Consider the following 229,692-nt stretch of genomic DNA (forward strand, 5'->3'; position numbering starts at 1 on the left):
TCAGGTTCATTGGCAATGCCGCGCGCATGGCGGCGAAGCCCGAGTGCATCTCGCCGCAGATGGCGCGGCAATGCGCGCGCGCGGCGCGATCATCCGGCAGCAGTCCGGCCTTGGGGCGGACCTCGTTGAGATACTCGGCGATGGCCAGCGTGTCCCACACTGTCACGCCCTGATGCAGCAGGCGTGGAACGAGGATCGAAGGCGACAGCAGCAGGATTTCCGCGCGCGCCGCGGCGTCGTCGGGGGGCACCAGCACCTCCTCGAATTCCAGCCCCGCGAAGCGCACCAGCAGCCAGCCGCGCAGCGACCACGATGAATACGTCTTACTGCTGATGGTGAGTGTCGTCCTTGCCATCCCGCCTCCTTGCCACCTGGAAAAGCCGTTGCATGGCGGGCGAACCCCGTCTTCTGTGTGCCAGCAGACGGTGCGCCCGTGCCTCTCGCTGCAGTGTCGCGCTATGCGTTGTGTGCTTTATGCTAGCTGCTTCTACTATGAATTTGTACTACATCATGGCGGGAACATTAGTCCTGCTTTCGCTTACCTTGACGGGATGCAAAGGCATGCGCCGAGCCTGAAACCGATGTGCATCGGGTACGCCATTTCATGGTCCGGACGTGCTGCGGCCAAGGCAGCACTGGCACGGTGCGCCGCGCGGCACCAGCATGAGGCAGATGTACTGGCGAAGATCCGCGTGCGTCGTTCGCGCGCGCCGCTTGCGCCGCATACGAACCAGAACAGGTCACCCCGTTCCGCTATACGGGCAGGCCCGCAAGCCTCATGCCAACTGGAGCGGCCGTGGCACGCATATTGCGGCTGATGAGGTCAACGCATAAAAGGGGCGAGCCATGCTGTATCAGGTGTACCAGACTTATGCGGATCTCATGCAGCCCGCCTGCTGCGTGGCCGACATGGTGTCGAGCACCCTTGCCGCCAACCCGCGCCTGGCAGGCTGCGAGCCGATGCGCGCCACGCGCGCGGCCTGCGACGTGCTGGCGCTGAGCCGGTTGACGCATCATCGCCCGCCCTTCGCCATCGACAGCGTGATGGTGAACGGCACACCGGTACAGGTCACGGAGGAAGTGACCGCGAGCACGCCGTTCTGCTCACTGCTGCACTTTCGCAAGCACGGCGTCTCGGGCCAGCCGCGCGTGCTGCTGGTGGCGCCGATGTCGGGCCACTTTGCCACGCTGCTGCGTGGCACCGTGCAGACCATGCTGCGCGATCACGATGTCTATATCACCGACTGGCACAACCCGCGCGACATCTCGCTGGCGCATGGCCGCTTCGGCTTTGACGAGTACGTCTACCACCTGATGGATTTCCTGCGCGCGCTTGGCGGCGGCACGCACCTGATGGCGGTATGCCAGCCCACCGTGGCCGCGCTCGCCGCCGTGGCGTTGATGGCCGAGGATAGCGATCCGGCACAGCCGCCGAGCCTAATCCTGATGGCCGGCCCCATCGACGCGCGCATCAACCCGACCAAGGTCAATGAGCTCGCCACCAGCCAGCCGATCGAATGGTTCGAGCGCTCGCTCACCAGCTACGTGCCGTTTCGCTTTGCCGGCGCGATGCGTCGCGTGTATCCCGGCTTCATGCAGCTGATTGCCTTCATGAGCATGAACAGCGAGCGCCACCAGCAGGCCTTCCGCGACCTCTATGATCTGCGTGCCAACGGCCAGCATGATCGCGCGGATGCCATCCAGGTGTTTTACGAAGAGTACTTCGCCACCATGGACCTGACCGCTGAGTTCTATCTGGAGACTGTGAGCATGGTGTTCCAGGAATTCCTGCTGGCACAGGGCCTGCTCGACGTCGGCAGGCGCCGCGTGAACCCGCACGCGATCCACCGCACGGCACTCCTCACGGTGGAGGGCGAGCGCGACGATATCTGCGCCATCGGGCAGACCATGGCCGCGCAGGAACTGTGCGGCAGCCTGCGGCCCTATATGCGCATGCACCACGTGCAAACCGGCGTGGGGCATTACGGCGTGTTCAATGGCAAGCGCTGGGATTCGCAGGTTTATCCGCTAGTGCGCAACGCCGTCCATATGAACGCGTAATGTTGAGCACGTAAGGCCGAACGCACAAGGCCGCGCGGCGCGGATTAAGCGGCGTCGTGGTCCGCCGGCCACGGCGTCACCGCCGGCACCGCGCACGGGCCCTCGACTTCGACGGTGCCAAAATCCGCTGGCCCCACGATCTCCAGGTACTCCATATCCGGCGAGTAGTCGAACAGGAAATGCGTGATGCCGGGGCGCTGGTGCACACAATCGCCGGTCGCCACCAGCGTCTCCTTGTCCTCGTACATAAAGCGCGCCCAGCCCTTGAGCATCAGCACCACATGGAACTGCGCCTCGTGCCGGTGCCAGCCTGTGCCTTGCTCGGGCGGCTGGTTGGCCTTGACCAGTTGCACCAGCAACTTGCCGCCGGTGGCCTCGGCGATGCCCAGGTCGCGATACAGGAAGAAATCGCGCAAACCCTGGTCGACGAAGGCGGTGTCTTGCGGGCGCACGTGGGAGAACTTCGTGGGAGAGGCGTCCGTGGCAGCATCGCCGGCGGACGCGGTGGACTTGCTGAGGGACTCGGCCATGACAAGCTCCTTTCGCTGGGGAAACGCTCTGCGCTGCGACGCAACATTCACGCCAGCGCCCGGCCTGCCCACGGCAGCGCCGGAAGCGGCGAGAACCGATCCGAATGTGGCGCGCCGATCGCTGCGCAAGGCGCACGCCGGATGATCGCCCGACGCTTCTGCACTCGTCGAGGGCGCTGGCGGGCACCGGGCCGGTGCCGCGGCACGGCGCGTTGACGGCTATCATGCAGCGATGTCCACTCCCGCCGTAACTTGCATGCCGCCTCTCAATTCTATGCATTTCCAAGGCCAGGAACTGATCCGGGTCGGAGACGATTCGAGTTTCTTGCTGCTCGCCCCGGAGTTTGGCGCCCGCCTGGTGCGCTGGGTGCATCGCGGCGAGGACATCCTTTACTGGCCGGAGAACGCCGACTGGTCCCAGCTGGCCCGCGTGCGAGGCGGCAACCCAATCTTGTTCCCCTTTATTGCCAGGCACTTCGTCGACGGCGTGCCCGGCGCATGGAAAGACGCCAGCGGCACCGTGCGGGCGTTGCCGGTCCACGGCTTCGCACGCGACCTGCCCTTCGCGGTCACGCAGTTTGAGGCGGGACGCAGCCTGACCATGACGTTGCAAGCTTCGGACGCAACGCGCGCGGCCTACCCCTTCGAGTTCCTGTTCGAGGTCACCTACCGGCTGCTCGACGACGGCCTCGAAGCCACGTTGCGCACGAGCAATGCCGGCGAGCAGGCGCTGCCTTACTACGCTGGCCATCATTTCTACTTCCCGCTTGCCCACCAGGCGCGCGCCGCTTCCACGCTGGCCATGCCGGCCGCGCAACGGATGCGCCAGCGCCCCGACGGCTCGCTGGAGTCGAACGGCCAAGGCGCTGAGACCTATCGGCTCGATGACCCACGCCTGCAAGACACATTTCACGTACTGCAGGCACAGGCTGTAGCGCCGCGCATCAGCGCGCTGGCCACGCCGCCCGATGCCACCGCCCCGCATGGCCGCAAGCTGGTGATCGAGCTGGATACGCCGGGCAGCACGCCGTGGTTCGCGGTCACCACCTGGTCGGAGCGCGCCGACTCCGACTTCTATTGCGTGGAACCCTGGCTCGGCCTGCCCAACGCCATCCACCACGGCACCGGCTTGCGCTGGCTCGCGCCAGGCCAGGAAGAAGCGGCGGTCTGCTGGCTGCGGCTGGATCCATAGGGGGCAAGCGCGCTATCGAGTTTTCCCGGACGCTTCGGCAGAGCGCGGCTCGGTCACGCGGGAGCCGCGCCGGACAGTGGACAAGCCATTTCCCGACGCGATCCTCGATGCAGGCCCCATTCGCGGTAGATGCCCACTAGGCGCTGGGCGTTCTGTCTATCAGAACTTGGTGGCCTGCATCCTGAAGCTTGGCGTGGCGGTTCGACCTGTGGCTCGCAGCTCCCCCGGCCCCCCTGGGGCCACCTGCGATCCCATCCACTATAATCGCGCGGTCGCGACGGGGGTTCCGCCGCTATTGAGAGTCAAGCAGAGTTTATGACGTTTCGAGCAACGAAGCTGGCTACCTTTGCCAGCGCCCTGGTTCTGGCATTTCCAATTCTTCTTCTCTGTGTGCCACGTGGTTCAGGGATCTTTCTGGCCGCGGTGGCAGTGCTAGCGTTATGCGGCGGCCACCGAATGGCCAAGACCTAGGGGACATACCGTGATCTGCTCAATCCCTTGAGCCTGGCCATTCTGGCCCTGATGGTCGTCTACCTGGGATCAAAGCTGTACTTCGGCGTACCGTGGAACGTCATCGACAACCCGTCAAGAATTCTACTTGCCCTACTGGCCTGCGTGGTGTTCATGCGCACGGTCCCGGATCCCACTGCAATCTGGCGTGGGATCACCATCGCACTGGTAGCTAGTCTCGCAATCGTCGCCATTCAGCACTACACGCTAGGCGAAGAACGACCGTCCGCGTGGACACAGGCCATTGCGTTCGCCAACATGGTCGCCGCGCTTGGTTTAGTCGGCTTTGCTCGACCGGGCACCAGTCGTTGCGCGCACGGGTTGGCTTGGGTGAACCTTGTGCTTGCAGCGATGATCCTGTTCTTGAACGGGACACGAGGGGCAACGCTCGCCATGCTTCTCACCGCGCTTCCGCTGCTCTTTGTCCGGTACCGCGGACTGAGCGCTGCAAGGTTCTTTGCTGCAATAGCGCTTTTTGCAGCGTTGGGCGTTGGCGCCTATCTGATTCCGGGCGGTCCTGTAGCGCAGAAAATTGATCAGGTGCGCAACGAGGTCGGGCAGTTCGAGAAAGGGGATGTGGAAACATCCGTCGGCGCGCGTCTGGAGGTATGGAGAATCGCGGCAAAGTCGATCACCACGCACCCTTGGATGGGCGTAGGAGTGGGGCAGTTTGCCCGAATCCTGCATGCATCTGACTTCTGCAAGAGCACCAAGTCCGCGGCCTGCAATCTGGAGCACGCACACAACGACGTGGTGGAGGCTGCCGCAACCACCGGCCTACCCGGCATGCTCGCGCTGCTGGGTATATTCCTTATTCCTGCAGTCCTGTTTCTGCGGACGTTGCGCGCATGCCGCAGCAATGACAACGCGCTCGGCGTCAGCCTCAGTGGGGCTGGCCTTGGCGTCGTGATGGCAAGTTTGATCAGCGGCCTAACGCAAGTGACGATGGCGCATCAGGCGAACATCGTCTTCTACGCCGGCATTATTGGGCTGTTGCTCGGTCTAGCCGGGGTGCAAGCAAAGCTTCCCCGCGCCGCCAAGGCAAATGCCTGAGGAAGCCCTGTTCAACGACTTGCCAATCAACGGCCGGACGCGGAAACATGAAAGGCATCGGAAACCATGCTAAAATCCGCCTCCAGCAAGCCTTAGCGGGCGTCGTATAATGGCCATTACCTTAGCTTCCCAAGCCGCAACGGCCTGACCAAACCCACTGTTCATGCGGGTTTCATACGCGAGTTCTCGCAGCTGACCATCTTTCCCCACCAAATCTGCGTGTCTTGGCGCGATGCAAGTTTCGGCGCCACCTTGTTCTGAAGAAAGCTAATATCCTACCGATCGCTGTATAACCGGTGTTCAGACGCTGAATCGCAAAGATCCCGTGCTGCCACTTTCGCTAGGTCGGGCTGAGCGCCATGGTTTCGAATACTACCGGCATGGCACGTTATCGCTCTATGCGGCATTCAACACGAGAACGGGTGAAGTGCTTGGCAAGACGGCTGCGCGGCACACCTCTGCAGAGTTCGTCGCGTTTCTGACTGACATCGTGGCCAATCAGCCCCCGTGCCAATATGACGTGCGTCACCTATCCCTGATAGATTAGTGAGCAACGAGGTAGGTATGACCGTCAACAACTCATCCAAGGCAACGATGGCCGCCGTCAAGAATGTGTCCGATCCGGGCGCAACGCAAGGAGCCCGTAGGGCGACTGAAGAGGCGCCCGGATCGGCGACGCTGGCGTCAGCGTCCGGCACCGATTCAGAGGTCGTTGCTCGCGCTCGGCGCAGGCAATTTTCCAACGCCGACAAGCGCCGCATACTGGAGGCGGCTGACCGCTGCACCAAGCCCGGAGAGATCGGCGCGCTGATGCGCCATGAAGGCGTGTACTCGTCATCCTTGAGCACGTGGCGGCGCCAGCGCGAGGCTGCCGAACTGGCTGCCCTTGCCCCACAAAAGCGCGGACCCAAATTCGACGAGACTCGGGCCGAGGCGCGGCACATCGCGCAGCTCACGCGCGAGCGCGATAATCTCAGGAGGCGACTCGACAAGGCGCTGCTGGTGATCGACGTCCAAAAAAACTTGCAGCCTTGCTGGGCAATCCGATCGACGACGACACCGACAAGCCGTAATGGCGGCTGTGCAAGAGCTCACTCCGGCCCTGGGCGCGAGCGCGGCCTGCCATGCCCTGGGCGTGCCGCGCGGCACGCCTGCCCGGCAGCGGGCCCACCTGCGTCGCATGGCCTTCATCGGTCCACTGCCACGGTCCACTGCCCGGCCCCGGCCACCGTTGGCTCTGGATGCCCTGGAAAACCAGGTGCTGCTGGACACCCTTAACAGCGAGCGCTTCGCCGACACCGCGCCGGCGGCGATACACGCCACGTTGCTCGACGAGGGCCGCTACCTGGGCTCGGTGCGCACCATGTACCGGTTGCTCGCGGCCAATGGCGGCTCGCGCGAGCGACGCAACCAGCTTGTCCATCCGGCCTACGTCAAGCCTGAGTTGCTGGCGCGCGCGCCTAACCAGGTGTGGTCGTGGGACATCACCAAACTCAAAGGGCCAGCCAGGTGGACGTGCTTCCACCTCTACGTCATCCTGGACATCTTCAGCCGCCATGTCGTGGGCTGGTTGATCGCCGGGCGCGAGAGCGCGGAGCTCGCTGAACAGCTCATCGCCGACAGCGTGGCACGCCACGATATCGCCCCCGGCGTGCTCACGCTTCATGCCGATCGCGGTGCCAGCATGCGCTCTAAACCGGTGGCCGCGTTGCTGGTCGACCTGGACATCACCAAAAGCCACAGCCGGCCTCACGTATCTGACGATAATCCCTTCTCGGAGTCGCAGTTCAAGACGATGAAGTACCGCCCGGACTTCCCCGCGCGCTTCGGCTGCATTGAGGATGCGCGCGCCCACTGCCAGGCATTCTTCGCCTGGTACAACACCGTGCATCGGCACTCGGGCATCGGATTCATGACGCCGCACAGCGTTCATTATGGGCTCGCCCAGGAGTTGCACCTCACCCGTCAGGCAGCACTCGACACAGCATTCCGGGCGTCCCCAAACAGATTTAAAGGGCGTCGCCCTGAACCACCGCGGCTGCCCACAGCAGTCTGGATCAACCCGCCCCCATCGGAGGCCATTACCCCAAACACACCACAGTCCGGCACAGTAAATTCATGAAGCCAGGTGACGCAAAGTCATTGACACGTTCCGCAGCCTCGCGGTAAAGAGATCCATGTCATTGCCGACAACCTCTCCGCCCACAGGAGCAAGCTGGTTGAAGCATTCTTGGCCGACCACACCAACGTGCATATGCATTTCAGTCCAACGTATTCGTCATGAATCAATCAGGTGGAACTGAGGTTCGCCAAGATCGAGCGAGATGTCATCGCCCGCGGCATCTTTACCTCTGTGAGCGATCTCAAACGAAAGCTCATGCGCTATTTACCGCCACTACAACAAACAGCCCAAACCTGTGAAGCGGAAGAACTTCGATTCCGCTCGTCGAATTACTCCCAGATCAAACGTTACGGCCCACTAGTAGCATCGAGCAAGGCCACAACAACGCGTTAGCGGCCTAGATAAACGGCTGTAATCTCCTCGCGATTGTGGCCCAACTCGGCAGACACTTGGAGCCGTGCTGCACGATCCACGGCCCGCTGCTGCGGCGTGAACTGTGCTGACACTGGACCACCCGCGGCAGGAGCAAGCCAGCCGGTGAGCTGGTGGTAACGCTGCTGGGCATACTCATGCCGAAGGCCATGTAACTTCGACATGCCAGCCCTCTCGACAGCCCAGACATAGCGGTGGAGCTGGTCGACGTACTTGAGATTCTTCGGGATCATGGAGCCACTTCCACAGAGCGCTACCGCACGCGCAAGCACAGCCCGCTGATGCTCATTCGTGACAGGCACAGCACGTGCCCGGCCGCCCTTACACCAGGTTGGCTTGAGCTGTATCTCCCGTACTACATCCGGCGTAAGGCCTGTCAGCGCATACCTCGGCTGAAACTTGAGGCACTCCTCTCGGCGCAACCCAAAGGCCTGCTGCAACTCGACAGAACAGCGCAGACGTTCATCGGTAATTTTCTCGATATCACCCGACGCCAGCACCAGTGCCTTAGAAACGTTGGTCACATACCTGCGCCTGCCAATGCCCAGCTCGGCATTCGTACGCGGAACACAATTCCGCTTGCCGACCTTCTCTGCCCACCACCGTACATGTGACATACGGTTCTTCATGGTGCCCAGAGCAATGCCGGAGGCCTGCCAACGATTGACCAGCGCGGCAACATGCTTTGGCTTCAACCCGGTAGCAGGAAGCATTCGGAAGCCCATGTCCTTGAGGTCATGAGCCACCTGCGCGAGCACTTCCCTGCGGGCCGCCTGGGTCGCATACGAGCCATCCCGATTGCGGTCAACCATACGCATCAGGTCCACAAAAATATCCAGCTTCACTAGATTCCTCACTTGGTCAGTGTTAACGGCGGCTGGCTAAACCAGCCCTGGCACCGGAACCCTCGGGTAGCGGTACGGGATACAGGGAACAGCTACGGCACCACCAGCGGGCCTGTGCGTCCCGTCAGGCACACACAGACGTTCTGGCGACAACATGCCGGGACTACGTGAGGTGGAGCGCTACAACAGCATCGATGTCCGGGGCTGATGCGGCAAGTAACCGCATTGCTCCAGCCACATCGCGCCCGGGCCAGTCGAACCTTCTTCGTACCATCGTCATCGATGTCCAGCTTCACGAACTGACCATCGCACTAGGTACAGGCTGTCCCTACGTCCACCTTCATCACCTTCCCCAACTGACAACGGTTGGGTTCCGTTCGTTGGATGTCTGCTTTGAGAGTGCAGACGAACTCGCCAGATACAGTCCGGCCATGCTCAGGCTGTCCTGAGAGCATCACTAGGGAGAAGGGCATGAAACCCCTTATCAACGCTTCCGAATAACGGCCACAGCGAAAAGGCAAGAGTGGACGTGAGTACAAGGGCATGCAAAACCCTTCGGCTACGATTCAGGAAAGTTGCGGAGGAAGGTAGAAGACAGGAAAACGGGAGGGATACCCGCAGCGACGCTACGGGGATCATTGCAGGCAGGGGATGAGAGCTGGACGGACTTAGACAGCCCGCCCGGATGGCCCAAAAAATGGATAGACGGTGACCAAGGGAAGCGCTTACGGTGCCAAAGCGCCCAAGCCCATGAACCGCATCCTGTCGTGGCGCGCCGCGCCGATGTCGATGTCAATGCCGCTAAAGCGGCGATAAGTGCTGACAGAATAATCTGTAGAATTCAATTTGACAAGGTTGCCGGCGCTTCATGGCCCCTCACCTTAATTCAGGCGAGCTTCTTGAGCTGCCATGCGCTACGCCCCATAGCACAGTTGACTTGTCCGATGCCCCCTTGATCAACGAAACCATCTCCCACGGCCGAGGCTACCACTGTCGCGCCCAGGAAAACGGTTCATCCGACTTTCGTGTGGGTCAGCGCAGCCGGATGTAGGTTGAGACCACCGCAGTGGAAGTAGACGGCGATCTTAAAGTGGTCCGGATTGCGATAGCCGCAGGCTCGCTTCTGGACAGTGGCGATCTTGGAATTCAACCCCTCGGCAACGGCATTGGTGATGCGATGTTTGAAGTAGGTCAGCACATTCGGCAAGTGGCAGGCGATCAGCCGGGCGGCGTCAATCATCGGCGCCAGCCGGCTATGGGTCGCCCAGAAGTACCAGCGCCTCCAGAAGCGTGTGGCCCAGCCGGTGGTGCGGTAATTCCACAGCCCCCGCAGCGCCTCCTTCAAGGCCCAGGCTCGAGCTGTTTTCAGCTCCATCGTCCTCAGTGCATTGAAGCGTTCCCTGGACGGCTCCAGCATGTTCTCCGGGTTGGTCAGCCACAGGTATTTGCTGCGAGCAAGGGTGTCGTCTCCGGCTTTCAGCAACGCCTTGTGCTCCTGCTTTCTGACTTTGTCCACCGCCTCAATGACATGGCGCATGATGTGGAAGCGGTCAAAGACCATCTTCTCGTCTGCGCCAGGCACATTGGCCTGGCAGGCGTTGATGTAGGCCGGCCACATGTCCAGGCTGATTGCGTCAATGGCCTCGCGATCCGCCACCGGGAAGGCCTCGAAGTAAGCGGCCAAGCTGGCCTGCTTGCGCTCTTCTCCGATGTATTCCACCGTCGCTTCTTCCAGATCGCACACCAGCGTCATATAGCGATGTCCCTTGGCGATTGCCTTTTCATCCACGCCCATCAGCCGGGGCATCTCGTTGGCTTTCGCCGCCCGCCCCCTCAATACAGCTCTTTCCATCACGTGCCAGGCAGTCCCACGTAATGCGCAAGATCTCCGCGGCTCGCTTGACATTCGTTGCCAGCAATATGTCGATGGCCAGCGCTTCAAACAGATGCGTAAACCGACTCCCAGCCTCCGCCCACGGCATCCTCACTTGCCTCACGCCATGCTCCGGACACGACACTCGCGGAGGCCGCGCGTGCAGATACGTCAGGAACTGGCAGCTATCCAGGTGTCGCCACACCCGTTCTCCAAGGTGGTCATAGACCCACCCCTTTCAAAGTGATTAGACGACACGTCCAGCCTTGATGACACGGGCGGTAGAAACATGCCGCCGTGCTACGCATCCGGCCACATAGCCGTTCTTCTTCGGCGCTTTCGGTCCCCGCGTATGTTTGCGCATCGCGCGGGGATCAACGTGCGTCGCCATCTTGATCAACTCGCGACCGAGCTGAGCTGGGGTGAGGAGGTCATAGGCCTGCCACACCTCGGGCGGCACCGCGATCATCATGCCGGCATAAGTTGCCCGGATTTCGCTGGCGAGGTAATACGGTGAGAGCTCGATGTCGCTGGTATCCAGCTCATGCCGGATTCTCATCGCAGTCGCAATCACGCTCAGTACGTTATACGCGAGCGCCGCCACGCCGAAGGCCAGCAGCGCCGCGCGCGGTTGGCTCAACGAACGAATCTCACTGTTGAGCACCGATTCCAGCCGCTGAAACATATTCCCTATGCTCCAGCGTCGCCGGTATAGCCGGGCGACGGCCTCGGCCGTCAGATGGGCGGACGGGACATTGGTCAGCAGGCGGATGACGGTGTCACCATCCTCGGTGGCGCCATCCAGATGCAGCTCGATGCGCCGCAGCACCAGCGGCGCGTTCGATTCATCTGGGATGCTGACCGCTTGCTCGTACACGATGCCGGTTTCGACCCGGCCCATTTCGCGTAACGGATCCAGCTCGCTGGGGCTCGGATTGCGGCCGTGCTCCCGCACGATGAAGGCGCTGCCGCGACGCTGCCACCCGGCAAGAATCGCCCGGGTGCTGAAGTTGCGATCGGCGATCCACAGTTCGGCCGGCTGGGCCGATGCGAGCAGGGTTTCCATGATGGCCCGCTCCTGGGCGTGCGCATCTTCACAGGGCACCAGATCGACGATCATCGCCGTGCCCGGGTCATAGACGACCAATGACTGCCCTGGCAAGGCCGCGGGCACGCCCACGGCCAAGACGGCTAAGCCGATCGTCATAGCGATGCTCCCAGACTACAGTGTGAGATATAGGGATATAACTCCTGCCTGACCGCGTGGACGCGGCTCGACAGAAACAGTGGATCTGCCAGGCTGAATTCAAAGCGCAGCACCTGGTTGCGGATCCGGCGCCAGTGGCAGGGCAGCGCGCCTCTGCCCTGCCAGTAGGCGGTACAGGCGGCCACGCACTGTACGGCTGCCTGGTAGTGGGCCAGCTGGCCCTCCTGGTATTGCAGGTAGGCCGCCACCAGCCGCTGCAGTTGCAGCGCGGCAGCCTGCTGGGGAGCAGGAAGGCGAAACGGCCGCTGCGCCAGGGTGGCCCCTAGGGCGTGGTACGGCGCGGCCGTCCGGGCGAGATCGCCGGCGTGGCGTGCCGTTTGCCAGAGGACAAACATGCCGCTCATGGTGAGAGTGTGCTCCGGTTCGGCGCCGGCAAGGGGATGCCGACGCCGACATAGCATAGCCAACCTCGCCCGGAATGTCACGATTAGTGTGTGGCCGATTAGTGTGCACCCTCCCACAGTAGGGGCCATGAAAACGATCCTACGCCGTCGCTTTGGCAAGCGCATTCGTGAACTTCGCCAAGCCACCGGCCTGTCCCAGGAAGCCTTTGCCGATCATGTGGGCTTTGCCCGCACCTACATGAGCCGGATTGAGACCGGCGCTGCCAACCCGTCGCTGGACGCGATCGAAGCGCTGGCCACGGCGCTGCGGATCAGCGTGGCGGAACTCTTCAGCACACTTTGAGCGCGGTGATCTGCGATCCTTGGGTCCCTAACAGGCTGCTGAAACAAACGATGAAGCTTTCCCTGTGCGGTTTTTGTGCCCCGCATTTTTCACAGTCCGGAAGCTGCGCGTCACTTCATCACCTTTTTCAGTGATTGGGGGCCGGTTTCCGGCCCCATTGCCGCGATTACTGCAACTGCGGACGGATTCGTCCCAGCGAGCGCATGCGCACGAGGTTGTAGGTGGCCATGCTCAGGACAAACCACTGGTCGACCTTCTTCAGGCTGCGCGCCATCACCTGACGCATGCGCCCCACTGTATTGACCCAGCCGAAGCCCTACTCGATCAGCTTGCGCGTTTGCTGCGAGATGACATAACCCTCGCTGCGAGCAATGGCATCAGGAACGGTCCGAGCGTAGTCCCGAGGTGTTTTGTGCCACGTGCGGCGTCACCTTCATCTCCAGGCATGCGTGAATGTGTTGATTTGCATCCAAATCTGACCCAGGTAACGCTGGTTTTTGCATCGAATGTTGACCCACGTATAGAACACTGTCCTGCTCGGGAACCCTAGACAGACCAGCGGGTCCGTCTACTGACATTTAGGCGGCGCAAGATGGAAGTCCTGTTTCTGGACCAAAACAAGTGGATCGAACTCGCCCGCGTGCGAGCAGGTGTGGTGACCACGGGTCCAGCGTACATTGCCTACGCAGAACTCCACGAGGCCGTCGACAAAGGCCGAGTCATTGCCCCGTTGACGGTCTCTCATATCCTGGAGACATCCAAGCGCAACGACCAAACAAGTCGTACGCACGTCGTCGAGGTACAGTCCGCCCTTAGTAAGGGCTGGGTCTTCAGAAGTCGTGAAGCCCGAATTCTGATCGAGATGCGGAACGCGTTGCACTCCATATTCGAGGAGTCCCCGGTTCAGTTTGACTTAAACTGGGCCATCGCTCCAAGTTTCATGCAAGCGTTCGAGACTTTCGACACGCTCGTGGCTTCGCATACCGAGGCTACTACATCTCGCTTCCTGAATGAGCACGTTGATCCGAAGCGTCAATACATCGACTACATGCTCGATCAGGACGACCAGCGCCGTCGAACGGCCCATGCCGCATTCTCCGCTGAATCGGACGCGCTTCTTGCCAGAATCGAACAACGTCGCGCGCTCATGAGAGGCGCAACAATCGATTTGCGCTGGCGAGCATATGCGGCTCTGCTCTTCTACGATCATCAAGGCTATGTTGCCCACATGCTCGAGGTCATTGGGCATACCGTAGATGAAATGAAGCAGCTCGGACCGGAGGCAATTGTGACGTTCATCCGAAACGTTCCAACTTTGAACGTGGAGGCTGCGTTAGCCACTCGCCTGGAGGCGCAGACCGGTTCTCTGGAGCCGAATGACATTCGCGACATGCAGTCCTTCTGCGCCACCATTCCATACGCAAACCGTCTGGTTGCGGAGAAAAGTTTCATTTCCCTGGCACGGCAAGCCAAGCTGGATGCCAGTTATCAAGCTGGCTTGTACACGAACCTGACAGACATCAGTGGCGTGTACAAATGACGCGTACCACTCAGACAAATGGAGACTCAAGAGTCTGGTTGCGAAAGTAACGCCAGCGTACCCAGCAAGCCGAGTGGCAGTGGATACACTTTTCAATGCAGCAGCCAGCACGGGCGCTTGCACTTGCCGGGGAATCCCGCGTAGAATCGCGGTTTCGCGGGCGTCGTATAATGGCCATTACCTTAGCTTCCCAAGCTAAAGACGTGGGTTCGATTCCCATCGCCCGCTCCACCTCAGATTGAGACGAGCCGCCTTCGCCACTGGTCGCATGCCCGATCAGGATTCGCCCGGCGGCTTTTTTGTTGCCATGCTCCCCCAAGACCCGAGTTCCGACCCGACGCCAGCCGACGACGCTGACAACGCGCCCGCCAAGGCTGCCGACGGCAGCGACGTGGCGCATCCGCGCCGTATCCGTTCCTTCGTGCGCCGCGCGGGGCGAACCTCCACCGGCCAGCAGCGTGCCATCGATGACCTGGGGCCGCGCTTTATCCTGCCCTACGCACCGCAACCGCTCGACTGGGAGGCCACGTTTGGCCGCGCCGCGCCGGCGATCCTCGAGATCGGGTTCGGCATGGGCGAGACCACCGCGCATATCGCGCAACTGCGCCCCCAGGACAACTTCCTGGGCTGCGAGGTGCATGAACCCGGCGTGGGCGCCCTGCTCAAGCTGCTGGGCGAGCGCGAGATCGGCAATGTGCGGATCATGTCGCATGACGCCGTTGAGGTCATCGCGCACATGCTGACGCAATCCTGCCTGGACGGCGTGCATATTTTCTTCCCCGACCCGTGGCACAAGAAGCGCCACAACAAGCGGCGCCTGGTGCAGCCGCCGCTGGTCAAGCTGCTGGCCGACCGCCTCAAGCCGGGCGGCTACCTGCACTGCGCGACCGACTGGGAAGAATATGCTCACCAGATGGTGGAAGTGTTGTCGGGCGAGCCCACCCTGGCCAACACCTCGGACGCCGCCGACGGCTTTGCGCCGCGGCCGGACTACCGCCCGGTGACCAAGTTCGAACGCCGCGGCGTGCGGCTGGGGCATGGCGTGTGGGACGTGGTGTTCCGCAAGCGGGCCTGAAGGCGAAGGCCGCGCCGAGAGACGGCGCACAATAAAAAAGCGTGGCCTGGAGCCACGCTTTTTTATTCCTGCGACAGTCGCCGGTGCTACCTATTGCGACTACCGCGACCGCCTTCAAGCATGCCAGGCGATCAGCCCCGAGTACGCGGTCGCCAGCACAACGATGCCGAAGATGATCCGGTACCAGGCAAAGGGCTTGAAGTCATGGGTGGCGACAAAGCGCAGCAGCCAGCGCACGCACAGGAAGGCGGACAGGAAGGCGAAGACGAAGCCGATGCCGAAGATGCCCAGGTCGTCGGCGGACAGCAGCGCGCGGGACTTGTACAGCTCGTAGACGGTGGCGCCGAAGATCACCGGGATCGCCAGGAAGAAGGAGAACTCGGTGGCCACCTGGCGCGACAGCCCGAACAGCATGCCGCCGATAATGGTGGCGCCGGAACGCGAGGTGCCCGGGATCAGCGCGAAACACTGCGCCAGCCCGACCTTGATCGCATCGCGCCAGTGCAGGTCGTCGACCGACTCGATGCGCGGTGCGCCGGCCTTGGCGGCCTCCAGCAGCGCGTTGCCTTGCGGGTGGGAGACCTGGCCGCGATGGCTTTCGCGCCATTCGGCCCACAAGATCACCACACCGCCGATGATAAACGCGGTGGCCACGGTGATCGGGTTGAACAAGTGGGCCTTGATCCACTTGCCGAATACGAGCGCCAGCACGATCGCCGGCACGGTGGCCACGATCACATTGATGGCAAAGCGCCGGGCCTTTTCATCGGTGGCCAGTCCGCCCACCACGGTGACGATGCGGTGGCGGAACTCCCAGCAAACCGCCAGGATGGCGCCGAACTGGATCACGATCTCGAAGATCTTGCCTTTTTCATCATTGAAGTCGAGCAGCTGGCCGGCGAGGATCAGGTGGCCGGTGCTGGAGATGGGCAGGAACTCGGTCAGTCCTTCGACGATGCCGAGGATCACGGCTTTCAGGGCGAGGGCAATATCCATGCTGATTGGAATGAGTGGAATGCTGAATGGAGGAGCAAAGGAAAAGCCAGGAACAGGCCGAGGACAAGCGAGCAAAAAGGAAACGAGCAACCGTCAACCCTATGCCATCAGCCACGCACCAGGCGCCAGGAATCACGACTATCCGCCACGACCATGACACCGGAGTGGCTGTGCAAAGCGCATGCCTGCGCGTGGCGCGTCATCAAGGACGATTGATCTTGACGTTGATCCCGTTGGGCAAAACGGTGATTGTACCGGGTTCGACACTGGCGCCGGCGAGGCGCAGCTCGTCGGGACGGAAGGTGTAGAGCGGATAGCCCTGCAACAACTGCTCCGCAAGGATGCCGCCGAGCGCATTGAGCTGGCGCGTGAATTGAGGCGGCAGGCCTTTGACGTCGAACTGCTGGACCTGCGGATCCTGCAGCACCACCGCGCGGCTGGCCGGATCGTAGCGCAGACCGCTGTCCAGCGCGAAGCGGCCTGCCAGCGGCTCGCCGAAGAACAGGCGGTTGTTTACGGTGGCGTCGAACTGCACGTTGACCCGGTTGCGGCTGGGATCGAGCGTGAGCTGCGGGTTGGCGAGCTGGATGTCGAACAGCTCCATGTAGCGCTTGTTGAACGGAAACTTGCGCTCCAGGGCCGATTGCAGCTGACTCTGTGAGAAGGTGTAATCGTTGCCCATCATGCCGCAGGCAGCCAGTGCCGCGGCCAGCGCGGCGGTGCCGCTTGCTGCCAGCCAACGCCGGCGAGTGATCATGACCATCTGTTTGTTCCTTGCGGGTTCAGCCGGCGCGGCCAGGCGCGGTGGCAACCTCGAGTTGCGTCAGCCAGGCCAGCGCATGCCCGCGGGTTTCGCCGCACATGTCGGCAGAGGGCTTGAGCCCGGCGCAAAATGCCGGCCGCGTGGGCTCGCCAAAAATCGCGCAGCGCCGGTCGGGCAGCAACTGCACACAGGGTACGCCGGCCGGCTTGCCGCCGGGCATGCCGGGAATCGGCGAGGTGATGGAGGGCGCGGTGCAACAAGCGCCACAATCGGGCCGGCAGGAGAGTTCAGACTGATGGGACATGGCAAAGGTTCAGGCGCGGACGACGCCCGGCAGCCCGTATTGTGCCCCAAGCCGTTCGGCCCTCCCCGCGCTTGACCGCCGGATTCCGCTCCACTACATTACTGACCCAAGAGTTATTAATTAGCAAATCTCGCGGCGCGCCCGCCCGCAGAGGTGCGCAGCGCCCCAGTGAAAAATCCTCCAGGCCAGAATCAGGAATCCGCGAACACCAAACGCTGGGCTCGCCGCAAGGCAGCGCGCCCACAGGAACTGGTGGCTGCCGCGCTCGATCTATTCGTCGAACGCGGCTATGCGGCCACCCGGCTGGAAGATGTCGCTGCCGCGGCTGGCGTGTCCAAGGGCACGGTGTATTTGTACTTCGCTAATAAGGAGGAGCTGTTCAAGACGGTGGTGCGCGAAAACCTGGTGCCGACCCTGACCAGGGGCATCGACCTGGTGGAGAACTACCAGGGCTCGACGCCGGAGTTGCTCAGGGAACTGCTGCGCGGCTGGTGGGGTCTGGTCGGGGCAACGCCGGTAGCCGGCCTGACCAAGCTGATCATGGCCGAATCCAGCCATTTTCCTGACATTGCCCAGTTCTACCATGAGGAAGTGGTGCTGCCGGGAGATGAGTTGTTCGCGCGCGTGCTCAAGCGCGGTGTGGCGCGTGGCGAGCTGCGAGACATGCCGGCCAACCCGACCACAACGCTGATCTGCGCGCCGCTGATGTTCCTGATGCTGTGGCAGCGTGCGTTCAGCGCGTCGTCGCGCATCGAGATCGACCCCGAGGCGTTCCTCGACAACCTGCTCCAGATGTTGCTGTTCGGCCTGACCACCGGCGCGGCGCGCGATACGCCGCTGCCACCTAAGGTCGGCCCCTACGTCTGGGAACAGATACAACAAGAAGCCCTGGCACAAGCGCAGGGGCAGCAGGCCGCGCGGGAGACCCCGGCGCAGCCGCCGGAGACAGCATGACCCGACGCAAGAAAATCCTGATCGCCGCGGTCGCCACCATCGCGGTGATTGCCGTGCTGAGCGCCGCTGCCGCCGTGCGCAAGGCGAGCAACGGCAAGCACGGCGCTGCCCCGGCTGCCGGGGCGCCCGAGTTGGTGGAGTTCCTGCAATCCGACCTGGTCGATGCCGCTACGCAAGACTTGCGCGTGTCGCTGCCGCTCTCGGGCGGGCTGCGGGCGCTCAACCAGGCCTCGGTCAAGGCCAAGGTCTCAGGCGAGGTGCAGCAGGTGCTGGTGCGCGAGGGCGAAGCCGTGCGCGCTGGCCAGGTCATCGTGCGCATCGATGCGACCGAGTACCAGGCCAAGGTGGCGCAGGCGCGCGGGCAGATGCTGGCGGCGCGCGGCCAGTACGAGAATTCCAGGCAGACCTTCGAGCGCAACCGCGACCTTGTGGCCAAGGGCTTTATCTCCAAGACCGCCTTCGACAGCTTCCAGAGCAACCTGGACGTGGCGCACGCCAATCTCGACGCCGCCCAAGGCGGCCTTGAAGTCGCGCAGAAAGCGCTCGCCGACACCATCGTCAAATCGCCGCTGGATGGCCTGGTGGCCGCACGCGCGGTGCAGCCGGGCGAGAAGGTCTCGCCCGACACGCGCCTGATCGACGTGGTCGACCTGCGCGCGCTGGAACTCGAGGCGCCGATCCCCATGGCGGATGTGGCTCGCGCTGCCATCGGCCAGGCGGTGCAACTCGATGTGGAAGGCAGCGGCCGCTTCGAGGGCAAGCTGGTGCGCATCAACCCGGCGGTAAGCCAGGGCACGCGCAGCATCACGGTCTATGTGCGGGTGGACAATCCCGAGGCGCGCCTGCGCGCGGGCATGTTCGCCCAGGGCGCGCTGGTGCTCGGCCACCACGCCGGCGTGGTGGCGGTGCCGGCCACGGCGGTGCGCAGCGATGGCGAGCGCGCCTTCGTCTACAGCGTGGAGAATGACGTGCTGGCGGAACGCCAGGTCCAGCTTGGCATCCGCGACGATGCGAGCGGGCTGGTGGAAATCACCAGCGGGCTGGCCGCCGGTGCCAAGGTGGTGCGCAACAACCTCGGCACCCTTCGCGCGGGCAGCCGCGTCAAGCTGATCAAGGCGTAGGAGCCCCCGCCCATGTGGTTCACCCGCCTGTCCATCCACAACCCGGTGCTGGCCACCATGATGATGATGGCCTTCATCGTGATCGGCCTGTTCTCCTACCAGCGCCTGCCGGTTGACCAGTTCCCGGACATCACCTTCCCCATCGTCGTGGTGCAGACCGAGTACCCCGGCGCCGCGCCGGAATCGGTGGAGTCCGACGTCACCCGCAAGATCGAGGAAATCGTCAATACCATCTCCGGCATCGACGAGATCTTCTCGCACTCCTACCAGGGCACCTCGGTGGTGGTGATCAAGTTCGATCTCTCCGTCGATGTGGGCCAGGCCGCGCAGGACGTGCGCGACAAGATCGCGCTGATCCGCCCGCAGTTCCGCGACGAGGTGAAAGACCCGCGCGTGCTGCGCTACGACCCGTCGGACGCGCCGGTGTTCTACCTGTCCGTGTCGAACGCGCCGGGCGCGCAGCGCACGCAGCGCGAGCTGACCACCATCGCCGACCAGATCGTGCGCAAGCGGCTGGAGACCGTGCGCGGCGTGGGCGCCATCAGCCTCGTTGGCGGCACCAAGCGCGAGGTCGAGATCCGCATCCGCCCCGCCCAGCTGGAGGCGCTCGGCATCGGCGTGAACCAGGTGATGGACGCCATCCGCAACGAGAACCAGGAACTGCCCGCGGGCGAGCTGCGCTCCACCTCCACCGAGACGGTGGTGCAGATCAAGGGCCGCGTCATCACGCCGGATGCCTTCCGCCACATCATCGTGGCGCGCCGCGCGGGCCAGCCGGTCACGCTGGAGCAGGTCGCCGACGTGCGCGACGGCGAGGAGGAGCAGGAAAGCCTGGCGATGCTGGACGGCAAGCGTGCGCTGTTCCTGGCGGTGGTGAAGGCACAGGGCCAGAACACGGTCGACACCGTCGATGGCCTGATCAAGATGACCGACGAGGTGCGCAAGCTGGTGCCCGCAGGCGTGCAACTCGCCGTGGTCAACGACGCGGCACGCGGCATCCGCAGCAGCGTCAAGGAAGTCCGCTCCACCCTGCTCGAAGGCGCCTTCCTGACGGTGGCCATCGTCTTCCTGTTCCTCGGCTCATGGCGCAGCACGGTCATCACGGGGCTGACCTTGCCGATCGCGCTGATCGGCACGTTCGGCGTGATGTATATGTTCGGCTTCACGCTCAACGTGATCACGCTGATGGCGCTGTCGCTGTGCGTGGGCCTGTTGATCGACGACGCCATCGTGGTGCGCGAGAACATCGTGCGGCACAACCTGATGGGCAAGGACCATCGCACGGCGGCGCTCGACGGCACCAACGAGATCGGGCTGGCGGTGCTGGCCACCACCTTCTCCATCGTGGCCGTGTTCCTGCCGGTGGGCTTCATGGGCGGCATCATCGGCCGCTTCTTCCACCAGTTCGGCGTGACGGTGGTGGCGGCGGTGCTGATCTCCATGTTCGTCTCGTTCACCCTGGACCCGATGCTGTCCTCGGTCTGGCACGACCCCGACCTGCACGGCACCGGCAACAAGAAAAGCCTGTACGGCCGCACCGTGGGCCGCATGCTGGACTGGTTCTCGGCGCGCATGGATGCGCTCGGCCACGGCTATGGCTCGATGCTGGGCTGGGCGCTCAAGCACCGGCTGGCCACCGCCATCATCGCGGCGGTGACGTTCTTCGGCAGCTTTGCGCTGGTGCCGCTGATCGGCACCGAGTTCGTGCCTGCCGCCGACCTCGGCGAAACGCAGGTGGGCTTCACCACGCCGGTGGGCACATCGCTTGCAGTTACCGAAGCCAAGGTCAGGCAGGTGCAGGCCGCGCTCAAGGCCTTCCCCGAGGTGGCCTACACCTACGCAACCATCAATTCGGGCAATACCTCCGGGCGCAACAACGCGCTGGTGTCGGTGCGCCTGACCGAGCGCCGCGCGCGCAAGCTCACCACCACGCAGCTCAACCCGATGATCCGCGAGCGCATGGCCAGCATCGCCGGCATTACGCTGACCATGGTCGGCATGCCGGACGGTGCCGGCGGCCAGAAGGCACTGCAGGTCTCGATCCAGGGCGACGACCTGGAAACACTGCGGCGCCTGTCGCTGGAAGCCAGCCGGCGCATGGCCGCGGTGCGCGGCCTGACCGACCTCGACTCCAGCATGAAGGACGACCGCCCCACGGTGGAAGTGCGCATCCGCCGCGAGCTGGCGTCCGACCTGGGCGTGGGCATCGTGCAGATCGGCAACGCGCTGCGCCCGTTGCTGGCCGGCGACGCCATCAGCTCATGGCGCGCGCCCGACGACCAGAACTATGACGTACGCGTGCGCCTGCCCAAGGACGCCCGCACCGGCATGGCCGACCTGAGCGCGCTGATGATCGCCAGCAGCCAGAACAACACGGATGGCTCGCCGCGCATGGTGCCGCTGCGCCAAATCGCGGAACTGATCCCGACCACCGGCGCCAACCAGATCAGCCGGCGCGACCTCTCCCGCGAAGTGGAGCTGACCGCCAATACCGCGGGCCGCTCGCAGGGCGAGGTGGCACGCGAAGTCAAGGCGGCGCTGGACGGGATGAACTGGCCTGCCGGCTACAAGTACCGCTTCGGCGGCTCCACCAAGTCGATGAACGAATCGTTCGGCTTCGCGGTGTCGGCGCTGGCGCTGGCGGTGATCTTCATCTACATGATCCTGGCCTCGCAGTTCGCCAGCTTCTTCCAGCCGATCGCCATCATGACCTCGCTGCCGCTCACGCTGGTGGGCGTGTTCGCGGCGCTGCTGCTGTTCCGCTCCACGCTGAACATGTTCTCCATCATCGGCTTCATCATGCTGATGGGGCTGGTGACCAAGAACGCCATCCTGCTGGTGGATTTCGCCAACCAGGCCCGGCGCGGCGCCGACGGACAGCCGCCGATGTCGCGCGAGGCCGCGCTGATCGCAGCCGCGCGCGTGCGGCTGCGGCCGATCCTGATGACCACGCTGGCCATGATCTTCGGCATGGTGCCGCTGGCCTTCAGCCTGGGCGAAGGCGCCGAGCAACGCGCACCGATGGGCCAGACGGTGATCGGCGGCATCATCACCTCGTCGATCCTGACCCTGGTGGTAGTGCCGGTGATCTATACGTACCTCGACGACTTCAGCGCGTGGCTGGGCCGCAAGTGGCGCGGCAAGCAAGCCGTGGCGACTCCCGCCACCGCGCCCGAAGCCGGCGACACAGCGGCGCACAAGCCAGCAAGCGCGGAATGAGGCAAGCCGCCCCAAAAGCCCTGAGAAGGCCGGGAGTCAGCCCGGAATGGCGCAGCCATGGCCGGACTGCGGCATCGAGGCCACAACCTGGGCGACGCGCTTGGGCAAGTGTCTTGGCGCGGGGTTAAAATGTTAGGTTTGACGGATTTCCCCGGCCCCTGGCACCGCGCGGCCGGAACTCTGAACTGATTAGCGGTTGGCATTGGAAGGAATGGCAAGATGGACCTCGAGAAAGCCCGATTCAATATGATCGAACAGCAAATCCGCCCCTGGGATGTGCTGGATCAGGAAATCCTGGACCTGCTGGCGGTAGTCAAGCGGGAACAGTTCGTGCCGCAGGCCTACGCCGCGCTGGCCTTCGTCGACATGGAAATCCCGCTGCCGGGCGGCCAGAACATGCTGGCCCCGCGCGTGGAAGCCCGCATCCTGCAGGACCTGGCCGTGCGCAAGCATGAGCAAGTGCTGGAAATCGGCGCCGGCTCCGGCTACATGGCCGCCCTGCTCGCTCACCGCGCGCGCCACGTGCTGACCGTGGACATCCTGCCGGAGCTGGCAGAGCTGGCCCGCAAAAACCTGGCCGACGCGGGCGTAACCAATGTCGACGTGGCCCAAGGCAATGCCGCCACCGGCTGGGCCGCGAGCGCCCCGTACGACGTGATCTGCATTTCCGGCGCGCTGCCCTCGGTGCCCGCGTCCATCCTGTCGCAAGTCAAGGTTGGCGGGCGCATCGCCGCCTTCGTCGGCGCGCTGCCGGCCATGGAAGCGCAGATCATCACGCGCGTCAGCGAGACCGAGTACAAGACCCTCAACCTGTTCGAGACCGCCGTCACGCCGCTGATGGGCGCCGAGCAGCCGTCGCGCTTCCAATTCTGAGCGGGAAACAAGACATGCAGGTAATCAACGCCCCCGAACTGATGCACTGGCTGGCGGATGCCAGCCGGCCGCAGCCGGTGTTGCTCGACGTACGCGAAGGCTGGGAGGTGCAGACCTGCGCCATGCCCGGCATCACGCATATCCCGATGGGCCAGATCCCGGCACGCGCCGGCGAGCTCGACGAAGACGCCGACATTGTCTGCATCTGCCATCACGGCGCGCGCAGCATGCAGGTGGCAAGCTTCCTCGAGCGTCAAGGCTTTGCCAAGGTCTATAACCTGACGGGCGGCGTCCACGCGTGGGCCGAGCAGGTCGACCCGGCAATGCCGAAGTACTGAGCACCACGATCACGAACAGCACTACCAGCATCACCAGCATCACCAGCACCAATCTCAAGGCGCCGGCTTCCCGCGGCGCCAATTCCCTTGAACGCTGATCGTTAGAAACGTTAGCCGCGCGCCCGGTGCCCGGCAGACTGGAGATGTCATGAGGTTTGCGCTTTTCCCTGCGCGGGGCGTGCCCAAGACGCGCCTGGCACTGACGGGTTCCCTGCTTGCGCTGCTGCACCTGCCGGCCGCGCATGGCGCCGACCTGCTCCAGGTCTACCGCGATGCACAGGCCAACGACGCGCAGTTCGCCAGCGCGCGCGCGCAACTGGTGGCCAGCCAGGAAAAGCTGCCCCAGGGGCGTTCGGGCTTGCTGCCGCAAATCAATGGCACGGTCGGCGCCACGCGGACCAAGATCGAGCAATCGGCACCCATCTCCGGCGACCGCTTTATCAACGGCAACAACTGGGCACTGCAACTCACCCAGCCGCTGTTCCGCTGGGACCGCTGGGAAACCTACAAGCAAGGCGAGCTGGCGGCGCTGGCCGGCGAGGTAACCTTCAGCCAGGCGCAGCTCGACCTGATCACCCGCACCTCCCAGGCTTACTTCGACGTGCTGGCCGCGCAGGACAACCTCTACCTCGCCGGCGCGCAGAAGAAGGCCATCGGCGAGCAACTCGCACAGGCCAAGCGCAACTTCGAAGTGGGCACGGCGACCATCACCGACGCCAACGATGCGCAGGCCCGCTACGACCTCGCCACCTCGACCGAGATCGCAGCGCAGAGCGACCTGGAAATCCGGCGCGCCAACCTGCAGCAGATCACCAGCAAGCCGGTTGACGAACTACTGGGATTGCGCACTGCCGCCACGCTTCCCGGTCCGCAGCCGGCCGATGTGAACACCTGGGCCAGCCAGGCGGAGAACACCAATCCGCAAGTCGGCCTGGCCCGCTACAACCTCGACACCGCGCAACGCGAGTACAACAAGGCGCGGGCCGGCCACCTGCCCTCCGTCGACCTGGTGGCCTCGTACGGTTTCAACAAGCTCCACCGGTAGCGCGGTCCAGACCGTCAACATCAGCAACCGCTACAACAGCGCCCAGATCGGCGTACAGCTCAACGTGCCGATCTACAGCGGCGGCCAGATCCAGTCGCGCGTGCGTGAAACCGCGGCGCTGGCCGACAAGGCCGCCAGCGACCTCGAGTTTGCACGCCGCACCGCCGCCCAGAACGCGCGGCAAACCTACTCCGGCGTGTCCAACGGCCTCGCCCAGGTCAAGGCCCTGGAAGCCGCCGAGCACTCCGCCCAGAGCGCGGTGGAATCCAACCAGCTCGGCTACGAAGTCGGCGTGCGCATCAACATCGACGTGCTGAACGCCGAAGCGCAGTTGTTCTCCACCCGCCGCGACCTGGCCAAGGCGCGCTACGACACCATCATGAACGGGCTGCGCCTGAAGGCCGCTACCGGCGCGCTGACCGAGGACGATGTGGTGCAGATCAACACGCTGCTGACCTCAAGCCCGGGCTCGATGTACAAGCTGCCGGAGAAGGTCAAGCTTGGCACGGCATCGCCGGCAGGCACGCCAGCCGTAAAGCGCCCTGCCACACGCAAGGAAGCCATTGCCGGAGCGCCCGCGCCGCGCAGCTGAACGCGGAACACCAAGCACCGATCGGCAATCGGTATCGGCCGAAAACCAAAACGCCGCGGCTTCGACCGCGTCCAGCTTGCGGACAAACCTGCGATGTGGCCGGTTTGCTCCCCTCTCCTACTTGTGGGAGAGGGGCCGGGGAGAGGGCGGGCGCTCGTTACGCCGTCGTGCTGGATAAAACAATTGGCTCCGCTTCCGGTGGCTCCTAGCCAAACCGCCCCTCTCCCCATGAGGGGAGAGGGAGTGACAGCCGTCGTCATTGCGAACGGCATTGGCGCGTCCGGTCGGCTTCGGCCAATGCCAATGCCAATGCCAATGCCCCTGGTTTGTCATTAATCTCGCCGCGGCTTCGACGGCGGCGTTTTGCTTGCTGGCTTAGCCTGGCTCAGTTAGCCCTTGTACGCGACTCCACGTTGAGCAACTGCCAGCGAATAGCCGAAGCGTCCGCCGGCGGGTTCTCCACCCGCGTCTCGCGCACCCGCAGGGTGTACGCCACGCCCGGCTCGAAATCCAACCCCTCGATCGGGCCATACCAGAGCGTCCATGGCGCATTGGGGTTGTCGCGCACGCGATAGCAGGTCTGCCGGCCCATGCCCGAGCACTCCACCCGCTGCGAATCCACGTACACCGTCTTCTCCACGCCGCCGGCGGCCGCCTGCGCATCCATCTTCGCGCCGCGCCGGCCCACGCCCTCCCGCTCGACGAACTGCAGCAGATCCCCGTCAACGGTCTTCCAGATGATCTGCCGCCCCGTCGAGCCGGCCGACGGCTGCGTGCCCACGGTGGTAAACGGCGACTGCATCGCCTTGAGCAGCGCACTCTCCAGCTCCCCGCTCGGCGCAATGCAAGCCATGCGGGTTCCCGCCAGCCTGTCGAATCGCATGCCCGTCGCCGTCTTGCCATAGCCACCGGTAAAGCGATTGCAGCCGCTGTAGCCGCTCACCGTGCCCTGCGCGGAATCGATCCCGCCATTGAACTCAAAAATGATCGGCTGGCCATTGTCGCCATGCGGAATGGATTTCAGCGTGCCATCGGCCTGCTGCCAGCGCACCAGCTCCCAGCGGCTGGGGCCGCCGGTCTGGGCCTGGTTCAGGCTGACGCCCGCACCCGGCGAATCCGGCGCGGGCGAGGTGGCACAGGCGCCCAGGGCGGCGGCGAGCACCGCCGCCGCCGCGGCCCGCGCTGCGAGCGCGCCGGGTGAAAGACGGGCTGGACGGATAGGACGAATCATTCTCGGCATCTGGAAGCTCCTGGTAGGCGGCGCGCGGCTTGATCGGCCCGCACCGCTCGGCGGCAGCTCGCAGGCCCGGTAGGACCGCGAGTCTGGCCCTCACGCGGGATAGTTTAACAACTGCGGGGGGCGGGGGACATCGGGCGGGGGCCTACAAGTTCCGCAGGCGGCGGCAACGAAAAAATACGTCGCTGCCGTACAGAACTGCCTAGTTCGCGTTGCCGAGCACCTGCCCCAGCGCAGCCATCGTGCGCGCCGTAGCTCCCCGGTGAAGCACCGCGAACTCGCGCGCGTTGCCGCGCATGGCTTCCAGCCCGGGCGCGTCGCCCAGTATCGTTGCCGCCGCGCGCATCAGTGCATCCGCATCCGCCACGCGCTGGCAGGCGCCAGCAGCGATGGCGTCTTCGGTGGCCTGCGCAAAGTTGAAGGTATGCGGCCCGCTCAGCACGGGCGTGCCTGCGGCGCAGGCCTCGATCAGGTTCTGGCCGCCCAGCGGCAACAGGCTGCCACCGATAAAGGCGATATCCGAGGCGGCGAAGTACATCGCCATCTCGCCCATGGAGTCGCCCAGCAGCACGTCCGCCGTGACCGGCTCGGGCAGGCCCGCCTGCTCCCAAGCGGCGGCGTCGCCGAACGCGCTACGGCGCTGCAGGGTGAAGCCGGCACGCGTGACCATCGCCGCCACTTCATCGAAGCGCTGCGGATGGCGTGGCACCAGCAGCAAGGCAGGGCGCGGCACATCGGCGCCAAGTGCCCGCCAACGCGCGAACGCCTCCAGCAACAGCGATTCCTCGCCATCGCGCGTGCTGGTAGCGGCAAACACGGTGCGCTTACCGAATCCCTGGCGCAGCACGCGACCACGCCGCAGGCCTTCTTCGGGCAGCTGCATATCGAATTTAAGGTTGCCGGTCACCTGCACCGAGGGCAGCCCGAGGGCACGGAAGCGCTCGGCATCGCCCTGCGTCTGCGCCAGCACCGCGGTGAAGTCGCGATACATCGCGGTGGCGGCGCGGCCAAAGCGCGCGGTGCGTCGGAAGCTGCGTGGCGACAATCGGGCATTGACCAGCAGCAAGGGCACACCAGCCACACGGGCGCCGCGCACAAGGTTGGGCCATACCTCGGTCTCCATCAGCATGCCGGCATCCGGACGGAAATAGCGCAGGAAGCGTTGCACCAGCCAGGACAAGTCGTACGGCAGGTAGCACTGCAGCACGCGCGGCTCGGCGCCATACAGCTGCGCGCCGGTCTGCCGCCCGGTGGGCGTCATATGCGTGAGCAGCAGGCGATGGGTTGGATACCGCGCCAGCAGCGCGTCGATCAACGGCTGGGCGGCACGGGTCTCGCCTACCGATACGGCATGGACCCACAGCCAGGGACCGGCCGACGGCAGGGCGCCGTAGGCGCCAAGGCGCTCGCCCACGTGCTGCACGTAGCCGGGCTCCTTGCGGGCGCGCCACACCAGGCGCAGCAGCGCGACCGGCAGCGCCACCAGCCATAGCAGGTTATACAGGACGCGCAGCATCAGTTCCCCTGCCCGCGCACGCGCCGGGCGGCGGCGTAGACTTCATCGACCGACGGCACGATGCCGTCGTCGCCCACATTGGCGATGCGCTCCGACCAGTAGCCTTCGGTCTTCCAGCGCCACGTCGCGGTGTAGATCTCCACCGTGGGCCGGCACAGCGCCGCGGCGATATGGACCAAACCCGTGTCGACACCAATCACCACCTCGGCGCGATTGATCAGGCCAAAACCCTGCATCACCGTGAAGCGCGGCAGCACCTGCGCCCGCGGCACGCCGGCGGCGAGCTCCTCCGCCGCGCGCCGCTCCGCGTCGTTGCCCCAGGGCAGCAGCATGGTCAGGCCTTCGTCCACCAGCCGGCGGCCGAGGTCGTGCCAGCTCGCCAGCGGCCACTTCTTCTTCGCGCCGGCGGTGGCGTGAAAGCACACCGCATAGCGCGTTGGCAAGCCAGACCATAGCGGGTCGTCCACATGCAGCGTGCGCGCCCCGGACCCAAAGAACTGCGGCGGCTCCGGCGGCGTGCCGCCAGTCAGCGCCGCGCCCAGCAGGCGGGAACGCCGCACGGAGTGGGTCTGGCGCGGCACCGTCACCGGCTCGGTATAAAACAGCCGCGCGGCCGGCTCGTAGCCGGAGCCTTGGGTGGCATTGGCCAGCCCGATCACCGGCGCACCGGCCCGCCGGTTGGCCACGCGGGCCACCACGGCAGTCTTGAGCAGGCCCTGTGTCTCGATCACGGCGTCATAAGCGTCTTCCCGCAGGGCACGCTTGAACGCACCGATCTCCCGCCAGGTAGCAGCCTGGTAGAAGCGCTTGCGCCAGCGACGCAGCGCGAACGGAATCACCCGCCGCACTTCGGGCAGCAAGCGCACGAGATCGACGTAGCCCTCCTCCACCACCCAGTCGATCTCGCAATCCGGCCAGCGCGCGCGCAGGTCGTGCACCAGCGGCATGTTATGCACCACGTCGCCTAGCGACGAGACCTTGACCACCAGGATGCGCGGCCGCGCGGGCAGCGCATGCGGGGTCAAGGATTTAGCCGAGTCATCCGCTTCATCCGATTTGTCAGATTTGCCCGATTTACCGGTTAGGGGCGCAGTCAACGGCATCCGCTCAGAACGGCAGTTGCGCGTCCGGCTTTTCCGCCAGGATCACGCGTTTGAATTCCGCCTGGATGCGTGCCAGCGCGGCATCGTTGTCGGCCTCGAAGCGCATCACCACCACCGGCGTGGTATTGGACGGACGCGCCAGGCCAAAGCCGTCGGGGTACTCCACGCGCACGCCATCGATGGTGATGACTTCGCGCGCGCCGTCGAACTTTGCATTGGCGCGGATCTTGTCGAGCAGCGTGAAGGCTTCGCCCTCGGCGCACTTGAGCTGCAGTTCGGGCGTGCAGTTTGAGTTCGGCAAGGCATTGAGCACCGCGCTTGCGTCTGCATGCTTCGACAGGATCTCCAGCAGGCGCGCACCGGTGTACAGGCCGTCGTCAAAGCCATACCAGCGATCCTTGAAGAACACGTGGCCGCTCATCTCGCCGGCGATCGGCGCGCCGGTCTCCTTGAGCTTGGCCTTGACCAGCGAATGGCCGGTCTTCCACATCAGCGGCTCGCCGCCATGCTCGCGGATCCACGGCGCCAGCTTGCCGGTGCACTTCACGTCGTAGATGATCTGCTGGCCGGGATTGCGCGACAGGATCTCCTCCGCAAACAGCATCAGCTGGCGGTCGGGGAAGATCACCTGGCCGTCCTTCGTCACCACGCCCAGGCGGTCGCCGTCGCCGTCGAAGGCCAGGCCCAGCTCGCAGTCGGTGTCGCGCAGGCACTGCATCAGGTCCTGCAGGTTTTCCACATGGGCCGGATCGGGATGGTGGTTGGGGAAGTTGCCATCCACCTCGCAGAACAACTCCGTCACCTCGCAGCCAAGCGCGCGGAAGAGGTCGCCCACGAAGGCACCCGCCACGCCATTGCCGGCATCCAGCGCGATCTTCATCGGGCGCGCCAGCTTGATGTCGCCGACGATGCGGTCCAGGTACTGCTGGCGGATGTCAACCTGCTGGTAGCCGCCCGCGCCGCTGGCGAACTTGCCGGCGTCGATGCGCTGGCGCAGCGACTGGATCTGCTCGCCGTAGATGGCCTTGCCGGCCAGCACCATCTTGAAGCCGTTGTAGTCGGGCGGGTTATGGCTGCCGGTCACCATGATACCGGAGGTGGCACGGCGCCCTGCCAGCTCGACATTGGTGCCGAAGTACACCATCGGCGTGGCCACCATGCCGAGATCGATCACGTCCATGCCCGCGGCGCGCAGGCCCTCGACCAGGCCGCCCAGCAGGTCCGGCCCCGACAGGCGCCCGTCGCGCCCGACCACCACGGCGCGCTCGCCTTGCTCTGCTGCGGCGGCGCCAAAGACAAGCCGATCGCACGCGCCACGTCACGCGTCAGGGTCTTGTCGACGATGCCACGGATATCGTAGGCCTTGAAAATGGAAGGATCAGCTTGCATGGGTCATCCTGTGTGTAGGCGGTAGAACCAGTCGACGTTGCCAGCCGCGAATTCCGGCCAGGGCCGAGTCGGCGGGCAAATGCGCCAAAGACCGTATTTTGCCGGATTGCGAGTGGTGCGCCAGTTATAATCGACTGGCTTTGCTGGAAAATGGCGCTGCAAGCCAGCCTGGATGTGGATCGTTCCCCACCTGAGCGGGGTGCCCGGGTCCCCGTCCATTGGCTGGGGACGGGCCAGCCGGACAGCCTTGCCGCCGGCCCACCCGCTGGCTCATCGGCCGTACTGAAATGCCCTGGTAGCCTGTTCCTGTAGCCCGCCCTCGCGCTTTTTTGCCCCAGTGCCTTCGCCCCTGCCCTCCCACCGCCCGCGTATCGCCTTCCTGATCACGAACTCCGAGATCGGCGGGGCGCAGACGCACGTCGCCGATCTGCTGTGCGCCCTGCGCGGCAGGATCGAGCCCGTGCTGCTGGCTGGGGGCGACGGGCCCCTGCTGGACGTCGCCCGGGCCGCCGGCGCCCGCACTATACGCCTGGCGCTGCTCGACAACGCCCTCTCGCCGCTGCGCGCGCTGGCCGCGCTCAGGGAACTGCTCAAGGCCCTCCGGGAAACCGCGCCCGACCTGATCCATGCGCACAGCGCCAAAGCTGGCGCGCTAGGCCGGGTGGCAGGCTGGCTGCTTGGCATCCCGGTGGTCTACACGGTGCATGGCTTTGCCTTCAAGGCCGCCGCCCCGGCTCGCCAGCGCCTCATCTCGCGCTGCATGGAGTGGCTGCTGGCGCCGCTGACCGCCCGCCTGATCTGTGTGGCGCAGGGCGAACGCGCGCTGGCCGCGGCGCTGCCGATCCCCGCCGCGCGGGTCAGCGTGATCCGCAACGGCATCGCCGACGGCGGCGCGCTGGCCACGCCCGGCGCACCGCTGCGGCGCATTGTCATGGTGGCGCGCCTGGCCGCCCCGAAGCGCGCCGACCTACTGATCCGGGCCTTTGCCCGCGCCGCCCTGCCCGATTGCGAGCTGGTGCTGGCAGGCGTTGGCCCCCAAATGGCCACCCTGCAAGCCTTGGCCGATACGATGGCACCAGGCCGGGTAAGGTTTGCCGGCCCGGTCGCTGACGTCCCCGCCCTGCTGGCTTCGGCCCAGGCCTTCGCGCTGGCATCCGACCATGAGGGCTTTCCGCTCTCGGTGCTGGAGGCCATGCGCGCCGGCCTGCCGATTGTCGCCAGCGATCTTCCTGGCATCCGAGAACAACTGGAAGGCGGCGCCAGCGGGCTGCTGGTCGCAGGCGATGCCGAACACGCCTGGGCTGCCGCGCTGGCACGGCTGGCAGATGACCCCACCCTGCGCGAGGCCCTGGGACGCAATGCCCGGACACGCTGGGCAAGCGAGTTTGGCCTGGCGCCCATGGCCGAAGCCACCTGGGCGATCTACCAGCAAGCGCTGGCGTGCAAGCCAGGCGCCCCCGCGCGGCGGCCAGCACTGGAGCGCGCGGACAATGAACAAGAGCCACAGCGTCGCCCGCCCGGCCCAGCTGACCCGCCCCCAGGGCTCCGAAACCGTCCGCCGCGCCAGCCGCATGCTGGCCTGGGCGCTGCTGGGCCTGCTGCTCTTCGGCCTCAACATCGTACTGGCCGAGTTCGCCCATCACGCCGGCTTGGTCACTTACGTCTTCACCCGCACCCTGCTTTGGTCGGTGCTGCCGTATCTGTTCGCCTTCGTGCTGCTGCACCGCTCGCTGCACCTGCCCGCCATGGAAGGCAACAGCCTGGTCGGCTTGGCCACCACGCTGCCCTTTGCCGCGCTGCTCTTCGTCTTCGCCGCCTTCCACCTCGAATATTCCCGCGGCGCGCTGCTGCTCAGCTACCTCACTACGCTGGGCTGGATCTGGTTCGGCTACCGGCGCTTCGTACGCAACTACGTGCCCGTGTTCGGCTATACCGATGCCGCCACTCTCGCGCAACTGGAGCAGATCCTCGCCATGCCCGGCGCAGCGCCAGCCAGCCCCACGCGCTTCCAGGCCATCAGTTCGCTTGACGAAGCCGTGCATTGCGACGGCCTGATGCTGGACCGCAACGCCACCGCCGACCCCGAGCGCACCCGCGTGCTGGCCCAGTTCAAGCTCAGCCACGTACGCATGTATTCGGTAGAACGGATCGGCGAGATGCTGACCGGCCGCGTCGGGCTGGCGCACATCGACGAGAACTTCCTCGATGACTATGCCGCGCACTATTTCTACAGCTTCGCCAAACGTCTGATCGACATCGCTGCAGTACTCTGCCTGGCGCCGCTGGCGCTGCCGCTGGGCCTGGCCGTAGCCGTCGCGATCCGCATGGAGTCCAGCGGCCCCGCGCTGTTCCGCCAGGGGCGGGTTGGCCTGTTCGGCAAGCCCTTCACCATGTTCAAGTTCCGCAGCATGGCGTTCGACGCCGGCGCGCCCGCGCAATTCGCCGCCCGCCGCGATCCGCGCGTGACCCGCGTGGGCCGCGTCATCCGCAAGTACCGGCTCGATGAAATCCCGCAACTGTGGAACGTGCTGGCAGGCGACATGAGCCTGATCGGCCCGCGGCCCGAGCAGGTGCCGATGGTGGACGAGTTTGCCCATACGATTCCTTACTACCCGTACCGTCACCTGGTGCGCCCCGGTCTGTCCGGTTGGGCCCAGGTCCAGCAGGGCTACGTGGGCACGCATGAAGAAACCGTGACCAAGCTCAGCTACGACCTGTACTACGTCAAGCATTGTTCGTTTGCGCTGGACTTGCTGATCGGGGTGAAGACGTTGCGGACGTTGTTGACGGGGTATGGGGCGCGTTGATGAACCGGACGCCGGGGGAAGCGCTGCCGCAGCCGATGCGGATCATGCTCCTCAGCACAGGCCTGCGCCTTGGTGGCGCCGAGCAGCAGGTAGCCGCACTGGCCCGGCATTTCATCGCGCTCGGTCATGCAGTAGCCGTAGTCAGCCTGACGCCGGATTGCGACGTCGAGCTGCCTGAAGCCGCAACCGTCCTGCGCCTGGACATGCGCAAGACACCATGGTCGATGGCGAGCACGCTATGGCAAATGCGCGCATTCCTGCGAGCCTGGCAACCCGACATCCTCCATGCGCACATGGTCCACGCCAATCTCTTCGCCCGTGCCCTGACCCGGATAACGCGCACGCCACCGGTGATTTGCACCGCCCACAGCTACCGGGAAGGCGGCAGGCTGCGCATGCTTGCGTACCGGCTGACCGACCGCTGGGCAAGTCTCACGACCCATGTCAGCGCGGACGGCCGCCAGGGCATGATCGACGCCGGCGCAGCGCCCCTGATCGCATCGTCGTGGTACCGAATGGCATCGAGCTCGATCGCTTTCACCCCTCGCCCGAGCTCCGCCTGGCTACCAGGCAAAGCCTCGGTGCCACCGAGGCATCGATCCTCATCCTCAATGTCGGCAGGCTTGTGCCCGAAAAGGCGCAGGACCTGCTGCTGGACGCATTCAGCCGCCTGCAATCCGAAGAGAGGGTCGAAGCCCGCTTGCTGATTGCCGGAGAGGGCTCCGAGCGCGAAGCGCTCGCCGCCACGATCGAACGGCTCGGCCTGGGCGAGAGCGCCACGCTACTGGGCATGCGGCGGGATATTGCCGCCTTGCTCAATGCCGCAGATTTATTTGTGCTCTCTTCGGAAATAGAAGGCATGCCGCTGGTTATTGCCGAAGCCCTGGCATGTGGCTGCCCGGTCGTCTCCACCGACGCGCCCGGCGTTGCCGGCTTGCTGGGCGATGCAGGACAGATCGTGCCAAGAAACAATGGAGCCGCGCTGGCCGCCGCGATGCGGGCGGCGCTGCGCGCCGGGCTTGGCTCCCCCTCGGAGCAGGCCGCGCGCCGGGATCGCATCGCCTTGCGATTCGGCATCGATGCGGTCGCACGGCAATGGCTATCCTGCTACACGCGGCTGGCCAGGCGAGCCACCGCCGAGCGCGTGGAGTTGGCCTGATGCGGCGTCTAGTTGCCGGAAATCTCCTGTGGATGCTAGCCGAGCGCGGCATCCAGGTGGCCGCGGGGATCGGCATCGTCGCCATGCTGGCACGCGCGCTGGGGCCCGAAGGGTTCGCGCACTTCCAGTACGCCCAGGCCGTGGTCCTGATCGCCGCGTCGGTAGCGTTGATCTGCGGTGGCGAGGTGGTCGTGCCACGGCTGGTGGCGACGCCGTCGACGCATGAGCAGCACAAGCTGCTCACGCATGCGTTTTCGCTGCGTGTCGGTGGTGCAATCCTCGGCTACTTGCTGATGTGCGGCTTCCTGCTGCTGCGCCAGCCCGCGCCGGACACGTGGGCCGCAGCCTTGTTGCTTGGCATCGCCATTCTGCTCAGGGAACCCTCCGGCGTGGTGATTGCCTGGCTGCAGGCGCATACCAACAATCGCCCCAATACGCTCTTCAGCCTGATATCGCTCTCCGCCAAGGGCGGCCTGGTGGCCATCCTCTTTGCAGCAGGCGTGCACAGTGTTCCATCCTTCGCCAGTGCATTTGCCATCGAGGCCATCATCCTTGCCGGCCTGCTGGCCACCTACTACTTCAACCGGGTGGAACCCTGTCGCGTGCAATACGACATCCAGTTCACGCGTGAGCTGATGACGAACGGCGCGCTGTTCTGGGTCAGCTTCATGCTGATGATGGGCGCGCGCCGGATCGACCAGTTGGTGCTGCAGCCCTCGGTGCCGCTTGCCGAGTTCGGCGCTTATGCAGCGTGCATGCAGATACTCGACAACTACACGGTTGTGGCGACCATCCTGGCCGCGGGGGTTGCGCCTATCTATGTCTACGGTAAGCCCGCTTTTGTGGCAGCTCGTGCAAACATCGCGCGCATTGCGATCGGCATGAGCGCGATCGGGCTATGCGGGGCGGTGCTGATCGCCGCCGGCGCGCCGTGGATCGTGCAGTTGCTATATGGCCACGCCTTTGTATCGTCCGCCGCCTTGCTGCAAACCGCAGCCCTGTCCTCGACGTTGATCTTTGCCGACGTCGGCCTGACCTTGCTTCCCGTCTATCTGCGCCGGCCCGACTGGATCGCCATCAAGTGGGGCGTGGTCCTGGCGGTCACGCTCGCATTCGACCTGGCGGTGGTGCCCAAGTATGGGGCATGGGGAGCCGTCGGCGGCTATACATTGGGCAATGCCGTTGCCGTGGCGTTTGGCATCTGCCTGTGGTGGCGCAGCAGAAAAACACACTCCCTGGCGGCCGCATGAAGCCATTACCTACGCTTTGCTTCCTGACCGGCACGCTGAATGCCTTCGCTGGCGCCGAGCGGATGACAGCTGTCATCGCCAATGCGTTCGCGGAGCGCGGCTATCCGGTGCTGATCCTCAGCCTGTGGGATGAGCACAGCTGCTTTACGCTCCATCCTGACGTCGTTCACGAAGCGCTGTTTGCGCAACGGCCGTCGTTCAAACGAGCCTATCTCGCGACGATCGGTGGAATCAGGCGCTTTGTGAAACAACGACATGTCGATGTGCTGATTGAAGTCGACACCATGCTCACCTTGTTCACCCTTCCCGCCACCCTGGGCCTCAAGGTTCGCCGGATCGCGTGGGAGCATTGCCATTTTGACGAAGACCTGGGCAAGCCGGCACGGCGCCTTGCCCGGCGGCTGGCGGCAAGATTCAATGAAGCCGTGGTGGTGTTGACGGAGCGCGACCGGCAGCGGTGGGTGGAGGCGCTGGCGCCACGGCAGCCCGTCATCATGATTCCAAACCCATTGCCCTTCGCATTCCCGCCGAAGGCGTCCGAGCGAATGAGCAAGACGGTTCTGGCCGTCGGCCGGCTCACGCATGCCAAGGGCTTCGACATACTGCTGCACGCCTGGGAGAAGGTAGCCGCATCGCAACCGGACTGGCGTCTCGTTATCGTGGGAGAGGGAAGAGCGCAACGCGCTTGAGGCACTGATACGTGATCTGGGTATCTCCGGATCCGTAGATATGCCTGGCTTGCACCGGAACATAGAGCAAGCCTACCGGCAAGCCGCGCTCTTTTGCTTAAGCTCGCGCTATGAAGGCTTCGCGCTGACACTCATCGAGGCAATGGCGTTCGGCCTGCCGATCGTATCCTCGGATTGTGAAACCGGCCCCCGAGAGCTCGTTCGGAATGGCCGCAATGGACTGCTTGTGCCCAAGGAAGATCCGGCGGCCCTGGCAACTGCGCTTCTCCGCCTGGTCTCCGACGAGCAACTGTGCGGGGAGCTCGCCAACGAAGCCAGGAACTCGGCCAGCGCCATGTCCATCGCGCCAGTCACGGATCGCTGGCAACGCCTGCTCTGACAGCCCAGACCGTATCCCCTGACGAATTGCCCTGCAGTGGCCGCAGTGTTCGTCGACTCGCCGCCCGGCCAACGGCTTGGTTCGGCGGTGGCACCCAGGCTGCTGGGAGGGGCAAGAAACCGTTCATGCTACAATGTGTATACATAATAGTGTGCTTCACCCCCATCATTCTCGCTGCGCAGATGCCGGTCACTTCCCCCACAACGTCAGACACCCAGTACCTCTCGCTAACGAGTTTTGTTGCGAAATATTTCAAGCTTCTGCTGGTAAGCGCCATTGTCGGCGCCCTGGTCGCTGTTGGCATTTCGTTCGTTCAGCATCCGCGCTGGACAGCGAAGATGACGGTGCAAATCGGCCAGGTTGCCGGCGCCGACTCGGTGGTGCCAGGCGTAGGCGCCGCGCCGACCAATCTGATCGAGTCCCAGTTGACCGCGGTTGAGCGGTATGGCTTGTCGAGCTTCAAGTTCGACGTACTCAAGGCCATGGGACTGCCCCTGCCCAACACGCAGAATCCGGACTCCGACCTGATTTTCGACTCGCTGCGCGCTGCACCATCGAAAAGCCTGGATCTCATCAATGTGCAAGCGTCTGGGTACTCCCCCGAGAAGGCTGCGCAGACACTGCGCGCGGCTTTCAGCGAGCTGCGCAAGGAACACGACAAGGCGTTCATCCCGACGATTGAGCGCATGAAGGCAGAGCTGAAGGACACGTCCGACAGGCTTGTCGCGATGCAGAAAGAATACGATTCCGCCTACGGCTCGCTTAAGCAGGCCAGCAATCAGGCAAAAGGCCAACCAGCCGCACACGATGTCTTCCTGGCAAACGTGGTGGCAACCATCAGTGTTGAATCGCGATCCCTGAATCTGCGCAAGGCGCAATTGGAAGAAGCATTGGCCTCGCTGCGCACCTATCCGACTCGCGTCCTGGGCGACGTCTATGTCGCCGATCGCCCCAGCACGCCGGGCAAGCTGCTGTATTCGGCCGGCGGCGCGTTCATTGGCCTGATCGCCGGCATCCTGATTGCGTTGTTCTGGAATCTGCGCCGCCGTTGACTGACACGGGCCGAGGCTCCTCGGCCTGTTTGCATTCACCCCGAATGCAACACCTGGGCATCAGTACACTGCGAAACGCAGGCCCGGACCCAGGGCAGCCCTTCGATGACTCGCAGTCTTGTAATGGCGTAGGACTGGTTTAGCGAGTCTGCCATGGGTCGCGAACACGTATGGCAGATCGGCTGGCCGCCGTATCTAGATCCGCTGATAACCCTCACTCAACTGTTTGTGTATCACCTGCGCACACAGTCGCTCCTGCGGGTCCGTGGAAAAACGATCGTCGGTGTGATTGAAGCATGCCGACTCGACCAGTTGAAAGTGCGGAAAAGCGGTGAACAGCCGACCATAGTCGAGTTTGTATGAAGTCACGGCAGCGCAATGGGCATAGGGCCGCGCTGTGGGCACATCTGGCATGAAATCCGTGATTCCGATCCAGCCGCCATCGCGAAGGCAGCGGTCGGCCTCGGCCACTACGCGTGAAATGTGCTCCCGATCCACTAGGTAGAGGCAGAACCCGAACAGGATGAAATCGAGGGAGCGATCCGGAAACTCGAGTTTGTCGGCCGTTCCCACGCGGAGATCTAGCTCGGGGAATAGCTGCAGGCCCTTCGAAACTGCCTCGCCTGAAGGGTCGATACCCACTCCCTGACAATTCGTAGCGCGACAAATGGATGCGAGATTGACGCCGGACGAACTCCCGACCTCCAGGATCCTATCTCCAGGCTTGATGTACTTGCTGTACAGCGCGGCGGCGGAGCTTAGTTCGTCGGCTAAACGTTTGTCCGAGTAGAACTCCCGATTGCGCCGGAAATAGCGATCGCCTTCTCCACCGGTTAGGAAAATGTCTCTTTGTCTCGCGGCCATAGGGAAGTCTCCAACTTGGTCGTGTGAAGGCAAATATCAGAACTGCCGAGCGGCAACACCTCATATAGCCTGAGGCAGACATGTACATGGGTACCAGAATTAGACTAACAGATAGCGCCTGCCGAAGGAAGTCCCTCACTACGTGTGCGCTGAACCCTTCTTGTCTCCAACCAGCATTCTGCTGTGCCTCGATCCCTCCAGTCGCAAACCCGCGGCCACCGGCTAGCGCAGAGGTTGCGGCTTTCTTCCTAGTGCAAACAAGGAAATGATCAGCCGTCGATTCTCCACAGCCCTCGAGACAATGGCCGAGAATGCAGCAACGCCAACAATGATCAGCAAGGAGACGATTACACTCGCGCCCAGCGAATCCTGAATATATGGCTGAAGAAATCCAAACAAAAAAAGAATTGGTGCGTGGACAATGTAAAGCGTATAGGAATACCTAGCAGCCGAGCGGGCAAAGATTGGGATCGAAACCCTTCCTTGCAAAACCAGAGCGAGAATAAAGCAGAACCCCAGGCCCATGGCTATATTAAAACTGGCGATGAGAGACAGACTATCGGCAACGGGATCATGAGCATAACTAGCGCTGACGAAACGGACTCCCAGCAATAAGGCAACTGAAAAACAAGCCGCCGCCGCCCGCAACAGATTTATGGAGAATGAGAAAAGGCGATTGTGCAGAACGGCCAATAGGTATCCAGCCCACCAGACCGGCAGATAATAGAGAAACGCCTCATTGTTCATGCCAAGCCAGATAACGGCACCGGCAAATGGCAGGGACAGCACTTTCCACCAACCTCTGGGTACTGCCAGAATTGCTGCGAGAAAGTAGTACCACACCTCGATGGAGAGACTCCATAAAGGTCCATTCGCGCTGGGCGTGTCGGTCACAAAGCCGTTCAGCATCAACGCAGCACCGTACAACTGTGTTGGATCGCTAGCTAGTAAAGGCCGTCCGTGCAAGAGTATGGCTTGGAGCTGGAAGAAATGCGTTGGTTCCGCTCGGGAAAAACAGCGGTGCGAGCTTATACAGGCAAACGATAAAAGCTAAGGAAAAAAACAGTGGCGGCTAAATTCTAATGACCCTGTCGACGAGATACTTCACCAACAAAAATCTGCCGCCGTGTCGCCCAATATTGCTGGACACCGATTTCCCAATCAAGAACCCGCTCATGACAAAGAAGATCATGACCGCGCTTTGGGCTAACAATCCCATCACCGGGTTCAGCTTGTCGTAGGCCGGCGCAATCAGGATCTGATTTGCGTGCCCAATAACCACAGCAAACGCCGACATGCCGCGAAGCGAGTCCAATTGTTCCGATTGAGCGTTTGTAAGTGGCCGAAAAGTCCTCTTGAATTCGAATGCCTGATGCGGACGGGTCCGCAGGCTCCTGCCAAACTACGAAAAAACGGCGACAACCGTCCGATAGATAATGCGCAGATCAAGCCAGAGGGACCGACCATGCACATACTCAACACAATAACGCAGCTTGGCCGGCATCACCTCCTCGACGTACGTGCGCTCAGGATCCTGGCTTTCGCCTAGCAAAGCATTCTCGTCTCTGTACTCGATGGATGCCAGGTCCGTTATCCCCGGCCTCACGCTCAAGACAGTCTCGCGAATACCCTCTGGATAAAGAGCCACATACTTAGGCACTTCGGGCCGCGGCCCCACCAGGCTCATACTGCCGATAAACACGTCGATCAGCTGCGCCAGTTCGTCCAGCTTGTACTTGCGCAGGAAGGCACCACTTCTCGTGATTCGCCGATCCGCACCCACGGTGATCAAGGGTCCCCTGCCCTCTCCCGAGGTCACCATGGTCCGGAATTTATGAATGCGGAACGTGCGGCCGTGCAAGCCCACTCTCTCCTGTCGGAAAAAGACCGGGCCAGCCGATTCTCGCTTGATAACGATGGCAATCACGGCGAATACCGGCGCCAGCAAGAGCAGCCCCGCCGCACTGGCGACGAGGTCGAAGAGCCTTTTGATCAGCATCAGTTGAACGCGTCCCGGACGGACTTGATCACCCGCTCCACATCTTCGTCACGCATGCGCGTGTACAGCGGCAAAGTGAGCGTGCGCTCGTAGATACGTTGGCTGACGGGGAACATTTCCGGAGTCAGGTGATACTGGTCGCGCCAGTAGGGCTGAAGATGAAGCGGAATGTAGTGGACGCTACAGCCAATACCCTGCTTGAACAGATGGTCGATCAGAGCGTCCCGGCTACACGGTGCACCGTCGGCCAACTGAATCACGTACAAATGCCATGAATGAATATCGCCGGTTTGTGCGTGCGGCGGCAGGACCAGCGGCAGGTCGGCCAACGCCTCGTCGTAGCGGGCAGCGATGACGGCACGGCGCTGATGGAAAGCGTTTGCTTTCTTCAACTGATGGATACCGATCGCCGAGGCGACGTCGGTCATGTTGTACTTGAAACCCGGCGCGACGATTTCGTAGTACCAGCTTGGAGCCGTCGACACGAAACGGTCAAAAGCATCCCGGCTGATGCCGTGCAGCCGCATGATCTTGGCACGCTTGGCAATCTCCGGGTCGCGCGTCACCACCATGCCGCCTTCGCCGGTCGTGATCGTCTTGTTGGCGTAGAAACTGAACACGGTGGCATCGGTGTCCAGGGTTCCTACCAACTGGCCATCGCTCGTGGCGGGCAGGGCGTGGGCTGCGTCTTCGATGACACGTAAGTCATGCTTCCTGGCGATGGCGATAATGCGCCCCATATCCGCGGCGCGGCCGCCAAAATGCACAGGCATGATCGCGCGCGTGCGCGGCGTGATTGCCTTTTCGATGGCGTCCGTATCAATGCAGAGCGTGTCCGCGCTTACGTCGACAAATACCGGGTCCGCGCCCAGATAGCGGATCACTTCCGCCGTGGCGGTGAATGTGTGGGTGGTGGTAATCACTTCGTCACCCGGGCCAACGCCCACCGCCTCCAGCGCGAGGTGCAGGCCCGCCGTGGCGGAATTCACGGCGATGGCTTCTACGCCACCGCCCAGGAACGCTGCGAAGTCAGCTTCGAACTGCTTGGTCTTCGGGCCGGTGGTAACCCAGCCCGAACGCAGCGTCGCCACGACTTCGGCGATCTCTTCTTCGCCGATTTCCGGCTGTGCAAATGGAAGAAAACTACTATTCATGGTGAAGCCATCCTTTGGCTTAGATGCATCAATTAGGGGGCGACAAGCTAGTCCGCACGGCGGCGCGCGCCTGACACTTCTGGTGCCAGCGCCTGTACATGCCGACGATCTATCCGCCGGCGCCGGACTGCGCGATCCTGCGCAGTTCCGCGAGCCGGTCGGGGTCAAAATAGGTGTTGTCGAGACCGCTGCTTTGAACGAACTCGATATCGTATTTCTCGGTGGTGCCGACGATCCGGCCCGGATTGCCCACGACGACGGAATGGTCCGGTATCTCTCCGCGGACTACGCTGCCAGCGCCGATCACACAGCCCTTGCCTATTCGCGTGCCCGGCAGAATGATCGCGCCGCTCCCTACAAAAGTAAAGTCTCCGATCACGACCGGCGCCTGGATGAATCCAGTACGCTGGGGCGTCGGTGTGGAAATGAAATGCCTTCCGAGCAGGCGTATCGAGACGTGGCTGCTGTGGGACAGGACCGCATTCAGCGAGCTGATCTGTACCCCTCGCCAATCTCCACACCGCCACTGGCATCAATCAGGCAATGCGGGCCGATCCAGCAATGGTCCCCAATGACAAGGTCACGCTCGCTCAGGATCTTGGCGCTGGAACTCACACGGGTGAAACGCAGGAACCGCCCCTCGCGCCGTGAAAAGTAGCCATAGATCATGAATGGGCGCAACAGCATGCCTAGCAGGTTCAACACGGCCGAGATCGCGTAGCCGGCGGGAGAAAGGTAGAGTCTACGGAACATGGCCTATTCCTCAACGCAGCGTTTCAGCAAAGCGCACGAATGCGTCGTGCTGCACGTACTGGTCGAAACGCGGCGCGAGCGAAGCGGAATTCGCCTTGCAGGTTTCGAGCAGCGCGGGATCACCCGCAAGCGCTTCGATCGCGGCGGCGAGTGAATCCGCATCGCCCGGCACGTACTGCCGCCCGAGCTGATGACTGGCAATCAGACGCTGGATCTCACGCTCCAGCGAATTGACAGTGGCAACGCCGGCCGCCAGATAATCATAAAATTTGATCGGCATCGACACCGTCGAATGCGCGAGATAGGTGCTCAGCCCGATATCGCAGTACTTGTACATCAGGTTGAGATCGTCCGGGTCCAGTCGCCCCAGGTAGACCACATTGCCACCAGGCTCGGCGCAGGCGGATTCGAGCAGGGCGCGCTGCGGCCCCTCGCCGGCGAACAGGAACTTCACTGGCTTGCCGCGCAGCCGCTCCGAACGCGCAGCCTTGAGAATCGACTCCATGTCATAACCGGCGCCCAGGGTGCCTGCGTAGATCACCCAGACTTCACCGGGCTTCTTGTCGGCCAGGCCCAGCTTGCGCAGCACGCCGCCGTTCTCGTTCGCCATTGCCGCGCGCATGGCGGCAACGTCCACGCCCCAGTAAGACACGGCGGAAGGCACTGCTGGCGCCGAGCGCACGCCGACGTCGCGGTAGTCCTCCGACACGCCCACGATTCCGTCGCATGCGCGGAGGATAGCCGCCCGCCTGAGGTACAACGGCGCCAGCAGCACGCGGTCGAACGCCCTGAGCGGCTTGGGCAGGATCATGGCAAAGACTTCCGGCCAGATGTCGATAATGTCCGCGACGAGCTTGGCCCCGATGCTGCGCGCCGTCTCGACAATGTATTTGCCGTAGAAAATCGAGGGCTCGGCCAAGACGATCATATCGGCCTTGTCCTGGGGATTGGCCTGCACGCGTTGCGCGAGATTTCGTGCAAAGGTGCGTTCGCTGCGGATTCGAGCCACCGAGACGTGGCTGCTGTACGGTGTCGTCGGCACGATCCGTACATTGACCCCCGTCTCCAGGCGCTGCTCGCTATATCCCTCGCTGCGGAACTTCTTGGAGCGGTGCTCGAAATTCGAGAGCCACCAGGTCACCTCGTGACCGGCACGGGCAAATGCCTCGGCGAGCATTGAGCTGCGATATTCCCGCCACGCTTCGCCCGGCAGGCTGCCATAGGGATTAACGATCCATACTTTCATGATTGAACGTGTTTAGTCGACGTCGACACCGACGCCGCACCGCGGGAGAGACCGATTACCACAATCAGATAGATAAAGGTCATCGGAAAATAATCCAATATTCTATTGACAAAGAAATTGAACAAGAAAATCAGCAAACATCCCCGCAAGAACACAGCTTCCGGCGTCCGCTGGCTTTTCGAGGAAAAATAGATCTTCAGGTTGACGAGCACAAAAAGCAGGGTAAGCGGTATGCCGAAGGATGCCAGGTAACTGACGTACTGGCTGTCGGCAGCCCGGTACACCGTTGAGCCCATATGCCCCCACAACATGGAGGCGGGTTCCTCGACATAGCCGACCAGGAGGTTCAGGTGATCGGCGATCCGCCCGCCCGTGATCCCGGCTGTCACGTCATAGTCCACCAGGCCTACGAAGTTGAGCACAGCGAGAATCTTGTGAACCAGGAAGGAGGGCTTTCCCTCGGCTTCCGCTTGCAGCACGAAGAAGCCTGCAGCGGCCAGTGCCGGCACGAAACACATGAGCAGGAAGCCAAGTCTCTTGTTCTTTATCTCCACCAGCAGAACAATGCAGGCCATCGTCATCAGCGAAAAGACGGAATTTGTGGCCACTGCGCCAAGTGCCAACACCAGCTTCTCGGCGATCTCGGCCGGCCACCGGCGCGCAAGTGTATCGACGTAAAGATAAGAAATGCAGCAAAGCAAACCAAATGAGCTCGGATTGCCGACACCGCCGGAAACGGCCCCTCCCGTCCACAGGTCGATGCCGAGATAGCGCAGCACGAAACCCACAAGGCACTGCGCCAGGATAATGTTCTTGACCAGCTTGAGCGCCGACAGGATTCCCTGCTCGCTCATCCTTGCCGAGAACAGCACCGGCAGGAAAATCAGCGCATTGAGGAACAGCGCGGTCGGCTGGTCATAGCCGGCAGCCACCGCCAAGCCATAGCTGATGCCGCACAGGGCCAGCAACGGCACCAGCAGAAGGTCATCCTGATAACGGTCCGAGACGCGGAACGGCAAAAGGCACAGCGTGAATAGGCTGAACGCGCACAGTTTGGCGATGGCAATAAACGCGGGTACATCATCCACGTCGCCATCCTTGAAGTTGGTAAAGTAGTACAGGTAGTAGATCGAGAAGATGCCTACGATCGCGACGGCCTGGACCCACTGGTAGAATCGGGGTTCGCGTGACGTGTTCATGCCAGCCTCTTGGACTTCACGACTGCCGGTGCCCCGACCGCGATTGAATATTCCGGTAACGACCTGGTCACCACGGAGTTGGCCCCAATCACGCATCCACGTCCAATCCTCACTCCCGGCATGATCGCCACATTCACCCCGATCCAGCAATCATCGCCGATCTCAACCGGCTTGTCCTCAAAGCCGGCGGGACGCTCGTGTAGCGGCAGCGCCGCGTACTTGGCCTCCTGCTCGCGTATTGGCAGCTCGGGCCATGCGGCAAAGATATGCGCCCCCGAGGAGACAAAGACATTAGGGGCGAAAATGCATCCGCGGCCGATGGAGATCGTTCCATTCAGCGCACAGCGGCGCTGAATGGTGGTGCCCTCGCCAACGAGGACGCGCCCCTCGGACTCGATTTCAACGCCGTGCGAAAGCCAGGTGCCGCGCGCCATCTCGAGCCGCCCTTCACCGCCAAGGTTGACGATGACATCCCGGGATATCCTCGTGCCGCGCCCGAGCTTGACTTGCGACAGCGACGCCAGGAACGTGGCGCGCGGGTCGACCCGCACGCCATCCCGCAGGAAGTGGATGGCCACCAACCAGCGCCACAGGAAGGATCTTTTCAGTAATCTGATCATCATTTCGTATTCCCTCCTACCCGCGCCGCGACAAAGCCAAAGCAGAAAGAGAGGGCAGCAAGCGTCAAGGTGAGAACCGACAAGCGCATCAGCAGCGGCATCAAGGGATAGCGCGACGTCACGGCCCACACCAGCAGGGAACCCAGCAGAACAGCAATCTGGCAGGCAAACAGAACTCTCGTCTTTCCGGAAATCACGAAGTAGTTGGCCCAGAAATCGGAAGCGCGGAAAGCGGCCGCCGTCAGGAACAGCGGAATATAGGGCATCACGCCCAGATACTGTGGGAAGTAAGCTTCAATGCCCCAACGGATTATCAGGTATCCCGGCACGGCGAGTATGCCCAGCACGAGCAGGAATCCCAGCGAGGTTTTGCCGGTACGGTCCCGCACTGCCTGCGCCCCGTCGTGGTAGATCTGCGCCGCCAGGCTCGGGAACAGGTTTGCATTGACCGTGACCTGGAAGGTGGATGCCATCGATAGCAGCGTCCAGGCAAAGCGAACTCCGCGAACGCAGGCTTTGCCAGTGCATCCGCGGCAAGCCAGCGATCGGAATTCTGCATCAGGAACGCCAGGATGACGCTGACGAACAGCGCTCCCGCCGCCCGCCACTCGGAGTGGCGGAAATGGTGCAGCGCCAACACCGGCAAACGGAGAGATGCCCTCCCATAGCGAACACCGGCGCGCACTGCCACGATACCAATCATGCCGGCCGTTGCCAGGATCTCCGCGACGAGGATCGACTCGCCGCTTCCAATCTCGACTGCTGCCAGAAGCCCGGCCACCGAGACTACGCAACTACGCGAGAACAGCGTGACGGAGAATTCGGCCTGTAGCAGCCGGCTCTTGCTTTCCGTCGAGACAATGCCAAACAACTGATTGGTCAGCCCGTGCACCGCAGCCAGCGCGAGCAAGATGCCGGCCCCACCGGCAAGCGACATTCCGGTCGCGCTGAGCCCGAACAACGGCACCGCGCAAAGTACGGTGACCAGCGTCACCTCGCACATCATGATCATGCCGCGCGTCACTCGCCCGGCTGCGAACAGGTACGGGAGATCGCGCTGCATCAGCAGATACAGTCCGAAGGCATTGACCATGGCAAGCGAAGCCGAGATCAGCAGCCCGATGCTCAACGTCCCGAATTCGGGGACCGCCAGCAATTTAGCGTAGGCAAGCATGCGGCCCATCATCAAGATGGCCGCAAAGCCGTTCAAGCAGGTTGTCCCGAGGTTTCTCTTGTAGCTCATGGATGATCGCGGTTGCGCTTCCCTCCGCGAGTGACCATGGCCTTGCTCAGATCGGATGGGAGATGTCGCCTGAAATGCAGATTGGTTAAACCATCAAGCTCAGGTCCTGCTCACGGCGCTGATCGTGCATGACGCCGTAGTCGAACATGGCAAACTGCAATTGCAGGAGCAATCTCGCTTGGTGAACCGGGGTTCGACCCTTGTGGATGCACAGGGTATTCTCGGCAAAACCTGTCCCCGCCTCGCCGCAGATCTCCTTGATCTCGCTACGGTCGTAGGTCTGGTCGATCTCCGCATCCGTGTAGCGGCGTACCTTGAATTCATCGAAGCGCTGCGTTACCGGCGGTCGCCGATGCGAGCCTGCCACGGCCACGTGCGCGCCGTCGCCCGGCTCCACGTCCGTCAGGTAGAAGAAGAACTTGAAGAAACGGAAGCAGTCGACGTCCCGGTGATAAAGATGCGCATGCTTGAATCGATCCTCCTCGCGCGCCTTCACGGGGAACGTCCACCACAGGTTGGAGCCGACAAATGCCGGCACCGAACCGATATAACGCGCGGCAATCCATTCCAGCAGAGGGTCGTGGCGCAGCGCATCGATCGCGGCGCACTGTTGCTGCGTATTGAAGTACTGCGCGACCAGGATTGGTTTACCCAGGACAGCTTCCGCTGCCACGCGCTGCTCGGCATGAAAACCGCGAGCCGGATCTCGGTCGGCGAAGCACGCAGAGTTGTTGGCAAACTGCCGGATCTGCGCCACCATTTCACTTGGAATCTTCAATCCGAATGCAAGGCCATCGGCATCCAGGGTCCGCACAAACTGCTCTTTGTCGATGCCCTTGAAGACGCTCTGCTCCAGGCGCGCCTCGCGCTCGGCAAGAAAGCGCCGCAGGCCCGGGCCTTGCAGCAGTCCGCGGGTACGACTGACGGTATCGCGAGCGAAACCGAACCGGGCCGGCACGCGCATCAACGTGTAGCCAGGCTGACTCATCAAGCTCTTGGTCAAGATTCGAATTCGACTCATAGTGCCTCCACCTCTCGGACTCTTCGGGCCTGCATTATCTGTCGCCAATCGGCATCCGCTCTCGGATCGCGTCCAAATAGCGGAACACGCCGCGCCGTTGTAGTGGGCGATACTCTTCCGGGATGGCCTTCTGCGCCTCCCTCAACTCTTCCCAGCGCCTCTCGCGCAGCAGCGTCAGTACTCGATTCTCACCAGCGGCGTCGGACGCCACCTCAGCATCATCCGCTTCCACACGGCGGGTCAGGAGCAATCGCTCGAGCCGGGTGGCATCAGGTTCGGGATTGTAGACATACTGCGTGGTCGTCCTGGCACGGATGTCGTTCACGTACTGGTTGAAACGGAAATTGAACGTGTAGGCGAAGCGCAAGACCTGCCGTGCGATATCGTCCGGGTTCTGCCTGCCGACCAGCGATAGGTTGTCAACGTCCTCGGGGCCATACAGGCGGATCTGGAAGCCAGCCGTCTGGTAGATCGACGTGCCCAGTGCGATAACCTGCTTGCCCAGGGCTCCAGCCTCGAAGGCAGCGCTGCCGCCGTTCACCACCACGGCGTCCGCCTGCGCGATCAGCCCCAAGGTATTGGCGCGCTCCCTGCTCCCAATGATATGCACGCCGCGACGGCGCGCCCACTCCGTGTACATGCGCTCGGCGAGGCTGCCGTCCCTGAGACCGATCGTCTCGCCCCAGTTCGGGTGGCAGCGCAGGATGCAACTAGCCGGGTCGACCTCGATATGGTCGAACAGGAAGTCCAGGGCGGCGATCTGGTTAGGCCAGTTGGTCCGCCAGTCGGGATGGCCATCGAACTCGTTGAGGCTGCTGGGCGTGATCAGCAACTTCAGGCCATTGCTCTGCGCCGGCCATTCCAGGTCCTCGGCGTTGCGATTGTAGGCCCGCCATTCGAGCGTGTTCGTGCGCAAGAACCGCGCGGCCAGCAGCGAGGCGACAGACCGTGCCTGGGCCTCGGTGAGAGGCTTGTCCTTGTACTCTCCGACCACGCGCCCGACTTCGCCCAGCGCCAGGCAATTCTGGTCCGGGATCAGCAACAGGCCATCGCCAAACCAAGTACGTTCCACCGAAATAAAGGGAATGCCCTTGGCCTTGGCTGCCTCCAGCAACGCACGCGGACCTTCCATACGACCGTTGAAGCAGACAATGCCGTCCAGCCGGCGATCCTCGATCCAGCGGCAGGCGGCGGCGAACGCCTCCCCAGCACCCGTGGCAAGCCTTTGGTGCAGCGCGCGGAATTCCTCGGTCTTCTTGTCGGCCTGGCTCTCCGTACGCAAGATGGTGCAGGCACCGGAGAAGCCCCACTGTTGCGCGGCGTCGCCCGCTTGCGCAGCGCCAGCGGGATCGCGATAGCGACGCATGGAGTCAACCGAGTCGGCGGCGAACGACCGCATGCCGCCCATCGTGCATTTCACGCACTCCTTGGCCGAACTCGAGTTATCTCGCAATTCGCGGGTATAGCACTCCGACAGCGCGCTGTCGCAGCTGAGATAGAACACCTCATGCCCACGGGACTTCATCATCGAGGAGAGGAAGTAGACGTGTTCTACGTGTGGGCGATAGGCGTAGATGCTGGCGAAACCGAGACGCATATAGTAATAGTTATGGGGTCAAACGAGGCAAAGAGACTCAGGCGAGCAGATCCCACTCAAGTGGCGTACCGCGGCTCACATCCTGCTTCACTGCCCGGCCGAGCACCTGGTCTAGGTGCTTGGGCGCCAGGCCAAAGCCCGGGCGGATCGCCCGCACGCTGGAGGCGTCCAGCACCTCGCCGGCCTTGAGGTCGCGCGTGATGTAGAGCGACCGGCGGAACACCAGGGACTTCTTCTCGGCATCAGTCGGGCCATAGCTGACGCCGCCCAGCCCCTGCCAGGCGCGGCGGGTTTCCACCACAAGCGCCTGGAATTCAGCGGGTTCGAGCGAGAAGGACGAATCCACGCCACCGTCGGCACGGTCCAGCGTGAAGTGCTTTTCGATCACGGTTGCGCCCATCGCGATGCTGGCCACCGATACGCCAAGGCCCATCGTATGGTCGGACAAGCCCACTTCGCAGCCAAACAGGTCGCGCATGTGGGGAATCGTGCGGACATTAGTGTTTTCGGGAGATGCTGGATAGGTGCTGGTGCACTTCAGAAGGATCAGGTCCTTGCATCCTGCCTCACGCGCGGCACGCACGCTTTGATCGAGTTCCGCGATGCTGGCCATGCCGATCGAGATGATCATCGGCTTGCCGGTACGCGCGACCTTCCGAATCAGGGGAATATCGGTATTCTCAAACGATGCGATCTTATAGACAGCTACGTCAAGTCCTTCCAGGAAGTCGACGGCGCTGTCGTCGAACGGCGTGCTAAACGGGATCATGCCGTGCCCGCGCGCTCGCTCGAAGATCGCTGCATGCCACTCCCAGGGCGTATGCGCTTCATCGTACAGCTCGTACAGCGACTTGCCGTTCCACACGCTCTTCGGATCGGAAATGAAGAACTCCCGCTCGCGAATATCCAGCGTCATGGTGTCCGCGGTATAGGTCTGGATCTTCAGTGCGTGCGCACCCGACGCCGCGGCGGCATCGACAATCTCCAGTGCGCGATCGACCGACTGGTTGTGATTCCCGGACATTTCCGCGATCAGGAATGGCTCGTGTTCGCGGCCGACCAGGCGACCGCCGATATTGATCGTCATTTCAATACTCCTTCGGGCGAGAAACACAGGTCGCGCAGCGACTGCCGGTCACTCTCCCATTGATTGCTGAATTTGGCCAGGCAGACAATGTCCTGGCGCTGGCCTTGTTTCAGGTAATGCTCGACCAGCCGGCCCTCTTCGCGGAAGCCAAGCTTGCGATGCAGGGCCAGCGATGCTTGATTGAAAGCAAACGCCTCCGAGCTCAGCTTGTACATACCGAGCGTGTCGAAGGCATAAGCCAGCGCCAGATAGCCCAACGCCGAGCCAGTACCCTTGGGCAGGCCCTGCTCGCCCAGATAGAAACCCCAGGTGCAACGCAGGTGCTCGCGGCTGATGCCGGTGAACGAGCTAAACCCAACCGGCACCCCGCGTAGTGCAAATACCGCAAACAGCGCGCTCGGGTGTTGCAGCGCCGAAGCGAACCAGCGTTCATGCTCCTCAGGCGCAATCATGTGGTCCGTGTACATATTGCTGCGCACGTGGTCGCTGTTGCGCCAGGCCAGCAGGATGTCCTTGTCGCCAGGGCGGATCGGACGCAATTCGCAGTCGTCGAGCCTATGCATCACAGCGCCTCCTGATAGATTAGGTCAGCCACAGTCGCTGGTACGCGCCGGGCCAGCCCCAGGGTGCGGCTCGACAAAGCGAGGCGCCCGGCATCGTCCACCATCAAGGCAGTCGCCGCTTGCGCCACCATCTCCGGCGTCACCGTGGCGACGTCGCCCAGGTTGACGATATATCCCGCGGCAGCCAGGTCGTGGGCCGATCTGCGCTGGTTGTCAGCCAGCACGATGGCGATGGTCGGCAACCCGAGGAAGCAGCGCTCCCAAGTCGCAGATCCACAAGCGCCGATGGCCAGGTCTGCGCTCGCCATCAACTCGGCCATATTGTCGACCTGCACGTGCAGACGCGCATTTGGCGTGTTCTCGCACAACGCCCTCACCTGATCGCGGTGCGGTGCGCCCGCGCCGAGGACAACGTCGATCGCAACACCAGCCTTGGCGATGTCCCGCAATCCGCGCAGCGCGGTGCTGGTTGCGTTGTCCTGGTCCATGCCGCCCATGAACAGCAGGATGCGTCGAACCGGCCCCTTGCCACGGCGCAAGGCCTGCCCGGCCACCGCGAACTCGGGGCGCAGCAGGGCATAGCCAGGGCCCAGCAGGCACGTGCAGTGCGGCGGAACCAGTTGGCATAACGTTGATCCAGATCGCTATAGTAATTCTGGTCGAGCAGCAGGTCGCAGTCGTGGCGGCGATCGGCCAGGTCGTCGATTGCCATGATGCGAGGCACCTGCCCGCGCAGCGGCTGCTCCCATCGCCAGTCGAGACCATAATGATCCACCACCAGCCATTGAGGCGCCCACTCCGCCAGCACCGCTGCGCTTTGCGTCATGTCTTCCTCCCAGGACGCGCCGAGCCAGGCACTGTGGGCGAGATCCCCCGCCGCGGAGCGGGCAGGCTCCGCCACAGGTAGCACGTGGCACGAGTATCCGCGCCTTGCGATCAGCGCTTGTGCGCCACCCGGATGCGTGCGGGTGATGAAGCGAACCTCAGCCCCGCGCTCGCGCAAGGTATCCGCCAGCGTCAGGCAACGCATCACGTGGCCCGACCCGATCTGAACGGAAGCATCGGCGCGAATCGCAACCTTCATGACGTTCAGCGTACCTTGAACAAGGGTTCAAGCGGAGCGCACTTCAGCATTTGCTCGAGGCCGCCGTCGCGTACTGCCTGAACCATCATCGGCAGGGTGTGGTCGTAGGCCGCGAACAGCCGGCTAATATCGGCATCCGAATGGCTGTACCCCATGTTGTGGGTACCAAAAGTCAGGACGCCCTGCGCCAGCATTTCCTGCATGAACAGCGTCTTCAGATGCCACATGGGATAGCGCGCCGTGTCCTTGATCAGCAGGAAGCTCCAGCTCGGATGGCCCGACACGGAAAGGAAGTCGTCCGCGCCCAGCGCCGCAATGCGCTCGCGCAGGCCGTCAATCACCACTTGCCCCTGGCGAGCCAGGGTGGCGGTAACTGGTTCGCGTTCCAGCTTCTTCATGGTGGCGAGCGCCGCTGCCAGCGATAGCGTTTCACCGCCAAAGGTGAAGGAAAAGAAGATCTCCTCCATCAGTTGCATGACATCGGCCCGGCCCGCGACCGCCGAAACCGGATAGCCGTTGGCCAGGCCCTTGCCGAAGGTAGCCAGGTCCGGGGTGACGCCAAACAGCTGCTGGGCGCCGCCATTGGCGTAGCGGAAGCCGGTGATGGTTTCATCAAACACCAGCAGTGCGCCGTGCTTATGCGCCAGGTCCTTGACCGCCTGCAGGAAGCCCGGAGCCGGCTCGACCACGTTCATCGGCTCGAGGATCACCGCGGCGACCTGGTCGGGGTACGCCCTGAAAATGGCATCGAGACTGTCGATGTCGTTGTAAGCCCAGGCGTGCGACAGATCGCGCGTGGCCTGCGGCACGCCGCGGTTGCGCGCGGTGGTGCCGATGTACCAGTCCTGCCAGCCGTGATAACCGCAGACCGCGACGTGATCGCGGCCGGTGAAAGCGCGGGCCACCCGCACGGCACCGGCGGTCGCATCGGAGCCGTTCTTGCCGAATCGGACCTTTTCGGCGCAAGGCACCATCGACACCAACTGCTCTGCCACTTCCATTTCGAGCCGGTGCGGCAGCGAGAAGATGATGCCGTCCTCAAGCTGGGCCTTGACCGCGGCATCCACGTCGGGGTCACAATATCCAAGCGTCAGCGCAGCGAGAGCGCCGATCATGTCGAGGTACTCGTTGCCGTCGACGTCCCACACGTGACTGCCGCGGCCGCGCTCGATGAAGTACGGCGACACGCCGAACGGGTACTGCGTACGGCTCTTGCTGAATGTTTGCGAACCAAGCGGGATGGTGCGCAGGGCGCGTTCAAGCAGGGCTTCAGACTGTTGATATCGTTGCGACATGATGTTCACACCCTTCGAGGTAATAGTTCGTCTTGCACAAGAGATTTCACATAGCCTGCATTCCGGAGTTGGCCGGCGTTGATCTCGATCAGTTCTGGCTGCTGCGCCAGCAGACGCAGCACGTCGGCCATCAGGAATTCAGGATTATCGCGAAACAGGGCCGCATACACGGCCGAGACAAACTCAAGGTCGGACGGCTCATCGACCGTCCAGCGCAGCGCGGAGAGATCGCTATCGCGCTTGAGGCAACCCAGCTTGAAGCGCTCTGGGTGCTGATAAATGAATGACGTCACATGTTCGCGCTGGGACGCAAGGCTGGCCTCCTGCCAGATCGTCTCCAGCACGCTGAACCGGAACACTTCGGCATCCAGGCCATCCGGATAGGTAGGCTCCAGCACGTTGCTGGCGTAGTCGTAGTCACCGTCGCGATAGAAATCGATCACGGCGTCAATGACTTCAGGGTCGGCCAGCGGGCAGTCGGCGGTCAGCCGGACCACGTGCTGCGGCCGGATATCCTTCACCGCCGAATAGAAGCGGTCCAGCACATCGTCGAGACTACCGCGGAACACCTCCACGCCTGCCTCGACACAGCGTGCCGCGAGTTCGTCATCCGAGGGGCTGTCGCTGGTCACCACCATCAGCCGATCGATGTTGCGGGCGCGCCGCAAACGCTCTATCTGGCGCAGGATCATCGGCTCGCCGAGCAAGGGCTTCAACACCTTGCCTGGCAGGCGGGTCGAACTTGAACGGGCTTGTAGCAATGCCATCACGGTCATCGGAACTCCTTCTGCAACGCGGGCCAATTGGATGGCGTGATTGCCGGCAACGATTCCATATTGCAGGCGGTGAAATCGAAAGCGATGTGCGCGGCACTGCGGTGCCAGGCGGTTGCGATCTGCTCAAGTTGCCCCACGTCGAGCACCCCGACCACAACGTGGTCGATCACGCCTTGTTGCCGCAGGAAGGCCAGGCTGCCTTCGAGCTGGCTCATGCCTGCCTGCGCGCAAACCGCCTTGAAACGGGCAAAGCCCGGCGCGAGGGTGTGCAGGAAGGCTGGCAACTCATCGGCGAGCAGCACGCCCTGCAGGAAGACCGAGCGGGTATGGATCTCCACGCCCGCCTGCTTCAGTCTGGTGAGTTCCCCGCTGCTAGCAAAGGACTGATCGAGGACGTTGAGCGGCAACTGCATGGCATCGATGTGGTAACGCTTCGTCGCCTCGCGAGCCTCGGCGACGCTATAGACCGATACGCCGAGCCGCTCGATCACCCCTTCGGCTTTCAGTTCCAGCAGCGCGGCATACAAGTCCTGTCCGCCTTCGCCAAGCAGGTCGCAGGCATGATGCACTAACAGGCCGTCCAGGCGTTCGACGCCCAGATTGCTCAGGGACCCGTGTACGCCCTGCACCACGCGCCGGATGGCTGCGGCGTCCACGCCCGCCTGGCCGGCCGGCAGGGTCTTGGTATAGAGCTGGAAAGCGTGCGCCTCGCGGCCGCGGCGGCCCAGTACGCGCTCGCTCTCGCCGTATGCAGCCGCGGTGTCCAGCACCTTCAGCCCAAGCTCGCGCGCCCGGTGCAGGATACGCATCACCTCGTCCTCGGCGACCTGGCCTGCAGTGTTGGTGATGCCATAGGGCAGACCAAACTGCACCGTTCCCAGTGCCAGCTTCATGCAAGTATCCCGCGCAGCGTGGAGGTCACGAATTCCTGCTGCTGATCGGACAGGCCCGGATACATGGGCAGGCTGATCGCCCCTGCGTAGTAAGCCTCCGCATTCGGGAATGCGCCCGGCTGGAACCCAAGAGCGCGATAGTACGGCTGCGTATGCACCGGAATGTAGTGCACGTTGACGTGGATGCCGGCAGCACGCATGGCGTCGAACACCGCCTTGCGGCGCGTGGTGTCACTCAGCACGACCGGGTACAGGTGCAGGCCTGACAAGCCATCGGGATGCTGGAAAGGCACGGTAAGCGCGGCACCTTCCAGAAGTTCATCGTAGCGGCGAGCCAACTGGTGACGCCGCGCTACGAATGCATCCAGGCGTGTCATCTGGCTGACGCCGAGAGCCGCCTGCATATCGGTCATGCGGTAGTTGTAGCCAAGCGCGACCTGCTGGTAATACCAGGCGCCGTCCGCGGGGTCCGTCATCTCGGCTTGGTCGCGCGTGATACCGTGCGAGCGAGCCTTTTGCATGGCCTGCGCCAGATCGCTCCGGCGCGTGATACACATGCCCCCTTCGGCAGTCGTGATGACCTTGACGGGATGGAAGCTGAAGACAGTGATATCAGCAAAGTCGCCGCATCCGATCGGTTTGCCAAGATAGCGGCCACCGATGGCATGCGAGGCATCCTCGATGATGGCAAAGCCGTATACGTCGCCCAGCGCGCGGATTGCCCGCATATCGCATGACTGTCCGGCGAAAGCTACCGGGATGACAACCTTGGGCAAGGCGTTGCGCTGGGCTGCGAGCTTGAGCTTGCTTTCCAATGCAACGGCGCACATGTTGTAGGTGCGCTTGTCGATGTCGACGAAACCGACATCGGCACCGCAGTAGCGCGCGCAATTGGCCGACGCGACAAAGGTATTCGGGGTGGTCCAAACGGTGTCCCCCGGTCCCACGCCAAGCGCCATGCACGCGATGTGAAGCGCGGATGTCGCGCTATTCACCGCAACCGCGTGCTCGGCACCGACATAGGTCGCTATCGCCGATTCGAACGCCGGCACGGCCGGCCCCTGCGTCAGGAAGTCGGACTCCAGGACCGCCACTACCGCCTGGATATCTTCCGCCGAAATATCTTGCCGGCCGTATGGAATCATGCCATCGCCTTGGCGTTGAACTCGCGGATGTCCTGCGGGCTCAGGAAATGGGGATTGTTGCCAGAGTTATATTCAAAGCCCTGACTGACCTGTTCGCCCCGCTCCCCGATCGCATTGACCGTGTAGTCGATATCCGAGTGGTGGAACTTGATCGTCGGACGCAAGACATAGTGGTCCGAGAATTCCAGCGTGAGATGGGAATCGTCGGACGGGCACATGATCTCGTGGAGCTTCTCGCCCGGGCGAATGCCGATCACGCGGGTCGCTACACCAGGCGCGACTGCCTCGGCCAGATCCGTGATGCGGATCGACGGGATCTTGGGCACGAAGATTTCCCTCCGTGCATGCGCTCGAAGTTCTTCAGCACGAAATCAACCCCGTCTTGCAGGCTGATCCAGAAGCGAGTCATTTCGGCGTGCGTGATCGGCAGTTCCTTCTCGCCCTTCGCCAGCAACTGCTCGAAGAACGGCACAACCGAGCCACGGGAACCGACCACGTTCCCGTAGCGAACCACGGCGAACGAAGTCTGGTTGGCGCCCACCATGTTGTTGGCCGCGACAAACAACTTGTCGGACGCCAGCTTGGTCGCGCCGTAGAGGTTGATCGGATTGGCGGCCTTGTCGGTCGACAGCGCGATCACCTTGTGGACATTGTTGGCGATCGCCGCATTGATGACGTTCTCGGCGCCATGAATATTGGTCTTGATGCACTCCAGCGGGTTGTACTCCGCTGCGGGAACTTGCTTGAGCGCGGCAGCGTGGATGACATAGTCAATGCCACGCATGGCCTGGGACAGGCGGTCGCCATCGCGAACGTCGCCGATGAAATAGCGCATGGGCGGCGCATCGATGTCCTGCTGCATTTCGAACTGCTTGAGTTCGTCGCGCGAGTAGATCACAAGACGTTTCGGCTTGTAACGGGCAAGAATCGTTCGTGCGTACTTCTTGCCAAACGAGCCCGTACCGCCCGTGATCAAAATAGACTTGTTGTTGAACATTGCGAATCTCTTCTGAAATATGAGCGGAGCTGCTTATACAAAGCGCTTGAAGTAATCGACCGTCTTGCTCAGGCCGTCGCGGAAATGAACCGACGGATTCCAGCCGATCATCTCTTCGGCCAGACGGGTGTCGGGTTGGCGTTGCGCGGGATCGTCGGCCGGCAAAGGCTTGAACTCGATGGTGGAGCGGGAGCCAGTCAGCTCAATGACATGGGTAGCCAGCTCGAGCATCGTCATCTCGTGCGGGTTGCCCAGGTTCATCGGGCCGGTAAAACCCTTGGGGGTGTTCATCAGCGCGACCATGCCCTCGATCAGGTCGTCGACGAAGCAGAACGAGCGCGTCTGCTTGCCTTCCCCGAACACGGTGATCGGCTCACCGCGCAACGCCTGCATGATGAAGTTCGACACCACGCGGCCGTCGTTCTGGTGCATCCTCGGACCATAGGTATTGAAGATCCGGGCAACCTTGATCTCCAGTCCGTGCTGGCGGTGATAGTCGAAGAACAGGGTTTCCGCGCAGCGCTTGCCTTCGTCGTAGCACGAGCGGATGCCGATGGGATTCACGTTGCCCCAATAGGCCTCGGGCTGCGGGTGCACAACCGGATCGCCATAGACCTCGCTGGTCGAGGCCTGGAAGATCTTGGCGCCGACCCGCTTGGCCAGGCCAAGCATGTTGATGGCGCCGTGCACCGACGTCTTCGTGGTCTGCACCGGATCGTGCTGATAGTGAACGGGCGACGCCGGGCAGGCCAGGTTGTAGATCTGGTCGACTTCCACGAACAGCGGGAAGGTTACGTCGTGGCGAATGAACTCGAAACGAGGATGGCTGAGCAGATGTTCGATATTCTGCTTGGCGCCCGTGAAGAGATTATCGACGCACAGCACTTCATTGCCCTGCTCGATGAGGCGATCGCACAGATGCGAGCCGAGAAAGCCGGCGCCGCCGGTCACCAGAATACGCTGGCGGGAATTGTAATTTCGCATGTTCAATGTTCTATGAGCGGCCGATACCGAAATACTCGAAGCCTTGTTTCTTCATCGCCGACGGATCAAAAAGGTTACGACCGTCAAAAATGAGCGGGGTCTTCATCTCACGGCGCATCGCTTCAAAGTCGGGGCTCCGGAAAGCCTTCCACTCCGTCACAATGACCAACGCATCCACGTCCGCCAGCGCCCCTTCCGGCTGATCGACAAAATGCAGATGCGCCAGGGCGCCTTGCTTGTCGGCCAGGTCTTGCGTCAGCACGCGGCGGGCCTCATCCATTGCAACGGGATCGTGCGCACGCACGATCGCACCGCGCGCCAGAAGCTCCTGGATGATGACGCGGCTCGGCGCTTCGCGCATGTCGTCGGTTTCCGGCTTGAATGCCAGCCCCCAGACAGCAAAACGCTTGCCGGCAAGGTCGTTGCCGAAGCGAGCGAGAACCTTGTCTACCAGAACGCGCTTTTGCGCCTGGTTGACCTTCTCGACTGCGTCCAACACGTATGTCGACTGGCCGTATTGTGCCGCGGTCTTCGCCAGCGCCTGCACGTCCTTTGGAAAACAGGAGCCGCCGTATCCGATCCCCGCATAAAGGAAGCTATAGCCAATCCGCGGATCGGAGCCGATTCCCTGGCGCACCAGCTCGATATCGGCACCTACCCTATCGGCAAGGTTCGCCAGCTCGTTCATGAAGCTGATGCGCGTGGCAAGCATGGCGTTGGCGGCATACTTCGTGAACTCCGCCGAGCGCACATCCATGAAGTACATGCGCTCATGGTTGCGGTTGAACGGCGCATACAGAGTCCGCATCATCGCCTTTGCCTTTTCGCCGGCTTCGTCCGATGAGACACCAACTACGATCCGGTCGGGACGCATGAAGTCTTCAACCGCGGCGCCCTCCTTGAGGAACTCCGGATTGGAGACCACTGCGCATTCAAGATGGGCGGAGCCACGCTTGCTCAGTTCATCCGCCACCGCCGCTTTCACCTTATCCGCAGTGCCGACGGGAACGGTGGACTTGTCGACGATCACCTTGAACGAGTCCATGTGACGACCGATGTTCCGGGCGGCCTCGATCACGTACTTCAGGTCGGCCGAGCCGTCTTCGTCCGGCGGCGTGCCGACGGCGATAAACTGGATATCGCCGTGCGCAACGCTGGCGGCAATATCGGTCGAAAACTTCAGCCGGCCCGCGGCCCGATTTCGATCAATCAGCGCCTTGAGGCCGGGCTCATAGATAGGCACGCCGCCGTTGTTCAGCAAATCGATTTTCTTTGCATCAACATCAACGCAAAAGACGTTGTTGCCCAACTCAGCAAGGCAAGTGCCCGTCACAAGACCGACATAGCCGGTACCGATAATAGTAATTCTCATTTCTCAAGCCAATATTTGCATATTCAAGCGATTGTTGGGGAGCACACCTGACTCCGTCGCCATAACCACACGTCCCCGAAATAGTCGGTAGCGGCACAAAACTTCTCATCGCAAAATACAGACACCTTCCGATGCTCAATCGGGTATTGACGCCTCATGACTCGATCGGAATGCTTACACCGGACGCACATGCGAACTGCACGCCGGATAGGGAAGATGGGGAGGAAAGAGACTACCGTGCGCCCGCCCTGCCTGCGGGATCTGGCGGGCAACCCTTGTACAGCTTGAATCCCCTAGCCGACACCGTCTGACCGAGACCACTCCATCGGAGCGAATCCATTGCTGCCTGGGCGCCGCAAGATCAAGATCGGCACTCCGGGAGAGCGGCCGCGCCGGAGCGCAAAATTGAGTTGCGCATCCACCACTTTCCCGCCTACTGGCCCGGGATACAAACCACCTGCATTTTGCCATATTTTCATGGGCTTGAGCCGCTGCGGCGGGCTGACTGGCAGGTACCGCGAACGACGCTCCTGGTTCGCGCCAGTTCCGCCGCAGACCATCCCGAGATGTTTTCGATGGGAACATTGATGCGTACTCAGCGCAAAAGACGGATACGCGGCGCCGGCTCTTCATGCAAATGGTCCTTGATGTCGCGGTCCGGGCGAAATCCTGAAACGCATTCGAGAAGAATCGTCCGGATGGCTTCGCAGTCATTGGAGTCAGAAGCATCAATCAGGCACCTCATCTTCTCATCGAGCTGTTCGCGACTCAGGAAGGATTCATCTGCTTTCATGATGCGCGGGTGCCCGGTGCCGCTCACGGTATCTCCGATCAACAACTCCTCGTACAGCTTTTCCCCGGGGCGCAGGCCGGTGAACTGGATTTCGATGTCACCGTCCGGATTCGCCTCGTCTTTTACCTGAAATCCGCTCAGGTGGATCATGCGCCGTGCCAAGTCGACAATCTTGACCGGCTGCCCCATGTCGAGCACGAACACTTCGCCATCGCCGCCCATTGCACCCGCCTGGATGACGAGTTGAGCGGCCTCGGGAATGGTCATGAAATACCTAATGATATCCGGGTGGGTCACCGTCACGGGCCCCCCTGCGGCGATCTGCGTCCTGAACAGAGGCACCACCGAGCCGCTCGATCCGAGCACGTTGCCAAAGCGGACGATGCTGAACCGGGTCCGCACGTTCGGATCCTGGGCGAACGCCTGGAGGCACAATTCCGCCATCCGCTTGCTCGCCCCCATCACATTGGTCGGGCGAACGGCCTTGTCGGTGGAGATCAACACGAACGCCTCGACGTTGGCACGGATCGCTGCCTCCGCGGTGATCCGGGTACCGACCGTGTTGTTCAATATGCCCTCGGTCATATTGAATTCGACAATGGGCACGTGCTTGTAGGCGGCCGCATGGTAGATGGTCTGCACCCCATAGCGCGACATGATGCCGAAGACCCGCTCGCCGTTCTGCACCGAGCCGAGTACAGGAATCAGTTCTATTGGGAGTTCCTTCTCTGCGACGGTCTGCTGCAGTTCGTACTCAAGCGCGTACAAGGCAAATTCGGACTGCTCATACAAGACAAGGCGCGCGGGCTTGTTCTTGATGATTTGCCGGCAAAGCTCGGAGCCGATGGATCCACCGGCACCCGTGACCATGACGCTCTTGCCCGCAATGTTCTCCATCAACAGCTTCATGTTCGGGGCAACCACGTCGCGCCCTAGCAGCTCATCGATCTCCACCTCGCGCACGTCATCCAGGCGCACCTCGCCGGAAACCATCTCCGCCATGCCGGGCACGGCCGCACCTCAACAGCCAGTGGCTCGAGCGCATTCACGATTTCGATGCGACGGCTACGGGAAGCGGAAGGAATTGCGATCAGTACCTGATGGATCGCAAGGCGCCTTACCAGTTCGGGCAGCTCATCGGCTCCGTGGACCTTGATGCCCGCGATGCTGAGCCCGCGCTTCTTTATGTCGTCATCCACGAATGCCATTGGCTCGTAGTCCGAGCCCACACCCAAGGCAACGGCAAGCTGCCGCCCGGCATCGCCGGCACCATATATTATGACCTTCTGGCTGTGGCGGCCAAAGGAAGGCAACATCCTGAACGCCGCCCGCACAAAGAACCTGCTGCACACGATATAGACGATGGCCAGGAGCCAGTAGATCAGGAGCGCACCGCGCGGGACATTGGACAGGCCCAGGAAGAAGATCAGCGAACCAAACATCCCGATCGAAATGGTGACCGCGACAACAATGGTCAGGATGGCCCGGTCCTCCATGTACCTTACCACCGAGCGGTACAAGCCCAGTTTGATAAAAACCGGGATGGCCACGAAGGACGTGACGAAATACAGGCTGATCGGATACTGCGAACTGACAGCCCAATGATCCGTCCGCAAACCGACTGCCGACCAGAGGGAAAGCGGCAGCAGGAAGAAGTCGAGCACCAGCATCAGAAGAATTTTCTTCTGGCGCGACATCTCGGAAATTTTCTTAAGCAGCATCATTGAGTTTTGGTTTAGTCGTCATATTGGACCGCCACCTTCTTTACCGAAATCAAACCAGGGCAAAAAGCTCATCGACCGGGCGCGTTCTAAGGGAACAGTTCCGCCTCGGCAAGGGAAACGCCGCGCCTATCCTTGTCCGACTGGATCACTGCTCCCTGGAGCGGCCACGCAATGCCGAGTTGCGGATCGTTCCAGGCAATGGTGCGCTCGTCAGCCTGATTCCAATATTCGGACACTTTATAGAGAACTTCCGCCTCGTCCGACAGCACAAGAAACCCATGCGCAAACCCCGGAGGTATCCAGAGTTGCCGATGGCTTTCGCCTGAAAGCTGGATACTCGTCCATTGCCCGAAACGAGGTGATTGCCGGCGCAAATCCACGGCCACATCGAAAACGTCGCCCGACACAACCCGAATCAGTTTGCCCTGTGGACTACCCAATTGGTAATGCAATCCACGCAGCACATTTTTTACGGACCGACTGTGATTGTCCTGAACAAATGTACAGGAGTAGCCGGTAGCAAGCGCAAAACTCCGCGCATTGAAGCTCTCAAAAAAGAACCCACGCTCGTCCCCAAAGACTTTTGGCTCGAGGATCAGAACCTCCGGCAATGCGGTCGGAGTCGCCTTCAAATTCATGACCGGCCTACCCCTTTGCCAGCGGCAACATGCTCCGCAGTTGCTCGCCACGGATCTTCGCGAGAACACTCGGCGCGCTTGGATCGAAAGCCAGAGAGATAGCTTTGCGCACAATGGCTTGCTCAAGCAAGAACCTGATCCAGCAAGTGATGCACGCCCTTGCGCCAATCCGGCAGATAAATGCCGAAGGTCTGGCGTATCTTGGTCGTATCCAGCCGCGCATTGGCCGGGCGCTGCGCGGGCAACGGGTAGTCACATGCAGCGATTTCCTCAATCCGATCCGGATTTGTCTTGAGCGCTGCGCCATGCGCGGCGGCGTAACGCAAAACTTCGCTGGCGTAGCCATGCCAGCTGGTTTCACCAGCAGCGGCCAAGTGATAGATGCCAGTGGCGAACGCACTGCCGTCGCCATGGAGCCACGCGCGCGCGACGATCTGTGCCGTTACATCGGCAATGAGCGCGGCACCGGTGGGCGCACCAAACCGATCTCCAACCACCCGCAGCACCGCTTGCGTGGAGCCGAGCCGTAGCATCCTTTTGGCAAAATTGTTGCCATGGATACCCGCCACCCAGGACGTGCGAAGTATCAGCGCCGTGGGCGCTACTTCGGCTATGGCCTGTTCGCCTGCCAGCTTGCTCTTACCGTAGACGGAAATGGGATTGACCGCATCCGTTTCCGCATAAGGCGACGTTTGGCAACCGTCGAAAACACAGTCTGTCGAATAATGCACCAGCAGGCTACCGAGCGCTCGCGCCTCCTCGGCAAGGATGCCCACGGCAGTGGCATTTACCGCATAAGCGTTCTCAATGTCTGTCTCGGCGTTGTCCATGCCAGTATAAGCTGCGGCATTGACGATCACATCGGGGCGATGCTCCCGCAAGACGCGACGAATTTCCTCGGGGCGAGACAGATCGCATGCGCCTCGGTCAAGCGCCACGACCTGCCCAAGGGGGCTCAGGGAGCGCCGCAGTTCGAAGCCGACCTGGCCGTTGCTTCCTGTTACAAGAAGGGTGGGAATGCGAGGTGCCTTATCCGGCATTAGGTTCATCCCGTCCCATTCGATACAGACCAGACATCACATTGGAAACCCATGACTGGTTCTCCAGATACCACTGAACTGTCTTGCGCAAGCCTGTCTCAAAGGTCTCTTTGCAGGTCCAACCGAGTTCCACCTGGAGCTTTCGCGAATCGACGGCATAGCGTCGGTCATGACCGGGACGGTCGGCGACAAAGGTAATCTGCTGCCGGTACGAGCCCGTCTCCTTCGGTCGAAGCTCGTCCAGCAGATCGCATAGCGTGCGTACTACGTCGAGGTTCGTCCTGGTATTACTGCCACCGACGTTATAGGTTTCCCCACTTGGCCCTTAGCCAGCACAGTGCGAACGGCCGCGCAGTGATCGCCAACGTAAAGCCAATCCCGCACGTTCAGGCCGTCGCCATACACCGGCAGCGGCTCGCCGGCCAGCGCCTTCAACAGAACGAGCGGGATCAGCTTCTCTGGAAAATGATAGGGGCCGTAGTTGTTTGAACAGTTGGTCGTGAGGACCGGAAGGCCATAGGTGTGGTAATAAGCACGCACCAGATGGGCAGCCGCGGCCTTGGATGCAGAATACGGGCTGTTTGGCGCGTATGCCGTGCTTTCCGTGAAAGCTGGGTCACACGGCTGCAGTGAACCAAATACCTCATCCGTGGAGACATGCAGAAAGCGGAATACGTCGCGCTCAGAACCATTCAGACCGTTCCAGTACGCCCGCGCAGCCTCAAGCAAAGTGAAGGTACCAACGACATTGGTCTGGATAAATCCACTCGGCCCTTCGATCGAGCGATCGACATGGCTCTCAGCCGCGAAATGGACCACCGCGCGTGGCCGATACTCGGCGAAAAGGCGATCCAGCGCAGCACGATCACAAATATCGGTTTGCGAGAAAATATGCCTCTTAATACACTTTAACGAAGCAAGAGATTCCAGATTACCAGCGTATGTCAGCTTGTCGACGTTGACGACCGCGTCCGCGCCGTCCTCGCGCAGCCAGTCTAGAACGAAATTGGCGCCGATGAAACCGGCGCCACCTGTGACAAGTATGTGGGACAAAACCAGTGCTCCCTGCCTATCTAATATATTTTTGAGAACCCGGCGAGTGCCAAGCCTCCGCCTGGTCCAATTTGGATGGCGCAGTGTTAAGTATCTGCAGAAGTGGCGGTATTCTATCCGACGGCGACCATCGTCTTAAGCTGCGGACCCATCTTTTTGTAGCCTGTTGTAACGTCCCAATGCTACCCATTGCAATGTAAGTGCATTTCCAAGAATAGAAATCCCTTTCACCATCTCAATGTCCACATACGTTTTTTGTGACCAATAATCATCATTATGCCATCGGCGATCTCCAGGGATGTGCTGGCTCCCTCGAAGAACTTGCCTTCCAACACCTGCCCGCCGACAGCCAGCTCCGCTTCGTAGGCGACCTGGTCAACCGCGGTCCCGCCTCCGCGCGCACGCTGCGCACCGTCCGCGCGCTCGGCGAACGCGCCGAGTCCGTACTCGGCAACCACGACATCCACCTGCTGGCCGTGGCCGCCCGCGTGCGTAAAGGCAGCCGCAACGACACCCTGGCAGATATCCTGGAAGCCCCAGATTGCGCTGAATTGATCACATGGCTAAGGCATCGGCCGCTGGCCATCCACGAAAACGGCTTCCTGCTCGTGCATGCAGGCGTGCTGCCGCAGTGGACCGCCGAGCAGGTGATGACGCTGGCGGGGAAGTCGAGAGCGAACTGCGTGGCCCAGGCTGGAAGGCGTTCCTGGCCGACATCTTCGGCAACGCTGCAGACCGCTGGGACCCCGCCTTGCGCGGCATCGCGCGCCATCGTGTCGTGGTCAACGCCCTCACCCGCCTGCGCTTTTGCAACGCCGACGGCGTGATGGATCTCAAGACCAAGGATGGCCCCGGCAGCATGCCGGCCGGCTTCATGCCCTGGTTCGATGTGCCCGGACGGCGCACCGAAGACACTACGGTGGTGTGCGGGCATTGGTCCACGCTCGGGCTGGTGATGCGCCCCAACCTGATGGCGCTGGATACCGGGTGTGTCTGGGGCGGCAAGCTCACTGCTGCCCGCCTGACGCCGGATCCGGCTGAGCGCGCGCTGATCCAGGTGGAATGCCCGCAGTACTGCGATCCGCTAGCTTGAGCCGGTCAGGCAGCCGGCGCGGGAGAATCGGCGCTCTCGCCGGCTGTGCTGAAGGACGGTTCATTCGCGCGCCCTTCGTTGACGCGCACCGCGAGCTCCACTGCGTGCTGTTGCGCGCCCTGGCTCAGATGGCTCACTACCGCGCGAGCGGCCTCGGCCAGGTCGCGCCGGCTGGCGCTGGTGGCGGTGAGGGCTGGCGCAAAGCATAGCCTGGCGGTGATCGGCGGCGCCCGCAAAATAGCGTCAAGGCACTGCAGCAGCGTCAAATCCCCGATGTAAGCCGGCGCCAGCACAGGCTGCCCCGTCGCTGCGTCCAGGTAAGCCAGCCCGACCGGCTGCACCGGCAGCCCGCCGGAAATCGGCGCTTGCATCAGGTTGGCATGAAACGGCAGCACGCTGCTACCGTCCGTGGTTGTCCCCTCGGGAAACACACAAACCAAATCGCCCTGCAGCATCACATCGGTAATCGCATGCAGCACGCGATGCGCGTCCCGCTTGCGCGCGCGCTCGATAAAGATGGTGCCGGTCTGCCCGCATAGCCAGCCGATCACCGGCCAGTCGCGGATCTCGGATTTGGCGACGAAGCGCACGGGATGCCAGCTATTGATGACATAGATATCCAGCCATGAAATATGGTTGGACACCACCATCGCGCCATGCGGCATGGCTTGGCCCGGCTGCAGCCCTTGCACCTCGAGCGTCACCCCGCAGATCCACAGCAGCCGGCGCGACCAGCGCCGGATATGCCATTGCCGCGACTCGACGCCGAGCCAGGGGAATAGCACCGCGCAGGTCACGAGGCCGCGCAGCAGGTGGAGGATCAGGGCGGTCTTGCGCAGCCAGATCATGCCTGCCTCGCTGGCGTGGGTGCCTGAACCATCTTGTCGGACTTCCCTCGGCCCGGCATGGCGCTCAGTGCAGTTCGTAGACGACGTGGCCGCCGACCAGCGTGGTGCGCACGCGGCCACGCATGTCGTAGCCGAGCCACGGCGAGTTCTTGCCCTGGCTCTTGAGCGCGCGCCGCTCCACCTTCCACTCCTGCTCGGGATGGAAGATGCAGATATCGGCCGCGCTGCCGGTGCTCAGCGTGCCAGCCGCCAGGCCCAGCACGCGGGCGGGCTCCGCCGTGATGCGGGCGAGCGCCTTGCCCAGCGGCACCTTGTGCTCCTCGGCCCAGCGCAGCGTCAGCGGCAGCAGCAGTTCCAGCCCGGTGGCGCCGGGCGAGGCTTCGGCGAAGGGCAGCAGCTTTTCGTCGTCGTCCACGGGGGTGTGGTCCGAGCACAGGGCATCGATGGTGCCATCGGCCAGTCCCGCCACGATGGCGTCGCGATCGCGCGCGCTGCGCAGCGGCGGCGAGAAGCGCATCTGCGAGTTGAAGTAGCCGATGTCCATATCGGTCAACGACACGTGGTGGATATTGACGTCGCAGGTGACCTTGAGGCCTTCGCGCTTGGCCTGGCGTACCAGCTCGATGCCGGCGGCCGAGGACAGCCGGCACAGGTGCACGCGCGCGCCGGAGCTGCGCATCAGCTCGAAAATGGTATGCAGGCGCACGGTCTCGGCGATCACCGACATCCCGGACAGGCCCAGGCGCGAAGCCACGGCGCCGCTGGCGGCCACGCCGCCACCGAGGTACGGGTCTTCCGGGCGCAGCCAGACCGTGAAACCGAAGGTCTGCGCATACTGCAGCGCGCGCAGCAGCACCTGGGTGTTGCGGATCGGCGCTTCGGCCTGCGAGAAGCCGATGCAGCCGGCCTCGGTCAGTTGCGACATCTCGGTCAGCGTCTCGCCGTTGAGGCCCAGCGTGAGCGCGCCCAGCGGATAGACGTGCGTCTGGTTGAGCGTGCGGGCGCGGTACTTGAGCATCTCGACCAGGCCGGGCTCGTCCAGCACGGGGTCGGTGTCGGGCGGGCAGACCAGGCTGGTCACGCCGCCGGCGGTGGCTGCCGCCACTTCGGATTCGAGCGTGGCCTTGTACTCGTAGCCGGGCTCGCGCAGCCGCGCGGAGAGGTCAACCAGGCCGGGGCAGACGATCAGCCCGGCCGCGTCGATGGTCTTGTTGGCATGGAAGTCCGCCGGCGCGCTGCCCACGCCGACGATCTTGCCGGCGGCAATGTAGAGGTCTTGCTGTGCATCGACGTTCGCGGCCGGGTCGATCAGGCGTCCGCCCTTGATGTGGATCTTCATATCGTGTCGCTTGGCTTGTATTCGGTTGTTCTGGCTTGGACGCTATCGTCCGCTATCACGCTGTCAGTCGTGGTTTCCGGCCACGATGCCCATCACGGCCATGCGTACCGCAATGCCGAAGGTCACCTGGTTGAGGATCACGGACTGCGGCCCGTCGGCCACGGCGGAGTCGATCTCCACGCCGCGGTTCATCGGGCCCGGGTGCATCACGATGGCATCGGGCTTGGCCAGCGCCAGGCGCTCGGGCGTGAGGCCATAGGCCTTGAAGTATTCCTGCGCCGAGGGCAGCAGCGCGCCGCTCATGCGCTCGTTCTGCAGGCGCAGCATGATCACCACGTCCACGCCCTTGAGTCCCTCTTCCATATTGTGGAAGACGCGCACGCCCATCTGCTCGAGCCCCGAGGGCAGCAACGTGCGCGGGCCGATGGCGCGCACTTCGGGCACGCCCAGCGTGGTCAGCGCGTGGATGTCGGAGCGCGCCACGCGGGAGTGCAGGATGTCACCCACGATGGCGACCGTGAGATTGGTGAAATCCTTCTTGTAGTGGCGGATCGTGTACATGTCGAGCAGCCCCTGGGTGGGGTGCGCGTGGCGGCCGTCGCCGGCGTTGATGACATGCACGTGGGGCGCGACGTGCTCGGCGATCAGGTAGGGCGCGCCGGAGCTGGCGTGGCGCACCACGAACATGTCGGCCGACATCGCCGACAGGTTGTTGATGGTGTCGAGCAGCGACTCGCCCTTGCTGGTGGACGAGGCGTTGATGTTCAGGTTGAGCACGTCCGCCGACAACCGCTTGGCGGCAATCTCGAAGGTGGTGCGGGTGCGCGTGGAGTTCTCGAAGAACAGGTTGAACACGCTTTTGCCGCGCAACAGCGGCACCTTCTTCACTTCGCGGTCCGAGTCGGACAGCGAGACAAACTGGCTGGCAGTGTCGAGGATGTGCGCGACCATCTCGCGCGACAAGCCCTCGATCGAAAGCAGGTGCTTGAGCTCGCCGTTCTTGGTCAGTTGCGGGTTGCGGAACGTCTTGATCATGGCAGGTAGAAAGGGCCGGGCGGTGGCGTTGACTGGTCTGGGCAGGTTTGGATCGTGCTGGCCGGCGTGCCCTTGTGGGCGCGCTGGCCGTTGGGCTGGGCAGGCTTAGTTGCCGGTGGCCTCGTTGGCGAAGGCAAAGCGCATGTCGGAGCCGGTGCCCTCAAACGACAGCACCAGCGTGGTGCCGGGCGGCAGCTCCACGTGCGCGGCGGCAATGTCGGCAGCCGCCGGCAGTTCGCGGCCACCGCGATCGACCAGCACGGCCAGCGCCACGCGGGCCGGGCGGCCATAGTCGAACAGCTCGTTGACGGCGGCGCGGATGGTGCGCCCGGTGGCCAGCACATCGTCGATCAGCAGGATCTTGCGGTCTTGCACGTCAAACGGCAGCGTGGTCGGCTGGGCCTGGCTGTGCAGGCCCTTCTTGGCATAGTCGTCGCGGTGGAAAGCAACGTTGATGACCCCATGCGCCGCAAGTTGCAGGTCGGCAGCGAGCCGCTCGGCAATCCAGGCGCCGCCGGAATAGATGCCGGCGACCGACCATTGCGCGCGTTCGGCTTCAGGCAGCGCAGCCTGCACCTGGTCACGCAGCGTACGGTAGAGCGCCTCGGCGTCGAGAGAGGAAGTCTGGGTCATAGCGGATGCTGGTCGAAGTACTGTTGCAGGATGATGCTGGCGGCCTCGGCGTCAAGCGCGCCCTTGCGGGCGCCGGCCATCTCGGCGGCGATCGACGTGTAGCTTTCGTCCACCCAGGCCACCGGCAGGCCGAAGCGGCCGTTCAACTGGTTGCCAAAGCGGCGTGCGAGCCGCATCGACGGCTGCTGGGTGCCGTCCGGATTGGTGGGCATGCCCACCACCAGTTGCACCGGCGCCCATTCATCGATGAGCGCGGTCACCGCCTCGAAGCGGCCTTCCACGGTGATATTGGGGATGATGACGAGCGCACGGGCCTCGCGCGTGACAAAGTTGCCAAGCGCAACGCCGATCTTCTTTTCGCCGTAATCGAAGGCCAGGACGGTGCCGTCGGTGGGCAACTGGCGCGGCGCTGGCGTCGCTCCGTCCTCAGGCATGCCCAGCCTCGCCCGAGAGCATGGTGAAGTCGATGCCCAACAGGCGTATGGCGGCGGCAAAGCGTTCCTCGGGAGGCACGCTGAAGATGATTTCGGGATCGGCCTGGACGGTCAGCCAGCCATTGCGGCTGAGTTCTTCCTCAAGCTGCCCCGCGCCCCAGCCGGCATAGCCGAGCGTGAGCAGGAAGCGTTGCGGGCCGCTGCCGTTGGCCACGGCCTCCAGCACGTCCTTGGAGGTGGTCATCTCGAGTCCGCCGGGCACGGCCAGCGACGAGACATAGATGCCAACCGGATCATGCAGCACGAAACCGCGCTCGGTCTGCACCGGCCCGCCGAAATAGACAGGCTGCTGCGCCACCGGCTGGATCTCCAGCTTGAGGTCGATCTTGTCGAACAGGGTGGCCATATCGATGTCGATAGGCCGATTGATCACCAGGCCCAGCGCGCCGCGGTCGTTGTGCTCGCACAAGTAGACAACGGAACCCGAAAAAGTCGGGTCTGCCATGCCGGGCATGGCAATCAGGAACTGATTGGTGAGATTGATTGGGGCTTCCAGCGTCGCCATTCCTGCATTTTATCAAATCGTTGCCATCCGTCCGGAAAAGATTCGCGGATGCCGCACTGCAGCATCCCGGCGCTTGCCCGGTGCGCTTGCTTGCTGGCCTCTTTGCCAGCTTCTTTGCTCGCTTGCTGCCGCCTGCTTATTCCTTGCGCGTCAGGGCGACCAGGTCTTCGGGCGTGAGCCAGCGCCAGTCTCCCAGCGCCAGGGTCGGCTCCAGCACCAGCCCGCCGATGGCGCTGCGGTGCAGGGCTTCCACATGGTTGCCCGCGGCTGCCACCATGCGCTTGACCTGGTGGTACTTGCCCTCGGTCAGGCTGAGACGCAGGCTACGCTCGCCGGTAGCCTCGCAGGCGGCCGCCGCGATCGGGGCCGGCTCGTCCTCCAGCTGCACGCCCGCCACCAGGGCATCGACCTGCGCTTGGGTGACCGGCTCGGCGGTCGTCACCTCGTAGACCTTGGGCACCTTCTTCTTGGGCGAGGTCTGGGCGTGGATGAACTGGCCGTCGTCCGAGAGCAGCAGCAGGCCGGTGGTGTCCTGGTCCAGCCGCCCGACCGCCTGCACCTCGCGCTGGCGCAGCGGCACCGGCAGCAGGTTGTACACGCTGGGATGGTGGCGCGGGCGCTGCGAGCACTCGTAGCCCACCGGCTTGTTCAGGAGGATGTAGGCCTTGGTGTGGCCGATCCATTCCTCGCCGTCCACGGTCAGGCGCAGGCCGTCGACCTCGAACCTGGCGCCCGGATCCTCGCACAGGGTACCGTCGACCTCCACCAGGCCGGCCCCGATCAGGTCACCGCAATAGCGGCGGGTGCCGAAGCCTTGGGATTGGAGGATGCGGTCGAGTGTCATGGCCATGGCTTGATTCTTGATATCTGGATTACTGGATTGCTGGAATGCGGGTTGGCTTGTGCGGCGCTGCGGGCAACGCTGGCCGGCATGCGGGGCCAGCCAGCGCGCGCGGCGCATGCCTGACGCTATGGTAGGGTAACAGGCTTCGTCAGCCCAACTTCCGGAGCGCCCGATCTTGCCCCCATCCCGCGCCGATGCCCGCCAGCCCTATCGGATCGACCGGCAGTTCGAGCGCGGCCTGGTCTGGTTCCGGCGCGACCTGCGCGCCGACGATCACGCGGCGCTGCATTATGCCCTCAAGCACTGTCGCCAGGTACGGTGCGTCTTCGTATTCGACCGCGAGATCCTGGATCCGCTGCTGGCGCGGGGCCTGGCGGCCGACCGCCGGGTGGAGTTCATCCTGGCCTCGCTAGCTCCGCTGGACGAAGCGCTGCGCGCGGCCGGCGGCGGCCTGATCGTGCTGCATGGCCATGCGCGCGCATCCCTTCCCGAGCTGGCCGCCGAGCTCGGCGCCACCGCCGTGTTCGCCAACCACGACTACGAGCCCGCCGCAATGGCCCGCGACGCCGAGGTGAGGCAAGCGCTGGCGGACCAGTCCTGCGCCTTCTTCAGCTTCAAGGACCAGGTGATTTTTGAGCGGGACGAGATCCTGACCGGCCAGGGCAAGCCCTTCTCGGTCTTCACCCCCTACAAGAACGCCTGGCTCAAGGCCCTGCTCCCGTTCGACCTCAAGCCCTACCCGGTCGAGCCCTATCTCAGGTCGCTGGCCGCCCCGCCCAAGGCTTACGTGCGCCCGCTGCCCACGCTGGAGGCACTGGGCTTCGTCCCCTCCAACCTGGCCGAGATCGCCATGCCCGCCGGCAGCGCCGGCGCCCACGCGCTGTTCGACGAGTTCTGCGACCGCATGGGCGACTACACGCGCCGGCGCGACTTCCCCGCCCTGCGCGGCCCGAGCTACCTGTCGGTACACCTGCGCTTCGGCACCCTGTCGATCCGCACGCTCGCCCGCACCGCCCACGCCGCCACGCTGCGCGGCGGCGCGGACAGCGCCGGCGCCGCCACCTGGCTGTCGGAACTGATCTGGCGCGATTTCTACTTCATGATCCTGCACCACCACCCCCGGGTCGCCGAAGGTCATGCCTTCCACCCCGCCTACGATGCCATCCGCTGGATCGACGGCGACACCGGCGAGCGCTACTTCCAGGCCTGGTGCGACGCCGAGACCGGCTACCCGCTGGTCGATGCCGCCATGCTGCAGATCCGGCAAAGCGGTTACATGCACAACCGGCTGCGCATGGTGGTAGCGAGCTTCCTGGTGAAGGATCTCGGCGTGGACTGGCGGCGCGGCGAGCAGTACTTCAGCGACCAGCTCAACGACTTCGACTTCTCCGCCAACAACGGCGGCTGGCAGTGGGCAGCCTCCACTGGCTGCGACGCGCAGCCCTACTTCCGGATCTTCAATCCGACCACGCAGTCGGAGAAATTCGACCCGCAGGGGCGCTTCATCCGCAAGTACCTGCCGCAACTCGCGCGCTTGCCGGACAAGTACATACATGCACCGTGGACAGCCTCAGAGGACGTGTTACTAGCATCCGGGGTCAAGCTAGGCGAAAACTATCCGCGACCGATAGTCCAGCATGATGTCGCGCGCAAGGAGACGCTGGCGCGGTATGCCTCGGTGGTGGAGAAGGCAAATCAGCGGCAACTGAACGAAGCCGACGGATAGGCCAGCGCAGCCGCCATGACGACGGCTGTCTCTCCCTCTCCCCTCAGGGGGAGAGGGGTGGCTTAGCTAGGAGCCACTTGAAGCGAAGCCCGTGGTGTTGTCCAGCACGCAGGCGTAACGAGCGCCCGCCCTCTCCCCGGCCCCTCTCCCACAAGTGGGAGAGGGGAGCAACCAACGGCATTGGCGAAGCCGACGGATGGGCCAACACCGCGCGCCATGACGACGGCTGTCTCTCGCTCTCCCTTCAGTGGGCGAGGGAAGCAAAACCCTCAAGCCGCCAAAATCGCGCTCTCCCGATAATGCCGCTGCGCCTCCTCCGGCCTCTCAGTCTCCTCAAACATCTTGGCCAGCGCCAGATGCGCCCGGACCCGCAGCCTGCGCTGCGCATCCACATCCGCATACCTCAACGCCCGCTCAAAACTAGACTGCGCCTTGCCCCATAGCTTCTCGCCAAGGCAAAGCACACCCAGCGCAAAGTACAGGTCCGCATCGACCGGATGCTGCGTCAGCCATTTTTCGGCCTGCTGGATCTGCGGCAGCGCTCGTCCAGGCTCGGCGCATTCGGCATAGCGCAAGACCAGCCGGCTGTCCCAGTTGACCTTGAGCGCGTCTTCCACGATCTTGCGGGCCTCCTCCTGCCGGCCGAGCGCCGCGAAGTAGCGCGCTGCGGGCTCGGCAATGCGGGCCGCGCGCCGTTCGTCGGTCGAGAGCGAGCGCCAGAAATCATGCAGCGCGTCGATGTCGTTCCGGCGTTCTTCAAGCAGGGCCTCGCAGGCCAGCTGCTTGAGGCGCAGCGCCAGCACAGGATGCAGGGCGTTGCGCTTTTCCAGCGAGCGCGCCAGGCGCAGGACTTCGGTCCAGTTCTTCAGGTGCTGGTGGGCACGCAGCGCGATGCGCTGCACATGGATCTGGCGCGCGCCCTGGGCCTGCAACTGCGCGATGGTTTCCAGCGCGCCTTCGGCGTCGCGGGCGTCGACCAGCAACTCAGCCATCGACACCAGCCGGGCCTGCTCGCGCTCGGGATCGGTCACCTGCGCCATCCAGGCGTCGCGCCGCTCGGTTTCCTGCATGCGGTGCGCCGCGCGGGCACCGATCAGCGCCGCGGTCTGGGCTTGCTCGGGCCAGGCCTGGGCCTCGCGCGCGGTGCGCTCGGCACGGGCAAAGCGGCCGGCGAACAGGTTCTCGATGGACTCGCGCAAGGCCGCCTGCGCGCGGCTCATGCGGCTGCGCTCACGGTAAGCCGCAGCGCGCGCCGGCATCTCGGACAGATGGCGCATGGTGCTGAGGATGGTCCAGACCACGAAGAACGCCAGCAACAGCAGGGCCAGCCCGAGGTTCAGCGACAGCTCGACCCGGTAAGGCGGGTAGAACAGGACCAGGTTGCTCTGGTTGAATTGCGTAAACAGCGCGAGCCCGACCGCGCCACCAAACAGGATAGCTACCCAGAAAAGAAGCCGCATGTGCTACTCCTTCTTGAGCGCTTGCAGCGCGCCGAGGCTTTCCGCCATGGTGGGCAACTGCACCGTCACCGCGCCCGCCTGGGCCTGCTTGAGCAGGGTCAGCACGGCCTGCACGCGGCGCGACTTGGTGTCGCAATAGCGCCCGATCATGGCTTGCGCGGCCGCCAGGTCATTGCGGAACACCGGCTCGTTGCGCGACAGCAGCGCCAGGCGCGCATTGAGCAGGCGCAGCTTGACGTTCTCGCGCAGGAACCAGCCCTGGTCGCCGGTCAGCAGCAGAGCCTGGGCATCGTCCACGCGGCGGATGCGGATGACTTGCATCAGCTCGTCGCGCACACTGCCCCACAGGCGGCCAAACCAGTTGCCGATCGCGTTGCCGGCCGGCACTGCCTCTTCCTTGGCGGCATTCCTGCCGGCCTTGGCGCCGGCTGGCTTGGCGGGCTTGTCGACGGCCTCGGCCTTCGCGTCCGTCTTGCGCGCATCGGCCTCACTGCGCTCGAGCATGCGCTCGCTCGACAGCAGCGGCAGCGTATCGATCTGGTTGATGGCTTCGTCGAGCTTGATGGCGGCACCGGTCAGGTCCGTATCCGGCACGGCCTTCATGCGCGCCACGTCGCGCGCAATGGCCCGGCGCAGCAGGTTGTATTGCGGCTTGTCGGTGCGCGCGAGGCGGGTGTCGGCGCTTTGCAGCGCGGCCAGCGCCACCTGCACGTTGCCCGTCAGCTGGAGTTGCTGGCCGGCGTTGGTGAGCAGTTGCTGGATCTCGGCGATCTCCCAGTCGTCGCGGTTGCGCATCAGGTCCTGGTAGACCTGCTCCAGCGCGGATTGCTTGTCGCGCGCCTCGCCCACCTGGCCGTCCAGCGCGCCGACCTTGGCCTGCAGTTCCTTGACGGTGTCCTGCGCATTGCGCGAGAGCACCCGGGTTTCCTGCACCAGTGCATCGTTGCTCTGCTGGCGCCGCGCCAGCTCCTGGATCAGGTGGTCCACGCGCTGCTGCAGCCACCAGAAGCCGCCGCCTATGGCGAGGACCAGCAGGAACAGCAGCAACCACCACGGATTGACGCGGGGCGCGCCGCGCACGGGCAGCGGGGCGCCAGCCGCGGGAGGCGGGCTGGAGGCGGGAGGAGCGGTATTGTCTTGCGTCACGCGATCGACCTTCGTTGACGTTGCGGGCGGTGGGTTGACTTGTGGTGCTGCCGGGGGCGGCGGCACCGTGGCGACCGGGGCAGGCACAGGCACGGGCGTGGCGGCAGCCGGCGGCGGCGCGACAGGCATCGGCGCCGGCGGGCCGGCATGCGCCTGCGCCCACTGGCGGCAAGCCGCCAGCAGGCCTTCGTCTCCGGGTGCCGCGCGCAGCAGGTGCGAGAACCCGAGGGCCAAGGCCTGTTCGGCGATTCTCGCATGGGGCGCGATGCACTGCACCTGGCGCAGGCAGGCAAGCTCTTGCGGGCTCAGGGCCTGGCGCGCCATCTCATCGAGATTGCGCACGGCTTCGGAACTGGTCAGCAGCCAGGCCTGCGGCGCCGCGCCCGGCTTGAGCGCGTCGCGCACGGCTTGCCATTGCATGCTGCCGGGCGTGGGGACCGAGCGCTGGTAGGCCTCGACCGCCTGCACCTCGGCGCCGGCGGCGCGCAGGCGCTCGGCCAGCCAGTCTCGCCCGCCGTTGCCACGGATGATCAGGACCTGGCGGCCGTCGAGCGCGCCGGCGTCAAGCTGGGCTTCAAGCTGTTGCCACAGGGCCTCGGAATCGAAGCGCGCGGCGGCGCCATCGCCACCGTTGGCGGCATCGCCGTTGTCTGCCTCATGGCCGGTCGTACAACCGGCCGGGGCGATCACGCGGTAGTTGGGCGCGACAATCCCGCGCTCGGCCAGCGCAGCCACGCTGGCGGGGCCAACCACGGCTGCCGCTACGGATGCCGGCCACTGCGGCGCGGGCTTGTCCTGCACCTGGGCCAGTGCGTCGAGCGCAAAGGCCACGGCATTGGGACTGACGAAGACCACCAGCGCGAAGTCCGGCAGTTGCGCCAGCGCCGCGCGCAAGGGAGCATCGTCAGCCACGGGGCCGATTGCCAGCAGGGGAAAGCCAAGCACGTCCAGGCCGGCGGCCGACAGGGCCTCGGTAAGTTGCCGGGACTGCCCGGCGGGTCGTGTTACAACGACGGTCGGGCGGGGCATGGGCCGGTCTCAGGCAGGGGCTTGATGGGACGCCGGATCCACCAGCGCCGTGAGAATGTCGGCCGCGCCCTGCCCCAACAGGTCCTGGGCAACGGCCTTGCCAAGCGCTTCGGCCTGGCTGGATGCATCGGCGCCTTCCACCACGGCGGCAGACTGGGCCCGCACGCAGCGGCTGCCATCGGGCAGCGCCACGAAGGCATCGATGTGCAGTTGCGTGCCGTCCCAACGCGCATGTGCGGCAAGCGGCACCTGACACGAACCACCCAGCATGCGCGACACGGCGCGCTCGGCAGTCACGGCCAGCGCGCTGGGCTCATGGTTCAGCGGCGCCAGCCACGCGGCCAGCTCGGGCCGGCCGGACGGAATCTCGATGCCCAGCGCGCCCTGGCCGGCTGCCGGCAGCGAGCTGACGGGATCCAGCACGGCACGGATACGATCAGCCAGGCCCAGGCGCTTGAGCCCGGCGGCGGCCAGGATGATGGCGCCGTAGTCGCCACGATCGAGCTTGGCCAGCCGGGTATCCAGGTTGCCGCGCAGCGGCTGGATCACCAGGTGGGGGTAGCGGGTACGCAGCGCGGCCTCCCGCCGCAGGCTGGAGGTGCCGACCACGGTCCCGGCGGGCATTTCGTCCAGCGAGGCGAAGCGGCTTGAGACCAGCGCATCGCGCGGGTCCTCGCGCTCCATGATGGCGGTCAGGGCAAACCCTTCAGGTAACTCCATCGGCACATCCTTGAGGGAATGCACGGCGAGGTCGGCGCGGCCTTCGGCCATCGCGATCTCAAGCTCCTTGACGAAGAGGCCCTTGCCGCCAACCTTGGACAAAGTACGGTCTAGAATCTGATCTCCGCGCGTCGTCATTCCGAGAATGGACACATCGCACGCGGGATAGTATTGTTGCAATGCAGCACGCACATGCTCGGCCTGCCACATAGCCAAACGGCTTTCACGGGAGGCGATGACTAGCTTGCGCGGCGCAGCGCCGGAGGAAGACGGGGAGACGGATGCTTGCATCCGCCAATGTTAGCACGCACCCCAAGCCGCTCCGGGCCAATAGACAACACACAATAGATAAGAAACGACAGGAGATTGCATGACGCAGCAAGCTGCGCGCCCCGCCGGCCGGCGCAAGCCAACCGCCAGCCGGGCAGACGCCCCCGACACCGCAATGGCTTCCGCCTCGATTCCCGCGACCGCCCCATCCGCCAAGACCACCCGCACCAGGCGCGCCGCCGCGGCGAAGCCTGAAGCGGCGCCCGCCGCGACCCCGGCCAGCGCCCCGGCCCGCCGCGCCAGCGACAAGGACGTGCCCCTGCGCGAAGACATCCGCTTCCTGGGCCGGCTGCTGGGCGACTGCGTGAGGGAGCAGGAAGGCGAAGCCGCCTTCGAAGTGGTCGAGACCATCCGCCAGACCGCGGTGCGTTTCCGCCGCGAGAACGACCGTGCTGCCGGGGCCGAACTGGATCGGCTGCTCAAGCGCCTGTCGCGCGACCAGACCAACTCGGTGGTGCGCGCCTTCAGCTACTTCTCGCACCTGGCCAATATTGCCGAGGACCAGCACCACAACCGCCGCCGGCGCGTGCACGCGCTGGCCGGCTCGCCGCCGCAGCCGGGCAGCCTGGCGCACGCGCTGCAGGCCATCGACGCGGCCGGCGTGACCGGCAAGACCTTGCGCAAGTTCTTCGATGAAGCGCTGATCGTGCCAGTGCTCACCGCCCATCCGACCGAAGTCCAGCGCAAGAGCATTCTCGACGCCGAGCGCGAGATCGCCCGCCTGCTGGCCGAGCGCGACCTGCCGATGACCGCGCGCGAGCGCGATCACAACACCGCGCTGCTGCGTGCCCGTGTCACCACGCTGTGGCAGACCCGCATGCTGCGCAACACGCGGCTGATGGTGGTCGACGAGATCGAGAACGCGCTGTCCTATTACCGTACCTGCTTCCTGCGCGGCATCCCGCTGCTGATGAGCGAGCTGGAGGAAGACATCGCCGCGGTGTTCCCCACCACCCGCAAGAGCAAGTCCGCGCCGGCCGCGCAGACCCAGCTCGCGCCCTTCTTCCAGATGGGCTCGTGGATCGGCGGCGACCGCGACGGCAATCCCAACGTCACCGCCGACACGCTGGAACAAGCCGCGAGCAAGCAGTCGTCGCTGATCCTGGAGTGGTACCTGGACGAGGTGCACGCGCTCGGCGCCGAGCTCTCGATGTCGAGCCTGATGGTGGAAGCCAGCCCGGAACTGCTGGCGCTGGCCGAAGCCTCACCCGACCATTCCGAACACCGCGCCGACGAGCCCTACCGCCGCGCCCTGATCGGCATCTATGCGCGCCTGGCGGCAACCTGCCTGGCCGTGACCGGCCAGGCCGCGCCGCGCCACCCGGTGGCCAACGCGGCGCCGTACGCCGATGCGCAATCCTTCGGCGCCGACGTGCAGGTGGTCATCGACTCGCTGCGCGCCCACCACGGCGAGGCGCTCGCGCGCACCCGCATCGACGCGCTGGCCAAGGCCATCGCCGTGTTCGGCTTCCACCTGGCCTCGATCGACATGCGCCAGGTCTCCGACGTACACGAAGCGGTGATCGCCGAGCTCTTTGCCGCCGCCGGCGTGGAGGCCAACTACGCGGCCCTGCCGGAAGCCCGCAAGCTGGAACTGCTGCTGGCCGAGTTGCGCCAGCCGCGCCTGCTGACCCTGCCGTGGCATATCTACTCCGAGCAAACCCGCAGCGAACTGGCCATCCTGAACATGGCGCGCGAGCTGCGCGCCCGCTATGGCTCGCGCGTGGCCCGCAATTACATCATCTCGCACACCGAGACGCTCTCCGACCTGGTCGAGGTGATGCTGCTGCAAAAGGAGGCCGGCATGCTGCGCGGCACGCTGGGCAGCAAGTCGGACCCGGCGCGCCCGGAACTGATGGTGATCCCGCTGTTCGAGACCATCGAGGATCTGCGCAACGCCGCCGGCATCATGCAATCGCTGCTGGAGCTGCCGGGCTTTGCCTCGGTGATCGCCCACCACGGCGGCGAGCAGGAAGTGATGCTGGGCTACTCCGACTCCAACAAGGACGGCGGCTTCCTTACCTCCAACTGGGAGCTGTACAAGGCTGAACTGGCGCTGGTGCAGGTGTTCGAGGCGCGCCGCGTGAAGCTGCGCCTGTTCCACGGCCGCGGCGGCACGGTTGGCCGCGGCGGCGGCCCGACCTACCAGGCCATCCTGTCGCAGCCGCCGGGCACGGTCAACGGCCAGATCCGCCTGACCGAGCAGGGCGAAATCATCAACAGCAAGTTCGCCAACGCCGAGATCGGCCGGCGCAACCTGGAAACGGTGATTGCCGCCACGCTGGAAGCCTCGCTGCTGCCGACGCAGAACGCGCCGAAGGACCTGGAGACGTTCGAGGGCGTGATGCAGCAGCTCTCGGATCGCGCGTTCACCTCGTATCGTCACCTGGTGTACGACACGCCTGGCTTCAAGGATTACTTCTTCGCCACCACGCCGATCACCGAAATCGCCGACCTCAACCTGGGTTCGCGCCCGGCATCGCGCAAGCTGATGGACAAGAAGCAGCGCCGCATCGAAGACCTGCGCGCGATTCCCTGGGGCTTTTCCTGGGGCCAGTGCCGCCTGCTGCTGCCGGGCTGGTACGGCTTTGGCAGCGCGGTCAAGGCGCTGCTGGACGAGGCGCAGGACGAAAAATCGCACAAGGCGGCCGTGGCCACGCTGCGCCGCATGGTCAAGACCTGGCCGTTCTTCTCCACGCTGCTGTCCAATATGGACATGGTGCTGGCCAAGACCGACCTCGCCGTGGCCTCGCGCTACGCGCAGTTGTGCGAAGACGCCGCGCTGCGCAAGACGGTGTTCGCGCGGATCAGCGCCGAGTGGCACCTGACGTGCGAGATGCTGGCCCTGATCACCGGCCGCCAGGAACGCCTCGCCGACAACCCGCTGCTGGCGCGCTCCATCAAGAACCGCTTCGCCTACCTGGATCCGCTCAACCACTTGCAGGTGGAATTGCTCAAGCGCTACCGCTCGGGCAAGGATGGCGACGATATCCGCGTGCGGCGTGGCATTCACCTGACCATCAACGGGGTGGCTGCAGGCTTGCGCAACAGCGGCTGACGCTGGCAGTGCAAAATCCGCCATGGTGGCTGGCACCATGGCGGGAGAACCCGCCCGGCCGATGGGCCGGACGGCGCAGAGTGTTGCTCGCTAACTGTCCATATTGGCCGGCCCGGCGGAAACGGTAGTCATGCCGGGCATCCGGCTTCAGCCCACGAACGCACCCGGCACCGGGTCTTCGCCGAGGACCGAGAGCAGGATGGCCCAATGCATCGCCTCATCTCCCAAGATGCTGCCAGCCGCCTTGGTCAACTCGCGGTTATGGAAATTCGGCAACACGCCCAGGTAGGCCGCGGTGGCCCCTTTCTCCAGCCCCGCGGCAAAGCGCAGCACATCGGCCTGCGTCTTGAGCTGGTCGGTCGGGAAGCTGTACTCGGCCGGCTTCTTCGCCATGACCGGACTGCCGCCCAGCTTGGACACCGTGCCCGCCAACACTTGCGCGTGCGCCTTGTGATGCGTCTGGAACTTGACCGCGGTATCCAGCACCGGCTTTTGCAGCAGGCCGCTTTCCGCGCCCACCTGATAAGCCGCGATGGCCTGGTACTCCAGCCCTAGGGCCACGTTGAGAATCGCGATGTCGTCCTTGGTGCTGCCGGACTGGACCTGCGCCCAGGCGGGCATCGACTCGCCCAGGCTCATCACCGCCAGCGATCCCAGCGCGAATAGCCCGGGGACTTTGAGCAGGCCGCGCCGGCGCGCGTCCGGTGCAACGAGGATGCGGCTGTTCGTGTCCTCGGCGGCCTGACACTCCGTCTGCGCGCGCCTCGACTGCATGCGTTCCATGGTGTTCTCCTGTAGTGACGTAGATGGCGCCTTGCCGGGGCTGCGTTGGGCTGCAGCGCGGCGGCAATGGCGGCGCCTGTCCCATCTACGCGCCGGTCTGCCGATCGGATGCAGCGAACAGCGTGATGCCGCACGCATGCCAGGCCCAAGCCATGCCTATAATCCGGACACGTCACTTGCCTCTATTGCCTCTGCCTACCACGGATCCGCAACGGTGCCCTCCTCCGCCGACTCTTCCTTTGCCCCCAGGCCGGCCGACGCCGACCGGCTAGCGGCGTTGCTGCAGGGCGCGGCAATGGGCGACCGGCAGGCCTTGCGCCAGCTCTATGATCAAACCGCGACGAAACTGTTTGGGCTCGCGCTGCGTATCACCAACAGGCACGATTGGGCGGAGGATGTGGTGCAAGAGAGTTTCGTCAGCATCTGGCATCACGCCGGCGATTACCGGCCGCACCTGGCGGCCCCGATGACCTGGATGACCGCCATCGTGCGCAACCGGGCGCTGGACTGCCTGCGCCGGCAGGCGGCCGCGCGTGCCAGCCAGACGGTGGAACTGGACGACACACTCGGCGAGTGGCTGGCCGACGACGCGGCCGGCCCGGCGGAACTGGCGCTGGCCAGCCAGGAGGCGCGGGCGCTGAACCAGTGCCTGCAGCGGCTTGAGCAACCGCAGCGGCAAGCGATCTCGCTGGCTTACCTGAAGGACATGAGCCACAGCGAGTTGTCCGAGCAATTGCAGGTGCCGCTCGGCACCATCAAGTCATGGATACGGCGCGGGCTGGAACGCCTGCGCACGTGCCTGGAAAGCCTGTCATGAACCTCGGCCGCCACCCCGACCTGATCGACCGCCTCGCCGCGCAATACGCGCTGGGCGTGTTGCGCGGGGGCGCGCGCCGCCGGCTGGAGACGCTGGCGCGCGAGGAACCCGCGATCCGCGCCGCCATCAGCCACTGGCAGGCCCGGCTGGCCGGCCTTGCCGAGCTCCAGCCCGCCTCGGCGCCGGTGGAGAAGGTGTGGTGCGGCATCGAGCAGCGGCTGGGCTGGCAGGCCATGGATAAGGCAAACGCCGCCGGCACTACCGGCGCGGCACCCGCGGGCTGGTGGCAACGCTTGTGGGCTGCCCCCGGCTTCTGGCGCGGCGCCACCATGGCAACAGCGGTGCTGGCAGCCGTCGCAATCGGCCTGAACGTGCGGATGGCCCGCCAGCTGGACACGGCCCCACTGGTCAACGCAGTGGCGGTGCTCAACGACGATCATGCCCAGGCCGCCGTACTTGTGACGTGGGATGCACGCTCGCAGGCACTCACGCTGCGCCGCCTGGATCACTTGCCGCTGAACGACGCGCAGGCGCTGCAGCTTTGGGCGCTGCCGGCCGGCGGCAAGCCGCAGTCGCTGGGCGTGATCGGGCACCAGCGCCACTTGCGCCTGGCGGTTGCCCAGACTCTGGGCAAGGTGCCGGCACTGGCGATCAGCGTGGAGCCGCGCGGTGGCTCGCCCGATCCCAACGGCCCCACCGGGCCAGTGGTATTCAAGGGCCAGGTCATCGACAACACCTTATAGGCAAGGCTGGGAGGCCCGCCGACGCCCGCTAGCGTCTGCGAGGCGCCCGGCAGCGATATAATCGCGGTTTCCCCGATTTTTCTCGTTCGCCCCGCGGCCTGCCGCCGGCTTGCGAGCTAACCCAGCCTTACCGCCCATGACCTCCCAACTTGCCAAGAAAGGCGAAGCCTGGTCCGCCCGCTTCTCCGAACCGATGTCCGACCTGGTGAAGCGCTACACCGCTTCGGTGTTCTTCGACAAGCGCCTGGCTCTCTTCGACATCCAGGGTTCGCTGGCGCACGCCGCCATGCTGGCCAAGCAGGGAATCATCGCCGAGGCCGACCGCGCCGAGATCGAGCGCGGCATGACGCAGATCCGTGGCGAGATCGAGGCCGGCGGCTTCGAGTGGAAGCTCGACCTGGAAGATGTCCACCTGAATATCGAAGCACGCCTGACCGCGCTGGTCGGCGACGCCGGCAAGCGCCTGCACACCGGCCGCTCGCGCAACGACCAGGTCGCGACAGATATCCGCCTGTGGCTGCGCAGCGAGATCGACACCATCATCGGCCTGCTGGGCGCGCTGCGTGGCGCGCTGCTGGATCTGGCCGAGAAGAATGCCGATACCATCCTGCCGGGCTTCACCCACCTGCAGGTGGCACAGCCGGTCACCTTCGGCCATCACCTCCTGGCCTACGTGGAAATGTTCACGCGCGATGCCGAGCGCATGGCCGACTGCCGCCGCCGCGTCAACCGCCTGCCGCTGGGCGCCGCCGCGCTCGCCGGCACCAGCTACCCGATCGATCGTGAGTTCGTGGCGCAGCAGCTGGGCTTCGACGGCGTATGCCGCAACTCGCTGGACGCCGTCTCCGACCGCGACTTCGCCATCGAGTTCTGCGCCGCCGCCGCGCTGGTGATGACCCACATCTCGCGCTTCTCCGAGGAACTGGTGATCTGGATGAGCCCGCGCGTGGGCTTCATCGACATCGCCGACCGCTTCTGCACCGGCAGCTCGATCATGCCGCAGAAGAAGAACCCCGACGTGCCCGAGCTGGCGCGCGGCAAGACCGGCCGCGTCAACGGCCACCTGATCGGCCTGCTGACCCTGATGAAGGGCCAGCCGCTGGCCTACAACAAGGACAACCAGGAAGACAAGGAGCCGCTGTTCGACACGGTCGACACCGTGGCCGACACGCTGCGCATCTTCGCCGACATGGTGCCGGGCATTTCGGTCAAGCCGGATGCCATGCGTGCCGCCGCGCTGCAAGGCTATGCCACCGCCACCGACCTGGCCGATTACCTGGTCAAGCACGGCCTGCCCTTCCGCGATGCCCACGAAGCCGTGGCCCACGCGGTGCGCGCCTGCGACGACCGCCGCTGCGACCTGGCCGACCTCACCGTGGCCGAGCTGCGTGAAGTCACCGGCCTGGGCGACAAGGCCGCGCTGATCGGTGACGACGTGCACGCGGTGCTGACGCTGGAAGGCTCGGTCGCGGCACGCAACCATATCGGCGGCACCGCGCCGGCGCAGGTTCGCGCGGCCATTGCCGCGGCGCGCGCCACGCTTTAATCGCAAGCTCCGGATTAAATGCAGCGCAGCATGCCAATGTAAGTTTCACGTAAGTTTGTTTTGCGAGAAAGCCGCCAGGGCGCATCCCTGGCGGCTTTTTTATTTACTTCCTGCTTTTTTGATTTTTGCGCAATGCGGTAGGTATTAGCCCCAAGCGCCGAAGCATTTTGTTGCAGATAAACTAATTGCCGCAAAAACAGGGGAGACAACCCATGTATTACTTGCTTGGTCTGTCACGACAGATCGACAGGTTGAATCAGCACACGGGCAGGCTTGCAAACATCATGATCCTGCTGTCGTGCCTGATCAGCGCAGGCAACGCCCTGCTGCGTTACGGCTTCAACCTTAGCGACAACTGGCCGCTCGAGCTGCAGTGGTACATGTTCGCCATCGCGGTGATGTTCGGCGCCTCCTACACCTTCCAGCGCAACGAGCATGTGCGCGTGGACCTGATCTACGGCAACGTATCGGAGCGCGCGCAACACTGGATCGACATCTTCGGGATCATCTTCTTCCTGCTGCCTTCGTGCGTGCTGTTTGCCTGGCTGTCATGGGATTCTCTGTTCCTGCCCTCGTGGCGCATCCTTGAGCAATCCGGTAACTCCGGCGGCCTGCCGCGTTACCCGATCAAGCTGGTGGTGCCCCTCGGCTTTGTCCTGCTGGGTCTGCAGGGCGTGTCCGAGCTGATCAAGCGCATTGCCGCCCTCAAGGGCCTGGTGCGCATCGAATCGAAATACGAGAGGCCGGTGCAATGATTCCATTGGAATATATGCCGCCGCTGATGTTCGGCGGCCTGGTGGTATTCATGCTGATCGGTTTTCCGGTCGCATTTTCGCTGTCCGCGGTGGGCCTTGCCTTCGGCATCCTGGCCATCCAGTTTGGCTACTTCCCGGTCAGCTTCCTGCAGGCGGTGCCCAGCCGCGTGTTCGGCAGCGTGCTGGCCAACGAACTGCTGCTCGCCATCCCGTTCTTCACCTTCATGGGGGCGATACTGGAGAAATGCGGGCTGGCCGAGGACATGCTGGACTCCATGGGCCAGTTGTTCGGCCCGGTGCGCGGCGGCCTGGGCTATTCGGTGATCATCGTGGGCTTCATCCTTGGTGCCATTACCGGCACCGTGGCGGCGCAGGTGATCGCGATGGCGATGATCTCGCTGCCGGTGATGATGCGCTACCGCTACAACATGAAGTACGCCACGGGCGTGCTGGCGGCGTCGGGCACCATCACGCAGCTGGTGCCGCCATCGCTGGTGCTGGTGGTGCTGGCCGACCAGCTCAAGACGCCGATGGGCAGCGCCGACGTGGGCAGCATGTACCTGGGCGCCTGGGGCCCGTCGGTGATCCAGATCGCGCTGTTCGCGCTCTATACCTTCGTGCTGGCCCGCGTCAAGCCTGACTGGCTGCCGCCGGTGCCGGTGGAGGAGCGCACGCTGCGCGGCTGGCCGCTGTGGCGCAAGTGCCTGCGCGGCATCATTCCCTGCGCGGTGCTGATCTTCCTGGTGCTGGGCACCATCATGCTGGGCATCGCCACGCCGACCGAGTCCGGCGCCATGGGCGCGGTCGGCGCGCTGGTGCTGGCGGTGCTGCGCGACCCCGGCTTCGGCAAGCTCGACCGCACCGTCTACCGCATCGGCCTTGCCGCCACGGGCGTGGCCATCATCGCCGGCACCGTCGCGTTCGGCTCGCATGCCTTCCGCATTCCGCTGGCGGTGGTCTACCTTGTGATCACGTGGCTGCTGCTGCGCGCCGGGCAACTGACCGAGCTGCGCGGGCTGATCATCGAGGCTTACCAGTCCACGGCCCGCATCACCGCCATGGTGGTGTTCATCCTGATCGGCTCCACCTGCTTCTCGGTGGTGTTCCAGGGCGTGGATGGCGGTGCCTGGGTGGAGCACATGTTCACCTCGCTGCCCGGCGGCTGGATCGGCTTCCTGCTGGTGGTCAACCTGTTCATCTTCTTCCTCGCCTTCTTCCTGGACTTCTTCGAGATCGCGTTCATCGTGGTCCCGATGCTCGCCCCCGTGGCGGTCAAGGTGCTGGCGCCGGTGGTCGCCGACTCGATGGGCGGCAATCCGGAAGCGGCAGCCACCGCGGCGCTGGTGTGGTTCGGCGTGATGCTGTGCGTGAACATGCAGACCTCCTTCATGCACCCGCCCTTCGGCTTCGCGCTGTTCTACCTGCGCGGCATTGCGCCCAAGGAAGTGAAGAGCTCCGACATCTACTGGGGCGCGCTGCCCTGGGTTGGCCTGCAGCTGATCATGGTCGCGCTGGTGATGTTCTGGCCGGGCATGGTGACGATGTTCCTCGACAAGGGCTCGTTGCACCATACCAATGCGGCGGAGGTCACGATTCCGCTGGGGGTGAGAGCCCGGGCGGAGCGGCCTCGGTGCCAGCGCCTGGCGGGCGCAGTGGCGGTGGCACGCTGGAGCTGCCTTCGGCGCCAGCAGAGAGCGAACCCGCTACGCCGCAGTTTGAGTTCGACAAGAAGAAGTAGCAGGGACGACGGCCGGCGGCTCTGGTTGCATTGAAAAAGGCCTCGGAACCCGAGGCCTTTTTCCGTTTTCCGTGGTTGCTCCGGACGTCAAGGCAGCAGCAGAATAGCGCCCGTGGTCGCGCGCGCCTCGGCCACCCGATGCGCCTCGGCAACCTGGTCCAGCGGGAAGCGCGCGCCAATGGCCGCCCGGATCGCGCCCTGCCCGATCGCCTGGAACACGTCCGCCGCGTTGGCGCGGAACGTCAGCGGATCGGCGTTGTGCGGGAACACCGACGGTCGCGTCAGGAACAGGCAACCCTTCTTGCCGAGCAGTTCCGGCTCGAACGCCGGCACCGGGCCCGAGGCTGCGCCATAGAGCGCCACCAGCCCGAATGGCGCCGCGCAGTCCAGCGAGCCCATGAAGGTATGCTTGCCCACCGAGTCATAGACCACGCGCGCCTTGCGCCCGTCCGTGGCAGCAATCACCTGCTCCACCCAGTCCGCCTGCGAATAGTTGATGGCGACATCGCACCCCGCCGCGCGGGCCACTTCGCACTTCTCGGCCGAGCCGGCGGTACCGATCACGGTGGCGCCGAGCGCCTTGGCCCAGCTGCTGAGGATCTGCCCTACGCCGCCCGCGGCGGCGTGCACCAGTACGATGTCGCCGGCTTGCACGCGATGCGTCTTGCGCACAAGGTATTGGGCGGTCATGGCCTTGAAGAAGATGGCCGCGGCGGTGAGGTCGTCAATGCTGTCGGGTAGCTTGACCAGCTTGTCGGCGGGCACATTGCGCCGGCTGGCATAGGCACCGATGCCCGCGTGCATGTAGACCACGCGATCGCCTTCGCGCAGGCCGGTCACGCCCTCGCCCACCGCTTCGACCACGCCGGCGGCCTCATGGCCCAGCCCGGTCGGCGACGGCAGCGGGTACTTGCCCGAGCGCTGGTAGACGTCGATGTAGTTGAAGCCGATGGCGGTCTGGCGCAACTGGACCTGACCGGCCGCCGGCGCGGGCAGCTCGGCACTCACCAGGCGCATCACTTCGGGGCCGCCGAACTCCGTCAATTCCACCACTCGTGCTGATGTCATTTCCACTCCGTCGAGGTTGCATAGATTTGTGAGCGCCACTCTATCGCAATCTCGCGCGACGCGTCGGCCGTGCGCAAGGCATGGGCGAGCGCAGAAAAAGGCCTCGCACGCGCGAGGCCCTTTTTCCTGCCGCCAGCCTGCGTTACTTCACGCAGTCGACGAAATACGCCTTGCCGCCACCTTCGACCTCTTCCTCGACCAGGCCGTGGATGTCGGTCTCGAAGCCAGGGAACAGCTTGTTGAACTCGCGCGCGAACTTGAGGTACTGCACGATGATGCGGTTGAAGCGCTCGCCCGGGATCAGCAGCGGAATGCCCGGCGGGTACGGCGTGAGCAGGATGGCGGTGACGCGGCCTTCCAGCTCGTCAACGGCCACGCGCTCGATTTCGCGGTGCGCCATCATGGCCCATGCGTCCGACGGCTTCATCGCCGGTTCCATGTCGGACAGGTACATCTCGGTGGTCACGCGGGCCACGTCGTTGGCCTTGTAGACGCTGTGGATCGCATCGCACAGGTCGCGCAGGCCGAGCTTCTCGTACTGCGGATGCTTGCCGACGAACTCCGGCAGCACGCGCCACAGCGGCTGGTTCTGATCGTAGTCGTCCTTGAACTGCTGCAGCTCGGTCACCAGCGAGTTCCAGCGGCCCTTGGTGATGCCGATGGTAAACATGATGAAGAACGAGTACAGCCCGGTCTTCTCGATGATGATGCCGTGCTCGGCCAGGTACTTGGTGACGATGGCCGCGGGGATGCCGCGGTCGCTGAACTCGCCGTCCACGTCCAGGCCCGGGGTGATGATGGTGGCCTTGATCGGGTCGAGCAGGTTGAAGCCATCGGCCAGGTCGCCGAAGCCGTGCCAGCGCTCGTTGGCCTTGAGCATCCACTCTTCGCGGTCGCCGATATCGTCCTCGACCAGCGCCTCGGGGCCCCACACCTTGAACCACCAGTCGCCGTTGTTGCCGGCATCGTAGTCGCCTTCCACCTTGCGCATGGCGCGGCGGAAGTCCATCGCTTCCTGGATGCTTTCTTCCACCAGCGCGGTGCCGCCCGGGGCTTCCATCATCGCCGCCGCCACGTCGCACGAGGCGATGATCGAGTACTGCGGGCTGGTGGACGTGTGCATCAGGTACGCCTCGTTGAACCGGTAGCGGTCCAGCTTGCGCGTGTCCGAATCCTGCACGAGGATCTGCGAGGCCTGCGACAAGCCGGCCAGCAGCTTGTGCGTGGATTGCGTGGCGAACACCAGCGCGTCCTTGCTGCGCGGGCGGTCTTTGCCGATCGCGTGCATGTTGTGATAGAAATCGTGGAATGCCGCGTGCGGCAGCCAGGCTTCATCGAAATGCAGCGTGTCGATCTCCGTGGCCAGCATCTCCTTGATCTGCTCGGCGTTGTACAGCACGCCGTCGTAGGTGCCCTGCGTGATGGTCAGGATGCGCGGCTTCTGGTTCTTGGCCTGGCTGGCGAACGGGTGCGCCGCAATCTTGCGGCGGATGGTCTCGGGATCGAACTCGCTCTTCGGGATCGGGCCGATGATGCCGTAGTGATTGCGCGTGGGCATCAGGAACACGGGGATCGCGCCCGTCATCATGATCGCGTGCAGGATCGACTTGTGGCAGTTGCGGTCCACCACCACGATGTCGCCCGGCGCCACGTTGGCATGCCACACCATCTTGTTCGAGGTGGACGTGCCGTTGGTGACGAAATACATGTGGTCGGAGTTGAAGATGCGCGCGGCGTTGCGCTCCGAGGCCGCCACCGGGCCGGTGTGGTCGAGCAGCTGGCCGAGTTCATCGACGGCGTTGCAGACGTCGGCGCGCAGCATGTTCTCGCCGAAGAACTGGTGGAACACCTGGCCGACCGGGCTCTTCAGGAACGCCACGCCGCCGGAGTGGCCGGGGCAGTGCCACGAGTAGGAGCTGTCCTGCGCGTAGGCGATCAGCGCCTTGAAGAACGGCGGCGCCAGCGAATCCAGGTAGACCCGGGCTTCACGGATGATGTGGCGCGCGACGAATTCCGGCGTGTCCTCGAACATGTGGATGAAGCCGTGCAGCTCGCGCAGGATATCGTTGGGGATATGCCGCGAGGTACGCGTCTCGCCGTACAGGAAGATGGGCAGGTCGGTGTTGCGGCGGCGCACTTCGTTGACGAAGGCGCGCAGCTTCTCGATGGCCGCCGCTTCGGGCCGGTCGTCTTCGCTGACGAACTCGTCGTCGTCGATCGACACGATGAACGAGGAGGCGCGGCTGGACTGCTGGGCGAAGGAGGTCAGGTCGCCATAGCTGGTCAGGCCCATCACCTCCATGCCTTCTTGCTCGATGGCCTGCGCCAGCGCGCGGATGCCCGAGCCGGAAATGTTCTCGGAGCGGAAGTCTTCATCGATGATGATGACGGGGAAGCGGAATTTCATGTGGCATCCTTGGACGGCAAGAAGGACTTGAGCCACATGGCCCGGGGACTCATCCCCTGGGTCGGCATGTGGCTCGACGTTCAGGCTTGGCGCGCGGCCCTGGGGTTCCCCGTAACGCCGCAACGCGCGCATTGTATGCGATCAGGTCTTCGGCAGTGTGACACCCTGCTGGCCCTGGTACTTGCCACCGCGATCGCGGTAGGAAGTCTCGCAGATTTCGTCGCTCTCGAAGAACAGCACCTGGGCGCAGCCTTCCCCAGCGTAGATCTTGGCAGGCAGCGGCGTGGTGTTGGAAAACTCCAGCGTCACGTAGCCTTCCCACTCCGGCTCGAACGGCGTCACGTTGACGATGATGCCGCAGCGCGCATAGGTGCTCTTGCCCAGGCAGATGGTCAGCACGCTGCGCGGGATGCGGAAATACTCCATCGTGCGGGCCAGCGCGAAGGAGTTCGGCGGGATGATGCAGACATCGCCCTTGAAGTCGACAAAGGACTTCTCGTCGAAGTTCTTCGGATCGACGATGGTGCTGTTGATATTGGTGAAGATCTTGAATTCGTCGGCGCAGCGGATGTCGTAGCCGTAGCTCGAGGTGCCGTACGAAACGATCTTGCGGCCGTCTTCCTCCCGTACCTGGCCGGGCTCGAAGGGCTCGATCATGCCGTGCTGTTCCGCCATGCGGCGGATCCACTTATCGGATTTGATGCTCATAGGGGTATCGGGATGAACAAATGAGGGCAGGCTCGGGCGCGGTCCATGCTGACCGGGAACGCTGCTCGCATTTGCTCACAGGCGCGCCGGACCTGCCGGGGCCTTGCGATGGGCCGCATTGTACAACCAAAATCCGGCATCCCCGCCGAAATGGCAGGCCTGCGCCAGGACAGGCGATCCGCCGCGTGGCTTCAGGCCGTGGCTGGCTCGGGCAACTGGTGGCGGAAGCGTTCGCGGCCGGTATAGAGCAGGAAGTGCCGCCCGGTGCACCGGGCAAAGAGAGCCAGGTTGACGCGCTGGGCCATCTGGTAGCCCATCTGCGTGACACCCGAGCGCGACAGCAGGAAGGGGATGCCCATCTGGGCGCCCTTGATCACCATCTCCGAGGTCAGCCGCCCGGTGGTGTAGAAGACCTTGTCGGCGCCGCTCATGCCTTCCAGCCACATCAGGCCCGCGATGGCATCCACGGCGTTGTGCCGGCCCACATCCTCGATGAACATCAGCAGCTCGCGCCCGCGGAACAGCGCGCAGCCATGCACGGAGCCGGCCTGCTTGTAGACCGACTGCTGCAGCCGGATGGTATCGACGATGCCGTAGAGCGTTTCCTGGTCCAGGGTAGCGTCGAGCGGCAACCGGATGTTGTCGACTTCGTCCAGCAGCGAGCCAAACACGGTGCCCTGGCCGCAGCCGGTGGTCACCACCCGGCGCGCCGTGCGCTCCTCGATGCGGTCCACGCCCGTGCGGGTCGTGACGGCGGCGGATTCGGTCTCCCAGTCGACCTGGATCGCGGCGATATCCTCGACCGACTCGACCAGGCGCTGGTTGCGCAGGTAACCCAGCACCAGGGCCTCGGGGGCCCCTCCCAGCGTCATCAGCGTTACCAGCTCGCGCTTGTCGAGGTAGACCGTCAGCGGGCGCTCGCCGGGCAGGAAGGCCTGCCGCACGCGCCCCTGCTCGTCGACCACCTCGACCTCTTCGATCAGGGGGACGGACGCGTGGGTCATTTCGGGGCGCAAGGGCATGGGATGGAGAAGGTGAATGGCGGCCGCGCACCGGACGCCGCCGGCCCGCGCTGTCCCGTCCGTCAGGACTTGGCGATCACGCCGCAGGCGATGCGGCCGCCGGAGTTGCCGGTGGGCTGGGTCTTGTAGTCGTCCGGATCCTTGTGGACGACCACGGCGCGGCCCACCACGCTGGTGGGGCCGGGGGCCACGGTCACGCCGGTCAGCTCGAAGCTGGCCTGGGCGCGCCCGGTGGCGTCGGCCTTGAGGTTGTTGATATCGCCGGCATGGTGGTCGGGCATCGACATCGAGCCGTGCGGCTTTCCGGTCGGGTTGAAGTGGCCGCCCGCGCTCATGGCGTCGGGGGCCGAGCAGTCGCCCTTCTCGTGCACGTGGAAGCCGTGCTCGGTATTGGGCGGCAGGCCCGTGACGTCAGCCTTGACCAGCACCGTGGCGCCACGTTGGGTGAAGGTGATGTTGCCCTGCGTCGCGGTGCCGCTCTTGGACGCCAGCGCGGCGACCGCGGTATCGGAACTGCCCATCCCCATACCCCCGCAGCCGGCCAGAGTGCCTGCCAGGGTGCCCGCTACCGCCAGACCGAAAAGTACACGTACATGCTTCATGCCGAACCTCCTCTCACGGTGATGTCCGGGGCGATTGTACCGCTCCCGTGCCCGGCGCTGCGGCCGGTTTGTGATCCGAAGGCGCGGCGATCGGTGCGGTGGAAGGCCCCCGCAATGCTTGCGGCGCCTTGCGCGGCCGGCGCTTGCGCCACGAACGGGCCCGGATCGACGCACGGCGCACCCGTGGCAGCTTCTGGCACCTCCTTGCCTTTGGCTTTCATGTCGCTGTAGTAGCGCGCCGCCACCTTGTCTTGCGCTCGGCAAAGCTGATAAGCGGCCACCTTGTCGGCCCAGCCGGCGCGCGCCTTGGCCTCGTCGGCTTTGAGCTTTTGCGCCTCGCTGGGCGGCGGCAGCTTGGCCAGGGCGCCCGTGGTGCCAAGGGCCAGGGCGAGCACCAGCAAGATGCGGTTCATGGATCGGGCTCCTCGTTGGGGATTGGCCGTGCGCGCTCAGACTTCGCCCGGGCTGGCCTGGCCGCCGGCGCGCCCGCCGGGTTCTGGCTCGGCCGCGCGCTGCACCGGGATCTTGCCGGACTTGATATCGTCGTACCAGAGTTCGTGGTGCTCCTTGGCCCAGGCTTCGTCGACCCAGCCGTCGCGCATGGCGCGGTAGGCCCCTTCCATGCCGATGGTGCCCATGTAGATATGGCCGCAGGCCATGGCGATCATCAGCACTGCCGCTATGCCATGGATCACGTTGGCGATCTGCATGGTGGCGCGATAGAAATCCATGCCGGGCACGATCATGTCGAGCACCCAGCCGGAGGCGGACAGGATCAGGCCGAACAGCACCAGCCCGCCCCAGAACCAGGCCTTCTCGCCGGCATTGAAGCGCCCGCTGGGCACGTGCTTGCCGGAAACCAGCCCGCCCAGCTTGGTGATCCACTGCCAGTCCTCGCGGGCGGGCAGGTTGTCTCGCACGAAGAGTACAAAGCCGACTATCACCGCCAGGGTGAAGACCGGCCCGACGATGTTGTGCACGTTCTTCAGCAGGTAGGTCAGCCAGCCGAACAGCGTGTGGCCCATCAGCGGCAACAGGAAATGCTTGCCGAACAACATGACGATGCCCGACACCGCCAGCGTCACGAAGGCGATCGCCATGGTCCAGTGCGCCATGCGCTCCAGCGGCGTAAAACGCTGGATCATGCGCCCGGTGCGCGGTGTCTTGAGGGCAATGGTGCCGCGCCAGAAAAGAAGGCCAGGATCGCGGCAGGCACCAGCACCACCAGCCAGCCGCCCCAGACCGTGATCACGCCGTTGCGAAACAGCCGCCACTGCTGGCCGGTGCGCTGGATCAGCACGCCGGCTTCCTTGGCGGGCAGGCTGCTGTAGTGCGCCTGGTCGGAATTGGCTTCGCGCCAGACCGGCGCGTTATTGCCGGGCTGCGACTGCGTGCGCGCCTGCTGGGACTGCGCCTCGGCGGCGATGTCGCGGCGCGGCACGTTGAAGATGTTCTCCGAGGCAATGCCCGCAAAGGGCTGCGCCGGATGCGTGGCCGGATTGTTGGCATCGGCGGGCGCGCCGGCGGCCTGTGCGGCGGATGCGCCGCCCGGGGCCGGCGCTTGGGCCTGGGCGGCCCCGAGCGGCGCCAGCAAGGCCAGCGCGCAGGCCACTCCGGCCAGGTAGCGGAACCAGCCAGGATTGAGCGTCGGCTTCATATGCCCTCCATCGGGTCGGCCAGGGTTGGCCCCGGGGTGCGCGGCGCCGGGGTCATGGCGTGCGGTTGTATTCGTTCTGTTTCTGGTTGCGCTCGCGGATCTGGTTCTGCCAGCTGGTCTTGTCGCCTGGCGTCCAGCCCTTGGCTACGAAGGGATCGCCCGGCGCGCCCTCGTAGGCCGGCGCGACGGCTTTCTTGTGCGCCGCGGTGGCTGTCTGCGGGCGTTCGCCGCAAGCGGCCAGCGCGGTGCTGCCGGCGGCCAGCAGGATCAGCAGCAGGCGGGTCATGATGGTTGCGCTCCGGAAGCGGGCGGCGCGGCGGCCGGCGCCGCGGGCGCAGCCGTGGCGCCTTGCGCGGCTCCCTTGTTGCCGTAGGCCGTGCCCCAGCCGAACACATCGCCGCCCTTGCCGCGCTTGATCACGCGGTTGCGCAGGATGTCGGCAATCACGTCGCCGTCGCCGCCCAGCAGCGCCTTGGTCGAGCACATTTCCGCGCACAGCGGCAACTTGCCTTCGGCCAGCCGGTTGCGGCCGTATTTCTCGAACTCTTCCTCGCTGCCGTGTTTCTCCGGGCCGCCTGCGCAGAAGGTGCACTTGTCCATCTTGCCGCGCACGCCGAAGGTCCCGGCGCTGGGGAACTGGGGCGCGCCGAACGGGCAGGCGTAGGAGCAGTAGCCGCAGCCGATGCAGACGTCCTTGTCGTGCAGCACCACGCCGTCTTCGGTGCGGTAGAAGCAGTCGACCGGGCAAACCGCCATGCAGGGCGCGTCCGAGCAATGCATGCAGGCCACCGAGATCGATTTCTCGGCGCCGACGATGCCGTCGTTGATGGTCACCACGCGGCGCCGGTTGACGCCCCACGGCACCTCGTGCTCGTTCTTGCAGGCGGTGACGCAGCTATTGCACTCGATGCATCGCTCGGCGTCACAGATGAATTTCATGCGTGCCATGGTCGTTCCTTGCCCTTGATCTCACACTGTCTCTGCATCAGGTCTGCATCAGGCGAACCGCTCGATCTGGCAGATCGTGGTCTTGGTTTCCTGCATCATCGTCACCGCGTCATAGCCGTAGGTGGTGGCCGTGTTGACGGCCTCGCCGCGCACGATCGGCATCGCGCCCTCCGGGTAGTAATCCTTGAGGTCCTTGCCCTGCCACCAGCCCGAGAAGTGGAACGGGATAAAGGCGGTATCCACGCCAACGCGCTCGGTCACCAGGGCGCGCACCTTGATGTGCGCGCCGGTGGGCGTCCTGACCCAGCAGAAGTCGCCGTTGCGGATGCCGCGCTCGGAGGCCGCACGCGGGTTGATCTCGACGAAGTTCTCCTGCTGCAACTCGGCCAGCCACGGGTTGGACCGCGTTTCCTCGCCCCCGCCCTCGTATTCGACCAGGCGGCCAGAGGTGAGGATGATCGGGAATTTCTCGTAGAGCTTGTTCTCGATGTTGCGTTGCTGCAGCGACTTGTATAGCGTGGGCAACCGCCAGAACGCCATCTTGTCGTCGTGCGTGGGGTACTTCGCAACCATGTCGGGCCGGGTGGAATACAGCGGCTCGCGGTGCTGCGGGATCGGGTCGGGGAAGTTCCACACCACGGCACGGGCCTTGGCATTGCCAAAGGGATGGCAGCCATGGTTCTTCATCACCACGCGCTGGATGCCGCCGGACAAGTCCGTCTTCCAGTTCTTGCCGTCGGCCTTCTGCTTCTCGGCGTCCGTCAGCTCATCCCACCAGCCCAGCTTTTTCAGCAGCATGTGATCGAACTCGGGATAGCCGGTGGTAATATCCGCGCCCTTCGAGTACGAACCGTCCTCGGCCAGCAGGCTGACCCCGTCACGCTCCACGCCGAAGTTGGCGCGGAAGTTGCCGCCGCCGTCCATCACGTGGCGGCTGGTGTCGTACAGGTTGGGCGAGCCCGGGTGCTTGAGTTCCGGCGTGCCATAGCACGGCCACGGCAGGCCGAAGTAATCGCCTGTCAGGTCGTAGCCGGTCAACGGATCCTTGCCGCCGAGGCAGCGCAGCGTGCGCACGTCGAACTTCTCCATATTGCGCATATGGGACTTGAGCCGCTCGGGAGATTGCCCGGTGTAGCCGATGGTCCAGTTGCTGGCGTTGATCTCGCGCAGGATGGACTCGGGCTCGGGCTCCATCCAGGTACGGCCCGCGCGCTTGACCTCCAGCAGCTTGTAGTTCTTCGACAGCTCCTTGCCAAAGCCCAGGCGCTCCGCGAAGGCCTGCATGATGGTGTGGTCCGGCATCGATTCGAACAGCGGCTCGATCACCTTCTCTCGCCATTGCAGCGAGCGGTTGGAAGCCGTGCAGGTGCCGGAGGTCTCGAACTGCGTGCAGGCCGGCAGCAGGTAGACCGCGCGCTTCGGGTTGATGGTGTCGCCCTGCGGCGGCGGCATGTTGGCCATTGCCGCGGTGGCCGACGGATAAGGGTCGATCACCACCAGCAGGTCGAGCTTGTCCAGCGCCTTCTTCATCTCCAGGCCGCGCGTCTGCGAGTTGGGCGCGTGGCCCCAGAAGAACACGCCGCGGACGTTGTTGTCCTGGTCGATCAGCTCAGGCTTCTCGGTAACGATATCGATCCAGCGCGACACCGTGGTGCCGGACTTTTCCATCATCGCCTGAGAGGCGTATTGCTTCTTGATCCATTCGTAGTCGACACCCCACACCGCGGCATAGTGCTTCCACGCGCCGGTGGCGAGGCCGTAGTAGCCTGGCAGCGAGTCAGGGTTGGGGCCCACGTCGGTAGCGCCCTGCACGTTGTCGTGGCCGCGGAAGATGTTGGCGCCGCCGCCCGACACGCCAATATTGCCCAGCGCCAGCTGCACGATGCAGGAGGCGCGCACGATGGCGTTGCCGATGGTGTGCTGGGTCTGGCCCATGCACCACACCAGCGTGCTGGGGCGGTTCTTGGCCATGATCTCGGCGACCATGTAGACCTCGGCCTCGGGCACGCCGCAGACTTCCTCCACCTTGTCCGGCGTCCACTTGGCGAGAACCTCCTCCTTGACCTTGTCGATGCCGTAGACGCGGTCGTTCAGGAACTTCTGGTCTTCCCAGCCGTTCTTGAAGATGTGGTACAGCATGCCGAACAGGAAGGCGATATCGGTGCCCGAGCGGACCCGGACGTAATGGTCGGATTTGGCTGCCGTGCGGGTGTAACGCGGATCGACCACGATCACCTTGCAGCCGTTTTCCTTGGCATGCAGCAGGTGCAGCATCGAAACCGGGTGCGCCTCGGCCGCGTTGGAGCCGATATACAGCGCCGCGCGGGCGTTCTGCATATCGTTGTACGAGTTGGTCATCGCACCGTAGCCCCAGGTATTGGCCACGCCGGCCACCGTGGTGGAGTGGCAGATACGTGCCTGGTGGTCGGTGTTGTTGGTGCCGAAGAACGACACCCACTTGCGCAGCAGGTAGGAGCCCTCATTGCTGTGCTTGGAGGAGCCGACGAAGAACATCGAATCCGGGCCTGTCTGCTGGCGGATCTCCTTCATCCTGGAGGTGATCTCGTCGAGCGCCTGGTCCCAGCTGATGCGCTGGTACTTGCCGTTTACCAGCTTCATCGGGTACTTCAGGCGGTACTCGCCGTGGCCGTGCTCGCGCAGCGCGGCGCCCTTGGCGCAGTGCGCGCCCATGTTGATCGGCGAATCGAAGACCGGCTCCTGGCGGATCCACACGCCGTTCTGCACCACCGCATCCACCGCGCAGCCCACCGAACAATGGCCGCAGACGGTGCGGCGCACCACGATATTGTTCTTGCCCTCGCCGCCGCTCGCGGCGCTCCCTGCATCTGCGGCATCCGCCCGGCGTAATAGCATCAACTGCGAGGCCGCCAGCCCCGCGCCGACCCCGATACCGGAACGCTTGAGGAAGCTGCGGCGGTCCATGGTGGGCATCGCGCCGGCCAGGCCGGCGGCCAGGCGCTCGGAGAGCCGGCCGGTGGCATGCCCGGCCACCGTGCTAGCCAGTTGCGAAGATGCGCTACCCTGCGCCGCGCGTTTGCGGGTCAAGATCATGTATCACCCCTGGATGGAAACGAGGTCAAGCGAGGCGCGCGGCAGGCGCGACGCGGCTCACACCAGCGTTGTCCGGTAGTACTTGCGAATATGTTCGGTAACCCGGTAGCCGTCGTTGTCGCTGGGCGTGACATCCGGAATGGCCGAGGTTATGGCCGCATTGGGCACGGCGGGACCGCGCGAGGTCAGCGCGGCGGCGGCGCCGGCAGCGGCAACGACACCTGCGCCGGCAAGGAAAGTACGGCGTGCGACCCTGTGCTGCTCGTCCTTCATGGGAACTCCTTGGCAAAGAGAGACCAGTTGCCAAACAAGTTATGTAGTCTTTTGCTTATATTAGATTGATATGTGTCGAAAGACCATGCCATGCGCGGGTTTCTACTGACGCCGGCGCTTGAAAAGTGCCATGCATGGAACGTTTGGAACAAGGCCTGAGACGGATTGCGCGCCCGCTTCCGGCCATCTGCGTTGAAGGCTCAATGCATATCAAGCGCGATCGCCTCTACCGCCATGAAGGCTTTCAGCAAAACGGCCACCTGTACGTAAAAACGGGCTTGCGGATGGGCCGCCATGGCATCGCATAGCGTGTCCACCCATGGCTGCAGATGGCGCGAAAAGAAGTGCTGCTGCTCGGCAAGATTGGCAATGCCCGCATCCTCGCCCGCGACCAGGAAGCGCATCACCTCGCACAGCGTGGCGATATGGTCCTCGGTCTCGCTGACATTGTCCTGGCGCACCAGGCCATAGCGCGCCAGGTCGTCGCGCAGCGCCACCACAGGGCGTTCGTTGAGGAAGCCGGTCTGGTAGTAGGAGCCGTAGAGAAGGACTTCCGGCTTGCCCACGCCGATGAACAATTGCTGGTACTCATCGGCAGTCTCGGCGGCCGTGGCGATCGATGCTGCATCGCACAAACCATTCCAGGCTTCGCCCAGCGTGGTCGCGGCGTCTTCGCCAATGGCACGGTTGGCGGCGATATGGTGCAGCAGCGCGGCATCAGGCGCGCGATACAACAGGGTGGCCAGCAGGCCGTACAGGTCCGCGCGGGCGGTGTCCTCGGCATTGGCCGTGGCTTCGGTAACCCGGGGAATCAGCTGGATAGGCTGGAAATCTGTCATTTCGTGATGGTTCTCAAGGGTACCGGAAGATCGGAGTTCCGGATTCGGTCGGCGCAAGCTGCCTTGCCGCGCACGCGGCAAGGCAGCTTGCGTCCCACAGGGCTTGGCTACTGCACGGCGGTGCCGCTGGAGGCGCCGCTGCTCCTTTCCATCATATCCACCACGCGGCAATCGCCGCACATCTTCAGGCGCTCGGCGGCCTCGCCGGCAAACGCCGGGTGGTCCGCCAGACGGGCCAGCATGGCATGCACCATCTGGGCGGTGCCAAACGGCTTGGCGCAGCGGATGCAATGGAAGGGCTGGGTCTCGGCCAGCGTCACGGTGCGGCGCGCGTCTTCGCCGGTGAGCAGCCGCGGCACCAGGGTGATGGCATCTTCCGGGCAGGTGGTCTCGCACAGGCCGCACTGTACGCAGTTGCGCTCCAGGAAGCCAAGCACCGGACGCTCGGGGTTATCGCGCAGGGCCTGCGAGGGACAAGCACCGACGCAGGCCATGCACAGGGTGCAGCGCCCGGTATCCACCGCCACCGCGCCCAGCGGCGCGCCGGCCGGCAGCGGCACGCTGGCCTGCGGGCGCGGCGCGTTGCGCACCAGGTGATCCAGCGCGAAATCCAGCGTCTCGCGCTTGGCAGCCGCGGCGTGAAAGGCCGCCGGGGGAACGCTGCGCGGCCGGCGCCGGGCGCGCTCAATGGCGCCAGTTGCGCGTCCAGCGTGGCGGCATCGGGGCCATCCACCAGCGACAGGTATTCGCCATCGTAGCCAAGCCCTGCCAGGATGGCCTGCCCCACTGCCATCTGCCCGGCCAGCGCCGTGCGATATTGCGGCGCTTCTCCGCCCGTGAGCATCACGGCGACGCGGCTGGCGCCCCAGCAAATGGCCGACAGCCACAGCTCGAGTCCGCTCGCGGCCGGGTGGAACAGGCCAACTGGAATCACATTGGGCGGCACGCCGCGCGCCTGGCCCGCGCGCGCGGCGCGGCCCAGCGCCAGGATGGGCGCATTGCCGTATTCCTCGCCGTGCAGCAGCAGCACCGCATCGCGGCCGCCCGCCGCGCGGTAGGCCGAGACCAGGGTGCGCAGGCGCTCGCCGAGGTAGTCCGGCTTGGGATAGGCGTAGCTGATGGCGCCGGTCGGGCACACCGTGGTGCAGGCGCCGCAGCCCATGCATAGGTTGGGCGTGACCTCGATACGGCCGCGCCCGTCATGCCACTGCGAGCGGATCGCCTGGGTGGAGCAGATATCGATGCAGGCCGTGCAGCCGGTGATCTTATTGCGGCCGTGCGCGCAGATCTTCTCCTTGTACTGGAAGAACTTCGGCTTCTCGAACTCGCCCACAATCTGGACCAGGGCCAATGCCTGCGAGTGCTGGTGCAGCGCATCCGCGCCGGCGTACAGGTAGCCCTGCGGCGGCGAGTGCATGGTGAAGGCCGGCGTATCGGCCAGGTCGAAAATCAGGTCGAAGCGCTCGGTGGCGGTCTTGAGCGGGCGCTCGAAATCGATCGCGGCGGCCGCACCGCAAGCCTTCACGCAGGCGCGGTGGGAGCGGCAGCGGTCCAGGTCGATCTGGTAGCTGAAATCGATGGCGTCTTCGGGGCAGGCTTCGATGCAGGCGTTGCAGCGTGTGCAGAGATCGAGATCGATCGGATTGCCGCGCCCGGCGCCGCTCTCCCAGCTTGCCTCGAAGGCGCCGAGCCAGCCGCCCAGCTTGACCAATTTGCCGCTGTGCACCGGGAAGGCCCGTGAGGCAGGCGGGGTGGCTGCACCCATGGCCTCGCCGGCGCCGCTCAGCAGCACCGACACGTCCAGGCCGGATTCGGCGAGCTTGCCAGCCCAGGTCATGGCGCGCGAAGCAGGCCCGAGGATCAGCACGGCGCCGCCCGAGTGGTAGTCCACCACGGGTACCGGCTCCGGATCGGGCAGCGCGGCGGCGGCCAGCAGCGCGGCGATCTTGGCGTTGACGGTCTTGGGATCGCGGCGCGCTCCCTGCGACCAGCCGCCGGTTTCCCGGATATTGACGAAACGCACCGGCGCCGTCATGGCCCCATCGGCCTGGCGCCGGGCAGCCACCTCGGTAAACAGTGCGCGCTCCTGCGTACAGGCCACGATGACGTCGTCCGTGCCGTCGAGCGCGGCGGTAAAGTCGCCGATCTCGCGGCGGCACAGCAGATGGTGGACCTTGAGCGGTGGGCTGGTGCCTTCTGCCGGGGTCGAACCCTTACCCGACAAGGCCGCCCCGTCAAGCGGCATGGTGTCGTTGCAATTGCAAATCAGCGTCGGCATGGCGAATGCGGCTGGCCGGCCTGGATGCCCCTTTTTAAGGAGTCTTGCGGCTGGCGAATTGTGGGGGAAGCCCATTGTAGGCCCCCGCGCCGGCAGCGGCTACGCGTGTTTGCCTGGGGCCGAATCGTCAGGCTGGCGCGCCATGCCGGGTAAATCGGGATCGGCGGCAACTGGCGCGTGCGGCTGCATTTCAGGCGGCACGGCGTGCGAGGACTCCAGCGCCGCGGGCTGGTCCGAGGTTGCCTGCTCCGCCTGCTGCACCGCCGCGGCGGGCGCATCCACCGCCTGTGCTGCCGCGCGCGCGGCAGCCAGTTCGTCGTCGGTCGGCGCGAACAGGCCCAGCGTCTCGGACTGGCGCATGCGCCGCAGCACGTCTAGGGGAATCGGGTCGGGCTTGCCGTAGTCGTCGATATAGGTGTCGAGCCCGTCCATCACATTGAAATGCGGATCGGCAAACAGGGTCTTGAGCGCGGCGCGCTTGACCGTTTCGTCTACGCCGCGCGCCACGAAGCGCGCAATACTGTCGCCCGGCTGCAGCAAGGCGGCGTCGGCGAGCGTGGGAAGTGGCTCCGCCGGCGGGGCTGGTTCCGCCTGCCGCTGGACAACGGGCACTGGCGGATCGGCCGGCACGGGTGGCGCCGGCTCGGGCGCAAGCGGCTGCCCTTCGCGCGCCGCGGCCTTGCGGCGGGACCAGCGCGACAGGAAGGAAGCATCGCTCATATCGGACCTACCTGCATCAGTTGCGCGCCCGGTCCTGCGGCGCCTTGAACGATTCCGGGCGGCGGCGTTTCTTGGGTTCGGGGCGGTAGTGCTGCGCCACGTAGGCTTGCAGCCACTCAAGCTGCTCAGGGGCTAGCGGCACGTTCTCGACGGTTTCGCCGGCATCGAGCCAGCGTCCGGCCTCGTTGTAGGACAGTGTCACCGTCACCGGCACCGGCAGCGGTTTGCCGTCGCTGGACGTGGGCACGGCAGCCTGTCCGCCCTCCTCTGCCATGCGCCACAGCACGAACCAGCAGGGCGCGGTCGAAGTGAGGTTGAGGTAATAGCCCTCGGCCTCGTCGCGGAACAGCGTGACGGCGTAGCCCGGGTACAGCCAGCGCGCGCCGTGTTCGTCCTGCGCCAGGCAGTGGGGCACGGCACCGAACTCGCCAAGATCCGGCAGCACGGCATCGAGCTCCCATTTCCAGGGCTGCCAGCGGCTGGCCAGCGGCACGCGGCGCATCACCACGGCCATGGTCACGCCGGGCCGCCCGGCGGGCACGGCCTCGGGGGCCGGGTTGCCTGCAGCGAAGTCGGCTGGCGTGTCCATGGGGATCAGGTGTTTTGCACCACGATGCTGGGGAACTTGCTGGTCATGTCGCGGGCGCGGTCGGCCACCTTGACAGCCACCTTGCGCGCCATGGCCCGGTACAGCTCGGCGATCGGGCTGTCGGGGTCGGACACCACGGTGGGGCGGCCGGAGTCGGCCTGCTCACGAATGGAGCGGTTCAGCGGCATGCTGCCCAGCAGGTCCACGCCGTAGTCCTCGCACATCTTCTCGCCACCGCCTTCGCCGAAGATATGCTCGACGTGGCCGCAGCTCGGGCAGCAGTAGACGGCCATGTTTTCGACGAGGCCGAGGATAGGGATGCCCACCTTCTCGAACATCTTCAGGCCCTTCTTGGCATCCAGCAGGGCGATGTCTTGCGGCGTAGTGACGATTACGGCACCTGTCACCGGCACTTTCTGCGACAGCGTCAACTGGATGTCGCCGGTGCCCGGGGGCATGTCGACGATCAGGTAGTCGAGATCGTGCCAGTTGGTCTGGCGCAGCAACTGCTCCAGCGCCGAGGTCACCATCGGGCCGCGCCACACCATCGGGTTGTCCTGCTCGATCAGGAAGCCGATCGAGTTGGCTTGCAGGCCGTGGCCTTCGAGTGGCTCCATGGTCTGGCCGTCGGACGACTCCGGGCGGCCATCGATGCCCAGCATCATGGGCAGGCTGGGGCCGTAGATGTCGGCGTCGAGCATGCCCACGCGGGCGCCCTCGGCGGACAGCGCCAGCGCCAGGTTGACGGCGGTGGTGGACTTGCCCACCCCGCCCTTGCCCGACGCCACGGCGATCACGTTCTTGACGCCCGGCAGCAGCTTGACGCCGCGCTGCACCGCGTGGGCCACGATTTTCATGCTGACGGCCACGCTGGCATTGGTCACACCGGGCAACTGGCGCAGCGCATCCACCACCTGCTTGCGGATCGGTTCCAGCTGGCTCTTGCCGGGATAACCCAGCTCCACTTCCAGCGACACATCGCCGCCTTCGACCCGCACATTGCGAGCCGAACGGGTGGACACCAGATCCCGGCCCGTGTTGGGGTCGATCACGGTGCGCAGGACTTCGGTAACCTGGTCGACGGTGAGGCTCAAGACAATCTCCGCTACTGAATATGGGAATATGGGGAAGGCGCGTACTGTATCAAAGTATGAGCGAAGTGCAGCGCAAGGGTAGCGCGAGGGTGGCAAGCCCATGGTCCGCACGTGGAATTACACGCACTTACAACTGTCACAGCAACAGGCTTGTGCACCCGGCATCATCTCCTTATTGTAGTGCGCCAGGAACGCAAGCCCGGCGAATACGGTCCAGGGCCTTGTATTCACGTGTCTTCCGCGTTATTTCTAGTGGTATTGCACGCACCACTTCCAAACAGCCAAAAAAATTCGTCCTGAAGGAGAAAGCATGAAACTCAAGCTTGTCAGCCTTGCCGTTGTGGCCACCCTTGCCGCCGGCTGCGCCACGGAACAAGGCACCCAGACCGCGGTCGGCACCGGCGTGGGCGCTGCAGTGGGCGCCGGCCTGGGCAACCTGATCGGCGGCAATACCACCGGCACGCTCGTCGGCGCGGCGGTTGGCGGGGCCCTGGGCGGGGCCACGGGTTACAACTGGAATGCGATCCGCGGCAAGCTGAGCAAGGACACCGCGGGCACGGGCACGCAGATCACCGAGCAGCCGGACGGCTCGCTCAAGCTGAACATCCCGAGCCAGGTGACCTTCGATACAGACAGCGCCAGCATCAAGCCGTCGTTCCGCTCGGTGCTGGACCAGGTCTCGCAGACCCTTGCCCAGCAACAAGACGTCTCCGCCACCGTGGTGGGCCATACCGACAGCACCGGCAACCCGAACTACAACATGCAGCTGTCCCAGCGCCGTGCCCAGAGCGTCGCGACCTACCTGGGTGACCGAGGCGTTGCCCGGCCCCGCCTGGCAGCTGAAGGACGAGGCCAGACCCAGCCGGTCGCGGACAACGCCACCGAGGCCGGACGCACACAAAATCGCCGGGTCGAAATTTATTTGAAACCAATTCAGAGATGATGCGGTCATAGAAATAGGTACCGCTTGTCACCGTTGCTGGCTCGCGATGGGTGGCTGACCTCCCGGGCGGTACCTGATTTCTCCTCCTTTTCCGTTGTGGAAAGCTGCGCCGGCTCTGACCGGCGCTTTTTTTGTCCCCAGCTTATTGAGTGCATTTTGCGTCACTAAACACCAGCCAAAGCCCTCTCTTCGCGCCACGCCCCTGCGCAGTGCACGCGCTCGCCGCCCCGCTTGTTAGAATAGCCCTCTCACGGTGCCCGCCCGACTTTGGCGGCGACACCCCCGCCTTACCGTCCAACCCCTCCTGACCGGCAATTTTTCCATGACCGCACGTCGCATCCTCGTTACTTCTGCCCTGCCCTACGCCAACGGCCAGATCCATATCGGCCACCTGGTGGAGTACATCCAGACCGACATCTGGGTGCGCTTCCAGCGCATGATGGCGAACGAGGTCTACTACGTCGGCGCGGACGACACGCACGGCACCCCGGTGATGCTGCGGGCCGAGAAGGAAGGCATTACGCCCAAGGAACTGATCGATCGCGTGTGGACCGAGCACAAGCGCGATTTCGACAGCTTCATGGTGTCGTTCGACAACTACTACAGCACCGACTCCGAGGAGAACAAGCAGCTCTCCGAGAAGATCTACCTGGCGCTGAAGGCCGAGGACCTGATCGCCGAGCGCGAGGTCGAGCAGTTCTACGACCCGGTCAAGAACATGTTCCTGCCGGACCGCTTCATCAAGGGCGAGTGCCCGAAGTGCGGCGCCAAGGACCAGTACGGTGACTCGTGCGAAGTCTGCGGCACGACCTACGTGCCCACCGACCTGAAAAACCCGTACTCGGTGGTGTCCGGCGCCACGCCGGTGCGCAAGTCCTCCGCGCACTACTTCTTCAAGCTGTCCGACCCGCGCTGCGAAACCTTCCTGCGCGAGTGGGTGGCCGACCTGGCCCAGCCGGAGGCGGCCAACAAGATGCAGGAATGGCTGGGCGCCGAAGGCGAGGCCTCCACCCTGTCTGACTGGGATATCTCGCGCGATGCGCCCTACTTCGGCTTCGAGATTCCCGGCGCGCCCGGCAAGTATTTCTATGTGTGGCTGGATGCGCCGATCGGCTACTACGCCAGCTTCAAGAACCTGGCCGAGAAGAAGGGCATCGACTTCGACGCCTGGGTGGGCCCGCACTCCACCGCCGAGCAGTACCACTTCATCGGCAAGGACATCCTGTACTTCCACACGCTGTTCTGGCCGGCGATGCTGCGCTTCTCGGGCTATCGCACGCCCACCAACGTGTTCGCGCACGGCTTCCTGACGGTGGACGGCGCCAAGATGAGCAAGTCGCGCGGCACCTTCATCACCGCGCAGAGCTATATCGACACCGGCATGAACCCGGAATGGCTGCGCTACTACTTCGCCGCCAAGCTCAACGCCAGCATGGAAGACCTCGACCTGAACCTCGACGACTTCATCGCGCGCGTGAACAGCGACCTGATCGGCAAGTACGTCAACATTGCCAGCCGCGCCGCCGGCTTCCTCGTCAAGCGCTTCGACGGCGTGGTGGACGAGGCCGCGCTGGCCCATCCGCTGCTCAAGCAGCTGCGCGAAGCCGCGCCGCAGGTGGCGCAGTTCTATGAAGGCCGCGAGTACAGCAAGGCGCTGCGCCTGGTGATGGAGCTCACGGACTCGGTGAACGCCTTCGTCGACACGGAGAAGCCGTGGGAGCTGGCACGCGACGAAAGCAAGCGCGCGGCCCTGCACGCGGCCTGCTCGGTCTCGCTGGAAGCCTTCCGCCTGCTCACCGTCTACCTCAAGCCGGTGGTGCCGCAGATGGCCGCCGGCGTGGAGCGCTTCCTCAATGTGGAGCCGATGGACTGGCGCGCGATCGACAAGCAACTGTCGGCTTCGCGCCCGGTGCAGCCGTATTCGCACCTGATGGCGCGCGTGGATGCCAAGCAGGTCGACGCGCTGCTGGCCGCCAACCGCGACTCGCTGCAGGCCACCGCGCCCGCCGGTGAAGCGGATGCCGGCGCGGCATCGATCGAGCCCATCGCCGACACCATCACCATTGACGACTTCTCCAAGATCGACCTGCGTGTCGCCAAGATCGTGGACTGCCAGAAGGTGGAAGGCTCGAGCAAGCTTCTGCAGCTCACGCTGGACCTGGGCGAAGGCAAGACCCGCAATGTCTTCTCCGGCATCCAGTCGGCCTACACGCCGGAACAGCTGGTGGGCAAGCTCACCGTGATGGTGGCCAACCTGGCCCCGCGCAAGATGAAGTTCGGGTTGTCCGAGGGCATGGTGCTGGCCGCATCGGCAGCGGATGAGAAGGCCACGCCGGGACTCTGGATCCTGGAGCCGCACGAAGGCGCGGTGCCGGGCATGCGCATCGGCTAAGCGCATCGCCTAAGCGCATCGGCAGTCGCGGCGGCGGCGGTGGCAACCGCAACCGCCGCCGCCGGCTAACCGCCCTGCAGCTTCTCGTCGCTGCGCGAGGTGTGCGTCACCTTGCCGTCGGCGTTGAAATGCACGTTGAAGAACGCCTTCTCCTGCGAGCTTTCCCACCAGCGGTATCCCCACACCTCTTCCTTCTTGAGCGCGAAAGCTTCCACCTTGGTGGGCTTGCCTACCAGGCGGCGGATATCGTCGCGGCTCATGCCAGCGCGCACGCGCGCGAAGTTCTCCGCGGTCAGCACCTGCTGGATGGCGCGCACCGTGCCGTCGGCGCCGATCGTCACCATCCAGGTGGTGGCGCCCTCCGGGCCGCGCGGGTACTCCAGGCGACGGCCACCGTCCTCTTCTTCCCAGGTGATCTCCGGGCGCCCGGCCTGGCGGCGCACGTCTTCCTCGCTGGACTCGCCCACCACGATGCCCTTGAAGAGCTGGCTGTCGGGCTTGACCGAGTTCCAGGTGGCGCGCGCGGTGTCTCCCGCCTTCTTCATGGCTTCGTCGACCTTTTGCTGGTCGCACCCGAACAGGGCGAGCACGGAGGAAATCAGTCCCATGGCGGCAAGGCGTCGATAAGACGCGGCAGTGGCGGAGGTGGGGGCACGCAAATCAAGGCGCTGCGCGCCTCAGGGCCGCGCAGGCGCGGGCGCGTCCGAGGCGGCGCCAGGCTTGCTGCCTGGCGCTGCGTCCGTTGCAATGCTGTCGGTATCCTGGCTGGCATCGGTCTGGCTCCTCGCGGTTCCGGCGCGGTTGGACGCGCCCGTGAACAAATTACCCCAACTGTCGAAGCGGCGGTTGAACAGCACCGAAAGCCCGTTGATCGAGCCGCCCTTGGCAATCAGCGACCAGCGCCGCGAGAATGCCCAGGTCAGCTTGACCACATTGCTGGCGCTGGTCAGGCTCTGCTCGTAGCCCACCGAGATCTTCTCGGTCACGGCCTTGCCCACGCTGACCACCTGCTGGTCGTTAAGGCCGGCCGTGCTGGGCCCGATCGAAAACTCGTCGATGCCCAGATGCTGCACGATCCCCTTGCCCGCGCGCCCGCCCAGCATGCCCAGCGCGGCACCGCCCAGGGCCCCGGCGCTGAGTTGCTGCTGCTGTCCGGCCGCGGCGCCTTCCGCGCCGTAGCCGAACATCAGCCATGACAGCTTATCCTCCTCCGGCATATTCGGCTCGGACACCAGCTTGACGCGCGGCAGGCGTACCGTGCCGGTCACCTCCACCCCCGCCGCCACTTCCTGGTTGCGGCGCATGGCGCGGATATTGAGGTTGGGATTGTCCACCGGCCCGTTGAAATTGACGATGCCGCGCTCGATGTTGAGCTTGCGCCCGAACGCTTCATAGGTGCCGTCGGTCACGCGGATGGTGCCGGTGGCGCGCAGCGGCGTCAGCGGCGCGCTGCGCACGCCAAGCTGCCCGCCCAGGCGCAGGTCCGCGCCAGCGCCGCGGAAGCGGAAATTGTCGCCAAGGTCGAGCGTGAGGTCGATCAGCGGGCTGAAGCGGCTGGCCGGCTTGGCCTCCGGCACCGGCGTGGCCGCGGTCTTGATCTCGCGCTGGTCGCGCCGGCGCACCACCACCACGTCGTCGCCCAGCTCCGGGGCGCCGGCCTTGGGCAGGTCGAACAAGCCGCGATCCACGCGGAACTTGCCGCGGATCACGATCTGCCGGTTCTCATTGGCAATGCTGGCATCGCCGGAAATGATCAGCGTGCGCTCGGGGCTGGCAAAGAGCTGGAGCTTGTCGGCCACGATCTTGCCGGTCAGGTTGGGATCGGTGTCGCCCAGCTTCACATTGCCGGTGGCCACGATCTTGCCGTCGCCGCCACGGAACTCCACCTGCTTCAGCTCGATGGTGTTCTGGTCGAGCACCACGTGCACGATGCCATCGGTCAGCCGGATGCCCTCGTCGTACAGCGTAATGGCGATGCCGGTACCGTCGATCGTGCCGGTAACGAGGGGCTGCCCGACGGTGCCCGCCAGCTGCAGGACTGCCGCCAGCTTGCCATCGAACGCGTATTGCGGGCCGCTCAGCGCCTCCAGCGACTTGATCTTCGGCACATCCAGCGCGACCTTGCCCGCCAGCGTGGACGCCGGCGTCACCGTCATCAGGCCCTGCTCCTGGATCAGCCCGGCGGACGCATCGACCACCACCTTGCCGACCCGCGCGGCCTCGATGCCGCCCCTCAGGTTGATGCGGCTGCCGGCAAACTCGGCGCGCAGCACGGATTCGCCCAGGCCCAGTGTGGTGTAGCCCCGCCCGGCGCTCACCGAGACGTCGCCGCTGCGCCGGCGCAGCTCGGCAAAGCCTGAGGCGGTCTCGGCCAGCGTGATGTTCCAGCGGCCGTCCAGCACCAGGTCCGAGCGCACCGGCGGCGCTTCGCCGGTCAAGGCCTCGGCCAGGCGCAGCACGTTGGCCATCTGCAGGCCATCCAGGTTGCCCTGGGTGCGGATACGGCCGTGGTCGAAATCGAAGCTATCCACAGTCACGCGGGCGCGCTCGAACTGCAGGCCGGCCGCGCCGAGGCGCACGCGCTGGTCCGCCACCTGCAGCTGCGTCGGCGCGATCAGCCGCACGTTGACCGTGCCGCGCTCCTCCAGGGTGAGGATGGTGCCCTTCCAGCCGGCCGCCCCCTGCCAGGCGCCCTGCCCCGACAAGGCGAGTTGCATCGGCTTGTCGTGCAACGCGCCGGCCGCCTTCAGGTCGAAGGTGTGGCTGGCCTGGGTGCCGCTGAGCGTGGCATCGAGCGTGCGCAGCGTGGCGACCGGGCCGCGATAGTCGCGGGCGTTCAGTTTCAGCGCGAGCGTGCCGTTCAGCCCCCGCGCAACTCGGCGCTGCCGCTGGCGCTGGCCACGTGGTGCGGGCCGACCACCAGCGACTTCGCGTCATAGCTGGCCACGATCTCGGGCCGCGCCAGCGTGCCTGTGATGTCCGCGTCGAGCTTGAGCACGCCGGCCACGCCGAACTTGAGCCGGTCGAGCTGGGGCGCGTCCACGTGCAGCTTCAGGCGGTCGCCGCGCGCGCCAAAGCTGCCATTGAGCTGGGCCTGGTTGCCCGCCATCTCGAGCGTGGCCTGGCTCGGCAGCAAGCGCTCGCCGTCCAGGCGCAGCTTGCCCTCGCCACGCATCGGCAGCCCCGCATAGACGCTGTCGCGCACCGCGAAGTCCAGCGCCACGCGCGGCCCAGGCGCTAGCGTGCCGCTGGTGGTGAAGTCCGCATTGATGCGGCCCGCCGCCACCTCGGCGACGCGCGCCGGGTCGAAATTCGTCAGCTTGCCCTTGAAGGTGAAGGGCTGCTCGTCCTTGAGCGACAGTTTGCCGTCGGCGTTCAGCGTGCCTGCGCCGATGCCGGCGCGCAGCGAGGTCACCGTGACCGCCTCGCCGTCCATGTGCGCGTCGGCGAAAAGCTTGTACTCGCCGCCGGCCAGATCCAGCGCCACGCTCTGGCGGCCGGGCTCCATCCGCAAGCTCACCGGCCCGGACAGGCGCACGCGCTTCAGGCTGCCATAGAGGGCCTGCGGGTCGAGGTTGCGCACGTCGAGGTCGAAGCCGCCGCGGCTATCGCGCAGCGCGCCGCCGCCGCGGATCTCGCCGCCGCCAGCCAGCGCCACGTGCAGGTCGCGCACCATCTGCGCCGCCTCGCTGACCTCGATATGCGCCTGCACCGATTCCACCGGCAGGCGCTCGGCGTCGAGCTTGCCGGCTTCGTGGTTGATGATGCGCACGTCGCCCGCCACGCGCAGGGGCGCTCTGTCGTGGGCGCTGCCAGGCTTGGCAGCGGGCGCGGAGGCGGGGGTGGCAACTGCCGCTGCCGATGCCGCCGGGGCGCTGGCCGCCGCGGCCGGCGCCGGCGCGGCCGCGCCATCCACCGGGCGCAACTCAGCCTGCACGGAGAGATTGGCGCGCGGCGCCGACGGGCTGAACAAGCGCGGATTGATGTGCTCGCCGTTGACCAGCACATGGGTGAACGGGACCTTGCCAAACGGCGTCAGGTCCGCCTCGGCACGGCCGCGCAGGCGATCGCCGCTGGCTTCGGCTTGCGCGCGCAGGGCGGCAAGCGAGCCGCTCACATGGGCGCTGATGCTGAAGGATTCCTTCTGCCAGCTGCCCTCCAGCAACGCGGCGCCGTTCAGCGCAAACGGCGCCTGGCCGGCGATCTGCGCATTGGCGGCCAGCTTGCCGTATGGCGTGACCAGCCGCTCCACGCTGACGCGGTGGCGTTGCCCGTCGGAATGCAGCGAGCCCGCCAGGTCGCTGAACACCATCTCGCTGGGCGTGGCCGGCGGCCCTTGGAGCCAGGCCAGGCGGTCCAGCGTGAGCGTATCCACGTCCACCGCCAATGGCAGGTCGAGCGATTTGGGCAAGGTGGCGGGCGCGCTGTCAGGCGGCGACGGCGGCAAGCGCAGCGTGACGGCGCCAACGCGCAGCGAGCTGACATGCAAGCGGGTCGGCGACCAGTTGAAGGACCAGTTGCCATCGACACGGTCGACCGTCACGCGCGTCCCGCCGCTGGCAAACACCACATCGCGCAGCCGCAGGCCGTGGGCCACCGTGCCGCCTTCCAGTTTGCCTGACAAAGCGCCTGCGGACAGGCGCGTGGCCAGCGACCATAGCTGGCGCGTGCCGGCTTCCGTACGCAAGGCCAGCACCGCCGCCGCAACCCCCGCCAGCACCAGCGCCAGCAGCACCACCGCGCACCACGCCAGCCAGCGCCCGAAGCGCATGCGGCGCGGCCGCGCCGGCCCGGGCGGAACATCGCCGGGAGCGGGAACGGGAGGCATGTCGGGAATGCTCATGCGGCAAATGCCCTGCAGCTGCGTTGATTGAGGTCGCCGTGCTGGCGGCCGGGCCGCATCGCCGTGGTCGGAACGATCATCAGAACGCGACTCCCAGCGAGATATGCGGGCGGAACTGCTTCGCCTGGATGCCGTAGCCCACGTCGAGCTGCACCGGCCCCACCGGGCTGCGCCAGCGCGCGCCAACGCCCACGCCGTTGTAGAGCTTGACGCCAGTCAGGTTGTCGGTGGCCGTGCCCACGTCCCAGAAGATCGCGGCGCCCCAGTCATGCAGGAACCAGTACTGGTATTCCAGGCTCGCGGTGCCGAGGTACTTGGCCGGCAGCACGCTGGCGCCGTTGCGGGTGCCGATCGACTGATAGCCGTAGCCCCGGATCGAATCCGTGCCGCCCGCCCTGAAGCGCAGCGAGGCCGGGACCTTGGTGACGTCGCCGTTGGTGATGTCCGCGCCCAGCTCCAGCCGGGCCACCACCAGGTCGCGCTTGCCCACCGGCACATACTGGCGGATACGCCCGTACAGGCGGAAGAAGGTTTCGTCGCTCAGCATGTGCTTGGCGGCCACGCCCACCTGCGTGCTGATGACGTTGCCGCGACGCGGGAACACCGGGTTGTCCACGTCGCGCCGCGTCCAGGCAAAGGCGGGCACCAGCGCCCGGCTGAGCTGGCTGTCCTGCCCGAAGGGCTGGAGCTTGTCGTAGTAATAGTCCAGCGACCTGGTGGTGTCGTACTTCTCGCGCGAGCGGGAGCGCTTCAGGCCCGTGCGCAGGCTGGTCAGGTCGGTGCTTTCCAGGTCGATGGTGCGTTCGTAGCTAGCATAGGCGCTATTGCGGTACGTCTTGCTATCCGGCGGCATCGCGATCTCGCCGAACGCGTACTGGCGCTTTTGCTCGATGCGCGCCTGCGAATCGAACACCCAGGCACGGTTGAACAGGTTGTAGTAAGCGTAGCGCCCTTCGACCTGGGCACCGGTATCGGTGGTGTAGCCCACGCCCGACGAGAGCCGATGGACGGGATACTCGCGCACCCGGACATACACGGGCACAGTCACCTTGTCGGCGTTCATGTCGACTTTTGGCTCGGCGCTGATGGCGGTGCTCGCTTCGGTGACCTTGCCCTCGGCCGTCGTTTCCTGCTCGCCAAGGTCGATCTGCACATTGGAGAAGTACGGCTGGTTCTGGATGGCGCGCTGGAATTCCAGCAAGCGCTCCACGCGGTACGGCTCGCCCTCATACAGCGGATTGACGTTGCGGATGATCTGCTCGGGATAGCGCCGCAGCCCGCTAATCTTCAGCGCCCCCATGCTGTAGGCCGGGCCGCTGGCAAAGCGCGCGCTCAGGTCCGCCGCGTGCTCGTCCGGCTCGATGCGGGCTTGCGAGCCGGTCAGGCGGGCGCCATAGTAGGTATGGCTCTGCAGCGCCACCAGCGCATCTTCCTTGGCCTTGTCCCAGTCCGCCTGGCGAAACGGCGCGCCCACCGGCAGATCCCACTTGGCCCGGATTTCGGCAATCTGCTCCGGCGACTGGCTGGCGGCCGGGCCGCTCACGCCCACGTCCACCGCACGAATCACCGTGCGCGCGCCCGGATCCACCGTGATGTGCACGGTGCGCTCGTCGCCGCTGCCGTCCACCTTGGTGGTGGTCTGCGGATCGAAATAGCCTTCGGTGGAGGTGAACTGGCGGACCTGCTCGCCAACCGTCTCGACCATGTAGTTGAACTGGTCGGGCGAGATATCGTCGCGGGTACGGTAGCGCGACAGGTCCAGATGGTCCTGCAGGATTTCCTTGATCGGCTTGGGCGCATCCACCTCGACTTTATAAGCGGCGGCGGCGGACCCCGCGGATAGCGCCAGGGCCGCCAGCAGCGGGCGCACCAGGCAGCGCAGCACGGCCGGCGCCACCGGCAGTCCGCCGGCAGGGGCGGCAAGGCCGGCGAGCATGGTGCGCGGGTTCCCTGGATCCATCCTCATCGATTGGTGCACGTCACGCAAAGTCGATATTTGACCACACCCGCGCGGCCAGCCTGTCCGGCGCCGCCAAAAAGACCGCCGCAACCGTCACCACAGCCGCCACCACAACCGTCGCCGAACGCCAGGGCACGGGATGGAAACGGCAGAATCGCGCGCAATCCCGTTGCCAGGCCCGCCGATACGGTAAAATCCTCGCTGTTTGTTAATTTCACCCTGTTTCCCGCCATGGCTGCCTACGAATCGGATATCACCCAGTTCCTGAAGTCGCTCAAGGACGAGCGCCCTTCCCTGGAAGCGGAACAACGCCAGGGCCGCGCCCTGCTGTGGGACAAGAGCCCGATCAACCTCGAAGAACGTGCCCGTGCCGACGCCTCGCGCGTGGCGCAAAAGCCGTACGTCTACTCGCTGGACTAAAGCCGCACCCGCCCCACCCGAGCGAGCGAGCGCCCCTAGATGAACCAGAGCGAGCAGGACAAGCTCAAGCCAGCAATCGAGCTGCCCAGCGTGACGCCCGAGCGGGATTCCACGCCGGCCGCCGTCGACGGCATGGCGTTCGCGCGCCTGTACGGCGAGCCCCTGTTCAAACTGCCGCAGGACCTGTACATCCCGCCGGATGCGCTGGAGATCTTCCTGGAAGCGTTCGAAGGGCCGCTGGATCTGTTGCTTTACCTGATCCGCAGGCAGAACTTCAACGTCCTCGATATTCCGATGGCGCAAGTGACGCGCCAGTACCTCACGTATATCGAGCAGATCCGCAAGAGCAATCTTGAGCTGGCCGCCGAGTACCTGCTGATGGCCGCCATGCTGATCGAGATCAAGTCGCGGATGCTGCTGCCGGTGAAAAAATCCGACAGCGACGACGAAGAAGAGGATCCCCGCGCCGAACTGGTCCGCCGCCTGCTCGAATACGAGCAGATGAAGCTGGCGGCCATGCGCATCGACCAGGTGCCGCAGCTCGGGCGCGATTTCCTGCACTCCCAGGTCTACATCGAGCAGAGCATTGCGCCGCGCTTTCCCGATGTGGAAGTGGTCGACCTGCAAGCCGCGTGGGCCGACGTGATCAAGCGCGCCAAGCTCAACCAGCACCACAAGATCTCGCGCGAGGAACTCTCCGTACGCGAGCACATGAGCCACATCCTGCGCCGCCTGCAGCATTCCCGCTTCATGGAGTTCAGCGAACTCTTCGAAGACGCGGTGCGCTCCGGCAAGGGCGTGCCGGTGGTGGTGGTCAACTTCATCGCCATGCTTGAGCTATCGCGCGAAGCCCTGGTAGAGATCACCCAGGCCGAACCCTTCGCGCCGATTTATGTGCGATTGGCGTACATTCCCAGCTAAGCCGCACCAATAGCGCCGCCCGCCTCGGGCCGCATGCTCTACAATCCGCCGACAATCGGCGCCACCTAGAGCACCGGACCGGCCTCCCGGCGCACATCGCCCCGGGGCACTCCTACCACGACCAGCACACCAACTTCATGAAAGTCATTTCCTCCATTCACGAGTTGCGGGACCAGTTGCGCGGACAGAACCGGGCGGCCTTCGTGCCGACCATGGGCAACCTGCATGAAGGCCACCTGTCGCTGATGCGCCTGGCGCGTCAGCACGGTGACCCGGTGGTCGCGTCGATCTTCGTCAACCGGCTGCAGTTCGGTCCCAATGAGGATTTCGACAAGTACCCGCGCACGCTGCAGGACGACATCGAGAAGCTGCAAAAGGAAGGCGTCTACGTGCTGTTTGCGCCCACCGAGCGCGACATGTACCCGGAGCCGCAGGAATACCGCGTGGAGCCGCCGCACGACCTGGGCGACATCCTGGAAGGCGAATTCCGACCCGGCTTCTTCAAGGGCGTGTGCACGGTAGTGATGAAGCTGCTGTCGTGCGCGCAACCGCGCGTCGCCGTGTTCGGCAAGAAGGACTACCAGCAACTGATGATCGTGCGCCGCATGGTCCACCAGTTCGCGCTGCCGATCGACATCATCCCCGCCGAAACCGTGCGCGCCGAAGACGGCCTAGCCCTGTCCTCGCGCAACCGCTACCTCACGCCCGACGAACGCACCGAAGCCCCGGTGCTCTACAAGACGCTGCACGAAGTCCGCGACACCGTACTGGCCGCCAACAGCGCCAGCGCCGACCTCCCCGCCATCGAAGCCAGCGCCAAAGCCGCCCTGCAAGCCCGCGGCTGGCAACCCGACTACGTATCCATCCGCAAGCGCGTAGACCTGCAGGCACCCACCCGCGAAGAATACGTAGCAGGTGAACCGCTGGTCATCCTGACCGCAGCAAAACTCGGCGCGACAAGGCTGATCGACAACCTGGAAATCTGACGAAATCGAGGCCTGAACGACCCAGGCCTCGAAATGTCACCCCTGTCACCCATGTGAGTGAACTCGCATGGCGCCGCCTACCGATCGGTGTAGCCGTGATTCCCGCCCCCAAGGCGGAAATCACCCAAGCGCGATGCGAAGCGAGCCGTGAAGGTTTACCTAGGCCGTATGGGGCGCCTCGGGATTCGGCGAAAAGAGCGGAAAAGAGGGACCCATGTTTGAGTATCGCCTTAAGGCGATGCGAGTTTGGGTCCCGGCCGCTCTTTTCGCTGCAGTTGCAGTTGCCTTTGACGTTAAGCCGTTGAATTTGAAGCTGATTCTGCAGTTGCAGTTGCAGCCAACCAGCAATCAAACCTCAACCACCTCCTCCCGCCCCACCTCAACCTTAACCCCCTTAGCCCTCTCCATCGTCCGCACCACATGCCGCCGATGCCCCCGCCTGCGCTTCCACCAAATCAAAACCCCAGTAACACCAAACATCAACGGCACCAAACCAAACACCGAAATAAACGCCCGCCCCACCAATCCAAACGCTTCCCCGGTATGCAACGGATACATCCAGTTAAGGAAAGTATCCCCAGCCGGCGCATCCATCGGATCGCGAACCCCAAGCCGCTTACCCGTGTGCGCATCCAGCCAGAGCCGGGTCGCGCCACTGCCCTGGCGGACCTCGTCAGGTTGCCGCAACCGCACCTCAAACGGATCTCCCGCCTTGCGCGGAAAGCTGACCCGCGTCACCAGCGCCGCGGGATAAAGCGCCTGGGCAGCGCTCACGGCCTGCGCAGCACCTAGCAACGGCGTACCAGCAGGCGCCGCAGCCGATGCCGGCTTGCCAGGCGGCGATACCGTCATCACGCCAGCCACCATCGGCGTCACCCACTTGGGTAAATCCAGGTACCAGCCCGAAAACGCCATCGTAGCCAGCACCGGCGCCGCGAAAATGCCTGCCGTGCGATGCAGCGAATAATTGAAGCGCGACCACGAGCCTCCATGGCTGATGCGAAACGCATTGAGCACCGCGCGCGGCTTGAGCTTGGGCCACCACAGCACAACCCCGCCGATCACCAGCACCAGCAGCAGCATCCCGGTGATGCCCAGGATCGTCCGGCCGGTCTCGCCAGAGAGCAGGTAGTGGTGCAACTGGAACAAGGTCGGCAACAGCAGTGGGCGCGACAGGCCGGGCTCGCCCCAGACCCGTTCACCCTTCACCGTCAATGTGACGGGATCGACCATTACCTGGCGCGAGCGCCCGGCGTTGGGCGTGCCCTTGAGCGGGTACCAGGCAATAAACACCTCATGCGGCGCGGACGGCAGCATCAGCAACGTGGGGCGGCCATAGTGCGGGTCGGCCTGCAGGCGGTCAGTGACCGCTTGCACCGTGGCCGTCGCCACCGGCATGGGGACTTCCGCCGAGGCTGTCAGCAGCTCCGGGTTGAGCATGGCATCCAGCTCGTCGCGCCAGGCAATCACGGTGCCGGTCAGGCCCAACATGACAAACAGCAGGCCCAGCCACAAGCCGAGGTACAGGTGAATCTTGACGAAAACAACGCGCAGGCGGCCGGTGACCATGGGAAGCGGGGAGCAGATTGGGGGGTTGGGGGATTGTGGGGTTACGTTTTCGGACCCTATGCCAGCGTGCGCTTAATACGCCACACTACCAAGATGAGAATGCGAAAGATTCGCGATTCTAACAGGCAGGGCTTGCCCATGCGTGACAAGCGCACGACCGTGGCTGGGCTCGCCTGGATTGCGGCAGAATGTCGATCGTGCCCATTGCCGGCCCCGGACTCCCGCCCTGAAGATGCCCCATTCGATCGAATTGCTCCCTGCCGGCCCCCACGATGCCGCGCTGATTGCCGACCTGCACACGCAAAGCTGGCGCCATGCCTACCGCGGGCTGTTGCCGGCGGATTACCTTGAGCAGGAGGCGCCCGTCCAGCGCCGGCAAGCCTGGCAGGCTCGCCTTGTGGAGGGCGCCGAAGGGCCGCTGGAAGTCACGCTCGTGCGCGTGGACGGCACGCCGGCCGGCTTTGCCTGCCTGCAACCCGAGGCCAAGCCGCAATATGGCGTGTACCTAGATAACCTGCATGTGCTGCCGGGATGGCACGGACTGGGGCTTGGCAAGCGCCTCTTCGCCCATTGCGCGCGGCGTGCCGCCAGCGGCTGGCCAGGGCAGCCCCTTTTCCTCTATGTACTGGAAGGCAACACCCAGGCGCGCGAATTCTATCGGCGCCTGGACGGCCTGGAGAGCGAGGTGTTCGACGACCAGTTTCCCGGCGCCGATCTGATCGTGGCCGTGCGCCGCGTGAGCTGGCCGTCGGTGGATGCCCTGCTCAGGCGGCTGGACGCCTAGCCAGCGCCGGCTGCTCCAGCCAGCCAATGATCGGCTGCCACTGCTCCCAGTCCCGCGCCACGCGTGACGGCGCCACATCCCACAGCGTCAGGCCGTGCGCGGCAAGCTGCACGTAGTTCTGGGTATCGCGCAGGAAGCCAAGCACCGGCAGCCCCAGCTCCGCGACAAAGCGCTGCAGCTGCTCGGCCGCGCGGGTGCGCAGGTCGACCCGCATGCCGATCACACCCACCTCCACCTCGCCGTGGCGCACGCGCTTGTCGTCGGCGAGCCGGGTAAGGAAGTCCTGGGTGGCGAGGATATCGAACAAGGACGGTTGCAGCGGCACCACTACGCGGTGGGCCAATTTCATCACATCGTTGAAGCGCCAGCCGTGCAGGCCGGCCGGGGTGTCCAGCACCACGTGGGAGGTGCCTTTGGGCGGGCGCGCGATCTGGTCGGCGCTGATGTCCCAGGTGCGGATGGCCGGCGCCGAGGCCGGGCGCAAGCCCAGCCAGGCCCGTGATGACTGCTGCCGGTCCGTGTCGCCCAGCATCACGGCGTGGCCGGTGCTGGCGAAGTAGCCCGCCAGGTTGGTGGCCAGCGTGGTCTTGCCTACGCCGCCTTTGGGATTGGCGATCATGACTACGGGCATGGTTGTCTCCGCAATGGCTTTCCATGGCGGCGCTGCCGGCGGGCGCGCCGCTCCGGGTTCCGCCATGGCCCTGCCATTTGTCGCGACCGGGCCCTGGCGGAGCGGGCCCGCCTGCGAGTTTAGCAGTTGCCGCGTGTCGGCGGCTGGGGCGGCTGGGCGGCTATGACGCCTGCCATGACGCCTGCAGCGGCGCCAGCAAGGCATCCATGTCCAGGTGCGCGACGAGCGTATCGGCCAGGCGCTCGAGCGAGGCCTCGCGCAGCGCGGCCAGGTCGACGCCTTCGGCCCGCGCCAGCCCGGCCCAGCGCAGCAGCGCGCCGCAAGCCTCGGGCTGGTCGAACAGGCCGTGCACGTACGAGGCCAGCACCTGCCCGTCCTCCGATTGCGCGCCGTCCGGGCGCTCGCCTTCCAGCCATAGTGCCGGGCGCGCCAGCGCGGGGCCGGTGGTCACGCCCATATGGATTTCGTAGCCTTGCACGGCGGCATCGTCTAGCGCCAGCCGGCCGCTCACCACGCGCAGCTGCTTGTGCGGCGCCAGCACGGTGTCGTAGTCCAGCAGGCCAAAGCCCTCGCTGCTGCCGGGCGCGCCCTCGTTGCCGGCCGGGTCGTCCACCCGCCCCCCAGCATCTGCATGCCGCCGCAAACGCCGATGACCTTGCCGCCGTAGCGCAGGTGGCGCAGCAGGGCCGGCTCCCAGCCATTGGCGCGCAGGAAAGCCAGGTCGGCGCGCACGCTCTTGCTGCCCGGCAGCACGATCAGGTCCGCCGGCGGGATCGGCATGCCGGGGCCGATAAAGCGCAGGTCCACCTGCGGATGCGCGCGCAGCGCATCGAAATCCGTGTGATTGGAAATGCGCGGCAGTACCGGCACGATCACCCGCAGCAACTCGCCTCGCTTGGCCGCCTGCGCGCCGATGATGGCGTCCTCGGCATCCAGGTGCAGGCCGTGCAGGTAGGGCAGCACGCCCAGCACGGGCTTGCCGGTGCGCGCCTCCATCCAGTCCAGCCCGGGCTGCAGCAGCGCGATATCGCCGCGGAAGCGGTTGATGATGAAGCCCGTGATGCGCGCGCGCTCCGACTCCGACAGGCAGTCCAGCGTGCCCACCAGGTGGGCGAACACGCCACCGCGATCGATGTCGGCCACCAGCACCACCGGGCAGTCCACCGCTTCGGCAAAGCCCATATTGGCGATGTCGCGGTCGCGCAGGTTGATTTCCGCCGGACTGCCAGCGCCTTCCACCATCACCACCTCGTAGGCGCTCGACAGGCGCTGGTGCGAGGCCAGCACGGCCTGCATCGCCACCGGCTTGTAGGCGTGATAGGCACGCGCGTCCAGGTCCAGCCGCGCCTGGCCGTGGATGATGATTTGCGCGCCGGTATCGCTGCTGGGCTTGAGCAGCACCGGGTTCATATCGGTGTGCGGCGCCAGCCCGGCGGCAGCAGCCTGCAGGGCCTGGGCGCGTCCGATCTCGCCGCCGTCGGCGGTGACCGCACTGTTGAGCGCCATATTCTGCGGCTTGAACGGGACCACGCGTACGCCAGCGCGCGCCAGCACCCGGCACAGGCCGGCTACCAGGGTGCTCTTGCCCGCGTCGGAGGTGGTGCCCTGCACCATCAAGGTACCGCGCAAGCCACCCGGCGGTGCCGCGCCAACGGCTTCAGGAAGATTTTTGCATCGTGGGATTATCGCATCGGCGCCCCGCGGCACAGCCTGCGCGCTGGCTATTGCGGGCGTGCGATCCATGGATGCGCCCGCTACAATACCCGGATGACCCCGGTCAACGCTTCCGCCACCGCCACCGCCACCGAGCCCGCCAGCGCAGCCAGCCATGCGCCGGCCAGCGAACGCTCGCCCCAGGCCGCAGCCGTGCCGCACGCCGCTGCCAACCCCGGCCGCGCGCGCCAGCTCACGCTGGTGCTGGGCGGCGCGCGCTCCGGCAAGAGCCACTTTGCCGAGCAGATGGCCACCGACCATGCCGCTGCCACCGGCGGCCCCGTTACCTATATCGCAACCGCGCGCCACGACCAGGACAGCGCCGACGAAGAGATGGAGGTGCGCATCGCGCTGCACCGCGCCCGGCGCCCGGCCGAGTGGGGCCTGGTCGAGGCGCCGCTGCATCTGGCGGATGCGCTATATGCCCACGCCACCCACGATGGCTGCATCCTGGTCGACTGCGTCACGCTGTGGCTCAACAACCTGCTGTTCCTCGATGCGCGCAGTTATCCCGAGCATGGCCTGGTAACGCCGCCGGCCGCCTTCACCGAGGAAATCGACGCGCTGCTGTCAGCGCTGCCCACCCTGCCCGGCCATGTGATCCTGGTCTCCAACGAAATCGGCTTCGGCGTGGTGCCGATGGGCGCCATCACCCGCTTCTATGTCGACGAGCTGGGCCGCCTGAACCAGAAGCTGGCCGCCGCCGCGGACCGCGTGCGCCTGCTGGTGGCCGGCATCCCTGTCAGCGTGAAAGGCGCCGGCCCGGCGTGATGTCTTCGCTGTCGTGGCTGTCTTCATGGTGGCCGTTTCCCCTATTCAGCTGGCAGGCCTGCGTGGCCGCTGCCGTGGCCGGCGTGTTGCTGGACCAATGGCTGGGCGAGCCGCGCCGCTGGCATCCGCTGGTTGGCTTCGGCCGCCTTGCGGCTGCACTTGAACGCCGCCTGAACCACGGCGGCGCGCCGCTGCGCCAGCGGCTCACCGGCCTGGCCGCCTGGGCGCTGATGGTGCTGGTGCCGGCTGCGCTGGCCGCCCTGCTGGTGCACGCTGCCGCGCAGCTCAGCGCGGTGCTGGCGTGGCTGCTGCAAGCGCTGGCACTCTACGCGGCACTGGGCGCGCGCAGCCTGGCCCAGCATATCGCGCCGATCGCCACGGCGCTAGCGCAAGGCAATCTTGCCGAGGCGCGCCAGTTGACAGCACGCATCGTCTCGCGCGACACCACCGACGCGGATACCGAAGCGCTGGCCCGCGCCGCCTGCGAATCGGCGCTGGAGAATGGCAACGACGCCATCTTCGGCGCCTTGTTCTGGTTCCTGGTGGGCGGCGCGCCGGTTGTGATCGCCTATCGCCTTGCCAACACGCTGGACGCGATGTGGGGCTACCGCACGCCGCGCCTCGTGTATTTCGGCTGGGCGGCTGCGCGGCTTGACGACGTGCTCAACCTGGCGCCCGCCCGCCTGACCGCGCTCTCGTACGCGCTGCTCGGGCGCACCGCCCAGGCGCTGCGCTGCTGGCGCGCGCAGGCGCCAGCGTGGTCCAGCCCCAACGCGGGCCCGGTCATGGCGGCCGGCGCCGGCGCCGTCGGCGTGGCGCTGGGCGGCCCCGCCCGCTACCACGGCGAGTGGGAGCAGCGTCCGCCGCTGGGCATGGGGCACGCGCCCGGCGCGGCCGATGTGCACGCCTGCCTGCGCCTGGTTCAACGCACGCTGTGGCTATGGCTGGCCGCCGCCGGCGCCAGCGCCGCTCTCCTCCACTACGGCATCGCATGAGTACTCCGATCCGCCACGGCGGCGACCTGCTCGCCGCCGCGCGCCGCCATGGCCGCCCCGTCGAAGACTGGCTCGATCTTTCCACCGGCATCAACCCGGACGGCTACCCCGTGCCCGCCCTGCCCGCCGACGCGTGGCTGCGGCTGCCGCAGGACGACGACGGTCTGGCGGAACTAGCCGCGCAGGCCTACGGCGCACCGCGCGCCCTGCCGGTGGCCGGCTCGCAGGCCGCCATCCGCACCTTGCCGCAACTGCTCAAGCCCGGACGCGTTGGCGTGGCGGTGCAGGGATACAGCGAATACGCACCCGCCTTCGCGCGCGCAGGGCATGAGGTAGTGCCGCTCGCGGAGACGGATTTCGTCCGTGCGGACCTGGCCGCGCAACTTGACCACCTTGTGGTGGTGAACCCGAACAACCCAACCGGGCGCACCCTCGCGCAGGCCACGCTGCGGGCATGGCACGCGGATCTCGCCGCCCGCGGCGGCACGCTGCTGCTTGACGAAGCCTTCATGGATTGCACGCCCGAGCGCTCGCTGGCCGCGCTGGCGGATCGCCCCGGCCTGGTGGTGCTGCGCTCGCTAGGCAAGTTCTACGGCCTGGCCGGCGTGCGCTGCGGCTTTGTGCTGGCCGAGCCCGCGTTGCTGGCCGCGCTGGCCGAGCAGCTCGGGCACTGGACCGTGGCCGGCCCGGCGCGCGCGGTGGCGCGCCTGGCCCTGGCCGATCGCGCCTGGCAGGCAGCAGCACGTGAACGCCTGCAACAAGCCGGCATCCGGCTCGCGACGCTGCTGCGCAAGCACGGCCTGACGCCCGTGGGGCGCCCCTTGTTCAGCTGGGTGCCGAATGCCGATGCGGCGCGCCTGCACGAGGCCCTGGCGCGGCAAGGCGTGTGGACGCGGCTGTTCGACGCGCCGGCGGGCATCCCTGGCGTATTGCCGAGCCTGCGCCTGGGTTTGCCACCAGCGCAGGAGTCAGCATGGCAACGGCTCGATGCGGCACTGGCCCAAGCCCAGGCAACAATGCGCTCCGACACAAGCCCCTTTCCAGCTAAACCCGATGACGCCTACCTCGTTCACTGCCCGTGCCCTGCTGGTCCTCACCACACTGCTGGGCAGCGGCCTTTGCAGCCAAGCCGGCGCCGCCGTTTCGGTGGTTGACGACGCCGGCCAGACGGTCACGCTGGACCAGCCCGCACGCCGCGTGATCTCGCTCGCGCCGCACGTCACCGAAATGCTCTACGCCGCCGGCGGCGGCGCGCGCATCGTCGGCACCGTCAGCTACAGCGACTACCCGCCGCAAGCACGCGACATCCCGCGAGTCGGCGACAACAAGGCACTGGATCTCGAACGCATCGCGGCGCTCAAGCCAGACCTGATCGTCGTGTGGCGCCACGGCAATGCGCAGAAGCAAACCGACCGCCTGCGCGCGCTCGGCCTGCCGCTGTTCTACAGCGAGCCGCGCAAGCTCGAAGGCATCCCCAGCAATATCGAGAGAATGGGCGTGCTGCTCGGCACCGAGCCCACCGCCAACAGCGCCGCCAACAGCTTCCGCCAGCAGATCGACAAGCTGCGCCAGACCTACGCGGCGCGCCCGCCGGTGACCGTGTTCTACCAGGTATGGCAGCAACCGCTGATGACACTCAGCGGCCAGCACCTGATCAGCGACGTGCTCGCGCTATGCGGCGGGCGCAACCTCTTCGCCAACGAAGCGCTGCTGGTGCCCACGGTATCGGTGGAAGCCGTGGTAGCCGGCAACCCGGAAGTGATGATGACCGCCAGCATGGGCGCAACCCGCTCCGACCGCCCGCTGCCCGACTTCGCCATGTGGGAACGCTGGAAACAGGTAACGGCCGTGTCGCGCGGCAACCTCTACGCCATCGACGGCGACCTGGTCAACCGGGCAGGCCCACGCATCGCGCAAGGCGCGGAAGTCGTGTGCAAGGACTTGGACAACGCGCGGCGGAAACGGCCGGCGCAGTAGGCGTAAGAAAGGTCAAGGGTCAGGCCTGAGATCTCGTACTTGACGAACGCCCGCCCTCTCCCCGGCCCCTCTCCCGCAAGCGGGAGAGGGGAGCCAACCAGCGGGAGCAGAAACGACATCGTCAGACAACAATTCGGTGTAGCCGTGATACCCGCCCGAGGGGCGGGCATCACCCAAGCGCGATGCGAAGCGAGCCGTGAAGGTGTGCCAAGGCCGTATGGGGCGCCTCGGGATTCGGCGAAAAGAGCGGAAAAGAGGGACCCATGTCTGAGTATCGCCTTAAGGCGATGCGAGTTTGGGTCCCGGCCGCTCTTTTCGTCGAATCCCGAGGGGTGTCGCCCCATCCTGCGCGCCTTTTTGCCTACTTTTTTGGCAAGACAAAAAAGTAGGTCGCCGCCCCGCAGGGGTGGTGAAACTGCTTTTGACTTTAAGCAGTTGCAGTTGCAGTTGCGGGCAGTCATCACCCAACGCCCTCAACCTCAAACCCGATTCCACCACCGCAACCGCGGCCCCCCCACCCAGCGTAAACCGACAACTCGCCCCAAAGCCAAGATCCCACCCCAGCGTAGTAGCCAGCGGCACGCCAAGCCAATGCGCAGCCAGCATACGCATCGGCCCCGCATGAGCAACAACCCACAGCCGGTCCGGGGCATCCACCGGCAAGGCATCCGCCCAAGCCGCCACACGCGCCATGGCCTCCGCTACAGTCTCGCCCCCATGGGGCCGCGCATGCAACAGATCGGCAGCCCACGCATCCAGCTCGGCGCGCGGCACCGCGTCCCAGGCGTGGCCTTCCCACCGGCCAAAATCGAGTTCGCGCAACTGGGCATCGGCTTGCGGCACCACCCCCAAATCCCGCGCCAGTAAATCAGCCGTAGCGCGAGCCCGCGCCATCGTGCTGCAAACAATGCGTTGCGGCGCGAGGCCATCGAGTGCCAGCAACATGCGAGCAGGCTCGGGCAATACGGGCTGAGCCAACGGCAGGTCAAGCGCGCCGTAGCAGATCCCCTGCGCAACCTCAGGCGCCGCGTGGCGGATCAGGACCAGGTCCATGCCGCCGCCACGAGATAGATCAACAACTCGGCCAGTTGCTGCGCCATGCCAAGGCAGTCGCCCGTGTAACCGCCAATGCGGCGAACAAAGTAGCGCCCCAGCAAAAAGCGCAGCACCACCAACGCAACGATCACCACAGCGGCAAACAGCGGCGACACCAGCAACAGGGGCAACGCGCCGCAAAGCAGCGTGAAACCCAGTCCGATGCCGGACAGCCGCTGCGCCACCGGCTTGGCCTTGCCCTCGGCGCGTACATAGTCCAGCGTGGCAAGATAGCTCACCGCCATAGCGCGGCTGGCCGCATGCGCAGCCACCAGCACCAGCAGCAACTCCACGATGCCGCTATGCGCGGCAATCGCCACCAGCAGTTGCCACTTCAGCAGCAGCGCCACCACCAGCGCGATGGCACCGAAGGCGCCGATGCGCGAGTCGTGCATGATGCGCAGCACATCCTCGCGCCGGTAGCCGCCGCCGAAAGCATCCACGCAGTCGGCCAGGCCGTCTTCGTGGAAAGCGCCGGTAGCCAGCAGCGTCACGGCCATGCCCAGCAGCAAGGCCACGCCCGGCGGCCACCATTGCAGCGCGCCCCAGCTAGCCAGCGCGCCAAGCACGCCGACCAGCAAGCCCACCAGCGGGAAATAGCGCGCCGCCGCATTCAGGTAGTGCGGCGCAAAGCCGACCCAGCGCGGCACCGGCACCCGCGTGAAGTAGCCGACGGCGGTCAGGAAGTAGCGAAGTTCGTCGAGCATGGGCCGGGTGGGTTGGGCGAAGTAGCCGGAGCGCTACCGCAGTCTACGCCGACGCGGTGCTGACGCCGGCGGCGCCGAAGGTGGCCATCTCGCGCAGGAAGGCCGCGGCCGATGCCACCAGCGGATAGGCCAGCGCGGCGCCGGTGCCTTCGCCCAGGCGCAGGTCCAGTGCCAGCAGCGGCTGCGCGCCGAAGTGTTCCAGCAAGCGCCGGTGGCCGTGCTCGTGCGAGCAATGCGAGAACACGCAGTACGCGAGCACCTCGGGCGCGAGACGCTGCGCCGCCAGCAGCGCGGCCGACGCGATAAAGCCATCAACCAGGATCACCATGCGGCTGGCGGCCGCGGCCAGGAACGCGCCAGTCATCATGGCGATCTCGAAGCCGCCGAAGGCGGCCAGTACGTCGAGCGGTTCCACGGCGTCGGCGTGCAGCGCCAGCGCCTGCGCCAGCACCGCGCGCTTGCGCGCCAGGCCCGCGTCGTCCAGGCCGGTGCCGCGGCCGATGCAATCCTCAATCGGTGTATCGGTAAGCCGGCTCACCAGGCACACGGCCGACGAGGTATTGGCAATGCCCATCTCGCCGAAGCCGATCACGTTGCTGCCCAGCTGGCCGTGGCGCAGCACGCGCGCCATGCCGGCGGTGAGCGCCGCCTGCACCTGCTCCGCGCTCATGGCGCGCTCAAAGGCAAAATTGCGCGTGCCTGCCGCGATGCGGCAGTTGACCAGCCCGGGCGCGGACGGCAGCGGCGCGCGCACGCCCGCGTCCACCACCTCCAGCGCCAGCCCGTGCAGGCGCGAGAACACATTGATGGCGGCGCCGCCGGCCAGGAAGTTGAGCACCATCTGCGCCGTGACCTCGGCCGGATAGGCGCTCACGCCGGCATCGGCCACGCCATGGTCGCCAGCGAACACGATCACCGCGGGACGCTTGAGCTCAGGCGTGCCGCTGCCGGTGATCAGGCCGATCTGCAAGGCCAGGTCCTCGAGCCGGCCGAGCGCGCCGAGCGGCTTGGTCTTGGCATCGATGGCGGCTTGCAGGGTCGAGCGCAAGGAGACGTCTAGCGGGGCAATGGCGGGCAACTGCATGGTGTTTCTTGGTGATTCTTGATGAAGATTCGCTGGAACAAGCATAGACGTTTTACATCTCGACGCCACGTTGGGCCTTGATGCCTTGCTGGAAGGCATGCTTGACCGGCGTCATGTCCGTCACGGTATCCGCCGCCTCGATCAGCGCGGGCGGTGCGCCGCGGCCGGTGATGACCACGTGCTGCATCGGCGGGCGGGCGCGCAGGTCGGCGATGACGGTGTCCACATCGAGGTAGTGCAGCTTGAGCGCGATATTGAGCTCGTCCAGCAGGACCAGTCCGATCGACGGGTCGCGCAGCAGCGAGGCGCGCCACCTCCCACGCGGCCTGGGCCTTGGCCACGTCGCGCGCGCGGTCCTGGGTTTCCCAGGTGTAGCCCTCGCCCATCACGTGGAAGGCGCATTGCTCCGGAAAGCGCCGCAGGAACAGTTCCTCGCCGCTGGGAATCGCGCCCTTGATGAATTGCACCACGCCGGCCTGCATGCCATGGCCTAGCGCACGCACCACCATGCCAAAGCCGGAGCTGGACTTGCCCTTGCCGTTGCCGGTGGTGATGACGATCACGCCGCGCTCGTCCTGCGCAGCGGCAATCTTGGCATCCACGACATCCTTCTTGCGCACCATGCGCGCCTTGTGGCGGTCGTCGCGGGCGGCGTCTTCCGACGTGGAAGTCTCAAAGGCTTTGGGTTCAGTCATGTTGGGTTCCGTCTGGTTCGGGGGAATGCGCCCCATCGGCAATCAGCGCGGTATGGCGGCCGTCGCTCACGCTGACAATGGGCGTGCGCAGCGCGTGCGAGCAATGCGCGGGGGTCAGGACCTGCGCCGCCAGGCCGTGCAGGCAGAGGCCATCCTCTGCCAGCAGCAAAGCATGGGTCGCGTAGCGCCGCGCCAGGTTAAGGTCATGCAGGATCACCACGATGGCATGGCGGCCCGCGCGTGCCAGCCGGGCCAGGGTTTCCAGCACCATGATCTGGTGGCGCAGGTCAAGGTGGGCGGCGGGTTCGTCCAGCATCAACAGCGGCGCCTGTTGCGCGAGCGTGGCGGCCAGCGAAACGCGCTGGCGCTCGCCGCCGGACAGGGTCAGCACATCGCGCCCGGCCAGCGCATCGAGATCCATCTCGCGCATCACCGCGGCGACCACCGCGTCGTCCTCGCGGCCGGCCCAGCCCCAGCCTGACAGATGGGGGTGACGGCCTACCGCCACGGCGTCGCGCACCGACATGGAGAAGGTGTCGTGCACCGCCTGCGGCAGGTAGGCGCGGCGCAATGCCAGGGCAGCGGGCGGCGTCTCCAGCGGCGCGCGGCCATCCAGCAGCACCACGCCGCCGTCCGGCTTGCGCAGGCCGGCCAGCACCGACATCAGCGTGGATTTGCCGACGCCGTTCGGGCCCACGATGCACCACAGCTCGCCCGCCTGCATGGACAGGCTCAGCCCATCTAGCAATGAGCGTGCGCCGGCGCGCAGCTGCAAGGACTGCAGCACCAGTGGCGGACAGGGGGTGACGGGTTCGTTCCAGGTCGGCATAGGGATCAGCGCGGCCTGCGCAGCAGCAAGAAGAGGAAGGTCGGCACGCCCAGCAGCGCCGTGATCACGCCCACCGGCAGCTGCGCGGGCGCAATCACCGTGCGCGCCACCAGGTCGGCGGCCATCAGCAGCGTGCCACCGAGCAAGGCGGACGCAGGCAGCATCAAGCGCTGGTCGTTGCCCCAGGCAAGGCGCACCAGGTGCGGCACCACCAGCCCGACAAAGCCGATCGAGCCGGCCGAGGTAATGGCCACCGCGATGGCCAGCGAGGCCAGCACGAACACCGACATGCGCACCACGCCGACGCGCACGCCCAGCGCCTGCGCCACGGTCTCGCCCATCAGCATGGCATTGAGCGAGCGCGCCATCGGCATGGCCAGCAGCACGGCCAGCGCCAGCGCGCCCAGCGCCAGCCCGTAGCTGGCGGTGCCGCCCAGGTCGCCGGTCAGCCAGAACAACATGCCGCGCAAGCGGGCCTCGGGCGCCACGCTCAGGATCAGGGTGATCAACGCGCCCCAGCCCGCGGCCAGGATCACGCCTGTAAGAAGCAGGCGTGAGCCGGCCTCATGATGGCCGCCCTGCACCTGCGGATGCAGCAGGTCGCGCCGCGCCAGCGTGGCCACCAGCACCATCGAGAACAGCGCGCCGCCGGCCGCGCCGGCCTGCACCGTCCACAGCGGCCACATCATCAGCATGGCGGTGAGCGCGCCGGTGGCCGCGCCACCCGACACGCCCAGCACATAGGGCTCGGCCAGCGGGTTGCGCAGCAGCACCTGCATCAGCGCGCCGGTCAGGGCCAGCAGGCCGCCGCAGGCGAACGCGGCCGCCGCGCGGAGCAGCCGCAGCTCGCGCACGATGGCGCCAGCGGTATTGTCGGCGCCGCCGGACAGCGCCTGCCAGACCTGCGCGCCCGACAGCGACACGCTGCCCACCGCCAGCGACAGCAGGAACACCGCCACGCCGGCGGCGGCAAGCATCAGCCAGACCGCTAGCGCGCGGCGCATGTCAGGCAGCCACCATCATTTCTGACGCCAGCCCAGCGTGACAAAGCCGGCGCGTCCCTGCGTGTTGAAGGGATAGGCGAGCTGGTAGTTCTTGTCGAACAGGTTTTCCACACGGGCGGCAACGAACCATTGCTTGTCGATGTTATAGCGGGCATTGAGGTTGACGATACCGTATCCGCCCAGCGTGCGCGAGCCGCTGTCCATGCGCGTCGAGGAGATGATCCACTCGCCGCCCAGGCGGAAGTCGCCAAACTGGCGGCCCACGTCGAATGCGGCATGGCGGCGCGCGCGGCGCAGCAGCTGCGTATTGCTCTGCTCGTCCACCGGGTTCTGGAAGGTGATGCTGGCGCCCACGTCGGTGCCCATCAGCTTGGCGCGCCACGAGGCTTCGATGCCCTGCACCTTGGCCTTGTTGACATTCTGCGCCAGGAACAAGCCATTGGGCTGCAGCGCCGAGGTGATCAGGTTGTCGTAGCGGGTCTGGAATGCGGTCACGCGCAGCAGCCCGGCGGCGTCGGTGTTGTACTGCGCGCCCAGCTCGAACGACTTGGCGCGCTCGGGCTGGATGCCGGGCTGGCCAAAGCCCGGGAAGTACAGTTCGTTGAATGTCGGCGCGCGGAACGCATTGCTGGCGTTGGCGATCAGCTTCAGCGCGTTGGTCACGTTATAGCCGTAGCCGGCGAAGTAGCTGGCCTTGTTGCCGAAGTCCGAGTAGTGGTCGTTGCGGACATTGAGCTGCAGCTGGTGCTTGCCGAGGCGGCCGTCGTAGCCGCCGAACACCGAGGTGATATTGCGCGTGGGCGCCGTGTAGGAGCTCGAGTCAAGCTCCTGCTGCGCGTGCTCGGCGCCGAACAACACGGTATGCGAGGGAGCCAGCGCGTACTCGTTCTGCCAGGTGTACTGGCGGTTGCGCGTGTTGAAACGGCTATTGAACACGCCGTTCAAGGTGTTCTCGCTGCGGTCCTCGCTCTGGGCCACCTTGAAATGCGTGGTCCAGTCCCGGGTAATCTTGCCGTTAGCAAAGGCGGATACCGTGTACAGCTCGCTGTTCATCCACCAGACATCGGTGGGCTTGCCGGTCGTGCTGTCGTAGGAGAGCTTGCTCTTGGAGTAGTACGCGGTGACGCCGGCATCCCAGTCGCTGGTGAAGCGATGCTTGACCTGGCCCGATACGCTCTTGTTGTCGTAGGGGTTGTCGTTGGGGTTGGCCTTGGGCTGCTGCTTGGTGTTGATGGCCGAGAAGCCGTCGGTCTTGATGGCCGAGCCCGTGATATTGAACGACGTATCGCCGATCTGGCCGCCGTAGCCCACCGTGCCCTGGCGCGTATTGTTGCTGCCGTACTCGATCTGCGCGTTGGCCGCCGGAGCCTGGCCCGCGCCGCTCTTGGTGAAGATCTGCACCACGCCGCCGATCGCATCCGAGCCGTACAGCGCGGAGACGTTGCCGCGCACGATTTCGATATGGTCGATCTGGTCGGGCAGGATGTTCGACAACTGGGCCGTGCCGCTGCTGGCCGACGAAACCCGCACGCCGTCGATCAGGATCAGCGTCTGGTTGCTGTTGGCCCCGCGCATGAACAGGGTGGTATTGGCGCCCAGGCCGCCATTGGCGGCAAACTCCACGCCGGCTTGCGTGCGCAGGAGCGAGCGCAGGTCGATGGCCTGCGAGTTGATGATGTCCTGCTGGGTCACCACCGTGGTGTGCGGCAGTGCCTCGGTCAGCGGCTGGGCAGTGCGGTTGGCGCTGACCACCACCGGCGCGAGCTGCGCGTCGGCGGCCGGCTGTACGGCGGAAGCTTCGCTGGCCTGGGCCATCGCGGCGCCGGGCGCGCACACGGCGAGCAAAGCGATCAGGGTCGCGGGCAGTTGCCGGGAATGGATAGCGGGGGCGGTCTGGCGCGCCGGCGATGCCGGACGGCTCGACTTGTAAGACGATGAGCGCATGATGCGGATTGTGGGAGAGAGCTGCCTGGTCCGTTCCCCCGCGGACCGTCTGGCGACGAAGCGCGCCGCTGGCTTGCGCGGCAAGAAGCAGCGGGAGGGCGGCGCACTCTCGTTCAGGCCGGTATCCGGGCTGGCGACACCAGTCCGACCGCCTTCCCGAACCTTGCGGTTCAGTGGCTGAGTGGTCGGCCTTGCGATCTTGCGATCGCGGTCGCTTACCGTTGCGGGGGCAGCACAGGTTGGCACGGCCCTGCCCTGGCGGCGACGGCTGGCTCCCTGTTTCCCGTTGAACTGCAACCCTGTAGTGAATAGGATTACGAGCACCTGGAACGTGCGCGAGTGTAGGCAGTTTCAAGCCCAGCGTCAATGGCGCGGAAAAAACGCAGGAAAGCGCCTGAAAACAGGCATAAAGCCGGCGCCACGGATGCCGTTAAGCGACGATGCATGCAACTTCGGCGCGCAGGCCCGGTCACACACGTCTGCGTTCGCCGTCCGCACGATAGCGCTTGGGCTAAAATCCCAAAACCCGAGACCCTAGATATGACAGGCTCTATGCTCACCGAACTCGAACAACTCGCCGCCAAGATCGGGCGTGTGCTGCACCATGCCGATACCCTGGCGGCGGAGAACCAGCGCCTGCGGGAGGAGATCGAACGCCTGCAGGCCGAGGCCAGCCAGCTGCGCGGCGACCGCGAAGCCATGGCCGCCGACCGCGAGCTGCTCAATATCAAGATCGAGGAAGCGCAGCTGCGCATCCAGTCGATCCTGGACAAGCTGCCCACCGCCAGCGACGCCCGCCAGCTCGACCTGCTGGGCGAAGGCGAGGCCGCCAGCCGCGCCGAACAAAAGGCACCTGGAGAAAACGCATGAGCAATAAGCAAGTCGAAGTGAACATTGCCGGCCAGTCCTACCGGTTCGCCATTGCCCCCGACAACGAGGCCGCGCTGCTGGAAGCCGTGGCACTGGTAGACGACCAGATGACCCGGCTCAAGGGCGGGGTATCCGCCAAGGGCTTGGAACGCGTTGCCGTGATGGCCGCCATCAGCATCGCCTCGGACCTGCTCTCGCTCAAGCGCAAGCAGCAGGAGGACGGCGCGATTCCCGTTGATGCCGTGCGTGCACGCATTCGCGAGCTGAACGAACGCGCGGACGAAGCCCTGCGCCAATACGCGCATGTGGGCACCAATTCGCCCGTACCGCGCAGCTGAACGCTTAGCCTCTCGCCGGCGGTGTACCGCACGGCACAGTCGCGCAGCGCCATGGTAGCGATATCGGCTCGATGTGCCCCACATGCCGCGCGCGTCAGCAAAATGTAACGATACGCAAAGACGGGCTTGGTATGGAAAGCCTCGCGGTGTATAGTGGAGCCAAGCCGCACCAAGCCACATAGTTGCGGTACCTTAGGTCGGGTTATCGCGCCTGACCGCCGTTTTCATCCCATCCAAGTTAGAAACGGCAAACGTCTGACAGCCTTGCCAAAGCAGCATGTTTGGCAGTGCAAAAGAGTCAGACGTTTGACAGTTTCCCTGCCTGGTTCGTCAGGATCATATTCCTTGAACCGATAAGCATTTGTTGGTGCGGGATTATGCCGTGTGGGCGAGCGCGTCGCTTGATTCATAGTTTCAGTTTGGACTCCCTGAATCAGTGATGTACCCGAAATGCGGCTTCCGCAGCCACTCTGAACCTCACTTGGGTTCAGGATGCCGATCCAGCGGCCGAGGCGGGGACCCCTCTAAAGGCGGTGGTTATTCGACCACCGCCTTTTCCTTTTGTGGCGCGCATTCGCGCGTCACCTCCGCAGCGCCCCCTTCCGTTTTTCCTCCACGGCCCACATCCGTCAGACGGTTTTCTTTTGGCCGTGCTTGCTGCACCATATCGCTGTCGCCAACGTCACGCCCGCCCCTGCCCGCCCATGAGCCGATCCACGCAAGCCAATGCCGCCGCGCGCGCCCGCCAGTACTGGCTGATGAAGTCGGAACCCGACGAGGCCAGCATCGATATGCTGGCCGAGCGCGGCACCTTGCCATGGACCGGCGTGCGCAACTACCAGGCCCGCAACTTCATGCGCGACGGCATGCGCATCGGCGATGGCGTGCTGTTTTATCACTCCTCCTGCCCGCAACCCGGCATTGCCGGCCTGGCCGAGGTCAGCTCGCAGCCCTACCCCGATCCCACCCAGTTCGACCCCAAGAGCGATTACTACGACGCTGCCGCCAAGCCAGATGCGCCGCGCTGGATGCTGGTTGACGTGCGCTTTGTCGGCAAGGGCCCGCTGATCTCGCTGGCCGACCTGCGCGCGCACGAGGAACTGGCCGACATGGTCGTGCTACGCCGCGGCAACCGGCTGTCGATCACGCCGGTGACCCCGGCCGAATGGCGTTTCATCACCACGCGGCTGATGCGATAGCCAGGCACCGACGGCCACATCAGCGGCATGACACAATGGCTGCCGACTACATAACTACAACACCAACAAGGTCGATTCCGCTTCATGAGCTTTTCCCTGATTCCCGGGCTGTTGATGCTCGGCGCCTTTACCGGCTTCTGCGCCGGCTTGCTTGGCGTGGGCGGCGGCATGCTGATGGTGCCCTTCCTCACGCTGCTGTTCACCGCCCTGGCCTTCCCCCAGGAGGCCATCGTCCATATGGCCATCGCCACCTCCATGGCGACCATCCTGTTTACTTCGCTGTCGTCGGTACGCGCCCACCACAAGCGCGGCATGGTGCGCTGGAAGCTGGTATTCGCGCTGGCGCCCGGCATCCTGATCGGCGGCATGATCGGCGGCGGCAAGGTCTTCGCGGCGCTCAAGACCAGCTGGCTGTCCCTGCTGTTCGCCATATTCGTCGGCTTTTCGGCATGGCAGATGCTGCGTAACCGCAAGCCCGCCCCGCACCGGCAACTCCCGGGCACGCCGGGCATGCTGGGCGCGGGCGGCGTGATCGGCTTCCTGTCCAGCCTGGTGGGCGCCGGCGGCGGCTTTGTCTCGGTGCCGTTCATGACCTGGTGCAATGTGCCCATCCACAACGCCGTGGCCACCTCGGCCGCGCTGGGGTTTCCCATCGCGGTAGCGAGCGTGATCGGCTATGTATGGAGCGGGCTGGGCCAGACCGGGCTGCCGGCCGGCTCGCTCGGCTACATCTACCTGCCGGCGCTGGCGGTGATCGCGCTGGCCAGCGTGCTGACCGCGCCGCTGGGCGCGCGCACCGCGCACCGCATGGATGTCGGGCAGTTGAAGAAGGTCTTCGCCTGCCTGCTGTTCAGCCTGTCGGCCTATATGCTGTGGAAGGCCTGGCACGCGTTCTGAAGGACCACGGCATCCGAAGATACAAGTAGATACAAGGTCGCACGCCACGTAGCGGAACGATCACCTGGGGAGCGCGTCTGATACCCATCGTCTTGAAAGGGAAAATGCAATGAAACATCTGCTTGCCGCCACGCTGCTCGGTACCACCGCCATGGTTGCCTCCGCCCAGGGCGGTGGCCCGACCCACGACCCGGCCCCTGCCGGCGTGCTGTCGCTGTCCGCCCAGGCCGCCACCGAAGTGCCGACCGACGTGGTCCACCTGACGCTCGCAGCCGAGCAGGAAGGCGCGGAACCGGGCGCGATCTCCTCGGCGCTGTCGGCCAAGACGGCAGATGTGATTGCACAGGCCAAGCGTACCAATGGCGTGCAGGCGCAATCGGGCGGCTTCACCATCTATCCGTCCAACGACAAGAACGGGCGCATCAGCACCTGGCGCGGCCGCGCCGAGGTGATTCTGGAATCGCGCGATTTCACGGCCGTGTCCAAGCTCGCGGGCCAGCTCGCCAGCCAGATGCAGGTGCAGAACATCAGCTTCTCGCTCTCGCGCGAAGCCCGCCTGGCCGCCGAGGCCAAGCTGACCGAACAGGCCGTGGCGTCGTTCCGCGACAAGGCGCAGGCCACCACCAAGCTGTTCGGCTACGGCAGCTACACCATCCGTGAAGTGCAGGTGGGCGAGGTGGGCGCAGTGCAGCCGATGCCGCGCATGTATGCGGCCAAGGCCATGATGGCCGATTCCGCGCCGGTGCCGGTCGAGGGCGGCAAGGCCCAGGTCACCGTGACGGTGAACGGCTCGGTGCAGATGCTCAAGTAAGCGCTGTCCAAAGCCACAGGCATAAAGACACCAGGCACAAGGCACAGAACAAGGCCCCTGTCGCGCAAGCGGCAGGGGCCTTGTCTTTGATGCATAAGCCATCGAGGAGCGGCGGTGCTTACAGCTCCCCGAACTGCTGGCGCAGCACGTTCTTCTGCACCTTGCCCATGGTGTTGCGCGGCAGCTCATCGACCAGGTGCACGCGCTTGGGCACCTTGAAATTGGCGATGCGGCCCTTGAGCCCGCCGATCAGGCCCAGCGCGTCGAGCGAGGCGCCGGGCTTGCCGACCACCACCGCCACCACGGCCTCGCCGAAATCGGCATGCGGCACGCCGATCACGGCGCTTTCCGCCACGCCCGGCATCTCGTCGATAAAGCTCTCGATCTCCTTCGGGTAGACGTTGTAGCCACCGGAGATGATCAGGTCCTTGCTGCGGCCAACGATGGTCAGGTAGTCGTCGGGCACCTTGCGCTCGCCGGCCTGGCTGACGATGGCGCCGCCAAAGCGGCCTACGTCGCCGGTCTTGAACCAGCCGTCGGCGGTGAACTCCTCCTGCGTCTTCTCCGGCATGCGCCAGTAACCCTTGAACACGTTCGGGCCGCGCACTTTCACATTGCCGATCTCGCCGGCCGCGCAAGGCTTGCCGTCGCCATCCACCACGCGCACCGACACACCCGGCAGCGCCTTGCCGACGGTGCCGCCGATACGCTCGCCGTCCTGCGCTTCGTACGGGTTGGAGACCAGCATCACGGTCTCGCTCATGCCGTAGCGCTCCAGGATGGTGTGCCCGGTGCGCTCGCGGAACGCATCGAAGGTTTCCATTAGCAGCGGCGCGGAGCCGGACACGAACAGGCGCATGCGGCGGCAGGTGTCGTCATCAAAGCGCGGCTCCTGCACCATGCGCACGTAATACGTGGGCACGCCCATCATCACGGTGCAACGCGGCAGGAATTTCAGGATCTGCGCCATGTCGAGCTTGGGCGCCCAGATCATCTTGGCGCCGGCCAGCAGCGCCCCGTGCGACGCCACGAACAAGCCATGCACGTGGAAGATCGGCAGCATGTGCAGCAGCACGTCATCGCTGCGCCAGCCCCAGTATGCATGCAGCGTCTTGGCGTTGGACGCCAGGTTGCCGTGCGTGAGCATGGCGCCCTTGCTGCGCCCCGTGGTGCCCGAGGTGTAGAGGATGGCGGCAAGCTCGTCGGCGCCGCGCGCCACCGTGGTGAAGGCGTCGGGCTGCGCGGCAGCGCGGGACAACAGCGAGCCGGAGCGGTCGTCGTCCAGCGTGAAGACGTGCTTGGTGCCGTGGCGGAACGCTACCTTGGAGACCCAGCCGAAGTTGGCGCTGCTGCACACCACCACCGCCGGCTCCGCGTTGCCCACGAAGTAGTCGATCTCGGCTTCCTGGTAGGCGGTATTGAGCGGCAGGTAGATGTAGCCGGCACGCAGCGTGGCGAGGTACAGGAACAGCGCCTCGGGCGATTTTTCCACCTGCACCGCCACGCGCGCGCTTTCGGGCAGCTTGAGCGCGGCCAGCAGGTTGGCCATCTTGGCGGTGGCGCGGTCGAGGTCGTCCCAACTGTAGTAGAGGCCGTCGTGGGTTTCAATGCAGCAGGCACTGCGGTCCGCCGGGAAGCGGGATTCGAAGAGGGCGAACAGGTTGGCGTTCATATTGCGGAAGATAAAAAACGGAATCGGCAATAGCATGGGCAATCCGCATGGGCAATCCGATCGACAGCCGGCAATGATACCTAAAGCTACTGCCCGTGCTATTGCCCAGTAAAGCGCGGCGGCCGGCGGGCCAGGAATGCGGCCACGCCTTCGGCATGGTCGGCGCTGTCGCCATAGCGGAAGTGCGCGTCGAGCTCCGCCGCTGTGAGCGGCGCTGGCGCGCTCGCCAGGCGGCGGATGCTCTCCTTGTTGATGCGGGCGGCCAGCGGCGCGCCGGCCACGATGCGCTTCACGGCCGCGGCGACTTCGTCACCAAGTGGCGCGGCCGGCACCACGCGCGTCAACAGCCCCTTCTCGCGCGCCTCGGCGGCGTCGAACACCCGGCCCTCCAGCAGGATCTCCAGCGTCACCGCGCGGCCCGCCAGGGCCAGCAGCCCGGTCAGCTCGCCAGGCGCCATGGGAAAGCCGAGCCGGTTGATCGGCACGCCAAAGCGGCTATCGTCGGCGGCGATGCGCAGGTCGCAATGGCAGGCGATCTCCAGCCCGCCGCCTACGCAAACCCCTTCGATCATGGCCAGCGTGGGATGCAGGCAGCCCGCGATGGCGGCCAGCGCGGGCGCAATCACCGCTTCGTGGTAACGGCGCAGCGCGGCGGCGTCGCCCCGTTGCTCGGGAAACTCGGCAATGTCGGCGCCCGCGGCAAGTTGCCATCGGCGCCGCGCAGCACCACGCAGCGCAGCGAGGGATCGTCGGACAGGTCCGCAAAACCCCGCGCCAGCGCGCGCCACATCGCCACCGAGATGGCATTGAGCTTGCCCGCGTTGGACAGCGTGACCGTGGCCACGTCACCCTCACGCGCGAACGCCACCGTGCCGCTCATGCCTGCGCTCCACGCTGATGGGAAACTTCGGGAATCATGTGGCTATCCTCCATCAGTCGATCTTGGCGCCGGACTGCTGCACCACCGTAGCCCAGCGCTTGATCTCGGCGCGCTGGAACTGTGCGAACTGCTCTTGTGTGAAGGCCGGCGTGTCGGAGCCGTTGGCAATCCAGATCTGTTTCATCTCCGGCGTGTTGAGTGCTTTCTCCACCTCGGTGTAAAGCCTGTCGACGATGTCCTTGGGCGTGTTCTTCGGCACCCACATCGCGTACCAGGTGGAAACCTCGTAGTTGGGCACCCCGGCCTCGGCGGCGGTGGGCACGTTCGGGAACGCAGCCGAGCGCTTGGTCGATGCCACCGCCAGCGCCTTGATGCGGCCGGCGCGGATGTGCTGGGCAGAAGAGCCGAGCCCATCGAAATCCATGTCCACCTGGCCCGCGATCAGGTCGGACAGCGCAGGGCCCGCCCCTTGTACGGGATATGCGTGATGAAGGTCTTGGTCTGCAGCTTGAACAGCTCGCCCGCCAGATGGTGGGAGGAGCCGTTGCCGGCCGAGGCGTAGTTCAGCTTGCCGGGATTCTTCTTGGCGTAGTCGATCAGCTCGCCCAGCGTGTTGGCGGTGACCTTGGCCGGGTTCACCACGATCACCTGCGGCGGCTGCGCGATCACCGTGATGGGGATGAAATCCTTCTCGATGTCGTAGTCGAGCTTCTTGTAGAACGACGGTGCGATGGCGTGGTGCGCGCCGCCGATGAACACGGTATAGCCGTCCGGCGCGGCCTTGGACGCGATGCTGGCGCCCACGGTGCCGCCGGCGCCGCCGCGGTTATCGATCACGAACTGCTTGCCGATCTGCTTGGAAAGCTGCGCGGTCAGCGGGCGGGCGAAGGCATCGGTGCCACCGCCGGCCGGGAACGGCACGATCACGGTGATCGGCTTGGACGGCCAGGTGTCGGCCTGCGCCACGGGGGCTACCGCGCCCAAACCCGCGCCCAGCGCGCAAGCCAGCCCTGCCAGTTGAAACTGACGACGATTCATGACTCTGTCTCCTCTCTCTCTGTTCTGCTGCGGAAAGTCAAAATGAAGAACGGCTGGCATGGCCCGGAGAACGCGGCCCGCGGCCTTGTCTTTTACCTGACCAGGGTTACAACAGCTTGCTCACCGCGCGGCTCATGCGCGGGGATCCGTTGCCAAGGCGCACCAGATTGTCATCGAGCGCTTCGGGCACGTAAAGATAATTCACCATCATGCCGCACGACTGCGCGCGCCCTTGCGCGACAGATCGGCGGCCCAGTTCAGCCGCTCCACGCAGGCGCCATTGCCCAGGTGAAAGCGCGCCACCGGATCGGCCGGCAGCGCCTGCTGGCGCTCGCGCACCAGATAATGCGCGGCCAGCGCCAGCGCGGTGTCGCGCACCATCGCGTCCCCGGAATCGGCAGGCAGCGCGGCCAGCCAGCCGGCGCCGTCGGCGGGCGGCGTGCCGTGGCGCTCGCGCCAGCGCGCCAGGCGCTTGTCGCCCAGCACCTTGGCCACCGACTCGCCATCGCGCTTGCGCAGCCAGTCGGCAAACCCGGGAATGGGCGAGAGCGTGGCGAACTGCTTGAGCTTGGGAAACTCGCGCTGCAATTCCCCGATCACGCGCTTGAGCAGGAAGTTGCCGAAGCTCACGCCGCGCAGGCCTGCCTGCGTATTGGAGATGGAATAGAAGATCGCCCACTTCACGCGGCGCAGGTCTTCCAGCGGCGCGGCTTCGTCCAGCAGCGCGTGGACGTTGGCGGCCATCTCGGGCACGAAGGCCACCTCGACAAAGATCAGCGGCTCGCGCGGCATGCGCGGGTGGAAGAACGCATAGCAGCGGCGATCGGAATCGAGCCGGTTGCGCAGATCCGCCCAGGACGCGATCTCGTGCACGGCCTCGTAGCGGATCAGCTTTTCCAGCAGCGAGGCGGGCGAGTCCCAGGTGATGGGCTGCAATTCCAGCAGGCCCACGTCGAACCAGTTGGAGAACAACGCCTCCAGATCGTCGTCGAGCGGGCGCAGGCCCGGCACGCGCTTGTGCCAGCGCAGCATGTCCGCACGCAGGCCGATCAGGAAATGCAAGCCGCAGACGCTCGCGCCCTGCTGCCCGTGTAGGGCAGCCAGCCGCTTGAAAAAACGGATGCGCGCGTTGGACATGGCCTGTGGCAGGCCGGACGCGGATCTGGCCGCCTTTCCGTCCATGCCATCCTTGCCGTCCTTGCCCTGGTCATCCGCTTGCACGCTGCCGCTGGCCGCGACTTCGGCCAGCACGCCGAGCATGGCCTGGCGCGCGTCATCGCCCGCGGCTTCGTACTCGGCCCGCCAGGTTTGCGCGGCGGTATTGGCGGCGCTGTCGGTCAGGCGCGCGTCGAAGCACTGGCGCAGCTGCTCGCGCTGCCGGCGCAGCACGCGAGCCGGGAGCGCCACGGCCTTGGCGTGCGCCTTGGCATCCGCAGTCGCATTCGGCTTGGCCTTGCCATCGCCCTTACGGCCCCACCACCGGCCGAAGCGCGACAACAGGGTGTCCGCCAACGGCTCATGGCCGCTAAGGGGAGCGCTGACTTTCTGTTCGGTGTTGCTGAGGGAATCCATGGGCGTACCTGCTCTTGGCTGTCTTCTTGGCTGTCTGTTAGCTGCTATCGGTCCATCGGTCCATCGGACTATCGGACTATCGGTTAGTGGATGATTTGCCTGCCAGGTGCAGGCGGGCCTGCTGTGTGCCGGGGGCGGATCGCCGCCATCGACAACGTCGCCGGCCTCGGCCATCTCCGCGGCGTCCAGCGCCCTGAGCGCGCCGCGCTGGCGTAGCAAGTGCGTCTTCATCAGGGTTTCGGCGCCCTCCGGGTCATGCGCCTTGAGCGCGGAGAACACCGACAGATGCTCGGCGCAGGATTCGCGGATGCGGCCTGGCAGCTTCAGGCTCTTGTGGCGCGACAGCCGCAGCACCTTGCGCAGGTCGCTGATCAGGCCGGACAGCCAGCGATTGCCGGCGAGCCGCTGGATGGCTTCGTGGATCTGGTAGTTGGTCTCGTAGTAGGCGTCGATATTGCCGGCTTGCGCATACTGCGTCAGGTCGGCGTGCAGGCTTTCGAGCGCGTCCAGGTCCTCGGCGGTGGCGTTGCGCGCGGCCTCATAGGCGCAGCGCCCTTCCAGCAGCGCCATCAGCGGGAAGATCTCGTCGAGGTCCTGCTCGGACAGCGCGTTGACGAAGCAGCCGCGGCGCGGCTCCAGCCGCACCAGGCCTTCGGCGGCCAGCACCTTGAGCGCCTCGCGCATCGGCGTGCGCGAGATCCCCATCGACTCGGCCACCGCGGCTTCGTCGATCCAGGCGCCGGGCATCAGCGCGTGCTCGTCGATCATGGTGCGCAGGCGCTCCGCGACTTCAAGGTACAGGGCCTGCTGGATGATGCGCATGGTGCCTCCGGACGGAAATGCAATGGCAATGGCATCGGGGTGGCGGATGAAGCGATGGAATGTGTCTTGCCAGGCCCAATAATTCATAATTATGAATAACGGCGACGCGAAGACAAGACAATTCGATGTTGCGCAGCCGCATGCGCTGCATGCACCAGGAAGGTAAAATTGGGCCGCGACGCCCCTGGACAGTGACGGTTAAGTACCCTGACTAGCCCGCCTCGCCAGCGCCGGCGCGGCTCCGGCACAGGCTGTGCAGCCGCCGTACCAGCCAGCGCTCGCCCTGGCACTCTCGCTGACGCGCCGCAGCACGCAGCCTCGGGCGTGAATTGCCACGGTGGCCACGCCAGTCTCGAACGCCATTGCGCTAGCGCGCTGAAAAAACCACCTGCAAATCCGTCGGCATCATCGTAAAGACAAAGGCCTCCCCACTGGCCCCGATCCCGGCGCATGCCTGACATCAAAGTTCTGGCAGACCATCGAAATCGCCGCCTTGGCCTCCAGCAACGCGAGATTGCGTCCCGGACACAAGCGCGGTCCCGAGCCGAACGGCACGAAGCCGCTGCGATGCTGGGCCGCCGCCGCGCCCTGCAGCCAGCGCTCCGGCCGGAACTCCCGGGCAGCGGGGAAGTTGCGCTCCTGCAGCGCGTTGGGCCGGTTCAACAGCACGACCAGCGTCCCGCGCGGCACCCGCACGCCGCCGACAGCCACATCGACGTTGGGTTCGAGGAAGAGGAGCGGCGCGACCGGCTTGAGCCGCAGCGATTCATGCGCGACCGCCTCCACATACACGAGCCTGGCGGCATCCCGTATGTCCTGCAAGACCTCTGCCTGCCCCAGCACCGCCCCAACTTCCTCCTGCATCCTGTGCTGCACCTCCGGGTGGCTGCACATGAAATGCATCATCCAGGCGATGGTGTTGGCGGTCGTATCCTCGCCCGCTACCAGCATGGTGAAGATGTTTGCGAACAGCTCCTCATCGTCCAGCGACGCCTGGCCCGCGGCCTGGGCAACCAGCATCGCCTCCAGGAAGTTGGTCGGATGCGCGGCGAGCTCCGGGCTCTGCGCCAGCCGCTGGCGTGCCGCGGCGATGAACTCGCCGATGGTTTGGCGGATCGCCACCATGGCACGGTCGAACGAGCGGTCCGCCGGCAGCCTGAGGTAGTGCCAGTACGGAAATGGCGCATTGATGCGCCGGTTCACCATCGGCAAGATCTGTTCTAGATGCTTTTGGATAGCCTCGCCTTCGCGCTCCAGCGTATTCATGTCGTAGCCGAAGGCCAGGGCGGTCGTCACGTCAACGGTGTACCGCATCAGGTCATGCTGCACATCCACATGCCGTCTTTGCGCGGCCGCCTTTTGCCATCGCCGCTTCAGCCTCAGTGTGACGCTGGACAGCATTGGAAAGAAATCGCGCAGCCGGTGCGCGTCGAGCGCCTGCGCGACCGGCCGGCGCTGCCTGCGCCACACCTCGCCCTCGGCGGCGAACACGCCGAGCGCGCCCAACTCCAGCGCCACCGCCTCGAGCGCGCCGATACGGCGATAGGTCTCGGGCCGGTCATGGAGGATCTTGTCGATCAACTCCCCTTGCGCGACCACCAGGGCCAGCCGGTTCATCAGGCGGATGCTGTACAGGGGACCGAACGCCTCGCACCATTGCTCGAAGACCAGGTGCATCCGCCGCTGCTCCCATTGCAACTGCAACGCGCTGCCTAGCAAGGGCAGCCCCTTCGGCCCGGGAAGCTCCGCGAGCGAGCGCAGGCCAGGGCTCGGCGGCGACGCTGGCGACGCCGCATCCCGCTCTGCCTGCAGGCGCTGCCACGCGAGCACGTCATCGCGCTCCACCCTGACCTCGCCGTCTTCGACGAAGGCGGTGAACCGCTTCAGGCAGACCTCGGGCCGCTCGGCCGCGCTTCCGGAACCGCAGTCGAAGCGCCAGCCGTGCCCACGGCATGTCAGCGTGCCGTTTTCGATGGCGCCTTCCGCCAGCAGCGTGCCCCGGTGGGGGCAGTGCCCCTGGTAGACCACGGCGCCGCCGCCATGTCCGATCACGACGAGATCCACCCCGTCCACACTGGCCGGCAGCGCAACGTCGTCGCGCAGGTCCGCCGTGGCAGCGACGCGTACCCGCTTCGGGGAAGCCTCGGCTCCAGCCGCCTCACGTGCCATTTCCACCGCTGTCGTTCATGGGCAGCCCCTCTTGGCGAATAGGGGCGGGATGTGTCAAACGGCCCGCCTGACGGGAAGAATACACACCGCCAGCGGTCCTGCCCAAGCGCCGTTGATGCCCATGCCGAAGCCGCCATGCCGATACCGCGCGGCCATCACATACCAGCCATCCACACCACCGTGCCCGACCTCTCGCGAGGAATATCGGCAGGCTGTGCCCCAGGCGCTATGGCTCCAGCCCCGCTGGGCCTGTGCGGCCGAACCAACGCGGAATGTACGGGATCGCCTCATGCAGCGTGCCCAGTACCCGGAAACTGAATCCGGTCACGGCCGGCGAAGGCGGCTTGATATCGGGCACCACGACCACCTGTGCGCCCGAGCGGTTCGCGGCCGTTGCGCCGTTCTCGCTGTCCTCAAACGCCAGGCACGCCTGCGGCGCCACGCCGAGGCGCTCGGCGGCCAGCTGGTAGAGCGCCGGGTCGGGCTTGCCGCGGCGCACCTCATCGCCACCCGAGACGCAAGTAAAGAAATCCAGCACACCCACGCGCCCGAGCCGGTCCTTGATCTCCTCGACGCGGGACGACGATGCCACCGCGCAGGGAATGCCGGCATGGCGCAGCGCCATCAGCAGTTCCTTGGCGCCGGGCTTCAGCGGAAACCTCGGCCCCGTGACCGGCGCATGCAATTGCGCGCCCGCCATCGCCTGCACCTGGCGAAAGGCACGCTCATCGCCAAGCAGGGAAACCAGCAGCGCGTTGGACTCCGGCGCGGCCTTGCCGATGACCTGCACATAATCGCTGGCCGCCAGCGCAATGCCGAGCGCGCGCGCGGCGCCGATCCACGCTTGCATGATGGCGCGCTCGGAGTCGATCAGCAGGCCATCCATATCGAAGATGGCGGCGGTGAACATCGTCATCTGCGCCAGCTTTAACGAACCGGTGCCTGCGCCGTCTGTCCGTGACGGTACGCCCAGACCACCATGGCGATGCCGGCCAGGATCATCGGCAGGCTCAGCCACTGGCCCATGGAGAAGTTCAGCGCCAGCAGGCCCAGGAAGTTATCCGGCTCGCGCGCGAACTCGGCAAGGAAACGGAAGCCGCCGTAGCCGATCAGGAACACGCCCGAGACAGCGCCCATGGGGCGCGGCTTCCTGGCGAACAGCCACAGGATGATGAACAGCGCCACGCCTTCGCCGGCAAATTGATAGAGCTGGGAAGGATGGCGGGGAATGTTGTCGCCGGCCTGCGGGAAGATCATGCCCCACGGCAGGTCGGTGGGCCGGCCCCACAGCTCGCCGTTGATGAAGTTGCCGATGCGCCCGGCCGCCAGCCCGCAGGGGATCATCGGCGCGATGAAGTCGGTGACCTCCATCCAGTGCCGCCCGCGCAGCTTGCCGAACAGCCACATCGCCACGATCACGCCCAAGAAGCCACCGTGGAAGGCCATGCCGCCCTCCCACACCTTGAAGATCTCGAGCGGATGGCTCAGGTAGTAATCGGCCTTGTAGAACAACACATAGCCCAGCCGCCCGCCCAGGATCACGCCCAGCACGCCGAAGAACAGCATGTCGTCCAGGTCCTTGACCGTCCAGCCCTGGGCCGCGATGTGCGGCTGGCGGATGCGCAGGCGCCCGAACCACAGGAACATGATGAACCCGGCGAGGTACATCAGCCCGTACCAGCGGATGGCGAGCGGGCCGAGATGAATCGCAACCGGATCGAATTGGGGATGAATCAGCATGTTTGCCGTGGTTTGGGTTGTAAGAAGAATTGCACGCGCCAGCTTGGCGTCCGGTGCGGCATCAGGGTCAGGATTCAGGCTGCGTCCGTCAGGTGCCTCGCCGCAGCGGCCGCGCCCGGCGCCGTGGCCAGTTTTATGCCAGCCTTTTGCGTCAGCGTCATGGCAGCGGCCAGCGCGCCGGCGATCTCGATGAACGATCTCAGCACGGGGCTCACGCTGTCGGCACCGGCCTCCCGCCACACCAGCCCGGTCTCGATATCGGGCCCGGCGTCGCGCAGCGGCAGGTAGGACACACCGGTACGGCGAAGGTTGCAAAGCGAGGCCGGTACCAGCGCCACGCCCATGCCGGCGGACACCAGGCTGACGATGGTCTGCATCTGGATGGCCTCCTGGGCGATCACCGGCGTGAGGCCTTCGCGCGCATAACAGCCCGTAATGATGTCATAAAACGCCGGCGCGCTTCGCCGGGGAAGATGATAAGCGGCTCGTGCGCCGCATCCTTTAGCGAAACGCCCTCCTCCCCCGCCTTCGCGCCGCCCGGGCACCAGCCTTCCGGCACGGCCAGCACCAGCGGCTCGCGCACCAGCGGCAGGTAGGCCACGCCATGCGGCATGGCCGGTAGTTGCGGGCGGATCACCAGCCCGGCGTCGATGCCGCCGTCCATCAGGGCCTCCAGCTGGATATCGCTGGTGGCCTCGCGCAGTTGCAGTTGCACATTGGGATGGCGTGCCCGGAAGCTGCGCAGCAGGTCGGGCAGGATGCCGTAGTCGGCCGTGCTGACGAAGGCCAGCGACAGCGTGCCGGCCTCCCCGCGCGCCAGCCGCTGGGCCAGGCCCGGCAGTGCTGCGGCGTCGGCCAGCACGCGGCGCACCTCGGGCAACCATTGCTGGCCAGCCGGAGTGAGCGCCACCGAACGCCGCGTGCGGGCGAACAGTTGCACGCCGATCTCCTCCTCCAGCGCCTGGATCTGCTGGGACAGCGGCGGCTGCGTCATGGTGAGACGCTGCGCGGCGCGGCCAAAATGTAACTCCTCCGCCACGGTAACGAAGTAGCGCAACTGGCGCAGGTCCACAGGCGCTCCTGATATGTTTTTCGACTCAATAGAGGTTGAATAATATATTTGACACGATAAAAGGCAAGCGGCATGCTCTCGTCCACAACATGGCAAGAGCCTGCCCGGTCCTCGGAACCCCTGAGGCGCCCCGCGCAGGCCGGCACACTTCCCCCGGAGATTCCCATGGCATACAACAAACGCTCGCAGCACATCACGCAAGGCGTGGCGCGCTCCCCCAACCGCTCGATGTACTACGCGCTGGGCTACAAGAAGGAAGACTTCGACAAGCCGATGGTGGGCATCGCCAACGGCCACTCCACCATCACGCCGTGCAACTCCGGCCTGCAACGCCTGGCCGACGCCGCGGTTGCCGCCATCAAGGCCTCCGACGCCAACCCGCAGATCTTCGGCACCCCGACCATCTCGGACGGCATGTCGATGGGCACGGAAGGCATGAAGTACTCGCTGATCTCCCGCGAAGTCATTGCCGACTGCATCGAGACCGCGGCCCAGGGCCAGTGGATGGACGGCGTGGTCGTGATCGGCGGCTGCGACAAGAACATGCCGGGCGGCATGATCGCGCTGGCGCGCACCAACGTGCCGGGCATCTATGTGTACGGCGGCACCATCAAGCCGGGCAACTGGAAGGGCAAGGACCTGACCATCGTGTCGTCGTTCGAGGCCGTGGGCGAATTCACCGCTGGCCGCATGAGCCAGGAAGACTTCGAAGGCGTCGAGAAGAACGCCTGCCCGTCGTCGGGCTCGTGCGGTGGCATGTACACCGCCAACACCATGAGCTCCTCGTTCGAGGCGCTGGGCATGTCGCTGCTGTACTCGTCGACCATGGCCAACCCGGACCAGGAAAAGGTCGACAGCGCCGCCGAATCGGCACGCGTGCTGGTCGAGGCCATCAAGAAGGACATCAAGCCGCGCGACATCATCACGCGCAAGTCCATCGAGAACGCGGTTGCGCTGATCATGGCCACCGGCGGCTCCACCAACGCCGTGCTGCACTACCTGGCGATCGCCCACTCGGCCGAAGTCGAATGGTCCATCGACGACTTCGAGCGCATCCGCCGCAAGGTGCCGGTGATCTGCAACCTGAAGCCGTCGGGCCAGTACGTGGCGACCGACCTGCACCGCGCGGGCGGCATTCCCCAGGTCATGAAGATCCTGCTCAAGGCCGGCCTGATGCACGGCGATTGCCTGACCATCACCGGCCGCACCCTGGCCGAGGAACTGGAAAACGTGCCCGACACCCCGCGCGCCGACCAGGACGTGATCATGCCGATCGAAAAGGCACTCTACAAGGAAGGCCACCTGGCCATCCTGAAGGGCAACCTGGCACCGGAAGGCGCCGTCGCCAAGATCACCGGCCTGAAGAACCCGGTCATCACCGGCCCAGCCCGCGTGTTCGAGGACGAGCAAAGCGCCATGGACGCCATCCTGGCCGACAAGATCAATGCCGGCGACATCCTGGTGCTGCGCTACCTGGGCCCCAAGGGCGGCCCCGGCATGCCTGAAATGCTCGCCCCCACCTCTGCCATCATCGGCAAGGGCCTGGGCGAATCGGTCGGCTTCATCACCGACGGCCGCTTCTCCGGCGGCACCTGGGGCATGGTGGTCGGCCACGTCGCGCCGGAAGCGCATGTGGGCGGCAACATCGCGCTGGTGCAGGAAGGCGACTCCGTCACCATCGACGCGCACAAGCTGCTGCTGGAACTCAACGTGAGCGAAGAAGAGCTGGCCAAGCGCCGCGCCGCCTGGAAGCAGCCGGCACCGCGCTACACCCGTGGCGTGCTGGCGAAGTTCGCCAAGCTGGCTTCGACCGCCAGCAAGGGCGCTGTGACGGACTGAGGCCTGGCTTTAGTGCCGGAATGAAAAAGCCCGCGAGCGATCGCGGGCTTTTTCTATGGTGCGGGGGAGGTTCAATCTCCCGCCGGTTTGCTCCCCTCTCCCGCCTGCGGGAGAGGGGTTGGGGGAGAGGGCGGGCGCTCGTTACTGCGTCGCGCCGTCAAAAACCACGGGCTCCGCTTCCGGTGGCTCCTAGCTAAGCCCCCTCTCCCCGGCCCTCTCCCCCTGAGGGGAGAGGGAGTGAAAGCCTTCGTCATGGCACGCGGCTTTGGCCTGTTCTTCGGCTTCGTTCGGTGCCTCGGGTCTTTACATCCCGCCCGGATCCCGCTCGATTTCTTCGAGCGTGGCGTCCAGCCATTCCACCAGCCTTGCCTCCATCGCCTGCGTCAGTTCCGCCGCCAGTTGCGCGGTCAGCGGGGCCAGGCGCGATTGCAGCGTGGCTTCGGTATGGGCCTCCACCACCTGCGGCCATTCGGTGCGAAACCGCATCATCACGCGGGTCAGCAGCTCGCTGCGCATGGCGCGCAACTCGTCCGCGCTGGGCGGCGGGCTGGCGTGGTGCGTGGCGTGCGAGACCGAGTAGGCGCCATCCTGGGTGGACGGGGTTGGCTGGTGCAGCGCGGGGATCTCGGGCGCGGGAATGCCGTCGCCGGTCTCACGGGGCATGACGACATGGGTGACCGGGCCGGGCCAGGCCATGTCATGCGCGGGCTGGGCATGGCCTGGGCCGCCAGCGCCGGAATCCGACCACCCCGCGGCTTGCGTCGCCCCCGGCGCATCCGGCGCCGGTTGCTTGGCGCCGTCGGTGGGCAGGTCGATCACCTCCGTCAGCAGCGGAATGCTGTCGTTGGGCCCGATGCGCGGGATCACGCGCGAGGTGGTGCGTTCGGTCATGCGGCGTCCCCTTGCCCTGGGTTGACTGGCCTGCCTGGCCGGCCTGGGCGATATCGTGGTGCGCCAGCGGATAGCCGCGCTCGCGGTACAGGCGAAAGCGCTCGCGCCCGGCGGCGCGATCGTCGGCGTCGCTGCCGACCACCTCGATCATGCGCTCGAAGCTGGCGAACTGCGCCGGCGGCTCGGCGCTGAGGTTGATCAGCAGCTGATGGTGCGGGGCCTGGTCCAGCGTGGCCGCCAGCACGATCGGCGTCACCTCGGCGTTCGGGCTGTCCACGCCGCAATGCGGCAGGAAATCCAGCGCGGAGAACGTCCACAAGCGCGCATCGAGCTGCGCCAGCTGTTCCGGCGCGCCATGCACCACCAGTTTCTGGCCGGCGCCATACGCCTTGCGGATCAGCCTGCAAGCGTAGCCGAGCTTGTCGGGCACGTTGCTGTGGAAATCGATACGCGTCATGGTTGAAAGCAATCCTGTGAGAATGAAGCTAAACAGGGACGGACCCGCGCAGATGCCGGCGCCGGCCCGTCCCTGCGGTCAAGCATCAAGCTTAACCATCAAGCTTCAGCCAGCGCGGTCCATCAGGAACTGCGCCAAGAGGGGCACCGGGCGGCCGGTAGCGCCCTTGGCGGCGCCGCTCTTCCAGGCGGTGCCGGCGATGTCCAGGTGAGCCCAGTCGTACTTCTCGGCATAGCGCGCCAGGAAACAAGCGGCGGTCACGCTGCCGGCCGGGCGGCCACCGATATTGGCCATATCGGCAAAGCTGGACTTGAGCTGATCCTGGTAGTCATCGTCCAGCGGCATGCGCCAGGCGGTGTCCATGGCCTTGCGGCCGGCTTGCAGCAGCTGGTCCGCGAGGCCGTCGTTGCGCGCGTACAGGCCGCTGTTGACGTGGCCCAGCGCGATGATGCAGGCGCCGGTCAGGGTTGCCACGTCCACCACGGCGGCCGGCTTGAAGCGCTCGACATAGGTCAGCGCGTCGCACAGGACCAGGCGGCCTTCGGCGTCGGTGTTGAGGATCTCGATGGTCTGGCCGGACATGCTGGTGACCACGTCGCCCGGCTTGGTGGCGTTGCCGCTGGGCATGTTCTCGCAGGTGGGGACCACCGCGATCACGTTGAGCTTGAGGCCCATCTCGGCCACGGCCTGCAGCGTGCCCAGCACCGAGGCGGCGCCGCACATGTCGTACTTCATCTCGTCCATGCCCTCGCCGGGCTTGAGCGAGATGCCGCCGGTATCGAAGGTGATGCCCTTGCCCACCAGCACCACCGGCGCCTGCTTGGCCGAGGCGCCGTCGTAGCGCAGCACGATGAACTGGGGCGGCTCGATCGCGCCCTTGGTGACCGCCAGGAAGGCGCCCATCTTGAGGGCCTCGATCTGCTTGCGGCCCAGCACTTCCACCTTGAGCTTGTGGCGCTTGGCGATGCCACGCGCGGCATTGGCCAGGTAGGTCGGCGTGCAGATGTTGGACGGCAGGTTGCCCAGGTCCTTGGTGAGCTCCATGCCGTTGGCGATGGCCGCGCCGCGGACCACGGCCTGGGCAGCAGCCTTGGCGTCGGCCGCGTCGACGGTGAGCACCACCTTGCGCAGGCCGGCGGGCTTGTCGGCGCTGTTGCTGTTGCCGTTGCCCTTGGCATTGGCGCGCTTGAGGCCCGGATGGCGCTCCTGCAGGCGGTAGCCGGCTTCGCGGATCAGGGTGACGGTGGTGATCAGGCGCCAGGCCAGGTCGCGAGCGTTGCCGGCCTGCTGGGGCGCCTGCTGCTGGGCGAGGCACCACAGCACATTGGCGGCGCGCGTGCCGGACAAGGCACGCAGCGCGGTGCGCACGGCCTCGGCGAACGCCTTGTCGCCGAACTCGGCTTCCTTGCCGAAGCCCACCAGCAGCACCCGGGCGGCGCCCACGCCGGCCACTTCGTGCAGCATCAGCTGGGTACCGCGCTTGCCTTCGAAATCACCCAGCTTGACGAGCCGGGATACCAAACCCTTGGTTGCTACGTCGAGTGCCTTGGCCACACCGGCCAGGCTCTGTCCTTCAAACAGGCCCACCACCAGACAATCGGTCTTGGTTGCCAGGAAACCATTTTGGCCCGCTTTGCTCCAATCCAAGGCTTTTGTGCTAAATTCCATCGCGCTTCCTTCCAGGGGCTTGTCCACCACGAAAGCTCCTATTATCCGCGATTTGCTGCCGCCGGTCCGCTATGCTGCTAGCAAAGCCTCTCCGGCGCCGACATCGCCCGCGCCGGCCGGCAGCCCGGAACCGACTCCGCATGATCTTTCAACAAGCCTTGCGTCGCGAGCTCGCATACACCGCCGGCGCGGTGTTCCTGGTCATGCTGACCTTCATGCTGACCTCGCTCGTAATCCGTATTCTCGGCATGGCCGCCAATGGCCAGGCCAGCCCCAATGACGTCCTGATGCTGATCGGCCTGGCCACCATCGGCTACCTGTCGATCCTGCTGTCCGCCACCCTGTTCATTTCCACCCTGATCGTGCTCACGCGCTGGTACAAGGACTCGGAGATGGTGGTGTGGTTCTCGGCCGGCATCTCGCTGCGCGACCTGGTCAAGCCGGTGCTGCAGTTCGCCACGCCCTTCATCATCATGTCGCTGCTGCTGGGCATGTTCGCCTGGCCGTGGGCCAACCAGCAAAGCGCCCTGTTCCGCGACCGCTTCGAGCAGCGCGGCGTGCTGTCCATGATCGCCGCCGGCCGCTTCATCGAGCCGGCCAAGGGCAACTACGTGCTCTTCATCGAAGGCATCGACGCCGACATGAAGCACGCGCGCAATGTCTTTGTGGCCAACGCCGAAGCCGACAAGATCGGCGTGGCGCTGGCCCACCAGGGCCAGTTCCAGACCATGCCCAACGGCGACCGCATGGTGGTGATGGAAAACGGCCGCCGCTATGCCGGCACGCCCGGCAAGATCGACTACCGCATCATCGAGTTCGACCAGTACGCGGTCAAGGTGGACAACAAACCACCCGAGACGGAAGCCAACCTGCCGACCAAGAGCCGCGACACCATCGACCTGCTGCGCAGCCCCACCAACGAGAACCTGGGCGAGTTGCTGTGGCGCCTGTCGCTGCCGCTGCTGGCCTTCAACTTTGTGCTGATCGCCATCCCGCTTGCCTACGTCAACCCGCGCCTGGGCCGCTACACGCCCCTGGTCTTCGCGGTGCTGATCTACCTGACCTACAGTAACGTGATCAACCTTTCGCAGGCCTGGGTGCGCTCCGGCTCCATCCCGTTCTCGATGGCCTGGTGGCCGTTCCACCTGATTGCCCTGCTGGGCGCGGTGCTGCTGTTCCGCTACCGCCAGAACCGCAGCCTGGGTGGCTGGCGCGCGGTCTTCGGCCTGCCCCGCAAGGGCGGCAACCGGGGGAGCCAGGCATGACCGTTTTGCGTGTCTACGAGCGTTATTTCGGGCGGCTGATCTACGGCGTCTTCGCCTTCATCCTGTTTGCGGTGCTGGCGCTGTTCGTGTTCTTCGACATGCTCAGCGAGCTGGAGAGCGTGGCCGGCCGCTACACCTCGCTGGTGGCGTTCTTCCACGTCATCCTGCAGGCGCCCACCCGCATCTATGAGGTGCTGCCGATCGCCGTGCTGATCAGCGCCATCTATGTGTTCTCGCAACTGGCCAGCCAGTCCGAGTACACCATTTTCCGGGTGGCCGGCCTGAATACGCGCCAGGCGCTGTTCTCGCTGTTCAAGCTGGCGATTCCGCTGGCCATCGCCACGTTTATCTTCGGCGAGTTCATCGGCCCCAAGGCCGAGCAGTACGCGCAGAAGGTCAAGCTCGAAGCGCTGGGCGCCACGGTTTCCGCAGGCTTTCGCTCCGGCGTGTGGGTCAAGGACCGCGACCGCGATGCCTCCAAGGGCCATGAGGTCACGCGCTTCGTCAACGTGGCCGGCCTGCGGCCCGACCAGAGCATCATCGGCGTCACCATTTATGAGTTCGACGACCAATATCGCCTGAGCGTGATCCGCGTGGCCAAGGAAGGCCGCTACCAGGGCAGCCAGTCCTGGCAGCTCACCGGCGTGACCGAAACCCACTTCCTGGAGCTGCCAAGGGGCGAACCCGGCAAGGCGGACGCCCTGGCGCCATCCTTCCGCGGCGAACAGCAAAGCGTGCCCGCCATGACCATGCGCTCCGAGCTGACGCCGCAGATCCTGTCGGTGCTGCTGGTGGAGCCTGAGCGCATGTCCACGCTGGACCTGTTCCGCTATATCCGCCACCTGCGCGACAACAAGCAAGATACCCAGCGCTACGAGATCGCCTTCTGGAAGAAAGTGATCTACCCGCTGACCCTGTTCGTGATGGTGGCGCTGGCCCTGCCCTTCGCCTACCTGCACGCGCGGGCCGGCGCGGTGGGCGTGAAGGTGTTCGGCGGCATCATGCTGGGGCTGTCCTTCCACTTGTCGAACACGCTGTTCTCCCATGTGGGGCTGCTGCATACCTGGCCGCCGATCGTCTCGGCGCTGATCCCCGGCACGCTGTACCTGCTGGTAGCGCTTGGCGCGTTGCGCTGGGTGGACCGGCATTAAGCGCTAAGGTTCGAGGATGAACACCTCTCCCCTCCCCGCCAGGCCATGGTGCTGTTCGGCCATGGCGCGCGCGACGCGCGCTGGCGCGAGCCGTTCGACCGGCTGCACGCCAGGCTGACGGCCGCCCTGCCGGATTGCGCGGTGCGCATGGCCTTCCTGGAACTGATGACGCCTTCGCTGCCGGATACGCTGGCCGAGCTGGCCGCGGCTGGCGTTGGGGACATCAATGTGGTACCGGCTTTCTTCGGCCAGGGCGGGCATCTGCGGCGGGATCTGCCGGCGTTGCTGGATGATTGCCGGGCCAAGCTTCCCAGTGTGACGATCCGCTGCGCGGCGGCTGTGGGCGAGGATGACAGCGTGCTGGATGCGATTGCAGCTTATTGCGTGGGGACGCTCGGCAGCGCGGAACAGCGCTCCTGAGACATCGAACGAAGCCGACGGGATGCGCCAAAACCGCGCGCCATGACGCCGGCTTTCACCCCTCTCCCACTGCGTGGGAGAGGGAGCAAACCAGCGCCGCACGAACGCAAGTAGCACCCCAAAGAAAAAGCCGGGCAACGCAACGTTGCCCGGCTTTTTCTTTGGCGCCTTAGCCTTGACTTCAGGCCGCCCGGGTTACCCCAAACGCATCCTCACCATCCACATCCTTCGGCACCATCTCGCTAGCCCGCGAGGCGAGCGCGTCGCCGATCATCAGCAAGCTGGGATGCACCGGATTGATCCAGGCCGCCGCCTCGCCCGCCGCCATCTGCCGCAGCGTGAACTGGCGGCTGCGCTGGTGCGCCGAAGTAGCGGCCTCGACCACCCAGGCGGGTGTAGAGGCCGGCTTGCCGTGCGCGATCAGTTGCGCTGCGATGGATGCCGCCTGGTCGCGGCCCATGTAATACACCACCGTATCGGCCTTCACATTGGCCTCCACGTCGATCGTGTCAGCCGCTTTGGATTGCGTCGCAAAGGCCACGCTGCGCGACACGCCGCGCTTGGTGAGCGGCTTGCGGATAGCGGAGGCCGCCGCTAGCGCGGCGGTGATGCCCGGCACGATCTCGTACTCGATGCCAGCTTCTTCCAGCGCCTGCAGTTCCTCGTCGGCGCGGCCGAACAGCATCGGATCCCCACCCTTCAAGCGCACCACGCGCTCGAACTTGCTGGCCTGGTCGACGATCTGGCGGTTGATGAACAGCTGCGCGGTAGAGCGCTGGCCACAGCGCTTGCCCACCTCGATCAATTGCGCCTGCGGGCACCATGCCAGCATCTCGGGCGAGACCAGCGCGTCGTGCAGCACCACCTGGGCTTCGCCCAAAGCCGTGCGCCGCGCACCGTAATGAGGTCCGCGGCACCGGGACCTGCCCCGATCAGGTAGACCTTGCCCATGCCATGCTCCTTCGCGTTCGCTTGATCGACTTGTCTATGCACTCGCCTTAGGCGAACGCACGGATCATGCCAGCGGCCACGGTGTGGTTGGTAGCTTCATCGATCAGCACAAAAGCGCCGGTCGCCGGGTTGTCGCCATAGTTATCGCAGACGATGGGCTTTTGCAGCGAGATCTGCACCGAGCCGATATCGTTCAGGCCGATTTCGTGGCGGTCCGTCTCATGCAACAGCGTATGCACGTCCAGCACGCGATCCACCGACGACACGCGCGCGAACACGCTGGCCGTGGTGTGCTTGAGCACATATTTGCGGGCCGGATTGAGCGATTCGTCATCGAACCAGCACAGGTCGGCGGTCAGCTTCTTGGCCGAAACGCTGTCCGCGGCGGCAGCCACGAACATATCACCGCGTGACACATCCACGTCTTCCGACAAACGCACCGTCACGGTCTCGCCCACGCTGGCCGATTCGGCCACGCCGTTGGGGGTCAGCACTTCCGCCACCAGCGCATCGCGGTTGGCCGGCAGCACGCGCAGCTTCTGGCCCACGCGCACGGTGCCTGCCTCGACCCGGCCGGCATAGCCGCGGAAATCGTCAGCCTGGGCGCCGTCCTGGCGGATCACCAGCTGCACCGGGAAACGCAGCGCGGCGTCGCCTTCGGGAGCGGGTTCTTCCACCGGCAGGGCTTCCAGCAGCGGCAGCAGGGGCTCGCCCTGGTACCACGGCATGGCCTGGCTGGCGTTGACGATATTGTCGCCACGCAGCGCCGACACCGGCACGTAGCGCACGTCCTTCAGGCCCAGCTGGCTGGCCAGCTCGGTGTAGGCGGCGCGGATCTGGTTGAAGCGCTCTTCGCTGAACTCGACCAGGTCCATCTTGTTGATGGCCACGATCACGTGTTGCAGTTCCAGCAGCTTCAGGATGGCGGAGTGGCGCTTGGTCTGCGCCAGCAGCTCGGCACGGCCGTCGGTCACGGTCACGCGGGTGGCGTCGACCAGCACGATGGCGGCATGCGCGGTGGACGCGCCCGTCACCATGTTGCGGGTGTACTGCTCATGCCCCGGCGTGTCCGCGATGATGAACTTGCGGCGCGCAGTGGAGAAGTAGCGATAAGCCACGTCGATGGTGATGCCCTGCTCGCGCTCGGCTTCCAGGCCATCGGTCAGCAGCGAGAAATCGATCTGCTCGCCGGCGGTACGCTTGTTCTTGGCGTTGGTCAGCGCGGTCAGCTGATCGGACAGCACAGCCTTGCTGTCATACAGCAGGCGGCCAATCAGCGTGCTCTTGCCATCGTCGACCGAACCCGCAGTGATGAAACGCAGCAGGCCTTGGTGTGATGCTTGTTTGGTCATTTCAAATCCTTTCTTCATCCATCTCGCAGCGCTCGCTCCGGCGCATAGGCGGGAGGCAGCGCTAGGCGCGTGAGGGCGACGTGTACATTGGTACACGAGCACTCTCGCAACGACGCGATGTGCCCGCCTATGCGTCCGGTTAGAAGTAGCCTTCTTTCTTGCGGCGTTCCATGGACGCTTCGCTGGTCTGGTCGTCCATCCGCGTAGCACCGCGCTCGGTGATCTCGGTCACGGCCGTCTCGGCAATGATCTCGATCGGCGAGGCCGCCGTGCTGGCCACCGGGCAGGTGCAGCTGATGTCGCCAACGGTACGGAAGCGCACCGAGATCACTTCGCTGACGTCGCCGTCCTGCTTGGGCGTGATCGGCGTGACCGGCACCAGCAGGCCGTTCTTCTTCACCACTTCGCGCTGGTGTGCGAAGTAGATCGGGGGCAGTTCGAGTTCTTCACGGGCGATGTACTGCCACACGTCCAGCTCGGTCCAGTTGGAGATCGGGAACACGCGCATCTGCTCGCCGGCCGCCATGCGGGCGTTGTACAGGCTCCACAGTTCCGGGCGCTGGGCCTTCGGGTCCCATTGGCCGAACTCGTCGCGGAAGGAGAAGATGCGTTCCTTGGCACGCGCCTTTTCTTCGTCGCGGCGGGCGCCGCCCATCAGCGCGTCGTACTTGTTGGCTTCGATGGTTTCCAGCAGGGTCACGGCTTGCGCGGCGTTGCGCGAGTCGGTTTCCTTGCGCAGGCGCACGGTGCCGCGCTTGATGGAATCTTCCACATGGCCCACCACCAGGCGCGCGCCAAGCTCGGCCACGCGCTGGTCACGGAAGCTGATCACTTCCGGGTAATTGTGGCCGGTGTCGATATGCACCAGCGGGAACGGCAGTTCGGTCTTGCGCTCGCCCAGGCGGAAGGCCTTGAGCGCCAGGTGCAGCATGACGATGGAGTCCTTGCCGCCCGAGAACAGCAGGGCCGGGTTGCGGCACTCCGCCACCACCTCGCGGATGATGTAGATCGATTCCGCCTCGAGCTTGTCGAGGTGATCGTTTTGCACTTGCAGCAGGTGCGCCACTTCCGGCGCGCCAGTCAGTTCGTTCATGATGCCCATTTCGTCTGGCCTCAATGCTTGATGTTCTGTTCGTGAAGCCCGCACTCTTTCGAGTCCTTGCTCTCCCACCACCACCGTCCGGCGCGCACATCCTCGCCCGCGCGCACGGCACGCGTACAAGGCTCGCAGCCGATGCTGGGGTAGCCCTTGGCATGCAGCGCGTTAACCGGCACGTTATGTCGCTTCAAATAAGCCCAGACCTCAGCCTCCGACCAGTCGGCGAGCGGGTTGAACTTGGGAATGCCGCGCGCTTCGTCGATTTCCTCGAACGGCAGCTCCGAGCGCGTCACCGCCTGCTCGCGGCGCTGGCCGCTCAGCCAGGCGTCGGCGTGGGACAGCGCGCGGTTCAGCGGCTCCACCTTGCGGATGCCGCAGCAGCTCTTGCGCAGGTCCACGCTGTCGTAGAACGCGTTCAGCCCATGGTTCTTCAGGTAGTTCTCGACGGCCTCGGGGTCCGGCGTGAAGCGCTCGATGTCATAGCCGTAATGCGCCTTGACTTCATCCAGCACTGCCAGCGTTTCCGCATGCAGGCGGCCGGTTTGCAACGTGAACACGCGGATGCCGGCGCGCACCTGCTCGGTGCCGCGCAGGATGGCGTCCGTCACCACCATGTCTTCCGCCGCCAGGCTGGAAGCAAAGCGGGCCCGGAAGAAGCGGCCGGCGATTGTCGCCAGGCGCTGGCCCAGCTCACGCTCCTTGGCCTCCAGATCCGCCACGCTGCCGGTGTACTCCGGCGCGGTCCACAGCGCCGGGGGACGCAGTGACGAGACCGGAGCCTCGATGATTGCAATCTCGCTCATGCCGTTTCCTTGCCCAGCGCTTCGGCGCGGTTGCGGCGGAACAGCGGCAGCGGCTCATCCACCGATGCCTGGTAGGCCACGGTGAACTCGGTGAAGCCCTTGATGGCGTCCTCGATGTTCTTGTCCGCGCGCACCGCGAAGGTGTCGAAGCCGCAGCGCTTCATGAAGTTCAGCTGGTCGCGCAGCACGTCGCCGATGGCGCGCAGCTGGCCGGACCAGTTGTAGCGGGTGCGCAGCAGGTAGGCGGTGGAGAAGCCACGGCCATCGCGGAACACGGGGAAATCCACCGCGACCACGGCCACGCTGGCAAACGCGGCCTGCGCGTCGGCCGGCTCGTCTTCCGGCGCCAGCCAGATGCCGGTGATGTCGGCAGCGCGGCCGGCCAAAACGCCGTCCTTGTGCGCCAGCCAGGCGGTCAGCGGGAACAGCACCGCATCCTTGCCTTGTGCGGCGGCGACGATTTGTTCGTCGGTCAGGGCCGCGCCCTCGGCACCGCGCAGCACCGTCCATGCATCGTCGATGATGACCGGAACCGGGTTGGCGCCTTCGCCGCGTTGCAGTTGAATAATCTTTGCCATGTCGTTATCTCCGGTGCTCAGGCTTCGGCGCGTTCGCGCTGCTTGTCGGCGTAGACGCGTTCCTTGAACGGGGCAATGCCGATACGGCCCAGCACGTCGATGAAGCGTTCGTCGTCATGGCGGTTAGCCACATAGGTGTCGATGATGCGCGACACCACGTCCGGCATTTCGTCCGCCTTGAACGACGGGCCGATCACCTTGCCGATGGCGCTCTTGTTGCCTTGCGCGCCGCCCAGCGTGACCTGGTACCACTCCTCGCCGTCCTTATCCACGCCCAGCACGCCGATGTTGCCAACGTGGTGGTGGCCGCAAGCGTTGATGCAGCCCGAGATGTTCAGCGAGATCTCGCCCAGGTCGTGCACGTAGTCCAGGTTGTCGAAACGCTCCTGGATGGCCTGCGCGATGGGGATCGACTTGGCATTGGCCAGCGAGCAGAAATCGCCGCCCGGGCAGGCGATGATGTCGGTCAGCAGGCCGATGTTGGCGGTAGCCAGGCCGCCCTTCTTGGCCTCTTGCCACAGCGCGTACAGGTCGCGCTTCTTCACGTCCGGCAGCACCAGGTTCTGCTCGTGCGCCACGCGCAGCTCGCCGTAGCCGTAGCGGTCGGCCAGGTCGGCGACCAGGTCGATCTGTGCATCGGTAGCGTCGCCCGGGGGCGAGGCAATGCCCGGCTTGGTCGACAGCGTGATCGCGGCGTAGCCCGGCACCTTGTGCGCATGCACGCTGCGGCTCACCCAGCGGGCGAAGGCCTTGTCTTCCAGCAGGTGCTTTTCATACGAGGCGTCGGTGTCCGGCAGCTTGTCATAGGCGGGGGCGCGAAGTATTGCGCCACGCGGTCGAACTCAGCCTGCGTGATGGTGGCGGGACCATCCTTGCTGTGCTGCCACTCTTCCTCGACTTCCTGCGCGAACTTCTCCGCGCCGATGGCCTTCACCAGGATCTTGATGCGGGCCTTGTACTTGTTGTCGCGACGGCCATAGCGGTTGTACACGCGAATGGCCGACTCCACGTACGACAGCAGGTGCTGCCACGGCAGGTCTTCCTTGATCACCGAACCCAGGATCGGGGTGCGGCCCAGGCCGCCGCCGGCCAGGATGCGCAGGCGCGTTTCGCCCTCGGCGTTGCGGTACGCGTAGATGCCGATATCGTGCATCTGCACCACGGCGCGGTCATCGGCCGAAGCCGAGATGGCGATCTTGAACTTGCGCGGCAGGAACGCGAATTCCGGCTGGAACGTGCTCCACTGGCGCAGCAGCTCAGCCAGCACGCGCGGGTCCACGGACTCATCGGGCGTGACGCCGGCGAAGTGGTCGGTGGTGATGTTGCGCACGCAGTTGCCGGACGTCTGGATGCCGTGCATCTCGACGCTGGCCAGGTCGGCCAGCACGTCGGGCACGCGCTCCAGCTCCATCCAGTTGTACTGGATGTTCTGGCGGGTGGAGAAGTGGCCATAGCCGCGGTCATACTCGCGCGCGATATGGGCCAGCATGCGCATTTGCTTGGACGACAGCAGGCCGTACGGAATCGCCACGCGCAGCATGTAGGCATGGCGCTGCATGTACAGGCCGTTCTGCAAGCGCAGCGGCAGGAATTCTTCCTCGGACAGCTCGTCGGACAGGCGGCGGCGCACCTGGTCACGGAACTGGGCTACGCGTTCGTTGACGATGCGCTGGTCGTATTGGTCGTACTGATACATGGTGTGGGTCCGTTCAGTATTCGTTAAATTCAGGAGACGAGCTTGATGGCTACCAGCGTCAGCGTGGTAGCCAGCGCGGCACGCACCAGCCGCTCGGGCAGCGCCCGCGACAGTTGCGCGCCCAGCCAGATGCCGGGGATCGAGCCCACCAGCAAGGCCAGCAAGAGGGTCCAGTTCACCGTGCCGAGCCACACATGGCCCAGGCCGGCAAGCGCCGTCAGCGGGACGGCGTAGGCGATATCGGTGCCCGCCACTTCGGCAGGCTTCATGCGGGGATACAGCAGCAGGATCAGGGTGGCGCCAACCGCACCGGCGCCGATCGACGACACCGTCACCAGCACGCCGATCACGGCGCCCACCACGATGGTGGCAATGGTCTGGGCGCGGCCTTCCAGCTGGAACTGGGGATTGCGGGACAGCCAGGCCAGCAGCTGCCTGCGGAACAGCAGCGACAATACCGTCAGGATCACCGACACGCCGATGGTCATGCGGATGGCATGCAGCCACTGCGCGTTAAGCTCACCGGCGCTCTTGAGCACCAGGATGGCCACCACCGCGGCCGGCAGGCTGCCGATGCACAGGCGGCGCACCACCTGCCACTGCACATGGCCGTGGGCGCGGTGCGCCAGCGTGCCAAAGCCCTTGGTGATAGCGGCGAAAGCGAGGTCGGTGCCAACCGCCGTGGCCGGCGAAAAGCCGAACAGCAAGGTCAGCAGCGGCGTCATGAGCGAACCCCCGCCTACCCCGGTCAGACCGACGAGGACGCCTACTAGCAGACCGGAAACGGTATAGGCAAGAGACATTGGGGTTCACCAGGCCGTTAAGCGCCCGTTGCTGCCTAAAAGTGAGGCAAGCACACGGAGGTTCCGACCGTTCATTAACAAAGTTCGAGAATCGTAATAAACTGCCCTCATATCTCAAACTAATAAGAAGTTGTTTGTTTATACGAACCTAGGTATATGAACCTGCATCAGTTCCGCTTTGTGCGCGAAGCAGTACGTCAGAACTACAACCTGACCGAAGCCGCTAAAGCGCTCTACACATCACAACCCGGTGTCTCCAAGGCAATCATCGAGCTGGAAGAAGAGCTCGGCGTGGACATCTTTACCCGCCACGGCAAGCGCATCCGCAGCCTGACGGAGCCCGGCCGCCGCATCCTGGAGTCGGTGGAGAAGATCCTGCAAGAAGTGGAAAGCCTGAAACGCGTGGGCAAGGACTACGCCGCCCAGGACCAGGGCAACTTCACCATCGCCACCACCCACACGCAGGCGCGCTACGCCCTGCCCCGGGTGATTGCGGAGTTTACCAAGCGCTACCCCAAGGTGCGCCTCTCCATACAACAGGGCAATCCCACCCAGATCGCCGACATGGTACTGCACGACCACGCCGACATCGGGATCGCCACGGAAGGCATCTCGGCCGACAAGAATTTGATCTCCCTGCCCGGCTACCAATGGCAGCATGTGATCGTCATGCCGCCCGACCACCCCCTGCTGGAAAAGAAGCACCTGGCGCTGGAAGACCTGATGGGTTACCCACTCATCACTTATGATCCCAACTTCGCCGGCCGCCCCAAGATCGACAAAGCCTTCGAGCTGCGCCACCTCAAGCCCGACATCATCCTGGAAGCCATCGACGCCGACGTCATCAAGACCTACGTAGAGATCGGCCTGGGCGTGGGCATCGTCGCCGGCGTAGCCTTTGACGCCGAGCGCGACCGCAACCTGCGCGGCATACCAGCCGGCCACCTGTTCGGCACCAATGTGACGCACCTGGCCGTGAAGCAAGGCGCCTACCTGCGCAGCTTTGTGTATACCTTTATTGAGCTGTTCTCGCCGACGCTGAACCGCAAGCTGGTAGAACAAGCCATGTCGGGCGACCACGAAGCCTACGAACTCTGACGCACTACCCCTACCCAATCCTGCGCGGCTGACCAATATAGAGACAGACAGCCACCTGCCGCGCCATGCCAGCCCCGCCACGGCGCCCCGGATGCAACCGGCGCGCGGCAGGGACGGATCACCTTGAATGGCCAACTCCGGTTGACCAGACTTATCAGCACAACCCAGCACCACCTCATTGGCTGCCCCAGGCAGCCAGAAAGACCATATGACCGAGCAAGCCACCATCCACTGGACCGAAGACGGCGAAGAACGCAGCGCAAACTGGCACTCAGAAGCCGGCGCGCCCCGCCCAAGCGCGTCGTCATCGCTGACGACACCACCACCGGCGACACCGCCTACCGCCTCGCCTGCGAAGGCACCGCCATGCTCTGGCGCGGCGACTTCCAGAACGCCCGCCAGCTGCTGCAAGCCCTGGCCCGCCGCGCCGACAAGCCCAAGAAGGCCGCCAAAGCCTCCAAGGTGCCCAAGGCCAAGCCCACCCCCACGGAAGCCTTCCACCTGCACCGCCAGGCCCAGTCCCAGCGCGCCCGCACGCTCTCCATGCTGCTGCTGCCCTTCGACGCCGACCACCTCGTCCCCCTGCGCCGCTCGCCCGACGTGCGCGAAGCCTGCTTCGAAGCCTACGGCGAAGTCGACGCCCCCTACGTGGCCTCCATGCGCGAACTCCTCGGCCTGATCGGCGCCCACGAGTGGCGTAAAAAAGGCGTGGAAATCCCCGCCCTGGCCGAGCGCATCCACCCCTACTACGGCGTGTTCTCCCCCGTGCGCGGCGAATACATCGACCTGGTCGCCAAGGCCCAGCTACCCGCCGGCGCCCTCAACCTGGCATTCGACATCGGCACCGGCACCGGCGTGCTCGCCGCCCTGCTCGCCCAGCGCGGCGTCAAGCGCGTCATCGCCACCGACATGGACCCGCGCGCGCTCGCCTGCGCCAGCGACAACATCCACCGCCTGAAGGCCGCCGCCCAGGTGGAAGTGGTAGAAGCCGACCTCTTCCCCGAAGGCCGCGCCCCGCTGGTGGTGTGCAACCCGCCGTGGGTACCGGCACGCCCGAACTCGCCGATTGAACGTGCGGTGTATGACCCGGACTGCCAGATGCTCAAGAGCTTTATCGCCGGGCTGGCGGATCACCTGGAGCCCAAGGGCGAAGGCTGGCTGCTGCTGTCTGATCTGGCTGAACACCTGGGCCTGCGTACGCGGGATCAGTTGCTGGGCTGGATTGATGAGGCTGGGCTGAAGGTGCTGGGGCGGTTGGAGGTGAAGCCGAACCATCCGAAGGCTACGGATATGACTGACCCGCTGCATGCTGCGCGCGCGGCTGAGGTGACTTCGTTGTGGCGGTTGGGCATCAAGTAAGCTGGCGTTGATCGCTAGCTATAGGTAAGTAGCAAGACCAGGCGGCACTCGCCGCCTGGTCTGAAGACAACCAGAGCCTCTAACGTTGCGCTCTGTTGTCTCCCCTCTCCCGCCTGCGGGAGAGGGGCGGGGAGAGGGCGGGAGCTAGCAAGAGCGACGCCTCTCACCCTTCCAAAAGCCCCCTCCTCCCCCAAACCTCAAAGCAACCCCTGCACCCGATTCAAAGCCGCATCCAACTGCTGCTTCAACGGTGTCAGCAAGCAATGCAACCCGTGGTTGTCTTCCACATCCTCACTGTCGTAATCCAGTAGTCTTAGAACGGCGCCTAGGCCAGCGCTTACCCGTAGCAGGTCGGCGCAGCTTTCCTGCGCGATGCCTTGGGCGTCGTTGCGCAGGGCGTCTAGTTGGTAGGCTAGTTCCTGGACGCTTAGTTTTGTGGGGGTGTCGGCTGGGAAGGTGATGCGGATGAGGTCGGCTAGTAGGTCGGACTGCCGGGAGAGTGTGAGCGTGCGCTCGAGATACTGCGAGGGGATGGACGGGGCGGTGTGAGCGGAGGAGTTGGACATAGCGGTTCCATAGAAGATTTAGCCGCGTGCGGCGGCTGGTGGCCTATGTTTTCGCAGGTTTCCACTCCTGGTCACCTTTGTTTGAGGTGACTGGAGGATTGTCGAGGAGGTTTGGGGCGATGTCAATCAGCGGGGACTACGCAGTGGAGTGCGTCAGCAGGGGGTGTCAGGATTTTTGTGTGCAAGGCTAAAAACCTGCCTGCCGGGCAGGCTGCCCGGCAGGCAGGCCTTTGATCCTATCTCAGCGATGGGGTTGTGTGAAGCGATCCTCGTAGAGGATCGCGAACTGGTTCATGGCGGCTTTCCAGTCGTGCGTGGCGCTGCCCCACTTGCCGGTGATGTTGCGCAAGGCTAGCCACAGCAGTTTGGTGGCCGCTTCATCGCTCGGGAAGTGCCCGCGGGTCTTGATAATCTTACGCAGTTGCGCGTTGATGCTCTCGATGGCATTCGTGGTGTAGATGATCTTGCGGATGGCCGGCGGGAACGCAAAGAATGGAATCACCCGGTCCCAGGCGCGATGCCAGGAGGCTGCAATCGGTGGGTAGCGCTTGCCCCAGTCGCTTTGCTCGAAGGCCAACAGCGCCGCCTCGGCGGCCTCAACCGTGGCAGCCGTGTAGACAGGCTTGAGCGCGGCCGCCACCACACGGCGGTCCTTCCAGCTCGCGTAGTCCAGGCTGCCGCGTATCAGATGCACGACACAAGTCTGCAGTGTCGTGCTCGGGAACACCGCGTTCAGGGCCTGCTCCATGCCCTTCAAGCCGTCGGTCACCGCGATCAGGATGTCTTGGGTGCCTCGCGTCTTCAGGTCGTTGAACACCTTCATCCAGAACTTTGCCCCTTCGGTGGTCTCGATCCACAGGCCCAGGATGTCACGCGTGCCATCGGGCAGCACGCCCAGCGCCAGATAGACCGCCTTGCTGCGCACGACGCCATCCTCGCGCATCTTGACCCGCAGCGCGTCGAAGAACACGACCGGGTACATGACCTCCAATGGACGGGCCTGCCAGGCGGTGACTTCCTCCATGACCGCATCCGTTACCGAGCTGATGAACGCGGGCGACACCTCAGTGCCATACTGCTCGACCAGGAACGCCTGGATCTCGCGTACCGTCATGCCGCGCGCATACATGGCGATGATCTTGTCGTCAAAGCCAGTAAAACGCCGGTCGTGCTTGGGAATCAGGATGGGCGCGAAGCTGCCGTCGCGGTCGCGCGGGATCGCCAGCCGCAAGGGTCCCGTGTCCGTAAGCACGGTCTTGGCGCTGGAGCCATTGCGCTGGTTGGTTGCATCCTCGGGCGCTCGGCACCCGCCGGGTAGCCCAGGTGATGGCCCAGCTCCGCGCCCATCGCCCGCTCGATCAGGGCCTTCTTGAACGCCATGGCGGCGTCTTGCACCGCCTCAGCAGTCATCGGACCTTTAACGAACTGATCGATCAGCTCCTTAGGGATGGTCGGAAGGTCCCTGGGTATGGCCTTTGGTTTGCGTGGCATTACATGCTCCTTGTCGACATGTTATGCCCTGCACACAAAATCCCGTACAGGCCCCGTCAGCACCAGCGTTGGCTACAAGGGCATCCACTGGCGGGCCCGACGGAGTTCGAATCGATCGCTCGCCGGACCCACGACGATGGCTTCCATGAACAGATTTAGAACGAAACGCTGACGTCCGAGTTCGGCCAGAAGCGGTCCATCGGTCGTGGGCGTAGGACAGCGGACGTTAGGTGCTGCTCTCGTCTTGCAGTTGACTACCCGGTAATCTATAAATTGATGTTGATGCGTGGCGCAGCACAACGTGGCGGTCATGCATCAGACTTGGGACCTGTGCGGAGACAAGACCCCGATTGGTCACCGTGCGAGCTGCGTCGGGAGATTGTGATGAGCCGTCGAGAAATTTTCGGGCGCGCCCTGGCGATTCTGGCCTTGGGCGTCGCCAGTCACCTATCCCTGGCGCAGGTGCCGCCCGATCTTGACGAAAAGCTCAAGGCGCTGGAACGAGTCGTTGACCCGTCGAGCACCGCCGCCCTATATGTGCCGCTGTTGAAGGCACAGTCTTATTCGGGAGTGCGTGTCTCGCGGGATCTGAACTACGGGCCGGCAGACAGCCAGAGGCTGGACCTGTTCGTACCCGCGACTGCGCTCCAGTCGCCGCGTGCCGTGCTGATCTTCGTGCATGGCGGCGGCTTCGTGCGCGGTGACAAACATGCGTCCGACAGCCCCTTCTACGACAACGTGATGCTATGGGCCGCGAGCCGCGGACTGATCGGCGTCAATCTCAATCACCGGATGGCACCGCAGAACTCTTGGCCAGCGGGCACCGAAGATCTGGGTCTGGCAGTGCGCTGGGTTCAGGAGAACATCGCCGCGCAGGGCGGCGACCCGAAGCGGGTCTTTCTCGTGGGTCACTCGTCCGGCGCGGTGCTCGTGGCCTCCTATGTCGCCCACCCACAGTTCTATGGACCGGTTGGCGTAGGACTGGCTGGCGCGGCGTTTCTCTCGGCGACCATCTTCGACCCCGCTACCGCCGAGATTAGCCCGGCGCTCAAGGCATATTTCGGCGACGACGTCAGCCGGTACGCGGAACGCTCGTCAGTGCCCGGACTTCAGCAGACACCGTTGCCACTCATGGTGGCAACCGCGGAACTCGATCCCGTCGCCGTGGAGCTCCAGGCGCTGCAGCTCCAGGACGCGCTCTGCAAAGCCAACCGCTGTCCAGCATTCACACGCTTCCCGGGACAGAACCACTTCTCTGAGGTTTTTTCGATCAACAGCCCCGACGATACAGTGGGCACGGGAATACTTGCGTTCATTCGCGGCGTTCGATAGCGCATGCCCCGGATGGCGATGCAGCCCACTCAGTTGGCGAAGGAAGACCCTGATTGAATCCTGTCACGATTGGCTATTCGTGACCGGTACGCAACGGGCAATGTCCAGGATGCGTTTGCCACGCCGCGTCGAACGTCAGCTTTCCGAGAGTCCATATGGCCGCAATGGGTCGATAACGGCCGTCCGCTCGCCTCAATGCAAACGTCATCCCATCGGCCAAGGCACCCCTCCCAAGATCAGCGTGACTTCCCGACAACACAGCGATTGTGGAAATGGGCGGATCGATCAGTAGAAGCCAAATAGCCATTCACCACTCGGCTGGCGAACAGCAATGTATCGTTGACGCGCGCTTTCTTCGCTTTGCGGGGATACGTAGTCGGCGAAGAATTCAAGTGCATTCGCCGATTTCCGTTTCCATCCGGCTATCCGCAGTGGAGTCAGGCACCCTGACTTGTGATATCGCATCGAATCGGCAGGCTTCATGTAGTAACTAAACGAAGAATCCGGATCTATATAGCGATTCATTCGGTTCCGGTCTGCACCGCAAGCCGCCAGTGCCACGACATTCTCGATTGCAGGCCTGGCATCGGCAATCATCCGATTGATTTCCTGCGCTTGAGCGGCAGTCATTGCGCCGGAGGTTCGTTGCCGAGTTTCCTCTGGAACGTACACCATGGTGCCTGCGGATTGACTTGCATAGCCGCCGGTAGGTCTTGCGCCCAGAGTCGCGTTAATTGTGCCGAGAGCCTGATTTACCGCCGCCAGTCCATTCATGTCTTGGCAGCCGGCTAGAAGGAGTGTCAGGGAGAGCCCAAGAACTCCCGCGATCGCTTGCTTCCTCGCGTCCATGCTTACCTCCTGCCGAGAGCCTTAGAGATTTTTTGATCGGTCTTATATTGGCTCAACGCATAGGCTGACCAGATTGCGGCTGGAATCCAGCCGATCAGCGTGAGTTGGAGAAGCAAGCAGATGATGCCAGCGAACGGGCGGCCGATCGTGAAGAATTGAAACCAGGGTAGGAAGATCGCAAGGAAGAGGCGCAACTTTTATATCCGATGGCAGGTTTAGGGATCCGCGCGCCTGTTTGGCACGACACGGCAATTCGTTGTATCGGCAGAAGCATGCGGTCCTGAACCCCCAAGAAGTTGGGGGTGGGCTTCAATGCACGCCTGCGAATCCCGAGCATCACTGGCCCGCAGGCGGAGAAAAATAAAAACCCCTGCCTCCCCTCCGATGAGGGGTTCAGCGTACACAGCCATCGTCCGTTAAAGCCGCGAAAGCCAAGCATCCGAAGCCGACCCGGGCGGAGCTCACGCTGACCAGCTTCGACATCGCGCGGGTTGTAGCCATCTCCCCTGCTGAGTAATGAACGAAAGCACCACATCAGCCAGGGGGAATTGCGCCCGGAGATACCAATAACCAAGGGAATGGAATGACAAGCTGTACAAACTGCGGCACCAGCACCCCAGCCGGCGCGCGCTTCTGCAAAACATGCGGAACGCCAGTCAAAGCCCAAGCATCGGCGGGAGCCGCTGCAGGCTGCAGCGGCTGCGGCGCTGAACTGATAGCCGGCGCAAAATTCTGCAGGAAATGCGGGACACGGCCGACGACTGTGGAAATAGGACTTGCAGACGATGCTTCGCAACATTCGATTACGCTAGTACCAGAGGCCGTGGCACCCGCCGAGGTGGTGGCCGAGCCTGCGCAGGTGGAGGCGCCACTAGTCCGCGATATAACACCAGATGCAGACCAGTTGCCTGTAGTAGAACCGGCCGAAACCATCGTCGCCCAGGAGGTCGAGCCTGAGCACATTCCTCAACCCATCGCTCCCAAGCCTGGCAACATCGAAACACCAGCCCAGGTATCGCGTCCAACAGTGGGGCAAGGTACCAACACCTCGACATCCCAAAGCGCGACAGCGCCCGCACCACGACAATCGTCGAAAGTATTGATCGCCGCCGGCATCGCCGCCGTAGTTGCTGTCGCCGGAGGAGGCCTGTTCTGGTGGTACAGCGGCAAGCAACCCACCCCGCCGGTCGACCAAGCGACGCAGGTGCAAGCCTCCCAGCCAGCATCGCCGCCTGAAACCACGATGGCAACCCAGCCGAGCGAACCCGCCCAGCCCGTCCAGCCCCCGGAACCCCCGACGCAGCCAGCACAGCCCGAGCCAAGCGCACCCGTGGCGGCCACCCTGCCCCCCGCCCCCGCGCCCGCACCGGAACCGCCCTCGCTCGCCACCACGGCGCCGGCCCTCCCCACGCCTATGCCACCGGCCAAACCCGCCAAGCCAGTAGCCCAAATCGATCCCATGGAAGCCAAGGTCGACGAGCTGCTGCGCAAGGCCAAGGGCCACATCGCCAAAGGCCAATACGATAAAGCCATCGCCACAGCCGAAAGCGTCCTGGCCATCGACGCCGGCAACCGCGCAGCCAAGACCTTGATCAGCAACGCCAAATCCAGGCAGATGGAAGCGCTGCGCTCCAACACCTCTCTCGAATAACTACCTGCAAATCATGAAACTCCAGAAGACGATTCTAGTGGCGGCCCTTGGCGCGCTGCTAGCCAGCGGCTGCGCCACCCAGGGCGGCCAGAGCGCCATCAGCAGTGAGACGGTCCTGCGCTGCGCGGCGCTTGGCGCGGGCGGTGCCATCGTCGGCGGGCTGCTCGGCGGCACCAAGGGCGCCGTGGGTGGCGCGGCCGCAGGCCTGGCTGCATGCGCGGTGATCGAGGTTGCCACGCGGCAGACCAAGACCGCGGCGGAGGTAGACCGCGAGTACATGGTGAGCAACCGCAATCGCCTGCCGCGCACGGCCGAGGTGAATGCGTACAACACCGTTGTGACGCCCAGTGGTGCGGTGAAGGCTGGCGAGGCAATCAAGCTGCAGTCGACGATCCGCGCCGTGTCTGGCACCAATGAGCAGGTTCAGGAGGTAAAGGAGATCCTGACCGTTTATGCGCCGTCCGGGGAGGAGTTCAAGCGTGGCGAGAAGATCGTCAGCTCGGCGCCGGGCAGTGGCGAGTTTGACAACAGCTTCACGCTGAAGCTGCCGGCCGGCGCGCCGCAGGGCACGTATCGCCTGAAGAGCCAGGTGGTGCTGAATGGCAAGCCTGGCATCACCCGGGAAAACCAGCTGCAGCTGGCGCAGGTGGGCGACACGCTCACCGTTGCCATGCTGGATCACTGAGTCGATCACTGCGTTGATTAATCAGGCAACCGCAGAACCAATAACAATACGGATAAATGAAGTTCATGACGACAAACGAAAAAGCTGCAGCGCCTTCCTACGCGCTGCTTCGGGCGGCCGAGGCGATTACCAACTGGCGCGCATTGGCAATGTGCGGCATGGCGGGCGTGGCAACGCTGATCGCGGGCATGCTCACCACTTATACGATCGCGCATAGCTTCTTCCTGGGGCTGTTGCTTGGCCTGGTCACGCTGGGGGTGATGCTGGTGGGGTACTCCGCCGTGGGCATCACGCTGATGCGGCAGGCGCAGGGGCACACCATCGGCTTTGTGGATGCGGTGCTGCAGGCGGTGTTCACCGCGCACCGGTTCCTTGGCGTTGGCATCTTGCTGCTGCTGGGCTACCTGGCGGTGCTGCTGGGTGCGCTGCTGATCTTCCTGCTGTGCAAGATCCCGGGCCTGGGGCCGCTGTTGTACGCGTTTGCGTTTCCGCTGGTGGCGGTGGTCATCGGCGCGACGTTCGCGGGCCTGGGGTACGTGGGCTACCCGCTGGCCGCGCCTGCTATCTGGGAGGGCAATACGGCGGTGCAGACGGTGGCGCGGCTGATGCAGATCAGCCGTCACCGGCTGCTGCAGGTGATCGTGAACATGTTCCTGCTGCTGGTGCTGGTGGCGGTGCTGTCGTTCGTGGTCTTTGGCATCCTGGGTTATGGCGCCGTGATGTCGGCGTCGCTGTCTAGCGCGGTGGGTGCCAGCCCCATGAGCTCGCTGTTGGCGATGTTCCCTGACTTCAATCCGTTCGGTCGCGGCTACGGTGGCGGCGGATTTGGCGGCGGCTATAACCGCGGTGACATGGCTGCCTTGCAGGATGGCATGGCCTACGCCAAGTCATTTGGCTTTGGTGCAGGCTTGCTGCTGACGATTGCCTTGGTGATCCCGTTCCTGACCTTTATCAACGGCACCTGCCTGATCTATCTGCAGACCGTCAACGGCATGGACTTCTCGGATTCGGAGGCGATGCTGAAGGAGCGCATGGCGCAGGCAAAGCGCCAGGCCGAGCAGGCGCGAGACCGTGCCGCGGAGCGCATGCGCGAGGCCAAGGCATCGCCGCAGGCCAAGCCTGCGGTGCCGGCGCTTGCGCAGGTTGCAGCGCCCGCAGCGGTGGCATCGGCCTGCGGCAGCTGCCATGCGCCCATGGCGGCGGATGACCTGTTCTGCGGCGAGTGCGGGGCAAAGCGGCCGGCTTGATGGCACGGCGGCGTTAGGACGGCATTAGGGCGAGCAGGTGAGGAGGCGGACGCAATGTCCACCTCCTCACCTACGACACCGTCCAATAAAATCCCAATCAAATCTGCGCTACCCCACCGTCCACGTAAAGCTCGATACCCGAGATAAAGGCACTGTCGTCCGAGGCGAGGAATACCGCGGCCTTGGCGAGGTCGTCTCCCGTGGCCAGGCGGCCCGCCGGTGTAGCGTCAATCATCGCGGCCTTGTGCTCCGGCGTCACCAGGGTGTCCAGGCCGGGAGTCTGGGTGTGGCCCGGGGCGAGTGAGTTCACGCGGATATGGCGTGGCTTCAGATCGTTTGTCCAGCTGCGGGCGAACGAGCGTATTGCAGCCTTGGTGGCGTTGTAGACCGAGAAATCGGCGTAGCCCTTGAACGAGGCAATGGATCCGGTCAGGATGACCGAGCCGCCGTCTACCAGCAGCGGTAGCGCCTTTTGCACTGTGAACAGCGTGCCGCGTACATTCACGTCGAAGGTCTTGTCGAAGTGCTGCTCCGTGATCTCCCCGAACGTACCGAATTCATAGACGCCTGCGTTGGCAAACAGCACGTCCAGGCGCCCTGCTTCTTCCTTGATCTGCGCGTAGATGCGGTCGAGGTCGTCCAGATTTGCCACGTCGCCGCGAATCGCGACTGCGCCGTGCCCGATTTCGCTGACGGCCTGATCGAGTTCGACCTGACGGCGCCCGGTGATGAAGACGCGCGCGCCTTCCGATGCGAACCGCTTGGCGGTGGCCAGGCCGATGCCTGCGCTGGCTCCGGTGATCAACGCGACTTTGCCTTCGAGCTTGTTAGCCATGATGGTTCTCCAGATCGAGTCCCTCGGGCTTTGGTGGTGCTGGCCGGAGGGGCTTCGTTAAGTGGTGCCGGTATTGGTTGCCACGGATAGAGCGTAATAACGAGGCCTGCCTGCCGGTAGCCATCTGGCGGGACTAACAGCTATTCCAGATTCGAATTGATGGTGCTCAGGGCGATATGGGGCCGTACCGCGTGCGTCGGTCTGCCGCGCTCTGCCAGCTAGAATGGGCAAGTGCGCGCGCTGCGTCCCGGACGGGCGCAGGGCGCGCACTTGCCCTGGCTTGACCCTTACAGGAGCTATCGGGAATGACCCCAGACGAACGTGCCATCCGCGACGTAGTCGACACCTGGTTCGCCGCCAGCAAGGCCGGCGATATCGCCACCGTCCTGGACCTGATGACGGACGACGTGATCTTCATGGTCGCCGGCCAGCCGCCCTTCGGCAAGAAGGCGTTCGCGGCGGCGTCGGAAGGCATGAAGAACGTCAAGATCGAGGGCGCCTACGACATCCAGGAAATCCAGGTCCTCGGCGACTGGGCTTATCTGCGCAACCATATCCGGATGACCATCACGCCGCCTGGCGGTAGCCCCGCCGTGCGCCGCTCCGGCTATACGTTGACGATCCTGCGCAAGGACGCCGACGGGCGTTGGCGGCTTGCGCGGGATGCGAATCTGCTGGCGGCGGAAACTGCAGCGACGCCGTCATGATGGCGTCGCCGGGTGAACTGCAGGGACAAGACAGTCGTTGTGCAGTGCACCAGGCAAGCCACGCTGCTACCGCGCATGGCGTTCCCGCCCTATATCGCCAATAATGGTCTAACTGCCATTGCCGGACGAGGGCGACCATGCTTTACAGTCCCGATGCCATTCGTACAGTCGCCCTGCTGGGGCACGCGGGGTGCGGCAAGACCTCGCTGGTCGAGGCGTTGCTGCACAAGGGAGGCGCGCTGCACATGCCCGGCAGCGTCGAGCGCGGCACCACGGTGTGCGATTTCGATCCCTTGGAGCGCAAATATCGCCACTCGCTCGCCACGGCGGCTGCCCACCTCCACTATCACGACACCCGTATCTACCTGCTCGACACGCCCGGCTATCCGGATTTCGCCGGCCTGTCGATAAGCGCCCTGGCGGCGGTGGAGACGGCCGCCATCGTCATCAACGCGCAGGCCGGCATCGAGATGACAACTCGGCGCATGATGGCCTGGGCGCAGGCGCGCAAGCTGTGCCGGATGATCGTGGTCAACGGCATCGACAAGGAAAAGGTGGATCTGCCCAAGCTGGTGGCGGACCTCCAGGAGGCGTTCGGCAAGGAGTGCTTGCCGATCAACCTGCCGGCGGGGCGGGCTGGCGAGGTTGTCGATTGCTTTTTCAACCCGGCGGGCGAGGCGGATTTCCTGTCGGTGGCTTCGGCGCACGAGGCGCTGGTCGATCAGGTGGTGGAGATCGATCCCAAGCTGATGGAGCTTTATCTTGAGCAGGGCGAGCAGATTGCGCCGGAGCAATTGCACGCGCCGTTCGAGCGGGCGCTGCGCGAGGGGCACCTGGTGCCGATCTGCTTCACATCGGCGACCAGCGGCACGGGCGTTCCGGAACTGCTCGACGTGATCGTGCGGTTGCTGCCTAACCCGGCCGAGGGCAATCCGCCGCTGTTCTACCGTGAAGCGGGCGAGCGCCAGGAAACGGTTCGCGCCGAGCCGGTGCCCGACAAGCATGTGCTGGCCCATGTCTTCAAGATCACGATGGACCCGTATCTGGGGAGGATGGCGGTGTTCCGCATCCACCAGGGCACGGTCACGCGTGACAGCCAGCTTTTTATCGGCAACGCCCGCCAGCCCTTCAAGGTCGCGCATCTGCTGATGCTGCAGGGCAAGGAGCGCGTTGAAGTGCCGCAGGCCGGACCCGGCGACATCTGCGCCGTGGCGAAGATCGACGAGATCGCCTTCGATGCCGTGCTGCATGATGCCAGCGAGGATGCTCACATCCACCTGGCCCCGCTCGACTTTCCCACGCCGATCTATGGCCTGGCGATCGAACCATCGCGCCGCGGCCACGAGCAGCGCCTGGCTGAGGTGCTGCAGAAGCTGAGCGCGGAAGACCCCTGCCTGCGCATCGAGCATCCGGCCGGCACCAATGAGACCGTTGTGCTTGGCCTGGGCGAGCTGCAGCTGCGCTGCGCGCTGGAGCGCCTGACGGAGCAGTACAAGCTGGAGGTGGTGACGCGGCCGCCGAAGATTGCTTATCGCGAGACCATTGGCGGCAAGGCCGAGGGGCATCATCGCCACAAGAAGCAGACGGGGGTGCCGGCCAGTTCGGCGAGGTGCAGCTGCGCGTTGAGCCGCTGCCACGCGGCACCGGCTTTGAGTTTGTCGATGCGGTCAAGGGCGGCGCGATTCCGGGCCAGTTCATTCCCGCTGTGGAAAAGGGTATCCGCCAGGTCCTGGAGAGTGGGCCGCTGGCGGGCTTTCCGATGCAGGACGTGCGCGTCACCGTGTACGACGGCAAGAGCCATTCGGTCGATTCGAAGGAAGTGGCGTTCGCGGCCGCGGGGCGCAAGGCCTTTATCGAGGCCGTGCTCAAGGCGCGGCCGAGCGTGCTGGAGCCGATCGTGGATATCGAGGTGACGATGCCCGAAGCGGCAATGGGCGACATCATCAGCGACCTCTCCGCCAAGCGCGGCCAAGTGCGTGGCACGCGTACCGCGGCAGGCAACAGCGTTCTCGTGACAGGACAGGTGCCGCTGTCGGAGCTCAACGACTATCAGTCGCGCCTGAACAGCATCACTGGCGGTCATGGCAACTACACGATCCAGCTCAGTCACTACGAAGCCGTGCCGCCCGCACAACAGCAGCAGATGGCGTCGCAGCACAAGGCGCATGGGGACAGCGCGGACTGATGGGATGCCTGGATGCGGGGGTGCCGGGTTGCGAATGGCGATGAAGACCGCTGGACTTGTGCTATGGCTCGGCGCTCTTCTGCCTTCCCCTGCCCTTGCGGCTCTGCAGGATCAGTTTCTGTATTTCCCTGTCAAGGCGGAGTTGCCAGAGCTGGTTGCTGGCGGGCTAAGGGCCTGGCCGTCTTCGCAAGACTTCAAGGGGTTGGTTGCCGAGCCCGCCGGGCCGGTGCGTGCCACTGCGATTGTTTTCCATGGCAATGCCGGACATGCCGGCAACCGTAAGGCTTACGCCGCAGCGCTGGCGCCCTTGGGCCTGCGCGTGATTCTCGCCGAGTACCCCGGCTACGGACCGCGCCCGGGACCGTTGGGCGAAGCCAGCCTTGTGGCGGATGCAGAGCAGATCATCGCGCAGGCCTATTGCCAATATGGCGCGCCGCTGCTCGTGATCGGCGAATCGCTGGGGGCCGGCGTTGCGGCCGCGGCCGGAGCGCGCCAGCGGGACAAGACAGCAGGCCTGATGCTGATCACGCCATGGGACACGCTGCAGCATGTTGCCGGCTACCACTATCCCTGGCTGCCGGTGTCGTGGCTGCTGCGGGACCGCTACGACAGCGCGGCCCACCTGGCGTTGTTCGACCGGCCCGTGGTCGTGGTAGTTGCCGAGCGCGACAGCATCGTCCCGGCGCGCTTTGGCGTGGCATTGCATAAGGGGCTGGTAGCGCCTCGGCAATTGCGCGTAGTGCCTGGTGCCGAGCACAACGATTGGTTCGAGCGAGTGGACGATGGCTGGTGGCGCGATGCCCTTCGCTTCTTGCTCAAGGGTTCGGATTGAGTCGCGGCCGCCCCGACTTCCAATGCATGTCGACCGCAACAACTTGTGATCGACACGATGCCTGGCAACAAGACCCTTCGCGCATGGGCAAGCACCACCTCCCCCACCAGAAGCATGGCGCGCGCGGAGCCGAATTCCGTCATGCGCTGAAGCTTGCATTCGAACCCACACCGGGTTCGGTTCATATTTCCTCGTGCGCGGATCCATGTGGCTGCAGCGCCTTGCCCCCGACGGCGAAACTTCTGTCCCATCTTCGTGTCGTTTACTTGCACAACGCGCAACCCGCAATGACATAGGACGATCGACCGATGACTATTGCAATCCTCATCGCCCACCCCTGGTTCGGCACATGGGTGGCGGCCCTGATCGCCGTCGTCGTCGCGCTGCTGGCGCATCGCCTCGGCGGGCTGCTGCTGATGCGTATTACCCGGCCCGCCCCAGTGCTGCATGTGATGGTGAGGAAAGCGCGCGCCCCGGCTGAGGTGGTCTTGCCCTGCTGGCGCTGCAGACAGTCTGGCAGGCAGCGCCAGACAATCTACCCTGGATCGACAGCGTGCGCCATCTCAACGGCCTGTTAATCATTGCCGCAACCACCTGGCTTGTGGTGCGCATCATTGCCGGCTTTGCGCAGGGTATATTGGATCGGCACCCCGTGGACGTGGAAGACAACATGAATGCGCGGCGCATCCACACGCAAACACGCGTTCTCTCGCGCACTGCGATGACGCTAGCCGTGGTGATGGGTGCGGCGATGCTGCTCATGACCTTTCCGGGGGCGCGACAAGTCGGCGCCAGCCTGTTGGCCTCGGCAGGCGTGGTTGGCCTGATCGCTGGCTTGGCAGCCAAGCCCGTGTTCAGCAACCTGATCGCCGGGCTGCAACTCGCCCTGACGCAGCCTATCCGGCTCGATGACGTACTCATCGTCGAAGGTGAGTGGGGTCGCGTGGAAGAGATTACCGGCACGTACGTCGTGCTCCGGATATGGGACGAGCGTCGTCTCATCATCCCGCTGCAGTACTTCATCGAGAAGCCCTTCCAGAACTGGACCCGCAACAATGCCCAGATCATGGGGTCCGTGTTCTTCCACGTCGACTACGGTATGCCGCTGGCTGCGCTGCGCACGGAACTAGAGCGCATCGTGCGCGCAGCGCCACAGTGGGACCAGCGCTTCTTCAATCTGGTGGTCACCGAAGCCACGGAGCGGACGATGCAGATACGCGTACTGTGCACCGCGGCCTCGTCTGGCCAGGCATGGGACCTGCGCTGCATCGTGCGCGAAGGGCTGATCGACTTCATGCAGCGCGAATTCCCGCAGTTCCTGCCACGGCTGCGCATTGACGACGACGGTGGCGCGCCGCCGGGAAACACGCCGTCGCCCGCCTGAGCCGCCGAAGCGCTCCCACTTCCAGCATGAGCAGATCCTTGCCGGCCTGCTGCGCCTGACCTATACATGTAGCAAATTCGGCCTCACCTTCCCTCACTAGCTGTGACCACAGCACCGCAATCGTGCGCAAGTGCTCATGTTCGGCCGCTGGTCAAGGAGCGCGCGTCATGAATGCAGCCCATCTATTTGCCAGCCTTGCCCTCTTCGGCATGACGATTGTGGCGCCCCTCAACGCACACGCAGAGGGCGTTCCCATTGCGCCTGGCGCCCAAAGTGCCGGACAATTCGGTACGGTGCGCTTTCCGACCTCTTGCACGCCGGCAGCGCAAGGCCGGTTCGAGCGTGCGGTGGCAATCCTGCACTCCTTCGATTACTCGAGGACGGTCCCTGCGTTCAAGGCCGTGTTGGAAGCCGATCCTCAATGTGCCATCGCTTACTGGGGAATCGCCATCGCCCAGCGGCCCAACCCGCTGGTCGGTCCCTACGATGAAGCAACCCTGAAACGCGGATTGGAAGCGGTGCGGCAAGGGCTCGCCCTTGGTCCTAAAACTGAGCGTGAGAGTGATTGGTTGCGGGCCATTGAGTGGTTTTACAAGGACTACGACAAGGTCAGCCAGCCGGACAGGACACTTGCCTACGAACAGGCGATGGGCCGACTGTCAGCGAAGTACCCGCAGGACACCGAAGCCGCTATCTTCTACGCACTGGCGCTGAATGAAGCGGCGTTGCACAGCGACAAGACCTACGCCAAGCAACGCAAGGCGGGCGCGATTCTCGAGCGGATTTACAGTAGTCAGCCGAATCACCCGGGCATTGCTCACTATTTGATTCACAGCTATGACTGCACCGCGCTGGCGCAGCGTGGGCTGCCATTTGCGCAAAAATATGCGGCTATCGCGCCGGACGCACCGCACGCCCTGCATATGCCCTCACATACGTACTCGATGCTTGGCATGTGGGCCGAGTCGGTCCAATCGAACGAGCGTGCGCTCGATGTCATGGTCCAGGTCGCTGCGAAGGCATGGCCGGGGGCGACGCATCCTGGTGCGCCGCACTCATGGGACTTCATGGAATACGCATATCTGCAGATGGGCCAGGACAAGCATGCGGTCGAAGTACGAGACCAGGCGGGGGTCGTGCGTAAGTTTCCCATCGACCCGCTAACAGTACAAACCGCCCTTGCCGCCATACCGGCGCGATATGCGCTCGAGCGCGGTGCCTGGAAAGAAGCAGCGGCACTTGAGCCCAGAGGTAGCCGCTTCCCGCAGGCGGAGGCAATCACCTATTTTGCCCGCGCACTTGGGTCCGCACGCAGCGGCGATGCTGCGGGCGCCCAGGCAAACATCGACAAGCTGAGGGAATTGCGCTCCTTGCTCGAAAAGGCCAATCAACCTTATTGGGTGGCCCAGACCGAGGCGCAGATCCTGGCCACGTCCGCGTGGGCAGCCCTTGCCGAAGGGAAAGATCAGGAGGCCCTCTCCCTCATGGGCAAGGCAGCCAATCTCGAGGACGCGAGTGAGAAGGACGTTGCCATGGAGAATCGTCTCTATCCGATGCGGGAATTGCTGGGCGAGTTGCTCATCGAATTGAAGCAACCGAAGGCTGCCTCCAGGGAGTTCGAAGCGTCCCTGCGATCTGCCCCGAATAGATTGCGCAGCCTATACGGTGCTGCGAAAGCGGCGCACATGGCCAAGGACGATGTCACTGCCGCCCGGTACTTCGATAAGCTTGTCATCCTGACGGCGGACGCGGACACGGAACGGCCTGAAATCCAGGAAGCACGACACTACAGAGAGAAGGCGAAATCGGCAAGCATCAACTAGAACAAGACGACGCCCTGAGATGGCGAGACAGACGGAATCCCAGCCAGTCCCGGCCGGCCGGCGGTCGCATCCAGATACTGGTAACCGCCGGATGCCTCCCCCGGGCGAGGCCTCAAGGCGCTGCAAGCCGGCTACCCCCGGACGCGGCTTGATTCCGCCACTAAAGCGTGGCGCAAGCCTGACTGCCAGGCCTATCCTCGATATTCGGCCACACCAATGCCTCGAATTGATCAGGCGGAACCGGCTCGGAATACAAGAATCCCTGGGCAAAATCACAACCCACCTTGATGAGAAAATCGCGTTGCTCTGTCGTCTCCACCCCCTCGGCAATGACTTTGATTCCCAGTTTGTGAGCTAGCATGACCATTGCCTCGCAAAGCGCCTGATTGTCGCCGTCAAAGCCGAGGTTCTGTACGAATGAACGGTCGATCTTGAGGTAGTCGATGTCAAAGCGCTTGAGATAGGCCAGGGACGAGTAACCGGTGCCGAAGTCGTCGATCGAGATCCGAATCCCCGCATCACGGAAGGTCAGCAGTTTCTCGTTCAGTTCGGCGTCCAGTAACAGCCCCTCGGTGATTTCAATCGCAACGCTCTGCCCCGGCATCCCTTCCCGAATGAGATATTCGGACCATTGAATACAAACCAGGCTTTCCTGGCGAATCTGCATCGGTGACATGTTGACACTGATCTGGAAGCACGGATGGAATCGGCCGCGCCATTGACGGGCCTGGTGCACGGCCTCTTTGAACACCCAATCCCCTATCGGAACGATGAGCCCGGTGTCTTCGGTCAACGGAATGAAATCCAGCGGGCTGATCGTGCCGCGTTCGGGGTGCTGCCAGCGGATCAGTGCCTCGGCCTTGTAGATTTCCCCAGTCGCCAGGTCGACGATGGGCTGGTAGTAGACCCGGAACTGTCCGCCAGGCAAGGCGGCACGTAGATCGCTGGTGAGACGCAGGCGCTTTTCCGCCGCCACCCGCAAGTCGGGCGTGAAGTGGCTGAAGCGGTTGCGCCCGGCGTTCTTGGCCGCATACATGGCCTGGTCGGCATTCTTGAAAAGGACATCAAGCTCGCTGGCGTCGTCGGGGAAAAGCGTGACGCCGACGCTGGCGGAAATGAAGGCCTCATCCGCACCGAGCTTGAAAGGTTCGGCCAGCTTGTGAATGATGGTCTTGGCGATCCGTTCAATGCTTTCGGTGTCGTCCAGGTTAGGCAGGATGACGGTGAACTCGTCGCCGCCAAGACGAGCGACAATGTCCGATTCGCGCACGCACGAAATGATTCGCCTGGCGGCCTCGATCAGCAGGATGTCGCCTGTGTCGTGTCCCAAGGAGTCATTGACCTCTTTGAACCGATCCAGGTCAATCAGCATCAAGGCCATGCGCTGCCGTGAGCGATGCGATATCCTGGCTTCATGCTCGAGACGGCTATGAAACATCTGGCGATTCGGAAGATGGGTCAGCGCATCGAAATTGGCCTGTTTCCAGATCGTCGCCTCGAATGCCATCCGATCCGATAAATCACGACCGACAGCCAGCACCGAGTTCACGCTGCCAGACTGGTCAATCTCTGGCGTCAGGCGGATATGGGTGCAATGTTCCTGTCCGTCCCTGCTGACCCATCTCAACTCAAGTTGCGCACTTCTTCCACTTGAAATGGTTTCGGCTATTTTCTTCTCGTAGATCAGCGCGTTGGCGCCGCCGAGGATCTCTGAGGGCCGCTTGCCCAGCGATTCGTCGAGGCTGCACCCCGCCGAGGCACAGAAAGCGGGATTGGCGTATGTGCGGCGGAGGTCCCGGCCGTAGCGGGTGATCGTGTCCGGAGAGTTCTCAATCAACGTTCGCGACTCCTGCTCCCTGGTGACGAGTTCCGCTGTTCGCTCGATGACAGTCTGCTCAAGGGAGGCGTTGATCTCGTTGATCTTCTGGATCTTCTGCTTGATCGCCGCACTCATTCGTTCAAAACGCTGCGCGAGCCTGCCTAGTTCATCCTTGCCGCCTGCACCGGTGTGCTCTTGCGCAAGCGCCTCTTCCTCGGCTCCTGCATCGTTGCCAGTATCGTGCATCTTTCGCACCAGTTCCTTGAGCGGTGCCGAAATGCTGTGGGATATGAAGTAGGCCAGGAAGATCGAAAGCAGGAACCCCGAGATGCCAACCAGAACGATCTCGTTGCGCGCGGACTGAGCCTCTGCGGTCAGCTTCTTCTCCGGGATTGTGCTGACCACGACCCATGTCGTGCCGGGAATCCTTGTGTACGCGGCAAGGTAGCGCCCTCCGCGCTTGCCCTCGAAGTCGACGAAACCACCCTGCGCCTCATTTGGTGCGTTGTTAGCGATCTTGTTGATCAGGCCAGGTTCGGCCGTCCCGCCTGTGTTCGTGGAGGTGCCGTCGGCACGGACTATCACCTTGGTGTTGCTGGCATCGAGCACGTAGATTTCCGTTCCACTCCCCAAGGCGACGTCATTGAGAATCGTCGAGAAGTGCTCGGGGCGAATTTCCAGAACCAGATTGCCGATCTGCAGATTGTTGCTCTTGCCGATGATGGCACGCACCATCCCGAGGTTTTGTTGTCCAACGCCGTTGTCGTAACTGCCCCAGTAAGGGCGGCCATTATGATCGGGAGCCTGCTTGACCAGGCGCATGACACCCCGAGTCAGTTGCGCGAACGCCTGGGTGTCCATGATCCGGTTGTGCTTGTCGAGCAGATATTTCTGGTTGATGAAGTCAGCCGATCCGTAGTGCTGCAGGAGCAGCCGGGTCATCTCCTGGCGCGCCTCGCTCTGCTCCTTTGCACTGCCGTTTGCGACGCTTGTCAGCGCGCCCTGGACTCGGTCAGAGAGTACAAGGAGGCTGCTTTCCGTCTCGATCTGCTCCATCCGCAACAAGATGTTCTTGGATACCTGCTTGACCACCTCTTTCGAGAATATCTCCGCTTTCTCCTTGATCGCTGCGGTCGACTCCACATACGATATGTAGCCCGAAACAAGTATCGGTATCAGAGAAAGCAGGATGAACGCGGTCATCAGCCGGTAACGAATTTCGACACGGCGCAGCAGGTCCAGCGAGAGGTATGCGAAAGCGCTTCGCAGCGAGCCTATGATGGATCTCATTTGTAATGCATCTTGGCTTCATTCTTGACGGACTCGTCGAGGAGTCTTGCGGCCTGTCTGGGCGTGATTTTCCTGATCAGCACATCCTGCATCAATCGATGAAGCCGCTCGATTGAGTTGGAGGGTAGAACCGAATAGTACGGGCTGGCGGTCACGGGATAGCGACTGACCAGGTTGGTGTAGTCCACAATCTTCTGATCGCTCACAAGCGTTCCCGCGACCTGCTTGAATTGGGGGATGTTCTGGCGTTTTCTTTGGATAATGGAGAATCCCTCCCCGGTGATGAATTCGAGAAAACGCATTGCTGCGGCCTTGTTGGGCGTCTCACCCACCGCAAACCCGGTTTCGCTGCCGATCACAGGCACCACCCGTTTGCCGGGCGCATTCCAGGGCGGAATAAACACGCCAACCTCGAAGGGGTTGCCGTGCAGCAAAAGGCCGGCTGCCCAGCTGCCGTGAAAGGCCATCGCGACCTTGCCCTCCTTGAACAGCCGTATGCCTTCATCGTAGTCCGTGGCCATGAATGCTTCTTGTACGAAACCACGTTGCGCCATCAGCAAAATCCTGACAAAGATATCGGCTACCTGGGGCGTGTTCAAATCCAGCGTGCCATCGCCGATTTTCTGCTTCCAGGCTGGCTCGCGAGCCACCACATTGTTGGCAAAGCCAAAGCTGAAGGGACCGTTGCCAAGCATGTTCGGGAAGCCGCCGTTCCACATGATGGGTGTAAAGGCCGCAAGCTTGAGTTGCTCGCAAACCATCAGGAATTCGTGGAAATTGGCCGGCAGTTCCTTGATCCCGGCCTTCGCGAACATGTCCTTGTTGTAGTAGATCAGCGTCGTGGCCACTCCGCCGGATATGCCAAAACGCCTGGATTGCCGGCTGGTCCAGTCCGCCTTGAGCGGGGCGAGCATGTTGTTCCATGCCGATGTGGCGCCCACGTCTGCCAGGATGCCTTGATCGGCCAATTCCGCCGCATAGGCGTTCGGGTTGACGCTCACCAGATCCGGCAAGTTGCCAGAGGCGATCCGGGGCTTGATATTTTCTTCGACCGAATTGCCAATCATGAACTGCACATTCACGCGTATGTCCGGATTGCGCTTGCTGAATTCGGCAGCAATCTGGAGCATCTCCTCCGGCCAGTCTGGAGCCCATATCAACGCTGTAATGGAGGTCTTTGCCGGTACGGTCGCGCTCGAAGAAGCGTTGTCTTGTTGTTGACAGCCACACAAAGACAAAAGAATGAGGCTGACGAGGCCAGCTAGCAGGGAGGCAAAGTTGATTCGTCGCGCCTGGAGATTCACTTTTCGGTTCCGGGATGGATTGGCCGTGCTTAGCAGGCACTTTTGACGCGCCAGGAATCGAACCGTTGGAACTTGAACTGACTGCCAAACACAACATAGGTGCGCAGCCAACCCACATCGGGAAACGCTGACGACGGCTGGGGCGCATGTGTTTGGCCATGACGGCGGATTAGGCGAATTGAACGGGGCGGTGCCTACACAGCATATCGACAACAATCGCAAATACTTTACCGGGCAAACGTGAATTTCCTCGCCATGACGAGGGGTTGCCGACATCAATGTGTGTCCCGGGCCCGTTGTAGATCTCTCCATGCGGCGACCATGCACTGGATGGCGACGCGCCGACGACACGTGATGGCAAGTCGCGGTTTATACGTCAGAGCAGCAAAGCATGGATTGGAGTTGAGCCAAGGCATCGTCGCCCGGGCCGGCAATGAGACGGTCGCTGCAGGGCGCACCGACCGGCAGCGGGCAAGCGCCCGGCCTGTTCTCCGCCTGAGGGAAATCAGGTGGCCCGTCCTAAGAAGGCGATGCCATATTCGGATGACCGAAACGCCGCCTGGCGGCAACCGTCATAGCGGCACCGCCCGGTGGCCGCGCCGGCCCGCATTGCACGGGCCGGGCGCCAGCCCGGGGAGCGGCCTCTTTGCGTCAATACCGAACGCGACTTGCGCTGACCAGAGGCAACGCTTGCGTCGCCTGTCCGTCGACCGTGGCGCCGGCGAAGATAAAACTCGGCGAAAGATTGGTGTTGATGTCCGCGGGGAAGTTGAGCGCGGGCTTCGACACCGCGTCGAGCGTCGCGATCTGCGCGGCGGTGAGCTTGATGTCCAGCGCACTCAAGTTGGCCCGCAGTTGATCGATACGCCGGGCGCCGACGAGCGTCGAGGCCACGCCGCGCCGGTTGTGAACCCATGCTAGGGCGACCGCGGCGGGGCTCACCTGAAGTTCGGCCGCGACCGCTCCCAGCACGTCGATCACCGGAAACTCCTCGTCGCCCGGCATGCCGACAAGCGCCGCACGGTCGGACGTCACGGCTTTTATGTTTTCCCGTGTGTATTTGCCCGACAACCATCCGTTCTTCAGCGGACTCCACGGCATGACACCGATGCCGAATTCTTCGGCCATCGGTATCAGATCGCCTTCGGCCGTTCGCTCCAGCAGCGAATACTCCACTTGCATCGCAATGATCCGGTTCCAGCCGCGAAACTGCGCCACGGTCTGCGCTTGCGCGACCTTCCAGGCCGGTGTGTCGGAGATCCCGATGTAGCGGATCTTGCCGGAGGCGACCAGGTCGTCGAGCGCGCGCATCGTCTCGTCGATCGGCGTGTTCCTATCCCAGTTGTGAATCCAGTAAAGGTCTAGGTAATCAGTCTGCAGGCGGCGTAGCGACGCTTCACATTGCTCGACCATCGCCTTGCGTCCGGCACCTCCGCCATTCGGATCGCCAACATGCAGGTTGCCGACAAACTTCGTCGCAATGACGCTGCGATGGCGGCGGTCCTTGCGCGCCGCAAAGAAGTCCCCGATGATTTTTTCCGAGTGCCCTAGCGTATAGATGTTGGCCGTATCAATGAAATTTCCGCCGCGCTCCAGGTACTCTGAAAGCATGGCCTCGGATTCGGCGGGGCTCGCGCCCCAACCCCAGTCTTCGCCGAAGGTCATCGTCCCGAGACAGAAAGGGCTAACGCGCAGACCAGAGGATCCGAGTGTGACGTATGCATCAAGCGACATAAGGTTTCTCCTGGAAAATGAGCCGGTTGGCTAGCTTCAATGAGACCATCGCGCGAGTGCGGCGCGGTAGACCGAAACTTGCAGGCTCTTGCACAATCCTGTCAGATTGGGTAGGTTCGGGCAGACCCGCTTGCCTTTCATGGGCGGCCAGGATACGTTTGAGCCATGGATTCGCTCGCTGAACTTCGCACCCTGATTGGCCGCTATGCCGTCGACGACCTGACGGCAACGGGCCTGCCCGGGGTCCTCCTGTCGGTGTCGAACACGCGGACGCAGTCGACGCATCGCGTCTACGAGCCGGTATTCGCCCTGGTCGTCCAGGGAGCAAAGCGCGCGTCCCTCGGCGACAGGCTCCTCGAATATCACGCCGGACAATGCCTGGTCGTGACCGTCGATCTCCCGATGTGCGGACACGTGATCAAAGCGAGCGCGAAAGAGCCGTTTCTGGCAGTGGGCCTGACGTTGAAGCCCGCGGCCATCGCTTCGTTGTTGCTGGACACCGCTTCGGAAGCGCCAGCCATGGCAAACCCGTTCGGCGCGGCTGTCAGCGATGCGACGCCCGAACTGCTTGACTCGTTTGCGCGACTGCTGCGGCTGTTGGAGCATCCGGAAGACGCGCCCGTCCTCGCGCCGATGATCGAGCGCGAGATCTTGTGGCGGATACTCACGGGAAGCCAGGGCGCGCTACTGCGCCAGATCGGTCTTGCCGACAGCCGTCTGTCGCACGTCGGACGCGCGATTCGCTGGATCCGTATGCATTATGCAGAGATGCTGCGCACGGAAGAGCTCGCGGAACTGGCTGCGATGAGCGTGTCCTCGTTCCATCGACACTTTCGCGCCGTCACCGCCATGAGCCCGCTGCAGTATCAGAAGCAGATCAGGCTCCAGGAAGCCCGCTCACAACTGCTGACCACGTCAAAGGACGTCGCCAGCGTGGGACTTAGCGTTGGCTATGACAGCGCCTCGCAATTCAGTCGTGAGTACAGCCGGCTATTTGGCAGGCCGCCGGGGCGGGATGCGCAGAGGCTGCGAGCATCGGCCATGCAGGAATGCGGCGCAACTGCGCGATCGTGAGCGACTTCAGCTTCACGATGCTGGTGTCCAGTACTCGCGCTTCAATTGGCGCAATATGGCACGCCCCCGCTTTCACGTTGTCATGCTTTCGCATCGCAGGAGAGGCCCGTCACTAGCGTCTTTACCATCGCGCTCAAGCGGACTCGGTACGGCTGCGCTGCAGTGTCGCCCGTGTGAAGCGTTCCGATTCCTGCTGCTACGAGCATATCAGCGGCCCCGTCCTGCCCAATCCCCGCCTCCTTGAGAAGCGTAGCGAGCACTGCTCGGATTTGCCGGTCAAGGGTCTCGAACGCTTGCGTCGCCAGCGCCTCCTTCGACGCGGTCAATTCGGCGATATGCGGCGACTGCGAGACAAGCCGATGCGTTTGGCCGATATAGCAGTCGAGCACCTCTACGATCCGCTCGGTTGGTGGCGTGACGTCGCTTGCGATTTGTTCGGCGTTTGAAAGCGTGCTCGCACAAAGCCGGTCAGCGATCGCAGCGAAAAGCGCGGCCTTTGAATCGAAAGAAAGATAAACCGTGCCTTTGGCGATACCGGCCTGCCGTGCGATATCGTCAATGGAGGTTCGCTTGACGCCATAGCGCAGGAACAGAATCAACGCCGAGTCGAGGATCCGGTCACGTTTGTCGCCGCCGGTAACGGTCGTGTCAGGCTGCATTTGGGAAGGACTTGCGCGGACCGACGAGGATTTCGGAGACACTGAGATCATGAGGCTGGGTGACGGCGTATAGCACAGCGCCGGCAATGTCATCGGGTGACGCGAAGATTGCCGAAGCATGGGATTGAAGTGCCTCCAGCATTGTGTCCGAGAGTACATCACCCTTCTTGAACTCGGTTGAGATGCCGACCGATTTGAACATGCCATTGACGAATTCAGGCGGAAAGTGCCGCCCGAAGTTGGTTGCCACCGCACCTGGCATGATGGTCACCGTGCGTATCGGTTCGTCCGCGAGTTCCTGGCGTAACGCCCGGCAGACGGAATTGGCCGCCGCCTTCGTCGCTCCATAGACGTGATAGGCGTTGCCTTCACCCGCGTACGAGGAAATGGTCACGATATGCCCCTTGCTTGCGGTCTCACGCATCGCGCGGATCGCGGCCTGGCTGCCGACGAGCATGGCGATCACGTTCGTCTCGAACATCGCCTGCCAGGCCGACGTCCTGCCGTCCGCAATGGTGCCGGGATGGTGGACGCCTGCCGCATTGACCATGATGTCGAGGCGCCCGGTCCGCCTGGCCGCCTCAGCGACGAAAGCTTGCAGCGCGCCGTGATCGTTCAGATCGAAGGCACCGATGCTTGCTTTGCCGCCGGCGTCCTCGATCGTCCGGGCGACCTCCTGCAGACGCTCTACACCGCGCCCGGCGATGAAGACGTGGCTACCCTCGCCTGCGAGGCGACGCGCGATCGCTTTACCAATGCCGGATGACGCACCTGTAATCACCGCGGTCTTGCCCAGAAGGGAGTTCATCGGATGCTCCACGTTGTCCGAAATGAACATTATTCCAATCTGGTCATTTGGTCAAACCGATTTCGCAGCACCCGTCGCGGAGCGGTTGGCGCGGATGCACGGAGCACCCGCGCCGACCAGCCGTCTGCCCTTTGGTCCGCTGCTAGCGCTCAGGCGGCGTACGACCCGAACTCGATATTGTGCAGGATGTCCTTGCGGGTTGGCGACCAGCCCAGCAGACGGCGTGTCTTATCTGATGACATGCGCTTGTTCAACGAGAGGCTCACGCCGACCGGGCCGCCGGCAGCGTACATCTCCTCGAACCGGAGACTCGCTGTGCGATCGCCGGCGCCGATCATGCGGCTGACGGCCGCGGCGAGCTCCCGCTGGCTGACTTCACCTGCTACGCCGTGCAGCACTGCGCCAGCGGGCGCGCCCTCGACCGCGAGACAATACAGTTCGGCTAGATCATCCACATGAACATATCCCTGCAGCGTGCCGCCTGCCCCGAGGTGGGGCGCGACGCCTTGAGCGCGTGCCATGCGGATGAGGGCGGGCAGGTCGTAGCTGCCGCCGTTTCCATAAACGAGGCCCGGACGCATCACGATGCCCCGGATCCCCGAGGCGTTTGCCACTTCCTTCTCCGTCTCGACGCGCGCGCCCATGGCTGCGCCGAGCATTTCGACCAGCAGTGGCGGCACATTTGCCGATGCAGGCGCGAAGACCGCGGGCGGCAACGGCAGGCGCACATCTTCATCGAATACGTCGCGCGTCGCCTCGCCGCCATTGACGATGCCAAGGACCGCCGAGCCGCTGGTGAAGATCAGGGTCTTGCCCGATCCCTCGACAACGCCAAGCATGGCGCGAATCGCGTCCCGATCCTGCGCGAACGTTTCGGCGCTGCCCGCCAGTGAGCCGATGCTTGCCGTACTGACGATGGTATCGACTCCGCTGGCCGCTCTGATCAGGCTCGCGTTGTCGGTGAAGTCGCCGGCAACAGGGGTGATTCCGGCGAGGCGAAGCCGCCCGGCGGATTCTTCCGATCGCGCGAGGCCGAAGACCTCGTGTCTACGTTTGACGAGCGCCTTGGCGGCGGCACCACCGATATAGCCGGTCGCTCCGGTCACGAGAATCTTCATTGCGTTTCTCCTTGACGAGTCGGCGTTCTTTCCTGATGTTTCATGTTCATATCCAATGAGTCTGAGCGTTAGAAGCCGCCGTCCGGATCCGGCGAATCGTTGAATTGAGCCCGCTTCGCGCGCAGCTCGAAGTCCCGGTGCCGACCCTATGCACGGCCGCGTCCGATTTTGCGGGTGCGGATGCCCTGGGTGACCCGTCTCGATGGCGAAGACGCGTGCGGGGACCGGCTGCACACGTCTGCGAGTGCTTTCAGCCTTGGAGCCCCATTTTTCCAGTGGCCATTGCCGCGAGGCGAACCACGAGCGTTCGGGGAACAAAGCGCGACATCCAGGTGGCCGCTCGCACGCTTGTCCGCCCTGGGTAGGCGACCGCTTTCCTTCGATCGAAGGCCTTGAGTGTTTTTTGGACAACCGATTCCGAGCTGTCCATGTCCTTGGGCGACACCTCGGTCGACACCCCATCAAAGAAGCTCGTTGCCGTGGGTCCTGGGCAAGCTGCCATCACATGAACGCCCGTGCCGGCAAGCTCATATTGCAGCGCTTCGCTGAAGAAAAGGACGAACGCCTTGGTAGCGGCGTAGGTGCCCATGTAAGGGAGCGGCTGAAAGCTTGCATTGGACGCAAGATTGATGATGCCGCCCTTGCCCCGCTTTGTCATTGCGCTGCCAAGCTGGTGGGTAAGCGCGACCAGCGCCTGGACGTTGACCTGGATCTCCGACTGTACCTTCTTGAAATCCTGCGAGAGGAAGCTGCCGGTCAGGCCAAGCCCCGCATTGTTGACCAGCAGGTCGACCTGAATGCCGCGGTGCTCAAGTTCCTCACCGATCTGAATGGCGGCGTAGGGATTGGCCAGGTCGGCGCTGAGCGGGACGCATTGGACGCTGTACCTGGCGGTAAGGTCTTGCGCCAGGGCGTGCAAAGCGTCACCAGAGCGCGCTACCAGCACCAGGTTCATGCCGCGTGCGGCAAGTGTCTCGGCGAAGACCTTCCCTAGCCCTTTCGATGCCCCTGTAATCAAAGCGGTCGAGCCACGATAAACAAACATTCTTTACCCCTTGTGTAAGGATGAACTTGCATTAGCCTCGCCGACGCGTTGATCCCGGCCTGGATTGCCGGTCACGTTGCCTGGCTGGCGACGGCGGTCGGCGGCGTTCATGCAAGGCTGACGGCGTCCCGTGCCCTGTCGGGAACGTTCGCACGCGCTTCATGGGGATTCGATCGCCGATTGCTGATGTGGCACATTGTGCAAGGTCCGGCGCGCTTTGATAATTGGCCCACCGGTTGAATCATCTTCAAAAAGAACGGAAATATCGTGGAGAAACTCGGTGACATCCGGCTTTTTGTTGAAACGGCAAACCCGGGCGGGCTGTCCGCTGCAGGACGCAAGCTGGGACACTCTCCTGCGGCGGCGAGCGCACGTATTCTCAACCCACATCCAACGATCAATCGACTTTGGGCTATGTTCCCAAAGCTCAGCCCGCAGCAGTCTCCAGCGCCGCTTCGTATTGCCCCAGGCAGGCCAGGCCATTCAGCCGTGCGCGCTGCAGCAGCGCCCGTTGCGCTTGCGCCGCGTTAGCGGCTTCGCCGTGCCAGGCCAGCAGAGGCGGCTCCTGCAAGGCGCGCCCGTAGGAGAAGGCCAGCCGCCAGGGCTGCGGGGCGAGACGGTTCATGGCATCGAGATTGGCGGTGGCCTCGGTGGGCGTTTGGCCGCCGGACAGGAAGAAGATGCCCGGCACCGCCGCCGGCACCGTGCGCTTGAGCACCTGGACGGTCTGCATGGCAACCTCGGCCGGCGCCGCGTGCCCGGCCTCCTTGCCGGGGAGCACCATGCTGGGTTTCAGCAGCATGTGTTCGAGCACCACCGCATGCCGGTGCAAGGCATGAAAGACTTCGTGCAGCACGGCCTCGGTGACCTCGGCGCAACGCGCCATGGAGTGCGCGCCATCCATAAGCACCTCGGGCTCGACGATGGGCACCACGCCCGTCTCCTGGCAGATCGCGGCATAGCGTGCCAGCGCCTGCGCATTGGCCTGGATGGCAAGCCGGCCAGGCAGTTGGTCGGACACGTTGTACACCGCGCGCCACTTGGCAAGCGCGCGCCCTGCTGGCGATAGCCGGCAAGCCGCTTGGCCAGCCCGTCGAGGCCTTCGGTGATCTCGTCGCCGGGAGCATGGGCGAGCGCGAGCTTGCCCTTGTCCACCTTGATGCCGGGCACGATGCCATGGCGCGCAGCCAGTTCTGGCAGCGGCGTGCCATCGTCGGCGCGCTGGCCCAGCGTTTCCTCGTACAGGATCACGCCGCTGATGAATTCACCAAGACCTGGTGTCGACAGGAGCAGGTTGCGCCACGCCCGGCGGCTCTCCTCGCTCGATTCCACCCCGATGCGCTCGAACCGTTTGGCGATCGTCGGGCCGCTCTCGTCGGCGGCCAGCAGACCTTTTCCCGCTTGAACCAGGGCGTCCACGGTGGCTTGCAGCTCACTTCGTGTGTCCATGATGTTGCTCCGCGAAGATGACATGGGAACAAGCATTAGCTCGCACACGCAATCGCGCAAGCGAGCCGGGGGCGCGTGGCCGGTGCTTATGGTGGCCGCCCGAACGCCTCGCGCAGCTTGCCCTTGGCCTGCTCGAGCGTGGCGCGGGGCTCCCTGGGCAGGTTACGGCCGGCGCGATTGATGTAGAAGTTGAGCATCGACATCGCCGACTGGAAAGCCGTGCCCTTGCGGCGCCGGCTGCTCAGGGCGGACCGCTTGAGCGAGGCGGCGATCTCCTCGGGGCTGTCCGAGGCGAAGAGATGCGGTTCGAGGTCCAGTGCATTGCTGCGCACGGTCACATCCTGCGACCAGCGCCGCACGGTCCCGGCGCTAGTACCGGCGCGGCCCTTTGCCGGCCGGCGAGTGGATTTCGTGGCGGCCATCTCTGGTCCTCCCACAGTTTCATCGGCATGCATCAAGCCTGGGCAACTTTTCGCCGTCTTGGCCGCTCCGGGGGCTGCAAGACGCGGTACCGCCAGCGGCATGCCCTATCGGCGAGGCCGCCACGACAAGAGCCGAACCGTGCCGAATGGCGTCGATGTGCGTATAAGCTGGCATGAGGGCATAAGGGCACTAGTGCACTGTCGATAACAGCACCACATCGACGTGGCAGTGACCGTGCTGGCGGGTCACCCCGTGCTAGGATAAAAGCCTTCCAGCAGCCACCCCAGGCCCATGACCACCCTCTACGCGACCCTCGGCGTGCAATCGGATGCCACCCTGGACGAGATCAAGCGCGCCTACCGCCGCGCCGCGATGAAGTGGCACCCCGACCGCAACCTTGGCCGCGAGGCGGAGGCGCACGGGGCATTCCAGGAAATCCGCGATGCCTACGCCATTCTTTCCGATGCCGTGCAGCGCCAGATCTACGACGAAGTATTCGAGCGGGAGATGCGGCGCTGCCAGGCCGAGCGCGAGGCGCAGGAAGAACAGGAGCGCGAGGCCCAGCGCGTCGCGCAGGAACACTACGAGAAGATGGTCGCCATCGCGATGCGCTTTGCCGACGACGGCCACAACCGCGACGTCATCTTCGGCGTGCTGCTCGGCCGGGACTGCGACGTGGAACTGGCGGCACGCATCGCGGACAGCGCATGGGCCTTTGAGGCGTCGCGGCGGGCAAGCGCGCCGGCCGCAGACGGGCCTGACACCGAGGCTGCCCCGACGCCCGGCGGGGCTGCGGCGTCAAACCCCGACGAGGCGACGCGGCCCAGGCGTCACCCCGGCGCCTTCGATTCGTTCTGGCACGGCTTGTTCGGCATCCGCTCGTAGCGGAGGGAGGGGGACATGCCGAGGCCGAAGAATCCGAGCCTGTGCCCGGCTGGCGAACGCCAAGGCCAAGACCAAGACATTGGCTATGGCACTCGGCGCTATGGGCATCCAAGTCAATCCCCTCTCACTCGGCGGCACTCTGTATCCGGCAGGCAGCGAATCACCCAGCCATCATCGCCATCATCTGTGCATTGAAGCCATTGACCATGTCGTGTTCACCGGGACCGGGGTTGCCGCGGAACAGCTTGGCGCCTTCAACCAGAATCTCATCTGCATCGGTTCCGAGGACAGCGATCGTTTCGTCGATGAACGCTTCAAGCGGCATCGCTTGTTCGGCTTCGCGGCTGTTCATGAGGTCCGTGCGCACCCAAGGCGGTGCGATCTCGAGTACGCGAACCGTCGTGTCCCGTAGCATGAAGCGCTGCGAGAGGATGTATGAATGAAGCGCCGCCTTGGTCGACGAGTACACGGCAGTCACAGCCAACGGCACGAAAGCCAGCACCGAGCTGGTATAGGCGACGACAGCATCATTCCGGGTCTTGAGGTGATCGATCAACGCGGACGTCATGCGGATCGGCCCCATGAGGTTGGTCGTGATGGTGGACACCATCAGCGCGTCATCGATCTGGCCACCCGCCTGGTCCGGCTGCATGACACCGGCGTTATTGATCAGCACGTTGAGATCGGGATAGTCCGCGATCAACTGCGCCGCTACCCACTCGATGCTGGCGGGATCGGTGATGTCGAGCTCGACCGCGGCGATGCCAGGGTTCACAGCCACCACCTCGTCCAGGTGGCTACGCCGGCGGCCGCCGACGATGACCTTGTTGCCCCGTTTGTGGAGCGCCTCGGCTAGCCCGCGGCCAATGCCCGAACCGCCGCCCGTGATGAAGATCGTGTTTCCGGTGAGTTTCATGATCGTTTCCTTGCTGATGCTTCAGTGATTGACGCTTGCGTGCTCAGGCCGGGAACCGGTCGCCGAACATCGGCAGGCCGCTCACGGATTGCGCCTGGGTCGCTTCGTCCTGAAGGACGTCCCAGTGCTCGGCGAGTTTGCCGTCTTCAAAACGGATGACGTCGACTGCAATCCACGCGGCGGGTCTGCCCATTCCCGAAAAGCGGCCATGCGCGATGACATAGTCACCCTCGGCCAGGATCAGCTGGTTCTCATAGCGCAAGGTATCGGGCAGCGTGCGGATCAGATCGAACAGGCCTGCGCGTCCCGGCGCGATATGTGCGCTGTGCTGAATGTAGCGATCGGACCAGAAGTGCTCTGCTGCAACGTAGTCGCGCTTGTTGAACAGGGTGTCGAATGCTTCCAGCACAAGCGCCTTGTTCTGTTCAGGGGTTGTCTTCGTCATGTTGCGTTCCTCTTTGAAGAGCCGAGCGGCGACGCGGTCAGGCGTCGGGTAGACGTTGTGTCCGTGCTGCGTGGACGTTTGAGTCAAGTGGGTTATACTTAACACAATGGTGACTGACATTGTCATGTGATGGATTGTGGTGACTCCCCCGGCAATGTCAATGGTGATCGACATTGTATTTTCGATGGGGCTTATTGGGCCGTTGGCGGCCGAAGAGAGGGGAATGGGTGTTTCCAAGCAGCAGGCGATTGAAAACCGGCACGCGATCGTGGCAGCCGCCGAGAAGCTGTTTCGCGAGCGCGGCGTCGATGCGGTCGGGCTCGCCGAGCTGATGAAGGCGGCGGGCTTCACGCAGGGCGGTTTCTACAACCACTTCAAATCAAAGGACGCGCTGGTCGCCGCGGTGATGGACAAGGCCATGGAGGACGGTGGAGACGCGTTTGCCTCGATAATCGAAGCCGCCAGATCAGCTGACGCCGACCCGATCAAGCAACAGATTCAGTGGTATCTATCCCCCGAGCATCGCGCGAGTATCGATGCGGGTTGTCCCTTGTCGGGTTTTGTAGGCGACGCCCGCCGGCTGGGCGAAGCGGCGCGCGACGCTTACGCAGAAGGTCTCGCGGGGAATCTCGAACGATTCACCAGAGTCATCGAAGAGACGGATGGGATCAAAGAAGGTAGCCGCAGGAAGGCGATCACGCTGTTCAGCCAAATGGTTGGCACGTTGCTGCTTTCGCGTGCGGTTGCCGACATTGACCCGGCGCTCGCGGATGAAATTCTTGATGAGGGCCGCCAGCATCTCCTCACTACCGTGGATGCGCAACCCGCAATCCGATCACGTGGCCACTCGCGCCGAGGGTAGCGCAATGTCCGTTCGGGCTTGGAGAGCGGCCATTGGGTCGCTGCCCAAAGCCGGCGCCTATTGGCCAGGAAGGGACCTCGGCCAAGCCCACCAGGACAAACATGCTATCTCGCAAGCGCATCTTGCACTCCAATTCAGCATTTTCGGGCGAACGTGAGAGTCACGGATTTCCTCTCACCTCGTTCCTGTCCAAAAATCGTCAGGCGTTCTCGCTCTCGCTGGAGACATCGAACTTTCCGCTACGCCTCCCATCGCCGGACATCGCTACGCGATCGATTTCTCGCTGCTCAATGCTGCGTTCCGGCGGCGCCGACGGACCGGTTCGATCCCAGCCAGCGAGAGTACGGACTGATTCTGCGGATGGGCCAGGCTGCTTGCCGGGAGCAGCCTCAACGCCAGAGTTCAGCTCGCGACCAGGAGACGCCGATACTCCGGTAAGGTCGCGTCCCGCGACGATCCGTGCGCCGTCCACAAAGGCACTCGGCACGGGTACGTAGAAGTCGTAGCCATATTTGTCGCCTGGATGCGCGCTGTTTTTGGGCTCCGCCGTCTGGGCGAAGCCAGCCGCCAAGGCAGCGGAAAAAGTACCTGCGACTAGCACAGTCCTCAAAAAGTATTGCTTGTTCATGATGCTCTCCATTCAGCTTTGAATCCGCCTTTGGGGGCGGCAATAAGTCCGTTCAATGCCATCCGCCGCTCGATCGACAGCACGTCGACGTCGCCCGGGCACCATCTGCCGAAAAGAAACATCTCCCGCGGCGAGACTTGTCGTCTCCGATCATCGTGTCCTCCTGCCTGTCATGTGCAGTACCGGCGGACCACCAGGAATATTCCCTCTCCCACATTGGGTCAGAGCGCCGGCGTAACGAGGGAGAGCCGCAGAGGATTTGGAGCAACCGGATCAGGTATCTATCTTCGACCGTGTCCACGATCGCCGGAAAGCGCGATCGTGTGTCCTCCCCACGCGCGTGCCGCTCATGTCGAGTACCCGTTCAGCCTCCGCCATACAGCGCGTTCAAGCGCTCCATCGTGCCATCCTTCTTCGCGCGGATCAGCGCTTGACGAACCTCTTCGCCGGTCTTGCCCATCGGAACCGGGCTGCTCGTCATCGGCATCGTGGCCTGCCCTGCGGCCGGGGCCACCTGCGACCCCGTGGTGCCGCTTTCGTCGGGTCCGGCAGCGACGTCCATGTCGCAGGCATACGCGTGCGCAGCCCCCAGTGTGAGGGTGATGGCAGCAATCAGACTGAGATGTTTCATGACAATCTCCAATGCGGTTCAATCAGCAAACCAAAGTGCTACTTCGTAAGTGTGGCGCCTTGGTACGTCGCGTCGCACGAGTTGCAGGGATCTCCTGGATCCTTGTCAACCGTCCGGCGTGCACTGGTTAAACCACAGCAACGTCCGTCTTATTCCCGAAAGAAATTGGGGAATAAGGAGGCCGGTTCCGCGGTTTACCCATGCAGAGCGTCATGCTGCGCAGTCAAGTCGACCGCGGGCATCACTCGCTCGAACATCCAAGGAGTACTGCCATGAAATCGAATTCGCTGATTCGCCTTTTCGTCCTGCGCATGCGCGGTTCGCTCATCGTGAGCGCCGCGTTGATGGCAACTTCGCTTTGTGTACACGCGCAAACGTCGCCGGCACCCGCCACGCATCAAGTCACTCGCGCAGAGGTGCTGCACGAACTCGAAGAATTGGAGTCGGTCGGTTACAACCCTTCCCAAGGCGACAATGGTGACTACCCCGCCGATCTTCAAGCGGCGGAACGAAAGCTGGAAGCCAAGCATCAAGCGGAAAAGGACGCGCTAATGGGTGGAAACCAGGCAGCAAAAACCGCTGAAAGCCAGCCCGCGCAAACGAAGCAGGTGCCTTGATTACGCGCACAGGTCCCACACGGCCTCTCGAAAGAAGATACGGCTGGCGGGGCAGTTGAACGGTTTCTTGTGGCGTACCAATCCAGATCGGATGGAATCATGAAGCGCGACCAGTTCAGGTTCTGGAACGCCGTTGGAATCATTACCATCGGCATTCTCTTTTACTACCTATTGGTGAACTAATGTCCATGGAAGCAAATTTGAGGGTGGGCATAGTGCCGATCATTCGACTATATGTACGTTTCTTCCTTCCGGGAATCCGTTTCACGTCCACCACGCGTGCGTTGCCGCGAAAACGCCGTCGATCCCGCATACGTGGCCCGCTCGCCCAACTCGGTTTCGATCAGCAGTATCCGATTGTACTTCGCCACACGATCCGAGCGGCAGAGTGAGCCAGTCTTGATTTGGGTGGCCGAAGTCCCTACCGCGATATCGGCAATCGTTGTGTCTTCCGTCTCGCCGGAGCGATGGGATACGACCGCCGTGTATCCTGCCGCAGCAGCCATCGAGATAGCTGCCAAGGTCTCGGTGAGGGTTCCGATCTGATTCGGCTTGATCAGGATGGAGTTGGCGATCCCTTCCTTGATGCCTCTCTCCAGGATGGCGGTATTGGTGACGAACAGGTCGTCGCCCACTAGCTGAATGCGTTCTCCAAGCGTCTGCGTCAGCAGCTTCCATCCTGCCCAGTCGTCTTCTGCCATGCCATCCTCGATCGTGACGATGGGGTAGCTTTTCGCCAGTGTGGCGAGATAGTCGCAGAAGCCGTTGGCGTCGAAGCGCTTGCCTTCGGAGGCCAGGCTATATACCCCGTTTTCGTAGAGTTCCGAACTGGCGACGTCCAGCCCAAGTGCGATATCGGGGCCAACCCGATAGCCGGCGAGCTCGATTGCGCTGATGATCGCTTCTAGCGCAGCCTCATTGGAGGGGAGATCAGGAGCGAACCCGCCCTCGTCACCCACGGCGGTAGAGAGGCCGCGTTTTCGCAGTACGCTCTTGAGCGAGTGAAATACCTCTGCGCCCCATCGGATCGCCTCGGCAAATGACGTGGCGCCTACCGGCAAGATCATGAACTCTTGTATGTCGACGTTGTTGTCCGCGTGGGCGCCTCCGTTGATCACATTCATTATCGGTACTGGCAGCATGAAGCGGTCGGCCGTCGAGATGCGTCTGTACAAGGGCACCCGCTGGGATGCAGCCGCTGCCCTGGCGGTGGCGAGCGACACCGCTAAGAGCGCATTCGCGCCCATGCGGGATTTCGTCTCCGTACCGTCCGCTTGCAGGAGCAAACCATCCACGGCCGCCTGGTCCGCCGCGTCGCAACCGACCAGCGTTGCGCTCAGGTCTTCGCTGACGTGTTTGACGGCCTGCCGCACGCCCTTGCCGCCGTAGCGAGCTGGGTCATTGTCCCGGAGTTCCAGCGCTTCCCGGCTGCCGGTGGAGGCGCCCGAGGGTGCGGCCGCATATCCGCAGGCGCCATCGGCCAGTGTCACCTCTGCGGCCACCGTGGGATTGCCACGGGAGTCCAATACCTCGAAGCCTCGAATGGATCGGATGACGGTCATGATGCATGCCTCAAATAGTGATGTCGTGGGTGCCGAGGGTTGTCAGGCGGCTGGCTGGCCGAGCGTTGCGATGCGAAGCAGGTTAGTCGTGCCAGGCGTGCCGAAGGGCATGCCCGCAGAGATCACGATGACCTGCCCCGAAGTGGCAAAGCCCTCGCTCTCGGCTGTGTCGCAAGCGTAGGTCGTCATTTCGGTCACGCTTTCCACCTCATGGATGACGACCGCATGCACGCCCCAGACGAGAGCCATGGCGCGCGCAGCATGTAGATTGGGGGTCATGCCGATGATGGGAGCCTCGGGACGCTCGCGAGACATGCGCATGGCGGAATAGCCTGAGCTTGTGTAAGCCACGGTGGTGGCTACGTGGAGAAGCCCGGCAACGCGGCGCATTGCGCTGCCGATGGCGTTGGCGATGTCCGGCTCCGGCGGGGTCTGCGATGCCTCCATGACCTCCCTGTAGTACGGGTCCGCCTCCGTCTGCACAATGATGCTGTTCATCATCTGCACGGCTTCGACGGGGTATTTGCCGGAAGCGGATTCCGCGGAGAGCATGACGGCGTCGGCGCCATCGTAGATGGCCGTGGCCACGTCGGAAGCTTCGGCGCGCGTCGGTACGGGCGAGCTCACCATGGATTCCAGCATCTGCGTGGCGACAATGACGGGCTTGCCCGCCTTGCGGCAAGCCTGCACGATGCGCTTCTGAATGGATGGCACCTGCTCGGCGGGCATTTCGACCCCAAGATCGCCGCGGGCGACCATCACCGCGTCGGTTTCGGCGACGATGGCATGCAACTCCGCGATGGCCGCCGGCTTCTCCAGCTTGGCGACGATGCTGGCCCGGTTTCCGACAATCTGCTTGATCTCGCGAATATCCTCCGCGCGCTGGACAAAGGACAAGGCGATCCAGTCGACTCCGAGCGACAAGCCATAGTCCAGGTCTTCGCGGTCCTTCGCGGTCAAGGCCGACAGCGGCAGCACGACGCCTGGCACGTTGACGCCCTTGCGGTCGGACAGCACCCCACCGTCGATCACTTCGGTCTCGGCATGGTCCGGCCCGAATGCCTTTACCCGGAGGCGAAGCTTCCCATCATCGAGCAACAGGTCGGTCTCCGCTTTCAGCGCCGCAAAGATCTCGGGATGGGGCAGCGCAACCCGGCTCGCGTCGCCCGGACGGTCCTTGCCCATATCAAGCCGGAACGTCTGGCCTTGCACGAGCGTAACGGGACCGTTCCCAAACTGGCCCACGCGCAACTTTGGCCCTTGCAGGTCCAGCAAGATGCCGATTGGCCGTCCCAGCTCCGTCTCCAGATCCCTGATGAGGTTGAGGCGTGCCTTGTGGTCGGCATGCGTGCCATGGCTGAAGTTCAGCCGGAAAACGTCGGCGCCGGCCATGAACAGGCGGCGAAGGCTTGCCGCATCGCTGCTGGCCGGTCCGACGGTGGCGACAATCTTGGCATTTCGAGTGCGGCGCATGATCTAGCATCCTTTTCCGGCCGGGCTGGTAATCAGCATGGCGCGAAAATCGTTGACGTTGGTAAGAGTGGGGCCCGTGACGATGGCGTCGCCAAGCGCCTCGAAGAAAGTGTGGCCGTCGTTGTTGGAGAGGAAGGCGTGCGGCGCCATCTCTGCCTGCCAGGCTCGCGAAAGCGTCGTGGGGTCGGCATATGCCCCTGCGATCTCTTCTATGCCATCCACGCCATCCGTATCGGCTGCCAGTGCGAAGACACCGGGGTGGCCGTCCAGCGCAATGGCCAGAGAAAGCAGGAATTCCACATTGCGCCCGCCGCGGCCATTGCCCTTCACCGTGACGGTGGTCTCGCCCCCTGACAGGAGCACGCACGGCAGTTGGAATGGCGCGGTCCCCTGCGCGGCCTGAAAGGCGATGCCGGCCATCACCTTGCCCACGTCGGCAGCCTCGCCTTCGATGCGGTCCCCCAGTACATAGGGCCGGATGCCCGCGGCCGCCGCTGCCTGCGCCGCGGCGGCAAGGGAGATTGCTGGCGTCGCGATCATGTGCACCTCGCTGTGCGCGAGGCGTTCATCGCCAGGCTTGATGGACTCCCCGCCGCCGGACACCAGGAGACGCTCTGCGCTGGCCGGGAGCAGGATCCCGTAGCGCCGGACGATATCCAGCGCGTCCTGGCACGTCGTCGCGTCGCATACCGTTGGCCCGGAAGCGATATTGGCCGGATCGTCGCCGGGTACGTCTGAAATCAACAGCGTCACCACGCGAGCCGGATGGCACGCCGCGGCAAGCCTTCCACCTTTAATGCTGGATAGATGCCGCCGCACGCAGTTCATCTCCGAGATGGTCGCGCCGCTGGCCAGGAGCGCCTGGTTGACGGCGCGCTTCTCGTCCAGGCTGATGCCGGCAAGCGGAAGGCTAAGCAGTGAGGAGCCCCCGCCGGAAATCAGGCAGATGACCAGATCGTCTTCGGACAGTCCCGAGATCATGTCCAGCATGCGAACCGCGGCGCGCTGGCCAGCCGCGTCGGGCACCGGATGCGCGGCTTCGACCACTTCGATGCGCGAGGTCGGCGCGGCGTGGCCGTACCGCGTCACGACCAGGCCGGCCAATGGGCCTGGCCAAGCGCGTTCCAGCGCCCGCGCCATGCTGGCGGCTGCCTTGCCGGCCCCGACGACGATGGTGCGACCGACCGGCGGCTCGGGTAATGCGCACGCTAGGCAGTCCTGCGGGTCCGCTGCGGATACGGCAGTCCGGAAGAGCGACTCCAGGAATGCCTTGGGGTTTTCAATGATGGCGTGTTTCACGATGCGTTACCTGTTTCCGTTCCGGCTTCAAGCGCTCTTGCGGGCGTCGGCTGCATAGTTGGGCTGCAACGGCACCAGCGGGATCGATTCCTGGGCGACACCCTCATAGAGTTCCTCCAGGTCTTCGGGGTCGACTTCGCCATTGAGCACGCGCTGGACACGGTCCTCATCGAGTGCGCCGACCCACTTGGCAATCGCCATGGTCGCAACCGCGTTGCCGATGGTGTTGGTAATGGCGCGCGCCTCCGACATGAAACGGTCCACGCCAAGCAAGAGCACCATGCCGGCCACCGGAATCTTCCCCAGCGACGCGAGCGTTGCGGCCAGGGTGATGAAGCCCGAGCCGGTGATGCCCGCGGAGCCCTTCGACGTCAGCAGCAGCACGCCGAGCACGACGAACTGGTCGGTGAGGGTCAAGGGCGTGTTGGTGGCTTGTGCGATAAAGATTGCGGCCATGGTGTAGTAGATGCACTGGCCATCGGGGTTGAAGGTAAGCCCCGCCGGCACCACCAGCCCAACGACGGGCTTCGACACGCCAACGTTTTCCAGCTTGCGCATCAACTGCGGGATGACGGATTCCGACGAGCTCGTACCCAGCACGGTCAGGATTTCGTCCTTGATGTACTTCAGGAACTTCAGCAAGCTGAACCCGCAGGCGCGGCAGATTGCACCCAGGACGATCAGCACGAACAGCGCGCAGGTCCCATACATGGTGGCAACCAGCTTGCCCAGCGACGCGATGGAGCCAAATCCGTATTTGCCTACCGTGAAGGACATCGCACCGAACGCGGCGATCGGCGCGAAGCGCATGATCATGCCGACGACCGCGAACATGGCGTTGGCGAACGAGTCCAGCGCGGCGACGAAGGGCTTGCCGCGTTCGCCCAGGTGTGCCAGCGCCACGCCCATGAATACCGAGAACACGAGGATCTGCAGGATGTGTTCTTGGCGAGCGCATCGACGATGCTCATCGGCACGAGGCTGAGCAGGAAGTCCATGATGCCTTCGTGCTTCACCTGTGCCGTATAGGCGGCAATGCTCTTCGTGTCGAGCGTCGCCGGGTCGACGTTCATGCCATGCCCAGGCTGAACCACATTGACGACGATCACGCCGAGCAGCAGCGCGAACGTCGACAGCACTTCGAAGTACAGCAGCGCACGCCAGCCCACCCTGCCGAGATCCTTGATGCTTTCCATCTTGGCGATGCCGAGCACAACGGTCGCAAAGATGATGGGTGCAAACACCATCTTGATGAGGCGAATGAAGATATCGCCAAGTGGTTTGAGCTCGCTGCCGATATGGGGCATGAAGATACCCAGCAGGATGCCCGCCGCCACGGCAATGGGCACCTGAACATACAGTGAGCCTATGAGTCGCCTTTTCATGATGTCTCCTGTGGCGACGCACTTGCAGCGCAGCCTGTCTTGCCTTCATCAACCGGATGCGGCCGACGCTCGCGCGACGGCCGTGCCTCTTGGTCAGTCCATGCTGACGTGCGCTTCCTTGACGAGCTTGCCGAAGCGGGTGACTTCGTCCTTGATCTGGGCCGTCATCTGGGCCGGGGTGTTGCCGACCGGCTCTGCGCCGATGGCAGCGAATTGCTTCTTCACATCGGGGAGTGCCAGGGCCTTGGCGATTTCAGTGCTAAGCCTGTTCACGATCTCAGGCGGCGTTCCGGTAGGGGCAAGGATGCCGAACCAGGAGGCGATGTCGAAGCCGGGCAAGCCGGATTCGGCAAGGGTAGGCACATCCGGCAGTGCGGAAGAGCGCTTGGCCGTTGCGACCGCCAGCGGCTTGAGCTTGCCGGCCTTGATGTAAGGCAGCGCGGACGACGCGGTGTCAAACATCATCGATACCTGGCCGCCCATCAGGTCAGTGATGGCCGGGGCGCTCCCCTTGTAGGGAACGTGGACGATGTTGGTGCCGGTCTGTGCCTTGAATTGCTCGCCGATGAGGTGATGGGCCGTGCCGTTGCCATTGGACGCGTAGGTCAGCTTTCCGGGGTTGGCCTTGGCATAGGCGACCAACTCCTGCACGTTCTTGGCCGGGAAGCTCGGGCTGACGACGAGCACGTTCGGCACGATGGCAACGACGGAGACCGGCGTCAGATCCTTTTGGAAGTCGTAGGAGAGCTTTCTGTAGACGTTCGGTGCGATGGTGTGGTGAACCGCACCCATGAGCAATGTGTAGCCATCTGGCGCGGACTTCGCGACGGCGTCCGCGCCGATGGTTGCACCAGCGCCCGGCCGGTTTTCGATGATGACGGGCTGGCCTAGCGCCTGCGTGAGCTTTTGTCCCACGGTGCGGGCAAGAACGTCGGTGGTGCCCCCGGGGGAAACGGGACAATGAGGCGAATGGGCTTGGTGGGATATGCCTGGGCGAAAGCGGTGCCGGCGCCGAGAGCGAGGGCGAACGCAGCCACCGCAGTCCGGATAACGGATTGCATGCCTGTCTCCTGATGGCATTCTTGATTGGCCGGCCCACTCAGGGCCGGCTCGGTACGGGGCACCTGTGCCGGTGCTAGCCCGCCAGTTGTTTGATGCGGCGCGGCGAGCCGCGCTTCCTGCTCAGCCTCAGGCCGCCTTCTTGACCTGGTTGGCCAGCGCCTTGCAGATGGCTTCGGTGACCGACGCGGTGGTTGCGTTGCCGCCCAGATCCGGGGTGAAGACGCCGTCCGCGGTGATCTGCTCGATGGCTGCCATCAGGCGGTCCGCCGCGGGCTTCTCACCCAGATGCTCAAGCATCATGGCCGCGGTCCAGAAGGTGGCGATGGGATTCGCCACACCCTTGCCCGTGATGTCGAAGGCGGAGCCGTGGATCGGCTCGAACATGGAAGGGAACAGGCGCTCCGGGTTCAGGTTGGCGGTCGGCGCGATGCCGAGGCTGCCGGAAAGTGCCGCTGCCAGGTCGGACAGGATGTCGGCGTGCAGGTTGGTCGCGACCACCACGTCCAGCGTATGGGGCTTCAACACCATGCGCGTCGTCACGGCGTCGACCAGTTCGCGGTCAACCTTGACGTCCGGATAGTCCTTGGCGACTTCGTAGAAGATCTCGTCCCACATCACCATGCCGAAGCGCTGCGCGTTCGACTTGGTCACCAGGGTAAGGTGCTTGCGGGGGCGCTTTTGCGCGAGCTCAAATGCGAAGCGGTGGATCCGTTCGACACCGGCGCGCGTGAAGACAGCGGTTTCCGTGCCGGTCTCGATGGGCAGGCCACGGTGGGTACGGCCGCCGTTGCCCGCGTATTCGCCTTCCGAGTTCTCGCGGATGATGACCCAGTCGATGTCCTTGCCATTGGCCAGCGGGCTCTTCACCCCTGGCAGTACGCGTGCGGGGCGTACGTTGGCGTACTGGTCGAAGCCCTGGGCGATGGGTAGGCGCAGGCCCCACAGCGACACGTGGTCGGGCACGTTCAGTGCGCCGACGGCACCAAAGAAGATAGCGTCGAACTGCTTCAGGCGTTCAAGCCCGCCTTCGGGAATGTAGTAGCCTTTTTCCAGGTAGTAGTCGGAGCTCCACGGGAAATGCTCGACACTCAGCTTGAAGCCGCCATCTTGCCCCGCCAGGGTCTCCAGCACTTGCAAACCGGCAGAGATGACTTCCGGGCCGATGCCATCGCCAGGGATGGCTGCAATCTTGTATTCACGCATAGCGTTGCTCCTCTCATTGTTTTCCACACACCGAAGGCCGCTTTCAACCGCCAGGTATGCCGGCGCCTTCTGTGACCTAACTATCGTTGAAAACCAAGGGAGTAAGATGAACTGATTTTCAAACTAATATTAACTTGGGGTTGAAGATGGGACATCCTTCGGAACTTGCCTTCTTCGCTGGCCTGGCCAAGGCGGGCAGCCTGTCAGCGGCCGCGCGTGAGCAAGACGTCACACCTGCAGCCATCAGTAAACGGCTCGCTCAAATGGAGAAGCGGCTTGGGGTGCGGTTGCTGAACCGGACGACGCGGCGCATCGGCCTGACGGCCGAGGGAGAGGTCTACCTCGAGCACGCCCGGCGCCTGCTCGCGGAGATCGAGGATCTCGACCAACTGATCTCCAGCAGCCATGTGGCGCCGCGTGGGACGTTGCGAGTCAACGCTCCGCTGGGATTCGGGCGAACTTACATCGCGCCTGCGATATCCGATTTCGCCAAACGGTTTCCACAGATGGAGGTGCAGCTACATCTGACGGACAGGCCAATGAACCTGGGGGATGAAGGATTCGACATCGGGATACGGTTCGGCGAGATTCCGGATACACGCCTGATGGCGCGGAAGATTGCCGACAACCGGCGCCTGGTCTGCGCCGCGCCCTCGTATCTGAAAGCACACGGCACGCCGGTCACGCCACACGATCTGACGCAGCATCAATGCATCGTGCTGCGCCAGAATGACTCCGCATATGGCATCTGGCGCTTCGTCAAAGGCAAGAAGACGGAAACGGTGAAGGTACGCGGCGCTCTGAGCAGCAATGATGGCGAAGTCACGCTGACGTGGGGCCTTGCCGGGCAAGGGATCTTGCAACGCGCGGAGTGGGACCTTGCCAAGTACCTCCGAAGTGGCCGCCTGGTCTTGCTGCTCGAAGACTATGCCTTGCCACCAGCCGACATCTTTGCCGTCTTCCCGGAGCGGCTGAACATGTCGGCCAAGGTCCGGGCGTTCCTCGACTTCCTGGTTGCGCACTTTGAAGGGAAACTGCTTAGGGCACGTGGGGGTACCTCTTCCTGGTAGACGGCCGGCCACGCGCAGTCATCCGGACAGCCTACGGCCGCCCCAGCAGACCTCCATGTCAGATGTGGGCGAGCACATTGATCAGTTTGCCGAATGGGTCGCGAACATAGAAGCGTCGCACGGCCCACGGCTCGTCGACCGGGCCGTACTCGATGGGAATGCCTGCCGACTTCACGCGCTCTAGTGCGGCGGCAATATCGTCCACTTCGATCGATAGATCAGGCGTTGGCGTGTCCGATCCTCCTTGCGAAGCGAAACTGATCTGCACGTCCATCCTTTCCGAAGACCCGTAGGTGGCAATCCAGCCATGATCCATCAGCAGATCGAGGCCAAATACGCCCTGGTAAAAGCGCTTCGCGTCGTCTACGGCTTGCGTGTTGATATTTGCAACGATTCGTTTGACCTTCATTGCGACCTCACCTGAATCACCGTGTGGAGGGAAATATAGCGGGACGCTACCATACGGCTTCGACCGGTCGCGGCCGGTCGTCTGTGCCCAAGTGGAAGCCGGACAGGGATGACAATCCAAGCAAGATACGATCAGAGCTGTCGCTGTGGAAACCAGTAGTGGACGGGTGCGCCTGCCGGAAAAAATGGCGAGGATTCATGCAGCGCGAGATCGTGCCAGCCGTCGGACGGGTTAGCCATCGCATGCGCAGCAAACGCAGCCAGCGCTGCGTCCCTCATATGGTCAACTACGCCGGATAGATCGGGGTTCTCAGCAAACTTCCTTGCCGCCTCGCATACCTTTAACAGCGCCTTCGGATGGGCTTCGCTGATAGCTGCATCAGGCCAGCTCCCGGCCACCTTCCTTGCGATGAGGATGCCTTGTGCCAGGCAGGCGCCCCGCAGCGAATTGACATGCGCGACCGTGCCATTGTGCCCGCCCGCGGCACGCACCAGCTTGCGCACCTCGCTATCTGCCCGACGATCTTCTGAGGAAACCCAGAAAAGTGGCGCATCGATGCCCACGGCAGCCGGTGGTTCCTCCTTGAGGACATCCGTGACTGCCGTGAAGGCCTCCTCGGCATCACTAGCGATGCCGCCTACACAACTTGTTGAGGCACGGTCAAAGGTGACGACACACCATCCGAATGCCTTCTTTCCTCCTGGATCGAAGCCGACAAGTTTCATGGGCACTTAGCTCCTCTGACTGAGAGGGAGCATGGTAGACCATTACCGAAGCTGGTGATTGCGGATGAGCATTTTGAGTGGCTCGCACAAATGGCTCCCCATCGATTCGCCCACACCTCGCAACAGTGAATTGCAAACCGAGGGTTTTCCCTTGGCGGGACGTTGGCGTAGATTACTTACTCCAATCGGCCTTGCCAAGGAAGCGAACGTCATGCGACTCACACCCGAAACCCTGCTCCCGACCCAACACGTGACGACGGAAGACGTCGTCACGGCTATCCGTCACCAGGACATCGTCGAGGCCTACACGGCAACGAGCGCTTCGCAACGCGTCGCCGTGCTCCACATGCTCTATCCGCGCACCGACGCCCGCACGCATCGCAGCCTCGACGCGCTGGTCAACACGCTGCACGTGCATGGCCTGCACCAGGTCGCGGACCTGGTGGAGAAAGAAGCGCATTACCTGGTGTTCAAGGACCCCGCCAAGGCCTGGAAGGCGCTGCACGAGATCCGCCATGACTCGCTCGCGATCGGCGTGCACCTCTATTACAAGGGGCGGTCCGGCGCGGCGGCCGAGGCTGCGCTGGATGTGGATGCGCATCGCGCGGGCTAATGGGTTGTTGCCCTTGTCGCCAGTCCAGCGAATATCCTCTGGCAATCTTCAGGCAACAGCGCGCCCACCGTGCGCCAGACGCACGGCGAGGGTAAAGGCGGAAGGGGAAAAGCGGCTCGCTCTGCCGCTTTAGTCCGGCTTGACTACGGGCGCCACTGCGTCCGGCTGCACGCCGGGGCTTTGCCACGCGGCGCCCTGGCCAGCTGTGGCGGCAGTGCCGCTTACCGAGTAAAGCGCGCCGGGCGCGTTGCGGGTCTTCTGGAAATCCGCGAGCGACTCGCCGCGCATGGCGGCGTAGATATGCAGATTGGAGACGCCGCTGACCGCGCCGAGCTTCTCCAGCAGGAAGAAGATCACGCCGTAGTGGATCATCCCGCGCCAGTCGCGCTGTGAGATGAGGTCGCGCTCCTGCGCGGTGAGTCCGGCTTCGTCGTACGTGGCGGCGGGATCGGCCAGGAAGCGGACGCGGAAGTCCGGCTGCACCAGCTGATGCAGGTAGCGGTTGATGCGGTAGGCCCGCACGCTGGTTTCCAGCGTGAAGGGATACGTGCCTTCCAGCGCTTCGATGCCGCGCAACTGGTGCCCGATATGCTCGCGCTGGCGCTCGGCGCGCGCCGCCACGCGCTCGGGGTCCGCGCAGGCTTGGTTCTCGTAGACGGCCACGGCGATGCCGGTCATGGAGGGCAGGTAGTAGTCGCGATGGATGCAGCGGACGGCGTTGGACATAGCGCCGCGCATGACCATCCACATCACCACCTCGGCGCTCTCGAAGCCGCCCAGCTTGGCGTAGTCGGCGTGGGTGAGTTCCAGCAGCGCCTCGGGGTCGGATTCGAACAGATCCAGGAAGCGGTGATCCCACGCGGTGTTGTTGAAGCCGGCGCGTTCGCCATGCACCTGGTGCGAGAGCCCGCCGGTGGCCACGATGGCCACGCGCAGGTCTTCCGGGTAGCTCTCGATGGCGCGGCGCAGCCCCTGCCCCAGCTTGTAGCAGCGGCGCGCGGACGGCGCCGGGAACTGGAGCACGCCGACTTGCAGCGGCACGATCCTGACAGGCCAGCCATCGCCGTGCGGCAGCAGGACCGACAAGGGCGAGAAGCAGCCGTGGTCGAGCGCCTTGTCCTGGAAGAAGGACATGTCGAACTCATCGGCCATCAGCGATGCGCCGATGTGCCTGGACAAACCAACATGGCCACCGATGGCGGGCAGCGAGCGCGGACCGCCGCCTTCATCGGCCGCGGCGTAGGACTCGCCGATCCCGAGCGCGAATGCCGAGTAGTGGTCGAAGAAGAAGGATGTCACGTGATCGTTGTAGACCATGACGAGGACATCCGGCCTGGCTTTGGCCAACCATTCGCTGACCGGCGCGTACGCGGCAAAGATCGGAGCCCAGGCGGGATCCTGCTGCTTGCCCGCATCCAGCGCGAAGCCGATGGTGGGCGTGTGGGATGACGCGATGGCGCCGATGATAGTGGCCATGTTAAAGACTCAGGCGGGTACGGCGCGTTGCTGCACCTTGGTGGAAATGATCGATATCGCGGCCATGGCCGCGGGGACGGCAAGGATGGCAATGACCGCGCTGAAGCCCCAGCCCAGGCTGAGCAGCACGCCGCCAGCCATGGACCCGGTGATGCTGCCGAAGCGGCCGATGCCCAGCATCCAGCTCACGCCGGTGGCGCGCACCGGGGTGGGATAGCACCCGGGGGCGAAGGCGTTCAGGCCGGTCTGTGCGCCGCTCATGCAAAAGCCCGCCATCAGCACGTAGAAGGCAAACAGCGTGGAGCTCACATTGCCCGAGGCCAGCAGGAGAATCCATGCTGCGCCGCAAGCGTAGGCAAGCGCGATGACCTTGTTGGCGGCGCGGCGGTCCATGTAGAACCCGACCACGAGTGCCCCAACGGTCCCGCCCAGCTGGAAGAGCGCGGTGAGGTTGGCGGCGCGCTCGATCGGCAGCCCTGCGTCCTTGATCAGGGTCGGCAGCCAGCCGCTGAGCAGGTAGATCACCAGCAAGCCCATGAAGTAAGTGAGCCAGAGGGACAGTGTGATCCCACGGTAGCCGGGCGACAAGAGCGTGCGCACGGGTTGCGAGGTGGGCACCGGCGGCTCGCTGATGGTGAACTCGGTATTGTCCGCAATGTTGCCCCCGCACACGCGGCGCAGGGTACGGGCGATCTTCTCCGGGGCCGCTTTGCGCACGACCATGAAGCGCACGGATTCCGGAATCAGCAGCATGTAGACCGGCAGGCAGATCAGCGGCAGCGCGCCGCCCACCATCAGCACTGTGCGCCAGCCATAGTGCGGCAACAGCGCAGCGGCGCCGAAACCGACCAATGCGGAGCCCAGGTTGAAGCCGGTGAACATGGCGGCCAGCAGCGTGCTGCGGGAGCGTTCCGGCACGTATTCCGAGAGCAGCGTGGTGGTGCTGGGCATGGCCGCGCCCAGGCCAAGGCCCGTGAGGAAGCGCAGCAGCGACAGCGTCACGATGCCGTCGGAAAACGCGCTCAGCAGGTTGAACGAACCGAACAGCGCGATGGAGCCGATCAGCAGCTTCTTGCGGCCAAAGCGGTCGGAGAGCGGGCCGACCAGCAGCGCGCCGATGGCAAGGCCGAGCGGCGCGGCGCTCATCACGACGCCGAAGCTGGCACGGGAGATGCCCCACTCGCGCGTGATGTCCGGGGCGAGGAAGCCCATGATGGCGACATCCATGCCGTCGGTGGCTACGATCAGGAAGCATAAGCCGAGCAGCAGCCACTGGTAGCTCGACATTTTTCTATCATTGATGTGGGCTCGGATATCGAGCCGGGGCCGTGCAGTCATGCCGTCTCCTGGTGAACCCGAACGCGGGCTCTTATCGTTCATCTGACTAATGGCCAGAATCGCCATGCTGGGCGTGGGCGCCAGCGCAACGTTCATGGCAAGGCTAGTCTACGATCCGGGCGGTCTGCATGTATTGCTTTCGGCTGGCGGGGCGTTGCCATCTGCTTATCGATGCACGGATGGCTAGCGCCGCGGCACCGGCTGCGGCGTGGACTTCAGCGCCAGGCCGCGCTGCAGGTGCGCAGCTCGGCAAGCAGCGCGTCGGCGCCGGGCGAGAGCCGAGCGCCCGCGCGGGTCGTGATGCCGATGGGGCGGCTCGCGCCGGGTATGGGGAGATCGAGCACGCAGAGCGATCCCTGCTCGATCTCATAATGAAGCTGGTGGGCAGACAAGGCAGTGATCATCTCGCCGCGCAGCAGCAGGCCGCGCAATAAAGCCAGGTCTCCGGTTTCCACGAAGGGTTGCGGCAAGGGCCGTCCCTGTTGCACAAAGTAGCCGTCCAGCGCCTCGCGCAGCGGTGAGCGGGCACGGGAGAGCACCCACGGGTAGGCCTCGACATCGCGCGGGGTGAGCCGCCGCCTGGATGCCAGCGGATGGTCGGCACTGGCAATCAGCGCCATCCGGTCCTCGAACAGCGGCTCCATCGCCAGACCCTGGGCGGAGCCCGGCCGCAAGGCGCCAAGGATCAGGTCGATGCGCCCGCTGAGCAGCCCCGCGGTCAGTTCCTCATAAGGACTCTCGAGCGAGCGAAAGCGCAAGCGCGGGTGGCGCGCGTGCAGCCCGGCGATGGCGGCCGGCAGCAGTTGGGTGCGGCCGAGCGGCAGCGCGCCCACCGTGACCACGCCCTCCAGCACCCCGCTCAGTGCGGCCACGTCGGCCTTGATATGGCGCAGTTCCGCCAGCACGCGCTCGAACCGCACCATCCAGCGGTCGCCCGCGTCCGTGGGAATCATGCCGCGCGCGGTGCGCAGAAACGGGGCTGCCCCAGTATCTCCTCCAGCCGCGCCACCGCCTGGCTGACGGCGGATTGCGAAATGCCAAGCACCGCGCCCACGCTGGGCATGTGGTGTGCCTCGGCCAGCATGGTGGCGACTTCCAGCCGGCGCTCGTTGTAGAGCGATTCGAGGCTGGCGACAGCGCCGCCATGCCGGCTGCGCAGGCGCATGGCTTCGTCCCGGACCTCTCTGAGGATGGCGTCGATCTGCTGCACGCGGAGCAGCACTTCTTCTCCGGCGCGGGTCAGCAGCATGCCCCGCCCTTTGCGCTCGAAGAGCTCTACCTCCAGGCTGCTCTCCAACGCGCTGACCGAGCGCGCGATCGCTGACGACGCGCGGTGCAGCGTCTCCGTTGCGCGCCGCACGCCGCCTGCGGCAGCCACGCCGGCAAACACATAAAGGTGATGCAAGCTGATCGGGGGAGATCCATCGGGTGCCTGAGTTTCGCCTTCGTTGTGCTTTCGGTTCGCCAAGCCAATAAGAAGATTGGAACACTGGCCGGGTCAGAAGGCAACCCGCCGCAATGGCTTAGCGCCAATACTCGCCCATCATCGACGTACGCGGATCGTGTTCCATGAATGACCTCATCGCTTCGGATCTCATGCCGGTACCGTGCATCCTGATGCGTGGCGGCACGTCTCGCGGCCCCTTCTTTCTCGCCGCGGATCTGCCTGCGCAAACCCCTGCGCGGGACCGCGTGCTGCTGGCCGCCATGGGCTCGCCGGATCCGCGGCAGATCGACGGCCTGGGTGGCGCGCATCCGTTGACCAGCAAGATTGGCATCGTGGGGCGCGGCGTGCCGGGCGAGGCCGATCTGGAGTTTCTTTTGCGCAGCTCCAGCCCAGGACGGATACGGTGGACACCACGCCCAACTGCGGCAACATGCTGGCCGCCGTGCTGCCGTTCGCGGTGGAGCGCGGCTTGCTCAAGCCTTCCGGCGATGTCACCCGTGCCCGGGTGCTCACCCGGAATACCGGGATGGTGTGCGACATCACCATGCAGACGCCGGGCGGCAAGCCGCACTACGCAGGCGATGCACGCATCGATGGCGTGCCCGGTACGGCCGCGCCCATCGTGATCGATTTCCTGGATACGGCGGGGTCCGTCTGCCCTGCCCTGCTTCCCAGCGGCAATGCGCTGGACCGGTTGACGGTCAGCGACGCTGCCACCGGCAAGACGATCACCGTGGACGCGACGCTCATCGACAACGGCATGCCGATGGTGCTGTTGCGCGCCAGCGATCTCGGGCGCTCCGGCTATGAAAGCGTGCAAGCCCTGAACGAAGACGCGCCGCTGAAGGCCACGCTGGAGGCGCTGCGCCTGGAAGCAGGACATCGCATGGGACTGGGCGACGTCACCGCCAAGAGCTATCCCAAGATGTGCCTGATCGCCCCGCCGCGTGCCGGCGGCAGCGTTGCCACACGCTGCTTCATTCCGCACGTTTGCCACGACGCCATCGGCGTGCTGGCGGCCGTGACGGTGGGCACCGCTTGCGTCCTGCCCCAAACGGTAGCGCAAGGCATCGCCGACATCTCCGGCAGCGGCCCAGTCCATGCCATCAGCGTTGAACACCCCACCGGCGAATTCACCGTCGAGCTGGAAATCGATCCCACGCGGCCGAACACCATCGCGCGCAGCGCGCTGGTTCGCACCGCCCGACCCATCATGCGCGGCGAGGTCATGATCCCCGCCGCTGCATGGCCTGCAAACTGAACGTACACGCTTAGCACACGTCATTATGATCATCGATTGCCACGGGCATTTCACTACCGCGCCGAAGGCGCTGGAAGACTGGCGCAAGCAGCAGATCGCCAACCTTGCCTCGCCCAGCCTCGGCCCCTCTGCGTCAGATCTGCATATCAGCGACGATGAGCTGGTCGAAGCCATCTCCTCCAACCAGCTGCGGATGATGCGGGAGCGCGGCTCCGATCTCACCATCTTCTCGCCACGCGCATCGTTCATGGCGCACCACATCGGCAACTTCGAAACCAGTGCCACGTGGTCGAGCCTGTGCAACGCGTTGTGCTACCGGGTCGCGGAACTGTTCCCGGATCACTTCGTGGGTGCGGCCATGCTGCCGCAGTCGCCGGGCGTGGACACGCGCACGTGCCTCGCTGAACTCGAGCGTTGCATCGTCGAATACGGGTTCGTGGGCGTGAACCTGAACCCCGATCCTTCGGGCGGCCATTGGACCTCGCCGCCGCTGTCGGACCCGTACTGGTATCCCATCTACGAGATGCTGGCCGCGTATGACGTGCCGGCGATGATCCATGTCAGCACCAGCTGCAATGCGTGCTTTCACACGACCGGCGCGCACTACCTGAACGCGGATACCACGGCCTTCATGCAATGCCTGACCAGCGATCTGTTCAAGCGGTTTCCCACGCTGAAGTTCGTGATTCCGCACGGGGGCGGCGCGGTGCCTTATCACTGGGGGCGCTTCCGTGGCCTGGCGCAGGAGCTGAAGCTCCCTGAGCTTGAGGCGCATCTGCTCGGCAACATCTTCTTCGATACGTGCGTGTATCACCAGCCCGGCATCGACCTGCTCACCCGCGTGATCCCCGTCGACAACATCCTGTTTGCCTCCGAGATGATCGGCGCGGTACGCGGCATCGATCCGCGCACCGGCCACCACTATGACGATACGCGCCGCTACGTGGACCAGGCGGGCCCGCTCACGCCGCAGGAGCGCCACAAGATCTTCGAGGGCAACGCCCGCCGCGTGTATCCCCGCCTGGACGCCCGGCTCAGGGCCCGCGGACTCTGACACTGAGAACATAAGGAGACTGTAGTGAATCCCTCTCAAACCCAGCTTGGCGTGGTCCGGCGCCATATCGAACGGGCGCATCCCGAAACGGTGGCACGCCTGTCTCGCTTCGGCGTGGCGACCGTGCACGAAGCGATGGGCCGCCTTGGCCTGATGAAGCCGACCATGCGCGCGGTGTATGCCGGCGCGGCCACGTGCGGCCCGGCCGTCACGGTACTGCTGCAGCCCGGCGACAACTGGATGCTGCATGTGGCGGCCGAGATGATCCAGCCCGGCGACGTGGTGGTCGCCGCCTGCACGTCGGACAGCACGGACGGCTTCTTCGGCGACCTGCTGGCCACGTCCTACCGGGCGCGCGGCGCCAAGGGCCTGGTCATCGATGGCGGCGTGCGCGACGTCAAGGACCTGACCGCGATGGACTTCCCCGTATTCAGCCGCGCCGTGCACGCCAAAGGCTGCTCGCGCGCCACGCTGGGCTCGGTCAACGTGCCGGTGGTGTGCGCGGGCGCCTTCGTCAATCCGGGCGACGTGGTGATCGCCGACGACGACGGCGTGGTGGTGGTGCCCGCGGCCTGCGCCATGGCCGTGGCCGAGGCTGCCGAAGCGCGCACGGCCAACGAAGCCGCAAAACGGGAGCGCTTCGCCGCCGGCGAGCTGGGACTCGATATGTACAACCTGCGCGACGCCCTGGCCCGCGCCGGACTGCAGTACCTGGATTGAGCCAACCACCCGCAACCCGCGGGCTCTGACAAGAAGAAAGGAGGAGTCAACATGAGAAAGCTGCGCCCCTTAGCGCTTGCCTTGTTTTGCACGCTGCCGGCTTGGGCCTCGGCCCAGTCCGTCACGCTGTACGGCGTGGTCGATACCGGTGTCGAGTACGTGAATCACATCGGTGCCGCCAGCAACAGCGTCACGCGCATGCCGAACCTGAGCGGCACGGTGCCGTCGCGCTGGGGCCTGCGTGGCACCGAGGACCTTGGCGGCGGGTTGAAAGCGAACTTCGCACTGGAGTCCGGCTTCGGGCCGGATACGGGGGCGTCCAACCAGGGGGACGGCTGTTCGGACGCCAGGCATGGGTGGGGCTGAGCAACAACTGGGGCCAGATCAGCTTCGGCCGCCAGTACACCATGCTGTTCTGGGCGATGCTGGACTCCGACATCCTGGGGCCGAACGCCTATGGCTCCAGCTCGCTGGACAACTACTTCCCCAACGCCCGCGCCGACAACGCCGTTGCCTACAAGGGCAAGTTTGGCGGGCTGACGGTGGGCGCCACGTACAGCTTTGGCCGCGACACGGTCAACGCGGGGCCGAGCCCTTCCGGCACCAACTGCGCCGGCGAGAATGCCGCTGACAGCAAGGCTTGCCGTGAGTGGTCCGCCCTGCTGCAGTACGAAACCAACTGGTGGTCCGTCTCCGCCGCGTACGACTCGCTGCGCGGCGGGCCCGGCGCATTCGGCGGGCTGACCAACAGCAACTTGAAGGATGACCGCCTGGTCCTGGGTGGTTACGTGCTCGCCGGCAACGCCAAGGCGGGCCTGGGCTGGGTCGCCCGTCGCAACGAGGCGCTGACGGCGTCGCGCAGCAACCTGTATTACGGCGGCGTGTCCTACGATGTCACGCCCACGGTGAATGTCGCGGGCGAGCTGTATTACCTGAAGTACCGCAACAGCGCGGACAAGGCATGGCTGGGTGCCCTGCGCGCCAGCTACGCGTTCTCCAAGCGGACCTCGGTGTATGCCACGGCCGGCTATCTCGCCAACGGTGGGCAATCGGCGCTGTCGGTGAGCAGTGCGGGCACGGGTACGGCACCTGCTCCGGGCGGTAAGCAGTTGGGTTCGATGGTTGGCATCAAGCATATCTTCTGATGCTTAGTGCCCCCGCGCTGCGCCGGGGGCATCCACGATCTCCACCGTCAGCCCGGATGACCGCTCTGAACAGGGTGAGCGGTCTCGTTGCGCATCCATTGGCTAAACGCCAGGATGCGAGGGTCCTGGCTGCTGCGCTCCGGATAGACGAGATGATAGGCATACTCAGGCGCTATGCTGACGCCAATCTCGAATAGCCGCACCAACCGGCCCTGGGACAGGTCATTGGCAATCATGGGCAGTTCCACCAGGCCAATCGCGGCGCCGTCGATCACGGCCTGCACGACATGGCTCGAATCGGAAAACGCAACGCACCGGCTGTCGTCAAAATCATCGACGCCGGCGGCGGCCATCCACATGCGCCAGTCGGGCCAGACCATGCCGTCGACCGGGCAGTCGACATAGCACAGCGTGTGGCCGAACAAGTCTTGCGGTGTTTGCAGCCTGAAACCGGCCTCGCGCAGTTTCGGGCTGCAGATCGGGACGACGACGGTGTCGAACAGCCGGTCCGAGCGCGCTCCCTCAACGGATCCGGCGCCAAAGCGGATCGCGATATCGATATCGTCCACGTCGAAATCCCGTACCTGATCGGAAATATCGAATATGAGTTCCAGCGTGGGGTTCGCCGCCCTGAACCGTGCAAGCCTGGGCAGCAGCCAGTTGGTGGCGAACACCGCGCCTAGCGAGACGCGCAGATGTGCCGGCCCCCGCGCCATTCTCCGGGCCCGGCTGGTGGCTCGCTGCAGGGTGTCGAGCGCGTCGGCAGCCGCCTCGAACAGTACGGCGCCGGCCGGCGTCAGCTGGATGCTGCGGCTGGTGCGCGCGAACAGGGTAATGCCCAGCTGGTCCTCGATCTCCTTGATCTGGTAGCTGACCGCCGCCGGCGTCAACCCCACCTCCTGCGCCGCGCGCGTGAAGTTCAGGTGCCGCCCGGCCGCCTCGAAGGTCCTCAGTGCTCGTGTTCCCGGCAGCATTCGCCTCATCGATCTTCAAGCCGTATTTAATGATCCGGCAAGAAATACTCGTTTCTCAAAGCCCGGTCAATAGCAGATAGTTGCGGCAATCCATGCGCATGGGTGCGGGACGCGCCCCTCGCCAAGCCCGTTCCACGCAACTACCCGAGTGAAGCCTGTCCATGTCAGCTAGCCAGTCTTCTTCTATCGTTCAACGCAATGGCCTGCCGGCTACCATCGAAGCGTTGGCACCTCTCGCCTTGGCGGGCTATGCGCACTTCACCGCGATGCAGGTGCGTGGAGGCCGGGTCCGTGGCTTGGATCTCCACCTCGAGCGGCTGAGCGTGGCCTCGATGGCGCTGTTCGGTCGCGCATTGGCCGACGATCAGGTGCGCGCCTATCTGCGCGCGGCGCTGGCGTGCGCGCCAGCGGACGTCTCGCTGGTAGCCACGGTGTACTCGCCGGCGGGTGAGTTCACCGTGGCCGGCGCGGATGTCGAGCCGGAAGTACTGGTCCGTACCGGGCCGCCCGCGTCCGGCCCAAGGGGCCCGCTAGCATTGGCGACTGTCGCCCACGAACGGGTGCTGCCAGCCCTGAAGCAGGTTGGCGAAGTGGCCAAGACGTATTTCCTCCGTCAGTCCGTCGGGCAAGGTTTCGACGATGCCGCTTTCGTTGACCGTCAGGGGCGCCTGAGCGAGGGAACGATCTGGAACCTGGTCTTCTGGGACGGCGAAACGGTAGTGTGGCCCGAGGCCGAGATGCTGGCCGGCACGACCATGGGCATCGTCCGCCGGCAACTGGATCTCCTCGGTTTCCGTCAGCGCGTGCAGCCCGTGACGCCCGCCGACCTGCCTGGCCTGGCCGGGGCGGCGGTGATGAACTCCTGGACGCCGGGGGTGACGGTAAGCCGGATCGGTTCCGTGGCCATCCCTGAGACGCCGAGCTTCCTGGCGCTGCTTCACCGGGCCTATCAGATGGAAGAACCTGTCTTGCCGTAAGAGCCGGCGGTGGCCGCACGCTCACTGCATGCGCTTGGGCAATGCCGCCACCAACGCATCGACGGCGAGACGGACCTTGCGCGGCAAGTTGGCAAGATCGTGGTGACGGTTTGATGGAACGCCGTCGCCGATGATTGCCCATTGTCGCGGATTGCGGTTGAATGACGCCGTTGAGGTCTACGTCGCCCGCCGTGGCAGTGGCTTGTGGTCAGCACGCGAGCATTGCCTCGGACCAGCTTACCTGCGGGAGGGCTGACAGTTGACGTCCTCCCCGTCCTAAAGGACGGGGATTCCTACTACTAGCGATGCACGTCCGCATCGGAGAATGTTTAGCGCGGCATTGGTATCGCGATCATGTACAACTCCGCAGCTGCTGCAAGTCCACTCTCTTATTCGCAAGCCTGCGATACCTTTCGGCCGCGTTGTGCTGTCATTGGAACCGCACGACGAGCAGGCTTGGGTAGAACCGCTTTCGTTCACTTCTTCGAACGTGGCGCCGTGCGCAATCGCTTTGTAACGGAGCTTGTCTCGGAAGGACGACCAGGACGCGTCATAGACGCTCTTTGCCATCCTGGTTCTGGCAAGTTTAGAGGCGGACACATTGCCAACCGCGATGTAATCGAACCGGCGCACTATATCGAGCGCAAGTTTGTGCTGAAAATCGGCGCGCGCGTTCGCGACTTTGGCGTGCAGCTTCGCGATATGCCGCTTGTGCTTGCGAGCGCGCTGCGCTTTTGCCAACTTCCCGGCTGCGCGGCGGCCGAATCGGTCATTGGGCAGTTTCTCGCCCGTCGAGAGGGCCGCGAAGTCCTTCAGCCCGAGGTCAATGCCAACGCCGCTTTGCATCGCGCGAGCGGGAACATCGGCGACTTCGATGGTGATATTGAGGAACCAGTTGCCGCGTGTGTCCTGTGCGAAGTTGGTCCCATCCTTGATCTTCCCTTCGGGAAGCGGGCGGCTGCTGAATACGCGGAACGTGTTGCCTGCGAAGCGGAAAGCGTCGCCCTCACGCTTGAGTTCGCGCCCCTTGAGCGGCACCCATCCAAGGCTCTTACGACCGCGATAACGCAGGTATGGCCGTTTGAACTGGCTGCGCGACTTCGCGTATTGCTCGCATGTCGCGTTGACCGTTCCCGAGTGGATTCCGAGTTCTTTGCTGCTACCCGTCGTCAGACCATTGAGGTCGAATCCAGTTGGCCATTTCTTGTCCCACTTGAGCGCGTGCTTCTGTGCGTCGTTGCAGAAGTTCCAGACATGGTTAACCGCGCGGCTCTGCTTGTTCAGCAAGCCGTTCAACGACTTCACGCGGTAACGGCACACCTTGATCAACGCTTCCTTTTCAACGCTTTTTCCAGGGAAAACACAAGTTACCTTCAATCAGGAGACATTGCAACTTTGAGCAATTCCAGATCGTTCCGGCGCTTTGAGAGGACGCCTTCGGCGTCCGCGCTATCCATCCCCGCCCTGAAGGGCGAGGTTTCCCGCGCAAACTGATGAAACCTGATGAACCGCTCACACCCCCGGGGCAACCGGATCGTCGCCCCGTGCTGGTCTGGGACGCGCCGACAAGACTGTTCCACTGGCTGGCGGTGGTGCTGGTAGTGGGGGCTTATGCGACCTGGCGGCTGAACTGGATGGACTGGCATATCCGGATCGGCGAAACACTGCTCGCGCTGGTGCTTTTCCGCTTGCTTTGGGGCTGCTTCGGCAGCGAAACCGCGCGGTTCCACAGCTTTATGGCCTCGCCCGCCGCCGCGTTGCACCATCTGCGGCACGTGCTGCGCCGCGAGGCCGACCTCCAAGTCGGCCACAACCCGGCGGGCGGGTGGATGGTGTTGTTGCTGCTCGCCTTGATGCTGGGCGAGACGCTCAGCGGGCTCTACATCAACAACGACATCGCGGACAAAGGGCCGCTAACCGAATGGGTTCCCGCATCGGTCGCCAATGCGATCACCGCGCTGCACACGATCCTGTGGGACGCGCTGCTGGCAGCGGTGGCGTTGCACGTGCTGGCCATCGCGCTATACGCGGCGGCCAAGGGTCACAACCTGCTGCTTCCCATGCTGACCGGCCGCAAACAGTTGCCGGCGCGCATCGCCGCACCGCGGCTGGCGTCCGCGATGCTGGCGCTGCTTCTGCTGGGGGTTGGCGCCGCCGCGGCGGCGCTTCTCTCGGCGTATCTCTGAGCTGATCTGAGCCCAAGCGCGGCGTCAGTTGCTCTTCGGTGGCAGCACCTGGCCGCGGATCTCGCCGGCGGGATGATCCTTGGTGTGCACGTTGATGTACATTTCGCCAGCAAGGAACTCCTGCGCGTCAGCTGGGGCGAGCGTGGCCTGGCCCTTGAAGGGACTGGTGACCGCGCCACCCTTCCCGGAGAGCCAGACTTTCACCCCAGCGTTCTTGCCGGCTGTGGCGGGCCCGTGGAAGTGCGCCATGGTGGCCTCGCTGGGCAAACCGCTAACCGTGACCGTCCAGGTGACAATCCGTGTGCTGGGGTCGTAGGTGAGGTCGGCGGAACCGCTGCCCTTGGTCTCGACAGGAGGCACCTCCTGCGCGCCGCTGAGCGGCACGGTAAACGAGAGGGGCGCCGCATGCGCCAAGGTCATTGCCCCCGCCAGGGCGAGGCCGGAGAGCCACACAAAGGGCCACCGCGATATCGAAACACACATTTGATTGTCTCCTGTCCGGTTTTGCATTGCCAAAACAGCGGCCGCTTGCAGTTGTTGCATGGCGGCGAACGTACCCGATGCCAGCGCTACCCGGCTGCCGGCACGAGTCCGAAAAAGGATAGACCGGGCCGTCTATCAAATCCAGGACTGTCGTTGGCAACCAAGTTGGCGCAATCGGCTAGCGCTTAGCCCGCTTTGCGGAAGGTCTTGGAACGCTTAACGCGAATCATGAAAAATCAGGCCCACGGCATGCCGGCGGCCGCTGCGGATCCGGCTCACCCCGTGTCGCATGGTGACCTTGCGGGTACCGCCGCGTTTGCTGGCGTCCGGGCGCTGGTTGACGGTGAATACCACGGCGTCTCCCTGGCGCAGCGTCACCACGTCCGCGCGTTGCCGGCCCGGCGAGTTCTCGGTCATGACGAACTCGCCGCCAGTGAAAGAGGTCCCTGGCTCAGACAACAGGATCGCTACCTGCAGCGGGAAGACGTGGTCGCCGTACAGATCCTGGTGCAGGCAGTTGTAGTCGCCCACGCTATATTCGAGAATCAGCGGTGTGGGACGTGTCTGCCCGGCCTGGTGGCAGCGAGCCAGGAAGGCGTCCAGCGCATCCGGGTACTGCACGTCGATGCCAAGTTGTCGATTCCAACGGTTGGCGATGGGAGCCAGGCGCGGATAGAGCGCATGGCGCAGGTTGTCCAGGAGCGGTGGAAGCGGATAGGCGAAATACTTGTACTCACCCCGGCCGAAGCCGTGGCGAGCCATCGCGATGCGGGTGCGGAAGCGGTCTTCCTGGGGATACAGGGCGCAGAGTTGCTCGCACTGCGCCTTGCTCAGCAAGGTCGGCAGGACCGCGTTGCCATAGCGGTCAAGCGACTGCTCGACCGCTCCCCAGTCCAGCTTGGCTGCCACATCCACGACGGCGTTTGCGATCCGGGCATTCATTGGGTGCGTTCCTTCGCGAGCAGCGTGCGCTTGCGCTCCACGCCCCAGCGATACCCGGAGATCGAGCCGTCACTGCGAACGACGCGATGGCAAGGAATGGCGATGGCAAACACATTGGCAGCGCAGGCACCGCCGACGGCCCTCACGGCCGCGGGGGCGTCCAGGCCCGCGGCAGCTTCACTGTAGCTTCGGGTCTGTCCTGCAGGGATGGCGCACAGCGCCTTCCACACGTTTTGTTGGAAGGGCGTTCCACCGATATCCAGGGCGATGACGCCTTCGGCGACATCTTTGTCGATGAAGTCAATCACCTGACGCAAGTCACGATCGAGGGATTCGGCGTCCTCCTCTCTCTCAACTTGCGGGAAGGCGTTGCTGAGCTGAGCGCACAGCCCTTCGGCATCGGAACCGAGAAAGATCGCGCACAGGCCATGCTGACTGCGTCCGACGAGGACCAACCCCTCGACGCTCTGGCCGATGGCGTAGCGCACGGGGCCGGCGATCTCGCTGCCGGGCGCGCGGTAGTTTTACTGGAAGAGGGAAAGCGGGTTGGATTTCATGGTCATTCACCTGGTGTGCCAAGAGGTGTAACCAGTTTAGAAAGCAAGAGGCGAATCGGAACTCCGCTCCTTGCGGTTGAATTCTTGCGCAAGCGAGGGCCTTCAGACTGCTGACAAAGCGGAAACCACAGGAAGCGAAGCCAATGGTTTTTTCCAGCACGCAGGCGTAACGAACGCCCGCCCTCTCCCCCAGCCCCTCTCCCGCGCGCGGGAGAGGGGAGCACGACAACGCAGATCCGGCTTTGTCAGCAAGCTGAAGGGCCCTCGCAAGCGAGGGCCCTTTTGCGCTATGAAGAGACTATCCCGCGAGGCACGATGCCCTGGTCCGGATCACGCCTTAGCCTTAAGCAGTAGCCGCATCGGCTTCGTACTTCTCGGCATAGCTTGCGTTGGACTTGGCCAGGAGATCAAGCTGCCGCAGCGCCAGCATCCCTTGGCAAACGTCCCGGAATTCAATCGCAAGAGTCGGAGTTTTTCTTCGCCCTCCCCTCGTACATTGGAGGCCTACCTGTTGAGCGAGACCGGCCCGATCCGGCTCGCCTGAGGAGATTTTCATGCAATTGCGTTTGAGCCACCTCGATTCCCCGTTGGGGAAATGCTGCTCGTCACCGACGCGCAGCAGACGATTCGTGCCCTGGACTTCGCCGACCACCGGGCCCATCTCCTGCGCGGCCTGCGTGCACATTACGGCACCTTCGAACTGGGCGAGACCCCCGCACCGGCTACCATTACCGACGCGCTGGCCCGATATTTTTCGGGCAAACTGGATGCGTTGGACGGGTTGGCGACCCAGACGGCCGGCACGGACCTGCAACGCCAGGTCTGGGCTGCCCTGCGCCTCATCCCGGCCGGCTCTACCACCAGCTACGGCAAACTGGCCAAGGCAATGGGATTGGCCGACCCACGTGCGGCCATTGATATCGGTGCCGCCACCGGTGCCAACCCGATTGCTATCGTGGTGCCATGCCACCGCGTGATTGCCAGCAACGGCGAGCTCAAGGGTTACGCCTGGGGCCTGCACCGCAAGCGCTGGTTGCTCGAACACGAGAAGGCGATCGGGCCGTATCCCGTCGCCCCGCAAACCGCCACCCTGCCAGGATTCTGATCTTGCCGACCACAGTGATTGCCACCGACCTGTCGCCCGAGGCGTACAGCCAGGCCGCAGAATTCCTGTCTGGACTGGACTCCGACTGGGCGCGCCACGTCGCCGCCACCGGCCCGTGCCGCCACGCCGCGAAACCCGCGCGTGAGCCCTTTGAGGCGCTGGTGCGCGCTATCGCCTACCAGCAACTGCACGCCAAGGCGGGCGACGCCATCCTGGCGCGCCTGCTGGCGCTGTATCCGGACGTGGCCTTCCCCGCTGCGCAACAGTTGCTGGCCACCGATCCCGAACTACAGCGCGCCTGCGGTTTCTCGGCAACCAAGCTCGCCACCCTGCGCGGCATTGCCCAGGCCACCGTGGATGGCATCGTGCCCACCCGGACCGAGGCGTTGCATTTGCCCGATGACGCGCTGATCGAACGCCTGGTCTCGCTGCGCGGCGTGGGCCGCTGGACGGTGGAGATGCTCCTGATCTACACCTTGGAGCGCTCGGACATCCTGCCGGTGGACGATTTCGGCGTGCGCGAGGGCTACCGGCGGCTCAAGGGCCTGGAGAAGGCGCCTACGCCGCGCCACATGCGCGAGATTGGCGAGGCCTGGCGTCCTTATCGGACCGTCGCGGCCTGGTATCTGTGGCGCATCCCCACACGATGACAATTCAATCGCAAGAATCGGAGTTCTTGCGATTGAATTCAGCCTTACCCTGACTTCGTCATCAAGCATGCAAAGGAATTCGCCATGAGTTCGACACATCAGACGCGTCGGGCCTACGCAACCGACGACTTGCGCTGGCAAGCGGTCCAGGCCCGCGACCCCAACGCCGACGGGCAATTTGTGTATGCCGTGCGCACCACCGGCGTGTATTGCCGGCCGAGCTCGTCAGCCCGTCTGCCCAAGCGCGAGAACGTTGCGTTCTTCGACACCGCCGAAGCCGCCGAGGCGGCGGGCTATCGCGCCAGCCGCCGCGCCAAGGGCGACCAGACCCGTGCGGCCGCCGAGCGCGCCGACCTGGTGGCCCGGGCCTGCCGCCTGATTGAAGCCGCCGAGACGCCGCCCAACCTGGACGAACTGGCCGCACAGGCCGGCATGAGCCCGTTCCACTTCCATCGCGTGTTCAAGGCCGAAACCGGACTCACCCCGAAAGCCTATGCCTCGGCCAATCGCGCCAGGAAGCTGCGCGAAGAACTCAACGTGCCCAACGCGTCGGTCACGGATGCGATCTATGGCGCGGGCTTCAACTCCAACAGCCGTTTCTATGAAGCATCCGAGCACTTGCTCGGCATGCACGCCCGCGACTACCGCGCCGGCGGCGTAGGCGCGGTGATCCGCTTTGCGGTCGGCCAGTGCTCGCTGGGAGCGATTCTGGTCGCACAGAGCCAGCGCGGCATCTGCGCCATCCTGCTCGGTGACGATCCCGACCTGCTGGTGCGCGACCTCCAGAACCAGTTTCCCAAGGCACAACTGGTCGGCTGCGACGCTGGCTTCGAACAGTTGGTGGCACAGGTGGTGGGCTTCATCGAGGCGCCCTCCATTGGCCTGAACCTGCCGCTGGACGTACGCGGCACCGCCTTCCAGGAACGCGTCTGGCAGGCGCTGCGCGAGATCCCGCCCGGGATCACCGTGAGCTATGCCCAGATCGCCGAGCGCATCGGCGCGCCAAAGGCCGTGCGGGCCGTGGCGCAGGCCTGCGGCGCCAACCACATCGCCGTCGCCATACCCTGCCACCGCGTGGTCCGGCGCGACGGCGACATTTCGGGCTACCGCTGGGGCGTGGAGCGCAAGCGCGAGCTGCTGCAGCGCGAAGCCAAGACCTGAAGGCTGGTTCTCGAATGCACACCGCAACCCACATCATCGACCGCCTGGACTGGTCCGGCATCGCTGCGCAACTGGACATGGAAGGCTACGCCGTGCTGCCCGGGCTGCTTACGCCGGAACAGGCGCGCGCCCTAGGCCAGCGTGTCGGCCATTCCGAAGGTGTCCGCCGAGTGTCCTTGGCCTCTGGCGACCTGGGCCGCGGCGACTTCTTCTATTTCGCGGAGCGCTTGCCTTCGCCGCTTGCGACATGGCGAGAGGCGTTCTATCGCCATCTCGCCCCGATCGCCAACAGATGGAACGAGGCACTGGATGCCGCCTATCGCTATCCGGCGGAACTGGATGATTTTCTCGAACGCAACCGCCAGGCGGGGCAGACGCGGACGCAATCCAACCTGAGCCGGCTGCGCGAGGACGACTACCTGGCTTTGCACCAGCGCGACGAAGGCGAGCATGTGTTTCCGCTGCAACTGGTTGCCTTGCTCGGCGAACCCGGCACGGACTTCACCGGCGGCGAGTTTGTCATGACCGAGCAGCGCCCGCGCATGCAGTCGCGGCCCATGGTGCTACCGCTGAAGCTCGGCGATGCGGCGATCATCTCCACCGCCCAACGCCCATGCAAAGGCAGCAAGGGCTACTACCGCGTCAACTGAAGCACGCCATCAGCCGCGTACGCGGCGGTGAGCGCCTCGGCCTGGAACTGTCGCTCCACGATGCCCCATGACGCGGTCATGAAGCGCTTCGCCATGACCAAAACGACCTGGACCTTGATGGGCCGCGATGGCCAGCCATACCAGAGCGCGGTACCCGGCACGCTCGGCGGTCACCGCGGGGGCAAGCTCTACGGCCGCTTTGACTGCAGGGCCGCGCTGCAGGCCATCGTCCGCGGCGGCTACGCCAGGCGCCGTGTGTTCTTCCTCGACGAAGACACCGCCATCGCCGCAGGCTACCGGCCCTGCGCCGTGTGCCTGCCCGAGGCATATGCCGCCTGGAAGGCGAACCGGCCCGCCGGCGCCGCCAGGAAACGATCGACAAAGACCATGACCGCTCAAGCCGCGCTCTTGCAGGATCCTGACCAACACGCTGCTAACAAGCAGGCATCACCCGGCGCCCCGGACGCGCGCATCGCCGCACTGGATTGGCGCCGCATCGAGGAGACCCTGACGCGCGACGGCTACGCAATACTGCCCACGCTCCTGACGCCCGATCAATGTCGAGAGGTGGCGGGCTATTTCACACAGGAGGAGCGATTCCGCAGCCGTATCGTGATGGAGCGCTACGCGTTCGGGCGCGGCGAGTACAAGTACTTTTCCTATCCGTTGCCCGACCTGGTGGCAGCGCTTCGCACAGCGCTATACCCGCACCTGGCGCCGGTCGCCAACCGCTGGCACGCGGCCATGCGCATGGATGAGCGATTCCCCGCCACGCACGCCGAGTTTCGCGGCGTCTGCCATCGCGCCGGACAGCAACGCCCAACGCCACTGCTGCTGCGTTACCGCGAGACGGACTATTGTTGCCTGCACCAGGACCTGTACGGTGAGCACGTCTTCCCGTTCCAGGCAGTCTTCCTACTCGACGAGCCAGGCCGTGACTTCGATGGGGGCGAGCTGCTGCTAACGGAAAGCGACCCGAAGAAGCCGGGTCGCGCTGAAGTCGTGCCGCTGCGCCAGGGACAGGCCGTGGTGTTCGCGGTCAACAGCCGGCCGGTGCGGTCGACCCGGGGCTTCTACCGGGTCAACTTGCGCCACGGCGTCAGTCAATTGCAAAGGGGACAGCGCCATACCTTGGGCATCATCTTCCACGACGCCAGGTAGGCGCCAGTTGCCACGCACTCGAAGCCTGCACTGAGCCACTTGCGAATGTGGCCTTGGGGCGCACATTTGACCAATGGGAACTTCCCGGACTATGTTCTATTGTTGGCGGAGAAGAGGGCCACGGAAGGAGTCATAGAGGCACTTCGACGACGACGAGGGCCACGCACGCGCCACGGTGCTTGAACCCCGCTAATTGCAGCTAATTGCAACTACATGGAGGACCGAGGAACCTATGTCAAAGACAACCAAGAAGCAGTACCTGAAGGCACTCAACCGGCACCTGAAGAAGGAATCGGCAGGCAGGTTCGATACGGTGTTTGTGTGCTATCCGGTCGGCTCAAAACCGAAGAACGCGACTGGCGTGACAGCAAGTGCGCCCGCCGACGCACACATCCTCGCGGTCATGGATGCTGTCCAGGCTCGGGTGTTTGCCAAGTTCGAGGCTTCGGCAAAGCCCGGATAGGCAGAGGGTTCGGCGACGGCAGGCCGCGCAGGCGCACTGCAA

At 64.5% G+C, this 229,692-nt stretch carries 183 protein-coding genes, 1 tRNA gene, 1 other RNA gene, 38 pseudogenes and 1 riboswitch (1 of these 224 running past the window's edge); of the genes and pseudogenes, 82 read left to right on the forward strand and 141 right to left on the reverse strand.

Annotated elements, in window-relative coordinates; all coding sequences use genetic code 11:
- Positions 1-355: the 5' portion of a glutathione S-transferase family protein gene (locus tag OMK73_RS22635; RefSeq protein WP_267604017.1), read on the reverse strand. 302 nt of this gene lie to the left of the window's left edge; only the first 355 of its 657 coding nucleotides appear in the window; the start codon lies at positions 353-355; its stop codon lies off the left edge, out of view.
- Positions 356-846: 491 nt separating this feature from the next.
- On the opposite strand from OMK73_RS22635, the gene OMK73_RS22640 reads away from it, so the two are divergent.
- Complete coding sequence (locus OMK73_RS22640) at positions 847-2,061, forward strand: polyhydroxyalkanoate depolymerase (RefSeq protein WP_267604018.1); 1,215 nt, start codon at positions 847-849, stop codon at positions 2,059-2,061.
- Positions 2,062-2,105: 44 nt separating this feature from the next.
- Here OMK73_RS22640 and OMK73_RS22645 read toward each other — a convergent pair whose 3' ends face one another.
- The gene (locus OMK73_RS22645; protein WP_267604019.1) at positions 2,106-2,591 is read right to left on the reverse strand and encodes a cupin domain-containing protein; all 486 of its coding nucleotides are present in this window, start codon (positions 2,589-2,591) and stop codon (positions 2,106-2,108) included.
- A 256-nt stretch (positions 2,592-2,847) separates the two neighbouring features.
- Between OMK73_RS22645 and OMK73_RS22650 the strand changes: the two genes are divergently transcribed.
- The 5 genes and pseudogenes from OMK73_RS22650 to OMK73_RS22675 form a co-directional block, all read left to right on the forward strand.
- Positions 2,848-3,783, forward strand: a complete 936-nt coding sequence (locus OMK73_RS22650) for an aldose epimerase (RefSeq protein ID WP_420715559.1) — start codon at positions 2,848-2,850, stop codon at positions 3,781-3,783.
- 498 nt (positions 3,784-4,281) lie between these two features.
- Positions 4,282-5,346: an O-antigen ligase family protein gene (locus OMK73_RS22655; RefSeq protein ID WP_267604021.1), complete on the forward strand. Its 1,065-nt coding sequence runs from the start codon at positions 4,282-4,284 to the stop codon at positions 5,344-5,346.
- 292 nt (positions 5,347-5,638) lie between these two features.
- Positions 5,639-5,851: pseudogene (locus tag OMK73_RS22660) on the forward strand (IS630 family transposase); the annotation flags it as partial.
- Between the two features lie 173 nt (positions 5,852-6,024).
- Positions 6,025-7,468 (forward strand): IS3 family transposase gene (locus tag OMK73_RS22670; RefSeq protein ID WP_420715669.1). Its coding sequence is split into 2 segments (ribosomal slippage): positions 6,025-6,362 and positions 6,361-7,468, totalling 1,446 coding nucleotides; the frame shifts between segments, so codons are not numbered across the junction.
- Positions 7,469-7,501: 33 nt separating this feature from the next.
- Positions 7,502-7,829, forward strand: a pseudogene (locus OMK73_RS22675) (transposase); the annotation flags it as partial.
- A gap of 28 nt (positions 7,830-7,857) precedes the next feature.
- Here the strand turns inward: OMK73_RS22675 and OMK73_RS22680 are convergent.
- The 5 genes and pseudogenes from OMK73_RS22680 to OMK73_RS22695 all read right to left on the reverse strand — a co-directional run bounded on the left by OMK73_RS22680 (position 7,858) and on the right by OMK73_RS22695 (position 12,229).
- Positions 7,858-8,718: a phage integrase N-terminal domain-containing protein gene (locus OMK73_RS22680; protein ID WP_420715670.1), complete on the reverse strand. Its 861-nt coding sequence runs from the start codon at positions 8,716-8,718 to the stop codon at positions 7,858-7,860.
- Positions 8,719-9,757: 1,039 nt separating this feature from the next.
- Entirely contained in the window at positions 9,758-10,651 is an 894-nt protein-coding gene (locus OMK73_RS22685) for an ISL3 family transposase (protein WP_267604023.1), read from the reverse strand.
- Positions 10,623-10,829 (reverse strand): annotated as a pseudogene (locus tag OMK73_RS39335) (transposase family protein); the annotation flags it as partial. The gene OMK73_RS22685 and the pseudogene OMK73_RS39335, both read right to left, overlap by 29 nt.
- A 36-nt stretch (positions 10,830-10,865) precedes the next feature.
- Positions 10,866-11,825 carry a transposase gene (locus OMK73_RS22690; RefSeq protein ID WP_267604024.1) on the reverse strand — a complete coding sequence of 320 codons (960 nt, stop codon included), beginning with the start codon at positions 11,823-11,825 and terminating at the stop codon, positions 10,866-10,868.
- Positions 11,822-12,229, reverse strand: coding sequence for a hypothetical protein (locus tag OMK73_RS22695; RefSeq protein WP_267604025.1), 408 nt, complete (start codon positions 12,227-12,229; stop codon positions 11,822-11,824). Before OMK73_RS22695 ends, OMK73_RS22690 begins: the two co-directional genes overlap by 4 nt.
- 127 nt (positions 12,230-12,356) lie before the next feature.
- Between OMK73_RS22695 and OMK73_RS22700 the strand changes: the two genes are divergently transcribed.
- Entirely contained in the window at positions 12,357-12,572 is a 216-nt protein-coding gene (locus OMK73_RS22700) for a helix-turn-helix domain-containing protein (RefSeq protein ID WP_267604026.1), read from the forward strand.
- Between the two features lie 166 nt (positions 12,573-12,738).
- Here the strand turns inward: OMK73_RS22700 and OMK73_RS22705 are convergent.
- Positions 12,739-13,042, reverse strand: a pseudogene (locus OMK73_RS22705) (transposase); the annotation flags it as partial.
- A 122-nt stretch (positions 13,043-13,164) separates the two neighbouring features.
- Here OMK73_RS22705 and OMK73_RS22710 point away from each other — a divergent pair.
- The 3 genes from OMK73_RS22710 (at position 13,165) to trmB (ending at position 15,187) form a co-directional block, all read left to right on the forward strand.
- Entirely contained in the window at positions 13,165-14,112 is a 948-nt protein-coding gene (locus OMK73_RS22710; RefSeq protein ID WP_267604027.1) for a hypothetical protein, read from the forward strand.
- A 156-nt stretch (positions 14,113-14,268) separates the two neighbouring features.
- Positions 14,269-14,343: transfer RNA gene (locus OMK73_RS22715), tRNA-Gly, on the forward strand.
- Between the two features lie 76 nt (positions 14,344-14,419).
- On the forward strand, positions 14,420-15,187 hold the full coding sequence (gene trmB / locus OMK73_RS22720) for a tRNA (guanosine(46)-N7)-methyltransferase TrmB (RefSeq protein WP_267604030.1): 768 nt from the start codon (positions 14,420-14,422) through the stop codon (positions 15,185-15,187).
- A gap of 114 nt (positions 15,188-15,301) precedes the next feature.
- On the opposite strand, the gene OMK73_RS22725 is transcribed toward trmB, so the two are convergent.
- The 3 genes from OMK73_RS22725 to OMK73_RS22735 form a co-directional block, all read right to left on the reverse strand.
- Entirely contained in the window at positions 15,302-16,183 is an 882-nt protein-coding gene (locus OMK73_RS22725; protein ID WP_267604031.1) for an undecaprenyl-diphosphate phosphatase, read from the reverse strand.
- 202 nt (positions 16,184-16,385) lie between these two features.
- The gene (locus OMK73_RS22730; protein WP_267604032.1) at positions 16,386-16,946 is read right to left on the reverse strand and encodes a DUF1439 domain-containing protein; all 561 of its coding nucleotides are present in this window, start codon (positions 16,944-16,946) and stop codon (positions 16,386-16,388) included.
- A 19-nt stretch (positions 16,947-16,965) separates the two neighbouring features.
- On the reverse strand, positions 16,966-17,250 hold the full coding sequence (locus OMK73_RS22735) for a YkgJ family cysteine cluster protein (RefSeq protein ID WP_267604033.1): 285 nt from the start codon (positions 17,248-17,250) through the stop codon (positions 16,966-16,968).
- Positions 17,251-17,418: 168 nt separating this feature from the next.
- On the opposite strand from OMK73_RS22735, the gene OMK73_RS22740 reads away from it, so the two are divergent.
- The 6 genes and pseudogenes from OMK73_RS22740 (at position 17,419) to OMK73_RS22765 (ending at position 25,392) form a co-directional block, all read left to right on the forward strand.
- On the forward strand, positions 17,419-18,204 hold the full coding sequence (locus tag OMK73_RS22740) for a TetR/AcrR family transcriptional regulator (protein WP_267604034.1): 786 nt from the start codon (positions 17,419-17,421) through the stop codon (positions 18,202-18,204).
- Positions 18,201-19,325, forward strand: a complete 1,125-nt coding sequence (locus tag OMK73_RS22745) for an efflux RND transporter periplasmic adaptor subunit (protein ID WP_267604035.1) — start codon at positions 18,201-18,203, stop codon at positions 19,323-19,325. Before OMK73_RS22740 ends, OMK73_RS22745 begins: the two co-directional genes overlap by 4 nt.
- A 12-nt stretch (positions 19,326-19,337) precedes the next feature.
- Positions 19,338-22,544: an efflux RND transporter permease subunit gene (locus tag OMK73_RS22750; RefSeq protein ID WP_267604036.1), complete on the forward strand. Its 3,207-nt coding sequence runs from the start codon at positions 19,338-19,340 to the stop codon at positions 22,542-22,544.
- A gap of 219 nt (positions 22,545-22,763) precedes the next feature.
- Complete coding sequence (locus OMK73_RS22755) at positions 22,764-23,417, forward strand: protein-L-isoaspartate O-methyltransferase family protein (protein ID WP_267604037.1); 654 nt, start codon at positions 22,764-22,766, stop codon at positions 23,415-23,417.
- A gap of 14 nt (positions 23,418-23,431) precedes the next feature.
- A complete protein-coding gene (locus tag OMK73_RS22760; RefSeq protein WP_267604038.1) occupies positions 23,432-23,755 on the forward strand; it encodes a rhodanese-like domain-containing protein in 324 nt (107 codons plus the stop codon).
- Positions 23,756-23,903: 148 nt separating this feature from the next.
- A pseudogene (locus tag OMK73_RS22765) lies at positions 23,904-25,392 on the forward strand (TolC family outer membrane protein).
- 385 nt (positions 25,393-25,777) lie between these two features.
- Here OMK73_RS22765 and OMK73_RS22770 read toward each other — a convergent pair.
- The 4 genes and pseudogenes from OMK73_RS22770 to OMK73_RS22785 all read right to left on the reverse strand — a co-directional run bounded on the left by OMK73_RS22770 (position 25,778) and on the right by OMK73_RS22785 (position 30,637).
- Entirely contained in the window at positions 25,778-26,632 is an 855-nt protein-coding gene (locus OMK73_RS22770) for an META and DUF4377 domain-containing protein (protein WP_420715560.1), read from the reverse strand.
- A gap of 199 nt (positions 26,633-26,831) precedes the next feature.
- Entirely contained in the window at positions 26,832-28,145 is a 1,314-nt protein-coding gene (waaA, locus tag OMK73_RS22775) for a lipid IV(A) 3-deoxy-D-manno-octulosonic acid transferase (RefSeq protein WP_267604039.1), read from the reverse strand.
- Positions 28,145-29,170, reverse strand: coding sequence for a lipopolysaccharide heptosyltransferase I (gene waaC / locus OMK73_RS22780; RefSeq protein ID WP_267604040.1), 1,026 nt, complete (start codon positions 29,168-29,170; stop codon positions 28,145-28,147). The genes waaA and waaC overlap by 1 nt, the downstream gene beginning before the upstream one ends.
- An 82-nt stretch (positions 29,171-29,252) precedes the next feature.
- Positions 29,253-30,637 (reverse strand): annotated as a pseudogene (locus OMK73_RS22785) (phosphomannomutase/phosphoglucomutase).
- 337 nt (positions 30,638-30,974) lie between these two features.
- Between OMK73_RS22785 and OMK73_RS22790 the strand changes: the two are divergent.
- From OMK73_RS22790 to OMK73_RS22815, 7 genes and pseudogenes are all read left to right on the forward strand, one after another.
- Positions 30,975-31,961, forward strand: a pseudogene (locus OMK73_RS22790) (glycosyltransferase); the annotation flags it as partial.
- A 166-nt stretch (positions 31,962-32,127) separates the two neighbouring features.
- On the forward strand, positions 32,128-33,444 hold the full coding sequence (locus OMK73_RS22795) for an exopolysaccharide biosynthesis polyprenyl glycosylphosphotransferase (RefSeq protein WP_267604041.1): 1,317 nt from the start codon (positions 32,128-32,130) through the stop codon (positions 33,442-33,444).
- 44 nt (positions 33,445-33,488) lie between these two features.
- Positions 33,489-33,869 (forward strand): annotated as a pseudogene (locus OMK73_RS38400) (glycosyltransferase); the annotation flags it as partial.
- A gap of 80 nt (positions 33,870-33,949) precedes the next feature.
- On the forward strand, positions 33,950-34,603 hold the full coding sequence (locus tag OMK73_RS38405; protein WP_324291760.1) for a glycosyltransferase: 654 nt from the start codon (positions 33,950-33,952) through the stop codon (positions 34,601-34,603).
- Positions 34,603-35,853, forward strand: coding sequence for a lipopolysaccharide biosynthesis protein (locus OMK73_RS22805; protein ID WP_267604042.1), 1,251 nt, complete (start codon positions 34,603-34,605; stop codon positions 35,851-35,853). Before OMK73_RS38405 ends, OMK73_RS22805 begins: the two co-directional genes overlap by 1 nt.
- Positions 35,748-36,921 (forward strand): annotated as a pseudogene (locus tag OMK73_RS22810) (glycosyltransferase family 4 protein). The gene OMK73_RS22805 and the pseudogene OMK73_RS22810 overlap by 106 nt, the downstream one beginning before the upstream one ends.
- Positions 36,834-37,973, forward strand: coding sequence for a hypothetical protein (locus OMK73_RS22815; protein WP_267604043.1), 1,140 nt, complete (start codon positions 36,834-36,836; stop codon positions 37,971-37,973). The pseudogene OMK73_RS22810 and the gene OMK73_RS22815 overlap by 88 nt, the downstream one beginning before the upstream one ends.
- Positions 37,974-38,168: 195 nt before the next feature.
- Here the strand turns inward: OMK73_RS22815 and OMK73_RS22820 are convergent, their stop codons facing one another.
- The 29 genes and pseudogenes from OMK73_RS22820 to rfbB form a co-directional block, all read right to left on the reverse strand.
- Positions 38,169-38,837 carry a class I SAM-dependent methyltransferase gene (locus OMK73_RS22820; RefSeq protein ID WP_267604044.1) on the reverse strand — a complete coding sequence of 223 codons (669 nt, stop codon included), beginning with the start codon at positions 38,835-38,837 and terminating at the stop codon, positions 38,169-38,171.
- A 222-nt stretch (positions 38,838-39,059) separates the two neighbouring features.
- A complete protein-coding gene (locus OMK73_RS22825; protein ID WP_267604045.1) occupies positions 39,060-39,746 on the reverse strand; it encodes an acyltransferase family protein in 687 nt (228 codons plus the stop codon).
- A gap of 163 nt (positions 39,747-39,909) precedes the next feature.
- Positions 39,910-40,152: an acyltransferase family protein gene (locus OMK73_RS22830; protein WP_267604046.1), complete on the reverse strand. Its 243-nt coding sequence runs from the start codon at positions 40,150-40,152 to the stop codon at positions 39,910-39,912.
- Positions 40,153-40,239: 87 nt separating this feature from the next.
- Positions 40,240-40,836 (reverse strand): sugar transferase, encoded by a 597-nt coding sequence (locus tag OMK73_RS22835; RefSeq protein WP_324291761.1) that lies wholly within the window; start codon positions 40,834-40,836, stop codon positions 40,240-40,242.
- Positions 40,836-41,990, reverse strand: a complete 1,155-nt coding sequence (locus tag OMK73_RS22840; RefSeq protein WP_267604047.1) for a DegT/DnrJ/EryC1/StrS family aminotransferase — start codon at positions 41,988-41,990, stop codon at positions 40,836-40,838. The genes OMK73_RS22835 and OMK73_RS22840 overlap by 1 nt, the downstream gene beginning before the upstream one ends.
- Before the next feature lie 109 nt (positions 41,991-42,099).
- Positions 42,100-42,369: an acyltransferase gene (locus tag OMK73_RS22845; protein WP_267604048.1), complete on the reverse strand. Its 270-nt coding sequence runs from the start codon at positions 42,367-42,369 to the stop codon at positions 42,100-42,102.
- A 104-nt stretch (positions 42,370-42,473) separates the two neighbouring features.
- Positions 42,474-42,743 (reverse strand): hypothetical protein, encoded by a 270-nt coding sequence (locus OMK73_RS22850; protein ID WP_267604049.1) that lies wholly within the window; start codon positions 42,741-42,743, stop codon positions 42,474-42,476.
- Between the two features lie 10 nt (positions 42,744-42,753).
- Entirely contained in the window at positions 42,754-43,989 is a 1,236-nt protein-coding gene (locus tag OMK73_RS22855; RefSeq protein ID WP_267604050.1) for a glycosyltransferase family 4 protein, read from the reverse strand.
- Positions 43,986-45,188: a hypothetical protein gene (locus OMK73_RS22860; RefSeq protein WP_267604051.1), complete on the reverse strand. Its 1,203-nt coding sequence runs from the start codon at positions 45,186-45,188 to the stop codon at positions 43,986-43,988. Before OMK73_RS22860 ends, OMK73_RS22855 begins: the two co-directional genes overlap by 4 nt.
- Positions 45,185-45,811, reverse strand: coding sequence for an acyltransferase (locus OMK73_RS22865; RefSeq protein ID WP_267604052.1), 627 nt, complete (start codon positions 45,809-45,811; stop codon positions 45,185-45,187). The genes OMK73_RS22860 and OMK73_RS22865 overlap by 4 nt, the downstream gene beginning before the upstream one ends.
- On the reverse strand, positions 45,808-46,155 hold the full coding sequence (locus tag OMK73_RS22870; protein ID WP_267604053.1) for a hypothetical protein: 348 nt from the start codon (positions 46,153-46,155) through the stop codon (positions 45,808-45,810). The genes OMK73_RS22865 and OMK73_RS22870 overlap by 4 nt, the downstream gene beginning before the upstream one ends.
- Positions 46,122-47,051, reverse strand: coding sequence for a hypothetical protein (locus tag OMK73_RS22875; RefSeq protein ID WP_267604054.1), 930 nt, complete (start codon positions 47,049-47,051; stop codon positions 46,122-46,124). Before OMK73_RS22875 ends, OMK73_RS22870 begins: the two co-directional genes overlap by 34 nt.
- A gap of 85 nt (positions 47,052-47,136) precedes the next feature.
- Positions 47,137-48,015, reverse strand: a complete 879-nt coding sequence (locus OMK73_RS22880) for a hypothetical protein (RefSeq protein ID WP_267604055.1) — start codon at positions 48,013-48,015, stop codon at positions 47,137-47,139.
- 91 nt (positions 48,016-48,106) lie between these two features.
- Positions 48,107-49,669, reverse strand: coding sequence for a hypothetical protein (locus OMK73_RS22885; protein ID WP_267604056.1), 1,563 nt, complete (start codon positions 49,667-49,669; stop codon positions 48,107-48,109).
- A 37-nt stretch (positions 49,670-49,706) separates the two neighbouring features.
- Positions 49,707-50,756, reverse strand: coding sequence for a pseudaminic acid synthase (gene pseI / locus OMK73_RS22890; protein WP_267604057.1), 1,050 nt, complete (start codon positions 50,754-50,756; stop codon positions 49,707-49,709).
- Complete coding sequence (gene pseH / locus OMK73_RS22895; protein ID WP_267604058.1) at positions 50,753-51,319, reverse strand: UDP-4-amino-4,6-dideoxy-N-acetyl-beta-L-altrosamine N-acetyltransferase; 567 nt, start codon at positions 51,317-51,319, stop codon at positions 50,753-50,755. The genes pseI and pseH overlap by 4 nt, the downstream gene beginning before the upstream one ends.
- Positions 51,319-51,939: a UDP-2,4-diacetamido-2,4,6-trideoxy-beta-L-altropyranose hydrolase gene (gene pseG, locus OMK73_RS22900; protein ID WP_324291819.1), complete on the reverse strand. Its 621-nt coding sequence runs from the start codon at positions 51,937-51,939 to the stop codon at positions 51,319-51,321. The genes pseH and pseG overlap by 1 nt, the downstream gene beginning before the upstream one ends.
- A gap of 469 nt (positions 51,940-52,408) precedes the next feature.
- A complete protein-coding gene (locus OMK73_RS22905) occupies positions 52,409-53,698 on the reverse strand; it encodes an aminotransferase class III-fold pyridoxal phosphate-dependent enzyme (protein ID WP_267604059.1) in 1,290 nt (429 codons plus the stop codon).
- Between the two features lie 5 nt (positions 53,699-53,703).
- Positions 53,704-54,474, reverse strand: a complete 771-nt coding sequence (locus tag OMK73_RS22910; RefSeq protein WP_267604060.1) for a glycosyltransferase family protein — start codon at positions 54,472-54,474, stop codon at positions 53,704-53,706.
- Positions 54,471-55,367, reverse strand: a complete 897-nt coding sequence (locus OMK73_RS22915; RefSeq protein ID WP_267604061.1) for an aldo/keto reductase — start codon at positions 55,365-55,367, stop codon at positions 54,471-54,473. Before OMK73_RS22915 ends, OMK73_RS22910 begins: the two co-directional genes overlap by 4 nt.
- Positions 55,364-56,512, reverse strand: a complete 1,149-nt coding sequence (pseC, locus tag OMK73_RS22920) for a UDP-4-amino-4,6-dideoxy-N-acetyl-beta-L-altrosamine transaminase (RefSeq protein ID WP_267604062.1) — start codon at positions 56,510-56,512, stop codon at positions 55,364-55,366. Before pseC ends, OMK73_RS22915 begins: the two co-directional genes overlap by 4 nt.
- Positions 56,509-57,509, reverse strand: a pseudogene (gene pseB / locus OMK73_RS22925) (UDP-N-acetylglucosamine 4,6-dehydratase (inverting)). Before pseB ends, pseC begins: the two are co-directional and overlap by 4 nt.
- A 33-nt stretch (positions 57,510-57,542) precedes the next feature.
- Positions 57,543-58,493 (reverse strand): UDP-glucuronic acid decarboxylase family protein, encoded by a 951-nt coding sequence (locus OMK73_RS22930; RefSeq protein ID WP_267604063.1) that lies wholly within the window; start codon positions 58,491-58,493, stop codon positions 57,543-57,545.
- 10 nt (positions 58,494-58,503) lie between these two features.
- Positions 58,504-59,865, reverse strand: coding sequence for a UDP-glucose dehydrogenase family protein (locus OMK73_RS22935; RefSeq protein ID WP_267604064.1), 1,362 nt, complete (start codon positions 59,863-59,865; stop codon positions 58,504-58,506).
- A gap of 595 nt (positions 59,866-60,460) precedes the next feature.
- Positions 60,461-61,660 (reverse strand): UDP-N-acetylglucosamine 4,6-dehydratase family protein, encoded by a 1,200-nt coding sequence (locus OMK73_RS22940; RefSeq protein ID WP_267606479.1) that lies wholly within the window; start codon positions 61,658-61,660, stop codon positions 60,461-60,463.
- Positions 61,591-62,382: a nucleoside-diphosphate sugar epimerase/dehydratase gene (locus OMK73_RS22945; RefSeq protein ID WP_267604065.1), complete on the reverse strand. Its 792-nt coding sequence runs from the start codon at positions 62,380-62,382 to the stop codon at positions 61,591-61,593. The genes OMK73_RS22940 and OMK73_RS22945 overlap by 70 nt, the downstream gene beginning before the upstream one ends.
- An 86-nt stretch (positions 62,383-62,468) precedes the next feature.
- Positions 62,469-63,020, reverse strand: a complete 552-nt coding sequence (rfbC, locus tag OMK73_RS22950) for a dTDP-4-dehydrorhamnose 3,5-epimerase (RefSeq protein ID WP_267604066.1) — start codon at positions 63,018-63,020, stop codon at positions 62,469-62,471.
- 122 nt (positions 63,021-63,142) lie between these two features.
- Complete coding sequence (gene rfbD, locus OMK73_RS22955; protein ID WP_267606480.1) at positions 63,143-64,060, reverse strand: dTDP-4-dehydrorhamnose reductase; 918 nt, start codon at positions 64,058-64,060, stop codon at positions 63,143-63,145.
- Positions 64,050-65,113: pseudogene (gene rfbB, locus OMK73_RS22960) on the reverse strand (dTDP-glucose 4,6-dehydratase). Before rfbB ends, rfbD begins: the two are co-directional and overlap by 11 nt.
- Positions 65,114-65,370: 257 nt before the next feature.
- Between rfbB and OMK73_RS22965 the strand changes: the two are divergent.
- Positions 65,371-66,206: pseudogene (locus tag OMK73_RS22965) on the forward strand (symmetrical bis(5'-nucleosyl)-tetraphosphatase).
- A 5-nt stretch (positions 66,207-66,211) separates the two neighbouring features.
- On the opposite strand, the gene OMK73_RS22970 reads toward OMK73_RS22965, so the two are convergent.
- From OMK73_RS22970 to OMK73_RS23000, 7 genes are all read right to left on the reverse strand, one after another.
- Positions 66,212-67,054 carry a lysophospholipid acyltransferase family protein gene (locus tag OMK73_RS22970; RefSeq protein WP_267604067.1) on the reverse strand — a complete coding sequence of 281 codons (843 nt, stop codon included), beginning with the start codon at positions 67,052-67,054 and terminating at the stop codon, positions 66,212-66,214.
- A 64-nt stretch (positions 67,055-67,118) separates the two neighbouring features.
- Entirely contained in the window at positions 67,119-68,393 is a 1,275-nt protein-coding gene (locus tag OMK73_RS22975) for a dihydroorotase (RefSeq protein ID WP_267604068.1), read from the reverse strand.
- A gap of 63 nt (positions 68,394-68,456) precedes the next feature.
- Positions 68,457-69,428, reverse strand: coding sequence for an aspartate carbamoyltransferase catalytic subunit (locus OMK73_RS22980; RefSeq protein WP_267604069.1), 972 nt, complete (start codon positions 69,426-69,428; stop codon positions 68,457-68,459).
- Between the two features lie 105 nt (positions 69,429-69,533).
- Entirely contained in the window at positions 69,534-70,061 is a 528-nt protein-coding gene (gene pyrR, locus OMK73_RS22985; protein ID WP_267604070.1) for a bifunctional pyr operon transcriptional regulator/uracil phosphoribosyltransferase PyrR, read from the reverse strand.
- On the reverse strand, positions 70,058-70,495 hold the full coding sequence (gene ruvX / locus OMK73_RS22990) for a Holliday junction resolvase RuvX (RefSeq protein ID WP_267604071.1): 438 nt from the start codon (positions 70,493-70,495) through the stop codon (positions 70,058-70,060). Before ruvX ends, pyrR begins: the two co-directional genes overlap by 4 nt.
- Positions 70,488-71,060 carry a YqgE/AlgH family protein gene (locus OMK73_RS22995; protein ID WP_043348720.1) on the reverse strand — a complete coding sequence of 191 codons (573 nt, stop codon included), beginning with the start codon at positions 71,058-71,060 and terminating at the stop codon, positions 70,488-70,490. The genes ruvX and OMK73_RS22995 overlap by 8 nt, the downstream gene beginning before the upstream one ends.
- A 136-nt stretch (positions 71,061-71,196) precedes the next feature.
- Positions 71,197-71,904, reverse strand: coding sequence for a pseudouridine synthase (locus OMK73_RS23000; protein WP_267606481.1), 708 nt, complete (start codon positions 71,902-71,904; stop codon positions 71,197-71,199).
- Positions 71,905-72,079: 175 nt separating this feature from the next.
- On the opposite strand from OMK73_RS23000, the gene OMK73_RS23005 reads away from it, so the two are divergent.
- Positions 72,080-73,630, forward strand: coding sequence for a cryptochrome/photolyase family protein (locus OMK73_RS23005; RefSeq protein ID WP_267604072.1), 1,551 nt, complete (start codon positions 72,080-72,082; stop codon positions 73,628-73,630).
- 269 nt (positions 73,631-73,899) lie between these two features.
- Here the strand turns inward: OMK73_RS23005 and OMK73_RS23010 are convergent, their stop codons facing one another.
- The 3 genes from OMK73_RS23010 to hemC are packed head-to-tail and all read right to left on the reverse strand — an operon-like array spanning position 73,900 to position 78,276.
- Positions 73,900-75,090 (reverse strand): heme biosynthesis protein HemY, encoded by a 1,191-nt coding sequence (locus OMK73_RS23010; RefSeq protein ID WP_267604073.1) that lies wholly within the window; start codon positions 75,088-75,090, stop codon positions 73,900-73,902.
- A gap of 3 nt (positions 75,091-75,093) precedes the next feature.
- Positions 75,094-77,265, reverse strand: a complete 2,172-nt coding sequence (hemDX, locus tag OMK73_RS23015) for a fused uroporphyrinogen-III synthase HemD/membrane protein HemX (RefSeq protein WP_267604074.1) — start codon at positions 77,263-77,265, stop codon at positions 75,094-75,096.
- Between the two features lie 9 nt (positions 77,266-77,274).
- Positions 77,275-78,276: a hydroxymethylbilane synthase gene (gene hemC / locus OMK73_RS23020; protein WP_267604075.1), complete on the reverse strand. Its 1,002-nt coding sequence runs from the start codon at positions 78,274-78,276 to the stop codon at positions 77,275-77,277.
- 79 nt (positions 78,277-78,355) lie between these two features.
- Here hemC and ppc point away from each other — a divergent pair, with 79 nt between their 5' ends.
- Positions 78,356-81,373 carry a phosphoenolpyruvate carboxylase gene (ppc, locus tag OMK73_RS23025; RefSeq protein WP_267604076.1) on the forward strand — a complete coding sequence of 1,006 codons (3,018 nt, stop codon included), beginning with the start codon at positions 78,356-78,358 and terminating at the stop codon, positions 81,371-81,373.
- A gap of 147 nt (positions 81,374-81,520) precedes the next feature.
- Here ppc and OMK73_RS23030 read toward each other — a convergent pair whose 3' ends face one another.
- Positions 81,521-82,156: a ferritin-like domain-containing protein gene (locus OMK73_RS23030; protein WP_267604077.1), complete on the reverse strand. Its 636-nt coding sequence runs from the start codon at positions 82,154-82,156 to the stop codon at positions 81,521-81,523.
- A 214-nt stretch (positions 82,157-82,370) separates the two neighbouring features.
- On the opposite strand from OMK73_RS23030, the gene OMK73_RS23035 reads away from it, so the two are divergent.
- The 3 genes from OMK73_RS23035 to argH all read left to right on the forward strand — a co-directional run bounded on the left by OMK73_RS23035 (position 82,371) and on the right by argH (position 85,262).
- Positions 82,371-82,973, forward strand: coding sequence for a sigma-70 family RNA polymerase sigma factor (locus OMK73_RS23035; RefSeq protein WP_400093619.1), 603 nt, complete (start codon positions 82,371-82,373; stop codon positions 82,971-82,973).
- Entirely contained in the window at positions 82,970-83,716 is a 747-nt protein-coding gene (locus tag OMK73_RS23040) for an anti-sigma factor (RefSeq protein ID WP_267604078.1), read from the forward strand. Before OMK73_RS23035 ends, OMK73_RS23040 begins: the two co-directional genes overlap by 4 nt.
- Positions 83,717-83,852: 136 nt before the next feature.
- A complete protein-coding gene (gene argH, locus OMK73_RS23045) occupies positions 83,853-85,262 on the forward strand; it encodes an argininosuccinate lyase (protein WP_006160535.1) in 1,410 nt (469 codons plus the stop codon).
- Positions 85,263-85,276: 14 nt separating this feature from the next.
- On the opposite strand, the gene OMK73_RS23050 is transcribed toward argH, so the two are convergent.
- Positions 85,277-85,471: a hypothetical protein gene (locus OMK73_RS23050; RefSeq protein ID WP_267604079.1), complete on the reverse strand. Its 195-nt coding sequence runs from the start codon at positions 85,469-85,471 to the stop codon at positions 85,277-85,279.
- A gap of 3 nt (positions 85,472-85,474) precedes the next feature.
- Here OMK73_RS23050 and OMK73_RS23055 point away from each other — a divergent pair, with 3 nt between their 5' ends.
- Both OMK73_RS23055 and OMK73_RS23060 read left to right on the forward strand, forming a co-directional pair.
- Positions 85,475-86,017: a TRAP transporter small permease subunit gene (locus tag OMK73_RS23055; protein WP_183036609.1), complete on the forward strand. Its 543-nt coding sequence runs from the start codon at positions 85,475-85,477 to the stop codon at positions 86,015-86,017.
- Positions 86,014-87,789 (forward strand): TRAP transporter large permease, encoded by a 1,776-nt coding sequence (locus tag OMK73_RS23060; RefSeq protein ID WP_267604080.1) that lies wholly within the window; start codon positions 86,014-86,016, stop codon positions 87,787-87,789. The genes OMK73_RS23055 and OMK73_RS23060 overlap by 4 nt, the downstream gene beginning before the upstream one ends.
- Before the next feature lie 53 nt (positions 87,790-87,842).
- On the opposite strand, the gene OMK73_RS23065 is transcribed toward OMK73_RS23060, so the two are convergent.
- From OMK73_RS23065 to apbC, 16 genes and pseudogenes are all read right to left on the reverse strand, one after another.
- A complete protein-coding gene (locus tag OMK73_RS23065) occupies positions 87,843-88,823 on the reverse strand; it encodes a quinone oxidoreductase family protein (RefSeq protein WP_267604081.1) in 981 nt (326 codons plus the stop codon).
- Between the two features lie 142 nt (positions 88,824-88,965).
- Complete coding sequence (locus tag OMK73_RS23070; protein WP_267604082.1) at positions 88,966-91,230, reverse strand: arginine/lysine/ornithine decarboxylase; 2,265 nt, start codon at positions 91,228-91,230, stop codon at positions 88,966-88,968.
- Between the two features lie 141 nt (positions 91,231-91,371).
- The gene (gene dcd, locus OMK73_RS23075; RefSeq protein ID WP_017230746.1) at positions 91,372-91,938 is read right to left on the reverse strand and encodes a dCTP deaminase; all 567 of its coding nucleotides are present in this window, start codon (positions 91,936-91,938) and stop codon (positions 91,372-91,374) included.
- A 191-nt stretch (positions 91,939-92,129) separates the two neighbouring features.
- A complete protein-coding gene (locus tag OMK73_RS23080; RefSeq protein WP_267604083.1) occupies positions 92,130-92,960 on the reverse strand; it encodes a formate dehydrogenase accessory sulfurtransferase FdhD in 831 nt (276 codons plus the stop codon).
- Between the two features lie 62 nt (positions 92,961-93,022).
- Complete coding sequence (locus OMK73_RS23085; RefSeq protein ID WP_267604084.1) at positions 93,023-93,562, reverse strand: superoxide dismutase family protein; 540 nt, start codon at positions 93,560-93,562, stop codon at positions 93,023-93,025.
- A complete protein-coding gene (locus tag OMK73_RS23090; RefSeq protein WP_267604085.1) occupies positions 93,559-93,975 on the reverse strand; it encodes a hypothetical protein in 417 nt (138 codons plus the stop codon). The genes OMK73_RS23085 and OMK73_RS23090 overlap by 4 nt, the downstream gene beginning before the upstream one ends.
- 36 nt (positions 93,976-94,011) lie before the next feature.
- Positions 94,012-95,219 (reverse strand): annotated as a pseudogene (locus OMK73_RS23095) (formate dehydrogenase subunit gamma).
- A gap of 52 nt (positions 95,220-95,271) precedes the next feature.
- Positions 95,272-95,505: a hypothetical protein gene (locus OMK73_RS23100; protein ID WP_267604086.1), complete on the reverse strand. Its 234-nt coding sequence runs from the start codon at positions 95,503-95,505 to the stop codon at positions 95,272-95,274.
- Positions 95,502-96,167 carry a formate dehydrogenase FDH3 subunit beta gene (gene fdh3B / locus OMK73_RS23105; protein ID WP_267604087.1) on the reverse strand — a complete coding sequence of 222 codons (666 nt, stop codon included), beginning with the start codon at positions 96,165-96,167 and terminating at the stop codon, positions 95,502-95,504. Before fdh3B ends, OMK73_RS23100 begins: the two co-directional genes overlap by 4 nt.
- Positions 96,168-96,215: 48 nt before the next feature.
- Positions 96,216-99,239: a molybdopterin-dependent oxidoreductase gene (locus OMK73_RS23110; RefSeq protein WP_267604088.1), complete on the reverse strand. Its 3,024-nt coding sequence runs from the start codon at positions 99,237-99,239 to the stop codon at positions 96,216-96,218.
- A 57-nt stretch (positions 99,240-99,296) separates the two neighbouring features.
- Entirely contained in the window at positions 99,297-99,512 is a 216-nt protein-coding gene (locus OMK73_RS23115) for a formate dehydrogenase (RefSeq protein WP_267604089.1), read from the reverse strand.
- 200 nt (positions 99,513-99,712) lie between these two features.
- A complete protein-coding gene (locus OMK73_RS23120) occupies positions 99,713-100,351 on the reverse strand; it encodes a TorD/DmsD family molecular chaperone (RefSeq protein ID WP_267604090.1) in 639 nt (212 codons plus the stop codon).
- Positions 100,352-100,458: 107 nt separating this feature from the next.
- A pseudogene (locus OMK73_RS23125) lies at positions 100,459-102,629 on the reverse strand (4Fe-4S binding protein).
- Between the two features lie 99 nt (positions 102,630-102,728).
- Positions 102,729-103,349, reverse strand: a complete 621-nt coding sequence (locus OMK73_RS23130) for a DUF3306 domain-containing protein (RefSeq protein ID WP_267604091.1) — start codon at positions 103,347-103,349, stop codon at positions 102,729-102,731.
- A 16-nt stretch (positions 103,350-103,365) separates the two neighbouring features.
- The gene (locus OMK73_RS23135; protein ID WP_267604092.1) at positions 103,366-103,938 is read right to left on the reverse strand and encodes a DUF3305 domain-containing protein; all 573 of its coding nucleotides are present in this window, start codon (positions 103,936-103,938) and stop codon (positions 103,366-103,368) included.
- Between the two features lie 5 nt (positions 103,939-103,943).
- The gene (gene apbC / locus OMK73_RS23140) at positions 103,944-105,032 is read right to left on the reverse strand and encodes an iron-sulfur cluster carrier protein ApbC (protein ID WP_267604093.1); all 1,089 of its coding nucleotides are present in this window, start codon (positions 105,030-105,032) and stop codon (positions 103,944-103,946) included.
- A gap of 310 nt (positions 105,033-105,342) precedes the next feature.
- On the opposite strand from apbC, the gene OMK73_RS23145 reads away from it, so the two are divergent.
- Positions 105,343-105,975, forward strand: coding sequence for an OmpA family protein (locus tag OMK73_RS23145; RefSeq protein ID WP_267604094.1), 633 nt, complete (start codon positions 105,343-105,345; stop codon positions 105,973-105,975).
- A gap of 322 nt (positions 105,976-106,297) precedes the next feature.
- The gene (gene metG, locus OMK73_RS23150; RefSeq protein ID WP_267604095.1) at positions 106,298-108,367 is read left to right on the forward strand and encodes a methionine--tRNA ligase; all 2,070 of its coding nucleotides are present in this window, start codon (positions 106,298-106,300) and stop codon (positions 108,365-108,367) included.
- A gap of 65 nt (positions 108,368-108,432) precedes the next feature.
- On the opposite strand, the gene bamE is transcribed toward metG, so the two are convergent.
- The 4 genes and pseudogenes from bamE to OMK73_RS23170 all read right to left on the reverse strand — a co-directional run bounded on the left by bamE (position 108,433) and on the right by OMK73_RS23170 (position 115,403).
- Positions 108,433-108,975 carry an outer membrane protein assembly factor BamE domain-containing protein gene (gene bamE, locus OMK73_RS23155; protein WP_267604096.1) on the reverse strand — a complete coding sequence of 181 codons (543 nt, stop codon included), beginning with the start codon at positions 108,973-108,975 and terminating at the stop codon, positions 108,433-108,435.
- Between the two features lie 69 nt (positions 108,976-109,044).
- A pseudogene (locus OMK73_RS23160) lies at positions 109,045-113,210 on the reverse strand (translocation/assembly module TamB domain-containing protein).
- 79 nt (positions 113,211-113,289) lie between these two features.
- Positions 113,290-115,146 carry an autotransporter assembly complex protein TamA gene (locus tag OMK73_RS23165; RefSeq protein ID WP_267604097.1) on the reverse strand — a complete coding sequence of 619 codons (1,857 nt, stop codon included), beginning with the start codon at positions 115,144-115,146 and terminating at the stop codon, positions 113,290-113,292.
- Positions 115,147-115,172: 26 nt separating this feature from the next.
- The gene (locus OMK73_RS23170) at positions 115,173-115,403 is read right to left on the reverse strand and encodes a hypothetical protein (RefSeq protein WP_267604098.1); all 231 of its coding nucleotides are present in this window, start codon (positions 115,401-115,403) and stop codon (positions 115,173-115,175) included.
- On the opposite strand from OMK73_RS23170, the gene OMK73_RS23175 reads away from it, so the two are divergent.
- From OMK73_RS23175 to panC, 3 genes are all read left to right on the forward strand, one after another.
- A complete protein-coding gene (locus OMK73_RS23175; RefSeq protein WP_006160566.1) occupies positions 115,402-115,590 on the forward strand; it encodes a DUF3460 family protein in 189 nt (62 codons plus the stop codon). The two genes, OMK73_RS23170 and OMK73_RS23175, sit on opposite strands and share 2 nt — an antisense overlap.
- A 39-nt stretch (positions 115,591-115,629) precedes the next feature.
- A complete protein-coding gene (locus OMK73_RS23180) occupies positions 115,630-116,511 on the forward strand; it encodes a segregation and condensation protein A (protein WP_267604100.1) in 882 nt (293 codons plus the stop codon).
- A gap of 137 nt (positions 116,512-116,648) precedes the next feature.
- Entirely contained in the window at positions 116,649-117,497 is an 849-nt protein-coding gene (gene panC / locus OMK73_RS23185) for a pantoate--beta-alanine ligase (protein WP_267604101.1), read from the forward strand.
- Positions 117,498-117,845: 348 nt separating this feature from the next.
- On the opposite strand, the gene OMK73_RS23190 is transcribed toward panC, so the two are convergent.
- A complete protein-coding gene (locus tag OMK73_RS23190; RefSeq protein WP_267604102.1) occupies positions 117,846-119,066 on the reverse strand; it encodes a PepSY-associated TM helix domain-containing protein in 1,221 nt (406 codons plus the stop codon).
- Positions 119,067-119,298: 232 nt separating this feature from the next.
- On the opposite strand from OMK73_RS23190, the gene OMK73_RS23195 reads away from it, so the two are divergent.
- A complete protein-coding gene (locus OMK73_RS23195; protein WP_267604103.1) occupies positions 119,299-119,850 on the forward strand; it encodes a GNAT family N-acetyltransferase in 552 nt (183 codons plus the stop codon).
- On the opposite strand, the gene OMK73_RS23200 is transcribed toward OMK73_RS23195, so the two are convergent.
- Both OMK73_RS23200 and OMK73_RS23205 read right to left on the reverse strand, forming a co-directional pair.
- The gene (locus OMK73_RS23200) at positions 119,831-120,481 is read right to left on the reverse strand and encodes a ParA family protein (protein ID WP_267604104.1); all 651 of its coding nucleotides are present in this window, start codon (positions 120,479-120,481) and stop codon (positions 119,831-119,833) included. The two genes, OMK73_RS23195 and OMK73_RS23200, sit on opposite strands and share 20 nt — an antisense overlap.
- Before the next feature lie 160 nt (positions 120,482-120,641).
- A pseudogene (locus OMK73_RS23205) lies at positions 120,642-122,095 on the reverse strand (cobyric acid synthase).
- Positions 122,096-122,248: 153 nt separating this feature from the next.
- Between OMK73_RS23205 and cobU the strand changes: the two are divergent.
- Genes cobU through OMK73_RS23225 form a run of 4 tightly spaced genes read left to right on the forward strand, consistent with a single transcriptional unit; the run spans position 122,249 to position 125,937 of the window.
- Positions 122,249-122,965 (forward strand): bifunctional adenosylcobinamide kinase/adenosylcobinamide-phosphate guanylyltransferase, encoded by a 717-nt coding sequence (cobU, locus tag OMK73_RS23210; protein ID WP_267604105.1) that lies wholly within the window; start codon positions 122,249-122,251, stop codon positions 122,963-122,965.
- Complete coding sequence (gene cbiB / locus OMK73_RS23215; protein ID WP_267606483.1) at positions 122,965-123,960, forward strand: adenosylcobinamide-phosphate synthase CbiB; 996 nt, start codon at positions 122,965-122,967, stop codon at positions 123,958-123,960. The genes cobU and cbiB overlap by 1 nt, the downstream gene beginning before the upstream one ends.
- Positions 123,957-125,114 (forward strand): threonine-phosphate decarboxylase CobD, encoded by a 1,158-nt coding sequence (cobD, locus tag OMK73_RS23220; protein WP_267604106.1) that lies wholly within the window; start codon positions 123,957-123,959, stop codon positions 125,112-125,114. Before cbiB ends, cobD begins: the two co-directional genes overlap by 4 nt.
- Positions 125,014-125,937: a cobalamin-binding protein gene (locus OMK73_RS23225; protein WP_267604107.1), complete on the forward strand. Its 924-nt coding sequence runs from the start codon at positions 125,014-125,016 to the stop codon at positions 125,935-125,937. Before cobD ends, OMK73_RS23225 begins: the two co-directional genes overlap by 101 nt.
- Positions 125,938-126,416: 479 nt before the next feature.
- Here OMK73_RS23225 and cobC read toward each other — a convergent pair.
- The 7 genes and pseudogenes from cobC to OMK73_RS23260 all read right to left on the reverse strand — a co-directional run bounded on the left by cobC (position 126,417) and on the right by OMK73_RS23260 (position 133,295).
- A pseudogene (gene cobC, locus OMK73_RS23230) lies at positions 126,417-126,990 on the reverse strand (alpha-ribazole phosphatase family protein).
- Complete coding sequence (locus OMK73_RS23235) at positions 126,975-127,739, reverse strand: adenosylcobinamide-GDP ribazoletransferase (RefSeq protein ID WP_267604108.1); 765 nt, start codon at positions 127,737-127,739, stop codon at positions 126,975-126,977. Before OMK73_RS23235 ends, cobC begins: the two are co-directional and overlap by 16 nt.
- Positions 127,740-127,782: 43 nt before the next feature.
- Entirely contained in the window at positions 127,783-128,823 is a 1,041-nt protein-coding gene (gene cobT, locus OMK73_RS23240; RefSeq protein WP_267604109.1) for a nicotinate-nucleotide--dimethylbenzimidazole phosphoribosyltransferase, read from the reverse strand.
- A gap of 52 nt (positions 128,824-128,875) precedes the next feature.
- A pseudogene (gene cobO / locus OMK73_RS23245) lies at positions 128,876-129,518 on the reverse strand (cob(I)yrinic acid a,c-diamide adenosyltransferase).
- The gene (locus tag OMK73_RS23250; RefSeq protein ID WP_267604110.1) at positions 129,511-130,347 is read right to left on the reverse strand and encodes an ABC transporter ATP-binding protein; all 837 of its coding nucleotides are present in this window, start codon (positions 130,345-130,347) and stop codon (positions 129,511-129,513) included. Before OMK73_RS23250 ends, cobO begins: the two are co-directional and overlap by 8 nt.
- A 5-nt stretch (positions 130,348-130,352) precedes the next feature.
- A complete protein-coding gene (locus OMK73_RS23255; RefSeq protein ID WP_267604111.1) occupies positions 130,353-131,351 on the reverse strand; it encodes a FecCD family ABC transporter permease in 999 nt (332 codons plus the stop codon).
- Positions 131,352-131,366: 15 nt separating this feature from the next.
- Positions 131,367-133,295 (reverse strand): TonB-dependent receptor plug domain-containing protein, encoded by a 1,929-nt coding sequence (locus OMK73_RS23260; RefSeq protein WP_267604112.1) that lies wholly within the window; start codon positions 133,293-133,295, stop codon positions 131,367-131,369.
- 98 nt (positions 133,296-133,393) lie between these two features.
- Positions 133,394-133,638, reverse strand: a riboswitch (cobalamin riboswitch).
- 209 nt (positions 133,639-133,847) lie between these two features.
- On the opposite strand from OMK73_RS23260, the gene OMK73_RS23265 reads away from it, so the two are divergent.
- The 3 genes from OMK73_RS23265 to ssrS all read left to right on the forward strand — a co-directional run bounded on the left by OMK73_RS23265 (position 133,848) and on the right by ssrS (position 135,026).
- Positions 133,848-134,165: a hypothetical protein gene (locus tag OMK73_RS23265; protein ID WP_267606484.1), complete on the forward strand. Its 318-nt coding sequence runs from the start codon at positions 133,848-133,850 to the stop codon at positions 134,163-134,165.
- The gene (locus OMK73_RS23270; protein WP_267604113.1) at positions 134,162-134,503 is read left to right on the forward strand and encodes a cell division protein ZapA; all 342 of its coding nucleotides are present in this window, start codon (positions 134,162-134,164) and stop codon (positions 134,501-134,503) included. The genes OMK73_RS23265 and OMK73_RS23270 overlap by 4 nt, the downstream gene beginning before the upstream one ends.
- 312 nt (positions 134,504-134,815) lie before the next feature.
- Positions 134,816-135,026: non-coding RNA, 6S RNA (gene ssrS / locus OMK73_RS23275), on the forward strand.
- Between the two features lie 14 nt (positions 135,027-135,040).
- Here the strand turns inward: ssrS and OMK73_RS23280 are convergent.
- The gene (locus OMK73_RS23280) at positions 135,041-135,169 is read right to left on the reverse strand and encodes a hypothetical protein (RefSeq protein ID WP_267604114.1); all 129 of its coding nucleotides are present in this window, start codon (positions 135,167-135,169) and stop codon (positions 135,041-135,043) included.
- 38 nt (positions 135,170-135,207) lie between these two features.
- Here OMK73_RS23280 and OMK73_RS23285 point away from each other — a divergent pair, with 38 nt between their 5' ends.
- The 3 genes from OMK73_RS23285 (at position 135,208) to OMK73_RS23295 (ending at position 137,410) form a co-directional block, all read left to right on the forward strand.
- Positions 135,208-135,702, forward strand: a complete 495-nt coding sequence (locus OMK73_RS23285) for an EVE domain-containing protein (protein ID WP_267604115.1) — start codon at positions 135,208-135,210, stop codon at positions 135,700-135,702.
- An 84-nt stretch (positions 135,703-135,786) separates the two neighbouring features.
- Complete coding sequence (locus tag OMK73_RS23290) at positions 135,787-136,599, forward strand: sulfite exporter TauE/SafE family protein (protein WP_267604116.1); 813 nt, start codon at positions 135,787-135,789, stop codon at positions 136,597-136,599.
- Positions 136,600-136,708: 109 nt separating this feature from the next.
- Positions 136,709-137,410, forward strand: a complete 702-nt coding sequence (locus tag OMK73_RS23295; protein ID WP_267604117.1) for an SIMPL domain-containing protein — start codon at positions 136,709-136,711, stop codon at positions 137,408-137,410.
- 118 nt (positions 137,411-137,528) lie between these two features.
- Here OMK73_RS23295 and OMK73_RS23300 read toward each other — a convergent pair whose 3' ends face one another.
- The 9 genes and pseudogenes from OMK73_RS23300 to OMK73_RS23340 form a co-directional block, all read right to left on the reverse strand.
- On the reverse strand, positions 137,529-139,082 hold the full coding sequence (locus OMK73_RS23300) for a malonate--CoA ligase (protein ID WP_267606485.1): 1,554 nt from the start codon (positions 139,080-139,082) through the stop codon (positions 137,529-137,531).
- Positions 139,083-139,180: 98 nt separating this feature from the next.
- Positions 139,181-139,962: pseudogene (locus OMK73_RS23305) on the reverse strand (enoyl-CoA hydratase-related protein).
- A 52-nt stretch (positions 139,963-140,014) separates the two neighbouring features.
- Positions 140,015-141,000, reverse strand: a pseudogene (locus OMK73_RS23310) (Bug family tripartite tricarboxylate transporter substrate binding protein).
- Between the two features lie 106 nt (positions 141,001-141,106).
- Positions 141,107-142,572, reverse strand: a pseudogene (locus OMK73_RS23315) (malonyl-CoA decarboxylase domain-containing protein).
- 173 nt (positions 142,573-142,745) lie between these two features.
- Positions 142,746-143,394 (reverse strand): annotated as a pseudogene (locus OMK73_RS23320) (GntR family transcriptional regulator); the annotation flags it as partial.
- A gap of 405 nt (positions 143,395-143,799) precedes the next feature.
- On the reverse strand, positions 143,800-145,563 hold the full coding sequence (locus OMK73_RS23325; protein ID WP_267604119.1) for a cytochrome P450: 1,764 nt from the start codon (positions 145,561-145,563) through the stop codon (positions 143,800-143,802).
- Positions 145,564-145,789: 226 nt separating this feature from the next.
- Positions 145,790-146,473: an HAD family hydrolase gene (locus OMK73_RS23330; RefSeq protein WP_267606486.1), complete on the reverse strand. Its 684-nt coding sequence runs from the start codon at positions 146,471-146,473 to the stop codon at positions 145,790-145,792.
- Positions 146,474-146,490: 17 nt separating this feature from the next.
- A complete protein-coding gene (gene lgt / locus OMK73_RS23335; protein ID WP_267604120.1) occupies positions 146,491-147,303 on the reverse strand; it encodes a prolipoprotein diacylglyceryl transferase in 813 nt (270 codons plus the stop codon).
- A gap of 74 nt (positions 147,304-147,377) precedes the next feature.
- Positions 147,378-148,375, reverse strand: a pseudogene (locus tag OMK73_RS23340) (LysR family transcriptional regulator).
- A gap of 165 nt (positions 148,376-148,540) precedes the next feature.
- Between OMK73_RS23340 and ilvD the strand changes: the two are divergent.
- Positions 148,541-150,214 (forward strand): dihydroxy-acid dehydratase, encoded by a 1,674-nt coding sequence (gene ilvD / locus OMK73_RS23345; RefSeq protein ID WP_267604121.1) that lies wholly within the window; start codon positions 148,541-148,543, stop codon positions 150,212-150,214.
- Positions 150,215-150,517: 303 nt separating this feature from the next.
- Here ilvD and OMK73_RS23350 read toward each other — a convergent pair whose 3' ends face one another.
- The 3 genes and pseudogenes from OMK73_RS23350 to OMK73_RS23360 all read right to left on the reverse strand — a co-directional run bounded on the left by OMK73_RS23350 (position 150,518) and on the right by OMK73_RS23360 (position 153,230).
- Positions 150,518-151,105, reverse strand: a complete 588-nt coding sequence (locus tag OMK73_RS23350; protein ID WP_267604122.1) for a hypothetical protein — start codon at positions 151,103-151,105, stop codon at positions 150,518-150,520.
- Positions 151,106-151,145: 40 nt separating this feature from the next.
- A pseudogene (locus tag OMK73_RS23355) lies at positions 151,146-151,562 on the reverse strand (DNA polymerase III subunit chi); the annotation flags it as partial.
- A gap of 105 nt (positions 151,563-151,667) precedes the next feature.
- Positions 151,668-153,230 (reverse strand): leucyl aminopeptidase, encoded by a 1,563-nt coding sequence (locus OMK73_RS23360; RefSeq protein WP_267604123.1) that lies wholly within the window; start codon positions 153,228-153,230, stop codon positions 151,668-151,670.
- 140 nt (positions 153,231-153,370) lie between these two features.
- Between OMK73_RS23360 and lptF the strand changes: the two genes are divergently transcribed.
- From lptF to OMK73_RS23375, 3 genes are read left to right on the forward strand one after another with little or no spacing between them, the layout of a single operon-like run.
- A complete protein-coding gene (gene lptF, locus OMK73_RS23365) occupies positions 153,371-154,495 on the forward strand; it encodes an LPS export ABC transporter permease LptF (protein ID WP_267604124.1) in 1,125 nt (374 codons plus the stop codon).
- Positions 154,492-155,646 carry an LPS export ABC transporter permease LptG gene (gene lptG / locus OMK73_RS23370; protein WP_267604125.1) on the forward strand — a complete coding sequence of 385 codons (1,155 nt, stop codon included), beginning with the start codon at positions 154,492-154,494 and terminating at the stop codon, positions 155,644-155,646. Before lptF ends, lptG begins: the two co-directional genes overlap by 4 nt.
- A gap of 45 nt (positions 155,647-155,691) precedes the next feature.
- A complete protein-coding gene (locus OMK73_RS23375; RefSeq protein WP_267604126.1) occupies positions 155,692-156,066 on the forward strand; it encodes a sirohydrochlorin chelatase in 375 nt (124 codons plus the stop codon).
- Between the two features lie 181 nt (positions 156,067-156,247).
- Here the strand turns inward: OMK73_RS23375 and cobA are convergent.
- From cobA to OMK73_RS23410, 7 genes and pseudogenes are all read right to left on the reverse strand, one after another.
- A pseudogene (gene cobA, locus OMK73_RS23380) lies at positions 156,248-157,017 on the reverse strand (uroporphyrinogen-III C-methyltransferase).
- A gap of 47 nt (positions 157,018-157,064) precedes the next feature.
- Positions 157,065-158,369, reverse strand: coding sequence for a sulfate adenylyltransferase subunit 1 (locus OMK73_RS23385; RefSeq protein ID WP_267604127.1), 1,305 nt, complete (start codon positions 158,367-158,369; stop codon positions 157,065-157,067).
- A 139-nt stretch (positions 158,370-158,508) separates the two neighbouring features.
- Complete coding sequence (cysD, locus tag OMK73_RS23390; protein WP_267604128.1) at positions 158,509-159,471, reverse strand: sulfate adenylyltransferase subunit CysD; 963 nt, start codon at positions 159,469-159,471, stop codon at positions 158,509-158,511.
- A gap of 11 nt (positions 159,472-159,482) precedes the next feature.
- Positions 159,483-160,271 carry a phosphoadenylyl-sulfate reductase gene (locus OMK73_RS23395; RefSeq protein WP_267604129.1) on the reverse strand — a complete coding sequence of 263 codons (789 nt, stop codon included), beginning with the start codon at positions 160,269-160,271 and terminating at the stop codon, positions 159,483-159,485.
- A complete protein-coding gene (locus OMK73_RS23400; RefSeq protein ID WP_267604130.1) occupies positions 160,268-160,849 on the reverse strand; it encodes a DUF934 domain-containing protein in 582 nt (193 codons plus the stop codon). Before OMK73_RS23400 ends, OMK73_RS23395 begins: the two co-directional genes overlap by 4 nt.
- A 17-nt stretch (positions 160,850-160,866) precedes the next feature.
- A pseudogene (locus OMK73_RS23405) lies at positions 160,867-162,545 on the reverse strand (nitrite/sulfite reductase).
- A gap of 29 nt (positions 162,546-162,574) precedes the next feature.
- Positions 162,575-163,348 carry a sulfite exporter TauE/SafE family protein gene (locus tag OMK73_RS23410; protein ID WP_183036659.1) on the reverse strand — a complete coding sequence of 258 codons (774 nt, stop codon included), beginning with the start codon at positions 163,346-163,348 and terminating at the stop codon, positions 162,575-162,577.
- Positions 163,349-163,504: 156 nt separating this feature from the next.
- Here OMK73_RS23410 and OMK73_RS23415 point away from each other — a divergent pair, with 156 nt between their 5' ends.
- Together OMK73_RS23415 and OMK73_RS23420 are read left to right on the forward strand one after the other, a co-directional pair.
- Positions 163,505-164,446 carry a CysB family HTH-type transcriptional regulator gene (locus OMK73_RS23415; RefSeq protein WP_267604131.1) on the forward strand — a complete coding sequence of 314 codons (942 nt, stop codon included), beginning with the start codon at positions 163,505-163,507 and terminating at the stop codon, positions 164,444-164,446.
- 208 nt (positions 164,447-164,654) lie between these two features.
- Positions 164,655-165,805, forward strand: a pseudogene (locus OMK73_RS23420) (50S ribosomal protein L11 methyltransferase).
- 197 nt (positions 165,806-166,002) lie between these two features.
- Here OMK73_RS23420 and OMK73_RS23425 read toward each other — a convergent pair.
- Positions 166,003-166,371 carry a DUF1484 family protein gene (locus OMK73_RS23425; RefSeq protein ID WP_267604132.1) on the reverse strand — a complete coding sequence of 123 codons (369 nt, stop codon included), beginning with the start codon at positions 166,369-166,371 and terminating at the stop codon, positions 166,003-166,005.
- A gap of 241 nt (positions 166,372-166,612) precedes the next feature.
- Positions 166,613-167,862 (reverse strand): annotated as a pseudogene (locus OMK73_RS23430) (IS256 family transposase).
- Positions 167,863-168,246: 384 nt separating this feature from the next.
- Here OMK73_RS23430 and OMK73_RS23435 point away from each other — a divergent pair.
- Complete coding sequence (locus OMK73_RS23435; protein WP_267604133.1) at positions 168,247-169,194, forward strand: alpha/beta hydrolase; 948 nt, start codon at positions 168,247-168,249, stop codon at positions 169,192-169,194.
- A 285-nt stretch (positions 169,195-169,479) separates the two neighbouring features.
- On the opposite strand, the gene OMK73_RS23440 is transcribed toward OMK73_RS23435, so the two are convergent.
- The gene (locus tag OMK73_RS23440; protein WP_267604134.1) at positions 169,480-170,043 is read right to left on the reverse strand and encodes a hypothetical protein; all 564 of its coding nucleotides are present in this window, start codon (positions 170,041-170,043) and stop codon (positions 169,480-169,482) included.
- 2 nt (positions 170,044-170,045) lie between these two features.
- The gene (locus tag OMK73_RS23445; protein ID WP_267604135.1) at positions 170,046-170,237 is read right to left on the reverse strand and encodes a YqaE/Pmp3 family membrane protein; all 192 of its coding nucleotides are present in this window, start codon (positions 170,235-170,237) and stop codon (positions 170,046-170,048) included.
- 389 nt (positions 170,238-170,626) lie between these two features.
- Between OMK73_RS23445 and OMK73_RS39340 the strand changes: the two are divergent.
- From OMK73_RS39340 to OMK73_RS23460, 4 genes and pseudogenes are all read left to right on the forward strand, one after another.
- Positions 170,627-170,779, forward strand: a pseudogene (locus tag OMK73_RS39340) (double zinc ribbon domain-containing protein); the annotation flags it as partial.
- Between the two features lie 87 nt (positions 170,780-170,866).
- The gene (locus OMK73_RS23450) at positions 170,867-171,694 is read left to right on the forward strand and encodes a hypothetical protein (RefSeq protein WP_267604136.1); all 828 of its coding nucleotides are present in this window, start codon (positions 170,867-170,869) and stop codon (positions 171,692-171,694) included.
- Between the two features lie 13 nt (positions 171,695-171,707).
- Positions 171,708-172,379, forward strand: a complete 672-nt coding sequence (locus tag OMK73_RS23455; protein ID WP_267604138.1) for a hypothetical protein — start codon at positions 171,708-171,710, stop codon at positions 172,377-172,379.
- Between the two features lie 65 nt (positions 172,380-172,444).
- Positions 172,445-173,626, forward strand: a complete 1,182-nt coding sequence (locus tag OMK73_RS23460) for a DUF883 domain-containing protein (RefSeq protein ID WP_267604139.1) — start codon at positions 172,445-172,447, stop codon at positions 173,624-173,626.
- Between the two features lie 97 nt (positions 173,627-173,723).
- On the opposite strand, the gene OMK73_RS23465 is transcribed toward OMK73_RS23460, so the two are convergent.
- Entirely contained in the window at positions 173,724-174,461 is a 738-nt protein-coding gene (locus OMK73_RS23465; protein WP_267604140.1) for an SDR family NAD(P)-dependent oxidoreductase, read from the reverse strand.
- Between the two features lie 305 nt (positions 174,462-174,766).
- Between OMK73_RS23465 and OMK73_RS23470 the strand changes: the two genes are divergently transcribed.
- From OMK73_RS23470 to OMK73_RS23490, 5 genes and pseudogenes are all read left to right on the forward strand, one after another.
- Positions 174,767-175,168: an SgcJ/EcaC family oxidoreductase gene (locus OMK73_RS23470; protein ID WP_267604141.1), complete on the forward strand. Its 402-nt coding sequence runs from the start codon at positions 174,767-174,769 to the stop codon at positions 175,166-175,168.
- 137 nt (positions 175,169-175,305) lie between these two features.
- Positions 175,306-177,353: pseudogene (fusA, locus tag OMK73_RS23475) on the forward strand (elongation factor G).
- Positions 177,354-177,393: 40 nt separating this feature from the next.
- Positions 177,394-178,185 carry an alpha/beta hydrolase gene (locus OMK73_RS23480; protein ID WP_267604142.1) on the forward strand — a complete coding sequence of 264 codons (792 nt, stop codon included), beginning with the start codon at positions 177,394-177,396 and terminating at the stop codon, positions 178,183-178,185.
- Positions 178,186-178,493: 308 nt separating this feature from the next.
- Positions 178,494-179,569 (forward strand): annotated as a pseudogene (locus OMK73_RS23485) (mechanosensitive ion channel family protein).
- Positions 179,570-179,736: 167 nt separating this feature from the next.
- Positions 179,737-181,392 (forward strand): hypothetical protein, encoded by a 1,656-nt coding sequence (locus tag OMK73_RS23490; protein ID WP_267604143.1) that lies wholly within the window; start codon positions 179,737-179,739, stop codon positions 181,390-181,392.
- Between the two features lie 160 nt (positions 181,393-181,552).
- Here the strand turns inward: OMK73_RS23490 and OMK73_RS23495 are convergent, their stop codons facing one another.
- The 3 genes from OMK73_RS23495 to OMK73_RS23505 form a co-directional block, all read right to left on the reverse strand.
- The gene (locus OMK73_RS23495; protein ID WP_267604144.1) at positions 181,553-184,501 is read right to left on the reverse strand and encodes an EAL domain-containing protein; all 2,949 of its coding nucleotides are present in this window, start codon (positions 184,499-184,501) and stop codon (positions 181,553-181,555) included.
- Positions 184,498-185,733: an ABC transporter substrate-binding protein gene (locus tag OMK73_RS23500; protein ID WP_267606487.1), complete on the reverse strand. Its 1,236-nt coding sequence runs from the start codon at positions 185,731-185,733 to the stop codon at positions 184,498-184,500. Before OMK73_RS23500 ends, OMK73_RS23495 begins: the two co-directional genes overlap by 4 nt.
- A 723-nt stretch (positions 185,734-186,456) precedes the next feature.
- Positions 186,457-187,470: an aldo/keto reductase gene (locus OMK73_RS23505; RefSeq protein ID WP_267604145.1), complete on the reverse strand. Its 1,014-nt coding sequence runs from the start codon at positions 187,468-187,470 to the stop codon at positions 186,457-186,459.
- Between the two features lie 234 nt (positions 187,471-187,704).
- On the opposite strand from OMK73_RS23505, the gene OMK73_RS23510 reads away from it, so the two are divergent.
- Positions 187,705-188,613: an AraC family transcriptional regulator gene (locus tag OMK73_RS23510; protein WP_267604146.1), complete on the forward strand. Its 909-nt coding sequence runs from the start codon at positions 187,705-187,707 to the stop codon at positions 188,611-188,613.
- 80 nt (positions 188,614-188,693) lie between these two features.
- On the opposite strand, the gene OMK73_RS23515 is transcribed toward OMK73_RS23510, so the two are convergent.
- From OMK73_RS23515 to OMK73_RS23530, 4 genes are all read right to left on the reverse strand, one after another.
- On the reverse strand, positions 188,694-189,272 hold the full coding sequence (locus OMK73_RS23515) for a TetR/AcrR family transcriptional regulator (protein ID WP_267604147.1): 579 nt from the start codon (positions 189,270-189,272) through the stop codon (positions 188,694-188,696).
- A complete protein-coding gene (locus OMK73_RS23520; protein WP_267604148.1) occupies positions 189,262-190,080 on the reverse strand; it encodes an SDR family oxidoreductase in 819 nt (272 codons plus the stop codon). The genes OMK73_RS23515 and OMK73_RS23520 overlap by 11 nt, the downstream gene beginning before the upstream one ends.
- Before the next feature lie 149 nt (positions 190,081-190,229).
- Entirely contained in the window at positions 190,230-191,198 is a 969-nt protein-coding gene (locus OMK73_RS23525; protein WP_267604149.1) for an NAD-dependent epimerase/dehydratase family protein, read from the reverse strand.
- Positions 191,199-191,448: 250 nt separating this feature from the next.
- A complete protein-coding gene (locus OMK73_RS23530) occupies positions 191,449-192,243 on the reverse strand; it encodes an SDR family NAD(P)-dependent oxidoreductase (protein ID WP_267604150.1) in 795 nt (264 codons plus the stop codon).
- Between the two features lie 267 nt (positions 192,244-192,510).
- Here OMK73_RS23530 and OMK73_RS23535 point away from each other — a divergent pair.
- Positions 192,511-192,621, forward strand: a pseudogene (locus OMK73_RS23535) (helix-turn-helix domain-containing protein); the annotation flags it as partial.
- 49 nt (positions 192,622-192,670) lie between these two features.
- On the opposite strand, the pseudogene OMK73_RS23540 reads toward OMK73_RS23535, so the two are convergent.
- A pseudogene (locus OMK73_RS23540) lies at positions 192,671-193,692 on the reverse strand (class I fructose-bisphosphate aldolase).
- An 86-nt stretch (positions 193,693-193,778) separates the two neighbouring features.
- A complete protein-coding gene (locus OMK73_RS23545; protein ID WP_267604151.1) occupies positions 193,779-194,114 on the reverse strand; it encodes a DUF3175 domain-containing protein in 336 nt (111 codons plus the stop codon).
- A 292-nt stretch (positions 194,115-194,406) separates the two neighbouring features.
- Here OMK73_RS23545 and OMK73_RS23550 point away from each other — a divergent pair, with 292 nt between their 5' ends.
- A complete protein-coding gene (locus tag OMK73_RS23550; protein ID WP_267604152.1) occupies positions 194,407-195,000 on the forward strand; it encodes a J domain-containing protein in 594 nt (197 codons plus the stop codon).
- Between the two features lie 160 nt (positions 195,001-195,160).
- On the opposite strand, the gene OMK73_RS23555 is transcribed toward OMK73_RS23550, so the two are convergent.
- On the reverse strand, positions 195,161-195,916 hold the full coding sequence (locus tag OMK73_RS23555) for an SDR family oxidoreductase (protein WP_267604153.1): 756 nt from the start codon (positions 195,914-195,916) through the stop codon (positions 195,161-195,163).
- A 43-nt stretch (positions 195,917-195,959) separates the two neighbouring features.
- Complete coding sequence (locus OMK73_RS23560) at positions 195,960-196,361, reverse strand: ester cyclase (protein ID WP_267604154.1); 402 nt, start codon at positions 196,359-196,361, stop codon at positions 195,960-195,962.
- Between the two features lie 223 nt (positions 196,362-196,584).
- Here OMK73_RS23560 and OMK73_RS23565 point away from each other — a divergent pair, with 223 nt between their 5' ends.
- Positions 196,585-197,223: a TetR/AcrR family transcriptional regulator gene (locus OMK73_RS23565; protein ID WP_267606488.1), complete on the forward strand. Its 639-nt coding sequence runs from the start codon at positions 196,585-196,587 to the stop codon at positions 197,221-197,223.
- Positions 197,224-197,422: 199 nt separating this feature from the next.
- Here OMK73_RS23565 and OMK73_RS23570 read toward each other — a convergent pair whose 3' ends face one another.
- Both OMK73_RS23570 and OMK73_RS23575 read right to left on the reverse strand, forming a co-directional pair.
- Complete coding sequence (locus tag OMK73_RS23570; protein ID WP_267604155.1) at positions 197,423-197,851, reverse strand: hypothetical protein; 429 nt, start codon at positions 197,849-197,851, stop codon at positions 197,423-197,425.
- A 364-nt stretch (positions 197,852-198,215) separates the two neighbouring features.
- Positions 198,216-198,482: a hypothetical protein gene (locus tag OMK73_RS23575; protein WP_267604156.1), complete on the reverse strand. Its 267-nt coding sequence runs from the start codon at positions 198,480-198,482 to the stop codon at positions 198,216-198,218.
- A gap of 272 nt (positions 198,483-198,754) precedes the next feature.
- Between OMK73_RS23575 and OMK73_RS23580 the strand changes: the two genes are divergently transcribed.
- Positions 198,755-199,099, forward strand: coding sequence for a DUF4148 domain-containing protein (locus OMK73_RS23580; RefSeq protein WP_267604157.1), 345 nt, complete (start codon positions 198,755-198,757; stop codon positions 199,097-199,099).
- Positions 199,100-199,329: 230 nt separating this feature from the next.
- Here the strand turns inward: OMK73_RS23580 and eno are convergent, their stop codons facing one another.
- From eno to OMK73_RS23610, 6 genes and pseudogenes are all read right to left on the reverse strand, one after another.
- Positions 199,330-200,661, reverse strand: a complete 1,332-nt coding sequence (gene eno, locus OMK73_RS23585) for a phosphopyruvate hydratase (protein ID WP_267604158.1) — start codon at positions 200,659-200,661, stop codon at positions 199,330-199,332.
- A gap of 42 nt (positions 200,662-200,703) precedes the next feature.
- Positions 200,704-202,134, reverse strand: coding sequence for a pyruvate kinase (gene pyk / locus OMK73_RS23590; RefSeq protein WP_267604159.1), 1,431 nt, complete (start codon positions 202,132-202,134; stop codon positions 200,704-200,706).
- Between the two features lie 3 nt (positions 202,135-202,137).
- Positions 202,138-203,433 (reverse strand): glycerate kinase type-2 family protein, encoded by a 1,296-nt coding sequence (locus OMK73_RS23595; protein ID WP_267604160.1) that lies wholly within the window; start codon positions 203,431-203,433, stop codon positions 202,138-202,140.
- A 27-nt stretch (positions 203,434-203,460) separates the two neighbouring features.
- Positions 203,461-204,818 (reverse strand): annotated as a pseudogene (locus OMK73_RS23600) (dicarboxylate/amino acid:cation symporter).
- Positions 204,819-204,911: 93 nt separating this feature from the next.
- Positions 204,912-205,879 (reverse strand): annotated as a pseudogene (locus OMK73_RS23605) (tripartite tricarboxylate transporter substrate binding protein).
- 127 nt (positions 205,880-206,006) lie between these two features.
- Positions 206,007-207,083 carry a tartrate dehydrogenase gene (locus OMK73_RS23610; protein WP_267604161.1) on the reverse strand — a complete coding sequence of 359 codons (1,077 nt, stop codon included), beginning with the start codon at positions 207,081-207,083 and terminating at the stop codon, positions 206,007-206,009.
- Positions 207,084-207,229: 146 nt separating this feature from the next.
- On the opposite strand from OMK73_RS23610, the gene OMK73_RS23615 reads away from it, so the two are divergent.
- Positions 207,230-208,153: a LysR substrate-binding domain-containing protein gene (locus tag OMK73_RS23615; RefSeq protein ID WP_267606489.1), complete on the forward strand. Its 924-nt coding sequence runs from the start codon at positions 207,230-207,232 to the stop codon at positions 208,151-208,153.
- A 58-nt stretch (positions 208,154-208,211) separates the two neighbouring features.
- Here OMK73_RS23615 and OMK73_RS23620 read toward each other — a convergent pair whose 3' ends face one another.
- Both OMK73_RS23620 and OMK73_RS23625 read right to left on the reverse strand, forming a co-directional pair.
- Positions 208,212-208,562: a VOC family protein gene (locus tag OMK73_RS23620; RefSeq protein ID WP_267604162.1), complete on the reverse strand. Its 351-nt coding sequence runs from the start codon at positions 208,560-208,562 to the stop codon at positions 208,212-208,214.
- A 131-nt stretch (positions 208,563-208,693) separates the two neighbouring features.
- A complete protein-coding gene (locus OMK73_RS23625) occupies positions 208,694-209,287 on the reverse strand; it encodes a DUF429 domain-containing protein (protein WP_267604163.1) in 594 nt (197 codons plus the stop codon).
- Positions 209,288-209,498: 211 nt separating this feature from the next.
- On the opposite strand from OMK73_RS23625, the gene OMK73_RS23630 reads away from it, so the two are divergent.
- Positions 209,499-209,900 carry a hypothetical protein gene (locus OMK73_RS23630; protein WP_267604164.1) on the forward strand — a complete coding sequence of 134 codons (402 nt, stop codon included), beginning with the start codon at positions 209,499-209,501 and terminating at the stop codon, positions 209,898-209,900.
- Between the two features lie 129 nt (positions 209,901-210,029).
- Here OMK73_RS23630 and OMK73_RS23635 read toward each other — a convergent pair whose 3' ends face one another.
- The 4 genes from OMK73_RS23635 to OMK73_RS23650 all read right to left on the reverse strand — a co-directional run bounded on the left by OMK73_RS23635 (position 210,030) and on the right by OMK73_RS23650 (position 214,119).
- The gene (locus OMK73_RS23635) at positions 210,030-211,376 is read right to left on the reverse strand and encodes a gallate dioxygenase (protein WP_267604165.1); all 1,347 of its coding nucleotides are present in this window, start codon (positions 211,374-211,376) and stop codon (positions 210,030-210,032) included.
- Between the two features lie 9 nt (positions 211,377-211,385).
- Positions 211,386-212,714 carry an MFS transporter gene (locus OMK73_RS23640; RefSeq protein WP_267604166.1) on the reverse strand — a complete coding sequence of 443 codons (1,329 nt, stop codon included), beginning with the start codon at positions 212,712-212,714 and terminating at the stop codon, positions 211,386-211,388.
- Positions 212,715-212,929: 215 nt separating this feature from the next.
- Complete coding sequence (locus OMK73_RS23645; RefSeq protein ID WP_267604167.1) at positions 212,930-213,667, reverse strand: LysR substrate-binding domain-containing protein; 738 nt, start codon at positions 213,665-213,667, stop codon at positions 212,930-212,932.
- Positions 213,664-214,119, reverse strand: a complete 456-nt coding sequence (locus OMK73_RS23650) for a helix-turn-helix domain-containing protein (protein ID WP_267604168.1) — start codon at positions 214,117-214,119, stop codon at positions 213,664-213,666. The genes OMK73_RS23645 and OMK73_RS23650 overlap by 4 nt, the downstream gene beginning before the upstream one ends.
- Before the next feature lie 164 nt (positions 214,120-214,283).
- On the opposite strand from OMK73_RS23650, the pseudogene OMK73_RS23655 reads away from it, so the two are divergent.
- From OMK73_RS23655 to OMK73_RS23670, 4 genes and pseudogenes are all read left to right on the forward strand, one after another.
- Positions 214,284-215,422, forward strand: a pseudogene (locus OMK73_RS23655) (4-oxalomesaconate tautomerase).
- Between the two features lie 25 nt (positions 215,423-215,447).
- A complete protein-coding gene (locus OMK73_RS23660; protein WP_267604169.1) occupies positions 215,448-216,476 on the forward strand; it encodes an amidohydrolase family protein in 1,029 nt (342 codons plus the stop codon).
- A gap of 24 nt (positions 216,477-216,500) precedes the next feature.
- The gene (ligK, locus tag OMK73_RS23665; RefSeq protein ID WP_267604170.1) at positions 216,501-217,196 is read left to right on the forward strand and encodes a 4-carboxy-4-hydroxy-2-oxoadipate aldolase/oxaloacetate decarboxylase; all 696 of its coding nucleotides are present in this window, start codon (positions 216,501-216,503) and stop codon (positions 217,194-217,196) included.
- Between the two features lie 51 nt (positions 217,197-217,247).
- Positions 217,248-218,341 (forward strand): annotated as a pseudogene (locus OMK73_RS23670) (porin).
- Between the two features lie 47 nt (positions 218,342-218,388).
- Here the strand turns inward: OMK73_RS23670 and OMK73_RS23675 are convergent.
- Entirely contained in the window at positions 218,389-219,324 is a 936-nt protein-coding gene (locus OMK73_RS23675; protein WP_267604171.1) for a LysR substrate-binding domain-containing protein, read from the reverse strand.
- A gap of 152 nt (positions 219,325-219,476) precedes the next feature.
- Here OMK73_RS23675 and OMK73_RS23680 point away from each other — a divergent pair, with 152 nt between their 5' ends.
- Positions 219,477-220,292 carry an aminotransferase class IV family protein gene (locus OMK73_RS23680; RefSeq protein ID WP_267604172.1) on the forward strand — a complete coding sequence of 272 codons (816 nt, stop codon included), beginning with the start codon at positions 219,477-219,479 and terminating at the stop codon, positions 220,290-220,292.
- Between the two features lie 276 nt (positions 220,293-220,568).
- Here the strand turns inward: OMK73_RS23680 and OMK73_RS23685 are convergent, their stop codons facing one another.
- Positions 220,569-221,621 (reverse strand): RNA-guided endonuclease InsQ/TnpB family protein, encoded by a 1,053-nt coding sequence (locus tag OMK73_RS23685; protein ID WP_267604173.1) that lies wholly within the window; start codon positions 221,619-221,621, stop codon positions 220,569-220,571.
- Positions 221,622-221,785: 164 nt separating this feature from the next.
- Between OMK73_RS23685 and OMK73_RS23690 the strand changes: the two genes are divergently transcribed.
- A complete protein-coding gene (locus OMK73_RS23690; protein WP_267604174.1) occupies positions 221,786-222,478 on the forward strand; it encodes a cytochrome b/b6 domain-containing protein in 693 nt (230 codons plus the stop codon).
- 24 nt (positions 222,479-222,502) lie between these two features.
- Here OMK73_RS23690 and OMK73_RS23695 read toward each other — a convergent pair whose 3' ends face one another.
- The 3 genes from OMK73_RS23695 to OMK73_RS23705 all read right to left on the reverse strand — a co-directional run bounded on the left by OMK73_RS23695 (position 222,503) and on the right by OMK73_RS23705 (position 224,391).
- Positions 222,503-222,961, reverse strand: a complete 459-nt coding sequence (locus tag OMK73_RS23695; RefSeq protein ID WP_267604175.1) for a CHRD domain-containing protein — start codon at positions 222,959-222,961, stop codon at positions 222,503-222,505.
- Between the two features lie 216 nt (positions 222,962-223,177).
- Positions 223,178-223,903: a 2OG-Fe(II) oxygenase gene (locus tag OMK73_RS23700; protein WP_267604176.1), complete on the reverse strand. Its 726-nt coding sequence runs from the start codon at positions 223,901-223,903 to the stop codon at positions 223,178-223,180.
- Positions 223,900-224,391: a methylated-DNA--[protein]-cysteine S-methyltransferase gene (locus OMK73_RS23705; RefSeq protein ID WP_267604177.1), complete on the reverse strand. Its 492-nt coding sequence runs from the start codon at positions 224,389-224,391 to the stop codon at positions 223,900-223,902. Before OMK73_RS23705 ends, OMK73_RS23700 begins: the two co-directional genes overlap by 4 nt.
- Positions 224,392-225,055: 664 nt before the next feature.
- On the opposite strand from OMK73_RS23705, the gene OMK73_RS23710 reads away from it, so the two are divergent.
- The 6 genes and pseudogenes from OMK73_RS23710 (at position 225,056) to OMK73_RS23735 (ending at position 229,650) form a co-directional block, all read left to right on the forward strand.
- The gene (locus OMK73_RS23710) at positions 225,056-225,565 is read left to right on the forward strand and encodes a methylated-DNA--[protein]-cysteine S-methyltransferase (RefSeq protein ID WP_267604178.1); all 510 of its coding nucleotides are present in this window, start codon (positions 225,056-225,058) and stop codon (positions 225,563-225,565) included.
- A gap of 2 nt (positions 225,566-225,567) precedes the next feature.
- On the forward strand, positions 225,568-226,215 hold the full coding sequence (locus OMK73_RS23715; protein ID WP_267604179.1) for a DNA-3-methyladenine glycosylase family protein: 648 nt from the start codon (positions 225,568-225,570) through the stop codon (positions 226,213-226,215).
- An 84-nt stretch (positions 226,216-226,299) separates the two neighbouring features.
- Positions 226,300-227,376 (forward strand): bifunctional DNA-binding transcriptional regulator/O6-methylguanine-DNA methyltransferase Ada, encoded by a 1,077-nt coding sequence (gene ada, locus OMK73_RS23720; RefSeq protein WP_267604180.1) that lies wholly within the window; start codon positions 226,300-226,302, stop codon positions 227,374-227,376.
- Positions 227,377-227,390: 14 nt separating this feature from the next.
- Positions 227,391-228,097, forward strand: a pseudogene (locus OMK73_RS23725) (2OG-Fe(II) oxygenase).
- 316 nt (positions 228,098-228,413) lie between these two features.
- Positions 228,414-229,187, forward strand: a complete 774-nt coding sequence (locus OMK73_RS23730; RefSeq protein WP_267606490.1) for a 2OG-Fe(II) oxygenase — start codon at positions 228,414-228,416, stop codon at positions 229,185-229,187.
- A gap of 232 nt (positions 229,188-229,419) precedes the next feature.
- Positions 229,420-229,650: a hypothetical protein gene (locus tag OMK73_RS23735; protein WP_267604181.1), complete on the forward strand. Its 231-nt coding sequence runs from the start codon at positions 229,420-229,422 to the stop codon at positions 229,648-229,650.
- Positions 229,651-229,692 lie beyond the last annotated feature (42 nt).

Origin of the sequence: Cupriavidus sp. D39, from assembly GCF_026627925.1 — a bacterium.
GTDB classification, from domain to species: Bacteria; Pseudomonadota; Gammaproteobacteria; order Burkholderiales; family Burkholderiaceae; genus Cupriavidus; species Cupriavidus ulmosensis.

Excerpts from the sequence above, each read along its gene's own strand:
- OMK73_RS22640 (WP_267604018.1), top strand. The coding sequence starts at position 847 with ATGCTGTATCAGGTGTACCAGACTTATGCGGATCTCATGCAGCCCGCC.
- OMK73_RS22645 (WP_267604019.1), bottom strand. The coding sequence starts at position 2,591 with ATGGCCGAGTCCCTCAGCAAGTCCACCGCGTCCGCCGGCGATGCTGCC.
- OMK73_RS22650 (WP_420715559.1), top strand. The coding sequence starts at position 2,848 with ATGCCGCCTCTCAATTCTATGCATTTCCAAGGCCAGGAACTGATCCGG.
- OMK73_RS22680 (WP_420715670.1), bottom strand. The coding sequence starts at position 8,718 with ATGCGTATGGTTGACCGCAATCGGGATGGCTCGTATGCGACCCAGGCG.
- OMK73_RS22685 (WP_267604023.1), bottom strand. The coding sequence starts at position 10,651 with ATGTCAAGCGAGCCGCGGAGATCTTGCGCATTACGTGGGACTGCCTGG.
- OMK73_RS22690 (WP_267604024.1), bottom strand. The coding sequence starts at position 11,825 with ATGACGATCGGCTTAGCCGTCTTGGCCGTGGGCGTGCCCGCGGCCTTG.
- OMK73_RS22695 (WP_267604025.1), bottom strand. The coding sequence starts at position 12,229 with ATGAGCGGCATGTTTGTCCTCTGGCAAACGGCACGCCACGCCGGCGAT.
- OMK73_RS22700 (WP_267604026.1), top strand. The coding sequence starts at position 12,357 with ATGAAAACGATCCTACGCCGTCGCTTTGGCAAGCGCATTCGTGAACTT.
- OMK73_RS22710 (WP_267604027.1), top strand. The coding sequence starts at position 13,165 with ATGGAAGTCCTGTTTCTGGACCAAAACAAGTGGATCGAACTCGCCCGC.
- trmB (WP_267604030.1), top strand. The coding sequence starts at position 14,420 with ATGCTCCCCCAAGACCCGAGTTCCGACCCGACGCCAGCCGACGACGCT.
- OMK73_RS22725 (WP_267604031.1), bottom strand. The coding sequence starts at position 16,183 with ATGGATATTGCCCTCGCCCTGAAAGCCGTGATCCTCGGCATCGTCGAA.
- OMK73_RS22730 (WP_267604032.1), bottom strand. The coding sequence starts at position 16,946 with ATGGTCATGATCACTCGCCGGCGTTGGCTGGCAGCAAGCGGCACCGCC.
- OMK73_RS22735 (WP_267604033.1), bottom strand. The coding sequence starts at position 17,250 with ATGTCCCATCAGTCTGAACTCTCCTGCCGGCCCGATTGTGGCGCTTGT.
- OMK73_RS22745 (WP_267604035.1), top strand. The coding sequence starts at position 18,201 with ATGACCCGACGCAAGAAAATCCTGATCGCCGCGGTCGCCACCATCGCG.
- OMK73_RS22750 (WP_267604036.1), top strand. The coding sequence starts at position 19,338 with ATGTGGTTCACCCGCCTGTCCATCCACAACCCGGTGCTGGCCACCATG.
- OMK73_RS22755 (WP_267604037.1), top strand. The coding sequence starts at position 22,764 with ATGGACCTCGAGAAAGCCCGATTCAATATGATCGAACAGCAAATCCGC.
- OMK73_RS22760 (WP_267604038.1), top strand. The coding sequence starts at position 23,432 with ATGCAGGTAATCAACGCCCCCGAACTGATGCACTGGCTGGCGGATGCC.
- OMK73_RS22770 (WP_420715560.1), bottom strand. The coding sequence starts at position 26,632 with ATGCCGAGAATGATTCGTCCTATCCGTCCAGCCCGTCTTTCACCCGGC.
- waaA (WP_267604039.1), bottom strand. The coding sequence starts at position 28,145 with ATGCTGCGCGTCCTGTATAACCTGCTATGGCTGGTGGCGCTGCCGGTC.
- OMK73_RS22795 (WP_267604041.1), top strand. The coding sequence starts at position 32,128 with ATGAACAAGAGCCACAGCGTCGCCCGCCCGGCCCAGCTGACCCGCCCC.
- OMK73_RS22805 (WP_267604042.1), top strand. The coding sequence starts at position 34,603 with ATGCGGCGTCTAGTTGCCGGAAATCTCCTGTGGATGCTAGCCGAGCGC.
- OMK73_RS22820 (WP_267604044.1), bottom strand. The coding sequence starts at position 38,837 with ATGGCCGCGAGACAAAGAGACATTTTCCTAACCGGTGGAGAAGGCGAT.
- OMK73_RS22825 (WP_267604045.1), bottom strand. The coding sequence starts at position 39,746 with ATGCTGAACGGCTTTGTGACCGACACGCCCAGCGCGAATGGACCTTTA.
- OMK73_RS22835 (WP_324291761.1), bottom strand. The coding sequence starts at position 40,836 with ATGCTGATCAAAAGGCTCTTCGACCTCGTCGCCAGTGCGGCGGGGCTG.
- OMK73_RS22840 (WP_267604047.1), bottom strand. The coding sequence starts at position 41,990 with ATGAATAGTAGTTTTCTTCCATTTGCACAGCCGGAAATCGGCGAAGAA.
- OMK73_RS22850 (WP_267604049.1), bottom strand. The coding sequence starts at position 42,743 with ATGTTCCGTAGACTCTACCTTTCTCCCGCCGGCTACGCGATCTCGGCC.
- OMK73_RS22855 (WP_267604050.1), bottom strand. The coding sequence starts at position 43,989 with ATGAAAGTATGGATCGTTAATCCCTATGGCAGCCTGCCGGGCGAAGCG.
- OMK73_RS22860 (WP_267604051.1), bottom strand. The coding sequence starts at position 45,188 with ATGAACACGTCACGCGAACCCCGATTCTACCAGTGGGTCCAGGCCGTC.
- OMK73_RS22865 (WP_267604052.1), bottom strand. The coding sequence starts at position 45,811 with ATGATGATCAGATTACTGAAAAGATCCTTCCTGTGGCGCTGGTTGGTG.
- OMK73_RS22875 (WP_267604054.1), bottom strand. The coding sequence starts at position 47,051 with ATGAGCTACAAGAGAAACCTCGGGACAACCTGCTTGAACGGCTTTGCG.
- OMK73_RS22880 (WP_267604055.1), bottom strand. The coding sequence starts at position 48,015 with ATGCGCGTGCCGGCCCGGTTCGGTTTCGCTCGCGATACCGTCAGTCGT.
- OMK73_RS22885 (WP_267604056.1), bottom strand. The coding sequence starts at position 49,669 with ATGCGTCTCGGTTTCGCCAGCATCTACGCCTATCGCCCACACGTAGAA.
- pseI (WP_267604057.1), bottom strand. The coding sequence starts at position 50,756 with ATGACGATCAATATCGGCGGTCGCCTGGTCGGCCGCGAACACGAGCCA.
- pseH (WP_267604058.1), bottom strand. The coding sequence starts at position 51,319 with ATGCATAGGCTCGACGACTGCGAATTGCGTCCGATCCGCCCTGGCGAC.
- OMK73_RS22905 (WP_267604059.1), bottom strand. The coding sequence starts at position 53,698 with ATGTCGCAACGATATCAACAGTCTGAAGCCCTGCTTGAACGCGCCCTG.
- OMK73_RS22910 (WP_267604060.1), bottom strand. The coding sequence starts at position 54,474 with ATGACCGTGATGGCATTGCTACAAGCCCGTTCAAGTTCGACCCGCCTG.
- OMK73_RS22915 (WP_267604061.1), bottom strand. The coding sequence starts at position 55,367 with ATGAAGCTGGCACTGGGAACGGTGCAGTTTGGTCTGCCCTATGGCATC.
- pseC (WP_267604062.1), bottom strand. The coding sequence starts at position 56,512 with ATGATTCCATACGGCCGGCAAGATATTTCGGCGGAAGATATCCAGGCG.
- OMK73_RS22930 (WP_267604063.1), bottom strand. The coding sequence starts at position 58,493 with ATGCGAAATTACAATTCCCGCCAGCGTATTCTGGTGACCGGCGGCGCC.
- OMK73_RS22935 (WP_267604064.1), bottom strand. The coding sequence starts at position 59,865 with ATGAGAATTACTATTATCGGTACCGGCTATGTCGGTCTTGTGACGGGC.
- OMK73_RS22940 (WP_267606479.1), bottom strand. The coding sequence starts at position 61,660 with ATGGCGGAGATGGTTTCCGGCGAGGTGCGCCTGGATGACGTGCGCGAG.
- OMK73_RS22945 (WP_267604065.1), bottom strand. The coding sequence starts at position 62,382 with ATGATGCTGCTTAAGAAAATTTCCGAGATGTCGCGCCAGAAGAAAATT.
- rfbC (WP_267604066.1), bottom strand. The coding sequence starts at position 63,020 with ATGAATTTGAAGGCGACTCCGACCGCATTGCCGGAGGTTCTGATCCTC.
- rfbD (WP_267606480.1), bottom strand. The coding sequence starts at position 64,060 with ATGCCGGATAAGGCACCTCGCATTCCCACCCTTCTTGTAACAGGAAGC.
- OMK73_RS22970 (WP_267604067.1), bottom strand. The coding sequence starts at position 67,054 with ATGATCTGGCTGCGCAAGACCGCCCTGATCCTCCACCTGCTGCGCGGC.
- OMK73_RS22975 (WP_267604068.1), bottom strand. The coding sequence starts at position 68,393 with ATGAAGATCCACATCAAGGGCGGACGCCTGATCGACCCGGCCGCGAAC.
- OMK73_RS22980 (WP_267604069.1), bottom strand. The coding sequence starts at position 69,428 with ATGATCAAGACGTTCCGCAACCCGCAACTGACCAAGAACGGCGAGCTC.
- pyrR (WP_267604070.1), bottom strand. The coding sequence starts at position 70,061 with ATGACCCAGACTTCCTCTCTCGACGCCGAGGCGCTCTACCGTACGCTG.
- ruvX (WP_267604071.1), bottom strand. The coding sequence starts at position 70,495 with ATGCCTGAGGACGGAGCGACGCCAGCGCCGCGCCAGTTGCCCACCGAC.
- OMK73_RS22995 (WP_043348720.1), bottom strand. The coding sequence starts at position 71,060 with ATGGCGACGCTGGAAGCCCCAATCAATCTCACCAATCAGTTCCTGATT.
- OMK73_RS23000 (WP_267606481.1), bottom strand. The coding sequence starts at position 71,904 with ATGACACTCGACCGCATCCTCCAATCCCAAGGCTTCGGCACCCGCCGC.
- OMK73_RS23010 (WP_267604073.1), bottom strand. The coding sequence starts at position 75,090 with ATGCGGCTTCTTTTCTGGGTAGCTATCCTGTTTGGTGGCGCGGTCGGG.
- hemDX (WP_267604074.1), bottom strand. The coding sequence starts at position 77,265 with ATGCCCCGCCCGACCGTCGTTGTAACACGACCCGCCGGGCAGTCCCGG.
- hemC (WP_267604075.1), bottom strand. The coding sequence starts at position 78,276 with ATGCAAGCATCCGTCTCCCCGTCTTCCTCCGGCGCTGCGCCGCGCAAG.
- ppc (WP_267604076.1), top strand. The coding sequence starts at position 78,356 with ATGACGCAGCAAGCTGCGCGCCCCGCCGGCCGGCGCAAGCCAACCGCC.
- OMK73_RS23030 (WP_267604077.1), bottom strand. The coding sequence starts at position 82,156 with ATGGAACGCATGCAGTCGAGGCGCGCGCAGACGGAGTGTCAGGCCGCC.
- OMK73_RS23040 (WP_267604078.1), top strand. The coding sequence starts at position 82,970 with ATGAACCTCGGCCGCCACCCCGACCTGATCGACCGCCTCGCCGCGCAA.
- argH (WP_006160535.1), top strand. The coding sequence starts at position 83,853 with ATGACCTCCCAACTTGCCAAGAAAGGCGAAGCCTGGTCCGCCCGCTTC.
- OMK73_RS23055 (WP_183036609.1), top strand. The coding sequence starts at position 85,475 with ATGTATTACTTGCTTGGTCTGTCACGACAGATCGACAGGTTGAATCAG.
- OMK73_RS23060 (WP_267604080.1), top strand. The coding sequence starts at position 86,014 with ATGATTCCATTGGAATATATGCCGCCGCTGATGTTCGGCGGCCTGGTG.
- OMK73_RS23065 (WP_267604081.1), bottom strand. The coding sequence starts at position 88,823 with ATGACATCAGCACGAGTGGTGGAATTGACGGAGTTCGGCGGCCCCGAA.
- OMK73_RS23070 (WP_267604082.1), bottom strand. The coding sequence starts at position 91,230 with ATGAAATTCCGCTTCCCCGTCATCATCATCGATGAAGACTTCCGCTCC.
- dcd (WP_017230746.1), bottom strand. The coding sequence starts at position 91,938 with ATGAGCATCAAATCCGATAAGTGGATCCGCCGCATGGCGGAACAGCAC.
- OMK73_RS23080 (WP_267604083.1), bottom strand. The coding sequence starts at position 92,960 with ATGCCCTTGCGCCCCGAAATGACCCACGCGTCCGTCCCCCTGATCGAA.
- OMK73_RS23085 (WP_267604084.1), bottom strand. The coding sequence starts at position 93,562 with ATGAAGCATGTACGTGTACTTTTCGGTCTGGCGGTAGCGGGCACCCTG.
- OMK73_RS23090 (WP_267604085.1), bottom strand. The coding sequence starts at position 93,975 with ATGAACCGCATCTTGCTGGTGCTCGCCCTGGCCCTTGGCACCACGGGC.
- OMK73_RS23100 (WP_267604086.1), bottom strand. The coding sequence starts at position 95,505 with ATGACCCGCCTGCTGCTGATCCTGCTGGCCGCCGGCAGCACCGCGCTG.
- fdh3B (WP_267604087.1), bottom strand. The coding sequence starts at position 96,167 with ATGGCACGCATGAAATTCATCTGTGACGCCGAGCGATGCATCGAGTGC.
- OMK73_RS23110 (WP_267604088.1), bottom strand. The coding sequence starts at position 99,239 with ATGATCTTGACCCGCAAACGCGCGGCGCAGGGTAGCGCATCTTCGCAA.
- OMK73_RS23115 (WP_267604089.1), bottom strand. The coding sequence starts at position 99,512 with ATGAAGGACGAGCAGCACAGGGTCGCACGCCGTACTTTCCTTGCCGGC.
- OMK73_RS23120 (WP_267604090.1), bottom strand. The coding sequence starts at position 100,351 with ATGACAGATTTCCAGCCTATCCAGCTGATTCCCCGGGTTACCGAAGCC.
- OMK73_RS23130 (WP_267604091.1), bottom strand. The coding sequence starts at position 103,349 with ATGAGCGATGCTTCCTTCCTGTCGCGCTGGTCCCGCCGCAAGGCCGCG.
- OMK73_RS23135 (WP_267604092.1), bottom strand. The coding sequence starts at position 103,938 with ATGGACACGCCAGCCGACTTCGCTGCAGGCAACCCGGCCCCCGAGGCC.
- OMK73_RS23145 (WP_267604094.1), top strand. The coding sequence starts at position 105,343 with ATGAAACTCAAGCTTGTCAGCCTTGCCGTTGTGGCCACCCTTGCCGCC.
- metG (WP_267604095.1), top strand. The coding sequence starts at position 106,298 with ATGACCGCACGTCGCATCCTCGTTACTTCTGCCCTGCCCTACGCCAAC.
- bamE (WP_267604096.1), bottom strand. The coding sequence starts at position 108,975 with ATGGGACTGATTTCCTCCGTGCTCGCCCTGTTCGGGTGCGACCAGCAA.
- OMK73_RS23165 (WP_267604097.1), bottom strand. The coding sequence starts at position 115,146 with ATGCTCGCCGGCCTTGCCGCCCCTGCCGGCGGACTGCCGGTGGCGCCG.
- OMK73_RS23175 (WP_006160566.1), top strand. The coding sequence starts at position 115,402 with ATGGCTGCCTACGAATCGGATATCACCCAGTTCCTGAAGTCGCTCAAG.
- OMK73_RS23170 (WP_267604098.1), bottom strand. The coding sequence starts at position 115,403 with ATGGCGGGAAACAGGGTGAAATTAACAAACAGCGAGGATTTTACCGTA.
- OMK73_RS23180 (WP_267604100.1), top strand. The coding sequence starts at position 115,630 with ATGAACCAGAGCGAGCAGGACAAGCTCAAGCCAGCAATCGAGCTGCCC.
- panC (WP_267604101.1), top strand. The coding sequence starts at position 116,649 with ATGAAAGTCATTTCCTCCATTCACGAGTTGCGGGACCAGTTGCGCGGA.
- OMK73_RS23190 (WP_267604102.1), bottom strand. The coding sequence starts at position 119,066 with ATGGTCACCGGCCGCCTGCGCGTTGTTTTCGTCAAGATTCACCTGTAC.
- OMK73_RS23195 (WP_267604103.1), top strand. The coding sequence starts at position 119,299 with ATGCCCCATTCGATCGAATTGCTCCCTGCCGGCCCCCACGATGCCGCG.
- OMK73_RS23200 (WP_267604104.1), bottom strand. The coding sequence starts at position 120,481 with ATGCCCGTAGTCATGATCGCCAATCCCAAAGGCGGCGTAGGCAAGACC.
- cobU (WP_267604105.1), top strand. The coding sequence starts at position 122,249 with ATGACCCCGGTCAACGCTTCCGCCACCGCCACCGCCACCGAGCCCGCC.
- cbiB (WP_267606483.1), top strand. The coding sequence starts at position 122,965 with ATGTCTTCGCTGTCGTGGCTGTCTTCATGGTGGCCGTTTCCCCTATTC.
- cobD (WP_267604106.1), top strand. The coding sequence starts at position 123,957 with ATGAGTACTCCGATCCGCCACGGCGGCGACCTGCTCGCCGCCGCGCGC.
- OMK73_RS23225 (WP_267604107.1), top strand. The coding sequence starts at position 125,014 with ATGACGCCTACCTCGTTCACTGCCCGTGCCCTGCTGGTCCTCACCACA.
- OMK73_RS23235 (WP_267604108.1), bottom strand. The coding sequence starts at position 127,739 with ATGCTCGACGAACTTCGCTACTTCCTGACCGCCGTCGGCTACTTCACG.
- cobT (WP_267604109.1), bottom strand. The coding sequence starts at position 128,823 with ATGCAGTTGCCCGCCATTGCCCCGCTAGACGTCTCCTTGCGCTCGACC.
- OMK73_RS23250 (WP_267604110.1), bottom strand. The coding sequence starts at position 130,347 with ATGCCGACCTGGAACGAACCCGTCACCCCCTGTCCGCCACTGGTGCTG.
- OMK73_RS23255 (WP_267604111.1), bottom strand. The coding sequence starts at position 131,351 with ATGCGCCGCGCGCTAGCGGTCTGGCTGATGCTTGCCGCCGCCGGCGTG.
- OMK73_RS23260 (WP_267604112.1), bottom strand. The coding sequence starts at position 133,295 with ATGCGCTCATCGTCTTACAAGTCGAGCCGTCCGGCATCGCCGGCGCGC.
- OMK73_RS23265 (WP_267606484.1), top strand. The coding sequence starts at position 133,848 with ATGCTCACCGAACTCGAACAACTCGCCGCCAAGATCGGGCGTGTGCTG.
- OMK73_RS23270 (WP_267604113.1), top strand. The coding sequence starts at position 134,162 with ATGAGCAATAAGCAAGTCGAAGTGAACATTGCCGGCCAGTCCTACCGG.
- OMK73_RS23280 (WP_267604114.1), bottom strand. The coding sequence starts at position 135,169 with ATGGTGCAGCAAGCACGGCCAAAAGAAAACCGTCTGACGGATGTGGGC.
- OMK73_RS23285 (WP_267604115.1), top strand. The coding sequence starts at position 135,208 with ATGAGCCGATCCACGCAAGCCAATGCCGCCGCGCGCGCCCGCCAGTAC.
- OMK73_RS23290 (WP_267604116.1), top strand. The coding sequence starts at position 135,787 with ATGAGCTTTTCCCTGATTCCCGGGCTGTTGATGCTCGGCGCCTTTACC.
- OMK73_RS23295 (WP_267604117.1), top strand. The coding sequence starts at position 136,709 with ATGAAACATCTGCTTGCCGCCACGCTGCTCGGTACCACCGCCATGGTT.
- OMK73_RS23300 (WP_267606485.1), bottom strand. The coding sequence starts at position 139,082 with ATGAACGCCAACCTGTTCGCCCTCTTCGAATCCCGCTTCCCGGCGGAC.
- OMK73_RS23325 (WP_267604119.1), bottom strand. The coding sequence starts at position 145,563 with ATGGCACGTGAGGCGGCTGGAGCCGAGGCTTCCCCGAAGCGGGTACGC.
- OMK73_RS23330 (WP_267606486.1), bottom strand. The coding sequence starts at position 146,473 with ATGTTCACCGCCGCCATCTTCGATATGGATGGCCTGCTGATCGACTCC.
- lgt (WP_267604120.1), bottom strand. The coding sequence starts at position 147,303 with ATGCTGATTCATCCCCAATTCGATCCGGTTGCGATTCATCTCGGCCCG.
- ilvD (WP_267604121.1), top strand. The coding sequence starts at position 148,541 with ATGGCATACAACAAACGCTCGCAGCACATCACGCAAGGCGTGGCGCGC.
- OMK73_RS23350 (WP_267604122.1), bottom strand. The coding sequence starts at position 151,105 with ATGACCGAACGCACCACCTCGCGCGTGATCCCGCGCATCGGGCCCAAC.
- OMK73_RS23360 (WP_267604123.1), bottom strand. The coding sequence starts at position 153,230 with ATGGAATTTAGCACAAAAGCCTTGGATTGGAGCAAAGCGGGCCAAAAT.
- lptF (WP_267604124.1), top strand. The coding sequence starts at position 153,371 with ATGATCTTTCAACAAGCCTTGCGTCGCGAGCTCGCATACACCGCCGGC.
- lptG (WP_267604125.1), top strand. The coding sequence starts at position 154,492 with ATGACCGTTTTGCGTGTCTACGAGCGTTATTTCGGGCGGCTGATCTAC.
- OMK73_RS23375 (WP_267604126.1), top strand. The coding sequence starts at position 155,692 with ATGGTGCTGTTCGGCCATGGCGCGCGCGACGCGCGCTGGCGCGAGCCG.
- OMK73_RS23385 (WP_267604127.1), bottom strand. The coding sequence starts at position 158,369 with ATGACCAAACAAGCATCACACCAAGGCCTGCTGCGTTTCATCACTGCG.
- cysD (WP_267604128.1), bottom strand. The coding sequence starts at position 159,471 with ATGGGCATCATGAACGAACTGACTGGCGCGCCGGAAGTGGCGCACCTG.
- OMK73_RS23395 (WP_267604129.1), bottom strand. The coding sequence starts at position 160,271 with ATGAGCGAGATTGCAATCATCGAGGCTCCGGTCTCGTCACTGCGTCCC.
- OMK73_RS23400 (WP_267604130.1), bottom strand. The coding sequence starts at position 160,849 with ATGGCAAAGATTATTCAACTGCAACGCGGCGAAGGCGCCAACCCGGTT.
- OMK73_RS23410 (WP_183036659.1), bottom strand. The coding sequence starts at position 163,348 with ATGTCTCTTGCCTATACCGTTTCCGGTCTGCTAGTAGGCGTCCTCGTC.
- OMK73_RS23415 (WP_267604131.1), top strand. The coding sequence starts at position 163,505 with ATGAACCTGCATCAGTTCCGCTTTGTGCGCGAAGCAGTACGTCAGAAC.
- OMK73_RS23425 (WP_267604132.1), bottom strand. The coding sequence starts at position 166,371 with ATGTCCAACTCCTCCGCTCACACCGCCCCGTCCATCCCCTCGCAGTAT.
- OMK73_RS23435 (WP_267604133.1), top strand. The coding sequence starts at position 168,247 with ATGAGCCGTCGAGAAATTTTCGGGCGCGCCCTGGCGATTCTGGCCTTG.
- OMK73_RS23440 (WP_267604134.1), bottom strand. The coding sequence starts at position 170,043 with ATGGACGCGAGGAAGCAAGCGATCGCGGGAGTTCTTGGGCTCTCCCTG.
- OMK73_RS23455 (WP_267604138.1), top strand. The coding sequence starts at position 171,708 with ATGAAACTCCAGAAGACGATTCTAGTGGCGGCCCTTGGCGCGCTGCTA.
- OMK73_RS23460 (WP_267604139.1), top strand. The coding sequence starts at position 172,445 with ATGACGACAAACGAAAAAGCTGCAGCGCCTTCCTACGCGCTGCTTCGG.
- OMK73_RS23465 (WP_267604140.1), bottom strand. The coding sequence starts at position 174,461 with ATGGCTAACAAGCTCGAAGGCAAAGTCGCGTTGATCACCGGAGCCAGC.
- OMK73_RS23470 (WP_267604141.1), top strand. The coding sequence starts at position 174,767 with ATGACCCCAGACGAACGTGCCATCCGCGACGTAGTCGACACCTGGTTC.
- OMK73_RS23480 (WP_267604142.1), top strand. The coding sequence starts at position 177,394 with ATGAAGACCGCTGGACTTGTGCTATGGCTCGGCGCTCTTCTGCCTTCC.
- OMK73_RS23490 (WP_267604143.1), top strand. The coding sequence starts at position 179,737 with ATGAATGCAGCCCATCTATTTGCCAGCCTTGCCCTCTTCGGCATGACG.
- OMK73_RS23495 (WP_267604144.1), bottom strand. The coding sequence starts at position 184,501 with ATGAGATCCATCATAGGCTCGCTGCGAAGCGCTTTCGCATACCTCTCG.
- OMK73_RS23505 (WP_267604145.1), bottom strand. The coding sequence starts at position 187,470 with ATGACCTTCGGCGAAGACTGGGGTTGGGGCGCGAGCCCCGCCGAATCC.
- OMK73_RS23510 (WP_267604146.1), top strand. The coding sequence starts at position 187,705 with ATGGATTCGCTCGCTGAACTTCGCACCCTGATTGGCCGCTATGCCGTC.
- OMK73_RS23515 (WP_267604147.1), bottom strand. The coding sequence starts at position 189,272 with ATGCAGCCTGACACGACCGTTACCGGCGGCGACAAACGTGACCGGATC.
- OMK73_RS23520 (WP_267604148.1), bottom strand. The coding sequence starts at position 190,080 with ATGAACTCCCTTCTGGGCAAGACCGCGGTGATTACAGGTGCGTCATCC.
- OMK73_RS23525 (WP_267604149.1), bottom strand. The coding sequence starts at position 191,198 with ATGAAGATTCTCGTGACCGGAGCGACCGGCTATATCGGTGGTGCCGCC.
- OMK73_RS23530 (WP_267604150.1), bottom strand. The coding sequence starts at position 192,243 with ATGTTTGTTTATCGTGGCTCGACCGCTTTGATTACAGGGGCATCGAAA.
- OMK73_RS23545 (WP_267604151.1), bottom strand. The coding sequence starts at position 194,114 with ATGGCCGCCACGAAATCCACTCGCCGGCCGGCAAAGGGCCGCGCCGGT.
- OMK73_RS23550 (WP_267604152.1), top strand. The coding sequence starts at position 194,407 with ATGACCACCCTCTACGCGACCCTCGGCGTGCAATCGGATGCCACCCTG.
- OMK73_RS23555 (WP_267604153.1), bottom strand. The coding sequence starts at position 195,916 with ATGAAACTCACCGGAAACACGATCTTCATCACGGGCGGCGGTTCGGGC.
- OMK73_RS23560 (WP_267604154.1), bottom strand. The coding sequence starts at position 196,361 with ATGACGAAGACAACCCCTGAACAGAACAAGGCGCTTGTGCTGGAAGCA.
- OMK73_RS23565 (WP_267606488.1), top strand. The coding sequence starts at position 196,585 with ATGGGTGTTTCCAAGCAGCAGGCGATTGAAAACCGGCACGCGATCGTG.
- OMK73_RS23570 (WP_267604155.1), bottom strand. The coding sequence starts at position 197,851 with ATGAACAAGCAATACTTTTTGAGGACTGTGCTAGTCGCAGGTACTTTT.
- OMK73_RS23575 (WP_267604156.1), bottom strand. The coding sequence starts at position 198,482 with ATGAAACATCTCAGTCTGATTGCTGCCATCACCCTCACACTGGGGGCT.
- OMK73_RS23580 (WP_267604157.1), top strand. The coding sequence starts at position 198,755 with ATGAAATCGAATTCGCTGATTCGCCTTTTCGTCCTGCGCATGCGCGGT.
- eno (WP_267604158.1), bottom strand. The coding sequence starts at position 200,661 with ATGACCGTCATCCGATCCATTCGAGGCTTCGAGGTATTGGACTCCCGT.
- pyk (WP_267604159.1), bottom strand. The coding sequence starts at position 202,134 with ATGCGCCGCACTCGAAATGCCAAGATTGTCGCCACCGTCGGACCGGCC.
- OMK73_RS23610 (WP_267604161.1), bottom strand. The coding sequence starts at position 207,083 with ATGCGTGAATACAAGATTGCAGCCATCCCTGGCGATGGCATCGGCCCG.
- OMK73_RS23615 (WP_267606489.1), top strand. The coding sequence starts at position 207,230 with ATGGGACATCCTTCGGAACTTGCCTTCTTCGCTGGCCTGGCCAAGGCG.
- OMK73_RS23620 (WP_267604162.1), bottom strand. The coding sequence starts at position 208,562 with ATGAAGGTCAAACGAATCGTTGCAAATATCAACACGCAAGCCGTAGAC.
- OMK73_RS23625 (WP_267604163.1), bottom strand. The coding sequence starts at position 209,287 with ATGAAACTTGTCGGCTTCGATCCAGGAGGAAAGAAGGCATTCGGATGG.
- OMK73_RS23630 (WP_267604164.1), top strand. The coding sequence starts at position 209,499 with ATGCGACTCACACCCGAAACCCTGCTCCCGACCCAACACGTGACGACG.
- OMK73_RS23635 (WP_267604165.1), bottom strand. The coding sequence starts at position 211,376 with ATGGCCACTATCATCGGCGCCATCGCGTCATCCCACACGCCCACCATC.
- OMK73_RS23640 (WP_267604166.1), bottom strand. The coding sequence starts at position 212,714 with ATGACTGCACGGCCCCGGCTCGATATCCGAGCCCACATCAATGATAGA.
- OMK73_RS23645 (WP_267604167.1), bottom strand. The coding sequence starts at position 213,667 with ATGATTCCCACGGACGCGGGCGACCGCTGGATGGTGCGGTTCGAGCGC.
- OMK73_RS23660 (WP_267604169.1), top strand. The coding sequence starts at position 215,448 with ATGATCATCGATTGCCACGGGCATTTCACTACCGCGCCGAAGGCGCTG.
- OMK73_RS23675 (WP_267604171.1), bottom strand. The coding sequence starts at position 219,324 with ATGAGGCGAATGCTGCCGGGAACACGAGCACTGAGGACCTTCGAGGCG.
- OMK73_RS23680 (WP_267604172.1), top strand. The coding sequence starts at position 219,477 with ATGTCAGCTAGCCAGTCTTCTTCTATCGTTCAACGCAATGGCCTGCCG.
- OMK73_RS23690 (WP_267604174.1), top strand. The coding sequence starts at position 221,786 with ATGAAACCTGATGAACCGCTCACACCCCCGGGGCAACCGGATCGTCGC.
- OMK73_RS23695 (WP_267604175.1), bottom strand. The coding sequence starts at position 222,961 with ATGTGTGTTTCGATATCGCGGTGGCCCTTTGTGTGGCTCTCCGGCCTC.
- OMK73_RS23700 (WP_267604176.1), bottom strand. The coding sequence starts at position 223,903 with ATGAATGCCCGGATCGCAAACGCCGTCGTGGATGTGGCAGCCAAGCTG.
- OMK73_RS23710 (WP_267604178.1), top strand. The coding sequence starts at position 225,056 with ATGCTGCTCGTCACCGACGCGCAGCAGACGATTCGTGCCCTGGACTTC.
- ada (WP_267604180.1), top strand. The coding sequence starts at position 226,300 with ATGAGTTCGACACATCAGACGCGTCGGGCCTACGCAACCGACGACTTG.
- OMK73_RS23730 (WP_267606490.1), top strand. The coding sequence starts at position 228,414 with ATGACCGCTCAAGCCGCGCTCTTGCAGGATCCTGACCAACACGCTGCT.
- OMK73_RS23735 (WP_267604181.1), top strand. The coding sequence starts at position 229,420 with ATGTCAAAGACAACCAAGAAGCAGTACCTGAAGGCACTCAACCGGCAC.